We start from the raw sequence: 230686 nt of genomic DNA, 5'->3' as shown, positions 1-230686 counted from the left end.
AAGACGACACGGCGGCACGGCTTGCCGACAGCACGCGCATCATGGCCATCTACGACGCGAACGAAGCGGTGAGCCAGCAACGGGAAAGGCGGGTGATTGCTTATCATATCGTCCGCTTCGTAGAGGGCGAGATGCGGGAGCTTGAGGCGACGGAAATGACTCCGGTCCTGCCCGGCGATCTGCTGCGCGTGTTCTACAGCGATACCGACAACATACGCGGCGCTGCTGCAGCCGGACGGTCCGCAGTACCCCAAAATCCCCCCATCGTCGAACTCAGTGCGGCAGTTGCTCAATGAAGGAGACTTCGCGGCTGACCCCTGTATCTCGTACCCGAGGCCCCGAGACGAAACCATGATCAACGATCTTTTGCGCAACGCTCTCTATTATATCGAGATCGCCCTCGCCAAACCGTTCTACGCCATCGTGCCGGCGGTCGTTACCCTCCTTGCCGGCGGATATTTCATCTACACCATGCCCAGAACGTATCAGTCCGAAGCGCTGATGCTGCTGCAATTCCAGCAGATACCCACCTCCCTCGTATCGCCGACGGTATCCAATGATCGGCTGCAGTTCGTCGAGCAAAGGGTATTATCGCGGAAAAATCTCCTCGCACTTGCGGATAAGCACCTCCTATTCCCGGATTTGGCCGCTGTTTTGCCGAAAGCTCAATTTGCCAGCCTCGTGCGCAATCAAATTTCCCTGAATATCCAGTTCTCGGATGGCCCGGACCGCAGTGCAAGCAATGGAATGATCAGAATCGGCTTCAAATATGCCGACCCCCTGGTCGCCACAGAGGTTGTATCCGATCTCGTATCGCAGATCGTCGAAGAGAACCGTCGCATTCGACTTACGCGCGCCTCGGAAACAACGCGATTTCTGACATTGGAGGCCGAACGCGTCGCCCAACAGTTTCGCGAACGCGAAGCCATCTGGAACAAGTATATCGAAGAAAACGGAACCTCCCACCCCACCCGGATCCCGGCTCTGCTCCTCGAATTGCAGGGAAAGGAACAGGAACTGGCTCTCCTGGATCGCGCAATTGTGGCGCTCAATGAGGATGTCCGTGTTTATGAAGCGCAGCTTCGCATGGGCGCGGAGCAGGCAAGCCAGGTAACGCGCCTCACTTCGCAGCTCCGCGACGTTGAAAGCGAAATTGCCACCAAATCACTGATCTATTCAGACGCTCACCCACAGATCCGCATCCTGAAACAGCGTATTGACGAGATAGAGGCGCAAATCACTGCAGCCCGGCAGGACGATGCCGCCGGAACGCCGACAAACGAGATCCAGCCCCTTACCCCGGAGCTCATGCTGGTCGCCGAACGTATAGCTGGAGCGAAACCACGGCAGGAACAATCCAACAATCAGAGAAATGAACTGATGCAACGTATCAACCAGTTACGGACGGCTATTTCCCTGGCTCCCGAGGTGGGCACGCAAATCGCTGCGCATGAAGCCGAAAAAGCCTCTCTGCAGCGGTCGATGGACGAAATGCAGGCCAAGCTCGACACAGCCCGTCTCGGCGAACGATTGGAGGTGGGAGATGCGGCTCTACAGATCGAGGTTGTCGAGGAGCCGGAGGTTCCAAAAGGGCCCGCAGGGCCAAGGCGCGCCTATCTCGCGGTTGCCGTCTGCCTGGCGGCGGCGGGGATCGGAGCCGCCAGCATCTATGCAACCCATCTCCTTGATCGCACTATCCGAGGCACTTTCGATCTCGCCGATCTGCTCGCAGGGGAAACCCTTGCCGTCATTCCGCACTGGACGCCAACGCGGCATATGGCAAAAGCCTTTCGGAACGCCGTTACTGCAAATAGCGGACCATCCTGAGGGGCAATATCAACCGAATGGTCGGAATTCCGTTTAGAACTCGCATCGATGGGACAGGGCAGAATTTCATGGAGATCATCAAGAATACCTCGCTTCGAGGCAGACGAACGGATAGGCTGGAGACCGCCGGCTTCCCGGAGATCACGGGCAGCTATCCAGACAGCCGGATCAATGGATATCATCCTCAAGACGACTATCCGCTGTCTCTCGACACAGACCCTCTATCCCCGACTTTCCTTTATTCCAACCGGATCATTGCGTTCGACAGCAGCAACGCGATCACCCACGCCTACGACGTCCTGCGTAACCACCTCATCAACCAACGCAAAGAAGCCGATACGCGGGTAATTTCGGTCAGTGCCCCATCGGCCGGTTGCGGCACCACCGTCACGACCGTCAATCTTGCGCTCAGCTTTGCCCGGGTGCCTGGCGCAAATGTTCTGCTGGTGGATGCAAATGCGAGAAATCCGGGAGTAGGAAAGGCTCTGGGACTGGCGCCGGAGCCATCTTACGAAGACCTGGTTCACGGCTGGCTATCGACCATCGACATCAGGGGCGTCCGCCTGCGGTTTCTCCGTGCGGCGTGGGGGACAGGGAGAATTCCGCTGCCCGCCGACCTGGCACGCATGACCTTGCAAGTCGAAGCCAATCGCCAATTGCTGAGGCCGACCCTCATCATTTTCGATCTCCCACCGATGCTGAATTCCGATGAGGTCATCCCGTTCATCGACATGTCCGATACGGCGGTGATCGTGGCGGCGGTCGGCAAATCAAAAAGGTCAGATCTGGAAATATGTCGCAGCTATATCGGCCCGACCAAAAGCATGCAGGTCGTTCTGAACAAGACGAAAAGGCATGGTCTCTAATGTCCGCAAGCGACGAGATGCGGGATCGTTGTCTGAAATTGGCAATCGTCATCGTCAATTACCGGACTGCGGATCTCGTCATCGATTGCCTGGCATCGCTGAGTGTTCCCGGCACCGTGCCTCACGCAACACGTATCGTCGTCGTTGACGGTTGCTCGGGTGATCGATCAGCCGAAAGAATTGTCGCGGCGATACATGAAAATGGTTGGACGAACGTGGCATGCCTCCCCCTGGGACAGAACGGGGGGTTTGCTTACGGGAACAACCGGGGCATCGAATATGCCATCATGACCTTCGGCAAGCCCGAATATATTCTGCTGCTGAATCCCGACACGATCGCCCGGCCCGGCAGCATTACCCGTCTGGTCGAATTTATGGAGACGACGCCGGAGGCCGGTATCGCCGGCAGTCAGCTGGAACATCCGGATGGGCGGAGGCAGGCCTGTGCATTCCGCTTTCCTTCCATCGCCAATGAATTTGAAAGCGAGGCAAGGCTCGGGCCGATCACCTACCTTCTCAACCGATGGCGTATCGCCCCCGAAATGCCGAAAACACCATCCCGGATAGACTGGGTGTCCGGTGCATGCATGATCCTGCGCACCAAGTTGCTGGACCAACTCGGACTTCTCGATGAGGGGTATTTTCTCTATTACGAAGAGGTCGATTTCTGCATGCGGGCTGCCGCCGCCGGCTGGTCCTGCTGGCATGTGCCACAGAGCCGGGTGATTCATCTCGTCGGGCAGGCCACCGGCGTCACCCGGCATGTCCGTCCGTCACGCCGCCCCATCTACTGGTTTCAATCCCGCAGGCGCTATTATCTCAAGCACCGAGGCGGCAGCTATGCACGTCTGGCGGATTTGGCTTGGCTCGGCGGCCATCTGGCCTGCCGCCTCCGGCTGCTGATGGCCGGCAAATCGGCCAACTTGCCGCCGCATATCCTGCAGGACTTCCTGCGCCACGCTGGGCCGTTCCGAAAAGCATGACGCCCAATTTGTCGGCGAGATTTTTCAAGCCAGCCTTCAGGCCGTTCTCTGCTGCTTCATCAGCGCCTCCAACAGTGCTGCGGAGCGGTTCACATCGTGCCGCTCAAGGGCACGGCGACGTCCCGCTTCCCCCTTACTGAGTAGCTCAGCGTCGCTCGCGTCCAGGGCATCGCGCATGGCTTCAATCAGAGCGTCGAGATCACCCGCCGGGACAAGCCAACCGTTTTCCGGTTGAACGAGTTCGGGAATGCCCGCGATATAAGTCGAGATCACCGGACGCCTCAGTGCCAGGCTTTCCATCAGAACCACGGGCAGGCCTTCGGCAAAACTCGGCAGAACCAGTACCTTGGCACGCAATATTTCACCACGCACGTCGTCTTGCGAAATCGTACCTGTCATCATGATCGTTCCGTCAAGTCCGAGGCGTTCTACCTGCGTCTTAATTTCAGCTCGCAGCGGACCGTCGCCGACCAGCACGAGTTCGAACCGCAAACCCTCCGCCTGCAGCTTCGCCGCTGCCTGCAACAGCAGAAGATGGCCCTTCTGTTCGGACAATCGCGCCACGCATACAAGCCGCCGTTCGGTGCCCCGGCATTCGACAGGCTCACCCAGGTATCGTTGATCAATGCCGCAATGAACCACCTGAACCTTTTCCCAGTCATCGGGATAAGCCCAGCGCAGCAACTGGCTGCGTCCGTACGAGCTTACGGCGACGACAAAGGACGACGCCCGGATCTTGTCGTGGAGTCCCAGGACTTCAGGCCGGTCGAACTCCTCGGGACCGTGAACGGTGAAGCTGAATTTCACACCGCAGATCTGATGCGCAAGGGCGGCGACCGTGGCTGGATTGGTGCCGAAATGCACGTGCAGATGATCGATGCCGTCTCGGCGACACCAATCTGCAAGGATCATCGCCTCTGCAAGATAGATGAGATGGATAAAAAAGCGCCCGCCTGCGGCCCTCGCGAAGCGGAATGTGCCTTTGAGCGCACTCAGCGACGATAAGGGATGTGCACATAGCATGCGCATGAGGATGACTGTGGCGGATGCCGGGGGCGTCTTTAACAGCTGACGTGTCCTCTGAGCCTCGCGGATATCATCGGTGTCCTTCAGCTCTCCGCGGAAAGCGCGCACGGCATATCGCTCAACGCTATGTCCCCGCGCCTCCAGCGCGATGATTTCCCGTCTTATGAACGTATGACTCGGCGCCGGATATTGGTTGGTGAAATACGCGATACGCACTCCCCAATCACCCCTTCATGTTCGGCATTCCTCTGAATGTCTACCTTTAAGGTGTAGCAAAAACCGAGCTTGCGGCTCAGCCCGACAAACAGCGTATCCCTCGGCAATGGCTTCCACCAAAGAGGTAAATTTACAGCCAAACGGCGAATTCCTACAAAACTCTGGAGTTACTTCAGTACTGCCGACGTTGATCAGGCACCTCGTGGATGAAATGGGGAATGACGCGGATGGATACCCGGAAGACGCCCATCGATATGAATTTCGGTCGTTACGCCAAGGTCGGCATCGTCGTTATCGGTAGAAATGAAGGGCAACGTCTCATTACCTGCCTCAAGGCGCTGCAGCCCTACAGCGAACGCACGATTTACGTCGATTCCGGCTCCTCCGATGGAAGCGTGCAGGCCGCTTCGGCCCTATGTGCGAGGGTGATATCACTTGATCTGGCCATTCCCTTCACAGCGGCCCGCGCGCGCAATGCCGGTTTTGATGCCCTGATGGACCTCTGGCCTGACACGACATTCGTACAGTTCCTGGACGGAGATTGCGAAGTGGACGCCGCATGGATCAACGCAGCTACGGCATTCCTGAGCACCCGCAAGGAACTGGCTCTGGTTTTCGGCCGCCGCCGCGAGATTCATCCGGGACAGACCATCTTCAATGCGATGTGCGATCGTGAATGGGATGGCAAGCCCGGCGAAGTGGCCGAATGCGGAGGTGACATCCTGATCAGGGCTGAAGCGCTGAATAATGTCGGCGGCTATTCGGACCGGTTGATTGCCGGCGAGGAGCCCGAACTCTGCGTGCGTCTGCGAGAAAAAGGTTGGAAAATCTGGCGCCTTCCACTCGAAATGGCACGCCATGATGCAGACATGACCAGTTTGAGCCAATGGTGGCGAAGAAGTGTTCGCTGCGGGCATGCCTATGCACAGGTCTCCAATCTTCATCGGAAGTCGCCATACCGAATCTGGCGCCGAAATGTCCGTCGCGCTGTTCTGTGGGGCGGGTTCATACCGGCCCTCGCCATCGGTGGCATCGCCTTGCATCCGGCAAGCCTCACCCTTCTGCTCGCCTATCCTCTCCAGGTCCTGCGTCTTGCCGGGCGCATGACATCGACCGATGCCGATCGGTGGCCTCACGCGGTCTTTGCCGTCTTCGGCAAGTTCCCCGAAATGCAGGGGATAATGCAGTTTCATGTAAATCGGCTGATCAAGCGACAGCAGCGGATCATTGAATACAAATAGGTCGCGGTATCTCAATGCCTCACTCACCTGCCCGAATTAAGGATACGCATCTTCCGCCTTTCAGGTGACCCGACGACGGCTCCAAGCCCGAGCTTTCTTATTCCGCCTCCGTCCTTTGCTGCACCACTCCACTCCATGCCTGCGCCACCGGCCGCCAACGCTGCGCACAGACCGGAAAAAGGCCAGTATATATATGGGATGATCGATACGCTGCTGGTCGTTGCAATGGTGAAAAGCATGCCTATCAACAGGCCGAGAAGGCCCGGATAGTTGATCATGGCCGTTTTGCTGCGCAGAGACAACACGCTCAATCTGGCGGCCACCACGGCAAAGAACATGAGAAACAGGAACAAGCCCAGTAAGCCGTAGTGGAGCGCAATCTGCAGATAGGTATTCACGACGTCGACGATGCCCTGGCCTTGGATCATCCTAAGCATCTCCGGTTCTCTGAGAAATGTCTCCGACCCGAACAACGGATAGCGATCGATGACAACCAACGAATTCTCCAGTAGAGCGGAGCGATAGGTCTCACTCCCTTTGTCCGCGGACCCGACGAACGGAAGCAGGTCCATGAAGCGGTCTATGAATGGCGGATGCACGACGATCACCGCGATGAGGCCCGGCGAAAGCCAGCAAAGCAGCTTCAGCGATGGACGAGGATTGGCCAACAGGATCACCACCACGCAAATGGCAAAGCCGAGCCAGGGACCGCGCGAGACGCTGGACAGAAGGCCGGCGAGCAAGATGCCGTGGGCCAGATATCGCCACACCCCCAAAGGTTTTGGGGTTCGAAGCGCAAGCAGACAGCCCGCTCCCGTCATGCAGAGAAAACCGAAAGCAATCGCCTCCACCGATGTGGTCGCCGCTCGCAACAGGCCGTCACGGAAAAGATAGGCCGTGATGAGAACGACGTCCCACTCCTGCACCACCACATAGTATACCCGCCAGTTTCTCCAGATTTCGAAAACGCCGATGGCCGCGAGAGGCATCGCGGCGAATACGAAAGCAAGCAGCGATCGATTGATGTCGAGTCCCGAACGCAGCGAGCGGCTGAAAACGTAGTAGGGAAGTACGATGTCGAGGAAATAGCCCGGCACAACCCGCAGAATGGAGTTCATATCGCCAAGCCTCAGAGAGAGAATCGAAATGAAGAGGAAGAACACGAGGATGAAGACATCGGCGAATTGCATGTTCCTGCGTTCCGGCTCCCTCCATAACCTGATCGCCATGGGGATAAGGATCAATATCGCCATCAGCCGCGGCGGATCGAGGTCGATGATGCGATTAAAGATGCCGGGGATCCCGACGCCCACGGGGACACACGGGGCGACGAACATCAAGATCACATAGAGGAACAGGGGCTGTTTGGAGTTGCGGTGAATATAAATGCTCATCAGCGTGAGCGCCGCAGCGAAATCAAAAAAGCTCCTGGACAGAAAGGTGACGCAGGTCGCCGCGAGCCAGCAGTTTCGCCACAGCCTGAATTCCACCTCATCAATCAGAGGCACGGCGATTTTCTTGGCGACGTAAAAGACCGGGATGCTGATGATCAGAATATAAACAAGCGCACGGAAATATTCAGGCATCGAAGGTCTCGCACCCGAACAGAATGCCCCACCGAAGAATTTCACCTGTAAGCGCTTGTGACACCGGAACTCCTCTTGTGCCAAACTCGGCTTGGAAGGCTACACGTTAGGGACGCCACTCCCCATCTGTTCGAAAGGGTTAGCACCTAAGCCGATCGGAGACCCTGAGACCGCCATTTGGATTGCTTGCGTCGGATTGCTCGATGCTCTTCGATCAGAAGATGAGCGCGTGGTTTTGCAACGGGATGGGCAGGCGGCCATGGACCTGGGGAAAGAATCGTCGGTGAAGCGCCGGGCGCTTCTGCAACTGCTATCGAGTGCTGCAATCTCTCCCCTCTTGATCTCCCGGAACTTTGGCCCGGCCAGGGCACAGGGAGTCTCCGGCCGACTGGCATTGAATCTCACTGGAATGAGCTACTGGGCAACCGAATATGCCTTTTCGAACCTTGCCTACAATGCTTCTCGATGGCGCGTACAGATAGAGGGTGACGCGTTTACCTGGGACACGCCGCTGCCACCCATGACGGAGGATGGATATCCCACGGCCGTTCCGCCGAATTCCGTACTGGAGAGCTTTCTGATCTTCACATCCGAGCGAAAGGCGCTGCCGGTTCAGCTTTCCGTCTATTACGATGGCAAAGGCAAACTCGAATACAAGGGCGGGGCTCAGCTGGAATCGCGAGCAAGAGGTCGCGACGACGTCCGAAACCTTCGCAAGGAAGATCCCTTCACGGCCCGAATTACGGAAACGGATCGTACAGACCCGATTCGCAACATCCGAATCCATGAACGGAGCGTCACGATCCCGCCTAAATTCAGAAAACCGTTTCTGGAGCGAATGAACGGCATGTCGGCGTTGCGCTTCATGGATTGGATGGGAACCAACAATTCAGGGATTATTCATTGGGCGGACAGGCCCAGACGCGGCCAGTTCGGCCGGTCGGAATTGGGCGTGCCGCTCGAAGATATGATCGATCTCTGCAACGAGACGAGGATCGAACCATGGTTCAACATGCCGCATTTATGCGACGACGGCTTTGTCCGAGCGTTCGCGGAACAGGTCAAGAAGGATCTGGACCCGCGTCTTGACGTTCACGTCGAATATTCCAACGAGGTCTGGAATACCAGTTTTGGTCAGGCCGATCACGCGCGCGCGCAGGGCCTGGCGCTTGGCCTGTCGAGCAACGACTATGAGGCGCAGTTGCGCTACTATGCCCATCGCAGCACGGAAATTCTCAAAATCTGGGAAGATATTTTTAGCGCTGATAGCCAGAGGATCATCGGGATCTATGCTGCGCAATCGGTGAACGAATGGACCAGCACGACAATCCTCTCTTGGAAGGGGGTCGCGCAGCATGCGGATGTGCTCGCCATCGCTCCCTATTTTGGAGGAAGCCTGGGCTCACCGGAGCGGGCAGACGACGTGTCGAAATGGTCGCTTGACCGGCTTTTCTCGGAGCTCGAAAAAGAAGTCGAGATAGAGAACAAGAAGATCATCCGGAACCAGGTGGCGGTTGCCAATCAGTATCGCGCCAAGCTTTACGCTTATGAGGGCGGGCAGCATCTCGTGGGTCATAGCGGCGCCGAGAACAATGACATGCTGACCGATCTCTTCATTGCCGCCAACCGCGATCCCCGCATGGGTGACCTCTATCGACGCCATCTCCGGAACTGGTGGGCGTCCGGCGGAGAACTCTATGCACTTTTTTCGTCGATGAGCGGACCCAGCAAATGGGGTAGTTGGGGGCTGCTGGAAAATGAAGGCGAAAGCCATCCGAAATGGCAAGCGGTCCAGCAGGTGCTGAATGCAAAAAACATTCGCTGAACATCCTCTGGGCTTGACGGGGGACCATATCACGCAGCTTCGGCCGGGAACGCCGGATGTCGCCGATGAAGATAATATTTCCGATTTCGTCGCGATCCCGGATGATGCGGCGCAGAGCCTCAGGACCCGTCTCGGCCTGCAACCCAGCCAAACGCCGCGCGTCGCGTTCATCGCTGGCCCGGGCGATGTGGCCGGCACCTTCGATCACTGGATTGAGGGTCGTTTCGATCCCCGGACGCCCGTCGTCGCCTATTCGACCATGTTTTATACCCTCATTGAGAAACTTCAGGCTATGGCGCTGCTCATTGCCGAGCCGGAAAACCTGCCGAAACACCGCGACCCTCGTTTCCGTTTCGTCAGCATTCCCCGCGCGCGACCAAGCGGGAGCCTGTCCTATCGAAAGGCCAGCTTCACCTTCAGCCGGAAGGTGGTTCGGGAATTGCACGAATATCAGCCCCATGTCCTGCTTATGGGCGTCGATACGCCTTGGTGGGTGGTGTCTTCGATTCCGAGAAACACAAAAATCGTTCTCACCGCCCACAACAACTTCTGGCCGATGGGCCTCGAACCCAAGTCCATCAAGGACAGGCTCAAGCGCCGGATGACGAGCTTGTCGATCCGGCGTGTGGAGGCTGGTGTGTGCACGTCCGAAGAGACAAGGCGGCAGGTCGTCGAGCTTGCAGGCGGCAAGGCCGAACGTTTCTACGCCGAGGTGCCGCAGCTGCTTTCGAAGTTTCTCGCAAGCCCTCGCCAATCGGATCAATTGCGAGACATTCTGTTCCTCGGGCGCCTGCAAGAGGAGAAAGGTATTTTCGATCTTCTCGCGGCCTTCGAAAACACCGCTGCTCGATACCCCCACATAACCCTGGCCTTCGCCGGTGCGGGAGAGGCCGAGGCTGAATTGAGAAGACGGATTGCAGCCTCGTCCTTCAGCGGACGAATTCGCATGCTGGGACAGTTGAATGCGGACGATGTGCATCAGCAGCTGGCGCAAACCGATCTGCTCGCCTGCCCAACTAGGAGCACGTTCCCGGAAGGACTCGCCCTCGTGGTCGTGGAGGCCGCCGCTCACGGGGTTCCGTCCATCCTCAGCTCCGTGGTCCCGGCCAAGGAGCTTGTAGCCGGCGCCTGCATCGAATTTCCGGCCGATGATGTCCGGGCATTCAGTTCGGCGCTCAACCTCCTCGCCAGCGACACCCGGAAACTGCATGAGCTGCGGACGACACTCATACAGGATCGGCAGAAATTCTTTGATCGATCCTTGTCCTGGGGTACGAAGCTTTATAGTGCCTTCGTCGCCTGAATTGATCAATATTCAGCAAACCGGACCTGTTGACCATAAGCTCTTTGGCATGGATCGTGCCGCTCGCCCTTGCGCAATCAAAGGTCGAGCTCCCTGAAAATAATCCCGCATTTATTGCAAGTTTGCAAGCTTATCTAGCTTACTCTAGATTGCGAATCTCGTCCTTTTCTCCGAGACTCAAACTAATCCTTTTGATCGAGTTGATATTACTATAAAAACAACAATAATAGTTGCGTCAAACAGCCTGCTGAAGGCTCGAACGGGAAAAACGGTCGAGCCTTCTTCTTTTCCAAAATGGAAGAATTTGACAATTGTTAATTTTTTTGCCGACCTTCTTTCGCGTTGCCAAACTCGCTCGTCAACGCTCGGAGAATGCTCTCGACATACTGTCAGCAACGGGTTTTGCCAGGTAGCTGAAGAATGTCCTCAGTGACGTCTGGATCATGATTTCCGCAGGCATGCCGGGCTGCGGCGTGAATCCCCGAACGCGGGTCATTTCCTCCGGCGACAATTGGACACGCGCGATGTAGACGTCATGATTGGCAGGACCCGCCTTGCTATCTTCCAACGCATCAGCAGAGATATAGAACACTTCGCCGTTCAGGACGGGGGTCGTACGCTGGTTTAATGCGGTCAAGCGAACGGTGGCCTTCTGGCCGACCTTTACGCTATCGATTTCTGTGCGTGGCACCTTCGCCTCCACGATCAGAGGCGCAGCCGCAGGCAGAATCTCCATGATCCCCTTGCCACTTTCGATCACTCCTCCCGTCGTATGGTAATAAGTTCTGACCACTGTGCCGGAAACCGGGGCGAGGATCGTGGTACGGCGGAGAACGTCGTCTGCTTCGCGGGATTGTTCCCGCGCCGCATCACGTTCTCCCTGGATGGATTGCAAACGATCGAGGGCATCCTCCCGATAGGTTTCCTCCGCCTGCGATATTTCCTGCTGGCCTTTCAGCAGTTGAGCCCCGGTTTCGGCGATTTCCGATCCCAGTCTTCCGATCTGGCCCTCGGCATCGGCGATTGCCCGTTGCAGCGACTTGACCTCGGTTGCACGCAGAAGGCCCCTGGCCAGCAGATTCCGCTTGATCTCGTATTCGTCCCTCAAAAGGCTGAGCTGGGTCAGCACAGCCTCGCGGTGCCGGACATAACCTTCGCTGCGAAATTCCAGCGCTTTCATATTCTGCGCCAGCAAGGACAGCTCCGTCTTGAGCTTCACGCGTTGAGCCTTGAAGTTGAGTTGCTGCGTAAGGGTGATCGCGGAAATATCCGGGTCATCCTTGAATTCCTTGAAATACTCCGGCATTTCCACCGTTTCCGCACCATCCGCTTGGGCGGCAAGCCGCGCCGCAGTGGCTTCGAGCCTCATGCGACGGAGGAAGAACTCCCTTTTTTTAGCAAGCGCCGCCGTCTCATCGAGACGCACCAGCGGCTGCTTCTCAACCACCTGATCGCCTTCGCTTACCAGCAATTCCCTGATGATGCCCCCTTCGAAATGCTGGACGATCTTGTTGCGGCCAGTTGCAACGAAGCTGCCTTGGGCTATGACGGCCGCGGCGAGTGGCGCCGTCGCCGCCCATGTCCCAAAACCACCAAAAGCAGCGACCGTCAGGACCAGCCCGATCACGGTCTGTTTCCAGACAGATCGAGGAACTTCCGAGTACCATTCAAGATCATGGACTTTCGCAACCGCGGACATGCCCTCTCCTATTCTATCTGATGGCCGAACGAACCTGCATTGATGTCGATGCCCCGGGCCTCGATGGCCTTCAGAACGTCCATTCGTTTTCCGAACAGCGCGATCGTGCCGTTTGCCAATACTAATATCTTGTCCACCGTATGCAGTAGTGCCGGCCGCTGCGTTACCGTCACAACCGTGACCCGCTTTTCCCTGGCATGCTCCAGCGCGCGAAGCAGGGCTGCGTCGCCGGCTTTGTCGAGGTTCGAATTGGGTTCGTCGAGAACCACCATGTGGGGTTCGCCGAAAAATGCCCTTGCAAGCGCAATGCGCTGTTTCTGGCCTCCCGAAAGGGGTGAGCCGTCCGCCGAAACCATCGTCTCGTAGCCGTAAGGCAGGCTGGCGATCATTTCATGCACATCCGCCAGCATCGCCGCGCGATAGATCATCTCATCGTCGACATCTTGCCTCATCCGGCCGATATTGGCTTTTATCGTGCCCGGAAAGAGCTGCACGTCCTGCGGCAGATAGCCGATATTCTCACCGAACTGCCGCTGATCCCAATTGCGCAGGTCCATGAGGTCCAGCCGAACATTTCCGGACGTCGGCATGATCGACCCGACGAGCATCTTTCCGAGCGTCGTCTTCCCCGCACCGGAATTGCCGATGATCGCGAGAGAGTCTCCCGGCTGCAACGAAAAGGACAGGCCGTTGAGCACCACCCGCTTCGTCCCTTGTGGGACGTAGAGCAACCGTTCGACATCCAATCGCCCCTCGGGTTTTGGGAGATTCAGCCTTTCGAAGTTGAAAGGCGATGATTTCAGAAGGGCCGTTATCCTGCCGTAGGCGGCCCGCGACTGGCTATACTGGTTCCAGCCCTCGATAGCTCCTTCAATCGGAGCCAGCGCTCGGCCGGCAATGATCGAAGCGGCAATGACCATCCCACCGGTGAGTTCACCTTCAATGGACAGGAAGGCACCCCAGCCCAGCATGCCGATCTGCGTCAGAAGCCGGCACGCCTTGGAGATCGCAGCGATGGTAATATTGCGGTCCTGGGCGATGACCTGCGCCTTCAGAGACGTTGCAGTATCCCTGCCCCAGAGCTGCACCGTTTCCGGGATCATCGACAGCGCGTTGATGATCTGCGAATTCCGGGACATGGCTTCCAGATGGAGGTTTGCCTTTATCTGAGCGGTATTCGCCTCCCCGAAAGGCTCTGCGGTCACGCGCTGGTTGATCTGGGTGAAGGCGAGCAACATGAGCGCCGTCAGGATCACGATCATCCCAAGATGAGGATGGATGAGGAACACTGCCACAACGAAGAGCGGCGCGATCGGTGCATCGAGGAACGACAGCAGCGTTCTCGATACCAGGAATGATCGGACCTGCTGAAGGTCGCTGAGCACCTGGTATTCCCGGCCGTTTCCATGCAGCGAAGCGCGAGCCGCCGCGCTGAGAATCGGCGCCCCCAGTTGCGCTGCAACTTCGACCGCCGTGCGCATCAGGATAAAGCGCCGGAGCGCGTCGAACGCCGCTTGAAGGATGACCGCGCCGATGATGACGATCGTCAGCATGATGAGGGTATCGATCGAGCGGCTCGTCAGCACGCGGTCGGATATCTGGAACAGGTAGACGGGGATCGCCAATACCAGGATATTGCTGGCAATCGTGAACAGCATCACGATCGAAAGGTTTATCCGCACCGCTCGGATGCCCGCCTGCAGGCTTTCCGAAAAGTCGACCGCAGGAAGGCGCTTGTGAAAGGTAGGTCCGCCGCCAAACCCCGAACCAGAGCCACCTCCTGCGCCGGGACCGGAAGTTGATTTCCCGAAACTCTTGGCATCGGACCGCAAAGGCCCGGTGTCACCGTCGATGATGATCATGCCTTCGGGTGCTTTCGCTTCCGTCGCCTCCCGCGCTGCCGGCATGGGCTTAACATCGAACTGCGGCTCGACCACCCTATCATTGGCCGGCAGAACCACGGCTTCCGCGATCTCGGCATTGTCAGCATTGCGCGGCGCGGTCTGGGAAGAGCTTCGCAGGTCCAGCCGGGGTATTCTTACGGGTGTCGGAGCGTCGTCGGTCGTCAGCTTCAAGCATTCTTCCACGGCGCGCTCCAGCTTTGTATAGATATCGTCTTGATCTGCTTCCGGGTGTATTGGACCGAGGGCTTCAACCCTCTCGATCCGTCTTTGGGTCTCCGACATGCTTCCCCCCATTATCCGAGCACATGTTGCAGTCCGTCGTTTTGATAGTGCCCGTCATCATCCGTTGACACGTAGATACCGGTCGGCGGCGCTCCATCCTCCAGCATGGCGTCGTCTAGAAAGAGCACTGCTTCGTTGACCAATGCGTTCGGATCACGTCCGAGCAGTTCTGGCTGGTGCGAGATCAGCTCCGCCTGAAAGAGCGTTTCCTGAGAATATTGCTCGCCCCCTACATAGGTGTGTCCGAGTGAATCGAGATCCAGGATGGCGGCATTGTTGATAAGTGCGTTGCCGCCGGTCGAAACCGACCATGTGGCATCGGCAACCGGATATACGGCATTCATGGCAAGCGCGATCTGATCGCTATCTCCCATGATTGTCGTCTGGCTGATGTACTGGATATTCAGGAGATCGCCGCTGATATAGAGGACGCGCAATCCACCAAGGCCGGAGAAAGCGGTATCGCCCAGAACGCCTGCAGACAGGTGATCGCCCCCGGCAGCCAAATCGTTCGCGGTGTCGAGATAGGCGGATGGCAGCGCCTCGAACCGGGCGGCCCCGCCGACATTGTAGATCAGGGCCTGGTTCCACAGCAGATTGCCGGAGCTGGAAATGCTTCCGGTGCCACTCGTCTCGAAATTTGAAACCGCCCCCACCACATCGTCGTCAAACAATACATTCGTCTGATGGATGATGCTGGCATCATATATCGACCCGCCGACGATGATGAGATCGTATTGCATCGCGAGTTCGAGGATCGACGTATGGTTGATGCTTGCATTGTCGCCTGCGATGACCTGCGTGGTTGCCCCGGAAGATGATAGAATGCCGATGTCGTTATCCGACATGAACACGTATTGCTCGAGCCAGCTTGTGATCATCAAGTCGCCATGGATTTCCGCGATTGCCCAAGCCGAGGGAAAGCCGCCATGTGCGGAATGCGCATCCGGACTATCCGCCAGGGGATCCGCCCGTTGGAAACCCGCGATGTTGAAGACTTCGTCCGGCCCGTCGTCGCTTGTCCATCCGCTCACCGCGGAAGCAATGCTGTCGTTGTCCTGAATGACGTTCGTCTGGACAATAGCGTTGACCTCCACATGATCACCGACGACGGCGGTTACTTTCGCTCCTACCCAGACGTTCTTCACCACGGCTTCGTTGACGGCGGTGTTGCTGCCGGCAACGAGGTCAACTGAATTCTCGACGGCTATAGAACCATCGGGCATGACGACGGCGTTTGTCGATGGTCCGTCGTCCTCATCACCTGCAGCATCGTCTTCCGGATCCTCGGCCTTGGCATCCGCGGCGGAACCATCCTCGGCAACATCCTCCTCATCTTGGAATGAGAAATAGTCTTTCAGGACAGGCGCCTCCGCGGCGCTCTCCCCGTTGACATAAGTGCCCTCGACGACCTTGGCTTGATGCGCGAAGGTTTTGGCGGTCGTGTCCAGGGGTGCGACGGTCAGGGTTTCCAGCTGAGATATGACGGTGTTGATGACGTCGATGATTTCCGCGCTGGAGCCCGGTATTTCGGGCTTGCCGATTGGGGGCCGAGCAAGCGCCTCTTCGGCGGTCTCCAGAATATCGGCATCGTCGATCGGCTTGGGATTGAATATGAGCTTGCTTCCGCCGACGTTGAACTGATCGTCGTCGGAAAGCGACGCCGCTTGGACGATGTAGTTCGCCACCGATCCGGGCGGCTCCATGTGCTTGACGGCGAAAGAGTGCCCAGAGCGAAATCCGGGGAGAGTGTCCTCGGGAAGTTCGATGGAGACAAATACGAATTCGCTCTCGACGACGGGGATCGGCGGATGGCTGTAATGCCCTGAAAAGGATGGATGCCAGAGGGGTGTCGTATAGACCGGCGCCTTGTATGGCACGTCGGGATCAAATCCGACGAATTCGTAGGGCGCATGAAACGTCGAGGGAACAAAAGGGGTCGCGACGATATGTTCCTTGGCAGCGTAATAGAAGAAATCCGTATAGGCATCCCTCAGCCGCGTTTCTTCGACCGTTGTATGGAATAGCCCGATGAAATGGGCAATCTCCTCGGTTACCTTGTCCATGGTCGTCATGACACGGACCCCTCATCTATATGCCTGCTGGCCATTTCAGAATTGGTGGACTGCGCAGAGGCTGCGCAGTCCGTCTCGTGTGTCGTTTCGTTATCGCTGGATTGAGCGGAGAAGGATCACGGCGCTCAGGAGGTGCCGTCGCTCGTATCTTCGCCTACCGACGTGCTGGTCAGGTCGCCGCCGACGATGGTCATGTCGATTGCATTCTGCTGCAGGTTTGCGCCCATGACGATTTCCTGGTTGAACGCACTGGTCTCGACAAAGGCATCGGCCGAAGCATGGCTCGTCCCGGTGACGTAACCGTCGTCGCCGTTGTTCGAACCCCATGTGCCGCCGTCGCCGCCTTCCCCACCGTATCCGGTCGCAGCGATCCCGCCGGCACCGCCGGCTGCTCCGGCGCCACCGATTGCCCAGCCACCGAAGGCTTCGCCGCCGATGCCGTCGGCCCATGCGCCGCTGAGTGCTGCGCCGCCAGCTCCGCCTTCCGCCCAGGCGTCGCCGCCTGTTGCATCGCCGCTCGTGGCATCGCCGCTCGTGGCTGCTCCGCCTGTGCCTGCACCGCCTGCCGCACCGTCACCGCCGGTACCGCTGCCAGCACCCTGGCCGAAGCCGGCGCCCAGACCAGCACCGAGGGCATCCCCGCCGGCACCACCGGCACCACCACCGGAAGCCGCGCCGCCGGCACCACCTGCACCACCAGTCGGATCGCCGGCGTCACCGGCGTTGTTGGCGCCCCCGCTGCCGGCGGTACCGGCATTGCCGCCGTCACCGTCGTTGAACATCGGGTTGATCAGGCCGAGACTGCCCATGAGGGACGCGACATCGCCGCCGGCCGAATTCCCACCATCGCCGGCATCGCTTGCTTCGCCGCCTTCGGAATCACCGGCTTCCCCGCCGTCGCCGCCGTCGCCGCCGTTGCTGTTGCCGCCCTCATCGCCATTGCCGGCAAACGCGAGACCCGCGCCAAGTCCAAGCCCCAAGCCGAGGCCGAGACCAAGGCCGTCGCCGCCGCTGCCGCCACGTCCGCCGTTGCCATTGCCGCCATCGGCACTGCCGGTGTCGGCATCGCCGCTGTCGCCGTCGCCGCCATCGGAATCGCCGCCGTCGCCTTCACCGCCCGCCGCAATGCTCGCTGCGAGCCCACCAAGGCCGATGCCTCCGAGAGCAGCGCCGCCGATGGCGCCACCGCCATCGCCGCCGTCACCGCCGTCTGCATCGGCATTGCTGCCGCCGCTGCCGCCGTGGCCACCGGCCGATATCCCATCGGACGCAAACGCAACCCCACCTTCAGGGTCGGCATCGATATCGAAGTCGCCGTCATTACTGACTTCGGCACTATCGAGCTTGTCGTTATCCTGGATATTGGCGACCTGCGAAAGCACGTTCGCAACGTTGTTTCCGTCGCCCGTCAGTGCGCCGTTCAGGATGTCGTCCATGCGGATGTTGAACATGCCGTCGATGGAACTGTCATCCATATCGACATCGGCAAAGTCGTTGTCCTCAGGCATATAGCCTTCAAGATCCATGCCGACTTCGACGGCTACGTCGACCGTCGTGGCGCTGACATTTTCATTGAAGTTGCCGTTCAGGTTGGCATTACCGTTACCGTTGAGGTTCAGGTTGCCGTTGCCGCTCAGATTGAGGTTGCCGTTGCCATTCCCGTTGAGATTGGTCGACTCGCTGCTCTGATCCTGGCTCTGGTCGGAGGATTGCTGCTGCTGTTGCTGTTGTTGCTCCTGTTGCTGCTGCTGTTGTTCCTGGCTGTCGTCATCGTCGAACAAGGTGTCGAACGGATTGCGTCTGTCTACCATCACAGTATCCTCTTGTGATCGCGACGCCGGGACCGCCCTTCATCTTCTGTGGAGGTCGCCGCTTGTCGCTGATTGAAGTCAGAAGTTCCTATTGCGACGGCCACGCATCAACGCGACCGTTCGCCGGTAATTGCTCGCAATGTCTGATTGTTGAGTTCCTCCCATGTTTCTCCCGAGGAACTGGAGCGGACGCTGCCGAGGTGCCGAACTCGTTACAAAGCACCACGATTTCCATGTGCTGATTTTTGCGCGCCGCGCCTAGTGCGTCGGAATGGTCGTCACTGTGTCCCAAGTGGCCGGAAGAGATAAGGTAACATTTCGAGCTAGCGCCCGATGCTTATGGCAGAAAATGCGTAATTCAATCTGGGTATGAATATAAATAAGAAGAGGTAGGCCAAGATTAGCCATCTTACACTTAGGGGTGCAGAGTTTTATTTTCGAAGATCAAATGACCACCAAAAATCGCGATTTGTTCTGGCTTTGGCGAGCCCCACAAGACCAAATCACTACCAATTCGAGCTAATTCCTAATTCGTCTGATCTATTCTCAGCGTTTCGGACTTGGTTTACGGTTCGGGACAGGACATGGGGACAGGAAAGTTCGATTGGTTTCAATAGAGGGAGGGGCTGGTCGTGCAAGTTCCACATAGCAACGCACAACGGACCGGTGTGGATTTTGCAGCCTACGCCTGGAAGAGAATGAATGCCATCAAGACGCTGCTCTTCATCTGCTCCCCCGGGACAATATCAATCGCGATGACCGCCGCCATCGAAAGCGAATTTCCATGGCTCTCGGTCACGGCAGTTCACGACCTTCGCCTGGCCCTGGTCGAATTCGACAATCCGGTACAGCTCGTGCTGGCGGACGCGGCCTTCGCTCCGGTGCTGAGCGCGCATTGGATGGAATTCTCGTCCCTGCATGGCGAAGCTACACTGGCATTGATCTGCAACGACGATAGCGAAGCCGCCGCACATCAACGGCGGGCGCAGGATTTCGACAAAATTCAAGGAATCATTCCCTTCAACGTCAACCTCGATGTTTTCCTGTCTGCACTTCGGATAATTCTCAAAGGCGGAAGGTATTTTCCGCCAAACAGCTATCGCTCGCGTGACGCCTTAACCGGGAAGAGGGACGACGAACAGCGCGAAAGCCGCCAGCTGTCGCCGGCCACCAGCGAGACTCGGTCAAGAACCATCGAAACGTTAACGAAACGGGAAAATGAAATCCTCGCTCGCGTTGCCATGGGCAATCAAAACAAGATCATCGCCGCAGCATTGGGCTTGTCCGAGCATACGGTGAAAATCCATATCCACAACATCATCACCAAGCTCGGCGTCCACAATAGGACAGAGGTCGTCGCTCTTTATTTCGAGCAGAGGCGCAAGGATAGCTCTGGTCATGCACACGATCCGAACAGTCATCAAGACGACAGCCCGCTCACAGGCGACGAATACTAAGCTTCGCGCCATCCTGCTCCTGATCGGGCAACTGAATTACACTTGGACGAATACCGAAAGCCTGTTGATCCATATGATCGCCGGTCTCGCCAAGGTGGATAAGGAAACGGCGATCGTCATTTTCCTGACCTTGAATACGACCAGGGCTCGCATCGACCTCGTTGAGCGGCTCGCCAAGATGCAAAAGACATCCGTCGCCTCCCGTCATGATATTCTGGACGCCACCAGAAGGCTTTCTGACGAAGCGAAGCTTCGCAATAAATACAACCATTGCATTTACTCTTTCGACCCGGACAGCGGCCGCGGCCTCACCCAGTCGATGCGTCTTTTCGAAAGCAGAGACGAAATAAAATATGGAAAGATCGAGGAACTCGATGGCGCGGAGATCAATCGAATACGGAAAAGCATCGATTCGCTCGTAAAGATTAACCACACTTTCTGGGACATCACGGATCGATATGACTTTCCGAGATAGATTGAATGAGCCTCGGCGGAACCCAGCGCCCTTGCGTTGCCTGCGGGCTCGCGCCGATCCGCCAGGGCGCGAGCCCCGCCGTACCGCAGACAGACCGGCGAAAGCGACAAGATTTGCCCGTTTCCGCTCAAGCCTCAACAGGCCGTTGCCATCAATAACGCATCAGACCTACTGGATGGTATTCGACAATTCAGGTTAGATCTTCGGCCTAGGCAAGTTCGACAGTCACGGCATCGATATCATCGCGGCGGCGGGAAGCCCGAGACATCGAGCGCATCGACTGGCAGAGCGGTGAAAATGCCGAGCTAAAGTATGTCGCGCAAAGTGTGCAGCGCTTTAGTTCAACCACCTGGCTTCACAGGACTCCCCACGCTCGAAATCTCCCCCTCCCCGTCATCTCGCGCAAGCCGAGTTCGTCGACGATCCGCAACGCCGCCCGGGGCGTGACGTCGAGGGTATCGGCGATCATGCCCGCGGAGACGAGCGGACGGGCGACGACGAGATCGATCAGTGCCGGCAACATCGAGGAGGTGCGACGACCAATGAGCTTTCGCTGCATCATCTGCTTGGCGAGCGCCAGCCGGTCATGCTCCTTGAGGCCGAGTTCGGCGATCGCGATCATGCCCTGAATTAGCGATGAAAGGCGGATGTCGCGCTCGCGATGCCGGCGGCGATCGACGGGAATGGATTTCAGGCCGAGACTGATCGTGGCGAGATGAGAAGACGTGGTCAGGCCCGCGTGCCGCAGAATCGACGCCGACAGCAACCGGCCAAGCCAAGGCGCGTGCTGCAGGACTTGAAGACTATTCCAGGCGTCGAGCGCGATGATCGCCTGCAGCACGGGCGGCAGACCCTCCACCTCCCCCAGAACGACACGCCATCCATCTAGCCGCATATCCTCATCCCAGTCGAGATCGTAGACAAGCGGATCCTTCTCTCGTCCGGCGCGCTGGCCTGATGTCGCTGCATTTCTTAAAGCCGCCTGCGAACGAGCAAGCACTGCATCGATCGCCGCCAGTTCGGCGGAGAAAGGATCGAACTGCTCTTCTGCCGGACGATCATCTTCCTCCCCGGTCCCGACAGCCTCCACTGGCTCCGGAAACGCACCATCCTGTCTATCGGCGTCCAACGGCAAATCCCCAGCGACAATCCCTGCGCCCCCGTCGCGTGCGTCCAGGTCAGCCTGACGGCGCAGGCTGCGCAGGCCGTCGCTGCTGAGCGGCCATTCCGATGGCTGTGCGGCGATCCGCCGACGTGACCTTAGCACGTCACGAGCAATGGTCAGTTCGTGGGTCGGAGTGCGGATATCGTGGCCGGCGTCGTGGAGAACGAGATCTTCGAGATGGACGAGTTCCCCATCAACCCACATCGAGGCGCAGGCGTCGGCAAAATGTGCCCTTTCGATCCAGCCCTCTCCGACTGACGAACGAGCGATCCGCTCATCGAGGCGTGCCAAGGCAGAGCCGGCCTCCGAGATCGACCGCAGGAGGGAATGTATGGGCAATTTCGCCAAGTCATAACGCATTGAAGTTATGGTAAATGATTCACTAAACGGACGCTATCTTATAGTTATCGTCCGCTACTGAAGAATTCAGCTTCAGCGAGATATGCCAAATCAACGAGCAACAGATATCGCAGTGAAGCCTGCTCTCTTCAACCTGTCCTTCCCATACATATTTCAAAATCAGCGTAGACCTCCTGACAGCCAATGGCAATATCGGGAACGTCCGAGACTGAAAATCACTTCGTCTCACGCAAAGCCGTCCGCGTCATTCCGCGACGCTGAATGCGCATGTGAATAAGCGCCTCTCAACAGGCTTACGGATAACGCGTCATCGGAGCTTCACCTCGTCGCCGGCATGCCGATAGAGCCGCCAATTCCCCTCAGTACAATCGCATCGGAAGGACGGGTACAAGACGCCATTCGGCTCCGAAACCGATGTTCCTGCCGCACTGAAGCTGGGACGCGCGAGGAATTGGACGCCTTCGATGCCGTTCGACCATCGAGACCAGATGGCTGCCATTCTGACCGACGGGAAAGTGGCTGAGCTCAAGCATCTCACGCAGCCGGGCATGGGCGACAACAAGATGCGGGCGCTTGTATCCGATCTCGGGCATCTCGAATCCTAGTCGCTGTGGCGACCGGCACTCCCCTTCCCCGACCGTCCCCAAGCGCCGCCTTTGAAGCTCGTGGCGCATCATCTTTACGATCCGGTCCGACGCTAAGAGGACGAAACTCGCATCATGCCCGTCGACGGGGCAAGACTTGCAACTTCGGGACCTGTTGCGCATCAACGGAGCGCATGCACCCAATACTCGGGGGCCGCGGCCTGACGAGTTGGTCGATCCTCACCAAGTATCAGGGACTGACGGTGGCCTTCGGCAATCCTTCTCTGAAGAGCGCGGCGCATTGCGCCTGGCCGCTCATGCTAGCGCCCGATCGGGACAGAGGAAAAGCAGGAGGGCGATAACAAACGATGTCCTCGACAAAATTGCTGACCCGCGGCAGTCGCATCGTCGGGAACCGGCCATATGGATGAACGCCTTTGCCTCCGGCAGCCAACGGCGTTCTGTGATCGCCAATCTGCGGACAGAGGATTTGACCGACGCGGGAGAGACTATGGTATGTCTCGCAGGATCAGGGCGCGACGGATTGGCGTTTGATCCCCTGAAGCACGCCTCCCAGAGCAGCAACCTCAACGACCTTTCGCCACGAGACGCAGAGCATTTTGGATCATTGCAGAGAGGGTGGTGGCGCCAGGCTCTCGCCAGGAGCATCTCAAATAGCTGGGCGAAGACCGGCCGCAGGGTGATGCTTCTTATGTATCGCCGCGCCTCAGCAGACAGTGGGAGCGTTAAGCAGGCGCGGTAATCCCTGCAACCAGACTTCCGAACCCGGGAGCAACTATTCGTCTTGCGGGGGAGGGCCGGAGCGTCGTCTTAGCTTACCTGCGACGCACAGAGGCCTCAGTTCCCCGCGGGGAACTAAATTGATTTCGGAATTCGTCCAGACGGACGAGTTCTCATATTCCAGGTTCCCCGCGGGGAACGCCTAATTTTCGGGCCCCTATAATCGGGCCGGCGAGTTCAATGGAGAATTTGAACAGGATCGATGAACCGTCCGTGCGGTCATGATTGGCTCCGGGGGAGGGGGCTCTTTCCTTCTCTCTCGATCAAAACCGAGATCTGCTGTACGAACCTGAGCCGGAGACGGCGATCTCTCGATCTTCCCCCACTAACTTCAAGAGCGTCAGAGGCTTCGTCCTCGCCGTGGCTGAATTCGAGAATCCGTCTGCCGCATTTACACTGCCACTGCTCCTCCAAAACGGCCCGGAACCCCATATCGAGGCATCATCTACATGGGAAAAATGCACCTCCAGGGTGCTGCTTTGCGCCCGAAGCCGAATCGGACTAGTTTAATCTACGCAAAAAAGCCGAATTATCGCGTTTTTGCGAAACATCACGCCCCTTAATAAATTGGTAACCATGCTGGCGCTTATGATTATGCAAGACAAACCGAGGGCAGAATCGTGACCCGCCACCTGAGCAGCCTGGAATTTATGCAGAACTTCTCCACCAAGTTGGAGATCGCCCTGCAAAACCTCAGCATCGCACAATATCCGCCGGATGCGCGCCGAGAGATGCGTCGCCTGTCTTCGACGGAAGTGGCCTCGCTGCTCGATGTCTCCGAGGCCTATATCCGGCAGATCGTCGCCAAGGACAAGGGTCCGCAACCGGACGTCACGCAAAACGGACGGCGGACCTATACGCTGGAGCAACTTCTCGAACTGCGCATGATGCTTGCCGAAAAAGGGCGCAAGAAGTGGATGAACCCTCGCAGGGTGGAAGGCGAGGACTGCCAGATCATTGCGGTCACCAATTTCAAAGGTGGATCGAGCAAGACGTCCACCACGATACATCTTGGCCATTATCTTGCGATGAAGGGCTATCGTGTGCTCGCGGTCGACCTCGATCCGCAGGCTTCCCTGACGGCCCTCCACGGGTCGCTTCCGGATTTCGATGCGCGGGAAGGCGACACCCTCTATGCAGCCATCCGGTTCGACAATCCCCTGCCCACTCCCCAGCTGATCCACAAGACTCATATCGCCGGATTTGATGTCATTTGCGCTGGTCTCGACCTAACGGAATTCGAAACTGCCGTAGCGCTCGAAATGCGCCAGGGTGGCGGGACCAGCTTCCTCTTGCGCGTATCGCAGGCGCTCGAACAAGTCGTCGACGACTACGACGTTATTCTGATGGATTCTGCGCCGTCCCTGAACTTCCTCACGCTTTCTTCTCTGACCGCGGCGACAGGGGTTATCATTCCCGTTCCTGCGCATATGCTCGACGTAGATTCCACCGGGAAATTCCTCGAACTCGCATCGAGCTATATGGCGATCCTGAGTGAGATGGGTGCCTCGGCCGAATGGGATTTTGCCAAGTTTCTCGTCACCAAATTCGAGCCAAACGATCATCCGCAAGCCAATATGACCGCATTGATGCGTCAGGTCTTCGGTGACCATCTGCTCCTCAACATGGTCAACAAGTCCGCGGCTGTCGCGGACGCACTGACCTGGAAGCAGAGCCTTTATGAGGTGCAGCGATCTCGTTTTTCGGCGCCCAAAACCTATGATCGGGCGATGGAATCGATCAACGCTGCAAACCAGGAGATCGAAAAGCTGCTTTGGGCAGCATGGGGGCGTGAATGAGCCGAAAAGATTCCAAAGGGCTGTTCGCCAATGTCCTGGGCCAGATCGACCAGACGCCTGCTCCGGCACCCGTGACCAAGACTTCATCGCCGCATCTTCTGAAAGTCGCCGCGGGTGTACGGCAAATTCAGGAACGTGGTGAAGCTTTAGACAAAATCCTCAAGGACGGCGACCACATCCTCGAGCTTGATCCCAGCGCGATTGCGCCCTCCGCAATCGCAGATCGTTTCAATGGCGCTTATGAGAGTTCCGCAGTGGAGGAGCTTATAACCTCCATGCGCGAACGCGGCCAGATCGTGCCCGGTCTTGTCCGCCCCGTCGCCAGTGGAAATGCTCCGTATCAGATCGTGTTTGGACGTCGCCGTCTGGCAGCTGCCAAGGCGCTCGGCATCAAGTTCCGCGCGATCGTACGGGATCTAACGGATGAACAGGCGGTCGTCTTTCAAGGTGAAGAAAACACCAATCGCAACGACTTGTCTTTCATCGAAAAATGCGCTTTCGCCCTGTCTCTTGAACAGGCGGGTTACCGCCGTGATGTGATGTCCGCGTCCCTGTCTACGGGAAAATCGCATATTTCTGAAATGCTGGGGATTGCCACGGCCATCCCGCACCCTGTGCTCCTCCTGATTGGTCCGGCCCGCGAGATTGGCAGAAGGCGATGGCTCGAATTCGTTGAAAAGTGGAATTCCGCCGCCAACCCGCAGGAACGGGTCACGGACGCCCTGAACTTCGTCGAGCGCGGGGCCGAAGTCGACCGGTTTTCGGTGGCACTGAACGCACTCGCCCAGCCAGTTCAGGATTCGGCCGAGGATCGCGACGGGATCTACGAAGTGACCGCAAGAGGACTTGTTGTTGCGACCGTTAAAACGTCGAAATCCGGCGCACGCATGACCTTCAGCAAAGCCGTTCAACCCGATTTCGTGCGGTTTCTGAGCGGTCGGATCGAAGCGTTGCACGACGAGTACATGAAGGAAATTTCGAAATCCAGGAAGGGAAACTGACGTAAAAGAAAAAGGCCCCCAACAACGTTGCCGTCGTGGAAGCCTCTCTCATAGTTCGCACCTAGAGAATCGCATTTCCACGAATCACAGTCAAGAGTCTTTGGCACCGTTTTGGTGAGCGGATTTCTTTTGCCTCAAGAAAGGTGAAGGAAATGGAGAGTGGATATGTGACGACGCCCTTCGGGCGGCGGCCGATGTCATTTGGCATGTTGAAAAGTCAGCATCAAGCAGACACGATTGCGACCGGAGCCACGCGAAACAAATGGAAATTGTTCAGGTCGGTCTGCGAAGCCCGCAAAGCGCTCGGCGTTACCGATCGGGCATTGAGCGTTCTCGATGCCCTCTTGACGTTCTATCCGGACGATACATTGTCTGAAGAACGAGGGCTCGTCGTCTTTCCATCCAATCAGCAACTTTCATTGCGTGCCCGAGGGATGACACCAGCCACCTTGCGAAGGCATCTGGCTGTGCTGGTCGAGGCGGGTTTGATCACTCGCAAGGACAGTCCCAATGGCAAACGCTATGCTCGGCGCGGAAGGGAAGGAAAGATCAGCGAGGCCTTTGGCTTCAGCCTCGCGCCTTTGCTCGCCCGGGCGCAAGAGATCGAACGTTCAGCCGCCGCAGCCGCAATGAATCGCGAACTGCTCCGAGTAACAAAGGAGCAGATCAGCATCTGCCGTCGGGACATCGTGAAACTCATTTCCATGGCGCTCGATGAATCGATTCCTGGCCACTGGGATGCAGTTCTTGCAGAGTTCCGCGAACTTTCTCAACGTGTCCCGCGCACGGCTACGACTGAATCTCTCAATTCAGTTTTGAAAACCTTTCACCTGATCAAGGATCAAATCATTAATCAATTGGAAATCCACAGAAAAGTGCAAAAAATAGACGCCAATGAATCTCAAATTGAGCGCCACAAACAGGATTCACAAACCAATTCCACATCTGAACTTGAACCGTGCTTCGAGGCACGTCGGCAGGCAGCTCCGGCGCAAGCAACGGACCTGAAAGCCGAACGGGCTTCATCTCGACCAGCATCAGGGACACCAAACGACACCAGCTGCCAGCCGATTGCTCGATCAGCGCTGGCTGACGTAACCAGACCGTTTCCGCTCGGCGCCGTTTTGCAGGCCTGCCCGCAAATCACCGATTATGGTCCGGGAGGCGTCATCAACAACTGGCGAGACCTTATGTCAGCCGCCATCGTCGTCCGCTCGATGTTGGAAGTCAGTCCTTCGGCCTATGAGGAAGCGTGTTCGGTTATGGGACCGGAAAATGCGGCAACCGTCATCGCCTGCATCCTCGAAAGGGGAGGGCATATCAGCTCGGCAGGCGGCTACCTGCGAGACCTGACGCGCCGGGCGGATCGCGGCAAGTTTGCTGTCGGCCCAATGTTGATGGCGCTCATGCGGCGGAATAATCCGCTCTTGCGCCATACGGGCTAGCCCCGCCCAGATCGCCGAACTCGCCAACTGCGCCGTTTTGCCAAAGCTCAGCAGTTAACCCGGTTGTGGCTTGTGCCGGTGATATCATTCCGTGGCGCCTGGAAATGAATTTGCAGGCTATCGTGCATTCAGGTGGATCGAACCTCCGTAGCATCAGGAATGGCATCCGAAGATTATTGGATACGGCCCGTGTGTTCCAGATCGTGCCGCCGATCGCCACCGGCGATAGAGAAGGGTAGTGCATAGACGGCAAATCACGCTCGGCATCAACGGCTGGTTAGCTATTTCGCCAGAGAGCGCAAGAGCTGCAAAATTCCATCTAGACAACAGATACATCTTTATGTTTATTAATTTATTATAAACAACCATACGATGTGAAATTTATTCTAGCCTACAGTTCTGAACAGCGCCACATGGGGCGATTGGGGGATGCTGTGTCTGAGAAGATTTCGTGGTCAGTCAATGCGGGTGCCGCGGGCGGAAGCCTTGTCCAATCCGGTTCGGTGGATTGCGAAGCGGTCACGACGGTGTCGGTTTCCATCGATGCAGGTGGCAGCAAGGCATTGGATCTTCAGCTTGAAGACATATCAAAGGTGGAATTCCTTGGCATAAAGTCGTCGATCTATGATGGCAAACTCAAGGTGAAAGCGTCCGGCACGGGCGCTGCCGAAATCGCTCTGACCGGTCCAGTCCTCCTATTCAGAGGAGGGGTCGCTCTGCTCGGCCCCTCATTTGAGACCCTGACGGTCAAGAACGAGCACGCCGCAGATGCAGCCAGCGTCGAAATCCTCATAGCCAGCACACTCAGCTGACGACGCGCCGTACGCGCCGTCTTCCTCAGTCCACGTCATATCGAGGGGAGGTAGCATGCCTGTCCAGCCGAACTATCCTGGCGTCTATGTCGTCGAGGCGCCAAGCAATGTGAGAACCATTGCAGGTGTTGCGACCTCCGTGACAGCGTTTGTCGGCCGCACGAAGCGTGGTCCCGTGAACGAGCCGAATATCTGCTTCAAGTTCGGCGATTTCGGCCGCCGCTTTGGCGGGCTCTGGGTCGATGGCCCGCTCTCCTACAGTGTGGACGACTTCTTCGCCAACGGCGGCGGTCAGGCGGTGATTGTGCGCCTCTTCAAGGCCAACGGCGTGGGCGACGATGGCGTTGCCAAACTCACGGCTGGAAATCTGGAGTTGACGGCGGCGAGCCCCGGCGACTGGGGCAACAAACTGAAGGCGGTGATCTCCTACCCGACCGATGCGAGTGCTGCGACCGATGTTGCAGCTCGTTACGGAATCACGGCCGCCGATCTCTTTGATCTTGCGGTAACGGATCGGGGAACGGATATGCGCGAGGTCTTCCGTAACGTCTCCGTACACGCGAATGCGGGCGCGCGCCGTGTCGATAGGGTGCTTGCGGCGGAATCCAACCTCGCGCGGGTGAAGCTCGACGCCAACGGCAATGCAGTGCTCCCCGGCGCCCGCCCGGCCGACGCCGCCGAAGACGAAGGTGCGGGCGGTAACGACGGGCAGGCGCTGGGCAATACGGATGTGATCGGCGAGGAGGACAAGAAGACCGGCATCTATGCACTGCTGAAAACCGACATATTCAATCTGCTGGTCATTCCGCCCCAGACGCGCAACGGCACGACGGACAAGGCAATCTGGGAGAAGGCGGCGGCATTTTGCGCTCGCCGGCGAGCCTTTCTTCTTGTCGATCCGCCGGCCGCTTGGGACGCCAACCCCGATACGGCGGCACAGACCGTTCAGACGGCGCAGATCAACAGCCCGATCATCTCGCTTACCAACGCGTCGCATGCGGCCCTGTTTTTCCCGCGCATCCGCAAGCGCGATCCGTTGCGAGACGGACAGATGGACACCTTCGTCCCCTCCGGGGTGATCGCGGGCGTCATGGCTCGTGTCGATAACAATCGCGGCGTCTGGAAGGCGCCGGCAGGCATCGAGGCATCGATGTCGGGAACCGAGGAACTGACCGTCAAGCTGACCGACGATGAGAACGGCCTCCTCAATCCGATCGGCGTGAACTGCCTGCGCAGCTTCCCAAATGTCGGGCGGGTCGTCTGGGGTTCCCGGACGCTGAGAGGCGGAGACGCACTTTCGGACGATTACAAATATATCCCCGTCCGCCGCCTCGCCCTCTTCATCGAGGAGAGCCTTTACCGCGGCACGCAATGGGCGGTCTTCATGCCTAATGACGAGCCGCTCTGGGCGCAGCTCAGGCTGAATGTCGGTGCCTTCATGCAGCGTCTCTTCCGGCAGGGAGCATTCCAAGGATCGAGCCCGCGCGAAGCGTATTTCGTCAAATGCGACTCGGAGACGACGACGCAGGACGACATCAACCGCGGTATCGTGAATGTCGTCGTCGGGTTTGCGCCGCTCCAGCCGGCCGAATTCGTCATCATCACCATCCAGCAGATCCGCAACACCTGAAGGGGGATCGGCAATGCCCAAATTCTCCGCCAATCCCGAGCGGTTCGACCCGTACAAGACTTTCAAGTTCCGGGTGAAGACCGAGGACGGCAACTATGTCGCCGGCATCAGCAAGGTCAGCGCGCTCAAGCGAACGACCGATGTGGTCAAACATCGCGAGGGCGGCGATCCGTCCTCCTCACGCAAATCGCCAGGCCAGACCGAATACGAAGCCGTGACGCTTGAACGGGGCGTGACGCACGACGTGGAATTCGAGCAATGGGCGAACAAGGTCTGGAACTATGGTTCGGGCCTCGGTTCGGAAGTCTCGCTCAAGGATTTCCGCAAGAACCTCATCCTCGAAGTCTACAACGAAGCGGGGCAGCTTGCGATCGCCTACAAGATCTACCGCTGCTGGCCGTCGGAATATCAGGCTCTGCCCGAACTCGACGCCGGCGCCAACGCGGTGGCGATCCAGACCCTGAAACTCGAGAACGAGGGCTGGGAGCGGGATTACGACGTGACCGAGCCGACAGAGCCGAGCTTCGTCGAGCCTGTGGTGTAAGCGGAGGCGGATCGTGCAGCCTCTGTTCCGCCATCTCACTGCAAAAGACATTCTCGACCTATCCGACGCCGGCGCAGTTGGCGTGGCCTCGCTTGCCCTTACGATCCTCGATCGCGCGGCGCCCACGCGGTCTTTCGAGGCGCTGCGCGCCATCACGGTGGGAAGGCGCGACGCGGAACTCATGGATATCCGCGCCATGAGTTTCGGGCGTATCCTGTCGCTCGTCTCGCACTGCGCGCATTGCGGTACCCGCACTGAGCTTGAGCTGACAGCCGAGGACATAGGGCTGACGTGCACGGCGGTGCCGGGGGAGTGGCAATCGTGCAGCCTCGATCTCGACGGCGAGCCCTGCATCGTCAGACCCGTCACGGCGGGCGACCTCGCCGATCTTGATACGGTGCGGGAGCCTGTCGATTTCGGCCGCCATCTATTGCGTCGGTGCTTGACATCGGCCGATGGATCGCACTGGCTTTCGTCCGGTGATGCACTGGAGAAATGGCTTGATGCAGAGCCCGCTCGGGCGCTCGGGGTAGAGGCGGCGCTGGCAGATTTGGATCCCGCTGCCGATATCCAATTGGAACTGACCTGCCCAGTCTGCCGCGGTGTCTGGACCGAGCAGTTCGATGCTCCCGCCATTCTGTGGGACGATATTCGTGCCGAGGCCGACCGGCTGCTTGGCGAATGTGCTGAACTGGCGCGCGCCTATCACTGGACAGAACAGGACATATTGGCGCTTTCGCCGGCTCGCCGCCGCTTTTATCTGGAGGCTGCGCGATGAGCGGCTTTCTGACCCGGCTCGTCAGGCGGACGCTCGGCGAAGCGGGAGGCCTGTCCGCGAGGCCGCGTTCTCGCTTCGAACCGGCGCGGGCGGTTCCAGGTGGATCGGTCACCGAGCTTGACGCATTGCCGGTTGATGACGTGCCCATCGATGCAGACCTGATACCGGACCGGCCAGTCGGCGCGTCGAATGCGGTGAGGGCAACTGAATCTGCATCGCTACGCTCAGCCGCGGCACCATCCGCTGCCGCCCTTGCCGTAGACAGAATTCCCGCTGACGATATGTCCCGACCTCCGGCATCCTCGCCCTCGTCGTTGCGCGCCGTCGAGTTTCGTCCACCCATCCGGGAGAGGGATGGTGATGCGACGATCCAGTCGGATGAACCGAAGATTTCCAGCATCGAAGGATCGGCGTCTTTGCCGCCGGCCACCATGGCACATGCAGATCGACCCGTTCCACGCGTCCGGGATGCAGCGATACCTATGGCTGTTCCGGTCGCACAGAACGCGTCCGTTGCCGGTGGAAGAGAAGCGCCGATCGTTTCCGCTGCGGTGCAGCCGCCTGTTCAACCACCGTCTGTTGGCATGAAAAGGGAAGGGCCTCTGGATGAAATGCCGAGGGGCCATGAAGCAGTTGCGACTGCCCGGCCAAGCGCCATCCTGCTCAGGCCCCGGTTGATGGCTTTCGATGCATCGCTGGAAACGCCTAACCCCCCGGTGGCCCCGCCCGTTTACTCCTCCTCCCGGCTGCTTCACCCGATTGGCCGTGTTGAATCCGCTGAAGCAGCTGCCGTGACCCCGACCGAACCAAAGGAGACCATGTCCGTCTCGGCCCGTCCGTCTTTCAGGGCACGGCCCTCTCTTCCTCCTGCCTCGTCCCCGGCGCCTCAGGTGCCCGCAACAGTTGAGATACGTTTGGGCCGGATCGAGGTGCGCGCCGATGCGCCCGCCACCCCCGCCGTGCGCAATGGCGCGCTTGCTCGCCTGCCGAGTCTTGCCGACCATCTTGCCCGTCCGCGCGGGCGGTGAGGTTTGCCATGGCCAACCACCTCGCGATCGCCACCGTCACCGCCGCCCTTCAGCAAGCGCTCCAGAGTGCGCTCAATACCGACGTGCCGGGCGCGCAGGTCAAGATCGGCCGTCCTGCTGCGACCGGCAACAACGAGGACGATTCTCCCGGCGTCAACCTCTTCCTCTACCAAGTCGCGCCGAATGCGGCGGGCCGGAACGCCCATCTGGCCTCGCGCGATTCCGCCGGGCGCATGCGCGGCCCCGACATCGTGGCGCTCGACCTCTTCTACCTGCTCTCATTCAGCGGTACGCCGTCAGACTTCGCGCCGGAACGGCTGCTCGCCAGCGTCGCACGCATCGTCGAGCATCGGCCGTTGATCACGCCGGCAATGATCGCCAAGGCGATTGCCGAAAACCCCTCCGTGCTTGACGACGCCGACCTGCAGCGGGCCGGCGAGCGGGTGCGGGCTTCGCCGATCCATCTGTCGCTCGACGAAATGTCGAAACTCTGGTCGGTGCTGTTCCAGGTGCCCTATGCGCTCTCGGTCGCCTATCGCTTCGGCCCCGTTTATATCGAGACCAGGGCGAGCGGCAGTCCCGGTCTGCCGGTGACACAGGTTGGTAGCGCCGTGCTCATGCTGTCAGGTCCCCGTTTGGCCGGCGCCGAGGCGCCGGAAGGAGCTGGTTGGCCGATCGTCTGGGGCGGCAGCGTGGTGCTGACGGGTGAGGGGCTCGCGCGCTCGGATCTTGAACTGCGCATAGGTGGGATCACGGTCGGGACGGCAGGTATCGCGATTTCCGCGAAACGTGTGGTGATCTCCCTTGTTGCTGCAACCTTCGGGGGCAGTGAGCTTCCCGCTGGCCCGGTCCTAATCGAAATCGTCGTGCCGCCGCCTGCAGGAGCACCGCCTCATCTCGCGCGGGTCGGCGACACGGCGGTCTTCGTGCTGAAACCCGTCCTGACGCTGCCGGCCAATGCGCTCGTGACCGATCCGGCGCCGCTCGGCGAGCCGGTGGACGGCACGCTCAAGGTGAAGATCGTGCCGAAGGTCGTCAAACGTCAGACGGTCCATCTGCTGCTCGATGGCAAGGGATCGGCTCCTCGGAGCTTCAGGCTGGCGCATGAGGCGGTTGCCGACGCGGCCTATCCAGTGGACGAGCTCGTATTTCCCTTCACCGATGTGGCGCCGGATGACTACCACGTCCAGATCGTCGTAGACGGCGTGGCGAGCGCGCCGGAGATCGACGACGATCCCCTGAGCGTTACCTATCGCCAAATCCTCGGACCGATGGTGACGATCCCATGACCGGCCGAAGGAAGAGAGCGCCGGAGCGCAAGGAGCAAGAGGAGGGGGCGCCGCTGCAGGTCGCGCTTGATCCGGTCCTCACGCGCGTCGCCGGCGTGGCCGGCCGGCCCCTCGATCCGGCAGGGGAGAAGGAGAAGCCGCCGCGGCGCGGCCGCAAGGCGGCGTCCGCAGGACCGGCCAAACCCAAAGCAGGCGGCGGGCGGACCGCTTTCGACGATCTTGCCGATCGATTCGGCCTCAGCGCCTTCGAACGGACCGTGCTCGTATTGGCCGCGCTGCCAGCGCTGGAACCTGCCAGCGCGGAGCTCATCGCGATGGCGCAGGGCGACGAACGGCTCAAGATTCCGACCGTCGCCTTTGCCTTCAGCGTTCTCGAAGGCGGTCACTGGAGTGCCTTTGCAGCCGATGGCCGGTTGCGCGCGCCCGGGCTGATCGAACTCGGCGAAGATGTCGTGTCGAGCGCTCGACAGCTCATCCTGCCCGAACGCGTCCTGCACCATCTCGTCGGCTTGAATGCGCTCGATGAGATGCTTGCGGTCTACGGAGAAGAGTACGATAAGCAGGTCGTCCTGGCGCCGTCGCAGACGGCACTTGCGGAAGGGTTGGCAAACCGCTTGGAGGCGGCAGCGGCGAATCGTGATGCGCCGCTCCTTCTCATCGTCGGTGATGATCGCAAGGCGGCATTTGCGGTTGCCGCCGCCGCCGTCCAGGCCGCCGGCTGCCGACCGCTCGGCATCGACGTCGAAACGCTGCCATCCGCACCTGCGGAGCGAAGCCGCGTCGCGCGGCTGCTTGGCCGTGAATACGGTCTTGCCCGCCGTGTACCGGTTTTCGACGCTCATGAACTGACGGCCTCCAACGACCGGCGCGCCTTCGGCCGCTTCCTCGTAGGCCTTGCTTGCCCGGCCGTCGTGCTGTCTGCGGAAACGTTGGAAGCCGGGCACCGCGCCGTCGAGATCGCTCTGTTGCCGCGCGGCACGAGCATGGAGCAAGAGGAGCTCTGGCGGGCGGAGCTTGGGTCTCTCGCACGCCCGATGGCGAAAAGCGTCGAGCGGCTCGCGGCGCATTTCACCGTGTCTCCGGATTTGATCGGAACGATCGCCGCATCCGCAACGCGGCAAGCGGCACAGGACAGGAAGGCCAGGCGTCCCGCCGCTGAGATGCGGCAGGCACTCGCGGATTTCCTGTGGTTCGAGACCCGCAAGCTCAGCCGTCCGCATCTCGACGATCTCGCCGAGCGCATCGAACCGGCGGTCGGCTGGGACGATATCATCCTGCCCGTGCGCAAGCGCGACATGCTGAAGACGATCGCCGCCCAGGTGCGCAGCCGGGCAATCGTGCACGAAAAATGGGGCTTTGGCGGCGGCGGGGGACGCGGACTTGGCATCAGCGCGCTCTTTTGCGGGCCGAGCGGCACGGGCAAGACGCTTGCAGCCGAGGTGATCGGCACAGCGACGGGCCTCGAGGTCTACCGCGTCGATCTTTCCGGCGTCGTCAGCAAGTGGATCGGCGAGACCGAGCGCAACCTGAAGCGCGTCTTCGACGCGGCCGAAGCCTCCTCCTCCATCATCGTCTTCGAAGAGGCGGATGCGCTGTTCGGCAAACGCACCGAAGTGCGCGAGAGCCATGACCGCTATGCCAATATCGAGGTCAGTTACCTGCTGCAGCGCATGGAGAGCTATCGGGGCTTGGCGATCCTCACCACCAACATGCGTTCGCATCTTGACCAGGCCTTCCTGCGGCGCCTGCGTTTCGTCGTGGATTTCCCCTTTCCCGGCGAGGTGGAGCGACGCGGAATTTGGGAGCTCGCCTTCCCGAAGAACGCACCTTGCGAAGGGCTTGATCCCGCTCGTCTCGCCCAGCTCAACGTGCCGGGCGGCAATATCAAGAACATTGCCCTCAACGCCGCCTTCCTCGCCGCCGAAGAGGGTACGCCGATCCGCATGAACCATGTGCAGGCCGCCGCCCGGGCGGAATACGAAAAGATTGGCAAGGTTCTCACCGATGCCGAACTGCGCGGCTGGAGCCTGGAGGTGGTCCATGGCTGATCGCCACCTCCTTGTCGACCACCTGGTCCTGTCGGGCATCCCAGCCCATCGGCGCGCAGCCGTGGTGCAGGCGATCGAACGGGCGATGCGGGCAGCGCTTCTAGATGACGCCGTCGCCGCTCTGCCCCCCGCAGCACTGGAGGCGCGGATCGGAGCAGTTGCCCGGTCGGCGCTAGGCCTTGCCCTTGCGTCCGGTTCCGCAAGGTCTGCGTTACCGATCCCGGTGATGAAGCGGAGAGGTGTGCGATGAGCACTTCCGCCGCTGCCCGGGCCGTTACCGCTGCAACGCCGCAACACCAGCAGGCTCAATCGTCGAAAGCCCAGCCGCAACGGCGGGCGGTCGAAGAAGCAGGGACTGCGCCGGCTCTGCCGCGGGTCGCCCTGTCGCTCGCGAGCCTGCCGGCGCAACCGGCGGCTGCTCCGCCTCGACCCCAGAGAATGTGTGCCGAATGCGCCGCCGAAGAGGAAAAGAAGGCGCGCCGCAAACCTGCCGCCCCGCTCGACAAGGAGGAGGACGAGAAGTCGGGGCAGGGTACGCCGGTCCAGCCTTTGATGGATGTAGGGCCTGCAGACGATGCTTTCGAACGCGAGGCGGACGCCATCGCCGGGCAGACGCTCGCTATGCCCGCCGCTCCAGCCGTTGGCAGCATAACATCCATGTCGGATACGGCGGCGGCGCCGCACGCGCTTCGGGTACGGCGCTGTGCCGCCTGTGGGACGGAGGAGGACGGCGTGCGTGCGCTTCGAAACGGTGGGGGCCGCGACCTTGCCGATGGCTTCGGTGAGGCAGTGAAGACCGGCGGCACCTCAGGCGGCATCCAGCGCAGATGCGCAGCCTGCGCGGCGGCGGAGGAGAAGGCTCGCAAGCGCGATGCCGGTCCCGCCGCGAGCACGGCGACTCCGGGCCTTGCCGCTACGCCGGCCGGCCTCACCAGCGGTGGCCGGGCTCTGCCGGCGGAGACGCGCGACTTCTTTGAAAGCCGCATGGGCCGCGATCTTTCCTCCGTGCGGGTGCATGACGGCGCGCAGTCGGAAACGCTCAACCGTGACATCGACGCCCATGCCTTCACTTATGGCAGCCACGTCTGGCTTGGCCGCGGCGAAAGGCCGGACACCGGTTTCACCATGGCTCACGAACTCGCTCACGTGCTGCAGCAGACGCAGCCGGGGCCGGTGAGAAGACGCCTGCTTTCCGCGACGGACGGGCCGATCGTCCAACGGCGCAATCTCCGGACTTTTTGGGTCCCGACAGGCACCGGTGTCGGCGGTCGTGCCGTCCTGGGGGTCCATGAGGCGAAGCACGATCAGGCGAATTTGGCGCTTGCAGGGGCCGATCGCTCAACTCTCACCGAAGCGCCGATGCCTGGCTCGACCAAGGGGCAAAGCAACCGCTGCGACGTCAGCGGCTTTGCCGATCTTTATAAGGCGAGCCCAACGAAAACGATCGGCGTGATTGCGGAATGCCCGTCCAACCCCACCGGCGTTCCCGTGCGGGATTTCGACGCGCCGATCCTGAAAAACCCGCTGGCGATCCCGAAGACGGCGACTATCGGCACGGGCGGTACGACAAACCCGCGAGCTGGTTTCTCCCACGCGTCGAACCGTGCTCCCCGTGTCGATGGAGACGAGATCAAGAATATCGATCAGGCGCCTACGTCCGTGCAGATCGGCGATACCAAGCCGGGGCATAATGAGGACGCACGTAAGGACGGTGACCGGCAAGTCAAGAACCACCTCAAGACGGTGCTCAATCTGCGCGACCTCGTGAACGGCTATCCCAAACGCGAAGGTGGACGCCAATGGGGGCTGAACAATGCCACGGCTTTGAAAGGCCTCAAGCCGCCATCCGAGTGGGATCCCAAATCCACGGCAAAGCCTTCAGCCGTGACATTTGTTCCAAGCATAGAACTGCGTTCCTATGGCAAGCAGGTGCCTGCGCTCGCCGCCGGAGCGACAGGTCCTGCACCTGTAATTGAGGGACGCTGGGTTATCTCGGAAGACCCGCAGAACGACGGAATCTACGTCTACTATTTGTTGCCGGAAGAGAAGAGCCTCAAGGCGGCACTCACCGGCAAGGATCCCAACACCGATCGTTTTGCGCGGGTACAGGAACGCCTGAAAACACAGGTTCTCGATCCGCTTGTCCAACCGTTGCCTCGCGATCCGCGGGGTGTCCGTTTCGAAAATGCACGTCCGCGCCGTGCCCCCGGAAAAGGCGGCGGCAAGGGAAAAGGAAAGCCGGCGAAGAAACCGAAACCGCCACCAAAACCTTTCGATCTCAAAGCCTGGAACCTGGCCCGTGTGGGAGACAGCGCGCAAAATCCCGGCGACAGCTTCCGCGGCATATTCTTGCGGAATTTCCCGGCAGATCAGCAGAATGCAATGGAGTTTCGTGGACTCGCCGCAGAGTCTCTTGAAATCCTCGCCAAAAACAACGGACCAAACAGTCGTAAGGTACCGAATGCATCGGAACTCGTAGGCAATTTCAAGCGCATCGAGAAATTCCGCTTCTGGTCGAGCCGGGAAGCCGGTGCCATCGGTATGCTGCGGCGCGTCTTCGGCACCCTCTTCATCAAGGCTGTGGCACTCGGCACCCGCGTCAAGGAGTGGTTCAGCGCTCAGCTCGAGAAATGGGAGAAGGTCAAGGGAAAGGGAGCGAAAAATGCGGCCTTGCGGTTCGGTGGAGCCGTGATCAAGAAGATCGGACTGGAATTGCTCGATCGCACGACCGATGCCGTCTATGACTGCCTGTCAAGTGGGTTGCGGCGCACCTTCGACCGTTTGGTAGATGATACAAAAACTTCCATCGACGAGCTTTTTGATCTTACCGGCAAGATGGAAGAATTCGTGCAGACGGCCGAGGCTGAGATAGAGAAGAAGATAAACCAGCTATTCGGCGACTATCAAACCGTCGTCAAGACGGTCGTCGATCTCCTGGACGACGCGAAGTTTGTCGGTGAACTGGTTGCGGTCGCCAAACGCGCGATCAGGGCTGGCCGTCTCCTGGTATGTGCGGCCGGAGGAGTGGAGACCGGTGGTCTATCCTGTGCCGTGTCCCTGCTCGATGAAATCCTTTCTTGGATTGATCTCTCGCCGTCGGAGCTCTTGATCGATCTGATTCTCGAATCCTGCGATGCACAGCAGCTTTTCGCCGAAGCATTCGCCGGCGCGCAGGCAGTCCAGATGCTGCCGAAGCAGATGGCGGCAAAGATCACCGGTGTGCTGCGCGATTTGCTGCCGGAATGGGCCAAGGACCTGATCTGCACCGAGCAGGAAATGGCTGCTCAGATCCAGCCTTACGATCCCAAGGATTATCCCTGCGACCCGCCGAAGAGCGGTGGAGGTGGCGGTTCGTCAGGGGGAGGCGGCTCGGGAGCCAAAGGCGGTGGTGCGGGCAAGGGCGGCAAGGGTACGGCTGGGGGTGAAGGAGGCGGTGCATCGCCGCAGGGCGGAAAAGGCGGCGGCGGTTCGTCCAAGGATCCAAAACCGGAATCGAAGATCCCGGAGAGCTCTGGCGGCAGCTCGGCAAAACCACCTACAAGCAAAGGCGCATCCTCGAAAGAGGGCAGATCTCCGAATGCCGGTGGCAAGCCGCCACCGGAAGGTGATGCGAAGCCGCCACCTGAGGATGAAAAGGACAACACCCGGAAGGAGGATCAGGACGAATCCGCAAAATCCGGTGCTGGAGATGCGAATCTCGGTGTTTCCGGGGGCGAGGAGGACGGTTATTCCGGCGAGACGTTCCGGCCTCCCGAAAGCGAGGGTGAGGAGGAAGGGCCAGCCGAAGGCGGAGAGGTTGAGGACGAGGAGAAGGAGAGTGCCGAAGGTGAGGTCACTGCCTCCAAACCGGAAACGGCCCCCACATCCGGCAAGTCCGGCGATCTGGCACTGACCTTACCTGACGAACGCGCGGCGGCCGTAAAGCCCGAGGGCGGCGAGATCCCGATCGCGGAACCGAAACCTATTCCGCCCGGCCGGGAGAACGACAATGTGCCAGTTGAGACTTTGGCCGTTATCGTCGGCGGCCTGCCCGAATTCGGCGCCGTCGATCCCGATACCCCGGTGCCGATCGCAATGACGTTCTTTGGAATACGCGATGGCCAACAGGTTCCCGTCGTCACCGTCTACGGCATTGACGCACGCTTTTCCTATGTCAGCGAACCCGATGCCACGGGGCTTGTACGTTTCCGGATGAACACGACGACACCGTTCTACATCGAAGAACTCGACCGGATCATCTGGCCGAAGTCCGGTGAAGGAGCGGAATACGAGGGATATGCCGCGCCATGACCGATTTTCCCCGTTCACCGAAAATCCTCAAGGGCGCGATCGTCGGGATCGACATATTCAACCCGATCGCCTCGGTGGTGGTGTTTCAGTACAATCCGGAGCAACTGACGCGTTCGCTCGATCCGCAATATTCGGATGCCGCCGGCGCACGCACCGAGGCCTTGAGGCTCGGCGGCCCACCGCACGAGACGATCTCGGCAACGATCAATATCGACGTGATCGATCAGCTGGAGGAGGCGGATGGCCTTGCCGCGACGCTCGGGCTCTATCCGCAGCTCTCGGCGCTCGAAATGCTCGTCTATCCGAAAAGTGCGCTCGTCATCGCCAATACCGCGCTGCTCGCGACCGGAACCATCGAAATCGTGCCGCCGGCGGCTCCCCTCACGCTTTTCATCTATGGCTGGAAGCGCGTCGTGCCGGTCAAGGTATCGAGCCTGTCGATCACCGAAACCGCCCACGATCCGCAGCTGAACCCGATCCGCGCCACGGCCGATATCGGCATGCGCGTGCTGACCTACAGCGATCTGCCGCTCACTCATCCGGGCTACTGGGCCTTCATGGCGCACCAGGTGGTCAAGGAGACCATGGCTGTGATCGGTAGCGTGTCCAATATCGGCGCCGTGCTCGGCGACGACGTCAACCTGTTCTGAGGAGGATGTGATGTTCGACGACAAGAGCCGCTATGCCGGGCTTCCCACGGCAAGTCTCGCCAAGCCCGATGGGCGCCGCGCCGTCGCCTACGTCACGCGCCGCATCCTGCCGCTTCCCGAAGCCTATGCGGTAGCGGGTCGGATCGGCGTCACCGATTCCGACCGCATCGACAACGTCGCCTACAAACATCTCGGCCTGCCCACCGCCTTCTGGCAGATTGCCGATGCCAACGAGGCGATGCATCCGGGCGAGCTGACGTCGAAGGCCGGCCGGCGGCTTGTTATACCGCTGCCGTTCGGCCTGGGAGGCGGGCGATGAACCTGCTCGGCGTCCGTCTCAATATGCTGATCGGACCGGCGCCGGTGGCGCTGCCGGCACCGGTCGGCGTGCTGGAGGCATTGACCGAAGTGGAAGTGACTCATTCGGACCGCGAACGTTCCGGCTTCCGGCTGAGCTTCGCCATCGGACGCGGCGGCCCTCTGGAATTCCTGGACTACGAACTGGTGGCCAATCCGCTGCTTGCAGTCGGCGCGCGCGTGGTGCTGACGGTCGTCTTCGACATCACGCCGCGGGTCATCATGGACGGCATCGTCACAAAGCGAGACGTGGTTCCGGGCGACCAGCCGGGACAAGGCGTGCTGGTGCTGACGGGCGACGACATCTCCATCCTGTTCGAGAAAGAGGAGAAGCGGATAGAGCATCCCGCGCAGGCCGAACCGGTCATTGTCGCGAAGATCGCTGCCTCGTACGCGGAATACCTGGTCGCACCGTTGCCGACACCCCCGCCGGCTCTCGATCAGCCGATCCCCGTGGATCGAACGCCGGTGCAATGTGGATCCGACTGGGATTACCTGCATGAAATGGCAGAGCGATACGGCTTCGTGACGTTCATCGAGGCTGGTCCCGCGCCGCTTTCCAACATGCTTTACTGGGGACCGCCGGTGCGCATCGGCCTGCCGCAGAAGGCGTTGAACGTCAATCTCGGCCCGATCACCAATGTCAGCTCCGTTTCGCTCTCGGAAAACCTCCTCGCGACCAAATTCGTCTCCAGCAAGGTCAAGGATCGCCTGACCGGCCAAGAGGTGCCTGTCATCGCGCTGATGCCGACCCGCCCGCCGCTCGGTGCGGTGCCGACGACGCTCACCAACATGTCGATGACGCGCCAGGTCGGCATGGAGACGAGCGGGCTCAACGCCATGCAGGCGCTGGCGCGAGCGTTGGGCCAGCTCGACGCTTCCTCGGACGACACCGTGACCGTCAGCGGCACGCTCGACAGCGTCGCCTATAACGACGTGCTGAAGGCCCGCGCGCTTGTCGACCTGCGTGGTGCCGGCTTCTCCTTCGACGGAACCTATGTGGTGCGCAGCGTTACGCACCGGCTGGCAAGGGGTGGCTACAGCCAGGATTTCAGTCTGTCCCGCGCCGAACTCGGCGCTCTGTCGCCGCTCGTTCGGGTGGCGTGAAGGAGAGAGGCATGGCGGGCGGCAAACACTCCTATTTCGGTAAATACCGCGGCACGGTGGAGAACAATATCGACCCGCAGGGTCTCGGTCGCGTGCAGGTCAGCGTGCCCGACGTGTTGGGCGATGTGACGCTCGCCTGGGCGATGCCTTGCTCACCCTATGCCGGCGACGGCGTCGGTTTCTTCGCGGTTCCCCCGACAGGCGCAAGCGTCTGGATCGAATTCGAGCGCGGCGATCCGGACTATCCGATCCTGGCCGGCTGCTTCTGGGGAATGGGCGAGCCGCCGACTCCGCCCGGACCGCTCGGCATCACCAAGACGGTGCTGAAGACCGACAAGTTCACGCTGGAAGCGGACAGCAACCCGGCTCTGCCGATGCTGACGATCGAGATCGCGCTCGGCGGTGCGGCCGGAACGGCCTCCATCAAGGCCGATGCGACCGGGCTCACGCTCTCCTGTGCCGGCAATACGATCGCGATGACCCCGACGGGCGTCGCCATCAACAATACCAACCTCGTCGTGATGAAGTGAGGTCCGCCATGCCGTTTCCGATCCTCACCGCACTTTCCCAGGCCCAGTGCACGCATGCTGCCAAGGCGAGTTTCATCGCGACGTCCAGCAAGGTGCTGGTCGACAACGGGCCGGTGGTGCTTTCGGGTGACCAGGTGCCGATTGCCGGATGCCCGTTCACGGTGCCAACCGGCAAGCCGCAGCCCTGCGTCAAGGGCGTACTCAGCCAACCGGCCGTGAAGGTGATGGTGGAGGGCAAGCCGGCGATGCTGCAGGGGCCGGCCGATATGGGCCAGTCGGCCGAGCAGATCCCGGGAGGTCCGCTCATTTATTCCAGCGTGCAGATGAAGGTGACGGCGACATGAGGCAAGAGCGATGACCGAGCCCGTCCATTTCGCAGTTCCCTATCGGATCGCCGCCGACGGCCGCACCGCAGGCGCGTCTCTCGACGAACACGTTCGCGATCTGATCGGGCTGGTGCTGTTCACCTATCCCGGTGAACGGGTCAACCGGCCGGATTTCGGCTCGGGGCTGAAACAGCTCGTTTTTGCTGAAAACGCGCCGGAACTCGCCAATGCCACGCAGCATCTCGTGCAGAGCAGCCTGCAGCGCTGGCTGTCCGATCTGATCGAGGTTCGTGCTGTGGACGTCAAGTCGAGTGATTCCGCGCTTACGGTCCTGGTGCAGTTCCGGGCACTGGAGACGGACGAGGTGCGGGTCGTCAAGCTGGTGCGGGAGGCCTGAGGCGATGATCATCCGGCAGCATTGCGGTAGCGAGGCTCGGCGGCAGAAAGTGCTTGCTTCCAACAAGCAGATAGGCGGCCTCCTGATCAACGGCATCGATTTTCTGGAGGTGCTGGACGACGATACGCCCGTGCCCGAACTGCGCCAGCGTCTTATCGATGTGTCGTTCCTCCGGCCCGATGGATTGACGGAAAACGGTCAGCTGGCATTGACCCCAGGGAATTTCGTCATCGAAGGCGGCGTGCGCATTCGCGGCATCAGGGTGACGGCGGTCGAACCCGGACCCGATGTGCTGACCGTCCGGTTGACGCTTGACCGCTATGGCGATTTCTCGCGCTATCGGCTGATCTTCACCGACGGCCAGACCGATGAGCCACCGGCCAATTTCGATCACGCGCTGGCGACCGTCGAATTCTCCTTCAAGGCCGATTGCCCGACCGATTTCGACTGCCTGCCGGCCAGCCCTGCCGACAGCAGGCCGGAGATCGGGCCGAGCATCAGTTACCTCGCCAAGGACTATGAAAGCTTCCGCCAGCTGATGCTGGACCGCATGGCCGAAACGATCCCCGCTTGGACGGAACGCAGCCCTGCCGATCTCGGCGTCACGCTCGTCGAGGCGCTGGCCTATGCTGCCGACATGGCGAGCTATTATCAGGATGGGGTGGCGACGGAGGCCTATCTGTCGCGGGCGCGGCTGCGGGCATCGGCCAGACGTCATGCGCGGCTGCTCGGCTACCGGGTGAACGAAGGCTGCAATGCCCGCGCCTTCGTTGCGATCGACGCGGCGCAGGATGCTGAAGAAGCGGCACCACCGCTCCTGCCGGCGGGCACCGTGCTCCTGACCCGTCCGCCGGCGGAGGCCGGCTTTGGGGCGCTCGCCGCGGCATTACCACCCGTTCCGGGAAAGATTGCGGCGCTGGTGCGTGCCGGCTGCCGGATTTTCGAGACGATGGAGGATGTTTCACGGCTGCGGGTCGCGCGCAATGCGCTCCATTTCCACACTTGGAGCGGGGATATCTGCTGCCTGCCTGTGGGCACGACCGGCGCCCACCTTGTCGGGACACTTGCCGCGACCAAGCTCGATAAGGGCGATGTGCTGATCCTCGAAGAGCGCATTCCGCTTGGCGGCACGGCCGCCGATCCACCCGATCCGGATCACCGCCAGGCGGTGCGGCTCATCGAGACGCCACGCGAATATGTCGACCGGCTGGATGACACGTCGGTGCTGGAGGTCCGGTGGGGACAGGAGGACGCGCTCGCCTTCGCTCTCAGCCTCACCGACGACGGTGCCGAACCGGCCGCCGTGGCTCGCGCAAATGTCGTGCTTGCCGATCATGGCCGCACTCTTGACTATGCCTACGCCAACCGGGTCGAGGCCGACGTGGCCGCGGCCTCGCTGCATGCCGATCTCCGCGGGCGGTCCGCCCTGTCGCCGCCGAGCGCGCCGGTGGCTGCGCCATGGCGTCCGATCGTCGCCGATGCGCCGATCACCCGGGCCGTGCCCTATGTTCCAAGCCTCGGCCGCTCCCGTTCCGCTCGCGCGACACTTTCGCAAATGCCCGAAGAAGCGCTTGCCGCGATCACGCTCGTCGGCGGCGGCGAGACTTGGACGGCACAGGCGGATCTCCTGCTCAGCGACCGTTTCGCGTCCGAATTCGTCGTGGAGACCGCCAATGCCGGCGGGGCGTCGCTCCGTTTCGGCGACGGTCGGTTCGGGAGAGCGCCGCCCGAAGGGGCGGCATTGCAGGCGCGGCTGCGGGTGGGCAACGGTCCGGACGGCAATGTCGGGGCGGGTGCCATCGGCCATGTCGTCATGGCTGACACCGACCTTATTGCGTCGCTTACCAATCCCCTGCCGGCCATCGGCGGCACGGGTCCGGAGACGCTGACGGCGATCAAGCTGTCGGCGCCGCGCGCTTTTAAGCGCCAGAAGCGTGCCGTGACGACCGAGGATTACATGACCGTGGTCGGCGCCTATCCGGATGTACAGCGCGCCTATGCCGAGCGGCGCTGGACGGGGTCCTGGCATACGATGTTCATCGCGGTGGACCGCAAAGGAGGACGCGAGGTCGACGAGGATTTTGAAGCTGCTCTGCGCGGCTACCTCGAAACCTTCCGCCTCGCCGGTCATGACGTCGAGATCGAGCCGCCCGTTTACGTGCCGCTCGATGTCGCGCTCGTGGTCTGCGTCGCATCCGGCCACTATGCCGAACATGTCGAAGCGGCGCTGCTCGACCGTTTTTCGGTCGGCCACACCCTGCAGAACGTTCCGGGCTTCTTCCATCCCGACCGTTTCACGTTCGGTCAGCCGGTACTGCTAAGCCCGATCATAGCCGCAGCGATGGGCGTTGAAGGCGTGCGCTGGGTCGGTATCGAGATCGACGGCTTTCCGCAGACGGGCCGTTTCCGCCGCCTCGACGAGCAGAGCATCGACTATGCGGAGGAAGGGGTTCTACCCATCGGACGGCGTGAGGTGGCTCGTCTCGACAACGATCCAAACGCGCCGGAGCGCGGCCGCCTGCGCTTCTACATGGAGGGCGGACGATGAGCGAGAACTGCCATGGCCGGGAAATAACCGGCCCCTGCGACGCCCCTGATCTTGCCCCGAAGCGGCCCGACAACCGTGCCGGCCTTTCGGCCATTGGTTACCGTATCGGTCGCCACGGGGATTTCTTGGCGCGCGCCCTGCAGGCCTTGCCGCGCGAGATCGTGGAGGATCGCGGCTCGGGTATCACCACGGTTCCGCTGCAGGCCCTGACTGTCCGCACCACGGAGGATCCGACCATTGCGCTGATCGACAGCTTTGCCGCCACGCTGGACGTGCTCGCCTTCTATCAGGAGCGGATCGCCAACGAGGGTTATGTCCGCACTGCCACCGAGCGCCTGTCGCTGGTCGAGCTGATGCGGGCGATCGATTACGAACTCAAACCGGGCGTCGCAGCCTCCGCGCGCGTCGCCTTCACCGTCGAGAGTTCCGACGATCCGTTCCGGGTGGTCGAGATACCGTCCGGCACGCAGGCGATGAGCGTTCCCACGCAGCCGCAGGACAGGCCGCAGATTTTCGAGACGGTGGAGCCGATCGAGGCGCGGGCCGAATGGAACGCCATTCCCGCCCGCACCCGCCGGCCGCAGAACCTCGCCCTCTACTGGAATGCCGCGGACGCCGCGGACGGCCACAACGGCGAGCTTTATCTGCTCGACCTCGACAACAGCTTCGACCTCGCCGACGTCGATCCTGACGACATCATCGACATCCTCGACCCGGCTGGAGCCGAACCTTTCCTGCCGCTCTCTTCCGACATCGATATTCCGGCCATATTGGACGATCTGGCGGAAGATGCGCTGCTCAATCCAGACATCGAAGTTATCGTGAAGGCACTGAGGATCGATCATGCGCAGGTCGATGGCTTGGGTCTCGCCCTTCAGCAGGGTGGGCGGATGATCGCGGTCGGCGTACGGCGTGATGCCGATGGGGACATCGCCGGCGTTCGCGCTCAGCCCTTCCGTATCGATGGCGTCGAGGAAGACCGCGCCTATGGCCTCACCAAGGTGCAGCTCGGCGCGATCGAGGCGGCACCCGCCAAGCCGCGCCGCTTGAAGCTCAGGCTGCGCAATCCGATACTGCGCATCGGTGCGCCGCTCGTTCAGCCGATCGCATTCAATGCGTTCAATGCTTCTCGCCTCATCGGTCGCGCTGCGTGGTCGGGGGCGACGTTGTCGGCCTTCGTGCGCACCCAGGCCTGGCCGCGCATCAAGATCATGCGCTTCTTCCGCCAGCCCCCGTCCGTGCATGTGCCTAAGGTGGGGGAGCCCAATCCGGGTCTCTATCTGCTGCGCCAGAGCGTGGCCGCCTTCGGCGCGACGGCCCCTAGACATGACACATTGGCGAAGCCGGACGAGACACGGGGAGGCACGGGTTCCGACCCTTACGGCACGGACTGGGACAACGCAGGTCCAGACGGCGGCCCGATATCCATCTGGACGACATCGCAGGGCGTGGGCCTCTCCAATGCGCATCTTTATCTCGAACGCGAAGTGACGGAAGCCGCACCGGAGGGTTGGGTGCTTCTCGAGACGGTGAAAGGCGTCACCCGCGCCATGCGCGTAGCACGCGCCGCAACGGAAGCCCGCGCAGACTACGCGCTGTCCGGCAAGGTGACGGGATTGACCGTCGTCGAGCCCAATGGCGACGCACCCGGCATCTGGGGTGGCCCGGGAGGCGTGATGGCACCAGAGTTCAAACCGTTCAACTTCCGGGAGACGTCGGTGAAACTTGCGAGCCAGCCGCTGACGCTCGGTGGTCTGCCGATCCTCGAAGATCTGATGGAAGGCGATACGGACCTGACGCTGGATGGGCTTTATCTCGACCTCGATCCGGGCAGGGCCGTGGCGGTCGCCGGTGAGCGGGCTGACGTACCGGGCGTCGATGAGGACGAGACCTGTATCCTGAAGGACATTGTCCATGTCGGCGGTTACACGAAGCTGACTTTTTCGAGCGCGCTCGGTTTTTCCTACAAGCGGGCGAGCGTGACGGTGAATGCCAATGTGGCGCTCGCCACCCATGGCGAGACCAAGTCGGAAGTGCTCGGCAGCGGGGACGCCACACGGGCGAACCAGGCCTTCAAACTCTCCAAACCACCGCTCACCTTCGTGACCGCCGATAGCGACAGCGGCGTGCGCACGACGCTTCAGGTGCGTGTCGACGGCATTCTTTGGAGCGAGGTGCCGTCGCTTTACGATGCCGGTCCGACCGATGCCGTTTATGCCGTGCGCATCGACGACGACGGCACGACCCGCATCGTGTTCGGCGACGGTCGCCATGGCCGGCGCCTGCCGACCGGAGCGCTCAACGTTGCGGCCACCTATCGCACCGGCATGGGCCGCGAGGGGCAGGTCGAGGCGGATACGCTGACGCTTCTGAAGACCCGCCCGCTCGGCGTGCGCGCCGTGACCAACCCGTCGGCCGCCTCCGGTGTCGCGGATGCCGAAACGCTGCCGGAGGCACGCGAGCGGGGACCGCAGAGCGTACGCACTCTTGGCCGCATCGTCTCGCTGGCCGATTACGAGGATTTTGCGCGTGCTTTCGCCGGTATCGGCAAGGCGAAGGTTACTGCGATCTGGCGCGGCCGCCGCCAGATCGTGCATGTCACTGTCGCGCCCGCCATTGAAGGCGTCTTCGATGCTGACGATGCGTCGCTCGCCAGTCTCGTGACGTCGATGGAACGGTATCGCGATCCACGCCAGATGCTCATCGTCGCGCCGCACGTGCCGCTCTATTTCAAGATCGTCGCGAAGGTCGCTTTCGATCCGCGCTACCTCGCCGATGACGTGCGGGCAGCAATCGAGGCCGCCCTCAAGACGGTGTTCGGTTATGACGCCCGCCCGCTCGCCGAGCCGATGAGCGCTGCCGCGATCATCGCCGCGATCCAGGCTGTCGAAGGCGTCTCTCATGTCGATCTCGATGGCTTCGGTCTCTACAGCGAAAACGATCCCGATGCGGTGCCGGTACTGGAAACGGTGCTGCCCGCATGGCCGGCGCGACTTTCGGACGGCGCCTCGGCCGCTGATCCGCTTGCAGCCGTGGAACCCGCGCAACTGCTGACGATCTTCACCAGCGGCATCGCGCTCACGATGGAGGCTGCCGATGCGTGACCGTAGCAGAGAGCGCCTTTACCGTCTGCTGCCCGATCATCTGCGCGCGCTCGACGCCAAGGAGGGGCGCCCACTACAGGCACTGATGCAGATCCTAGCGGGTGAATTGGAAGTGGTCGAGCAGGATATCGATATCCTCTACGACAACTGGTTCATCGAGACCTGCGAGGACTGGGTCGTTCCCTATATTGGTGATCTGGTCGGCGCGCGGGGGCTGCGCTCGTTCGGGGAAGGTTCGCTCAGGGCCTATGTCGCGAACACGCTCGCTTACCGGCAGGGAAAGGGCACGCGCGCGATCCTCGAACAGGTCGGCCGCGACGTTTCTGGCTGGCCCTGCGTAGCGGTGGAATTCTTCAAGCGCCTCATCCAGAGCCAGAACGTCAATCACGTCCGGCCTGACAATCTGGCGACGATGAACCTGCGAAATGCCGACCTCGCCTCGCTGGTGCACGGGCCGTTCGAGGCCGCGAATCACAATGTGGAGGTTCGCCCCATCATGACCGGCGAAGGGCGTTACAACATTCCGAATGTCGGGCTGTTCGTCTGGCGTATCCAGAGCTACGCGCTCAGCTTCGCCTTCGATGCCCAGACAGGCCGGCTCGGCGGCACGGTTCCTGCCATCTCGCCGATCGGTAGCGGTTTCCGTCTGCTTGATCCCGTCGGCCGGCCTCTCAGGATGTTCAACCGCGCCGCCACCGAGACTGCGCTCACCGAGGCGACCACCGAACGTTCGGTGCCCGCGCCGCTCCGCCGCCGGCCCGTCGCGGCGGATCTGAGAGGGCTGCGGAACGGTACACCGGCAGCAGGCGCCTATTTCGGTCTGCGGCCGGTGCTGCAGGTCCATCTCGCCAATACGCTCGTTACACCCGAAAAACTCTTTGCCTGCGACCTTTCCGACCAGCCCGACGGCATGGGCGGCACGACCTGGAAACGGCCCGCCCAGGCCGGCCAGGTCATGTTCGATCCGGAACTCGGCCGGCTGTCGCTGCATCCAAACGACGAGAACAAGCAGGCCGAGGTGACCTATGCCTATGGCCGGCCTCACGACATCGGCGGCGGGCCATATGACCGCAGCGCCTCGGTCGATGCGTGGATCGATCCGTTCCGGCAGAAGGATGAGGCGCACCCGCTCTGGCAGGTCGGTGTGACCGTTCGAAGCCAAATCGTGACGCTCGACCTGGACCAGGGCGGGCCGGTCGTCAATTCGCTGCAGAAAGCGATTGCCCGCTGGAATACCCATGCAACGCCCGGGGCGCGGGGCATCATCGTGCTGATGGACGATGCGACCTATGACGAAGACCTGACCGATCCCGCCAGCCACATCGGAATCCCGGCCGGCGCGCGCCTTGCGATCGTCGCGGGCGGCTGGCCGGCGGAACCGAAGGGCGGTGGCGTCCTGCGGCGGGAACCGGGTTGGTTGAGTCCGCAGGAGAGGCGCCCCGTCATAACGAGCGACATCGTCGTGCGCGGCATGGGTCCGGCCGGCGAAGCCGCCGGCGCGCTCGTTCTGGATGGGTTATGGGTTGCCGGCACCGTGCGTGTCGCGAGCGGCGATCTCGGGCATATCGAGATCCGCCATTCCAGCACGGGTCTTACCGATACGGCGCTGAAGACGGGACTTGTCGTCCTGTCCGGTGCGCAGGGCAACAATGATCGGCTCGACATCGTGCTCTCCCATTGCCTGTCAGGACCGCTCGATGCGGGCAAGGCCGCGGGCACGTTCAGTATCTGCGACAGCCTGATCGGCGAGGATCGTGTCGCCGACGGCGACAGTGCCGCAATGCCGCTCGCCATCGAGGCGCCCAACGCCGACCTTGCGATCATGCGCTCGACTGTCTTCGGTCGTACCGTGGCTCGCACGATCGAGGCGGACGACACGATCTTCGTCGGTCCGCTCGACATCGCGCGCCGCCAGGATGGCTGCCTGCGCTTTTGTTATCTGCCGCGCCAGTCGCGTACCCCGCGTCGCTATCGCTGTGCACCGGATCTCCAGGTCGCCGAGGCGAAGGAGGCCGCCCAAGCGGCCGGCGATGCGTTCCAGCCGGAGATCGAGCAGGCTCTCGTCGAACGCATCCGGCCGGTCTTCACGGCGACGGTGGCAGAGCATTTCGCCTTCGGCCAGTTGTCGCGCCGCTGCCCGGTCGAGATCGCCGACGGCGGCGAGGCCGGCCGCGAGATGGGCGCGATGAACGGCCTCTTCAATCCCATGCGCGCCGCGAACATTCGCGATGCGCTCGACGAGTATTTGCCGTTCGGACTCGCCGCCGGCGTGTTTTTCATGAACTGAGGATGGAGCCATGACGGGAGATTATACGCGCGATACATTCCGTCCCTGGAGGCGCTTCAGCGCCGTGCGCCAGCAACAGGGGCGCGTCCATGTGGATGCGGACTGGAACGAGCAGGTCGATATCGATCTCCATCTCGAGCGCACTACCGCCCTCGATGTGATCGGTCAGACCGGCATGCCGGAGGCTTCTCCCGGCTTCCTGATCACGCCCGTGCCGGCAAGTCCTGGCGCGGACCTGCTGATCGGCGCGGGCCGGGCCTATGTGCAGGGCGTGCTGGTCGAGCACGATTCGCAGCCTGTCGCGCTCACCAAGGTTTCCGGCACCGGCGCCAATACCACCTGGGAAGTGAGCGGGGGGCCGCGCCTTGTGCTCGGACAGTTCGTAGGGATTGCGCCCGATCCGGCGGCGACCTTCGCCAAGGTCTCGGTCATCGAGGCACCGCAGCAGGGGGACAACGGACGGCAGCGCGTGCGTTTCGACGTGACGCTCGGCGGCGGCAACGCGAAGGAAGTCGTGGCCTATGCCTCGGCGCTGGTGCAGCCCTTCCTGCCGGGCGCGGTCCTGCCGCAGGCAAACGGTTTCTACCTCGCCTATCTTGAGGTATGGGAGCGCGAGGTCACCCATCTCGAGGACGAATATATCGCCGACGTCGCGCTCGGGGGACCGGATACGGCGACCCGTAGCCAGGTGATCTGGCAAGTCAAATTCCTGCCGCTTGCGCCGCTCATTGCCGATGGCTCGCTCGGAAATCCGCCGATGTGCAAGTCCTTCCCGCCGGGCTGGATGCCGGGAAGCGGCAATCGACTGCGATTGAAGGTGCGCGCCGATGCGACGCAGGCACAGGCGAACCCCTGTGAACTGCCGGCCAAGGGCGGATATCGCAGTCTGGAAAACCATCTCTACCGGATCGAGATCCACAAAGGCGGCGTCCAGGGGACGGGGTCGATCCTCGTCAAGTGGTCACGCGACAACGCCATCCATCGCACGCGCCTGCTGGACGTTGCGGATGGCAGCCTCGTCGTCGAGGAGGTCGGCAAGGACGACGTGACCGCTCTTGCAACCGACGACTGGGTCGAAGTGCGCGACGAAGGGAGGATACTGCATGGCGAACCCGGCTTCTTCGTCGAGATAGGTGAGGTTGTCGGTACCCGGTTGGGCATCCGCACGATCCTGCATCCGGAGACGCTTGCACCTTTGACTCAGAATGGCGAACCGGACGTGCAGGTTCTGCCGAAGACGGGCCTCGTGCGCCGCTGGGAAGGCGGCAAACCGACCGAACTGGTGGCGGGCCAGGATTTCGTGCTGGAAAACGGCGTCGTGGTTACGTCGCTGCCGGGTGTCGATGTTGCCGTTGGGGGAGATTATTGGCTGGTGCCGGCGCGTTCGCTGACGGCCGCCGTCGAATGGCCGACCGACCCGGCGACCCTTGGCCCGGCGGCCATGCCGCCGCAGGGCGTCGCCCGTCGCTACAGTCCGCTCGCCATCATCGAGAAAGTCGCCGCCGGCTGGAGTGTCAAGGATGATTGCCGAAACATCTTTTCGCCGCTGACGAAGATCGAGAGCTTCTTCTATCTCGGCGGCGACGGCCAGGAAGCGATGCCGGATCCGACCGCCTCCGGCAACGCGGCCTATACGCTTCTCGAATCTCCGTTGCGGGTCGGCGTCGCTCGCGGACGTACGCCGGTCAAGGGAAAGCCCGTACGTTTCCGGGTCGCCGATCAGGGGGCGAACAGCGGGCGGTTGTCGCTGGTCGCCGGCACGCCGCCGGCCGACGTGCTGAAGAACACGCAGACCGAGATCGTGCTGAGAACCAATGCAGGGGGCGTGGCTCAGGTGGGGTTCTCGATCCACAAGGATCGTCACCACAACCATGTCGTCGCCGAATTGCTGGATGCGAGCGATCCGGCGCAGGCAGATGTGCTGCATCTTTCTATCGTTTTTTCAGGCACCACGTCCGTTGCCGCCGAGGTGGCTTACGATCCGAAGAATTGCCTTTATCAGGCGGCTCCTGCGATCACGCCCGGCATTTCGAAAACCGTGCAGGCGGCTATCGACAAACTCTGCCCGCGCATCGAGTTTATGCCCTTTGCCGGCGACGGGCAGACACTCTGCGCCGGCAAGCCCGGCCCTTGGCCGCTGGTCGCCGGCGTTTTTTGGGGTAAGGAGTCGCTGGCGGGTATCGAAGTCGATTTCAAAGTCGTTGCCGGCGATGCCACGGTCAGTCCGCCCAAAGCCGTCACCAATGCGTCAGGTATAGCCACGGCCCAGATCATCGCGGGCACCGACGTGCTCGCCAATAGCGGCGTCGTGCTTGTCGAAGCGACGCTTGCATCGCCGCCCGCCACCCCGGCGCCGCCCAAGCTCACGTTCGGTGCACGCTTCCTCAATGCCGAATGCATCTATCTCGGTCCGAAGGTTTGCCCGCCCGGGCAGAAGGAGGCGGACTCCAATGCGCTCGCCGACATCATCAACCATCTCTGCAAGGCGGTGCAGAGCGGCAAGGACGACGAAGCGATACGGGTGACGGGCATTTACCAATGGGATGGCTCGACCGGTTCGTGGACGCTACCCCTGAAAGCACAGAGTACTGTCGATCCCGGATTACTGGAGCCGGGTTTTTTCATTGCACTGGACGGGGAATTGGATCCGAGTTGCCTTGAGGGCGGTCCTGTCGGCGATGTGATCATCGATTTACCGTTTCCGGTCGTCGGCAGCGATGTCTATTTTTGGTGGCTCGATCGAGACGATCCACGACCGTTCGCGCGAGAATCCGTCAAGCTGTTCGGCAAGTTTGTCCTCGGCGCGATCGAACAGGAGGAAGGCGAGGCGCGAGAGCAGGTCCAGGGCCTTTTCTGGCAGCCGGACAAGGACGTTGTGTCGTGGCTCGGCAAGGTACGAGAAGTGTTCAAGAACAGGCTTCAGTCCCGAGTCGAAATCCCGACCGAACTCATCCTCTATGGCAACCGAATTTATAGCAAGCCCCAGCAGCGCAATGATAAAAGCCGACTCTATCTGGATGGCGATCTCTTCCTCGATTCGTCATACAGCGGTGGTGCGCGTTACCCCAGCGGCGATGGTCGGCGCGGCGGCAATCTGCATCTGCCTTTCACGATCGGAGACTGATAAACGGCAGGCAGCGATAGATGCAGATTGAGAGATCCATATCATCTATCGTGAATCGCGAAAGCTCTATGGGTGTATTGAGGTATTTTCCAGGCCCCCTTTCCCTGTCTAAATCGCGCTTCGATCTGCCATGCGCAATGGCTGGCGGTGACAAGGGAGGATGCCATGAACGACCGGAATGTATCGGTGAAGGAGATACGCCAGACCGAGAACCGCTTCCTGAGTTCGGACATCTTTGAATCAGGGCAGTATGTCTTTCCCCGCCGAAACGGTGAGGGCACCATTCGCGAGGAAGCCCGCGACATTCCCGTCTATCATCGCTGCGACGTGCTGGTCGTGGGCGGAGGACCGTCCGGGACCGCAGCCGCACTTGCCGCAGCCCGGACGGGCGCGGAAGTCGTGATTCTGGAACGCTACAATCATCTCGGCGGGCTTTCCACCGGCGGCGTCGTGATATGGATCGACCGGATGACCGATTGGGAAGGCCGGCAGATTATCCGCGGCTTTGCCGAGGAGGTGATCGGCCGCCTTCCCCCCGAAGCCGTTGCCGGACCGGACAAGACCCTATGGGGCGTGCGCGATGCCGAACTCGCAAAATACTGGCGGCTGCGGACTTCTGCCTTTCACGGCATCATCACCTGGGCACCGACCATCGACCCCGAACGGCTGAAGCTCACCTCGCAGGAAATGCTGATCGAGGCCGGCGTGCGGATCGTCTTCCACTCCTGGGCGGCAACGCCTGTGGTCCAGGATGGGGCTGTCCAGGGCGTCATCTTCGAAAGCAAGGAAGGCCGCCAGGGTATCATGGCCAAGGTGGTGGTCGACTGCACCGGTGACGGTGATATCTTTGCCCGTGCCGGCGCGAATTTCGAAGCGGATATCGAGGAGGGCGACGTTCATCATTCGATGAATACCGGCTTCATGCTGGGTGGTGTCGACATGGAAACATGGCTGACGTTCCGGGCCAGGGAGGAACAGGCATTTGCGGATTTCAACGTGCTGGGGCGTGAGAAACTTGGCTTCTTCCAGACGCCCTACGTCTCCTGGCGCAACGATATCGCGCTCTTCCTGGGGCCGCGGCAATCGGGCCTTTCGGCCCTCAACGTCGATGACATGACGGAAGTCGAGATCCGCTCGCATCGGTTCATGCAGTCGCATTGCGAATTCTTCCGCAAGCATGCACCCGGCTTCAAGGATGCTTATATGCTCCTGAGCGCGCCGCAACTCGGCGTTCGTCACACAAGGCGTCTGGCGGGCACTGGCCGGATCGAGCGCAGCCAGTGGGACAGCGGCACGATAAAGCCGGACGAGATTGGCGTCAGCCCTTCTGTCTCGCCCAAATTCCCCGTCATTTCCGTGCCCTACGGAGCGCTGGTACCGGCTCGCCTGGACGGACTGCTGGCCGCCGGCCGTCACGTATCCTGCGATGCGAACAGTCACGGTTTCATGCGCGAAATTCCGCAGTGCTGGTTGACTGGCCAGGCTGCGGGAGCGGCGGCCGGCGTTGCGGCAAACCGGGGCGTAAAACCGCGCGATGTGGATATCGCCGAATTGCAGTCTACGCTGCGGGCCCAGGGTGCCTTTGTCCGCGACGCTGCCGAAAACCGGCGCTCGGAAATCAGCCCCGAGACCGTATCGGCCGGTCAAGAAGCCTTCAAATAGCTCAGCACGGCATCGGCGATCATCCGCTTATGCCTGTCCTGGAGATCCGGCGCGGAAAGGTCGCGCCGGAAGATGGTCCCGAACGTGTAGCGGTTCGATACCCGGAAGAAGCAGAAGGCACTGATCAGCATGTGGATGTCGATCGGATCGGCATTGCGCCTGAATACACCTTCCGCGACGCCCCTTTCGACGATAGCCGCGATCGTTTCGATGACCGACACGTTCAGGTCGCGGATCGCCTCCGACCGCATCATGTGGGCGGCGTGGTGAATGTTCTCGATGCTGACGAGCCGGACGAAATCCGGATTGGCTTCGTCATGGTCGAACGTCGTCGAAATCAGCACCCGTAACGCCTCGTCGGGCGGTAGGTTGAAAAGCTGCAGGTCCGCTTCCAGCGTGCGGATCTTCCGGTAGGCCCGTTCCAGGACGGCCAGATAAAGGCCTTCCTTGCTGCCGAAATAATAGTAGATCATCCGTTTCGAAGTGCGGGTCTTTTCGGCGATCTGGTCAACGCGCCCGCCGGCAAGGCCATGGGTGGCGAATTCCTCCGTCGCCACCTCCAGAATATCTTCCTGGGTACGCTGCGGATCGTTCTTCCTGGCATTCACACGTTTCGTCGCCATTCTTCAGGCCGCTTCCGTCTGCTCGGCACCCTATCCGCGATGATTTTTCCACACCGGATTTTACTTAGTTTTCCAAAGTCATAGCCGGCTGCCGTCCGGCTTTCAATAGTTTCCGCTTGACATACGTACTAGTTCGTACATTTTATGCATATTGCCAGTCGATCCCTGAGGAGGCGGTCCTGGCGGAGGGTATCTTGCCAAAACTTGCGGGTTGGTGGCTGTCTCGGGCAGCCGCCCTGTTGCAACGGCGGCGGGATCTCGGGAGGACCTGAATGACACGGATCATCGATTTCTATTTCTTCGCGTTGAAGGTCATTATCGCCTTGCTTCTGGCAGGCATGGTGGTGCTCGTCTTCGGCAATGTCGTGCTGCGGTACGCCTTCAATCAGGGCATCACCGTTTCGGAGGAGCTGTCGCGCGTCTTCTTCATCTGGCTGACCTTCCTCGGCGGGGTGGTCGCCATGCACGAACACGGTCATCTCGGCGTCGATTCGCTCCTGAAGCGGCTGCCGCCCGCTGCGGCGAAGATCGCAGTTCTGCTCGGTCAAGCGCTGATGCTCCTCGCCACCTGGCTGCTGATCGGCGGTAGCTGGACCCAGACGCTCATCAACCTGCCGGCCAGCATGCCGGCGACCGGCATTTCCATGGGCTGGTTCTATGGCGCGGGCATCGCCTTCGGCATTCCGACTTTCCTCCTCATCCTCTGGGACATGTTCCAGGTGGCGACCGGCCGGATCGACATTTCGACCGTGCAACTGGTCCGCGACAGCGAGGAAGAGGTTGCCCTCGACAGTCATCCGGAAGTGGCCGCAGCCGTTGCGACCAAGGCCTGAGGAGGAGCATCATGACGCTTACCATCTTCCTCGGCGCTCTTCTCGGTCCCATGGCGCTTGGCGTGCCGATCGCCTTCGCGCTCATCATCAGCGGCGTCGCGCTGATGATGTACATGGATTTGTTCGATGCCCAGATCGTCGCGCAGAACGTCCTGAATGGCGCCGACAGCTTTCCGCTGATGGCCGTGCCTTTCTTTCTGCTTGCCGGCGAGGTGATGAATACCGGCGGGCTGTCGAAGCGCATCGTCGATCTCGCGATGGCCATGGTCGGCCATATCCGTGGCGGCCTCGGTTTCGTGGCGATCTTCGCTGCCTGCATCCTCTCCAGCCTTTCCGGTTCGGCGGTGGCGGACGCGGCGGCGCTCGGTGCGCTGCTGTTCCCGATGATGATCAAGTCCGGTCACGACCCGGCCCGTACCGGCGGCCTGCTGGCCTCGGCCTCGATTATCGGGCCGATCATTCCGCCGTCGATCGGTTTCATCCTCTACGGGGTCATTGGCGGTGTCTCGATCACCAAGCTCTTCCTCGCCGGCATCGTGCCCGGGCTCTTGATCGCGCTGGCGCTCTGCATCACCTGGCTGATCGTCGCCCGCAAGGAACAGTTCGAACTCCCGAAGCGGCAGAGCAGGGAGGTGCGCCTCAAGGCCTTCCTCGACAGCATCTGGGCGCTGATGCTGCCGGTCATCATTATTGTCGGCCTGAAATTCGGCGTCTTCACGCCGACCGAGGCGGGCGTCGTCGCGGCGGTCTATTCGCTCTTCGTCGCGATGGTCGTCTACCGCGAACTGCCGCCGTCGCGTCTCTTCGAGGTCTTCGTCGCGGCCGCCAAGATCACCGCCGTCGTGATGTTCCTGGTCGCCTGCGCGGCTGTCTCTGCCTGGTTGATCACGGTTGCCGACGTGCCGGGCGATCTCGCCAAGCTGATCGAGCCGCTGATGGACAACCAGACGCTGTTGCTCCTTGCCATAATGGCATTGATCGTTCTCGTCGGTACGGCCATGGACATGACACCGACCATTCTCGTCATGACGCCGGTCCTGATGCCGATCATCAAGCAGGCGGGGATCGATCCCGTCTATTTCGGCGTGCTGTTCATCATCAACAACTCGATCGGCCTCATCACGCCGCCGGTCGGCACGGTGCTGAACGTCATCTGCGGCGTGTCGAAACTGTCGATGGAAGATCTCATGAAGGGAGTGATGCCCTTCATGATCGCCGAATTGATCGTCCTTTTCCTGCTCGTCCTCTTCCCGCAGCTGGTGACCGTGCCGGTCGCCTGGTTCGGGCGTTGAGGCCGAAAGGTTCCGAAGAGTGCATGTCAACCGGCCGTGGGGGATCCCGGCCACAAGTGGGAGGAAAGCATGTTCAACAAGATGATGAAACTGGCGCTCGGCATCGCCATTCCAGCGCTGCTCTTCGCCGGCACGGCATCCGCCGAAGTCCGCTCGCATACGCTGAAATTCGCGGCGGCCAACAACAAGGGCCATCCGCAGGTGACCGGCATGGAAAAGTTCGCCGAGATCGTCAAGGCGAAGAGCGGCGGCAAGATCGAGATCAAGCTCTTCCCGGGCGGCGTGCTCGGCGGCGACGTGCAGACCGTCTCGGCCTTGCAGGGCGGCGTGGTCGAGATGCTGGTGCTGAATGCCGGTATTCTGGCGAGTAACGTCAAGGCTTTCGGCGCGGTCGACCTGCCATTCCTGTTCAACAGTGGGGAAGAGGCCGACAAGGTGATGGATGGCCCATTCGGCAAAAGCCTTTCCGATAAGCTGCCGGCAACCGGTCTCGTTGGGCTCGCCTATTGGGAACTCGGCTTCCGCAACCTCACCAACAACCGTCGCGCGATCACCAAGGTCGAAGATATCAAGGGCTTGAAGATCCGCACACTGCAGTCGCCGATCCCGATCGAGCTCTTCAACAGCCTCGGCGCCAACGCCGTGCCGCTTCCCTATACCGAACTCTATACGGCGCTCGAAACCGGTACGGTCGACGGCCAGGAAAATCCGTTCGCCAACATCATCAACGCCAAGTTCTACGAAGTGCAGAAGTATCTGACGGTGACCCGTCACCAGTACAATCCGCAGATCGTATTGATCAGCAAGAAGTTCTGGGACGGCCTGAACGACGACGAGAAGGCAGTCCTCCAGTCTGCCGCGACCGAAGCCCGTGACTTCCAGCGCAAGGTCTCGCGTGAGGCGGATGCCAAGGCGCTCGACGACATCAAGAAAACCGGCATGCAGGTGGGCGAACTCAGCGCTGCCGAAACCCAGAAGCTACGCGATGCGGTGAAGCCGATCATCGACAAGGCGAGCACCGATATCGGTGCCGAAACAGTCTCCCTGCTTTTCAAGGAACTGGAAGCCGCACGCAAGAAGTAACAGCTCCGCCGGCCCGCTTGCCCGCGGGCCGGCCCTATCACCGAGACAAGGCGCTAGACCATGGCCGAGACATTGCTGAAACCTTTGAAAGCCGGACTGATCGGTTCCGGCATACAGGCCTCGTTGACGCCTGCCATGCATATGCAGGAAGGTGCCGCCCAGGGTTTCCATTACGATTACGAACTTCTCGATCTTAACCAGCTTCGCCTGACGCCTTCCGACCTGCCGGCTTTGCTCGACGACGCCGAGGCGAGGGGGCTTTGCGGCCTCAATATCACCCATCCCTGCAAACAGGTCGTCATTCCCTTTCTCGACGAACTCTCCGACGAAGCGCGAGCCCTCGGCGCCGTCAACACGGTCGTGCTGAAGGACGGAAAGCGTTTCGGACACAATACCGATTGGTGGGGGTTCGCCGAAAGTTTTCGGCGCGGCCTGCCGGGCGCCGATCTGAGTGCGGCTGTGCAGATCGGCGCCGGTGGCGCCGGTGTCGCGACCGCCTATGCCGCCCTGTCGCTCGGGTTGCGGGAGCTTCTCGTTTTCGATCGCGAAGCCGAACGGGCCGCCCAACTTGCCGAAAGCATGTCAGCGCTTTTTCCCGACGCGACCGTGCGCGCCTCCGGCGACTTTGCCGCGGCGATGCGGACAGCGTCCGGCCTGATCCACGCGACCCCGACCGGCATGGCGAAATATCCCGGCGTGCCTCTGCCGCCCGACCTGCTCGAGCCGCATCACTGGGTGGCGGAGATCGTCTATTTCCCGCTGGAAACCGAGCTCCTGAAAGAAGCAGTGAAGCGTGGCTGCCGGGTGTTGAACGGCGGCGGCATGGCGGTATTCCAGGCGGTCGGCGCGTTCAAGCTCTTTACAGGGCGGGAGCCGGATGCAGCCCGAATGATGCGGCATTTCAAAACCATGACCACCTGATCAGCCTGCCGACGGAGGACTGCCATGAAGACGTCGATAGCAACGGTATCGATCAGCGGTGATTTGCCTGACAAGCTCGAGGCGATTGCCGGAGCGGGGTTTGACGGGGTCGAGATCTTCGAGAACGACTTTCTGGCGTTCGACGGCAGTCCGGCGGATGTCGGGCGGATGGTGCGCGAGCATGGCCTTGAGATCACGCTCTTCCAGCCGTTCCGGGATTTCGAAGGCATGCCCGCCTCGCACCGGAGCCGCACCTTCGACCGCGCCGAGCGCAAGTTTGACGTGATGCAGGAACTCGGCAGCGATCTGCTTCTGGTCTGCTCCAACGTTTCGCCGGTCTCGCTCGGCGGCATCGACCGGGCGGCGGCGGATTTCGCTGAACTCGGGGAGCGGGCAGCCAAACGCGGCCTGAAAGTCGGTTACGAAGCGCTCGCCTGGGGCCGCCACATCAACGATCACCGCGATGCCTGGGAAATCGTGCGGCGCGCCGACCATGCGAATATCGGCCTCATCCTCGACAGTTTTCACAGCCTGTCGCGCAAGATCGACATGAACTCGATCCGCTCCATTCCGAAGGACAAGATCTTCATCGTCCAGCTCGCCGATGCGCCGCTGATCGACATGGACCTGCTCTACTGGTCGCGCCACTTCCGCAACATGCCGGGCGAGGGCGATCTGCCGGTCGCCGCCTTCACCGCGGCGATCGCCGAGACCGGTTATGACGGCTATTTCTCGCTGGAAATCTTCAACGACCAGTTCCGTGGCGGGCACGCCCGGTCGATCGCCGCCGACGGCCATCGTTCGCTTATCCATCTCGGCGATCAGGTGCGGCGCATTCCGACTGCGGAAAGCCTGACCGTGCCGGCCATGCCGAACCGCGCACCGGTCAAGGGGGTCGGTTTCGTGGAGTTTTCGACCGACGAAAGGGATGCGGCCGCGCTTATCGACATCCTGCATACGCTTGGATTCCGTAAGGTCGCAACGCACCGTTCGAAAAAGGTCGGCATCTTTCAGCAGGGCGATATCCGCCTCATCGTCAATACCGAGGAAAAGGGTTTCGCCAACACCTCTTTCGCCGTGCACGGCACATCGGCCTATGCGGTCGCTCTCACCGTCGAAGATGCCGCGGAGGCGCTCGCCCGGGCGGTGGCGCTCGGCGCCGAACCCTTCAGCCAGCCGGTGGCGGAAGGCGAGATCGAAATCCCGGCAATCCGGGGCGTTGGCGGCGGGCTGATCTATCTCCTCGACGACAAGAGCGAGCTCGGACGGTTTTTCGAGATCGACTTCCTGCCGGTCGAAGACGAGGTGGCCGTCGTTCCGGCCCATCTCCTCAGGATCGACCACGTCGCGCAGACCGTCGCTTATGAGGAGATGCTGACCTGGCTGCTCTTCTACACGTCGATCTTCGAGACCCGCAAAACGCCGATGGTTGACATCATCGATCCGGCCGGCGTGGTGCGCAGCCAGGTGGTCGAGAACGACAGCGGCACCTTGCGCATCACGCTGAACGGCGCCGAAAACCGCCGCACGCTGGCGGGACATTTCATCGCCGAAAAATTCGGCTCCGGCGTGCAGCACCTAGCCTTCCATACGTACGACATCTTTGCCACTGCGGCGGCACTCCGGGAAAACGGCTTCCGGCCGCTGCAGATCTCGCCGAACTATTATGGCGATGTGGAAGCGCGCTTCGGTCTCGATCCAGACCTCACCGAACGGCTGAAGGTGGAAAACATCCTCTACGACCGCGACGAGCATGGCGAATATTTCCAGCTCTACAGCGGCACTTTCGGCGAGGGCTTCTTCTTCGAGATCGTCGAACGCCGGGCATATCGCGGTTACGGCGCACCAAATGCCATCTTCCGCATCGCCGCATTAAAAAAACAGATGCGACCGGAAGGAATGCCAAAAAATTGACGGCCGCAGCAGACGCGCCGGCATTATAGCCAGCCTCGAAGAGCGGCGGAACATCGGTTTGAGATTGTATTTGCCGGAAGTGCGGTACGAAACGTGCCGATGCAGGGCGGGACCTCGACCGCAGGGGACGTAGCCAACAAATCGAAATCCCAACCATCGCGTCGTAGCGCTCCGGATTGTGCACCAGATGGGCCTCTGGTTACTTTCCTGCGGCCGTCGCGGCCATTTCAATCACGTTAGCAACCTCTTCCGGCCGGGAGGCGAAAACCGCATGGCTTGCCTTGATTTCGGTGATCTCGCTGCCGGCACGTTTGGCCATCTGCCGCTCAAGGTCGGGATTGATCGAACGGTCTTCTGTGGCGACGATCGACCAGCTCTTCTTCACCTTCCACGCTGGTTCTCCCGTCCGGGCGGTAAAGGCATCTTTGGAGGCAAAGACCTGAGATTTCGCGAGAAATGCCGCTTCGTCCTTCGGCAGGTCGGCCGCGAAGTCGTTCGCGAAGGCTGCCGGGTTGATATAGAGATATTTTCCGTCTTTCGTCTCGCGAATGTTCATGCCGCTGGCCGGTTTGGAACTCGCCAGCCCGATCAAGCTTTCACCCTTGTCCGGCTGGAAGGCCGCGACATAGACGAGCCCGGCGACATTGGGGCTATGGCCGGCTTCGGTGATCACCATGCCGCCATAGCTGTGGCCGACGAGCAGTACCGGACCATCCTGTAGGTCAAGCACGCGATTGGTCGCAGCAATGTCGTCGGCAAGCGAGGTGATCGGCTGCTGCACGATGGTGACGTTGAAGCCGCGTTTTTCGAGGATTTCGGTCGCCTTGCGCCAGCCGGAGCCATCGGCGAGCGCGCCGTGCACGATGACGATATTTTTCACTTGGGCGGCCTGGGCCGCAAAGGCGATCAGGCTTGTGGCGAATGCGAGGGCGAGGGTGGAGAGATAACGGCGGTTCATGAGATTAGCTCCTTTGGGTTTGCGGTAGATGGAAGGAAGGGAGATTCAGCCGAAGGTAAAGGCGTAGGCTTCGACGCCCGGGTCCAGGAAACGGATCTCGAAATTCCGCACCTCGACATCCCCGGACTGACGAACGATCTGGTAAAGTCTGGTCGAGGTCACGATGCCATTGCCGTCTGCATCCGTATCGGCGCCGTGGTCGGCCCCCGGCGCCTTGCCGTCGATAGTCACCTGGAAGCGGACAGGCTTGCCCGCGGCGCCGGGACCGAGGACCAGATGCAGGTCGCGAGCGCTGAACCGATAGGCGATGCTGCCATCCGCCTGACCGAGGGTCGCCTGTTCCGGGCCTACGGTCCAGGTACCGGAAAGGCTCCATTCGTTGAGGCTCGCCTCCGCGACCGAATATTTATGGGGAGCATCGGCGCGAAGGTTCTCCGGTGAGGCGAAATTGGTGGCGCGCTTATAGCCGAGATAGGTTTCGCCGGAGCGGATGTTCTTCAGATCCGGGCTCGCCTCGGCGCCCTTCGCATCGGGTGCTACCGGCGCGCTGGACGCCATGTCGCTGCCGGCTTCGCGCAGCAGATCCTGGATCGCCTGCTCGGTTTGGCGGTAGTTGCCCTCGCCGAAGTGATGGTAGCGGATCTGGCCCTTGGCATCGATCAGGTAATGGGCCGGCCAATAGCTGTTCTCGAAGGCGCGCCAGATCGCGTAGTCGTTGTCGATTGCAACGGGATAGGTGATCTTGAAGTCGCCGATCGCCTTCTTGACGTTGTCGACTTTCTTTTCGAAGGCGAATTCCGGAGCGTGAACACCGATCACCACAAGGCCCTGGTCCTTGTATTTCTCGGCCCAGGCACGGACGTAAGGCACGGTGCGGATGCAGTTGATGCAGGAATAGGTCCAAAAATCAATGAGGACGACCTTGCCGCGCAACTGCTCGATGGCGAGCGGCGACGAGTTCAGCCATTCGACCGCGCCGTCCAGCGACGGTGAACTGCCTTCGATCGGCAGGTTGGCGCGGAATGGGCGCGCCGCGCCGGCAGTCATCATCATGCTGTTGCTGGCGATTTCGGACGGCTTCACGGTACCCTGCTTTGTGTGCAACCGGTCGAGCACGGCCTGCTCGAAAGAGGCGGTGCTGGCATAGGAAAGTCTGGCCAGCAGGCCGGTATCGAGGCCAAGTGCGATGGCGGCGACGCCGGCCAGAACTGCAGCTCCCAGGGCCTGACGGATCCGCTCGCTGATGCCGAGCGACCGCTTCATTCCGGCAAAGATCCTGCTGCCGGCCGCCAAGGCAACGGCGAGCGAAGTGGCCGCGCCGGCGGCATAGGCGGTGAGCAGAAATGTGGTTTCGAGATTGGCGCCCTGGAGCGCCGCACCCGTCAGTATCAGGCCGAGGATCGGCCCTGCGCACGGTGCCCAAAGCAGGCCGGTCGCGACTCCGAGCACGAGCGAACTCGCTGCGGTGGGCACGGAGCCAGGCCTGCCCGAGGCGTTCAGTAGCCGATTACCGAAATCGACGACCGGTCGGGTAACGACGTTGGCGACACGTGGTGACAGCAGGCTGACTCCGAAGACGGCAAGCAGTGCGATCGCGGTGAGGCGGCCGTATTCGTTGGCCTGGATCGCCCAGCTGCCGCCGACCGCGGCGAGGGTCGCGACGAGCGCGAATGTCGCGGCCATGCCAACAAGCATGGGCAGCGTGCTGCGGACGAACGGCTGCCCGGCGCGCGCGAAGACGAAGGGAAGGATGGGCAGAATGCAGGGGCTGAGAATCGTCAGCGCTCCTCCAAGATAGGCAATGATAAGAAGCGTCATCATCGTTTCCTTTGAAACCGAGTTTTCGGGCTCTGGACGGCGATGCGGTTCGACCAGCAGCGGAGCCAATCTGGTCGGCGCGACGTATCCCGGATGTGTCCGGGGTCGAGGAGAAGTGTATCGAAGTGTAGGAATTGCCCCGTGGCGCTACAGAGCGAAACAATCGGCGGCAAGGGGCAGGCGGTCCGGCGTGGGTGACAGTCAATGAATTGTATCAGGACGTATCCAGACGGCCAGACGCTACATCCGCATTCAAAAGCGGGCTCTCGGGACATATCGGGGATACATGCCACCGGTTTTCTTTCGACTGTGATCGTATGGATCGGAGAGAAACCATGACCAACGAATTCAAACTTCGGCGCCGCCGTTTCTTCGGTGTAGCCGCAATGACCGTCGCGGCCGTCGAACTCGGCGCCACCTCGCTGGCGAATGCGCAGTCCGCCGGTGCCTCGTCACCGGCCGTCGCCAGGGCTGAAAGCAACGCGTCTTTCGAGGCGCTGAAGCAGATTGATGCCGGCGTGCTGAATATCGGTTATGCTGAGGCCGGCCCTGCCGATGGCCCAGCCGTCCTGCTGCTGCATGGCTGGCCTTATGACATCTACAGTTTCGTCGACGTTGCCCCGATCCTCGCCTCGGCCGGCTATCGCGTCGTCATCCCCTATCTTCGTGGTTACGGCACGACCCGCTTCCTGTCCGGGGAAACACCGCGCAACGGCCAGCAATCTGCTCTTGCCGCCGACATGGTCGCCTTTCTGGATGCTCTCGGCATCCACAAGGCGATCGTCGCCGGCTACGACTGGGGTGCGCGCACCACCGATATCATGGCGGCCCTTTGGCCGGAGCGCTGCAAGGCCCTGGTATCGGTCAGCGGCTATCTGATCGGCAGCCAGGAGGTGAATCGGAAACCGCTCGCCCCGATGGCGGAGCTTTCCTGGTGGTACCAGTTCTATTTCGCCACCGAACGCGGCCGCCTCGGATATGCCGCCAATACGCGTGACTTCGCCAGGTTGATCTGGCAGACGGCATCGCCGGCCTGGAAGTTCGACGACGAGATCTTCGACCGTTCGGCGGTTGCATTCGACAATCCGGATCATGTGGATATCACCATCCACAACTACCGCTGGCGGCTGGGCATTGCCGAAGGCGAGGCCAGATACGATGCCTATGAGAAACAACTCGCCATGGCGCCGCTCATCACCGTTCCGACGATCACCATGGAGGGTGACGCAAACGGAGCGCCGCATGCCGATCCCTCCACCTACGCCGGCAAGTTCTCGGGCAGATACGAGCATCGCAACATAACAGGCGGCATCGGCCACAACCTGCCGCAGGAAGCGCCGCGGGCCTTCGCCCAGGCCGTTCTGGATGTGGCGAGATTCTAGAGAAACAGACGGCTGCCGCGAGGACGTTTCTTCACTTCGCGGCAGCCGAATCCGGGTCTAATAAGGGCGGCAGGCGCGCCGCTATACCGAAAGAGGATTCGAAAGTCCGAAGATGGAGCATGTCGACCATATCCTGATCGTCGATGACGACCGTGAAATCCGTGAGCTGGTGTCGAGCTACCTGAAGAAGAACGGCCTTCGTGCAACCGTGGCCGCCGATGGCCGGCAGATGCGCAGCTTTCTTGAGACCAACGCCGTCGACCTGATCGTGCTCGACGTGATGATGCCGGGCGACGACGGGCTGGTGCTGTGCCGCGAACTTCGCGCCGGCAAGCACAAGGCGACGCCGATCCTGATGCTGACCGCCCGCAGCGACGAGATGGACCGCATCATCGGTTTGGAAATGGGTGCCGACGACTACCTTCCGAAGCCGTTTGCGGCGCGTGAACTGCTGGCGCGTATCAAGGCCGTCCTGCGGCGGACGCGCATGCTGCCGCCCAACCTGCAGATCAGCGAGGCCGGTCAGCTCCTGACCTTCGGCGACTGGCGGCTCGACACAGTCGGCCGGCATCTCCTCGATCGACAGGGTACCGAGATTGCGCTGAGTGGTGCCGAATACAGGCTGCTGCGTGTTTTCATCGACCACCCGCAGCGTGTGTTGAATCGAGACCAGCTCCTGAATCTGACCCAGGGCCGCGATGCGGACCTGTTCGACCGCTCGATCGACCTTCTCGTGAGCCGTCTGCGCCAGCGGCTCGGCGACGATGCGCGCGAGCCGACCTATATCAAGACCGTGCGGGCAGAAGGGTATGTCTTCTCCGTTCCTGTAGAGATTTCGGAGCCCAGATCATGACGGCGAGCGCTCCGCCTCGTTCCCGCTGGTGGCCAAGCACGCTTCGCGCCCGGCTCTTCCTCATCCTGTTCCTCGGCCTCGCGATCGCCTATGGCCTGTCCTTCAGCATCCTCTTTCTCGAACGTTACATGTCGGCCAAGGCCGTCATGCTTGGCACGCTGGAGAGTGATTTGGCGACGTCGATCGCCGTCATCGACCGGCTGCCGGCGAAGGAGCGGGCGGACTGGCTGGATCGCTTGAGCCGCGGCAACTACCGTCTTGTCCTGGGGCCGGGGCTCGCCGGTGTGCCGGACATGTCGGGCCGCGGCGCCGAGATCGCGGCAAGAATAGAAGAAGCCGCTGGACGCAAGTTCCCCTTACGCATCGAGTCCATTCCCGGCGACGACAAGCGGCTGCAGGGGCATTTGACGCTTTCCGACGGGTCGGAGCTCACCATCGACGTCACCCCGACGGGTGTGATGCCGATCGCCGAATGGCTTCCTTATGTACTCGCGGTCCAGATGGCGCTGCTGGTGCTCTGCACCTGGTTCGCGGTGCGCCAGGCAATCCGCCCCCTCGGCGATCTGGCCGCCGCTGCCGATGCGCTCGACCCGAACAGGAAAGCGCCACCGCTGAGCGAAGCCGGCCCGAGCGAGGTCGCCCATGCGGCGCGCGCCTTCAACGCCATGCGGGACCGCATCGCCCATTATCTCGAAGAGCGCGTCCAGATTCTCGCGGCGATCTCCCACGACCTGCAGACGCCGATCACGCGCATGCGCCTGCGCGCCGACATAGCGGACGAGTCGCCTGAAAAGGACAAGCTCGTCAGCGACCTGCATGAGATCGAAAGGCTGGTGCAGGATGGCATCGCCTATGCCCGCAGCTCGCACGGCAATGGCGAAAAGACATCCCGCATCGACCTTTCCTCTTTCATCGACAGTATCGCCTACGATTATCAGGACACCGGAAAATCTGTGACCGTCCTTGGCGCCGTCCAGGGCACGGCCTCGACCAAGCCGCACGCCTTGCGGCGCATCCTCACGAACTTCATCGACAATGCCATCAAGTTTGCCGGCGCCGCCGAAATCAGCGTCGAGCGGAAAGGTGAGGGCGATATCGTCATCACGGTCCTGGATCGTGGCCCCGGCATTCCGGACGATATGCTGGAGGCGGCGATGCAGCCCTTCTTTCGGCTGGAGCAATCCCGCAATCGCGAGACCGGCGGCACCGGGCTTGGGCTTGCTATTGCCCAGCAGCTGGCCACCATGATCGGCGGTTCGGTCAGACTGTACAATCGCGCCGACGGAGGCCTGGCGGCGGAGATCTCTTTCCGCTGAAGGAGAATTCCCGGTTTGTATGGGAAAATGTCTGCGCCGCCTGTTGCTACGCTTAGATACACTATCCAGCATTTCCGAAAACATGCCGGATACGTCCATCCTTCACATCACTCCCCGTCAACGAATGTCGCTGCCAGCGACAACAACAAAGGAGTGTTCCATGAACAGGATCGAAAAGGTTCTCTATACCGGCAAGACCCACACGACCGGCGGCCGTGACGGCTTCGCACGCAGCGACGATGCACAGCTCGATGTCAGACTTTCGCCTCCGGGCCCGGCCCAGCCCGGTACCAATCCCGAACAGCTCTTCGCTGCCGGCTGGTCTGCCTGTTTCATCGGCGCGATGGGCCTTGCCGCGGCCAAGCGCAGGCTTCGGCTTCCGCCCGACACTGCGGTCGATGCGGAAGTCGATCTCAGTATCACGGACGGAGCCTACTTTCTGCAGGCCCGCCTGAATGTCAGCCTGCCGGGGGTCGATCCGGAGCTTGCCCGGGTACTTGTGGAGGAAGCTCATCAAACCTGTCCTTATTCGAAGGCGACGCGCGGCAATATTCATGTCGAGCTGAAGGTCGCCTGAAAGCCCGCCGGGTGCCACCCGCATCTGCCGGCTGCCGATGACCGGCCTCGCATCATCCTGGAGGTTCTGATGAAATCGATCGCGATCTGTGCCCTGATTGTCGCCATTTTGGCCGCACCCTGCATTTATGACATTTCCTCGACCGAGCCTTCGCCTCTTGAAGGCTTGCTGGCAGTGGCTGTGTCGGCACGGTGATGCATCTTAAAATTCGGCCGGATTGTCTCGACGGACGGCCCGGCCGATTTATCGAGTGAGTTTGGTGCCGAAAGCATGCCGCAAAAGAAAAATCCACCGGCATGTCACATCGGCAGATCTTGTCTCGTCATGATGTCGTCACCAACAGAAGGAAACGAACCATGAGTGCCAAAATCGATATCTTTTCCGCCGCGCCTGCGCTGATGAAGAAGTGGATGGGCGTGTCGGTCGATGTGGCCGCGAGCCTTGAGCCGAACCTCATCGAACTCGTGAAGATCCGCGCTTCGCAGATCAACGGCTGCGCCAACTGCATCAACATGCACACGGCGGAAGCGCGGGCGAAAGGCGAGACCGAACAGCGCATCTATCTCCTGTCGGCTTGGCGCGAAGCGCCCTGCTATTCCGATCGCGAACGCGCCGCGCTAGGCTGGACCGAGGCCTTGACCCGGTTGTCGGAGGGCCATTCCCAGGCAAGCGCCCAGGAAGCCCTGAGGGCCGAATTCACGGAGGAAGAACAGGTGAAGCTCACGCTCATGATTAATATCATCAACGGCTGGAACCGGCTTGCGGTCGGCTTCGGTCTGTGGATCGAACCCGCCGCCGCAAAGGCCGCCCAGGCGGCGGCCTGATGGAAGGCCCCGGTCATGACGACGCAGCGGCGAGTTTCGACCCGCTGCGTCCGAAGCTGATCCGTGTCGCCTACCGCATGCTCGGATCGGTCGCCGACGCGGAAGACATGGTGCAGGAGGCCTTCATCCGTTGGATGAGGGCCGACCGCGGCGCCGTGCGCGAGCCGGAAGCATTCCTGCGCAGCACGGTCACGCGGCTCTGCCTCGATCAGCTCAAGTCGGCAAGGCGCCAGCGCGAGACCTATATCGGTCCCTGGCTCCCAGATCCGGTGGTGGAAGAGGAAGAGCAGGAAGACGTCACGCTGCCGCTGATGCTGGCTCTGGAGCGTCTTTCGCCACTCGAGCGGGCGGCTTTCCTGCTGCACGACGTGTTCGGGCTCACCTTCGAGGAAGTCGCGGTCACCATCGAGCGGGATGTGGCCGCTTGCCGCCAGCTCGCCGCCCGCGCCCGTACCCATGTTCGGGAGGCGAGGTCGCGTTTCCAGGTGGACAAAAGACGGGGAATCGAGCTCGCCGAGGCTTTCTTTGCGGCCTCGCGCAGTGGCGATATGAAGACGCTCGGCGCGATGCTCGCGGCCGATGTCAGCATTTACGCGGATGGCGGCGGCAAACGTCCCGCAGCCATGGAACCGATCCTGGGCTTCGAGGCGGTAATGAGCGTGCATGGCTATCTCGCCGCCGATTTTCAGAAAAACGGTTCGAAACTCGTGCGGGCCGGGTTCATCAACGGCTTGCCCGGCTTCATCACGCTGGAGGCCGATGGCCAGATCCAGACAACCGCGCTCGACATTGCCGACGGAAGGATCAGGGCCATCTACGTGGTGCGCAACCCCGACAAGCTGCGGCATTTGAATTAGTCTTCTCCCGAGCCGAGGACTTTCGACAGGTTCTCGGTTCGGATCATCAATCGCTAACGTAGCTCGGCGATCTTCTTGCGCGCAATGAGATCGAAATCGATCCCGACACCGAGGCCCGCCGCACCTTCGGCGGCGTCAAACAATCCGGTCTCGGACGTGAAGGCGCTCATCACGGCATGCTGGAGTTCATGGAAGCAAAATATATCGCGACCGACTGGTGAGGTTGGACGAGAAATGTGCCGAAGCGATCCGGCGCTCCCTTTATTCCCAGGCCCTGAAATCGTCAGCGCCGCAGGGTTCTCGGCGGACGGGCACTCAGCGCCTCCTCATCGATATCCGAACCTCAGCCCGGTGATCCGGCAGGAAGTCAATTGCAATCTGCGGGTAAATTTAAAAATTTGTGCACGCATTGAGTTTGTTTTCAAAAGCCCGTATGGTGGCCTATCGGTTCAGTATTGACGTTGTATTAGCGCATTTCGTGCATGCCACGCAGCGCTTTTTGCGCCCGGATATTCAATGAAAATTCAATGGACTCGCCTGCGAGGGGCAGGCGGGAGGGATAGTGCATGCCGCCAGATGGCGCACGCCTATGAAGGAGGGATTTATGAACAGACCCGAACCCCAGCTTTCGACAAGAGACCGCGAATTGCTGCTGAAATTCGCTGCCATTATCGAGGAGAATGGCGGAGCGATCATCCATGACATGCAAGACCTGGAGCACCGGGCATTCGTCAAGCTGATGCACAATATCTGCGGCAACAGCGAAGAAGATTTTCCCGGTCTCCATGCGATGCTCGACGAGCCCGCATCGACCGACCGGATGTTCAAGGCCGAGGTGCTGGGTGATGGGGACAGCGGTTGGGTGACGGCGTTCGGAGTTCCCGAGGCCGGCTTCCTCTCGACCACGTCTGCCGCTGCGGCAAAGGGTTACGGCACGGTCGTCGGCGGGTTCCAGACGTGCAATCTGTCGCTGCTCGTGCTTGCGCCCAACGGCACCTTTCTCGCCAACGGATCGACGGCAGGCTACGCACCGCTCAACAGTCTCGCGGTACAGACAAACCAGAACACCGCAAAGCAGTATGTACCCGGCTCGACGGCGATGATGACCTATTCCTATCAGTCATCCGGCGGTCCGGTATCCGGGACCGTACAGGGCAATCCGGGAAGGGCGGTTTCCGATCCGGTCGTCACCGAACCCAAGCGGGAGAACGGCAACACCAATCCCTACAACGCCAATGCCATCTGTATCGGACTTGGGCGCCCTACCGATCTCACCCGTTGCGATTACGTGTATGACGAGCCGACGCAGGACAATCCGATCGGACGGCTGCCGCTGGTCGGCAATGCGACCTTCAACTACCCGATCAAGGCGCTGCAGCCGACCAGCAATTTCCTGGTGGATATCTATGTGATCCGCACTGACACCGGCGGCCAGTCCACCCAACTCGATCCGACAGACATGAATAATGTCTATGCGAATTTCAACATCGCTCCGGGCGACGGTAAAACGCTGACCTGGAACCTGCCGATGAAGCCGAACACGCAGCCGCCGGCGCCGCCGCAGACCTACAATCCCGTCGTCTTCTCCAATATCCCCTGGGCGACCGAGATGGTCTCCTACCTGACCTGCAACATAACCGTGGTGCTCGACGACGGTTCATCGACTGGCGTGCCCGTTACGGTGACGATCCAGAGTTCCGACATGCCGGACAACGATCCCATCGACGGCGTGACCTATATCATGCCGATCGAATTCGTCTGGCATTGCCTTGGCGAGGATACGCTGGTGACGATGGCCGACGGCAGCAGGAGGAAGATGAACGGCATCAAAGCCGGGGACCTGATCGGTGCCGCGGAAGGCAGCGGGCCGGCGACCGTCAGCGTCACGCACAACGCCAGGCATTTCCACGATGTCGTGGTGCTGGAAACGGAAGGCGGGAAAACGTTGGCCGCATCGAGCGAACATCTGATCTTCACGACCGACGGGCCGGTGGCCGCGGGTGCCCTGAAGCCCGGCGCCAAACTGATCACGACCGACGGTACCGACGCGCTTCGTGCGACGTCCACGGAGGCTGGAGGCGGGCGCGTTTTGTGGAACCTGTCGCTCGGCGAAGCGCCGCAGATCGACGATCCGAACGCCGAAGTCGGCCAGTTCTTCGCCAACGACATCCTGGTGGGCGATGCCCGGGCGATGCGGGCACTCCGCTATCGGCAGATCAACGATCAGGAATGGGTGAAGACCCAGGTGCCTGCCTCCTTCGAGCGCGATGTCGAAAGCACTTTCCGCCGCCGCCAAAAGGTCGTGATGCGTTAACCGTCGACTTGGCGGGTTCCCGTCCGGGGACCCGCCGCCTCACTGCAATCCCTTCAGACTCGGGCAGAACCATGGCGCAGAATCCAGTCCTTACGTCGGCGCAATGCTCATCGTCGGGCAATACCTACACGGTGCGGGTGGGCTGGCAGCTTATCCAGGAGGCGACCTATTTCGTTGCCGTGGTGTTCGACCCGTCGAACAACCAGGTTGCGCGGAAAGTCGTCGGCGGACCGCTCGGCGCCTCCTCGGCGATGCTTACCAATGTGGCGCTGACGTCGACGGTCAACTACACGGTTGCCGTCGCCCAGAGTGATCAGTCGGGCAATCCGACATCGGCCTACAGCCCGCCTTTCAACCTGCTGCAGCAGCCGCTGACGAATATCACGACCGTCAACGACCTCGACAGCATCGTCGTGTCGGCGACGCTGCCGGCAGTCGGCCTGCCTGCCGGGATGAGCATCAATCTCATGAGTTCGGGCAATACGCTGCTGGCGACGGCGAGCGTTACGGGCTCGAGCGGCACGCTGATTCCGCCACAGCCGCTCGATCCGACGCAGAGCTATTATCTGCTCGTGGCACCGACTTCCAACCAGACGCTGTCGATTGGCCCGAACCAGCGCGCCGACCTGCAGATGACCCGCCCTGTCATTTCCGCCATCAGTTATGACGGCGACAATCTGACGGTCTCGACGGCAACGGCATTGCCCACCGGATCGACGCTGAAAGGGGTGTTGATCGCCGACGGCACGCAGCTTGCCCAGGCGACGGGCAGCAACGTATCCGTATCTATTCCCGTTGTGGACGATACACTCGATCTGTCGAAGCGTTACAGTTGTACCCTGCGTGGAATGGCCGGCAACAATGCCGGCCCGGCTTCCGTCCCAATCGAAGCCGTGGTCACGCCTCCGCAATTCGAGTCCGCCTATTATGTCGGCAATCATATCGGTGGTCGCTGGACCGTGCCGCCGGTTGCGCCGATGCCAACGGGCGCGTCGATTGCCGCAATCGTCAACGGCGGCATCGCGGGTACCCCGCAAACCACCATCGGCTATCGGGGCGATATTGATCTTTCCGGCGTCACCGTTGCCAACATGCTGAAATTTCAGGCGAATTCTGTCTTTGGTGTCGCCAAGGGGCCGCCGGCGTCCGTCAATCTTCCCTATACTGCACCGGTCATCACGTCGGTCGCGGTTGCCGACGGCACGATTACCGTCGGCTGGCAAGGCAGTCCCGGAGCGCCAGGTTACCGGCTCTATCTCAACGACAGCACCGGCAAGCCTGTCGGTCATGTCGATGCGGGCGGCCTCTCCGGCACTTTGGCGCTGCCTTTCAGTCAGGGTGCCGTCTATTCGGTCTCTGTCCAGCCCTTCGGGACCAATTCGGATGGTATCGCGATCAGCGGACCGGTGTCTGCCGGCGTTGCGGCACTGGTCGCCGTGCCGGTGGCGACGTCGACCAGCTATGACGGTACGAATGTGACGGTGAACTGGACCGCGCCGCAGCAGACGGCCGGCATTACCGGTTACACGGCAGAACTGCTGCATGCCGATACACTGGTACCGGCCGGGTTCAGCAAGACGGCCGGTGCGGGCGACACGTCCTGCCAGATCGCTGCCGCTTTGACCTCCGACGCCCGGCTGGTTGCCGCCGTCCGCGCCACCGGAACGAACTCGACCGGCAACCTCGGCCCCGCGGTCGAGGTCCTCTCCGTCAAACCGGTCGTCACGGCCACCGATGCCAGCGCGACGAGCCTGCATGTAGCATGGGATGTCGCGCCTGATCCATCGGTGACCGGTTACACCGTGACTATTTCCGACGGCGGCTCGCCGGGAACACATCAGACATTCCAGACGACCGGTACGGTACTCGACACCCCCAACACGCTGACGGCCGCCCAGGTCAATGTTCGCGTTTGCGCCAGAAGTGCATCTGCGACAGGGGCGGACAGCGCTCCCGCCTATCTGTTCGGGACCAAACCGAGCTATTATCCGCAGAACGCGAATACCAACGGCCTCTATCTCGTTCGTTCGAACAGCAACCAGCCCGCGCCGGCGGACATTGTCCTTGCTTTCCCCAATGTCTTTACGGCAGCGCCGGCAACGTTGCCGTCTGCGGGCATCTTCACGCTGGAGGCGAATTCCGCGTCGACTCTTCTGCCCTATAAGTTGACCATTCCCGCCAACAGCATCGCATGGAGCTTCGATCCGGCATCCCGCGCCACGCTTTCCAGCAACTTCCTCGATTTTCTCAAAAAGATGGAAATGCCGGACGGGAGCAACGTGCTGATCAAGCCAGGAGCCCTGGCGATAGTGCGGCAGACTGTGGCGCTGGGGTTGCCGCTGCTGTTCTCCGAGCAACTCAAATTCATGTACGGCTTCAATCCCGACGCCCAGACCGGCGGTTATGTCGATCTGGTGCCCGGCATGCGGCTGCGCGTCGACACGGCTGTGCAGCAGATCACGCCGCCGAACAACAACCAGATGGGCTACGTTCCGACCGGGAGCGCGACCTACGATATCCAGTCCTATGCTCAGGGCACGGCGTTAAATCTCGGTTTCAATGGCTTCCTTTCGGCAATCGTGCGGCCGAGCGTGCCCACTCCCTTGGTGGAGCCGAATGCCGGTGGCGGCGGCGTGGTCGATCTCTACACCGCGACGGGCAGGCAGCCCTATTTCCGTCTGCTCTATCCTTCGACCGTCCATGGTCCGAAATTTACCGGCCTCGTCGACCAAGCGAATTTGCCGGTCATTCTAGGGGCAACGACCTATAACGGCCTCGTTGCGGCTACGAACCAGTATGTCGCGCAGGGAAATTTCACCGGGCTTACGAATATCTTCCCGTTTTATTTCCGCGGCCGTTCCGCACTGACGCCGGAGGTCTCGGCAAGTCTGAACGGGCAACGTTTTTGGCTGGCGCTCGGCTCGACGGTCGAAAACCTGATTGCGCAGGCGGGAAGCCAGCCTTCCTGCCTCAGCGCCGCCGTGGGCGGCTTTGCCATGCGGCGCAGCATCGGCGGATTGACCGACGATCTCAACGCGACGAGCCTTGCGACAACGGCCGTCGTGACCAATCGCGTCCGCCTCGAATATCCGTCGGCAAGCTTCCAGCCGCCTCAGTCGGGTTATTTCGACCTGCCGCTGTTTTGCGGCGACGACATTCGCCTCGACCAGGGGGGATGATATGCCGGCCTATTCGTTCACGAAGAGCTTGAATTCCGAACTTTATCTCTATTCGGATACCGGGACGCCGGTCAGCGACAAGCCCTATACCGTCGCCTTCATCCGGCGCATTCCGACGACGGGCGGTGCGACGACGCTGACCCTTGGGCAAAGCTGGTCGGATATCGAAGGGGTCTATCTCTTCTATCAGGAAACGCCACCTGACGAGGCCGTATTCGTCGCCCAGGTCCGCGCCTATCTGGAGGCCGGCGGACTGACCGGCACGCGGTTCTTCTGGATCTCCGGCAGCGCCTCAATGACCGCCCTGTGGGAGACCGCGGCCATCGCGGTTTCCGGTTCTGCCCCGGCAGCATTATCGCGCTACAGTGAAATTACCCTGCAGAACTATCGCCTATGCCTCGACCGCGGATTGGCCGTCACGCTTGCCGATCCGGCGGCGGGCGCGGCCTACCCCGCTTTTGTGATCGCCTGCGGCGCTGTCGGGCAGGTTCGGCTGGATACCGGTTCCGGCGATCCGCCGCTCACTGGTATCGGCAGGACAGTCGAGATTCCCATGTCGGGAGCGGCGATCGGCTGCCTGCGGTTCGAACTCGATATCGCCCAGAGCGCATCGAGCGGTACCGGAACGGAGATGGGCGCCCTCGGAAGCGGCCTGTCCTTCTTCTATCCCGATCCTGAATGGGGACCGGCCTTCCTGTCAGCGCTCACCTATCCGCTGCTCGATCCCGCGCAGGCGGCAATCGCCTTCTATCCGACGCTCGACCCGCTCAATCCGCTGCTGCCGGCGCGCACCTTGTTTGGCCTGACAAAACCGGATGGCAGTGCGCCTGCCCAGCTCGCCAGCTATTACCGGACCTGGGTGGGACGGGGTGTCGGGTTGACACCCGCTCCAAGCACGGGGGCCGGGTTTGCGCTAGCCGCCCGGCCACGCTTTCCCGGTGACGAGGCGCCAGATTACACGCTAACGCCCAACGGCAGCTTCACCATCGATATCGCCGCGCTGGCTTATGGCGTCCAGGTGCCCGGCGAAACCGTCAGCGCGACGCGCATCATGTGCGGCCTGTCACCGGTGGAATATATCGGCTACCTGCCGCCGTCCTCTGGTACGGTCGCCAATAGTGTCACCTTTTATCCCGGCAACCCGGCCTATGCGGCATCGTTCGATCCCGGTTCGGAGAGTGCCGCCGCAGGCGGCTTGAGCGATACGGCGACGACGTCCTATCTCAGCTTCACGCCCCACGGGCCGGCGACGATCAACTATTACAGCCAGCCCGACCAGTCCGTATTTTACGATCCTTCGCCCTTCGCTCCCCCCGCCGATGCCAACTTCCTCGACATGAAGGAACTCGTGACCGGCCAGCTTGCGAGCAATGCCGCTGCCGCGATGCCCATGGTGCCACTTGCAGGCCTTGACGGCACGCTTGCTGTGCAGGCCCCGTACGCACGTTTTGAAATCAAGGTGATAAGCCAGGTCCGCCGCGATCGGATCCACGCTTTTCTGGGAGCCTCGCCGGCTGCTGCCGCCACACCTGTGGCATCCACCGCCACCACCCGCCACGGCATGCTGGGTTTTTTCGGTACGCCGGGGACAAGCGAGGTTCCCTTCGTCAAGGTCCAGCTCGCACAGAGCGACGCCGGCGCTGAAACGCTGATGCTTGCCGGCAGCGGCGGCGGCGATATCACCGGCCCGCTGAAACAGGCGCTTCAGAGCAACCAGTTGTTCCTCGTCATCTCAAACGCTACGCTGTTTGCGCAGCAAGGCGCCTTCCTCTCCTCCGCGCTGAAGATCGCCGGCATTCCGTTCGACCTGGATCCCCGGTATTGGGCGCAGAACGGAACGGTCATCGTCTATAAATATGCTGGGGCGAGTATCGCCAACCTGGCCGAGGACCTCGGTGCCTGGAGTTTCCCCCAACAGTTTACCGACGGGGCGCTGACGCAGAGCAATCTGCTCGCAATCATCCAGGCCGTCATCGACAAGGTCGAGGTGCCGCCGGGATCCACGCCCGATCCTGATTTCCTGCATGTCTATGAGGCGGTGACCGACCCGGCGTGGAACGGCATCCTTGCCTTCAACACCGAGGTGTCGCTCGCCGCCATGCCGGGCCAGCTTGCCGGGATCGCCGCCGGTATCGATCCCTCGCGCTTCCGCGCCCATCATCTCGGCATCAACATGTCGCCGATGGACGTGGTGGGCGGCGTGCTGACCATGCGCGATACGGCGCTGTTCGGGCTGATCGACTATTCCGATGCCACCTCCTTCGCAAGCACGAACAGTGACTTCGACTTCAAGGTAACGGTGTTGCGCATCCTGTTTGGCAATTCGCAGATCCGCAACTTTGCCTGCGCCATTGAGCTTCTGGCCAACAGGCTGTTCGGCAGTCCGGTGACGCTGGTCGATGGCTCCGGCACCGCCGCCGGGCAGAGCGTGATCACCCTCCATGGCTACTATCAGCACGCCGAGGCGGGCGATACCTTCAGCTTCATCTCGCGCGGCGACCAGCATTTCAAGGCGGCGAGCCAGGTTCTCGACGAGGTCGTCATCTCAGGCGCCGATTTCGTCACGCTCAATCCGGATGCCGTTCCGAACCAGAACGGGATAAAGGCAGTCAGAACCCGGTTCGTCTTCGGCGGCACGATCCGTTTCCGGGACCTCCCGGATTTCGATGCTCTCTCGTTCGGAAACACGACCGGGGCGGAAGTACTGCCAGGCGGTCTTTCCTATTCCAACCTCGTCGTCCAAATGGATTACGATCTGAATGCGGACGGCGTGACGCAGAACCGCGGTTTTGTATTCGACGCGCAGAACCTGGCGATCGACATTGCGAGTTCGGTTGCGCGCCCTCAAAGCCTGTTTGCGCATTTCCCACTAAAATTCAAAGGGTTCGTTCAAGGGCAGTCGGGATCGACGCCGGCGGGGCTCGGTTATCTTGCGGCCGCGACGCCGCTGGCAGAGACGCCGCTCGCCTATCCCTGGTACGCGCTGCAATACGAGCTCAACCTCGGAACCTTCGGCGCGCTCGCGAGTAGCGCCGGCTTCACCGCAGGCGTGCTGATAGGCTGGTCGGGTTCTTCCGGACCGAGCGTCTATACGGGCCTGCGCATCCCGGGCGCCAATCCGGAAAACCTGTCCTTCTCGATCGAGGGCATCCTTGGCCTTTCCATCGACGACATACGGTTTACCGCGGCGCCATCGACGGGGGGGAATATCGCCTACACGCTGGTCTTCACCAATCTCGCGCTTCGCTTCCTCGGCATGAAGATCCCGCAGAGCGCCTATGTCGACCTCGTGCTGTTTGGCAATCCCGATCCATCGAAACAGGCCTCCAGCCTTGGCTGGTACGCCTCCTACATCGCGGCGTGAGGAGGCGATCATGAAGCTCATGGTCTGGAACATCGAAAAATTTACCGATGCCAAATTTCAGGATTATGAATACTACCCGACCGCGAAACTCTCGACGAAGCGCAAGCGTCAATACAATAGCGCGACAGACCGGCTGTTTTATATGCAGATGGTGGTCGGTGCCGGTGGCACGGCCGCCGACGTGCCCGACGTGATCGCGGTGCTCGAAACGATGACTGCACGAAACACGCCATTGGGACAGCCGATGAACGCGCTGGATTCTGGAGGCGTGCTGCAGTTCCTGCAGATGATCAAGGATGAGACCGGCAACGCCAACTGGCGTGTGGTTCCGCCGATCAAATGCAATCCTCCGAAACCTGCTCTTCATGTCGGAAAATGGGCTGCGGAAGAAGCAGTCGCCGTTTTTTACAACAGCGCGACCGTCACCTTCGAGGGGCCGGACTACTGGAATGGCGCGGCGATACAGCGCGCCGCCGGCGGTGCGGCCGCGTATGCGCTGCCCTGGAACGGAGCTACGATTGCAGGCGGTACCACACGGGCAGGGCGTGTCGACCACACGGATAATGCCGGTACGGCTGTTCTTTTCCCGAACAACATGAACCGTCGTCCCTTCATGGTCGACTTTCGGGAAGTGGGGGGCGCAACAAGACTTTTCCGCTGCCTGTTCATGCATACGTCGCCCCAGCACGGCGCGACCGGCACGCATGTCACCGGCACCCAAGCAATTGCCCAGATTGCCGACATGAACCCGGCACAGAACACGACGGCCAATCCAAATTATTACATCGCCTGCGGCGATTTCAACGTGAACGACTATAACGCACTGGAATCCGTGGCTGCTTACGCACCTTTGCTGGCACTCAGTTACAAATATCTCATACGGACGACGAATACCGACTCCACCCATTACCGCCGCAACCATGACGCGGATCCGCTGACGCCGCCCTTCAGCTATCAGCATCGCGAAATACTAGACAATTTCTTTGTGCGTCGGAATCCAGGGCCCCAGCCCTGGATAACCGTATACAGAAGAATATCGGTCGACTGCGTCGATGGCGCACCGGCGCCTTGGGGCACGGCCATGTATCAGGACCTCGGAACGATCCAAGGCCTCCCCACCGGCCATGGATTGGCAGGACCGACAGCCACGTTCCATCAGTGGGAAAATTTCTGGAGCATCATCGCCACCAGCGACCATCTGCCGATCTATCTGAGGATCCCATGAAGAGCGGCGTTCCGATATCGAAAATCAGTTCGGCGAGGTTGTCATGGCCGATGCCCTGACAATCCAGACGGTCCACGACGATCTGATCACCCAGCTGGATCACGGTTCGGTCGCCGTTCTGTGGTCACGCAACCTGCCGTCGCAAAGGCTCTGGACGCTGGTTGCGGCGACGCTCAGCAACGACCCTGCAAATCCGGTCACGCAAATCGTCCTGTCGCCGCCGGATGCGCTCAACCCCGTCCGCGTATCCCCGGTCGCCGGTGAGGCCTTTACGGTCACCGGGCAGGTCGATCTTCTGAATCTTGTTGTCACCACCACGGTCACTGTCACCGTTCGCAACGGCGAACCGGACCTCGCGTTCATCCTCACCCCATCCGCGCGCTGGACGCTTGGACAAAGCTTCGAAGCTTTCAACAACCGCCTGTTCGATCAATGGTGTGGCCAGCTGACCGGCAAGAAGCTGACCTGGAGTTCGGTCGGCAGCACCGCCGGCACAGCGCTGGCTCTGGATGCATCGCTGCTCTATTCGGGCGTCTATTCTGTCATCAACATCCTTTACTCCGGTCAGGTTGCGCAGCATTTCACGCAGCCCATCGCGTTTGGGACGTATGGCCCTACCTTCAGCGCCCAAATCCCGGTGGTCCATACCGGCAACGGCGCGTTGGCCATCGGTCCCGTCAATGTCGACACGCCTTATTTCGTCACCCGATTGACCTATGTCCCGTCGGACGACGACGAGACGCAGATGTCGCCGGCGACGACGGTCGGCCTCGGCTGGCATCTCGACAGTCATAATCAGGCGGTCAACGATTTCGAGATCATTGCCGTCATAACCGGCAACTATCCGGTCCTCACCGTCTCCGGCGGTTATCCCGATGACGACAATGCGCTTGCGCTCACTGATATCGTCGCTGCTATGTATGGCTCCGCGATCAGTCCACCGTCGCTGCCAGGCCCCTTGCAATTCCTCGCGACCGATGTCGGGCTGCAGCGTTTCTCCGTGTCGGTCGGGCTGACGGTGCCGCCCGCATTCCGAGCCGCCCAGATCTATATCGCCACAAAACCCACCAGTCCCGGCTGGGTGATCATCGGCCCAGCCTCCGATCCGCTTCTGGCGCTGCAGGAAATCCATTTCCGATATTCGACCCTCGCAGCGGACATACTTACCGTCAATTCCGTGCTGCTCGGTGGCACGATCAAGATCGGCTCGCTGCTGTTCATGGCGGATGCGTCCTACACCTGGAGCGGCGCCGACTACGTCATCGAGGGGCGCGGCGAACTGGTAACCGCAGACGGTCTGCCGCTGCGCTTCTCCGACCTGATCGCTGGTTTCGGCGCGCCGTCGGTGGCTGCTGCCTTCGATGATTTTCTGGAACTCAGCTTCTCGCTGATCGGCGCGGAACTCACCTACGAGAACCAGGGGGGCACCGTCACCACCCGCTGGTCGGCCTATGCCGATGCAGATCTCAAGCTCAAGCTTTTCGGACAAGAATTCCTCGGTCTCCACAATGCGACCGTCAACGTCGGTGGCGTCGAGGTCGGCGGTGGCCCGCCGTCCTATGTCATCACCGCTTCCGGGCAGATCTTCGTCCTGGGCATCGTCCTGCCCGCCGAACTCGTCTTGTCCGACGGCACGAAGACATTCCGCATCGGACCGATCAGCTTCACGCTCGGCGACATCATCACCTGGATGGTCAACATCATCCATCCTTCCTGGAACTACGAGCTGCCCGAGCCGTGGAACGTGCTGAACTCCATCGGTTTCGAGAACCTGACGCTGGAATTCGATTTCGAGAATCAGACCGTTACCCTCGATACCGGGCTCACGGCCGATTTCGGCTTCATCAGCCTCACCTCGATCCGGTTGACCTACTACAAGCGGGTGCCGTCCAGCGGCAAGCAGGGCGTCGTCTTCGCGATGAAGGGCAAGTTCCTCGGCCTGCCGATCGAGGTCACGACGGACGATCCCGATCTCGAACACGACGAGATGGGCTGGGATCTCGTCAACGGCAAGCCGATCGAGGTGCCGGGCGCGGGCGACGAACTGTTCCGGCTCGATTATCTCGGCATCGGACAGCATGTCGCCTTTCGCGATACGCGCGACCTGCGCACCGTCGGCGAGGTCATTACCGCACTCGAAAACAATCTCAAGCCCGTCGCCGGCGACAGCGGCAATCCGCTCGCCACGCAGAACGGGCTGGTTTTTGCCGAAAACAGCGGCTGGCTGCTCGGTTCCAAGTTTTCGGTGCTGTCGACCGTCACCATCAGCGTGATCTTCAACGATCCGCAACTCTATGGGCTTCGTATCGCGCTTCAGGGAGAAAAGGCGCAGTCACTTTCCGGCCTGGAATTCGAGATCCTCTACAAGCGCATCTCCGACACGATCGGACTCTATCACATCGACCTGCGTCTGCCCGATGCGATCCGGCAGCTCGAATTCGGCGAAGTGTCGGTGACGATCCCGGAATTCGTTCTCGACATCTATACCAACGGCAATTTCAAGATCGATGTCGGCTTCCCCTACAGGCTCGATTTCTCGCGGTCCTTCTCGGTCGAGGTCTTTCCCTTCGTCGGTTTCGGCGGCTTCTATTTCGGTTATCTGGAAGGAGCGACCTCGGACCGCGTGCCGACGGTCAGCGACGGTACGTTTAAGCCGGTGCTGGAATTCGGGCTGGGTCTTTCCATCGGCGTCGGCAAGACGATCGAAAAGGGGATATTGCGGGCCGGCGCGACCCTGACCGTCGAAGGGATCGTCGAAGGGGTGCTCGCCTGGTTCAATCCCGACGATGCCAATCGCGACACGGCGCTCTTTTATTCCATCGCAGGCACGGTAGGGATCGAGGGGCATGTCTATGGCGCGATCGACTTCAAGATCGTCAAGGCTTCCGTCGATATCCGCGCCAGTGCTCGCGTGACGGTGATTATCGAATGTTACCAGCCGATCGACATTGCCCTCAACGTCAGCGTTTCGGCACGCGTGAGCGTCAAGATCCTGTTCATCACGATCCACTGCTCGTTCAGCATCGACCTCAACCTCGAATACACGATCGGCCATGCCACCACGCCGCCATGGACCATCGACACCCGCGGCACGCGCCAGCAATTCGGGCTCGTCCAACGGCGTCACGGGCTTTCGCCCAACGAGTTCGGCCGGCTGCGGGCCAGCCGCGCGAAGCGCCTTCAACGCGCGCGGCGTGCGCCGAAATTTGACCTTGCCGCCGTGGATCGCATGTCGCTTCATGCGACGCGTGACGTCGAGCAGACGGTCATCGCGCTGCAATTCCGTCCCTTCTTCACCCAGAGCGACCAGCCGTCGCTCGTCAACGACCAGCCGCCGCCGGCAGGCGAACGCGTTCGTTCCGTGGCGATGCTGTACACGGCCACCGCCGGCAGCGGGCCCGACACGGTCTTCGCCCAACTCGCCAGCTTGTGTTTCCAACGTGTGGTCGCGGCTCAGCTGGCAACGAAGCCGGACGAAAACGACCGCGTCAGCCTCTATGACCTCTCGGTCATCAAGCACCAGCTCGACCTCGGGCTGCATGATCCGGATTTCGCCTACGACGCTCTGGTCGCCTTTTTCGTCGCTGCCGGTATCGTGTTCGATATTTCGGGCGAGCCGCAAAATGGCGCGGTGACCGCGACCTTCTTCCCGATGATCCCGGCACTGACCCTTACCGATACCCTGACGGATGGCGCCGGCGGGCAACAGCACTTCGTCAGCGTCAATTACGCGACCGATCCACGCCTGATGGTCGACGAAACATACGAGGGCATCGTCGACAGTTATTTCCGCGCCTTCCAGGCCGGTTCGGAAAATCTCGTCGAACAACTGGCTGCCGGTATCTCGCCCGAGGCGGCACCGCGCGCCGGGACGACGGAGTCCATGGCGCAATATGTGTTCCGGGACTACTTCCTGATGATCACCCAGTCGATGGTGCAGTCCGCCATCGATTATCTCGACGCTTATCCCTATGTCGTGCCGCAAGGTGCTGCACAAAGCCTCACGGCGATCGCCTCGGCGATGTCTGCCCAGAACGACCCGCATGACGAGAACCCGGCGCCGCTTTCGATCGCGCTCGCCAACGTCACGGCCACTGACATTCTCGATGCTGCCGGCACGACCGCCACGGGCATTGCCGGCGCCTTCTATCAGGCCAACAACGGGGAATCGCTGAACGACATAGCAGGGCGCTTCAGCGTGTCCGCGACAGCTCTGGCGGCGATGGTCAATCCGGACTTCGGCGTCGCCAATGCCGCCGGGCCGAACATGATCAATCCCGGTATCCAGATCGATCTCGGCGACATCGTCTATACCTGCGCGGACACCAGCATGACCCTCGGCCTCGTCGCGCTGCTGTTTGCCGTCCCGCCGGATTCCATCCAGAATGATCCGGGCAATGCCGGGCTCGATTTCGCCGTGCCGTTCCCGCCGGGTACGCAGGTTCACGTCCCTGCGGCGCACTACGTGTTGCAACCGACCGACACGCTTGCCGGTCTCGCCCAGGCGTTCCAGACCGCGCTTTCGACGATCGTCACCCGCAATGCCGATCTCAAGACATTGGTCAGGCCGCTCGGCATCTGGGCCATCCCTATCTTCTTCCATACCTGGCAGAGCGGCGACAGCCTTCAGTCGATCGCGCAGGCCTATGCGCTGACCGTCGCCCAACTGCTCGAGGGCGGTTATGCCGCAGCCCCGATCATCAAAGCGGGAGCGGCGCTGACCATACCCTATCGCCCCGACATTCCGGCGGCGGATCTCTATGCCGCGATGGGTGCGACGACGGTGACCGGTCCGGTCGCCAATTCCGTTTCCCGCTTTATGATGCACGGGATGCGCTTGCCGCAGATTTCGCCGCTGACTTTCGACAGCATGAAGCCGATGTACATCAATCTCGGCCAGCAGATCGACGTCCCCAACGCGCTGCTGACGGAAACCGGCTACAGCTATGCCCTGACGCTCGCCGCCGATCCGCGCCCGCAATGGATCACATTCAATGGCGGCACCGGCATCTCCGGCAGCTATGACTACGCTGCGGAGGATCTGACCGAGCTCGGCGTCTACAACGCCGTCTTCACGCCGGATCAACTGACCGTACGTCAACTCCCGCTGATGGCCTATACGCCCAACCGCTATCCGCTGCGGCAGGTGGTCCACTGGCAATCGCCGCATGGCCTTGCTCCCGTCACCGGCGAGGCTTCCAATGGCAATGGCGAGCCCAATATCTGGAACTTTCCGCCGGCGCTCATGGAGCGGCTGTCGGCCGCTACAGGCGGAACGGATGCCGCGACCACGCTCAAATTCGCCATAGCGATCGGCCGCCAGCCGGCCCCGAATGCGCCGCCGGTCTACACGCCAGTCGGCAGTTTCGCCTGGGGTACGGTGATCGATCTCGGCGTGAAGCGAGTCATGGCCGGCAGCGCGGGCAATATCGCCGTCAAAAATGACTATCTGCTGTCAGGCATCGATCCGGCGAGCCGCGAAGCGCTTTATCGCCTGTGGACTTACATGGCCGATCCTTCCTATGCGGATCAAGCCGATCTCTACGTTCTGTGCCGCGCCGATCCCGCCAGCCAGAGCGGCCGCGGAGTGATTTCCCAGGATCTCGTCACTGCCAGTACTGCCGTCCTGAAGACCAATCTCTCGACGGTCAATAATCCCGCTCCTAGCGGCACGCGGCTGCGTGCCGCCGCCGAAGGCGATCCAGCGCCGGTCTATGCCGCGACCATCGGTCAGCCCAGGGATTTCCTGCGGCTGATCTGGGAAAGCGTCACCGTCAACAGTGGCGGTTATTATCTCAACTATACCGAAAACGGCACCGGCGACGGCTTGCCGGACGATCTCTTCGATACGAACGGCGTGGCAACCGTCCAAATCTTGGTGATCTTCGCGTCGCAGCGTCATTCCGGCAATACGCTCGCCGGCCAGCCGCCCATGCTGCGCATGTCCAACTGCGTCGTCCTGAGCGACCACCTGGATCTCGGCAATGCCGAGCTCGTCGTGGAAGGTGCCAACTACACCGTTGAGGCCGGCACCAGCCTCGCCGCCGTCGAGGCTGCCATGGGTTTTGCCTCCATGGCCGATTTCGTTTCCGCCAATCAGGCACTCAAGGTCCTGCTGCGGCAGGGACTGACGATCGCAGTCGGTAGCGGCACGATCGTGGAAGTCGGCGACAGCCTATTGTCGATCGCTGCGCGCGTGGGCGCCAACCCGCTCGCGGTCGCCAATGCGGTGGCGAACGATACCAGCGCCCTTATACCCGGAGCGCTTTGCCAATATGCCCCAGGTCAGATGCGGCTGATCGGCACCGGCGCGGTCGGTTCCGTGGGATTGGAGGTCACCCGTGCCGATCCGGATCCAGACGATGTCTCCTATGCCACTTTGACTGCACAGCAGAAGCTCGACCTGATGTTCAACCTGCTGGGTATCGACCTCACCGGCAACGGCTGGTTCCAGCCGCTGGCGATGACGACGGATACCGGCCAGCCTGCCGGCCGCGCCAACGAATGGCCCGCCACCGGCCCCCTGCTGCCGGACGACGTTCCTCCCGCGCTGCGCGCCACCAACTGGGTCTATCGCAAACTGGTGCCCTATTACGAATTTGCGGTACCGGCGGCCAATGCGGCACTCGATGCCCCCCATCTGCCGCCGCGAAACGAGAACCCTTATGCCGGCATCGCGCCGTCGTCGCAGATAGCGCTGGAGGTCCATTTCCAGGACAATTTCGGCAACCGTCCTGCCGGCGCCGGCGCAAGTGGCAGTATCGCTCTGCCCGCCGGTTATCGCGACCTCATCCAGCCGCTTTCCGCCTGGCCCGGCGTGGCGACGAGCTATCTGGTCAACAAGGTGAATCCACAGCCTGGCGGTGGGGTGTACAAGGTCGGGATCGAGATCGACGCCGGCTTCCGGACCGCCAATTATTCGAGCGGTGCGGGACAGACCGTGACGCAGGCCCGCAAACGGATCGCGGCAGATCAGGAAAAGTTGCGGCAGATCTATTACCAGATCGTCCAGCCCGACATGCAGATGACGATGACGACGACGCTCGACAGCGTCGGTGATGTCCCCGCCCTCTACAGCCTGTCCAAATCTTCCTTCGTCGATATCGTCAATGCGGGCCTGCTGTTCTTTGGGCAGCAATTGGAAACCGCGCAAGTAACTACCGCCGGTGTCGCAGGCGACACGATTGCCAGCATGGCGGCGCGCTGGCTGCTGGTCGATCCCGGAGCCTTGCCCAAGGCCAATGCGGCGATGACGCTCGGGAGCTTCTTCGATCTTGCCGCCGCTGGTCAGTTGACGCTTCCCGTCACGATCCTCGCACGCGCTGGCCAGAGCCTCGTCAACCTTGCCCGCAGCGCCACGGACGCGATGGGCCAGGCCGTCAACGAACAGCAGGTGGCGACGCTCAACGCCGATGTGCCGCTGAAGGCCGGCACGACGGTCGTCGCGCCGGAGCGGACCATTCCCGGCACTAACGATCCCGCCATCGGCGACCAGAGTCTGGCGCAACTCGCCGAACGTTATGCGGCGACCGTCACCTCGCTTGCCGCCGCCAATGCGACCGATACCACGGTATTGCGTCCGGGCACGATGCTGACTTTGGAAGGCGTGGACTACGCGGTCGCAGCCGGCGATTCCTTCGCAGGCCTCGTGACCGCCTTCGAACAGGTGCCGGTCGCCGTGGGCCGAGATACGTTCCGCATCCTGGCCGAGGCGCGGGGCCTGTCGGTAGGCGCGCTCGCCTTCGCCAACGAGACGGCGGTGAGCATCCTCGCGGCAGGCGGCACCTTCACCTATCCGGATGGTGCCGGCGGCACTGTCTCTACTCAGGTCGTGGCCGGCGATAGCCTTTATACGGTGGCAAACAAGATCGCCTCGCAGCTTCGGCAGGCGGCTGTTACGGTTGAGAGCCTTGTCACGGCCAACCAGGACATTCCGGGACTGCTCAAAACCGATGCAGTGCTCGCCACCGGCCTGACGCGGATCAGGATCGACGTCATCGCCAATGCCAATGCCAATGTCACGGCGCTGTTCGTAGCGAGCGCACATCTCAAGATCGCTGCCTATCGGCTGCAGCCGGGCGATACCGTGACGTCGGTCGTAGCCGCTTTTACCGCCATCGACCCGTCCTACACACTGTCTCGATTTGTCTCCGACAACGGCACGACCGGCGATCTGATGCCGGCGGGCGCACAGCTACTGGCCGGCACGCGCACGCAGAGCGTCGATGCTGCCGAGACACTTGCCGATTTCGCCGACGCCAGCGGACTGACCTTCACGCAGATCGGTCAGTACAACAGCGACAAGCCGCTTGCCGTCACCACCGACGCCAAATATCTGGTGCCCGAGCGCACCACAGCTGCCGGATTATCATTCTCCGCCGTCCAGCCGGCGGCGGGAGAATCGCTTGTCACGGTGGCGTCTCGGTTTGCCGGCATAACGGCCGGCAATCTTGCCGAGGCGAATGCCCAGATGTGGCGCACCCTGACGCCTGGCCTGACGGTGAGCCTCAACGGTACGACCGTCATCACCACGGCGAACATGACCTTTGCGGCGCTATGGATTGCCTCCGGCGGTGGGACGACAGTTGATTATGCTGCGCTTGCCGCGGCCATCGACGCGGCATCGGCGTTGCGGGCCGGCGCAGTTCTGGTCGGTCCGCCGGCCAGGGCTGGCTCGGCCGCCGCCCGGCCCACCGATCTCGCGGCCGCCTGGAATATCGATGCGGATGATCTGCTCACGGTCAATCGCGCGGCCGCTGCGTTCCTCAATCCTGGGGCGACCGTCACCTTCGTCGGCACGGCCGGTCCGGTCGTGCTGACCGTCCGCCCGAATGACACGATCAATACGTTTCACGACTATGCGATCGGCACGGCCGGCCTCGAAGCTGTGGATCGCACCGCCTATTTCGCGGCTCTGGCAATGGCGCCGGCGCTGATCGCGGCCCAGGCTGCCTTCGTCGTGCCGCCAACGATCGAGCGGATCACGACCCGCATCGACCGCAACTTCCCGTCCAAGCTGTTCCGGCTGACGCAGGCAGTCCAGTTCGCCCGTGTCAACTACGAGGTCACGGCGGCGACGATCACGGCGCTGGAAGCCGTTCCCGACATTACCGCGGCACAGGCGACGAAACTCAATGCCATGGCAAGCGCCGGACAGCTCTATATCGACGGCGATGCCTTCGATGCGGCATTGCGCTTGGCTTTCGGCAGCGAGCCCGATATCGACTACCTGATTTCCATGACGCGGCGTTATGCCATGCTGCCGACCGTGCAGATGGACCCCAGCTTTGCCGATGTGCCCGCCGCGCTCTCGGTGGAAACGCAGATTCCCGCCCACGCGACGCCCAACTCACCGGAGGACACGGCCCAATCCCTGCGCAATTTTGCCGTCATGTTCGAAGCGGCCTTCGACAATGCCGTCAAGGTGAGCATCAGTGCCGCCGGCGATGCCCTGGGGCCGTCCCAAGCCCCGCGCCAGCTATGGGCCGTCGATTTCTCGCAGGCGGGCTACGGTTTTCGCGTCGATGGCAGCCAGCCAAGTTACTTCGCCCGCCAGCCGATTTCCAACAAACTGCTGGCCGAAAACGGCGTGTCCATGCGCTATTACGTCTCCGGCAACCCGGCTCCCGTGCTTGGCGATCCAATCGATGTCAAGCATGCCGATCTCGACATATGGGCGCGGCAATTCTTCGAAACCGTGGATCTCGCGCTCTCTCCGGAATGTGCGGTATCGATCTATCAGCACGCGCCTACGGCCCTCGACAGCCTCGTGGCGCTCAAGGGAAGGCTGGCGGAGACGGCGGCCGGCCAGCTCGGCCAGCTGATTGACAATGGCCATCCCGGAAACCTGACGCTTGCCCGCGAAAGCTTCGCCGAGCGGCTCAAGATAGAACTCGCGGATGCCTACCGGATAGAGACCGTGCTGCAGTTTCCGGTTGCGATCACCAACGGTGGCCCGGAACGTGCCGGCATCGAGCCGCCCCGACTGTTCGGGCAGCCGGTCAACCTGTCCTATGTCACGGCAACGGTCGAGACCATCGCAAGTCTTGGGGCGGTGCTCGGCGTCAGCCAGCCCTATGTCGTGGAGATGTTTGCCGGCATGCCCGGGATCCTCAATCTCGGCCCAGGCAGCAGTCATCCGATAACAGTGACCTATACGCCCACAGGAGCGACGGCCCAGCCGACCGCGAGCGATTCACTCACCACGCTTGCCATCCGGCTTGGCATCGCCGGCTCGCGGCCGGCGCAGGCATTGATCGGAGCCATCACCATTTCGCCGGCCGGCGAGGGGCTGTTTGCTCCGCAGGTCTCGCTGAGCGCCATCCAGGTGTCTTATGTGCCAGCTGTGGCGACCAGTATCGAAGCGGTTGCGCAAGTACTCGACGTGTCCGTCCTCCAGCTGGCGGCGGCGATGCAGGACACGGCGGGCCTGTTCAATCCGGCGATTACTTCGCTCACGTGGCTCTATGGGACAAACGCTACTGCGACGGTACCGCTCGCCGCAACTTCGACCTTCAACACCCTTGCCGCCGCGTTTGCGGCCGCTGGCGTGACACCGGCACCCGATGCCGCCGCCGTCGCCAACTATTTCCGCATTCTGCCGCCCGACCTGATCGCAGCCGGTGCACGACTTTCGATTGTCGAGCTCATTCCGAACAGCTCTTTCAACGCCACGGCGGTGCCACTTTCTGCATCGGGCTCGGTGCTGACCTTCTTCCTCGATGTCGCCAATCCGTCGCGGGCACGTAAACTGTTCATGGATCTCGACTTCCCGATCAACCAGATCGAACACGATATCGCAGCTGTCCCCGCCGACCCGGATTATGAGAACTCGGCCTGGCTGTCGTTCCTGCTGCCGTTTGACACGGCCGGTGGTTCCACCGATTCCCGCATCGGGATGGTCGATATCCCGATTCCCAACCTGAGCTATCCGGATTCACCGGTCCTGACTGGCCAGGCAGGCGTTCCGACCCCGCGGCCGGAGCCGCCGGTGACGGTCATGGATTTCAAGAAATGGGATTACAATTTCGCATTCGAATATCGCGTCGCGGCCCAGGACCTCATCTATACGGGCGTCACCATCAACCGTGTCGCCGGCGCCGGGAGCGAACGCAGGCTCCGGGCGCTGGACGAGGATCCGGGTCTGCCCACCAATATTCTCGAAGCGCTGGCCCAGTTTAACGCAAGCTACCAATCGTTGACGGAAGATCTGCAGCAGCTGCCCTTCCTTTCTGCCGACGATACGGGCAATCCCGCGGTGGCTTCGGCGTCCGTGCTGGCTGAATTCGGGCGACAGATCGAGCAGTTATGGACCGTGCTACCTCCCGCGCCCGGCGTGGGCGGACAGGACGGCGAACACGGCTACGTCTTCACGATGACCCGGGCACGGGATGCGGCAGATTATCTCGACACGCTGATCATGACCGCGCAAAAGTCCGGCGAGACGCTGTGGCCGGGACGAGCGGAGGTCCAAACGCCGGACGGTACCTGGTATCAGCTGACGCGTTTGACGCCGAACCCGACCGTGGAAGTGGTCTTCGCCTATCCGCAAGACGAGATCCGGGCGGATACGACGCTTACTCATCGAATCTGGTTCATCGGACTGGATGTCGTCGTCGAACAGAGCGCCCGGGCAGGTGTGCATGTGACGCGCAACGAGAACCTCTCGAACGCGGGCGCGACGCTGCCCGCCTTCGTATACCGGACCCCGGTGATCGCAACCGCGGATGATCTGACGCCGCTCATCGGGCGCGCCGATCCCTATGTGCTGCCGCCCCCATCCGCGCCCAACAACGATCTCGTCAATGCGCTGTCGAACTTCTTCAAGGAATTGTTCGATATCGGCAGCATCACCTGGGCGAGCGGTACGACCCGCATGATCACATTGCATGTCGCCTACCGTTTCGATCTCGCTCCCGGCCAGCCGCTCGGTGGATCGGACCTGACGCCGCAGGCGCCATCGGTGTTGCACACGCAATATGCCTTCCGGCTGAATCCGGCCACAGGCTCGCCGGACTACCAACCGGTCAGCGACACCTTCGTCAGCAATCTGGCTGCAGCGGTCAACAGCTGGACATCTGCCAATCTCGATCCCGGCCAGCCGGGCTATCTCGTCTTCGATCTGATGGTTCTTGCCGACGATGCCACCGCCGCCGATGCACCAAACCCGGTGCTCAAGCTGACGACGCTTCTCTGGGCGCTGCAATAGCCGTTTCGGCACGCGACGCTTTCCCTCGGCGACCAGGCCCGGTCTGCATGTTCGCTTCGCTTCAGTCTTGTGGGCGCTTCCATTGGTAATGTTCAAAGACGTGGTGCGACGATGGCCTGACTGCTGGACGCACCGCAGCAGTTCCTCCCACATCAATACATCAGCCGCGACGTCCATTCCGCCCAATGAAGAAGGCATTGGTGGCCGAGCGCTTCAGTCCTGTTTTCCGGCAGCCTTGGGAAGCAAGTTCGCGTGTCCATAGAGGTTGACGATAACGATGCCAGCGATGATGGCAGCGAGCGCCACCCCGTGATGGATGCCGATCCTCTCGCCAAGCAGCAGGATTCCGGCAAGCACCGCGAGAAGTGGCGTGAGGAAGGTGAAGACCGAAAGCTTGGTCGCCGAATAACGGCCGATCAGCGCGAACCAGGCGAGGAAGGAAAACGCCGCGACGATCACGGTCTGGTAAGCAAGGGATGACCAGCCGACCAGCGACTGCGGCAAAGAAGTTTGGCCCTCGACGAGAAGGGCGGTGATGGTCAGAAGCACACTGGAAACGCCGAGCTGATAGAGCAGCGTCTGCGAGGCCGGTGCCCTCGCAAGTCTGGTGAGACGGATGGCGATCGTCGTCAGGCCCCAGAGAATGCCGGCGCCGAGTGCCAGCGCATCACCCAGGAATTTCGTCCTGTCGATCGCGACCGAAGCCTGAAGCACCAACCCAGTGCCGACGAAGGCGATGACGATGCCGATCCAGCCCGCTGCCGACAGTCTTTCGCCAGGGATCAGGAAGTGCGAGCCGATCGCCACGACGAACGGCGCCGTATAGAGGAGCAATGCCGCGCGTGCCGCATCGGTCAGGCCAAGCGAAACGTAAAGCATTCCGAACTCTACCGAGAAGAGCGCACCGACCAAGAGGCCCGGCCAGAAGAGGCCGCGCGTCCAGGCAAGGCCGGAACAACGGAACCAGCCGGCGAGCAGGATCGTCGCGCCAATTGAGCGAATGGCCGATTGCCAGAAGGGCGGCACTTCTGGAATGGCCGCCTTGATGGCGATCTGCTGCAAGGCCCAGAGCGAGCAGAGGACGACCATCGCCAGAATGGCAAAGCTGTCGAGGGAGTGTTTGCGTGTCATCGGGCCATCATGTCGGCTACGGCCGTCGGAAGCCAATGAAAAATAACGAAAGGCGGATGCTTGCCGCTGATCGCGAGGTTAGCTTTGGCTGACGCGTTCGGCGGAGTTTCGCAAACTGGCAAGAACTTCTGCCGCCGCCGTGCGGCCTGCTACGATCGCACCGTTCACATAACCCGGATAGGAGAGTGCGAGCTCGGATGAGGCAAAGCGGACTGCCGGCAGCCCCTCGCGAAGAATGTCCTCCGCATCGGAGGCGTCAAGATCGACGATCACGTCGCCGTAGGCGCCGCCGCACCAGGTATCGTCCACCCAGTCTCGCACGTGGATGTCGAGCGGATTAGCACCTTCCGGGCCGAAGGCTTCGCTGAGTTGGCCACGGACGAAGTCGATCAGCTGTTCGCGCGGCCGCTCATGCCATTGGCGCGCTTCCGGCCCGCCGATGAAGATCACCAGCCCGGCATAATCGCCGCGGCTTGTATCGCAGGCGTAAAGTCCCTGCGGCTCGTGCCACATCACGGCACCGCTCAGCCCACGCTCTCTCCAGAAGGGCCTGTCATAGGTCACCTGCACCTTGATCGACTGGCCAGGAGCCCAGGCGGCGAGCGACTTTTGCACGCGATCGGGGAGGGCCGGCAAAAACTGCAGCCGCCGCGCCATGACCGGTGGTGCGGCGAGGATCATCCGGCGGGCGGAAAAGCGTTCGGCGCCGGTTGTCACCGTGACACCTTCGGCCGAATGTTCGATCTTTGTCACCGGCTTTGCCAGGCGAAGCCTATCACCGAGCTTTGCGGCCAATTCCTCGGCCAGCACATGCAGCGTATCCGGCAGGAACATTTCCATTTCCGAATAGGTATTGGTGATGCGCCGATCGTTGGAGGCAAGATAAAGAAAGGAGACTTCCTGCGGGTCACAGCACCAGAGTCCTCTGATCAGCCGCAGGAAACTCTTCTTCACGTCGGCAGGAACATCGTCCAGCCCGGCAATCCAGTCGGTGACGGTAAGATGCGCAAGACCCGGATCGTTCGGATCGGTCGCGATCATCCGGTCTCGCAGCGCATCCACGCCGCGCCAGCGCGCATAAGCCTGTTCGGCTGAAACCGGCGGCTGGTAGATGGCATCGCCATCGTAATGGGTCATGACCGGTGTCCTGTCGCTCTCCTTGATAAGCGCCATCAACTCGGTCATGTCGCGGCAGAAAAACTGCCCACCGGTATCGATGCGGGTACCGTCCGGCAATACGGACGACTCCACCTTCCCGCCCACCCGGCTGCTGGCTTCGAGGAGCAGTACGCTCGATCCGGCTTCCATAAGCTCCCGTGCGGCCGTAAGGCCCGTGAAACCCGCACCCACGATGATGACGTCCAGCTCCTGCATGTCATTCTCCGCTCGTTTTCGCCTTAGCCCTTTAGCGGAGGCCGGACGATCCGTCCATGAGGCGCTGCTGGTCTGCTATTGCAGCCGTTTGATCAGGAATTCCTTTGCAGCCTGGCTTTCGAGACGGCATGGGCTGGAGCATCCGGCAGCCATTCCCCACGGGGAACCGATGGTCATGGCCATGCTCGATGCCGCCGAGCCTGATCGCCCTGCAATCTCAAGATTTTTGCGCAATAGTTCGACCCGGCCGCGGACGAAGCCATGACATGGCTCGGCCATCCCCATATCGCTCCAGGCGAAGTCCGAAAATCGAGGCGGAACTTCCGGCGCAAATCGGCGCGACGCGGCTGAGGGCTATCAGTAGGTGATCTTGACTGCCTTGCCCTCCTTGGCGGCGAGCAGCGCCGCGTCGGCAAGCGCCAGGGCGATCACACCGTCTTCGGCAGAAGGCGAGGGGGCGGTGCCATTCTCCAGGCTGTCGATGAAGGCCGAGATTTCCGCAGCATAGGCCGCCGTGTAGCGGGTCATGAAGAAGTCGTGCAGCGGCGGGCGGGTATAGCCGTCCTTGTTGGCGATTTCGATCGAGACCGGTCTCTGGTTTTCCGCCGCGACCGAGCCGAGGGAGCCGTGCACCTCGATGCGCTGGTCGTAACCGTAGCTCGCCCGGCGGGAGTTGGAGATGACCGCCTGCCTGCCGCTCTTCGTCGTGAGGATCAGGCTGGCGCTGTCGAAATCGCCGAGTTCGCCGATCTTAGGATCGACGAGAACCGCGCCGGCCGCCATGACGCTGTCGATCTCCTCACCGAGCAGGAAACGCGCCATGTCGAAATCATGAATCGTCATGTCGCGAAACATGCCGCCGGAAACCTTGATGTATTCGGCGGGCGGCGGGCCGGGGTCACGGCTGGTGATCGTCACCATTTCCACCTTGCCGATCCTGCCGTCGTCGATCGCTTTGCGGACCGCTTGAAAATGCGGGTCGAAACGGCGGTTGAAGCCGAGCATCACCTTGGCGCCGGTCTTGCGCACCGTCTCGACGCAGGCTTTCGCCCGTTCGACATCGAGGTCGATCGGCTTTTCGCAGAAGATCGCCTTGCCGGCTCTGGCGAAGCGTTCGATCAGGTCCGCATGGGTATTGGTCGGCGTGCAGATGATCACCGCGTCGATATCGCGGTCGGCCTCGACCGCCTCGATCGTGCTGACCTTGCAGCCGGTACTGTCGGCAATCGCCTGCGCGGCGTCCGCCATGGCGTCGACGACGGCGACAAGCTTCGCTCGCTTGTCTTCCGCGATCGCGCGAGCACGCACCTTGCCGATACGGCCTGCGCCGAGAAGCGCGAGTTTCGTGACCATGATATTCCTCCCATGAACACTGTCAGATCGTTGAGACAGCCCGCCTCCGCAACGGGTAATGCCGCCGTCTTCGTCGGCTGCTTTCAGGCTGCCAATCGAAATTTGGAATATATGTTCTATTTTGCTAGATTGTGATTTCATTCATGTCAAGGCAAAGGGAAGGGACGAAATGGAGGAAAAGGCGCCGGCCACGATCAAGGAATTCGAGGAGCGGTTGATCGAGGTTTCCGAAGACCTGCCGAAGCGGCTGAGGCAATGTGCCGACTACGTCGCGGCCAGCAAGGACCGCATCGCGGTCTCCACGGTGGCCGAGATGGCCGAGGGCGCGCGCGTGCAACCGTCGGCCTTCATGCGTTTCTGCCGCATCCTCGGCTTTTCCGGCTTTTCCGAAATGCAGCGGCTGTTTCGCGATTCCTATGCGGGGGGCTGGCCGGACTATTCGACGCGGCTGAAGCATCTTCGCGAAAAGGCGGAGGGTAGTCCATCGGCGCTGCTGGCGGAATTCGTGGATGTCGGACGCACCTCGTTGGAAAACCTGCTGAAGACGATCGACCCGAAGGTGCTGGACGACGCCGTCGAGGCGCTGGCGAAAGCGGAGATGATCCATATCATCGGGTTGCGGCGTTCTTTTCCGGTCGCGAGTTACATCGCTTACGCGTTCGAGAAGATGAACGTGCCTGCCATGCTGCATTCCGGCGTCGGAGGGCTCGACAACCACAATGCCATCCGGCCCGGCGACGTGCTGCTCGCCGTCACCTTCTCTCCCTATTCGGCGGAGACGGTCGGGATGGTGGAGGCGGCGGGCGCGCGAGGCCTCTCAGTCGTGGCGCTGACCGACACGATCGTCAGCCCCTTGCGGAAATTCGGGGCGATCACACTTTCGGTCTCGGAAGTAGATTTCGGCGCTTTCCGCTCTCTTTCGGCAACGCTCTGTCTGGCGATCGTATTGTCCGTCGCGGTGGGGACGAAGCGGTCAGGTTGAACGTTTGTGTTGAAAATGAGAAAAATAGAATTTATAGTTCATTCACGAATGAGGGCGGTCAAGGAGGATTGGCCGCTTTCGAGGCGGCTAAGCGCGGGCACGGAACGCGGCCGTCGAAAGGGAGGAAATCTTGGCGTCACTCGATCTCATCACGATCGGCCGCTCGTCGGTGGATCTCTACGGCGTACAGGTCGGCGGACGCCTGGAGGACATGGCTTCCTTCAACAAATATATCGGCGGTTCGCCGACCAATATCGCGGCGGGCGCGGCCCGGCTCGGGCTGAAGTCGGCGCTGATCACCCGGGTCGGGGCCGAGCACATGGGCCGTTTCATTCGTGAGCAACTGATCCGGGAAGGCGTGGATGTGCGCGGCGTGAAGACGGATCCGGAGCGGTTGACCGCGCTCGTGCTCCTGGGTATCCGTGACAGCGAACAGTTTCCGCTGATCTTCTATCGCGAAAATTGCGCCGACATGGCGCTCTGTGAAGACGATATCGATCCGGCCTTTATCGCTGATGCGCGCTGCGTCACCGTCACCGGCACGCATCTCTCCAATCCGAAGACCGAGGCTGCGGTCCTGAAAGCAATACGGCTCGCCCGGGAAAACGGCGTGCTGACGGCGCTCGATATCGATTATCGCCCTAATCTCTGGGGCCTTGCAGGACATGAGGCAGGAGAGAGCCGTTTCATCTCTTCCGAGAAGGTGACTGCCAAGCTGCAATCGACGCTCCATCTCTTCGACCTTTTGGTCGGCACGGAAGAGGAATTCCACATCGCCGGCGGCTCGACCGATACGCTGGAAGCGCTGCGGACGGTGCGCAATGTCTCGAAGGCGACATTGGTCTGCAAGCGCGGGCCGATGGGCGCGGTCGTCTTCGAAGGTGATATTCCGAACAGCCTCGACAAAGGGCAGACCGGCGAGGGTTTTCCAATCGAGGTCTTCAACGTTCTCGGTGCCGGCGACGGTTTCATGGCCGGCCTGCTCAAGGGCTGGCTGACCGGAAAGGACTGGCCTACGGCGCTGAAATACGCCAATGCCTGCGGTGCCTTTGCCGTGTCACGGCACGGCTGCACGCCGGCTTATCCGAGCTGGGAGGAGCTGCAGTATTTCTTCCGTACCGGTATCCGTGACAAGGCGCTGCGCAAGGATGCGGCGCTCGAACAGGTGCACTGGTCGACCAACCGCATCGGCGATTGGCCGGAACTGCGCGTCTTCGCCTTCGACCATCGCATGCAGCTCGAAACGATCGCCGATGAGGCGGGCCAGAGTTCGGAGCGGATCGACGCGTTCAAATCGCTCTGCCTCAAGGCGGCGCTCGATGTCGCCGATGGCCGGCATGGCTATGGCATTCTCTGCGACAGTCGGCTGGGCCGCGAGACGCTCTACAAGGCGACTGGAACCGGGCTCTGGATCGGCCGGCCGGCGGAATGGCCGGGCTCGCGGCCGCTGACGCTGGAACCGGAACTCGGTCCCGATCTGGGCGGCATAGCCGAATGGCCGGTGGACAACGTCGCCAAGGTTCTCTGCTTCTACCATCCGGACGATCCGCCGGAGATGCGGGAAAAGCAGGAAGAGGTGGTCCGGCGACTGTTCGCCGCGACCCGCCGCAACCGGCTCGAAATGCTGCTCGAAGTCATCCCGTCCAAAGTTGGATCCGTCGATGACCGTACCGTCGCCGATATCATCGAGCGTTTTTATGAGATCGGCGTCTATCCGGACTGGTGGAAGCTGGAGCCGATGAGGAGCGAGGCGGCCTGGGCGAATGCCTGTGCCGCGATCAAGAAGCACGATCCCTATGTGCGCGGTATCGTCGTGCTCGGACTCGACGCGCCGATGGCGGAGCTGGAGGAAAGCTTCGCTACTGCTGCGCGCTTCGATCTCGTGAAAGGCTTTGCCGTTGGCCGGACGATCTTTGGTGATGCGGCCCGGCGCTGGTTTGCCGGTGCGATCGGCGACCAGGAGGCGGTGACCGAGATGACGCGCAAATACCGCGAACTCTGCGCGGCCTGGGACACGGCCCGCGCAGGAGCCGGCAGCGGAGGAGGAGACGGCCGATGAAAACGGTGAGACTGACCGCCGCGCAGGCGATGGTGCGCTACCTGGCAAATCAGATGACGGAGGAGGGGGTACCCTTCATCGCTGGCGTCTGGGCGATCTTCGGGCATGGCAATGTCGCCGGCACGGGGGAGGCGCTGGCGGGCATCCGGCCGGATCTGCCGACCTATCGCGGCCAGAACGAGCAGTCGATGGCCCATGCGGCGATCGCCTATTCCAAACAGCTCCGCCGCAAGCGTACGATGGCTGTGACCTCCTCGATCGGCCCCGGCGCAGTCAACATGGTGACGGCGGCCGCACTTGCGCATGTCAACCGCCTGCCGGTGCTGCTCATTCCAGGCGACGTCTTCGCCAATCGCGGCCCGGACCCGGTGCTGCAGCAGATCGAGGATTTCGGCGACGGAATCGCCACCGTCAACGACTGCTTCCGTCCCGTCAGCCGTTATTTCGACCGCATCAGCCGGCCGGAGCATCTTCTGACGGCATTACCGCGCGCCATGCGGACGCTCACCGATCCGGCCGATTGCGGGCCGGTGACGCTGGCCTTCTGCCAGGACACGCAAGCGGAGGCCTATGATTATCCGGAAAGTTTCTTTGAGCCGAAGACCTGGTACTGGCGCCGGCCGCGGCCGGACGAAAATGAGCTGAAACGCGCCGTCGAGGCGATCAGGGCGGCGAAGAACCCGGTCATCGTCGCCGGCGGCGGCGTGCATTTTTCCGGTGCGACCGACACACTTGCGGCCTTTGCCAGCCGGCACAATATTCCGGTCGTCGAGACACAGGCCGGTAAGTCGGCGCTGCCCTGGGATCATGCGGTCAACTTCGGCCCGGTCGGCGTGACCGGTGCAGCGAGCGCCAACGCTATCTGCGAAAACGCCGACCTGGTGATCGGCGTCGGCACCCGTTTTCAGGATTTCACCACCGGTTCCTGGGCGCTCTTCAAGAATCCCGAACGGCGCATCCTGTCGCTCAACGTCCAGCCCTATGACAGCGCCAAGCACGAAGCGATCCCGCTTGTATCCGACGCAAAGGTCGGGCTGGAACTGATCATGGCTGGGCTTGGCGACTATCGGTTTGCGGTCCCGGAGATCGGCCTAAAGCAGGCGTGGTTCGCCAAGGCGGATGCCGTCACCGCCGCTCCGAAGGACGGCAACCTCCTGCCGACCGATATGCAGGTGATCGGCGCCGTGCAGCGGGCCTCGCGCGACAACACGGTCGTCATGTGCGCGGCCGGCACGATGCCGGGGGAGCTACACCAACTCTGGAAGGCGGGCAGACCGCTCTCCTATCACATGGAATACGGCTTTTCCTGCATGGGCTACGAGATTGCCGGCGGGCTCGGCATCAAAATGGCGGAGCCGGATCGCGACGTCATCGTCATGGTCGGCGACGGATCCTACATGATGATGAACTCGGAGCTCGCAACGGCCGTTGCGATGGGTATCAAGATCACCGTCGTCATTACCGACAACCGCGGCTACGGATGCATCAACCGGCTGCAGATGGCGACCGGAGGCGAGCAGTTCAACAATCTCTATGCACACACCAACCAGGCGAACCCGATGCAGATCGATTTCGCCGCCCATGCCGCGGCGATGGGCGCAGATGCACGCAAAGTCTCCTCCATCGCCGATCTCGAGGCGGCGCTGAACGATGCCCGCGAAGCAAAGGTCGCGACCGTGATCGTCATCGATACCGACCCTTATCCGACGCCCGAAGGCGGCGGTTTCTGGTGGGATGTTGCGGTGCCGGAAGTCTCGGCCCGCCGTGAAGTCAACGAGGCTCGCGCCGCCTATGAAACGGCGCTCAAGGAAAGACGCTGACATGATTTTCTACGGTACCAATCCCATCGCTTGGTCGAACGACGACGACCGCTCGCTCGGCGCCCATATCGGCCTCGACCAGTGCCTGGACGAGGCCGCGAAGATCGGCTTCGATGGTATCGAGAAGGGGCATAAGTTCCCGCAGGAGCCCGCGGCGCTAAAGGCTGTGCTTGAGCCGCGCAAGCTGCGTTACGTTTCCGGATGGCATTCGCTGAACCTGCTCGCGAACTCTGTCGAGGACGAGAAAAAGGCGATGCAGCCGGCGCTCGATCTCCTGAAGGCAATGGGTTGCAAGGTGATCATCGTCTGCGAGACCTCGAATGCCATCCACGGTGACGACGGCAAGGCGGTCAATGACCGGCCGAAGCTCGCCGAGGGTGACTGGAAGTCCTTCGGCGCCGGTGTCGAGGCGCTGGCGGAGTTCTCGGCCGCCCAAGGCATCAGCCTCGTCTACCACCATCACATGGGCACGATCGTCGAAAGCGAAGACGAGATCGACAAGCTGATGGAAAATACCGGTCCGCATGCGAAGCTCCTGCTCGATACCGGGCATACGCTGTTCGGCGGCGGCAATCCCGAACGCGTGGCGAAGAAGCACATGGCCCGCGTCGGGCATATCCATGCCAAGAACGTGCGGCCGGTGATTGCTGCTCAGGTGCGTAACGAAGGCCTCTCCTTCTTGGAAGGCGTGCGGCGCGGGGTCTTCACAGTGCCGGGCGACAAGGAGGGCGGTGTCGATTTCCCGCCGGTGCTGAAGATCGTCGCCGAGCACGGCTATGAGGGCTGGCTGGTGATCGAGGCCGAACAGGACCCGGATGTCCGTAATCCGTTCGAATACCAGAGCATGGGTCTTTCCTCGCTGAAGGCGATGGCGCTCGCCGCCGGCCTGGACAAGGGGAGAGCCAACGCATGACAGACCTGCTGCGCAAGCCGAAAGGAACATCCGGCAAGGTGCATGACGTAACGCCGAAGGATGCCGGCTGGGGCTATGTCGGCTTTGGCCTCTATCGCCTGAAGCCGGGCGAAAGCGTCGCCGAAAAGACCGGCGATACGGAAGTCATCCTTGTGCTGGTCGAGGGCAGGGCGGATATCTCCGGAGGCGGCAAAGCTTTCGGCGAGCTCGGCGACCGGATGAACGTCTTCGAGCGCAAGCCACCACACTGTGTCTATGTGCCCGCTGGTTCCGACTGGAGCGCCAGAGCTACCACCGAATGCACGCTTGCTGTCTGCACCGCGCCGGCCAAGCCCGGACGCAAAGCGGCGGTGATCGGGCCCGAAGGGCTTTCCCTCAATACCCGCGGCAAAGATGCCAATACCCGCTACATCTATCCGATCGCGATGGAGGAGCAGGACGTCGCCGACAGCCTTCTGGTAACCGAGGTGTTCACACCGGCCGGCAACTGGTCGTCGTATCCGCCACACCGGCATGACGAGGACAATTTTCCGGACATGACCTATCTGGAAGAGACCTATTACCACCGACTGAACCCGGCTCAGGGGTTCGGTTTCCAGCGGGTATTCACCGAAGACGGCTCGCTTGACGAGACCATGGCCGTTTCTGACCACGATCTCGTGTTGGTGCCGAAGGGCCATCATCCCTGCGGCGCGCCCTATGGCTACGAGATGTATTATCTGAACGTCATGGCTGGTCCGATCCGCAAGTGGCGTTTCAAGAATCATCCGGGCCACGATTGGATCTTCAGGCGCGACAATCCGTGAGCGCCGCGCGCGCCACAGAGAAAAGGAAGGCTGATCAGCCTTCCCCGTAACGGGGTCTCTGGCGTCGGTCGGATCGCGGAAAGCGGCAAGGTTCAACTTCAGGCCGCAACAGTTGCCCGATCGGTATCATCCGACGGAGGCCTGCTGATCGCGCTGCTCGATACGAGGCAGGTATCTTTTCAGCGATGCAGGATGCGGCCGGCGAGCGGTGCGCCTCGCCATCGGCTTGCAATTTAAGATGATCGACGACTTGTACACGCAAGGATAATAAATCCTTCAGTTGTTTATCCTACCATTTCTCAACGTGGAGGGATTGATGAAGGATTTTCTGCAAAGCAAGGCTGGTCGGCAATTGGCGCAGGTGACAGCAGCAGCGATATTGTTGCTCACCGGTTGCATCATCTATAAGGACTTGCTTCTGAGCCTGGTGCAATCGATAAGCGCAGGAAAAGCCCATATCATCATCATCGTCATTCTGGTTGGGGGCCTTGCAAGCTTCGCCTATTCGGCACTGCGCGTTTCCGACATGCGCGAAGAAATGGCAAACCGGCGGAAGGCTTTCGCCGAGGCAGACCGCATAGCCACCCATGATCATCTGACCAAGCTTCCGAACCGTTATGCGTTCGACAGACTCGATCTGGCGAAAGTCCATGGCAACGATACGATGGAAGAAGGCTCCGAGACACCCAACCGGACGGTCACTGTTTTCTCGATAGATCTGGACGGCTTCAAGAAAGTCAACGATCTTCTCGGCCATCAGGGTGGCGATCTGCTCCTGAAGGAGGTCTCGCGGCGCATCTGCGCACTTGCCGAACATGAGTGCGTCTTTCGCTTCGGCGGCGACGAATTTGTGGCGGTGGCACGGAACCTCACCCCGGACAAGGAAGTGCTTTTCGCGCAGCTGCTCATCCACTCCGTCTCGCGGCCGATCCGCATCGGTGATCTTCCGACCGAGATCGGTGCAAGCGTCGGTTATGCCCGGCTGCCGGACCATGGTGATACGCTGGAGGAGATCTGTCACCGCTCGGACATCGCGCTTTACGAGGCAAAAAACCGGGGCCACAACCAGTATTCGCTTTTCCAGTCGGAAATGCAGGAAAAGGTCGCCGAGCGTGCAAAGCTCGAAGGAGAGCTGCGCCGTGCGATCGACGACGGCAAGATCGAACCGTTTTATCAGCCGCTGATCAATCTCCGGTCGGGCGAGCTGTGTGGCTTTGAAGCTCTGGCCCGATGGAAGACTAAGGAAGGCATATTCGTCTCGCCGCAACGGTTCATCGCGGTGGCGGAAGAGACCGGCCTTATCACAACGCTCTTCGAGCAACTGCTTTCGAAGGCCTGCCGAGATGCGCAACTCTGGCCTGAGCCGTTGTCGCTCTCTTTCAACGTTTCCCCTGTTCAGATGGAAGACCGGCTGCTTGTCAGCCGCATTCTCCATATCCTGCATCAAACGGGTCTGCCCTCGTCGAGGCTGGAGATCGAGATCACGGAAAATGCCTTGATCGGCGATCCGGAATTCGCCGCCGCCACGATCGAGCAATTCCATGCCGCCGGCATCCAGGTCGCGCTGGACGACTTCGGAACCGGCTATTCCAGCCTGTCGCAGTTGGCCCGCTTCAAGTTCGACAAGATCAAGATCGACAAGAGCTTCGTATCGGATTGCACCCACAACGACAAGAACGCCAAGATCATCGACGCCATGCTCGGGCTGAGCCGCAGTCTCAACCTCAAGACCACGGTGGAAGGGATCGAGGATCATGCCCAGCTCGCGTATTTTCTAACCCGTGGGTGCGACATCGGCCAAGGGTTTATTTTCGGCAAGGCAATGCCGCAGTCCGAGGCAATCGGCTTCGTAGTGGAACGCAGGAGCGCACGCAGCGCCTGAAGGATGCCGGATCAGGCCGCTACGATGGCGGCCAACCAGGTGGTGAAGACATGGCCGGGATGACCGAAAAAATGCCGCTTCTGCCTTCATCCATGGCCACCTCATCGCTCTGCCGCAAGTGATGAAGACACCAAGGTGCGCCGACTACGCATCCTTTGCAAGAATGGATCTTGCCACTGCCGGGCCGCCGAGCATGAAGCTTCGAACCCCGTCTCGGACGATATCATCGAGGGGGTCGGGGGTCGGGGTCGCATAGACGAAGCGCCGGATCGCCATATAGAAGATGCGGCCGTGCAGCCCCCAAAAGAGCTCGGTTTCCCGCTCCGTCAGAGGTGTTTGGCCGGTATCCGGGAGGCCGAGTTCATGGCGGAGCTCTTCGCATGCCGGTTCGATGATCTGCCTGCGAACGATGTCGAGATAGCGGGTCGTGATGTCGAACGTCTTGAGGCCCGAGAAGACGAAGATCCGCACCCAGTCATAGTGAAAGACGCGATCGACATATTGCAGATAGAATTCCGTCAGCCGGTTTTCGAGTGACCGGCTGCGATCGGTGATCAGGTTCGCCCAGGCTTCATCCCAGCGGCTGAGGTAGACGTGTTCGTAAACACGTTCGATCAAGGCTTCCTTGCTGGGAAAATGCCGGTAGATCGCGGAATGTGTGATGCCGATGCGTTTGGCCAGTTCCCGCGTCTGCCCCTCGAAGCCATGTTCGGCGAAGAAGCGGACCGCCTCTTCGAGGATGAACTGTTCCCGCTCCGTCGCCCGCATGTAGCGCTTTGGACGCCGTGGTTTGCTGTGGCCGCGTGCGCTGTCGGCACCTTCCTGCTGATCCGTCATTTCAATCCTGATCCGCGATTGCGCGCCTCGACGACCCGCAAAGCAACTCCTTACTTCAGCGATAGCGCAGGTGGCGTTTGAGACCAAGTGGTAATTTATTTTGAGACCATATGGTAATTTTTGTTGACTGGTCGATCATCCTACGGAATGTTGTAACCAACTGGTCACAAATTCAGGTGTCCATCGGGAGGAGAATCTGTGAAGGCGAGAGCTTTCGATTACGTGCGTCCGCATTCCGTCGAGGAGGCGTTGCAAGCCTTTGCGAATGCCGACGGTGACGCCGCCTATATCGCGGGTGGCCAGAGCCTCGTTCCGGCTCTGGCGCTGCGCCTTCAGGCGCCGGCACTGCTGATCGATATTGCCCGCCTTGAGGAACTCCACGGTCTTTCCGTGATTGGAGATCATCTGCGCATCGGTGCTGCGACGCGCCATTTCGAGATCCTGAATTCCGGGCTGGTCAGGACGCACGCGCCGCTGCTTTCCAAGGCGGCGTCGTTCGTGGCTCATCCGGCTATCCGCAACAGGGGTACGTTTGGCGGCAGCCTCGCCTTGGCCGATCCCGCATCGGAATTTCCGGCGATGTCGCTGGCGCTGGGCGCGGAAATCGAGATCGCTTCGCTGGCAGGTAATCGTAGCGTCGCTGCCGCTGATTTCTTCTTAGGGCTCTATGAAACGGCTTTGCAACCGGGCGAGATGATCCGCGCCGTGCACGTGCCTGCGGCGACCGCGAGGACCTATTGTGCTTTCGATGAACTCGCGCGCCGTCGCGGGGATTATGCGCTGGTCGGGTCGGGCATAAATGCCGAAATCGATAACGGTCGCATTGAGCGGATACGGATCGTATTCCTGGCGGTGGGTTCGACGCCGGTCCAAGCGAAAAATGTTGAAAACCTTCTCATCGGAAACTGCTTGACACCCGAACTCATCCGCAAGGCGCAGGAAACGCTTGAAGCCGATCTCGATCCTCCAGGCGACGAGCAGACGCCGGCGGAGATGCGCATGCATCTGGCGCGGGTGCTGCTCGGCCGCCTGCTGGGGCGCCTGGAGGCAACGCCATGAACAGCCGGATCGCCATCGCCCTGACGATCAATGGGGAAATCGTGGAAGCACTCGTCGCACCGCGCACGACGCTCACCGACTTCCTGCGTCAGGACATGCAACTGACTGGTACCCATACAGGTTGCGAAATGGGCGTCTGCGGCGCCTGCCTCGTCCTGATTGATGACCGCCCGGTGCATGCTTGTTTGATGTTCGCCGTCCAGGCGGACGGCTGTGTCGTCGAGACGATCGAGGGATTGACCAGCCGAAAGGCGATCGCCGATCTGCAGAAGGCATTTCACGAACGCAATGCTCTGCAATGCGGCTTCTGCACGCCCGGCATGCTGATGAGCGCTTATGGTCTTCTTTCCTCCGGCGACGTCCCGAGCCGTGAAGAGATCCGCGACACCCTGTCCGGGAACTACTGCCGCTGCACCGGCTATGAGGCGATCGTCGACGCAATAGAGCGGACGGCGCGGGACCGTCAGAACACCGAGACGAGGGAGGAGGCATGAACGTGTTTGCCGGTTCGCTCGACAGGCCAAATTCCTATATCGGTCGCTCGGTCACGCGTCCGAACGCTAAACGTCTGCTGGAAGGCAAGGGGCGATACGTCACCGATCTGATATTGCCGCGGATGTTGCATGCCGCCTTCGTCCGCAGCCCTTATGCCCATGGAAAAATCGTCGCTGTCAACACGGAGGAGGCAAGGGCGCTCTCGGGGGTCCGTGCTGTTTTCAGCGGGGAAGATCTGTCGGCAATCTGCACGCCCTGGATCGGCACGCTCGACCATTTCAGGAACATGAAGTCTCCGCCGCAAGTGCCTCTGGCGCTCGGCAAGGTCACATGGTCTGGACAGCCGGTCGTCCTTGTCGTTGCCGAGAGCCGGGCAATCGCGGAGGACGCCGCGGAACTGGTAGAGCTCGAAATCGAGGAATTGCCGGCGCTGGCGGATCCGGTCGAGGCCATGTCCGCGGAAGCGATTTCACAGGGTCTGGACAGCAATATCTGCTTTGCGACGAAGCTCGACAGCGGCGGTGTCGACGAAGCTTTCGAGGCGGCTGACCTGACGGTAGAGCAAAACTTCATTTTCGGCCGACATACGGCCGTGACTCTCGAACCTCGCGCCATCGTCGCCGATTACGATCCGAGCGAGAACCGGCTGACGGCGCATCATGCGACGCAGACGCCCTACCAGTTCCAGGACGTCTATTCCCGCCATTTCGGAATTCCGGAAGCCAATGTCCGGGTCGTCGCGCCGGATGTCGGCGGCTCCTTCGGCATGAAGTTGCATGTCTATCACGAGGAAATGGCCGTCGTCGGCGCGTCGATCCTGCTCGGTCGGCCGGTGAAATACCTGGCGGACCGGATGGAATCCTTCGTTTCTGATATTCACGCCCGTGATCATCGCGTTACTGCGCGGCTCGCGGTCGGGAAGGATGGACGCATTTCCGGCATGGACGTGGACGACATCACAGCGATCGGCCCGTTCTCCAGCTATCCGCGCACGAGTGCCGTGGAAGGCAATCAGGTCGTCCGGCTGATGGGCGCTCCCTATGATTTCTCCAGCTATCGCGCCAACCTCTCTGTCGTCTTCCAGAACAAGGTGCAGACCAGCCAATATCGCGCCGTCGGCCATCCGATCGCCTGCGCGGTGACCGAATGCCTCGTCGATGCGGCCGCCCGTGAACTTTCGCTGGATCCATTCGAAATGCGCGCCCGCAACCTCATTCCGGATAACAGCTATCCGCGCAAGTCACCGACCGGTTATCAGTTCGAAAAACTGTCCCACGAGGTCTGCCTCGCCAGGCTGCGGGCAATCATGAACTACGACGACCTTCGTCGGGAGCAGGCGGAGTTGCGTGGAAAAGGCATCCTGCGCGGCGTCGGGATTGCGCTCTTCGTCGAGATCACCAATCCGAGCCCCGCTTTCTATGGTGTCGGCGGCGCGCGGATTTCGGCGCAGGACGGGGCGATCGTCAAGCTGACGCCTTCCGGGGAAGTGCATTGCTCGATTTCAGTCACCGAACAGGGGCAGGGGACGGAAACGATCATCGGGCAGATCGTCGCCGACCAGCTTGGTGTCGACCGGGCCAAGGTGCGGGTAATGACCGGCGATACGGATACGACGCCGCATGGCGGCGCCACTTGGGCCTGCCGTGGTGCGGGCATCGGCGGCGAAACGGCGCTGCAGGCGGCGCGCAAGCTGCGCAATAACCTGCTCTTCATCGCCGGTCTCATCCTGCAAGCCAAGCCCGGCGAGCTCGACATCCGCGAAGACTGGATCGTCGAGGCGGCGACCGGGCAACAGCGCATCAGCCTTCCGGAAGTAGCCCGCATCGCATTTTTCCGCTCCGACACGCTGCCGCCCGGCACGCAGGCGCAGCTTTCCGTGGTGCATCACTACGCACCGCAGGGTTATCCTTTCGCCTTCACCAACGGCGCCCAGGGGTGCCTGGTCGAAGTCGATGCGGAAACGGGTTTCGTGAAGATCCTGAAACACTGGGTGGTCGAGGACTGCGGGCGCATCATCAATCCGCTGCTGGTCGACGAGCAGATCCGCGGCGGCGTCGTGCAGGGACTTGGCGCAGCATTCTTCGAGGAATGTCTTTACAATCCGGAAGGCCAGCTCACCAACGGTTCGCTTGCCGACTACCTCGTGCCAATGGCCTGCGAAATGCCCGACATCGAGATCGCCCATGTGGAAACGCCGACGCAGGATACCGAGCTCGGTGCCAAGGGCGTCGGCGAGGCCGGTACGGCCGCCGCCTCGGCCGCTGCGATGAATGCCGTCAACGATGCGCTCGCCGGCCAGGGCGCCGTGCTGACGCAGATACCCATGACGCCGACGCGAATCCTGAGGGCGCTCGGCTCGATCTGATGCATGACTGGATGTCCGAGAGGAGGAGGACAACTATGACAAAGGGAATTGAAAAACTGGCCTTACGGCAGATCAGCCGCCGCGCCGCAATTTTGGGCCTGGCGGGCACTGCCGGTGTTCTTTCGATGCCGTGGATCGCAAGGGCACAGGCGGAAACCATACGCATTGGTTTCCCGACGCCGCTTACGGGGCCTTTCGCGGCCGAAGCGAACGATCAGGTGCGCAGCGCCCAGCTTGCCGTCAAGCTCGCCAATGACAAGGGCGGCATTGCCGGTCGCAAGGTCGAGCTTCTCGTGCGCGATGACAAGCTGAATGCCGGCGAGGCCGCCACGCGCACGCTTGAACTGATCGAGAAGGACAAGGTGCACGCGGTGGTCGGCGCGCTTTCGAGCGCCGTGCAGCTCGCGGTCAACGAAGTCACCCGTGCCCGCAACATGCTCTACATTTCGATCAGCCAGTCGGATACGATCAACGAGATCAAGGACTTCAGCCCCTATACGTTCCACGAGGCGCTGAACCCGACGATGACGACCGCCGTTGTCGCAAAACATACCTTCAAGAAGGGTTCGAAGGTCGTCTATCTGGTGGCCGACTATGCCTATGGCCATGAGATGCTGCGCGGCTTCAAGCGGGCGGCCAAGGAGATCGGCGCGGAAACCGTCGGCGAGATCCTCCATCCGTTCGGTGCCGCAGACTATTCGACCTTCATCCCGACCATCCTGTCGCTCAAGCCGGATATCCTGTGCATCTGCAATTTCGGCCGCGACCAGGCGAATTCGATCAAGCAGGCGGTCGATTTCGGGGTGAAGGACATGATGAAGATCGTCGTGCCGGTGCTCTTGCACAACCAGCGGCTTGCGGTCGATCCGGAAGTCTTCGAAGGCGTCGTCGGCGGCGCGAACTACTATTGGGGCCTCGAAGCGACCGTGCCTTTCGCGAAGGCGTTCAACGATGCCTTCCGTGCGATGTACAAGGGTGCCATCCCGACCGACTATGGCGCCTATGGCTATACCGGCGTCGCGTCGTTGCTCATGGCCATCGAGAAGGTGGGCGGAACCGAGCCGCAGAAGGTCATCGCGGCACTGGAAACATTGAAATACGACGTCGCCAAGGGCGAGCAGTCCTATCGCAAATGCGACCACCAGTCGGTACAGTCCGTCCTCGTGCTGGAATCGAAGGCGAAGAGCGCCATGAAGTCGGATGCCGATCTCTTCAAGATCATCGCCAACGAGCCCGCATCTGAGGGCGTGCTGAGAAGCTGCTCCGAACTCGGCTTCAAGAGCTGATACCTGGGACGGATGAGGTCATGACTGTCCAATTGATTGCAATGCAGCTGTTTTCGGGTCTCGCCCTCGGCGCCGTCCTGATCATGGTTGCGCTCGGCCTGTCGATCATTTTCGGCATGCTGGGCATCGTGAACTTCGCGCATGGCGCGCTGTTCATGGTGGGCGCCTATGCGGGCCTTTACGTGGCCGGACTGACGGGAAGCTTCTGGTGGGCTCTCGTGCTGGCGCCGGTGCTGATCGGCCTGTTCGGCATGCTCATCGAGCGGTTCCTCATCCGCCCCCTTTACGGCCGCTCGCCGGACGATCCGCTGCTACTGACCTTCGGCCTCGGCTACGTGCTGGTCGAAGCGGTGCGCATCCTCTTCGGCACCGACGGCATTCCCTTTTCCACGCCGGCAGCGCTACGCGGCGTCGTAAACCTCGGAATCGGCTTTTTTCCGCTCTACCGCCTCTTCGTCATCGGCGTCGTCTGCACGGTGCTGCTGCTTCTCTGGATCGGTCTCGAAAAGACGAAGTTCGGTCTGATCGTGAGGGCCGGATCGGCAGATCCGCTGATCATGCGGGTGCTCGGCGTCGATATCAGCAAACTGTGGCTGGTCGTGTTCGGCATCGGGGTCGGCATCACCGCGCTCGGGGGCGTACTCGCCGCGCCGATGCGCAATGTTAGCCCGGAAATGGGCACGCTGGTGCTCGCCGAAGCCTTCGTTGTCACCGTCATCGGCGGCATGGGCTCCCTGGCCGGCGCTGTGGTTGCAGGGCTCATCGTCGGCGTCGCGGTCAGCATGACTTCGCTCTTTGCGCCGGAAATGGCAACGATCGTGATGTTCGCGCTGATGGCGCTCATCCTGCTGGTGCGTCCGAACGGCCTTTATGGCCGCGCGGCGCCCGGGCTTTGAGGAGTTGACCATGTCCATCGTGAGAGACGCCGAAATTGCCGCGACGCCCACGCGGGGCGGTTTCGCGACGCTGTTTTCCAACGTGAACCGCTGGCGGGTACCGCTCTCCGTCCTGGCGCTCTGCATCCTGCCCTGGATATTACCTTCGCAGGCGCTTGCGGTGAATGTGCTGATCTATGGTCTCGTCGCCGTCGGCTACAATCTTCTCTTCGGTTACACTGGTCTGCTGTCTTTCGGCCACGCGGCGTTCTTCGGAGCCGGCGCTTATGCGACCGGGATTGCGATCGGCGCCTTCGGCGTGAACTGGTTCGCAGCAATGCTGATAGGGCTTGCCGTGGCCGCCGTGCTTTCGGTCATCATGGGAGTGTTGGCGATCCGCACCCGCGGCATCTACTTTTCGATGGTAACGCTGGCGCTTTCGCAACTCGTCTACTACTCGGCGCTCCAGGCATCTTCTTGGACGGGTGGTGAAAACGGCCTTCGCGGCTTTACCGTGAGCGTGCTGAATTTCCCTGGCTTTTCTTTGAATTTCCTCGATCCCATGATCAAATATTATGCGATCATGGTCATCGTGGCGCTGGCGCTGTGGTTCGTCTCACGCGTGCTCAACTCGCCGTTCGGCGCCGTGATCGAGGCAATCCGCGAGAACGAGACGCGCGCCCGCGCTTGCGGTTACGATGTCGAGCGGACCAAGCTCCTGTCCTTCGTATTGTCCGGCATTCTCTGCGGGCTCGCGGGGACGTTATCAGCCATGCACTTGTCGATCGTGCCGCTCGACTCGCTGCACTATCACACCTCTGGCTTGATCGTGATGATGACCCTGCTCGGCGGTGCCGGCAGCTTCTTCGGTCCCTTTGTCGGCGCACTTGCCTTCCTGTCGATGGAAGACGTCTTCTCGCTCTGGACCTCCAATTGGCAGCTCATCGTTGGGGTGATCTTCATTCTCTTCGTTCTCTATCTGCCGAAGGGCATCTGGGGTACGCTCATATCCTGGTGGAAAAGCCGATGAACACACCGATCATGAGCGTTGCCGGCATCGGCAAGCAGTTCGGCGGGCTCGTCGCACTCAAGGACGTCACGGCCGACTTCAGGGAAGGGCAGATCACCGCGATTATCGGCCCGAACGGCGCGGGCAAGAGCACCTTCTTCAACATCCTCTCCGGCGCCCTGAAGCCTTCGACCGGAACCCTCAGGTTCCGTGGCGCGGATATGGCAGGGGTGCCGCAGCACGATTATGTGCATCGGGGCATCGCCCGATCCTACCAGATCACCAACATCTTCCCGAACCTGACCGTTATCGAGAATGTCCGGGTTGCCGCGCAGGCCTTCCGCTCGCGGCTGAACATCTGGACCAACCGCGATCTGTACAAGGATATCGAAGAGAAGGCGGCCGCAACACTTGCCTCCGTCGGCCTGTCGGCCCGGGCAGGAATGCTTGCGAAATTCCTGGCCCATGGGCAACAAAGGGCGCTGGAGATCGCCATAGCCCTCGTTGCGGACCCCGCCCTGCTGCTGCTCGACGAGCCGACTGCCGGCATGGGGCCGGAAGAGACCCGCGAAATGGTCGCGCTGATCGAGAAACTCGCGGTAGACCGCACCATTCTGCTGGTCGAGCACAAGATGAAGATGATTCTGGGTTTGAGCGACCGGGTTCTCGTGCTGCATCACGGCCAACTCCTGGCGGATGGCACACCGAAGGAAATCCAGGCGAACTCCGAAGTCCGCCGCGTTTATCTGGGACAGAACGATGGCTATGCTTGAAATCGAAGGCCTGAACGGCTGGTACGGCGCAAGCCATGTCTTGCATGGAGTTTCCTTTTCCGTGGAGCCCGGTGAGATCGTTGCTCTCGTCGGCCGAAACGGGGCAGGAAAAACGAGCGTCATCCGCTCGGTCATGGGCCTGATGCCGCGCACTACGGGAGGCATAAGGTTCAACGGTGAAGATATTTCTCGGCTGAAGGCCCATGACCGGTATGCTCGCGGCCTGGCCTATGTGCCGGAGGAACGGCGCATCGTCCGGGGCCTGACCGTATTGGAGAATCTTCAGCTCGGGCTGGTGGCCGACCGCAAGCGCATAGACGAAGGTGCCGCGATCGAGGAGATCGCCCGCAGCTTTCCGCGCCTGAAGGAACGGCTGCATCAGGAAGGGGTGACGATGTCAGGCGGCGAGCAGCAGATGCTGGCGATCGCCCGCGCTATGATCGCTCGGCCTAAAATGATCCTGCTCGACGAACCATCGGAAGGCATCATGCCCGTGCTGGTCGAGGAGATGGGCGTGCTCTTTCGGCGGCTGCGGGAGGAGGGGATGACGCTGCTCCTCGTCGAGCAGAATGTCGAATGGGCGCTGAAGCTCGCCGACCGGGCCGTCATCGTCGATCAGGGCGAGATCGTCTATCGCAGCGACGCGGCCACGCTGCTTGCCGACAAGGATATTCAGGAACGGTATTGCGCGGTCTGAACCGCGGGCCGAGATGTTCGGTGCGTCGAGATCGATCCCGCCTTCGACGGCCAACCGATGTATCCGCGTGGTGGTGAAGGTCACCTTGGTAAGCGATGTGAAATCGAACTGTGTGTCGCCGCGCATAGGCCGCGGTTCGGGTATGCTATGCCTGGTCATGGCAAAATAACCGTCGGTTCCGTTCCGGTCGATGACGCCCGCGAGGCCGAATGCCCGCTCTGCCACGGATGCGACGTTTGGGCCGGCGCTACTTCCGGTCATATTGTCGGCTCCCTCAGGAGCTGGCGGGTGTCATCGCCTGGCGGATGTAGCCGCCATTCGCCTTTAGCGCCGCGATCGCCGCCTCTACGTCCATTCCCGTCATCTGAACCAGAATCGCAACCTTCACGTCATAGTTCGTCTCATCGAGGACTGCCTTCGCTTCCTGCGCGGTGCAACCGGTCGCCTGCATCACGATCCGCGAGGCGCGCGCCACCAGCTTGCTGTTGCTCGCCTTGAGATCGACCATCAGGTTGCCGTAGGTCTTGCCGAGCTTGATCATGGCGGTGGTGGTGAGCGTGTTCAGCACCAGTTTCTGCGCCGTGCCGGATTTCAGCCGCGTCGAGCCTGTGAGGATCTCCGGCCCGACCACCGGAGTGATCGCGATATCGGCAAGCGGAGCCATTTCGGAATTCGGATTGCAGGAAAGCGATATGGTTTTTGCACCCATCTTGCGTGCATGGATCAGGGCACCGATGACGAAGGGCGTGCGGCCGCTCGACGCGATGCCGACGACCACGTCCTTCTCCGTCAGCCTGACCTCTTCGAGCGCCCTGCGCCCGCCCTCGACATCATCCTCCGCTCCTTCCACGGCGCGAAATACGGCCTCCCGTCCGCCGGCCATGAGGCCGATCACCATGCCTTCCGGCACGCTGAAGGTCGGCGGGCATTCGGAGGCGTCGAGCACGCCGAGCCGCCCGCTCGTGCCGGCCCCGGCATAGATCAGTCTTCCGCCGGCTTTGAACGCTTCAACGATGATGTCCACGGCGCGCGCAATCTCCGGAAGCACTTCCTCGACCGCGTAAGCGACGCTTTTGTCCTCGTTGTTGATCTGGCGGACGATATCGAGCGTAGGCAGCACGTCTATATCGAGACTGCGGGGATTGCGGCCTTCCGAGACGAGCCTATCGAGTTCAGAAACAAGCACATGTTCCGACACGGTCTTCCTCCGCTGGTCTCGCCGCGGAGCGGCTCTCACTGCCGAAAGATTACGATAGAAAATTCCACGTGACAACAAGTTTGAGAATTTAATATTCCACCTATCCTTCCCACACCCTTAATTTCGTCCAATCTTCAGAGATTTCCGACACATACGCACTTTTGTTCAACAGCTCCTCATCCCTCCAAAGGGTTGCGGAACAGCCATGAAATCATTCAACGCCTTGAAAAATCCGAAGACGAATAAAAAATTCCAATCTGAATTGACAGGCCGGAATTATCCAATAGGTTGTCAAGCAAGGGTTAAGAGGGGTTAACGCTGGAACCGGCAATGGACAAACGGGAAAAGCTCTTCATTTTCGATATCGGCGGTGTGTTCGTGAAGCTCGATCCGGCTTCGCGCGACCTCGCCATATCGAGGGGTGGAAGCGCGCGTTCCGCCAGTCGTTACGCGGAGGCGCCGGAAGCGCTCTTCCGCGCTTTCCGGCTAGGACATTCCGCCGAAGCCGACTATGTGCGGGCTCTCTCCGATGTGTTCGATGTGCCGCAGGAGAGCGTCTACGAGGCCGAGCATGCCTATGTGGCTGAAGGGTTTTCGGGTTTCATCGATTTCGTGCGGCGCCTCAGGCAGAGCTACCGCGTCGTCTGCCTCAGCAACAACCAGGCCATTCACTGGCGCTATATCAGCGAGAATATCCTCGGCGAAGGCTTTTTTGACCACGCATACCTGTCTCAGGACATGGGACTGGAAAAACCGGACGAGATGATCTTCCGGCACGTCTTCGAGGCGGAGCGGTGCGATGAGAAAGAAGTCTTCTTCATCGACGACATCGAGGAAAACGTCATCGCGGCGCGCCAGGTCGGATGGCAGCATTGCATGGTTCACCGCGATCCGGTCGAAACGGCGAATGCGCTTTCAGCGCTCGCCGGCGACCTTGCTGCGAATTGACGAGGACGGAATAATTCATGGCTCGAATGACCTTGAGCGGCATCAAGAAAAGCTTCGGCACGGTCGACGTGCTGCATGGCATCGACCTGGAAATCGCCGATAAGGAGTTCATCGTATTCGTCGGCCCCTCGGGCTGCGGCAAGTCCACGCTGCTGAGGCTGATCGCCGGACTCGACACGATCAGCGGCGGGGAGTTCCGGATCGAGGACCGGCCCATGAACGAAGTGGCGCCGTCGCGTCGCGGCATCGCCATGGTGTTTCAGTCCTATGCGCTTTATCCGCATATGGACGTCTACGAGAACATGGCCTTCGGCGTGCGGCTGATGGGCCTCGACAGGTCCGAGATCGACAAGCGCATCGACGAGGCGTCGAAGATGCTGAAACTCGACCCGCTTCTGAAGCGCAAGCCGAGAGAGCTTTCCGGCGGTCAGCGCCAGCGTGTGGCGATCGGCCGCGCGCTCGTCAGGAAGCCGAAGGTCCTACTGCTCGACGAGCCGCTCTCCAACCTGGATGCGGCACTGCGTTCCGACGTGCGCCTGGAAATCGCCAGGCTGCATCGGGAGATCGGCGGTACAACCATCTACGTCACCCATGACCAGGTGGAAGCGATGACGCTGGCTGACCGGATCGTCGTCATGAACAACGGCCGGGTGGAGCAGTTCGGCAGCCCGCGCGAACTCTACGAACGACCGGCGAACACGTTCGTCGCGACTTTCATCGGTTCGCCGCGCATGGCACTCCTCGATGTGGCACGTGATGGCGACAGTCTCGGCCTTGCCGGTTCCGGATCCCTGAAACTGCCACGCCTGCCCGGATCGGAAGAGCGGGAACTGGTGCTCGGCGTGCGCCCGGACGCTTTGTCCGTCAATACCGACACGAGCGCCGCCGGTTTCCGCGGTACCGTCGTCTACACCGAGTACCTGGGCGAAAACACCTATGTCTACGTGCGGCTGGGTGACGGAACGCTGATCAGCGTGCGCGGATCAGCCGGCGTCGATCTCAGGCCGGATACGCCGGTCGTCGTCGGCGTGGCGCCGGAAGCAGTTCACTATTTCAGCCGGTCAACGCGGGAGAGGTTGGCGGCCTGAAACCGAATTCGTCTACTATTGAATAGAAGAGAGGAAGGAACACGATGAAAAAGCTGATTATGAAGACAATCGTCGCCTTGGGAGCTTTGGCAACGGCCCTGCCTGCGCTGGCAGAGGATTTGACCTTCTGGAGCTGGCGCCAGGAAGACAAGGCCCAGTACGAGAAGTTCATCAAGGCCTTCGAAGCGAAGAACCCCGGTATCACCGTGAAGTTCGAGACGTTCGAGGCCACCAACTACAATACCATTCTTTCGACGGCTCTTGCCGGAGGGGCAGGTCCTGACATCATGTTCGCCCGCGCCTATGGCGGCCTGGAGAACGTCGCGAATGCCGGTTATCTGCTGCCGCTCGACAAGACCAATGTTCCGGCGCTCGAAAAGTTCGCGCCCGCCGCGGTCGCAGCGGAAACGGTGCGTTCCAGCAAGATCACTTACGCGGTGCCCTTCGCCAGCCAGACCATGCTGGTGATCTACAACAAGGACATCTTCGACAAGAACGGCCTGAAGGAGCCTGAAACCTGGGACGATCTCGTCAAGGCTTCTGAAAAGCTGAAGGCTGCCGGCGTTATGCCTTTCGGCAACGGTACGGCAACCGCCTGGCAGAACGAAGTCATGGTCGGCGGCATTGCCTCCACGCTGATGGGCAAAGGTTTCTATGACGACCTGATGGCTGGCAAGACCGACTTCACCGACAAGCGTTACGTTGGAGCGCTCGCCAAGCTCAAGGAGATCACCAAGTATTTCCCGGACGGTTTCATCGGCCTCGACTACGCATCGTCCCAGCAGCTTTTTGCATCCGGCATGGCCGGCATGTTCGTCGGCGGGTCCTATGAGCTTGCCAACTTCAAGAAGCAGAACCCGAAGATGAACATGGGCATCTTCGCCATGCCGGGCATGAAGGCAGGCGACGAGAAGCTGGTCGCCCAGTATTTCGACGGCGGTTATGCGGTCAACGCCAAGACCACCAAGAAAGAAGCTGCGCTGAAATTCGTCAACTTCCTCGCCAGCCAGGAATTCGGCCAGATGTTTGCCGACGACCTGAACAACATTTCGGCTGTGCCGGGTGTGACCTTCAAGGATGCGTTGCTGGGCGAGGTTGCGGAGCTGAACAAGCACTCCATCCCTTACATCATGCTGGTGCATTTCCGCTTCGGCGAACCATCCGGTTCCGTCCTGCTCCAGGGCGAGATCCAGAAGCTCCTGAGCGGCAAGGCGACCCCGGAAGAGGTCGGCAAGAACCTGACGACCGGCCTCGCAGCCTGGTACGCGCCTTTCAAAAAATGATGCAGACTGCGGAGCGGCCGCTCTTGGCCGCTCCTCCTCTTCCCAACCCCAAGGACTTGTGATGCCCGGATCGCCTCTGCTGGCGCGACGTCTATGGATTACGGCGCTGATTGTGCCGCCGCTGGCCTTCGTCGCCCTGTTCGTCGTCTATCCCATCATCTCCGCCTTCGCCTATGCCTTTTTTCAGTGGCACGGGCTGGCGCGGGGCGAATTCGTCGGCTTCGCGAACTTCTACAAGGTCCTGTTCACCCAGCCCTATGCAGACTGGACGGCGAACGCCTTCCTGCACAACGTGCTCGTCTTTTTCGCGCTGATGGTGCTGCAGAACGGCGTCGGCTTTCTGCTTGCCTATTGCCTTTGGCGCGAGCTTCCGGGTGCAGCCTTCCACCGCGTCGCGGTCTTTCTGCCGGTCGTATTGTCCACCATCATCGTAGGCTTTCTCTGGAAGCTCTTTCTCCACCCCCTCTTCGGCGTTGTGAACATCTCGCTTCGCGGCACGGGCCTTGGTGGCCTGGCGCAGCCCTGGCTAGGCCAGGATACGACGGCACTCTGGGCACTGATCATCGCCAATGCCTGGCACATGGTCGGTTTCCCAACTCTCGTCTTCCTCGCCGGCATGCAGCGCATTCCCGGCGAAATCCTTGATGCCGTGCGCATGGAAACCGAAAGCGAATGGGTGAAGATCAGCAAGGTCGTCTGGCCGCTGGTCGCCCCGAGCGCGACGGTCGTCTTCACGCTGCTCTTCGTCGGCTCGTTCAACTGGTTCGAACTGCCCTACATCATGGCCGGCGTCGATGGTTCGCCGCACAAGGCGACCGATGTTCTCGGCCTCTATTTCTATCGCACCGCCTTCGGTGACCAGTCCGGTTCAGGCCAGGATTTCGGCGCCGGCAGCGCGCTGGCCGTGCTGATCTTCCTGTTCATCGCCATCGTCGCCGGCTTCATCACCTTCCGCCTGCGTGCACGGGAGATTCAGATATGAGCGCGGCGACGGAAACCTATTACGACCGCCGCGGCATTCTGCAGACGCTCGGCCGCGACGGGTTGATCCAGATCATCCTGATCCTCAACACGATCGTGATGTTGGGGCCGCTCGTCATCATGTTCTTCGCGGCCTTCAAGACCAACGCCCAGATCTTCCAATCGCCGTTCTCGATCCCCGATTTCTCGAATGTCGCAAATCTCGTGAAGATCTGGAGCGAGACGAACTTCCTGCGCTACCTGATAAACTCAGCGATCGTCACCGGTTCGTCGATCGTCCTCATCCTGACGCTCGGCACGATGGCCGCCTATGGCATCGCGCGGTACAATTTCCGCGGCTCTGGTTTCGTGCTGATGTTCTTTGTGGCGGGTCTGACGCTGCCGCTGAAGCTTGCGATCATTCCGCTCTTCATCCTGATGCGCGATCTCGGCATCCTCAACACCCAGCTTTCGCTTGTCATTATCTACGTGGCGATGGGCCTGCCGACGACCGTCTTCATCATGACCGGCTTCATCCGCACGCTTCCGAACGAATTGGAGGATGCCGCCCGCATGGACGGCGCCAGCGAACCCCGGATCATGTGGTCGATCATGCTGCCGCTGGTGCGGCCGGCACTGGTGATTTCCGGCATCCAGAACGTCGTGCCCATCTGGAACGACTTCTTCTTCCCGCTGATCTTCATCCAGAAGGACGCTCTGAAGACCCTGCCGCAGGGCCTGACGACGTTCATGGGAGAATACACGACCGATTGGGGCGTGCTCTTCGCCGGCCTGCTTTTGTCCTCGGCGCCGGTGATCCTCGTCTACATCGTCCTGTCACGCCAGTTCATCAATGGGATGACGGCGGGAGCGGTGAAATAAACTCCGCAGCCGGAAGTCCGGCTAAAACAACCTCACCGGATGTCGTAGGGGCAGCGTGAAGCAGGTTGAAGGCCGGATAACGCCTATCGTGAACTTCCCGCCAGATGATAGAGTTCGACAGGCGCGACATTGCCGGCGTGGCTTCCGGCAATGTCGCATATCGTCTATCGGTGATGGGGCAATTTAGGATGTCGCGGTCGGGAAAGCCCGGGCACTGCTTGAAGGAGAATGGGCATGAGTCAACCGATCTTGATCTGGGGCGCCGGAGCGATCGGCGGAACGCTCGGTGCGGCCCTCATCCGCGCCGGCCAAGAAGTGATCTTCGTCGACAGCGTGAAGGAACATGTCGACGCGATCAACGGGAAGGGGCTGAAGATCGTCGGTCCGATATTTGAGGATGTGGTGCCGGCGAAGGCCTGTCTGCCGGAGGAGGTCGAAGGCGTCTTTCAGCGTACCTTCCTCTGCGTCAAAGCCCATCATACCGAAGAAGCGACAAAGGCGCTGGTCGAACATGTGGCGCCGGATGGTTACGTCGTCTCGGCACAGAATGGATTGAATGAGCGGGTGATCGCAAGGATCGCCGGTCAGAACCGTGTCATCGGTTGCTTCGTCAATTTCGGCGCGGACTATTTGGAACCTGGCGTCGTCCAATATAGCGGCCAAGGGGCAGTGGTTATCGGCGAGCTCGACGGCCGTTTCACCGATCGTGCCGAGAGCATCTACGACGTGATGAAGGCCTTCGAGCCAAGGGCGCTGATCACCAACAACATCTGGGGCTTCCTCTGGGGCAAGCTGATCTACGGCGCTTTGCTTTTCGGCACTGCGCTGACCAATGACAGCATTGCAGATGTGCTCGCCAATGAGAAGGCAAGGCCGGTGCTACGCAAGCTCGCATTGGAGGTGGCGACGGTCGCAGCCATCAACAATATCCGGACGGAGGCCTTTGACGGCTTCGATCCGACTGCTTTCGGTCCTCTGGCTACGCCGGAGCAAACCGCTCAGTCCTTCGATGACATGGTCGCGCATAACCGCAAATCGGCAAAATCCCATTCCGGCATCTGGCGGGATCTCGCCATTCGCAAGCGGAAGACCGAGGTCGACGCACAGGTCCTGCCGGTGGTCGAGATCGGGCGGGAATCGCGTGTTCCGACGCCGCTCACCGCACGCCTGATTGCCATGATCCACGAGATCGAGGACGGCAAGCGGTCGCTCGACCTTGCAAATCTCGACGAGCTTTCGAAGGCCGCGGCATGAACATTTCCTTCGAAGGCAAGGTCGTGATCGTCACCGGCGCGGCGCATGGTTTCGGCCGCGCCATCGCGCAGAGTTTCGCGAGCCGCGGCGCCACGGTGCATGCCTGCGACGTCAATGCGGCGGGATTAACGGAGACCGTGAAACTCTGCGGAGGAAATGCCACCCTTCATATTCTCGATATCGGCAGCCGCACGGATGTGCAGGCGCTCGTCGCCAGCCTCGGTGATGTGGATATCCTCGTCAACAATGCCGGCGGCGTGCGCGGACAAGTCGGCCGGCCTATAGAAGAGGTTTCCGAGAGCGACTGGCAGACGATCTTCGACGTCAACCTGTCCGGCGCCTTCTTTATGGCGCAGGCGGTGGCGCCGTCCATGAAGAGGAAAAAAGCAGGACGCATCATCAATATTTCAAGCGGCGCCGGTCTCGGCATCTCGCTGACGGGCATTCAGGCCTATGCCAGCGCCAAGGCCGGCCAGATCGGCTTGACCCGCCAGCTCGCCCATGAGCTCGGGCCGTGGAACATCACCGTCAATAACGTGGCCCCGGGTTTCGTCCGCTCCAATCCGTCGACCGAGAAACAGTGGGAAGCGATGGGTGAGGAGGGGCAGGCCAAGCTTCTCCAGAACATCGCGCTGAAGCGCCTCGGAACCCCGGACGACATCGCGGCCATGGTCATGTTCTTCGCCTCCGATTTTGCAGGCTGGATTTCCGGACAGGTGATCAGCGTGGACGGCGGCAAGTAATTGGCGAGGTCTGGAGCCTGCCGCGGCTATGCGAAAGGCGCCGCAGGATCATCCGGCGCCTTTCGAAGACGGATGTTCAAACCGGAGTTACGCCGGCTGGATATGGAATACCTCGCCATGGGTGGCAACGTAGAACTCGCCCTCCGGCGTCACCCAGCCTCGGAACATGCCGTCGGTATTATAGGGCGCGGTGATCGAACCATCCGCATCGACAGCCACGAGACCAGCGCCGATATTGTGCCGTTTCAGGTCCTCCTGAATGACCTTGGCGGCAGCCGCTTCCAGGCTTTCGCCAAGATAGGAGACACGTGCCGCCACTTCGTGGCCGACCGCATAGCGCATGAAATACTCGCCCTTGCCGGTGCCGGAAACCGCGCAGGCTCCGTCGCGCGCATAGGTGCCGGCACCTATGATCGGCGTGTCGCCGATGCGGCCGTCTGGCTTGTTGTTGTAACCGCCGGTGGAGGTTGCTGCCGCCAGATGGCCTGCGCCGTCGAGCGCCACCGCGCCGACCGTGCCATGTTTTTCCGCCTCGCTGGCCTTCGCCGCCGTACCGGCTTCCGCATGCGCTTTCATGGCCGCGAGCGCCTTGATGCGCCTTTCGGTGGTGAAATAATCAGGCTCGACCATATCGAGGCCTGCCTGCCGAGCGAATTCGTCCGCCGCCGGACCGCCGAGCAGGATAGCGTCACCCTTTTCCATGATCTTGCGGGCCGCCTTGATCGGGTTGCGGATGCGCCGGACGAGCGTCACGGCACCGGACTCCAGCGTCCGGCCATCCATGATCGAGGCATCGAGCTCATGCTTGCCTTCAGTGTTGAGTGCCGCGCCGTAACCGGCATTGAAATGCGGCGAATCTTCCATAACGACGACTGCGGCCTGTACCGCATCGAGCGCAGAACCGCCCTTGGTCAGGATATCCCAGCCGGCCCTCAGCGCCCGGCCGAGATCGACGCGCGACGCGGCCCATTCCCCCTCGCTGAGGTCAAGTTTGGCCATAACGCCGCAGCCGCCATGGATCGCCAGCGCAATCTTCCCCATCGGTCTATCTCCCTGTCGGCGCACAACTTTCGTGCTGCCAATCCAATATCTTTTCAGAAAAAGGCCGGGCAGAGCCCGGCCAGTTGCTGCACGTTGGGAAAGCCTATTTGGCTGGGCGGATGTTCATCGCCAGCGTGTCCTCGTCGGAACGCGGTACGATGGTGATACCCTTCTTCATGCCCCAGGCAGACACGGTCGAAGCGATCGCCAGATAGGGGCGGTCGGTCGTGACAAGTGCATTGGCGTCCATCAGGAATTTCTCGCGCTTCTTCGTGTCCATCTCGACGGCCGCATCCTCGATCAGCTTGTCCATCGTCTTGTTGACGTAACCGCGCAGGTTGAAGGCGCCGAGCTTGGTCTGGGGATCGTTGGAATGGGCGAGCGACGAGAGCGTATAGTTCGATTCGCCCGTCAGCGTGCCCCAGCCGGACATCGTCATCGAGTAATCGCCACGTGTGTTGGCCGGGAAGAAGACGGCGCCCGGCTGGGCGTTCGCCTCGACCTGGATGCCCACGGCAGTCAGCATCTGAGCGATCGTCGTGCCGACATCTTTGTCGCCCGGCAGACGATCGTTGGTGAAGGAGAAGGTTACCTTGAAGCCATTCGGGTAACCGGCGTCAGCAAGAAGCTTCTTCGCCTTTGCCGGATCGGCCTTGGTCGGCTTCACCGCGGGGTTCCAGCCGAAGATGTTCGGTGTGACGAGCTGCGACTGAACGGCGCCCATGCCTTCCATGGCGATTTCGGTCAGCGTTTCGCGATCGATCGCCAGATCGAAGGCTTCACGCACCTTGGGGTCGAGGAAGGGGTTCTTCGGGAGGGCCGAACCGTCCTTGGCGCTGACCTGCGGCGGCTTTTCGCGGAAGTCGAAGGCGATGTTGAACAGGTAGACGCTATCCGTCTTGACGACGCTGACCTTGGAATCTTTCTCCAGTGTCGGCACGTCGGAGGCTGGGATACGAGAGATGAGGTCGATCTGGCCGGCTTTCAGCTGAGCGACGCGGGCCGCATCGTTCGGAATCTCCTTGCGGGTGACCTTATCCCAAGGTTCCTTCTCGCCCCAATAGGCATCGTTCTTGGCGAGAACGAGCTGCTCCTTCGGTGTCCAGGATACGAACTTGTAAGGGCCGGTGCCGATCGCCGCCTTGCCGGAATTGAAACCTTCCGCAGCCTTGTCGGCATTGGCCGAATGGTCTTTCGCGGCGATGTGCGAGACGACGAAAAGGCGGATGAAGTCGTTCGGCAGGTTCGGCGCCGGGCCATCGGTCTTGATGCGGATCGTGTAGGGATCGACGATCTCGATGCCACGGACGCGACGAACGTAGATGGTCGTCGGGTTGGGGCCGGTGACGGCCGGGATGCGCTCGATCGAGAACTTCACGTCCTCGGCGGTGAAGTCGGAACCGTCATGGAACTTGACGCCCCGGCGAAGCTTGAATTCCCAGGTATTACTGTCGATCGCGGTCCAGCTCGTGGCAAGGCCGGGCTCAAGCTCAAGATTGTTGCCGGACTTCACCAGCGAGTCGAAGATGTGCTTCACCGCTTCGGCATGCGTACCGGCTGCGGTGAAGTGCGGATCGACAGAAAGCGGACCGGCGCGAACGCCGATCATCAGGTCTGCGGCGAGAGCCATGCCGGACACACTGGTTGCGAGAGCGGCGGCCAGCGCGCCAGTAAGTGCAAAAGTACGGAATGCCTTATAAAGTGTCATTCTTCGTTCTCCTCTGTGTTTATCATTGGCGGCGAGACGGGTGAATTCACGACGACCTTCGCCAGCAGTTCGGAGAGCATCAGCGTTTCCGCCGGAGTAAGGCCCGACAGCATGGCCTTCTCCCGCTCCACCATCGGCTGCATGGCTGCGTCGACGATGCGCTTTCCTTCGTCCGTGATGTAAAGGACGAAGCTTCTCAGGTCCGCAGGATCGACTTCGCGGCGGATGATGTTCTTGTCGATCAGCTTCTGGATCGCCCGGCTGATCGTGTTCTTCGGAAAGCCCGAGGAGCTGCAGATGGCGCTTGCCGTCAGCCCGTCGGAGAGCCCGAGCGAATAGAGCACCACGAACTCCGGCCGCGGCAGGCCGAATTCCTTCTCCGTCCAGCGATAGATCGGCACATTGAACTGCAGCGCCAGGAAATTGATGCGGAAGGAGAGCCAGCAGGGATTTTCCCACAGCTTCACGGCAACCAAGGGATCGACGGAATCCTTCCCGGCAGAGATCTTTCCGCCTTGGCGAAGGAGTGCGTCGAAGGTTGAGAGTTCCAGTTGCAAAACAATCTGCCTCCGCAAAATCCGCTTCCAGTTTTGTTCCGTATGGAACTTGACGACAGTTTAATTGACTGTCAATCTCATTTTTTAGTTCCGTATGGAACGTTGCTCTTGATGAACGCAATGCTCGTCAAGGCACATTTTTTGTGCGTAGACGCAGGATTTTGATCAGTTTTTGCGCAAGGCGAGCGAAGTGGGGATTTTTATGAAGATCGCGGATATGAACTGGATGCAGGTGGAGGAACGAGCGTCCGAAGACGACCGCTGTGTGCTTCCGATCGGCAGTGTCGAGCAGCATGCCTATCTGAGCCTCGCGACCGACATGATCCTCGCGGAAAAAGTGTCGCTCGATGCGGCCGAGCCGCTCGGCATTCCGGTCTTCCCGGTCGTGCCCTATGGGCTTGCCTCGTCCTTTGCGACCTTCCCGGGCACGCTGACGCTGTCGCTGTCGACCTATATCGGCGTCATTCGCGATCTGATGGACAGCATCCATCGCTCCGGTTTCCGCCGCATCCTCATCGTCAACGGTCATGGCGGCAACACGCCGATCACCGCTTTGTTGTCCGAGTGGATGAATACTCATCCGGACAGTTCGGTGAAATTTCACGACTGGTGGCGGGCGCCGAAGACGCTTGCCAAGGTTCATGAGATTGATCCGGCCGCCTCGCACGCTTCCTGGATGGAGAACTTCCCCTGGACGCGCACGACCGATCAGCGCCAGCCGACGACCTCGAAGCCCAAGGTGGACTTCGCCCGCCTCGCTCGCATCGATGCTGCCCGCAAGCGCGAGATGCTCGGCGACGGCAACTATCATGGCCTCTACCAGCGTCCGGACGAGGACATGCTGGCGATCTGGGACGTCGCGGTCGCGGAGACCCGCGAACTTCTGGAAGGCAATTGGCACTAAGGCCGACGCGAAACGCGCAGGCACAATTTCGGCCCGTCAAGCCTACGGAAGATCGGCAGCGGGAGAGAACGGGGAACGTATGTTCGCTTTCATTTTGCAACGCCTCTGGCAGGCGGTCATCGTCGTCTTCGCGATGTCGGTGCTCGTCTTCTGCGGCGTCTATGCGGTGGGCAATCCCATCGACGTGTTGATCTCGCCGGACGCGACGCAGGATATCCGCGCCGCAGTCATTGCTCAATACGGCCTCGACCAGCCGCTCTGGCACCAGTATTTCGCCTTTCTCGGACGCCTGTTCCATGGCGATTTCGGCCGCTCGCTGGTCTATAACATGCCGGTCAGCGAGTTGATCCTGTCGCGCCTGCCGGCAACGCTGGAACTGACGCTGATCGCGGTGATTTTCGCAAGCCTCGCCGGCATCCCGATCGGCATGTATGCCGGCTACCGGCCGCACAGCCTCCTTTCGCGTGCCATCATGGCAATCTCCATTCTCGGCTTTTCGGTTCCGACCTTCTGGTTCGGCCTGATGCTGATCATGGTCTTCGCCGTGCAGTTCGGCATTACGCCGGCGGGCGGACGCGGCGATACGGCCAGCCTTTTCGGTGTCGAGTTCAGCTTCCTCACGGCCGATGGCTGGGCGCATCTCATCCTGCCGGCGCTGAACCTGTCGCTCTTCAAGTTCTCGCTGATGATCCGGCTTGCCCGCGCCGGCACCCGCGAACTGATGTTGAGCGACACGGTGAAATTCGCCCGCGCCGCCGGCCTCTCTGAGTTCACGGTGCTGAGCCGCCACGTATTACGGCTGATCTCCATTCCGCTCGTCACCGTCTTCGGCCTCGAACTCGCCTCGACGCTCGCCTTTGCGGTTGTCACCGAGACGATCTTCTCCTGGCCTGGCCTCGGCAAGCTCATCATCGACAGCATTACCTCGCTCGACCGTCCGGTCATGGTCGCCTACCTGATGCTCGTCGCCTTCCTGTTCATCGTCATCAACCTCGTGGTCGATCTCACCTATGCGCTGCTCGATCCCCGCTTGAGAAAGGGACGGGCCTGATATGTTTGACATTGCCATGCGGGACACTCTGCTCGGCCGCTTTCTGGAAGAGTTCTTCCGCAACAAGACCGCCACCATTGCCGCCATCGTCGTTCTGCTGATCGTGCTGACCGCGCTTGCCGCGCCTCTCATCACCCCACAGGATCCCTATGACCTGACCAGCCTCGTGCTGCGTGATGCACGCCGGGCTCCGGGTTATGTCGGCATCGGCGGCTACACCCATTGGCTCGGCACGGATTCGCAAGGCCGCGACCTCCTGTCCGCCATCATCTATGGCCTTCGCATCTCGCTGCAGATGGGCGTCATCGCCGGCGGTATCGCCTTCACCATCGGCGCCGTCATCGGCTGCGCGGCCGCCTATATCGGCGGGCGTTTCGAAAGCCTCGTCATGCGCATCGTCGACCTGCAGCTCTCCTTCCCGGCGATCCTGCTCGCCTTCGTCATCGCCGCACTGTTGGGGCAGGGCCGTTACCAGTTGATCATGGCGCTGATCTTCGCCCAATACGCCTATTTCGCTCGCACGGCGCACGGCGCGGCATCGGCCGAACGGCAGAAGGATTATGTGGAAGCGGCATTATCCATCCCGCTCTCGCCGCTGCGCGTCGTGCTGAAGCATATCCTGCCGAACTCGCTGCCGCCGCTGATCGTCGTCGCGACCGTGCAGGTGGCGAGCGCGATCTCGCTCGAAGCCACCCTTTCCTTCCTCGGCGTCGGCCTGCCGCCGACCGAGCCGTCGCTCGGCATGCTGATCTCCAACGGCTTCCAATATCTCCTCTCCGGCCGTTACTGGATCTCCATCTATCCTGGTCTCGCACTGATCATCTTCATCGTTTCGCTGAACCTTGTCGGTGACCAGGTGCGAGACCAGCTCAACCCGAGGCTTCGCCGATGACAGCTGCGCCCCTTGGTCCACTTCTGGAAGTCACCAACCTCAAGACCTGGTTCCCGAGCGCGCGCGGCGAAGTGAAGGCCGTCGATGGTGTCTCGTTCTCGGTCGCGCCGGGCGAAGTGCTGGGCCTGGTCGGCGAATCCGGGTCCGGCAAGTCGATCACCGGCTTCTCGATCATCGGCCTGATTGATGAACCCGGCCGTATTGTCGAAGGCTCGATCAGGCTCGAAGGCCGGGAACTGATCGGTCTGCCCTCGCATGAACTGCGCGCCATCCGCGGCAAGACCATTTCCATGGTCTTCCAGGACCCGATGATGACGCTGAACCCGGTGCTGAGCATCGGCACGCAAATCAAGCTGGCGCTCGAAGCTCATGAAAAGATCAGCGCCGCCGACGCCCGCGAACGGGCGGTCAAAGCACTGGCTCAAGTCCGCATCGCCGAGCCGGAACAGAAAGTGGATTTCTTCCCGCACCAGTTTTCCGGCGGCATGCGCCAGCGCGTGGCGATCGCCATCGCCCTCCTGCATCGGCCGAAGCTGATCATCTGTGACGAGCCGACAACCGCTCTCGACGTGTCGGTGCAGGCGGAAATCCTTGCCGAGATGAAGGAATTGGTGGCCGCACTCGGCACCGCGCTGATCTGGATCAGCCATGACCTGGCCGTCGTATCGTCGCTCGCCGACCGCGTTGCGGTGATGCGCCACGGGCATATCGTCGAACTCGGGCCCGCATTCGGCGTGCTGACAAAGCCGCAGCACGAATACACCAAGGCGCTGCTCGACGCGCTGCCCTCCCGCGCCAAGCCGGGCCAGCTCTTGCTGCGCGGCGCCGGTATTGCGGATGCCGCCCCGCCGCCGCGCAAGTCGGCCACCGCCGACCTGCCGCCGCTCGGCAGCCCTTACCTCGTCATCGACAATGCCGTGAAGCGCTTCCAGAAACCCATGGGTTTCTTCAAGGAGATCGCCATCAAGTCGGGCATCTTCCGGCCTTTGCCGGTCGTTCAGGCAGTCGACGGCGTGTCGATCACCCTGAAGCGAGGCGAAGTGCTCGGCCTCGTCGGCGAATCCGGCTCCGGCAAATCGACGCTCGGGCGCGTGGCGGCGGGCATCGCAGTTCCGACGTCCGGCTCCGTTCGTCTCAACGGCAAGCCGGTCATGAGCGAAGGCCGCGGCGCCAGAAAGATCACCACCCGCATCCAGACGATCTTTCAGGACCCGTTCGCTTCGCTGAACGGCCGCATGCGGATCGGCGATATTCTTGCCGAAGGTCCGCTCGCGCATCGGCTGGTGACACGGGCGGAGGCGCCGGACTATGTCAGGCAATGGCTGGCGGCGGTCGGCCTCGATCCGACCTTCGCCAACCGCTTCCCGCACCAGTTCTCCGGCGGCCAGCGGCAGCGTATCGCGATTGCTCGGGCGCTTGCGATGCAGCCGGATGTCGTGGTTTGTGACGAGCCGGTCGCCTCGCTCGACGTGTCGATCCAGGCGCAGATCATCAACCTCCTGATCCGCCTGCGCGCCGAACTCGACCTGTCGTTGATCTTTATCAGCCATGACCTGTCGATCGTGCGCCACCTCTGTGACCGCGTCGCAATCATGTATCGCGGCAGAATAGTCGAGGAAGGCGAAGCGGGTACGATCTACGACAATCCGCAGCATGATTACACCAAGCGGCTGCTCGCAGCCGTTCCCGTGCTGCCGCAGGCAGCCGAATGACAAAAGGGAGGGCAGGCACATGGAACCGTGGGAATGGGATGAAGCGATCTGGCGAGGCAAGGTCAACAAGGTGCGTGCTGGCCGTTCGCTGAAGCCGAAGGCATGGAAGGATGGCGCCCGCTGTGCCGTGGCGCTCTCCTTCGACAGCGATCACGAGACCAACGAACTGCGCGACGGCGGTGAATCCATCGGCCGCATGTCGCAGGGCCAGTACGGCAACCGCATGGGTGTGCCGCGCATTCTCGAAACCTTGCGCAATGCCGATGTGCCGGCCACCTTCTTCGTGCCGGCCGTCGCCGCACTTCTTTATCCCTACGAACAGCGGCAGGTGATCGCAGAAGGCCACGAGATAGGCCTGCATGGCTGGATCCACGAAGTGAACACCAAGGTGCCGCCGGAGAAGGAGCGCGAACTGCATTTCCGCGCCGCCGATACGCTGGAAAAGATCACCGGCATCCGCCCGGTCGGCATGCGCACGCCATCCTGGGATTTCTCCTACGAGACGCTGAAGATCGAGCGTGAACTCGGCCTCCTCTACGATTCTTCACTGATGGCCGACGACGATCCGTATGAACTCGTCGAAGACGGCGAACCGACCGGCATCGTCGAACTGCCCGTCGAATGGATCCGCGACGATGCGGTCTATTTCAACATGAACCGCTTCACGGCGCTGCGCCCCTATACGCCGCCAACCGCCGTACTCGACATCTTCAAGCGCGAATTCGACCGTGCTTACCAGGAAGGGGGGCTTTTTCTGCTGACCATGCACCCGCATGTAACAGGTTACCGTTCCCGCATTTTCGTGCTGGAAGAACTGATCCGTCATATCCAGGGCCATGACGGCGTCTGGTTCGGCACCCATGCGGATATCGCCCGCTTCGCCAAGGAGAGCGGCGGCAAGTGATGAATACCTGTTGTTTCAGGCAGAGGCAAGAAGTGCCTGACGCCTGAGCAGCATGCCGAACAGGTCGCGCGGCTCATCCGGATCGGCAAGCAGGTCGAGCTGGTTGATGGAGCTTGAACCGCTCACCTTGTCGCGAACATACCGAAGTGCGGAAAAATCCTCGATCGCGAAGCCGACGCTGTCGAACAGTGTGATCTGCTTTTCCGAGCGGCGGCCCGGTTCGTGACCGGCGATGACACGCCAGAGTTCGGTGATTGGATGATCCGGCGAGAGCTGCTGGATCTCGCCTTCGATCCGCGTCTGCGGCGGAAATTCCACGAAAATGTCGGAGCGCAGCAGGATGTCGCGGTGCATCTCCGTCTTGCCGGGGCAGTCGCCGCCGACGCCGTTGATATGTATGCCGGGGCCGATCATGTTATCGGTCAGGATCGTGGCATTGTGCTTATCGGCGGTCGCCGTGGTGATGATGTCGGCCCCTTCGACGGCCTGTTCGGCGGAATTGCATGCGTCGATCTCGAAGCCGAATTTTTCAAGATTGCGGCGGCATCGGAGGGTCGCTTCCGGATCGATGTCGTAAAGCCGCAAGCGATCGATGCCGATGAGCGACTTGAAAGCCAGTGCCTGGAATTCGCTCTGGGCACCGTTGCCGATCAGTGCCATAGTGCGCGCATCCCTGCGTGCCAGATATTTCGCGGCGATCGCCGAGGTCGCGGCGGTGCGAAGCGCTGTCAGGATGGTCATTTCGGAAAGCAGCAGCGGATAACCGCTGTCGACATCGGAGAGCACCCCGAACGCCGTCACCGTCTGCAGGCCGGATTTGGTGTTCTTCGGGTGGCCGTTGACGTATTTGAAGCCGTAAAGCACTCCGTCGCTGGTTGGCATCAGCTCGATTACGCCGTCTCTCGAATGGGAAGCAACCCGCGGAATCTTGTCGAAACTTTCCCAACGACGAAAATCATCTTCGATATAGCCCGCCAACCCGACCAGGAATGTCTCGACGCCGGTGGCGACGACGAGGTCCATCATGTTTTCGACGCTGATGAACGGTACGATGTTCAGGTTGGCGGGTGCTGGCATCAGAAACTCCTCGTCGGTCGGTCCATGACCTTGCGGCCCATCAGGCTGGCGGTAAGATCGACGAGCAGGGTCGCGGTGCGGCCGCGCTCGTCCAAGAAGGGGTTGAGTTCGACTAGGTCGAGGCTCGTCACGAGGCCGCTGTCATGCAGCATTTCCATGACGAGATGCGCCTCGCGGAAGGTCGCGCCGCCCGGCACGGTGGTGCCGACGGCCGGGGCGAAAGTCGGCTCGAGGAAATCCACGTCGAGGCTGACGTGCAGCAGACCGTTGGCCGCTTCGACCTTTTCGAGGAAAGTGCGCAGGAGCGCGGCAACGCCGTGCTCATCGATCACACGCATGTCGTGGACAGTGACGTCGCTTTCGCGAAGCGCCGTACGCTCGGCCGGATCGACGCTGCGGATGCCGATCATGCACATATTGGCCGGATCGACCCGATGGGAAAGCTTCGGCATATAGCCCTCGAAACCCGGCCGTCCGGTGAAATAGGCAACCGGAACGCCGTGCAGGTTGCCGCTGGTGGTCGTGTCGAGCGTGTGGAAATCCGTATGCGCATCCAGCCAGAGCACGAAGAACGGTCGGCCGGTTTCCGCAGCGCGGCGCGCGACGCCTGTGACAGTGCCGGCAGAAATGGCGTGATCGCCGCCGAGGAAGATCGGCATGCCTTCGCCGCTTTCGCGATAGGCGAGTTCAGTCAGCAGCTCCGTCCAGGCGATGATCTGCGGGAGACGGCGGACGGCGGCATTCGGATGCGTGATGTCCGGGAGCTTGGAGATGCCGACATTGCCGAGATCGGTCACCTGATGGCCGAGTTCCGTGAGTGCGGCCTCGAGTCCGGCGGTTCGAAGCGCGCTCGGCCCCATTTCGCAGCCCAGCTGTGTCGCGCCATCCTGCAGGGGAATACCGATCAGTTTGCAATGCATGTCTTTATCTCCGTTACGATGAGTGGACCACGAGAGGCTGGCGGATTGAACAATCCAATTTGCCAAATTACCTAAATTGGCTTATCAAAATGGCATGATTGGCGGCCAATTCGAGCATGGACGATTTTGACAGCAAACTCGTGACGCTTTTGCGACACAACGCCCGGCGCAGTATTTCCGACCTTGCTGCGGACTTGGGGTCGTCGCGTGCCACGGTGCGTTCGCGCATGGAAAAGCTCGAAAAGGACGGCAGCATTCTCGGCTATACCGTCATCCTGAGAGCCGATGCCGTCGAGTTGCCCGTGCGCGGCATCATGATGGTGGAGATCGAGGGGAGAGCGGCAGACCGGGTCATCAAGGCGCTCGGCGGATTTCCGGAAATCTCGGAAATCCACACCACGAATGGGCGCTGGGACTTGATCGCCGAACTGGGCACGACGACGCTTGCCGAGTTCGACAACGTGTTGCGGCGGGTGCGGCTGGTGCCGGGGATCACGGCGACCGAGACGAATTTGGTGCTCGCGACGCCGCGCAGCACGAAGGCTCGGTTGTAGGAGAGCGCCAATACGATCTCCGTCGTGCTCGGGCTTGACCCAAGCACCTATCCACGTGGAATATGTTGAAGCGGCTTAGATCCTCGCCACAAGGGCGAGGATGACGTCGCGTGAGTGGGAAGGTCCACTCAAACAAAAAGGCCACGGCAATTTGATGCCGCGGCCTTCTCATTGTCGAGATATTCGACCGATTATTGCGGGGTCATGTCGAAGCCGAACCATTTCGTGGAGAGCTTCTTGGTCGTGCCGTCAGCCTTGGCGGCAGCGATCGCCCCGTCGAACTTTGTTTTCAGCGCGGTGTCGGTCTTGCGCAGGCCGACCGAGCTGCCGGCGCCGAGGAAGCCGCCTTGGAAGCGGGGGCCGACAATGGCCATGTCGCTGTTGGTCGGCTTTTGCACCGCGGTCATCAGATACCCCATCGAGGCCATCACCAGATCGACACGGCCGGCGACGAGATCCATGTCGTGCTGTTCCGTCGTCTTGTATTCGCGGACCTGCACGACGCCCTTCAGGTATTCGTCGATGAAGCGGGCCGCGATCGAGGCGGTTTGAACGCCGATCGTCCTGCCCTGCAGGAGCGACTTCAGCTCTTCGACGGCCTTGCGCGCGCCGGCTTCGTTCGAAGCGAGTGAGAAGAGCTCGTCCTTCATGGGCAGCTTGGCCAGTGGGCCATCCTTGAGCGTCGCGAAGGACTGGCCGGTGCTGCCGTAGGATATGGAGAAGTCGATGACTTCCTTACGCTTTTCCGTGGCTGACATGCCGGCCATGATCGCGTCGAACTTGCCGGCGTTGAGCGCCGGAATGATGCCGTCGAAGGCTTGGGCGACGAAGGTGCACTTCATCTTCATGCGCTCGCAGAGGTTCTTGCCAAGCTCGATGTCATAGCCGTCCAGCGTGCCGTCCGGCCGGGTCAGGTTATAGGGTGGGAAGGCGCCTTCTGTGGCGATGACGATTTCCGTCTTGTCCTGTGCTGCGGCGCTGGTCGCCGTCAACGTCACGACCGTGAAGGCCGCGGCGATTGCCATCTTTATAAAGTTCATTTGTTCGTTCCCTCTCGTTGTTTGTGCAGGATGGTTTGAGCGGCTTCAGCCGCTGATGAACTTGCGAAAACGCTCGGATTGGGCGTTGGTAAATATGTCCTGCGGTTGGCCCTGCTCTTCGATCGCGCCCTGGTGCAGGAAAATGACCCGGCTCGACACGTCGCGGGCAAAGCCCATTTCATGGGTCACCACGAGCATGGTGCGTCCTTCGTCGGCAAGCGCCCGCATGACGCGCAGCACCTCGCCGACGAGTTCCGGATCAAGCGCCGAGGTCGGTTCGTCGAACAGCATCACCTTCGGTCGCATGGCGAGCGCGCGGGCGATCGCTGCACGCTGCTGCTGGCCGCCGGAAAGGTGCGCGGGATAATGATTGCGCTTGTCCGCAATACCCACCTTGACAAGCAGCGCCTCCGCCTCCTCCAGGCATTCCACGCGCGAACGCTTCTGCACATGCAGTGGCGCTTCCATGACGTTTTCGAGCACTGTCTTGTGAGACCAGAGATTGAAGCTCTGGAACACCATGCCGAGTTCGGAGCGGATGCGCTCGACCTGCTTACGGTCTGCGAGACGGCTTTTGCCGGCACCTGCGGACTTCAGTCTGATAGTTTCGCCGGCAACCGTCACGTCGCCGGCATCCGGCGTTTCCAGCATGTTGATGCAGCGGAGCATGGTCGATTTGCCGGAGCCCGAGGAGCCGAGGATCGAAACGACCTCGCCTTCGCGGGCTTCCATGTCGATGCCCTTCAACACCTCAACAGGGCCGAAACTCTTGCGCAACCCGCGCACGCTGATGGCGGGGGTTATGGTCGGATTGGTCGAAGTTGTCATCTTGCGGCTCCCGTGGGCGTGCTGGGCAAGGCCGCAGGCTGGCGCAGGTGCGGGCTCAATTGGTATTCGGCCAGGGCGACAAGCCGGGTGAGGATGAAGTTGATGGCGAGATAGATCGCGCCCGCGACGACGAAGACCTCGATGGCGCGGTAGGTCTCGGAGATGATCTTGGCCGCGACACCGGTCACCTCCATGATGGTGATGATCGAGGCAAGCGAGGTGGCCTTCACCATCGAGATCATCTCATTGGAATAACCGGGCAGGGCCTGGCGGATCGCAAGCGGCAAGGTGATGCGCCGGAAGGTCATGAGGCGCGACATGCCGCAGGCACGTGCCGCCTCTATCTGCCCGAACGGAACGGAAAGCAGCCCGCCGCGAATGATCTCCGCGGAATAGGCGGCGGTGTTCAGCATCAGCGCGATGACCGCGCACCAGTAGGGATCGCGCAGCACGACCCAGAACATGCTCTGGCGGACTTCGCGGAATTGGCCGAGACCGTAGTAGATCAGGAAGATCTGCACGAGCAGCGGCGTGCCGCGGAAGACGAAGATATAAGTCCTCGCGAACCAGTCGAGCGGCAGGATGCCGGATAGCCGGCAGAGCGCCAGACCAAGGGCGAGGAAGGCACCGAGCACGATGGCGCTTGCGGCAAGCTGCAGCGTCAGCGGCACGGCGGCAACGAGGCTGAGGAAAGTCTCGTAGAGAAACGGCAGATCCATCAACCCCTCCTGACGCCGCGCGTGAAGCGCTTTTCACCGAGCTGCAGCAGGCCGCCGGAGACGGTCGAGATGGCCAGATAGATGGCTGCGGCGATGACGTAGAAGTCGAAGGGAAGACCGGTCGAGCCGGCGCCGATCTGCGACTGCCGAAGGAGTTCAACGACTCCGGTTACCGAGACCAGCGCGGATTCCTTCAGTACGACCTGCCAGACATTGCCCATGCCGGGAATTGCGTGGCGAAGCGTCAGCGGCGCCAGGATCCTGCGAAACCGCAGGGAGCGGGACATCCCGCAGGCAGTCGCCGCTTCCAGCTCGCCGGGATGAACGGCCTTGAAGGCGCCGCGAAAGACCTCCGTCTGCTGGGCGCCGGAGGTGATGCCGACAGCGAGCGCACCGGCGAGGAAGCCCGGAAAGCCGATGAAGCCTTCCGCGCCGAACAGCCTGCCGATCGCAGTCACGGCAGCGCTGCCCCCGAAATAGAAGAGATAGATGACCAGAAGATCGGGAATGCCGCGCAGAACGGTGGTATAGAAACCCGCGATCCCGCGCGTCACCGGACCGCCCGAGACTTTCGCCCAGGCGCCGAAGACGCCGATTACCGCACCGATCGCGAAGCCGGCGACGGCGATCAGGATGGTCATGACGGTGGCCGCGGCAAGTGCCATGCCCCAGCCGTTGGGGCCGGTTCCGATTAGATCCAGTATTGTCGGCTGATTCATGAAAACCTCATCCACATGGAGGTTTGTCCGGATCGAACCCGGGCGGTTCGGCACGAGGACGCATTTCTTTGCGCCTCGCGCCGGGTCCGCTGCCGGATCAGAATGATGGCGTCAGGTCGAGCTTGCTCCACTTTTCGGAGAGCTTTTTGATCACGCCGTCCGCAGCCGCCGACTTGATGGCCGCGTCGAATTTTTCCTTCAGATCGGCCTCGCCCTTGCGCATGCCCATGGCGACTTCTGTCGCCAGCATGGCGCCCTTCATCAGCGGGCCGACCATCATCAGATCTTCGTTCCCCGGCTTGGCAAGCGCGGTGGTCCCGTAGACGCCGCTGTCGAAGCCGGCATCGATGCGACCGGCCTTGAGGTCGAGATCGCGCTCGCCCGAATTCTTGTAGGTGCGAACAGTCACGTCCTTGCCGAAATAGGCGTTGATCAGTTGCTCCTGGCTGGTCGATTGCACGACGCCGATCGTCTTGCCGGCGAGCATCCCGCCGATCGTCTTCATGACCGGATCGGCTTTTTCCCTGTCGTTGAGGTTCAGCCGCTCGCCGGTCATCGGCAGGTTGCTCACCGGGCCGTCCTTGAGCGTGATGAAGGTCGCGACGCCGCTGGCGTAGGGCACCGTGAAATCGACGACTTCCTTGCGTTTCTCATTGATTCCGAGTGTCATGATGAGGTCGAACTTGCCGGCATTCACGCTGGGGATCATGGCGCTCCACTCACCGGCGATCAGCTCGCACTCGACCTTGGCGCGCCGGCACAGGTCGTTGATGAGGTCGATGTCGAGGCCGGTCAGTTTGCCCTTGGAATCGAGCGCGTTCCACGGCGGGAAAGCGCCTTCGATGCCGACCTTCACATGGGTCCAGTCCTTGGCTTCCGCGCCCGGCAGCATGACGGAGAGTGTGGCGGCCAGTGCTACCGCCCAGAATTTCCCGGTTTTCATGTCGTTGTTCCCTTATCGATCGTTGTGTTGAGGCGAGGCTTGAATGTCATGGTCCTTCCAAGGCAAGAACCGCGCAGGCTTGCCTCAGAACGGAGAGAAGGCGGTTGCGCGTCCGGCGCGCATGGACCGCGAAGAACGGAGTGTCGGCATGTCCTTCCGGTAGGGCGGCCAGCTCGCGAAGCCCTGCGAGCGATGGCCAGGCCGGATGCGGAAGGGCACTATCGGGGTGGAAACGGTCACCGAATGTGTAGTTCAGCGGTACGAGAAGCCGCGACGTCTGCCGCAGGCGGTCGTTGATGATCTCGGCTTGAGTCCGATCCGTTTCCTTCGACGCGATGTTGGTGATCGTCTCGGCACGTCGGCGCAGTTCTTCCACTGCCGAGATTACCGCATTCATATCCATCCGACCCGTGAGACTGGAATTCAGGTCAAGGAGTTCACTTCTGAGGGATGCTGCATAGGCGGTGTAATCGAGCGGCAGGACCGTGGAAGAAAGAAGCTCCTCAAGAACGCGCAAGATGATCTCGGTGTCGCGCTGAAGATTGGCCGGGTCGATGTGCTCTTCCGTGTCGTGCGGCGTGTGCCACCACCAGCCGAGCGCTGTCAGCATCTTCACCGGTCCTGGTGGCTGATGGCTGAGGCTTCCGAACATCGAGGGAATGCCGATGCCCCAGAAGGACTGGTCGGCAGCGCGTCCATGCCGCCGGCCCCGGTGTATCTGGCCGGCCACGGCCTCGACCGCCCGTGCTGCGACCGCCTTCAATTCGTCGATGACGGCCGAGTTGGTCAGGACATCTGCGCCCGCGCCGCCGGTGGAATCGACATTCACATGCGCGACGCAGCGCTGTTCCAGTTCATCCCAATATTCTTCCGCATACCAGGCGGAGCCGGAATAGCGGCCGTGGGAGTGTCCGGACCAGAAGCAGATACGCAGGCCGCGTCGCCACTCGTCGCGCCTCTCCGCCAGGAGACGGGCCGCTTCCAGCATGGTGGCGTTGGCCCCGCCATTGTCCATAACACCGTAGTGCCATGTATCGTGATGGCCGGAAAAGAGCACGAAGGGCGCATCCGGGCGACCCGCCGGGAAAAGCTCCGCGACCAGAATAGGCGTTTTGCGCCAGCCCGTATCGACCTCCGTCGTCAGGCGGGCAACAGGCGCCTTGCCGGCCCGGCATGCCTGCCGGAGCTGTTCGCCGTCATCCCGGGAGATCGTGCAGATGGCCGTCGTCGGCAGTTGCGTGCGTGTATGCTGGGATGGACTGCCCCAGACCGGCGAGACGCACATTTCGTAGAGATGTTCGTTCGGGCTGATATGCAGCTGTCCGATCGCGCCATGGGTACTTGCAAGTGCGGCGACGTCCTCAGTCGCTATGCCATCGACAAGCACGATATGGCCCCGGACATCGACGTCCTCGAAATCTGCCTCTGTGCCTTCCCCGACGTGGATGATCTTTGCCGATATGCCTTCGGCAGGCGTCGGGACCGACATGGAATGCGTGATGCAGCGGATCGCGCAGCCATCGACCTCGACCGCCGCTTTGCCTGGCAGGCTGATATAGGCATCGTGAAAGAGTAGCTCTGTGCGATAGCCATAGGAGGCCATCTGCCGTTCCAGATATCGAAAGCTTTCCAGCTCCTCCGCCGTGCCCGAAAGCTTTACCCGCTTGGCGAACTCGCGGATGTGATCCATCAGGATCTGGCGGTCGGGCCGGCGCGGCGCATCAGACATCCCGCTTCTCCCGAATGTCAGGCTGGACGTCGTCCGGGATCGGGTTGATGAACGGAGTGCCTTCGAGCCGTGCCGCAAAATCGGCTTTCGCTTCTGCGATGAGCTGCGGCTTCAGGAAAAGGTCGATGGCGGTGGATGCCATCACCTTGGCCGCATGGGTCATGCCCTTGTGCGCGGCAGGCAGCTTGCCCTGGGCGACGAGCTGCCAGGAATGCCCCGGAGTGCCGATCGCATAGGTCGCACCCCGCATCTGCACCGTCGGCACGACCCAGCTGACCGAGCCCACATCTGTGGAGCCGACCAGCGTGCCGTCGCCGCTTTCCGGCGGGAAGATCACGTCGCAGAGGGAAACGCCCTTGCGTACCTTCAACCCGAACCGGCCGAAGGAGGTGGCGATATCCTCCTGGCTGAAGGTTTCCTGGAATTTTGCGGCGGTCGCTTTGTCGGCTTCATCGAAGGGCGGCAGGCCGACACGCTCGATGTGATTGTGCATCAGCGTTTCGAGCGGCGTGTTTCCGATGAGGTTCGCGTCGCCGCTGACGACCTGGCTGCGCACCGACGTGCCGGTCATCAGGGCCGCACCGGCCGCGACATCCTTCACCCGGGCAACGAGCTCCAGAAGTTCGGGAAGCGTCCGCGACCGGATTAGATAACGTACCGAGGCCTTGGCCTGCACGACGTTCGGTGCATGGCCGCCCGTATCGATGATGGCGTAGTGGATGCGCGCTGTGGACGGCATATGCTCGCGCAGATAGTTAACGCCGACATTCATCAGCTCGACCGCATCGAGCGCACTGCGTCCAAGATGAGGCGAGGCGGCGGCATGGGATGCACGACCTGAGAAGTGGAAGTTGAGCTCGTTGCAGGCAAGCGAGATCGGGTTGTTGACACCGATGAAAGCCGCCGGGTGCCAGGAAATGGCAATGTCGACATCGTCAAAGACGCCGGCGCGCACCATGAAACCCTTCGACGAGCCGCCTTCTTCAGCCGGGCAGCCATAGTAGCGAATGCGGCCGGGAAGATTGTGGGCCTTGAGGTAGTCCTTGACGGCGGCAGCGGCCAGCATCGAGCCGGAGCCGAGAAGATTATGCCCACAGCCATGGCCATGGCCGCCCTCCACAATAGGCTTTTCCTCGGCAAGTCCCGCCACCTGGCTGAGACCGGGCAAGGCATCGTACTCACCGAGAATAGCGATAACCGGACCGTCTTCGCCGGCTTCGCCCATCACTGCCGTCGGGATGCCCGCGACATTGCGCGCGACTTGGAAGCCTTCGGCTTCCAGCAGTTCTGCGTGCGCCGCGGAGGAGCGATACTCTTCGTAATTGGTTTCCGGAACTTCCCAGACGTAGTCGCTGAGCTCGGCAAACCGGGGTGCCTTGCCGTCAACGATCTCCCAAACGCCATCGAAATTTTTCATGCGTGCCTACAGATTTCATCCAAAATTGGTACCAATTTAAGAGAAGATTCTTCTTTCGGCAACAGAAATTTGTGGCTAGTGATTAGGCAAATCGCCTCGCGGCCGCCTGAGGTCAAACGAATGAACACCCTGCTCGACGATTCCATCGCAGACGGCGAACCCGATGCCACCCAGCTCATCCTGGCTGACATCCAGTCGGGGATACTTCAGCCGGGCACATGGCTGAAGCAGATCGATCTCGAAACGCGTTACGGGCGCGGGCGCAACGAGATCCGCCGCGCGCTGGACCGCCTGGCGCAGAAGCGCATTGTCGAGCATGTGCCGAACCGTGGATACCATGTCTACAAGGCGGATGGAAAACAGGCTGACGATATTGCCGAAATCCGCATCATGCTGGAAACGGGCATCGTTCCGAAGGTGGTGGCGACCGCGAAGACGAGTGATATCCGGAACCTGCGCGCCTTAGCCGACCGGTTCGAGAGCCTGATCCTGCATGGAACCGTTCTCGAACTCTACGAGGCCAATCTCAATTTCCATCGCGCCTTCGTGCAGCTGTCAGGTAACGGCGAGCTGGACGGTGTGATCGCCGAACTCAGGCAGCGCACGTCCTCAGCCCCCGTCTCTCAATGGAAGACCCGGGCGCGGATCGAGAAGTCCGCGCGCGAGCACCAGGAGATGGTCGATCTTCTGGCGGCGCGCAAAGCCGATGAGTTGAAGGCCCTTGTCGAGAGCCATATTCGGCAGGGATAGCTGCCGCGCCCTTCCACGCGGATGATCGATTCAATAGAAAGTGGCCCGAAACGGCGTCACGGCGGCCCCCATGGCTGAGGCGTCCGTTGCGATTTCCGAGATGATCAGCTTTGGGCTGGGGCGGTGCACGCCGTAACGCGGCCGGTCGTAGATGCGGGTCCTATCGACCAGCATCTGTGCCAGATCCGACGGAATCTGGCCGCCGAAGACGATGGCCTGCGGATCGACGACGGCCCGGATGGCATTGATGAGGCGGTTGTAGGCCGGAGTGATCTCATCCACCCATTCGACGACGCCCGGCCAATTCCGGTCGAAATGTTTGCGCATGTAGCTGATTGACGGGACATCGACGCCGTTGCGGTTCAGCCGCTCGATCAGGTATTGCAGCGCCGGCCGGCGCTTTGATTCCTCGACGTCGTATATCCCGGAGAATTCCCCGGCATTGCCGTTGCCGCCGAGCAGCAATTCGCCGTCGCTGATCACGCCGCCGCCGAAGCCGTAATTGAAGCTCAGATAGGCGAAATGCTTGATATAGCGTCCGACGCCGAACATGGCCTCTGCGACCGAGCCGGTGTTGGCGCCATTGTGAACCCAGACCGGTTTGCCGAAGAAGTCCGCGAGCAACGGTCCAAGCTCGATCAGTGACCATTCATGCAAAGGCAAAGGCGCGTTGTACCGTGTTCCGCCGACATGGTAGCCGGCGATTGCGAAGCCGATGCCGAAAAAGGCCTCGCTGGAGAGATTGTTCAGCCTCTGCAATTCCACGACCTGTTCGCGGACGAGGTCAAGCGACTGGGCCATGGTCTGTTCGCGCAGTATGACGCTGCTCTCGCCGAGAATATTGCCCGCAATGTCCATCAGGCAGATGCCGATGACGTCCGTATTGACGGAGATGCCGCAGGAATAGGCGTAGCGGCCGTCGAGCCGCAATGTCGGGCTGGGCTGTCCACGACCGACGCCGGGTTTCGGCGAGCCAAGGGATACGAGACCACGTTCCGCCAGCTGATCGATGATCCGGTAGACTGATTGCTGCGTAAGATCGGTATGACCGGTCACCTCTGAACGGGAAAGGCCCGGATGCCGCCAGATCAGCCGGAGCAGGCCGCGCTCGTTGGGAGAGACGACGCCGCTTTCCCCGGCGCGCAGGAATTGCGGGGCTATCAGCGCTTCCGGAAAATAAACCACTGTCGCATCTCTTTCATAAAAATTACAACTCAAGTGTAATAATTGACGTCACTTACGTTGCTCTGGCCACTTTCAGCTGCATAGCTTCAAAGCCATCCGTCATCAAGAGATCATGGCCGTCACCGAATTGTTACACATAAAGTGTAATAAATTGCCGTTCACTTCGAGCCGGGCCAAAACCGGCCGATCTCAAACAGGCGAGGGCAATGATGAAGATTTCCGTTCTGGCGGCTGCGGCTGCCCTGATGGCGGGTGCGTGTTCCGCGCAAGCCGCCAATGTCGAATTCTGGTACGGCAATACGGGCAGCGTCGAGACCGCCATCAAGGCGCAGTGCGATGCGTTCAATGCCGCACAAACTGAGCACAAGGTCACCTGCGTCGGCCAGGGCAGCTACGAAGTGTCGATGCAGAAGGCGATCGCCGCCTATCGCGCCAAGAACCATCCGGTCCTCATTCAGTTCTTCGACGCAGGCACGCTCGACCTGATGCTGTCGGACGCCGTCGTGCCGGTCCAGGACATCCTGCCCGACGTCAAGTGGGACAATTATATCGCCGGTGCCCGCGCCTATTACGAAACCTCGGGTGGCAAGCTCTTCGCGCAACCCTATAACTCTTCGACACTGCTCTTCTACACCAACAAGACCGAGCTCGAGAAAGCCGGCGTCACCCAAACCCCGGTCACCTGGGAAGAGGTGATCGATGCCGCCCGCAAGCTGAAGGCCGCCGGCCATGCCTGCCCGTTCGTCACCGACGGCGATACCTGGCGCGTGCTGGAACAGTTCTCCGCCCGCCACGGCCTGCCGGTCGCTTCCAAGCATAACGGTTATGATGGCCTCGATGCCGAATACGTCTTCAACACCACCTTCGCCGCCAAGCACCTGGCCAACCTCGTCGAGTGGCGCAAGGAAGGCCTGGTGAAGCTCAATGTCGACACCAAGGCCGGCAACTATACAGCCGCATTCAATGCCGGCGAATGCGCCATGATGGAAGGTTCGTCCGGTTCATACGCCGCCTCCGCCAAGGCCTTCGAAGGCAAGTACCAGATCACCGTCGGCATGGCGCCAATGTACAAGGACCATCAGCGTCACAATACGCTGGTCGGTGGTGCATCGATCTATGTCATGAAGGGTCATGACAAGGAAGAGATCGAGGGTGCCAAGGCCTTTCTCGACTTCCTGCGCCGTCCCGACCAGCAGATGTTCTTCACCGCGGCCACCGGCTATGTTCCGGTCACCAACGACGTGCTGGACGCGATCAACAAGAGCGGCGAGGCAAGTGCCCCGAAATACGCCACGGCGGCGATCGGCATTCAATCCATGAACCAGCCGCGCACGGCCGACAGCCGCGGCATCCGCCTCGGTTTCTATGTGCAGTTCCGCGAAGTCTTCATGGAGGAAACCCAGAAGGCGTTTGCCGGCCAGCAGACCATGCAGGTGGCGCTCGACAACGCCAAGAAGCGCGGCGACGAACTGCTGCGCCGCTTCCAGCAGACCTACAAGGGTGTGAAGCTTCCCTAATCCAAATCCTTGCCGGTGCGGGTGGCTTTTCGCCCGTGCCGGTTTTCCCTGTCACCGGGCTCACTTCATGTCGTCGGATTCCTCCCTCTTCAGCAATCGCTGGCTGCCGCTTATCCTGGTGGCACCGTTCATGCTGCTGGTCGTACTTTTCTTCTATGTGCCGATCTTTCAGGCTTTCTACTGGTCCTTTTTCCTGGAGCGTCCGTTCGGCGGTGGCTCGGAATTCATCGGGTTCGACAACTTCTCGCGCGTGCTCGCCGACCCGGAATTCTGGGAGGCCGGCTGGCGCACGCTCGTCTTCATGGTGATCGCCTCGTCGCTTGCCGTCGTCGTGCCGCTTATCCTTGCTGTTGCCGCAGACCGGAAAATCCGCCTGTCGCTGCCGGCACGGAACGTGCTTGTCTGGCCGAAGGGCGTCGCGGGTGCCTCGATCGGTGTCATTTTCGCCTTCATCTTCAATCCGTTCGTCGGCATCCTTGCACCGCTCAACGGCATGTTCCCGGGCATATGGGCGCCGGGTCTCGACGGAACGGACGCCTTCATCACGCTGATCGCCGCGCATGTCTGGGGCGGCATTCCGTTCAATTTCGTAATCCTGCTCGCCGGCCTGAGGTCTATCCCGTACACCATGTACCAGGCGGCGGCGATGGATGGCGCAGGCCCTTGGCGGCGGATCTTCGACGTTCAACTGCCGCTCATCATGCCGCAGCTTTTCCTGACGCTGGTGCTGGAATTCACCGAAAGCGTGACCTCCGCCTTCGCGCTCATCGATACGATCACCCATGGAGGGCCGGGAGGGGCGACGACCCTGCTCGTCTACAAGATCTATACGGACGGCTTCAACGGCTATGACCTTTCAGGGGCCTCCACCCAGACCGCGATCCTGATGGTCTTCGTCGTCATCCTCACCGCCGCCCAGTTCGTCTTCCTCGGCCGGCGCGTCAACTACGAGCGCTGAGCCATGATCGAAAACGCACGCTCCATCAATATCGCCGCGAGCCTCATCCTCATCGTCGGCATCGTCTATATTATCGGGCCGCTTTACCTGACGCTTTCGACGGCCTCGCAATCCTACGAATTCATGCTGCGCAACGGGCTTGCCTGGTATCCGGGCGACCAGCTTTTCATAAATATCGGACGCATCTTCACGGAGACACGGATTCCGGTCCAGATGCTCAACAGCCTGACCGTGGCCCTCAGCATTGCGTTCTTCACCTGCATCCTGTCCTTCCTGACGGCCTATGCGCTCGTCTATTTCCGTATTCGCTGGGCGGGTGTGGTCTTCGCTCTGATCCTCGCGACCATCATGCTGCCGCTCGATATTCGCGTCATCACCACCTACCAGGTGGCGTCGAACGTCTTTTCGCCTCTCAATGCGGTGCTCGACGCTACCGGCCTCAACGACCTGATCGCGGCGATCTTCGGTGCGCGAATAGAATTCGAATGGAGTGTGCTCAACACGCATTTCGGCCTCGTTGCACCGCTCGTCGCGCATGGTACCGGCACCTTCCTCTTCCGGCAGTTCTTTCGCACGCTGCCGGCAGACCTGTTCAAGGCGGCCCGCATGGACGGAGCCGGGCCGATCCGTTTCATGGTCGATGTCCTGCTGCCGCTGTCGCGCACCAGCTTTGCGGCGCTCTTCGTGCTGACCTTCCTCAGCGGCTGGACACAGTATCTCTGGCCGCTCGTTGCTGCCTCGACGCCGGACATGACGACGGCCGTGGTGGGACTGGCGCGGCTTGCGCCGGATCAGGACGGTGCCGTGCCGGATTTCCCGATGATCATGGCCGGTGCCGTGCTCGTCTCCCTCATTCCCCTTGCGATGATCGCGTTTCTGCAGCGCTACCTCGTGCAGGGCCTGGTTCTTTCGGAGAAATGACGATGAACGCCATCGATACCGCCATCCGCGCCGCGGCTGCCAGCATCACGCTTGCCGGCATCACCAAATCCTACGACGCCGACACCGTCGTCATCCCGCCGATGGACGTCGAGCTGAAAGCCGGTGAGTTCACCGTCGTGCTCGGCCCGTCCGGCTGCGGCAAGTCCACGCTGCTGCAGATGATCGCAGGTCTGGAACGGGTCAGCGGCGGCAGGATACTGATCGGCGGTCGGGAAGTGCAGGACCTGGAGCCGAAACATCGCGGCTGCGCCATGGTGTTCCAGAACTATGCGCTCTACCCGCACATGACGGTCGGCGAGAACATGACCTACAGCCTCAAGGTCGCCGGCATGCCGAAGGCCGAAAGGGTCGAGCGGGTCGCGGCGGTGGCGAAGATGCTCGGCCTTTCCGGCTATCTCCATCGCAAGCCGGGACAGCTTTCCGGCGGCCAGCGGCAGCGCGTAGCGATCGGCCGGGCGATCGTTCGCGAACCGGGCGTATTGCTGTTCGACGAGCCGCTGTCCAATCTCGATGCGCAACTCAGGCACGACATGCGCGTCGAGCTTGCCGAACTGCACCGGCGCATCGGCGCCACCAGCGTCTTCGTCACCCACGACCAGGTGGAGGCGATGACGCTCGCCGACCGCATCCTGATCCTCAATAAGGGCCGGATCGAGCAGTTCGATACGCCGAAGGCGATCTATCACAGCCCGGCTTCGGTGTTCGTCGCGAAATTCATCGGCGCGCCGCCGATGAACATCCTGCCCGTCACGGGCGATGGATCGGTTCTGCGGCTTTCCGACGGACAGGTCGTCGCCGAGGTCTCGCTTTCGGGCTCTTTCCAGCTCGGCATCCGGCCCGAAGACATCGCCATGGAAGGCAGGGTGGGTGATCCCGCGGTCAAGGCGTCGCTGCGCTTTCGTGAAGACCTCGGTTCCCATTCGATCCTGGCCGCGGATCTTGCCGATTCGGTGGTCCGCGTCGCCACGCCCTTCGGCGCCGATCCTGCCGACGCCCTCCATCTCACTCTGATTTTCCCGAAATCCCGGCTGCATCTCTTCGATGCCGCGACCGGCCGGGCCATACCCGGTGCATTCCGCGCCCACTGAAAGAAAGCATCATGACCTATAGAGACTTCATCGCGAACCCGGCGCGCGATTGCGCCGTCGTTGCTCATCGCGGCGCCTGGCACGGCGCCCCGGAAAACAGCCTGGCTGCCATTGAGAAGGCGATCGCGCTCGGCATCGACATCGTCGAACTGGATATCCGCAAGAGCGCCGATGGCGAACTGTTCCTCATGCACGACGATACGCTTGCCCGCATGGCCGGCATCGACCGCGACGCCGAGACCTTTACCATGGCCGAACTTCAGGCGATCGCGCTTCGCGAAGACGATGGCGGCGAAGGCCGCGCCCTGACCGATCAGCGTATTCCGACGCTCAAGCAGGCTCTCGAAGTGATCCGCGGCCGCATCTTCGTCGATCTCGACCTCAAGGATCGCGGATTGTTCTCCGAAGTCGCCGCCTGCGCACGGGAAATGGGCGCCCACAAGGATGTCGATCTCAAGACCAAGGTCATGTCCCGTGCCGATGCCGCCTGGGTACAGGCCCAGAAGATCGATGGCGTGCCCTTCATGGGCATGGCGCGGTTCACGGCCGAAGGCCTTCATGAGACGCTCCACGTGCTTTCCGAGCTTTCGCCCTTCATGTGCGAAATCCGCTTCGACAATATCGACACCATCGCGCGCAATCGCGAGGTATTCACAAAGGCAGGCATGGCACTTTGGGTCAACACGCTCGATCAGGCAGGCAGCGGCGAATGGACGGACAGCGCGGCGCTGGCCGATCCGGATCTGATCTGGGGCCGGTTGATCGATGCAGGCATCAGCGTTATCCAGACAGACCAGCCTGTCGCACTGCAATCCTATATCAAGGCCCGCCGCGCATGACCCTCATTTCCGACAGTGATCTATCCGCCCTCATGCAGGAGATGCGCGAGACGGCGGAAACCGAGATTCTGCCTCGCTTTCTCGGCGTCACCGCCGATGGCATTCGCGCCAAGACCGCGCCGGACGATATCGTCACCGACGCGGATCTGGGATCCGAGCGTCGGCTTTCGGCCGCGCTTGCGGCACGGTTTCCAGAGGCACTGATCGTCGGCGAGGAGGCCGTCGCGGCCGATCCGCTTCTGCTCGAACGCCTCGGGGACGCGGAGCTTGCCGTCATCATCGACCCGGTCGACGGCACCTGGAACTTCGCGCACGGCGTGCCGCTTTTCGGCATGATCCTGGCGATCGTCGCGGGTGGCGAGACGGTTGCCGGTCTCATCCATTATCCCGTGACCGGCGATTTCCTCGTTGCCCGCCCTGGTGGTGGCGCATGGCATGTCGATCGCGGCGGGAAGTCCACACGTCTTGCCGTTGCTGTGGCCGCGCCGGTCGAGGAGATGCAAGGCTTCGTGCCGCTTCGGATGTTCTCTGCCGAGGAACAGGCAAAGTTTGCTCCGCGCATTCTTCGCTTTACCCGCACCACGACGTGGCGCTGCTCGGCGTTCGAATATCGTATGGTTGCGACCGGGGCGATGACCTTCCTGCTGAACGCCGACCTCAAGCCATGGGATCACGCGGCGGGCGAACTTATCCATCGTGAAGCGGGCGGCTACGGCGCCTTGCTGAGCGGCGAGCGCTATCGGCCGACGATGACAAAGGGGAGGTTGCTGCTCGCGCCCGATGTGGCGACCTGGGAGGCGATCCGCCAGGAACTCTGCGGCGAGTGAAGGCGGAAAGGCATTCGGACGGCGTACTCGGGGCAGGGTGCGCTGTCACCGCCGTTATTGTGTGAAAGGAGTTGCGACGTCAGCCGAGTTCCAACGTGGTGATGCCGAAAATACCCTGCATTCGCACCGGAGGAACCGGGCCGCGATACATTCGTGCCGTGACGAAACCTTTCGAGCATCCGTGATCTTGCAGGATGGTGGAAAATTCGGTCTGCAAGGCGGGTACGTCGACGTGCAACGACTCGCCAGCGGTTTCGGCCGCACAGGCCTCAAGCAATGCCCAGGCATCTCTCGCCGTTTCGGCAAGGAGCGGACCGATCTTGTAGCCGTCATGGCATTTGCGGGCGACGGCATACCCGTGCATGACGCCGCCGCGCACGACCGCTCGAACGATCCTCGGCGGTTTCAGCCATTCTTCGAGGAAGGCATCTCGTTCAGCAGGAAAGAAGTCCCGATCGTAGGCGAGGATCATGGAGAATTGGCTAGGACCGGCCGGGAAGACATCCGGATCGGACGCTCCTCCAAATCTGCCGCTCCAGCGGAATGTTTCATAGACGGGTTCGAAACCCATGCCGCGGTAATTGGCCTGCTGCTGAGGCACACCGTCGAGGCCGATGGTCCGGCCTCCAAGATGCGTCATGCCGGCATCCCAGACCTTTCGTCCATAACCCTTGCCGCGAAAATCCGGATGGCTGATATAGAGGCCGATGAAACCGAAGTCGGCGCCGTAGCGCACGGCCGAAATGCCTGCCGCAAATCGTCCGTCAACGAAGCAGCCGATGAAGCCACCCGGATCGGCGGCATAAAGGGCAGGGGTGTCCGCGAGACCCGGATTCCAACCTTCCATACGCGCCCAATCCACCAGCGTTTCGGCCTCGGCGAGCGTGAGTGATCGGATGAGGGGGCTGAATGTCATGAGGCTGCGAGTTTCCGCGGTTCGAAGCTTTCCAGAAGACCCTTGTAAGGTTTCGAGATCGGCGAAGCATAGGCTCCGCGCTTGGCGGTGGAAAGACCGAGTGCGACCAACGCTTCGGCCTGCTTGACTGCGGCGGCGACGCCATCGACGACGGGTACGCCGAATTCGGCGCCAAGTTCGGCCGTCAGGTCCGCCATGCCGGCGCAACCCAGCACGATCGCCTCCGCCTTGTCGTCGCGCAACGCCGTGGCGATCTCGCTGCGCAGCCGGTCGCGGGCATTCGAGTTGGGGTCTTCCAGAGAAAGGACCGGGATATCGGCAGCGCGGACCTTGCATCGGCCGGTCATGCCGTAGCGATGGACAAGATGTTCGAGCGGCAGGCGCGAGCGCTCCATGGTGGTGACGATGGTGAAGCGCTGGGCAATGAAGGCGGTCGAGGCAAGCGCAGCCTCACAGATGCCGACCACAGGTATATTTGCCAGTGCCCGCGCGGCGTCGAGGCCGGTATCGTCGAAACAGGCAATGATCGCCGCCTGCGCGCCGGCCTTTTCGCCCTTGGCGATCTCCAGCAGCAGGCCCGGGACGGCGAAGGCTTCGTCATAATAGCCCTCGATCGAGACTGGCCCCATCGAAGAGGTCACTGCGGTGATTTCGGTGTCCACATTGGCGACGCGCGTTGCGGAATCCGCGATCGTCGCCGTCATGCTGGCGGTGGTGTTCGGATTGACGATGAGAATGTGCATGATGTCACGATTGCTGGCGGCGCCGGTTGAGGCGGACGATGAGGCCGAGCGTGCCGGCGATGACGAGGAAGGAGAAGACCGTCGTCACCGTGCCGAGCGCGTAAAGCACCGGCGTCGTGACATTGGTGGTCATGCCGTAGATTTCGAGCGGCAGCGTGTTGAACGTGCCTGCCGTCATCAGCGTGCGGGCGAATTCGTCATAGGAGAGCGTAAAGCCGAACAGGCCGACCCCCACAAGGCTCGGCGCGATCATCGGCAGCACGACATGGCGGAAGGTCTGCCAGGAGGTGGCGCCGAGATCGCGCGCGGCTTCCTCGTAGGCCGGCGAAAAACGGTTGAAGACGGCGAACATGATCAGCACGCCGAAGGGCAGCGTCCAGGTGAGATGCGCGCCGAAGGCGGACGTATACCATGACGGCTGGAAACCGAGCTGCTGGAAGACCACGCCGATACCGAGCGAGATGATGATCGAAGGCACGACAAGGCTGGCGACGGCGAGATAGAAGAGTGCCGTCGAGCCGATGAAGCGGCGGCGGAAGGCAAGCCCCGCCAGCAGCGAGACGATGACGGTGACGATCATCACCATGATGCCGAGGAACAGAGAACGGCGGAAGGAGCCGCCGAAATCGCCCACGGCCTGGGTCTCAAAAAGATTGGCGAACCAGCGCAGCGACACGCCGTTGAGCGGGAAGGTGAGGCCGCCGTTAGGCCCCTGGAAGGAGAGGATCAGGATCGCCGACAGCGGGCCGTAAAGAAACAGCACGAAGACGGCGAAGAAGAGGGCAAGGATATAGAATTCGCGGCCGCGTTTATCGCCGTGCATCTTCAAAGCTCCTTGCGGATATCGACGATGCGGAGAATGCCCGCGACCATCATGAGAACGAGAACGAGCAGGACTACCGCATTGGCCGCTGCAGCCGGATATTGCAGCAGCGACATCTGGTTCTTCATCATCAGCGCGACGGAGGCGCTCTGGCCGCCGGACATGACCTGCACTGTCGAGAAGTCGGCCATGACGAGCGTCACGACGAAGATCGTGCCAATCGCCATGCCGGGCTTGGCGAGCGGGATGATGACGTTGGTCAGCGTCTGCCAGCTCGTGGCGCCGGCATCGCGGGCGGCTTCCACCAGCGACCTGTCGATGCGCATCAGCGTGTTGAAGATCGGCGTGACCATGAAGAGCGTGTAGAGATGCACCATGGCGAGGACCACGGCGAAATCCGAATAGAGCAGCCATTCGATCGGCTCGGAGATGATGCCGGAACTGATCAGCGTCGAGTTGACGAGACCGTTGCGCCCGAGCACCGGAATCCAGGAGATCATGCGGATGATGTTGGACGTCAGGAAGGGTACGGTGCAGACGAGGAAAAGCACCATCTGCATGGCGGTGGTGCGGATATGGAAGGCGAGGAAATAGGCGACCCAGAAACCGACGAAGAGTGTGATCGCCCAGACGAGGAAGGCAAATTTCAGGGTGTTGAGATAGGTCTTCCAGGTAACCCAGGAGCCCAGGGTTTCCGCGTAGTTCATGGTCAGGAAGTCGGGATACATCTGGGCGAAGTCGTAGTCCCAGAAGCTGACGACGGTGATCATCAGGATCGGCAGCAGCAGGAAGGCGCCGAGGATGAGCGCCAGCGGCGCCGCCTGGAGATAGGAGATCAGCGCCGGCGGCAGTCGGAAGCTTTTCGCGCGGCCGCCTTCGATCTTTTCCGTTTCCGAGGATGTCATCGTCGCCATCGTCCGGCCTCTCCTGTGGGATTTGCCCTCATCCGCCCTGCCACGAATCTCCTTCTCCCCGCAAGCGGGGAGAAGGAGATTCGTGGCAGCCACTCCACCTTTTTCGACGCCTTCCATTCGGGGCATGTCCCCTCTCCCCGCGAGCGGGGAGAGGGTTAGGGTGAGGGGCGGTCGCCGGCTGGATCAGGCCGCGATGAACTCGTTCCAGCGGCGGACCATGTAGCGGTCTTCGTCCATGACCGAGTTCCAGCACGCGACGCGTCCCATGCGTTCGTCGAACGAGCCGCCGTCGCGCACCGCGCCGGCCTTTTCCATGACCTTGCCGTCCGGAGCGACGATGTCGCCCTTGGCCGGCTTGCCTTCGACCCAGAAGCCCCATTCGTCGGCAGACATGTGCTGCTTGGCGGTTTCCATCGCCGCCGAATAGTATCCTTGGCGGTTGAGGTAGGCGCCGACCCAGCCGGAGGTGTACCAGTTGATGTACTCATAGGCCGCATCCAGCTTGGCGCCGGAAAGATGCGCGGCGAAGCCGAGGCCGCCGCCCCACGAACGATAGCCTTCCTTGAGCGGCTGGTATTTGCAGGCGATACCCTTCGAGCGTACTGCGGCGACCGCCGGCGACCACATGGACTGGATGACCACTTCGCCCGACGCCATGAGGTTGACGCTCTCGTCGAAGGATTTCCAGAAGGCGCGGAACTGGCCAGCCTGCTTGGCCTTGATCAGGAAGTCGATCGTCTTGTCGATCTCTTCCTTGGTCATGTTGCCCTTGTCGGCATATTTGATGTTGCCCATGGCTTCCATGATCATCGCGGCATCCATGATGCCGATCGACGGGATGTTGAGGATCGAGGTCTTGCCCTTGAACTTAGGGTCCATGATGTCGGCCCAGGTCGAAATCTCGCGGCCGACCAGGTCCGGGCGGATGCCGAGCGTATCGGCGTTGTAGATGGTCGGCATCATGGTGAACCACTGGGTCTCGCCCTTGGCGAAGGTCTTGGTGCCGGGCTTTTCGACGAAACCGACCGTATGCGGCGCGGTGCCCTGGGCAATGACGCTGTCCGGCTTCAACTTGCCGGTTTTGAACAGCGGCACGACCTTGTCGTAGTACTTGAGTTTCTTGACGTCCATCGGCTGGATGACGCCGGCCGGATAGACCTTCTTGAGGATCCAGTATTCGATATCGGCGATGTCGTAGGAATTCGGCTGTGTCACCGCACGCTGGGCGGCAGCGTCGGAATCGGTCGCGGTCATTTCGAGCGTGATGCCGAGATCGGCCTTGCACTTCTCGGCGATCGCATTGAGGTTCGAAACACCCGTGCCGAACTGGCGCAGCGTGATCGGATTCTGCGCCCAGATGGTCGGGAAGCCGGTGATGGCGCCCGAACCGGCGGCTAGACCGGCCGCCGCTGACGCCGTCTTCAGAAGCGTGCGGCGCGAAATGCCGTTGGTGGGTTTCTTGGTCTCAGTCATTGCCTGTTCTCCTCTGGTTGAGTTTTTGTGTTTGCATCAGTTCCTGAGACGACCGAGAACGATTGCGTCCTCGCGGTTCCAGGACAGGGGAATCGCTTCTCCGGCTTTCACGGGATTGGCGAAAAATTCGGTATCGCTGAGGATGGCGGTGAAGTCCTCGACGCCGGCGCCGCTGACCGAGAGCTTCACGGAGGAGCCGCGATATTCGATGTTGGTGACCGAACCGGTGAAGCCGAGGCCTTTTTCCGAGGGTTCGCCGATACGCACGTGGTCGGTCCGGACGGCGATGTCGGCCGTATCCGTCAGGCCGGCAGCATCCCCGCCTGTGGCGAGAAATTCTCCGCCTGCAGGAACCGAAAGCATCAACTCATCGGCCTCGCTTCTGGTGATCCGCCCGGAGATGACATTGTGATCCCCCATGAAACGCGCGACGAAGGCGGTGGCCGGTTTTTCGAACACGACGCGGGGATGGGCCGCCTGTTCGATGCGCCCATCATTCATGACGACGATCAGGTCGGCAAGCGCCATCGCCTCTTCCTGGCTGTGCGTCACATGCACGAAAGTGATGCCGAGCGAGGTCTGCAGCTTCTTGAGCTCGGCGCGCATGCGGATCTTCAGGAAGGGATCGAGCGCCGAAAGCGGTTCGTCGAGAAGCAAGGCTTCCGGATCAGTGATCAGCGCGCGGGCCAGCGCCACGCGCTGCTGCTGGCCGCCGGAAAGCTGGGCCGGCCGCCTCGTCGCATAGGCTTCAAGCTGCATCAGCCGCAGCATGTCGAGCGCCTTGGCGCGCCGTTCGTCCTTTTCGACACCCTTCATCTTGAGACTGAAGGCGACGTTGTCGACGAGGTCGAGATGCGGAAAGAGGGCGTAGGACTGGAACATCATCGCGGTGCCGCGCTTTGCCGGGGGCAGATCGGTGACGACGGTATTGCCAAGACGGACGTCGCCTGAGGAAATGCTCTCGTGACCGGCGATCATGCGAAGCGTCGATGTCTTGCCGCAGCCGGATGGGCCAAGCAGGCAGCAATAGGTTCCGGCGGGTATCTTCAGGCTGATGGCATGAACGGCAGTCGTCGTACCGTAGATCTTCGAGACGGATACGATGTCGATTTCGGCGGCTTTGCTCATCCGGCGCTCCCTTGCGTCGGACATTGCAATGCATCAACCATGCCAGTTGTATTAAGTTATTCGAAAGACTTGCTTTTGCTTCATAGTGCAGAGCATCGTTCTCGAGTTCGCCTAAAAATGAAGCGATCGTTTGCGATCCTTTGGTCAAATCGTATGCAATCTGGAAGCATGATCAAAAACAATCCGCTTGGCATTTTGTAATCGCACGGAGTACAAAGATCGAGTATTCGGATCAGGCCATGAACATCAGCGAAAAAATCACATTCACCGATGCGTCACCCGACGACCGTTCGCTGGCGATCCGCGAGGCATTGCGCAATGCGATCATCGACCGGCGGCTGGCGCCGGGCACCAAGCTTTCGGAAAGCGAAGTCGGCTCGTTGTTCGACGTCAGCCGCACCGTAGCGCGGGCCGCATTGCAGATGCTGACTTTCGAGGGCCTGGTGAAGACCGAGCGCAACCGGGGTGCCTTCGTATCCAATCCATCGCCGGAAGAGGCGAAGCAGATCTTTGCATCGCGCCGACTGATCGAGCCTGGCATTGTTGCCGCGGCGGTCGAACGCATCATGCCGGCCGAAATCGAGCAGTTCCGGCGTCAGCTGGATGAAGAGGCGCGCTATATGAACGAGCGCGGCCCTGCGGCCCGGCGCGGGGAAATCAAGGCTTCCGGCGATTTCCACCTGATGCTGGCCTCGGTGGCAGGCAATGTCATCCTGCAGAAGTTTATGGACGAGCTGGTCGCGCGCTCGTCGCTGGTGATCGCGCTCTATGGCCGTTCCGGCGTGTCGAGCTGCGGCCACTCGGAACATTCGGCCATTCTGGATGCTCTGGAAAAAGCCGACGGCGCGCGCGCCGCAGCGCTCATGGTCCATCACATCGATCATATCGAGGCCGATCTGGACTTGCAGCTCAAGCAGGGTCTGGGGCTCAGAGACGCCTTGGAGATGCCTTGAAGCGGGCCTTGAGGCGTTTCGCCGCAAACCCAGGCACGATCGCCGCCATTCCACCAGTTAACCTCGTTGATTGCGGACACGGCCTCAGCGCAGTTCCGCCTCATGAAAAGCCTCGAAGATCACGCGGTGCCCCGCATCGTTCGGATGGGTGATATCCGATGAGGCAAGCGCGCCGTCACCACGAGCCAGCATCCGTCCGTAGACCGGGGCGTGGAAAACCGAAAAACGCTCGGCCAACATGTGCACCGCATCGACATAGGCCTCGAAGCCATTCCTAGTCTGGCCGGTGAAGCCGGCGCTGCCAACCGAAAACCCGGCATCCGAAATATAAGGTGGGCCGCCGATCGCGATCCTTTCGGCGTGGCCGGCTTCGATCAGCTTTTCCAGCATCCTCGCGTAATCACGGATAAAATTCCGAACGTTCATCGTTTCCGGTGCCGCCGTATAACGGGCGTCGTTGTAGCCGTAGAGGATCAGGATTGCGTCGCGGTGCGGAGCGTCGAGCAGTGTTGCGGCGAAGCGACTGATGCCGTTTTCCGGCTGTGGCTTTCCATCGGCCAGGCGTGAATTCTGCAGCACGGTACCGGGGATGGCGTGATTGCGGATCGGGAAGCCATCCACCTCGGCTGCGAACAGGGCCGGCCAGGCAAGGTGCGGCCGGCTGGCATTGAAGCCGGCAGTGATGCTGTCGCCGAACACGCGGATACCGGAAATTCCGAGCGATTTCAAATGTTCTCCAAACCTCACCGATCTTCCATCATTTTCTCACTTGACAGCAGGCTGCCTGATCTTGTTTATACGTATTAGCTGCTAATACGCATTAGCAGTCAAGAGGAGATTGGGAGGATGATGCGTGGCGGGCACTAAGCGCTTGACCCAGCACGATATTGCGAAACTGGCTGGTGTGAGCCAGGCGACCGTTTCGCTCGTCCTCAATGGTGCTCCGACGGCCTTGGCGCGTATACCGCAGGAAACCCGTGAGCGTGTCCAGCACGTCATCCGCTCCACCGGCTACGTGGCCGATCCGATTGCCCGACGCATGGCCAAGGGCCTCAATCGTATCCTCGGCGTCTTCACCTATGAGCCGGCGTTTCCGAGCGAGCAGGCGGACTTTTTTACGCCTTTCCTGCTCGGCATCGAGGAAGAGGCGCAGGCGCAGAATTACGACCTTCTGCTTTTGACAGGTGCCGGCGTCGGCCGTGAGCGCAAGATTTTTGCCGACGGCAACCGGCTGCGGATTGCCGATGGCTGCCTGGTGCTTGGCCGCGAATTCGACCGGGCGGAACTGAAGCGGCTGGTTTCGGGCGATTATCCGTTCGTGGCGATCGGTCGACGTGAGGACGCTGGCGGACCCGTTCCTTATGTCGGCGGCGATTACACGAACGGCACGCGGGCGCTGGTCGAAAAGGCGAGGGCGCTCGGGCACGAGAAACTTGCCTATGTCGGCCCGAGCGGCTCGGCGGAATCGGTCGTCGACCGCTGGCGCGGCTTTGCCGAGGCGATAACCGAAGGTGTCGAACTGGTCCTGCATGTGGACGAGGTTGGTCGACCTGCTGGTGAAACGCTTGATGCGATCGTCGCAAGCGGTGCGACCGCGGTCTTCTTCGTCGAACTGGCTGATGCGGTGCGTGTCGAGGCGGCGGCGAGGGCGAGAGGGCTTTCCGTGCCTGAGGACTTTTCAGCTATCGTGCTCGGCAGCCATGTGCGTGCAGAACGCAGCCATATGCAGTTTACCGCCTTCGACATTCCCCGCGAGGAAATGGGGCGACAGGCGACGGCGATGCTGGTGCGTCGCATCGAGAGTGCGGCCCCGATCGAACAAATTCTTCTGACTTGTGAACCGGTCGAGGGGCAAACCCTCGCGAACAAACGGACGTGATTGAAATGCCTGCAAAAGAGATGCGAGCGGATATTCTGGTGGTCGGCGGTGGCCTCGGCGGCGTAGCGGCGGCGCTCGGGGCAGCCCGCGCCGGCAGAAGCGTCATCATGACCGAGGAATTCGACTGGATCGGCGGTCAGTCGACCAGCCAGGCGGTGCCTTCCGACGAGCATACCTGGGTCGAGCAGTTCGGCATCACGCGTTCCTATCGTAAGCTGCGCAACGGCATCCGCCAGTATTACCGCGACAACTATCCGCTGACCGAAGGCGCACGCGCCTGGGGCGATCTCAATCCGGGCGGCGGCTGGGTGAGCCGCATCTGCGCCGAGCCGCGCGTCAGCCTGGCGGTCATGGAAGCGATGCTGATGCCTTATCGCGGCGCCGGTCGCCTTACGGTGCTGCAGCCCTACCGGCCGGTCACGGCGGATGCGGATGGTGACATGGTCCGCTCCATCACCGTCCGCCATCGCGATGCGGGCCGGGAGATCGTGATTTTCGCCGACTACATCCTCGATGCGACCGAACTCGGCGATCTCCTGCCGATGACCGGCACCGAATATGTGAAGGGTTTCGAGGCGCAGTCGGATACCGGCGAGCCGAGCGCGCCGTTCGTCCCCCAGCCGGACAATGTCCAGGCCGTTTCCGTCTGCTTCGCGGTCGATTGCGTCGACGGCGACCAGACGATCGACAAGCCGGAAAACTACGATTATTGGCGCAAATATCAGCCGCATTTCTGGGGCGGTCCGCTTCTCGGCTTCACCGCGCCGCATCCGCGCACGCTGGAATTCACCACCCGCTCCTTCACGCCGAATGTCGGCGACAATCCGTTGCTGGTCGATGCCGATCAGCGGAAGGGCGGCGGTGACGAAAACTTGTGGCTCTTCCGCCGTATCGCGGCTCGTGACAATTTCCAGGCAGGTTTCTACCAGTCCGACATCTGCTTCGTGAACTGGCCGATGATCGACTACATGGACGGCACGATCATCGACGTGTCGGAAGAGGAAAAGGCTCGCCACCTGAAGGGCGCCGCCGACCTTTCCTATTCGGTCTTCTATTGGCTGCAGACGGAAGCGCCGCGCGTCGATGGCGGGCAGGGCTATCGCGGTCTTCGCCTGCGCGGCGATATCACCGGCACCGAACATGGCCTTGCGATGGCGCCCTATATCCGCGAAAGCCGCCGCCTCAAACCAGTCACCCGCATCGTCGAGCAGGACCTCTCCTACTCGGTGCGCGGAGACAAAGGTGCAGTGAAATATCGCGACAGCGTCGGCATAGGCATGTACCGCATCGACCTGCACCCCTCGACCGGCGGCGACAACTACATCGACGTGCCGTCCTGCCCGTTCGAAATCCCGCTTGGGAGCCTGCTGCCGCAGCGGATGAAGAACCTCATCGCCGCCGGCAAGAATATCGGCACGACCCACATCACCAATGGCTGCTACCGCCTGCATCCGGTCGAATGGAATGTCGGCGAGGCTGCCGGCATGCTCGCGGCCTATTGCCTGGAGAAGGGTCTGAAGCCCCATCAGGTGCAGGCCGACGACAATCAACTTCGGGACTTCCAGCGAGAACTGACCCGCGAAGGCATTGAAATCCGCTGGCCGGATATCTCGGCATACTGATCAGTAAACCAATCTTTGGAGGAGGAACGGGAATGAATTATCACAGCAAACTGAAATCGGCGGTGGCGGCCTTGGCGATCGCCATACCGTTTGGCTTTGCGGGCGTTGCCAACGCTCAGGACACTGTCAACCTGCGCATGACGATCTGGAGCGCCAACGAGGCGCATCTGAAGTTGTTCAACGAGATCGCCACGGGCTTTTCGAAGGACCATCCGAACGTCAAACTGAGCTATGAGTCTCTGCCGTTCGACACCTATACGACCGCGCTCACCACCCAGATCGCCGGCGGCAATGCGCCGGACATGGCCTGGATTTTCGAGACGGCCGCCTATGACTTCGTCAATTCCGGTGCGCTTTATCCTCTGACCGACACATTGAAGGCGACCAAGGGCTACAATGCCGAAGAGCTGAGCGCTACGGCCGCCGAGCGCTGGACCAAGGACGGCAAGCTTTACGCCTATCCGTTCTCCACCTCGCCCTTCGCGATGTTCGTCAACAACGACGTCATCAAGGCCGCCGGTGCGAAAACCCCGGCCGAGTTGATCGCCGCCGGTCAGTGGAACTGGGACAATGCCATCGCCACTGCCTCGGCCGTGGGCCAGACGGGCAAGGGTGGCCTGATCGTCCGCGACTTCAATTACCAGATCTGGCAGAACCTCGCCTCGGTCTGGAACGGTTGGGGCGCCTCGCCCTGGAGCGCGGACGGCAAGACCTGCACCATGACCGAAAAGCCGATGGTCGACGCGCTGACCTTCATTCATGATGCGATATTCAAGAAGAAGGCGATCCCGGGTCCGGGCGAAAACGTCGATTTCTTTGCCGGCAATGCGGCGATGACCATCACCCAGATCAGCCGCGCCTCGCTTCTGCCAAAGGACAAACCCTTCGCTTGGGATCTGGTGCCGTTGCCGAAGGGGCCAGCGGGCGACTATGCTCTGATCGGCCAGGCGGGCATCGGCGTCATGCAGGCAGGCAAGAACGCGAAGACGGCCGCCGAATTCGTCGCCTACATGACGAACCCGGAAAACTCGGCCAAGCTCAGCCAGTTCTTCCCCTCGGCCCGCAAGTCGCTGCTGAACGCCGAAGTGCTGAAGAAGACCAATCCGCTCTTGAGCCAGGAGCAGATCGACAAGGTCGTGATCGGTGGTATCGCAACCGGCAAGGTCATTCCCGGCCACACGGGCTTTGCGCAGATCCAGCAGGCGGTACGCTCCGGCCTCGACGCCGTCTGGCGTCCGGATGCGGATATTGCCGGCACGCTCCAGAAGATCTGCGGCCAGATCGGTCCGCTCCTGAAGCGCTAAGAGGATAAACGGATGGCTGTCGTGCAGGATCACGCAACCCGGGAAGGCTGCTCCTCATCGCCCTTCTGGACGATTGCCCGGCGCGACAGCCTCGCCGGTTTTCTCTTCATAGCCCCGCAGCTGATCGGCATCGTGATCTTCGTTCTGATCCCGCTCGGGCTCGTCTTCTGGTATTCGCTGCACGAGTGGAACGTGCTCGCCAATACCTTCACCTATACCGGCGCGCGAAACTATCAGATGCTGATCGAGGATACGAACCTCCTCGAAGTGCTCGGCGCGACCGGCATCTTTTCCGCCGGGCTTGTCGTCTTCAATCTGTCGCTGGCGCTGTTGCTTGCGGTGCTGCTCAACCAGAAGCTCGCCGGCATCACCATCTTCCGCACGCTGTTTTTCTCGCCGGTCGTGGTGTCGCTGGTCGCCTGGACGATCGTCTGGGGATTTCTCCTGCAGAAGAACGGCGGCATCAACGGCATGCTGCAGGTCTTCGGCATTGAGGGGCCGAATTGGCTGCGGGAGGAAACGACCGCGATGATTTCGGTCATCGTCGTGCAGGTCTTCAAGAATGTCGGCCTCAACATGATCCTGTTCCTGGCGGCTCTCCAGGGCGTGCCGAACGAGCTTTACGAGGCAGCCCGCATCGATGGCGCCCCGCGCTTCAAGCAGTTCCGCCGCATCACCCTGCCGCTGATCAGCCCGACCATCCTCTTGACCTCGATCATCACCATCGTCGGTTCGCTGCAGGTCTTCGCGCAGATCGCCGTCTTGACCCAGGGCGGGCCTGGCATGTCGACGACCGTGCTGGTCTATTACCTCTACCAGCAGGCTTTTCAGTTCCATCTGTTCGGCTACGGCTCGACTCTGTCGATCCTGCTTTTCGTGATCGTCGCCGTGCTGACTTTCGCCCAGTGGCAGATGCGCAAGAGGATCGTCTTTTATGAAAGCTGAACTCTCCCCGCGCACGAAAACCGCGCTTTACGGGCTGATGTGCGTCCTGCTCATCCCCTTCGTTTTCCCGACCTGGTGGATGGTGACGTCCTCGGTGAAGCCGATCAGTGACATCTTCGCCTTTCCGCCGCAGCTCATCCCGCGGAGCTACGATTGGACGACCTATTCCAAGGTCTTCGAGCTGCAGCCCTTCGTGCAGCAATACTGGAACTCGGCCTATATCGGAGCGGTCGTCACGATTGGCACGATGATCGTGTCCTCCATGGCCGGTTACGCCTTCGCGCGGATCAAGTTTCCCTTCGCCAATACGATCTTCATGATCGTACTGCTCGGGCTGCTGATCCCCTCGGAAGTGACGATCGTACCGCTCTTCCAGATGTTTTTGAAGGCCGGCATGGTGAACACGCACTGGCCTCTGATCTTGGTGCCGATCTTCGGCGCACCGAGCGTCTTTGCGACCTTTGTGATGCGGCAGTTCTTCGTGACGCTGCCAAGCGAACTGGAAGAGGCGGCGCGCGTTGATGGCCTCGGCCGCTTCAAGATTTTTTGCAAGATCGCGCTGCCGCTGGCAAAGCCGGCGCTGGCATCGGTGGCGATCTTCACCTTCCTGCATTCGTGGAACCTGTTCCTGGAGCCGATCGTGTTCTTGTCGAGCGCGGAAAAATTCACGCTGCCGCAGGCGCTGACCCAATATACCGACGCCTATGGCGGGCCGATGTGGAACATCCAGCTCGCCGCGGCGACACTGACGGCACTGCCTGTCCTCATCGTCTTCATCATCGCGCAGAAGCAATTCGTCGAAGGGCTCGCGCATACCGGCCTAAAAGGTTGACCCTTGGGGCTAAAGAACCGGATTACCTCATGGCTGAAGTTACCCTTTCCAATGTCCGCAAGAGTTATGGCGCCGTCGACATCATCCATGGAGTCGATCTTGGCATAAACGACGGCGAATTCGTCGTGCTGGTCGGGCCGTCCGGCTGCGGCAAGTCCACGCTGCTTCGGATGATCGCCGGACTGGAGACGATCACCGGCGGTGATATCAAAATCGGCGGGCGTGTGGTCAACGACCTCGACCCCAAGGATCGTGACATCGCCATGGTCTTCCAGAACTATGCGCTCTATCCGCATATGACCGTCGCCACCAATATGGGGTTCTCGCTGGAGCATCGCGGCACCGGCAAGACGGAAATCGCCGAACGGGTGAAATGGGCGGCGGACATTCTCGGCCTGTCGCACCTGCTCGACCGGTATCCGCGCCAGCTCTCCGGCGGCCAGCGCCAGCGCGTCGCCATGGGACGCGCCATCGTCCGCAACCCGCAGGTCTTCCTGTTCGACGAACCGCTCTCCAACCTCGATGCCAAGCTGCGCGTCGTGATGCGCGGCGAGATCAAAAGCCTGCATCAGAAGCTCAAGACAACGACCATCTACGTCACTCATGATCAGGTCGAGGCGATGACGATGGCTGACAAGATCGTCGTGCTGAATGGCGGCCGGGTGGAACAGATCGGGGCCCCGCTCGACCTCTACGACCGCCCAGCCAACCAGTTCGTGGCAGGTTTCATCGGCTCGCCGGCGATGAACTTTTTGATCGGCACAATCACTGCTGAAGGGTTTGTCGCGCCGGGCATCACGCTGCCGCTGTCGGCAGCGGCGGGCGAGTTCTACGGCCGGAAAGCGGTCTATGGCATCCGGCCGGAGCATTTCGCGCTCGACGACAATGGCGTGCCCGCCGAAATCATCCTCGTAGAGCCGATGGGTTCGGAAACACAGGTAACGATGAAGCTCGGCCAAACGCAGGTCACCGGCGTCTTCCGCGAGCGCGTGTCTCTATCGCCGGGCGCGATGATCCGCGTCCGTCCGGAGCTTGCCAATATCCACCTCTTCGCGGCCGATGGCGGCCAGCGTCTGAACTGAGATTTCTTTCATGTCCATCTATCCCGAAACCAGGCTCACCAAAGCGTTGCGCAGCGGCGAATTCCCGGTCATCGTTTCGCTCGCCCGGCACGATCTTGACCTCGCCAAGGCGGCGATCGCGGCAGGCGCGTTCGCCATCAAGGTCCATCTCAACGCCTATCACCGTGCTACCGGCACGACTTTCGGCAGCTTTTCCGAGGAGCGGCCGTTCTATGAGAAGCTTGCAACCTTGGGTGTGCCGTTGCTCGTGATGACCGGGCAGGAAAGGGTGCCGTCTCCGGACGAGATGGATGCGCTGGCAGACCTCGGCTTCGAGGGTTTCAATATCTATTTCAGCGATATGCAGCCGCATCTTCTGCAATCCAGGCTGCGGCCCATGCCGGCACTCGGCGAAAGGAGTACCGATCAGGACCTAAAAAAGATTCTCGACATTCCGGGCGCGATGATGGAGGCCTCCGTCGCATCATTCGCCGATTACGGCAAGCCGCTCGACGAGAGCGACCTCGCCCGCTATAGAGAAATTACCGGGAAGGCCGGCATCCCCGTCATCGCGCCGAGCCAGAAGCGGTTCACGCCGGAGGACATGCCCAGGCTGAAGGCGGCCGGCATCGCCGCGCCGCTGCTCGGCGTGATCGTTACCGGCACGACATCGGACAGCATGGAAGCCGCGGTCAGGCCGATCGTCGAAAGAGCCAGATTGTCCTGATCCATCGCCATCAGTCGTGAGACCCGCACGGACAGGCCGCATCACTCGTCCTGATCCGTGCCGGCCTATGTTCTCTTCGCGAAGTTTCCGCCCTTCATGATCATCGGCAGATGAGCGCCCTGGCGGGTCAGCAGGGACATATCTTTCAAGGGATCGCCGTCGACTACGATGAGATCTGCGAAAGCCCCCGGTGCGATGCAGCCGATCCGTCCTTCCATGCGCAACAGCTTCGCGGCGATATGGGTCGCGGATGCGATCACCTCATGGGCGGGCAGGACACGGGAGCGGATGACGAATTCCTCGGATTGGTGCCGATGCATCTCGCCGAGGAGATCGGTGCCATAAGCCATCGGCAGTCCGGCATCGCGCATGATCGCGAGCGACTCCATGCCGGCGAGCCGCACGGAGTCCACCTTGGCAACAGAGGCGGGCGGCAGGCCGAGCGCCGGTCCTTCGACGCCGAGCTTTTCGTAGGTGACCAGCGTTGGCACCGAGACGCAGCCATTCTCGACAGCGAACTTCGCGGTCCCTGGGGTGATCAGGTTGCAGTGTTCCAGCGAATGGATGCCGCATTCGATCGCCCGGCGGATCGCCTTGTCGGTATAGAGATGGGCGGCGACATAGGTGCCGGCATTGTCCGCCTCCTCGACCGCGGCTACCAACTCTTCTCTGGAAAAGCCCAGGAAATGGATCGGGTCGGTCGGTGAGGCGATGCCGCCATTGGCCATGACCTTGACGAAATGCGCGCCGGATTTCAGCTCTTCGCGGGCCGCCTTGCGGATCTCCGGCACGCCGTCGCAGATACGCCCGAGATTGCCGAGTGTATGGCCGGTCTTCGGCGTCGGGGTATCGTCATAGGGGCCGCGATAATCCGTATGGCCACCGGACTGGGAGAGCGCCTTGCCGCATATGTTGAGCCGCGGCGTCGGCCAGGGCGCCTCCTGCGTGGCGGCCAGCAGACCGGAGGTCGCGCCGCCAAGATCGCGCACCGTGGTGAAACCGCGCATCAGCATCTCGCCCATGATCTTGAAGGCGCGCACCGTGACGACCGGATCGGGGAGCCTAGCGTTCTGGCCGAGATTGGCCATGCCGGCGATGACGTGCACATGCGCGTCGATCAGGCCGGGCATCAACACCTTCCCCGCAAGATCGATCCGTTCGGCGGTGGAACTGGTGATGGAAGGCGAGACCTCGCGGATCACCTCACCCTCGACAAGCACGGACATCGGCTCGCTCGCCTCGGGGCTCGTGCCGTCGACGATGCGAGCGTTTTCGAAGAGAATGGCGGCCATTTGTCGATCCCTCAGGCTTTCGTCGTGCTGCCGGCCCGGCGGGCTTCAAGGAAGGCGGGGATTAGCAATGGCGCGAATTTCCTTGCGATCTCGACATGCTTTTCCTCGTAGAAGAACTCCTCGTGAAGCAGGTTGATCGTGCCGATCGTCTCTCCGTCATAGATGACCGGAATGTTGATCGCCGAATTGAGCCCCAGGCTGGCGATCAGCTTGTGGTCGAAGAAGGCCCATTTGATGGCTTCCCGGTCGCGTCCGAGAAACGGCCGTTGCCGTTTCAGCACCAGATCTCCCCAGGGCGTGGCACCCATAGGCTTGCGGCCGAAGACGGGATAGACGTCCGGCATGTTGGAGTAGACGCGTGCCACCTCGTCGCCATCCGTGTAGAGCAGCGTCAACAGCTTATGGCCGACGCGGCCGGCAAGTGCCGCATCCAGCGCATCATAGAAGAAATTCGGTTGGCCTGGTTCTGCGAGAAGCTCGATCAGGTCTTCGATCATCATGGCCTCCTCTATCGGTTGTGGCAGGCGACGGATTGGCCGTCCGCCTTCTGTTCAAGCACGGGTTCGATCTGGCGGCAGATATCGGTCGCGAGCGGGCAGCGGGTGTGGAAGGCGCAGCCGGACGGTTTTCGCGTGGCGCTCGGGATGTCGTCGCTGACGGCACTGAAACTGTGCCGCTTGCGCGGATCATGCGCCGGCGCTGAGTGGAGCAGCAGTTCCGAATAGGGATGCAAAGGCTTCGAAAAGATTGCCTTCTTCGATCCCGTCTCGACGATCTTGCCGAGATACATGACCGCGACCCGGTGCGAGACGTGCTCCACCACGCCGAGGTCATGCGAAATGAAGAGATAGGAGAGGCCGAGCTGCTTCTGCAGATCTGCGAGAAGGTTGAGGATCTGCGCCTGCACGGAAACGTCGAGCGCCGAGACGGGTTCGTCGCAGACGATGATGTCCGGCTTGAGGGCGAGTGCCCGGGCAATGCCGATCCGCTGGCGCTGGCCGCCGGAGAACTGGTGCGGGAAATTGTCGGCTTGGTCCGGCCTCAGGCCCACCAGCGACATGAGCTTCGCAACTTCCGCCCGCCGCTCCGCCGCCGTGCCGAGGCCGTGGATATCAAGCGGCGCCCGGATGATGTCGCGCACCTTCTGACGCGGATTGAGAGAGGAAAAGGGGTCCTGGAAGATAATCTGCATGCGGCGGCGGTAAGATCGCGGAACGCTGCGCATCTGCGTCACGTCCTCGGAACCCCGCATGCCGATGCGCCCACCAGTCGTCTTTACAAGTCCCATCAGCGCCAACCCCGTCGTCGATTTGCCGCAGCCGCTTTCGCCGACCAGGCCGAGCGTCTCGCCGGCGTCGATCGAAAAGGAAACTCCGTCGACCGCCTTCACCTCGCCGACCTGCCGCTGGAAGACACCGGAACGGATGGCGAAATGCACCTTGAGATTTTCGACGGAAAGGAGAGGAGACGCAGTGTTTGGCGCCGCGATGTCAGACATTGTCATGCTCCCAGCAGGCGGCGAAATGGCCGGGCGTCTTTTCGATGAAGGGCGGGCGTTCCGTGAGGCAGCGGGCCGAAGCACCGGGACAGCGGGGTGCAAAGGCGCAACCCTTTGGCAGATCCCAGAGCGGCGGCACGGTGCCCGGAATATCGGTCAGCCGCTCTGGCGCGGCTTCCGCTTCGCCCCGAAGGGAAGCAGCATGGGGTACGGCGCCCATCAGGCCGATCGTATAGGGATGAAGCGGGTTGTCAAAGAGCTCGTAGACGCTGCATTCCTCGACGCGCCGACCGGCATACATGACGATCACCCGATCGGCGATTTCCGCAACGACGCCGAGGTCGTGGGTAATCAGAATCTGCGCCGTGCCGAGCCGCTTCTGCAGGTCCGAGATCAGGCCGAGGATCTGCGCCTGGACGGTGACGTCAAGGGCGGTCGTCGGCTCGTCGGCGATGATGATCTTAGGTTCGCAGGCAAGCGCCAGCGCGATCATCGCCCGCTGCCGCATGCCGCCGGAGAGCTCGTGCGGATATTGACGCGCCCGCCGCTCAGGATCCGGCATCTGCACCAGTTCCAGGCATCTCACGGCCCGCGCAAAGGCTTCCCGCCTGCCGAGCCTGCGGTGCTGTCGGACGGATTCGGCGATCTGTTCGCCGATCGTCAGGACGGGGTTCAGCGCCGTCAGCGGCTCCTGAAAGATCATGGCGATCTTGTCGCCGCGCAGATCCTCGACCTGGCGCTGACCCATGGCGAGAAAATCCTCGCCCTGGATCCTGATCGAACCGGACGCGACGCGGGCACTGTCGGGCAATAGGCGCAGCAGCGAAAGTGCGGTCATCGACTTGCCGCAGCCGCTTTCGCCGACGATGCAGACCGTCTCGCCGGGGCGGACCAAAAGGTTCATATCGGAAACGACGGGAAAGGCCCCATTCTCTCCAAGGATTTCGACATTCAGGTCGCTTACGGCGAGCGCCGGCTGCACGTTTTGCTCGACATTCTGCATGGCCCGATCTTCCATCCATTCGACCCGTGACGGGCGACCGACGATCAGTCGGTTGCGCCTTCCATGTTCCCGACCATGTAGCCGTAGTCACCCGACTCCACGAGGTTGCGGGAGAGGTGCTGCATGATCATGATACCGTTCTCGAAGGGCGTCGGGATTTCTTCCAATACGGAGAAATCGTAGGGGCTGACGACGCGGCCGAGAAGCTCGCCCTTCTTGATCAGTTCGCCGTTGTCCGGCGCGCAGCGCTCCAGCCAACCGGCCTGGGTGGGGCGGATGCCGGCGATTTCGTTGACAACCACCTGCTTCGGGTTCGGCTTGACGTCGCCGGAGATCGCACCGAGATGCCGTAGCATGTTGAGAAGGCCGGCGACCGTGCGGTCGACATAAGGGGTCTGGTCGACGATGCCGCCGCCGAGCTCCACGACGACCACCGGAATGCCGCGCTTGTCGAGAGTGACCGACTTGGTCGTGCCGGAGAACACCGTGCCGTCCTTGCCTTGGGCCGGGCGGTAGAGAACCTTGGAGCCGAAGGCGCGCGACAGCGGCTCGTCGTTCCAGATGTAGACGTAGTCCACGGTCGGCCGGTCGGTGCCGGAATGCAGGTCGAGATGCACGTCGACCTTGTCGAGGAATTCAGCAGCGATCGCATAGGCCAGTTGCTGGGTATAATTGCCCTTCGGATTGCCGGGGAATTCGCGGTTGAGGTTCAGTTCGTCGATCGGCGTGAAGCGGTGGTTGACGGCAAACGCACGCGGGTTGGCGACCGGCAGGAGCAGGATGCGGCCCTTGAGCGGCAGGTCCTTGAGGATACGAAAGAGATCGACGATCGCCTGCGACCCAGCATTTTCGTTGCCGTGGATCGAGCCGGAGATGCCGATGGTCGGACCGTCCGTCTCGCCCACGAGTTCGTGCATGAACAATACGGCATCGCTGCCGTCCGCGTGGGTGGTGAATTTGGGGCGGAGCTTGTTGATCGACTTGACCATTGACGTTTCCTTTCAGTGTCGTTGTCGTCTTGATGCGTAGAAATCTTGCCTATTTCTTCTTGCCCGCAGAGCGGGAGAGATGGCGGGGGTCGAGCGCGTCGCGCAGGCCATCGCCAAGCAGGTTGAAGCCGAGCACGGTCACCATGATGGTGGCGCCGGCGATGATCGCCAGCCACGGTTCGTCGCGCATGAAGCGGGTGCCGTAGGCAAGGGTCCAGCCCCAGGTGGGCGCCGGCGGCGGCAGGCCGAAGCCGAGGAAGCTGAGCGCCGATTCCGCGATGATCGCGGTGCCGAAGCCGAGCGAGGCAAGCACGATGATCGGTCCCATCGCATTCGGCAGGATTTCCCTGACGAGGATGCGGACCGGATGGGCGCCGAGCGCCCTGGCCGCCTGTACATAGTTCTGTTCGCGCAGCATCAGCGTCGTGGCGCGCACCACACGGGCGTATTCCGTCCAGGCGACGACGATGATGGCTATCGCCACATTGACGATGCCGGGGCCGAGCACCGCGACGATCGCGAGCGCCAGCACGATCGCCGGAAAGCCCAGGAAGATGTCGGTGATCCGCATCAGGATAAGGTCGGTCCAGCCGCCGAAATAGCCTGCGATGAGCCCGACTGCCGTGCCGATGAGGGCGGAGGCGGCAACCGAGATACAGGCGATCGTCAGCGACACGCGTGCGCCGTAGATCAGCCTCGACCAGAGGTCCCGCCCGAAATTGTCGGTACCCAGCCAGTGGGAAAGCGTCGGGCCGGAGAAGCGATTGCGCATGTCCATCTGCTCAACGCCGTGTGTCGAGAGGTAGGGCGCAAAGATGGCGCAGATGACGATCGCCAGCACGATCAGCGTGCCGAGGATGAGCGAGATATTGCGGAAGCGCTTGGGTAATCTCATGAGCTTCAACCCAAACGGATGCGCGGATCGACAGCCGCATAAAGAAGGTCGACGACGAGGTTCACCAAGGCGAAGATGATCGCAAAGGTCAGCACGATACCCTGGATAAGCGGCAGGTCGCGTTGCGAGATCGCCGTGATGGTGAGCTGGCCGAGGCCCGGCCAGGCGAAGATGGTTTCGGTCAGCACCGCGCCGCCGAGCAGCGCGCCGAAACGCAGGCCGATAACGCTCAGCACCGGCAGGAGCGCATTGCGCAGTGCGTGGCGGAGGATGACGCGCCGGCGACGGAGGCCCTTGGCATAGGCGGTGCGGACGAAATCCTCGCGCAGCACTTCGAGCATGGCGGTGCGCACCAGGCGGGAGATGATCGCCGCCGAATTGGCGGCCAGCGCCAGCGCCGGCAGGAGGATGTGGGCAAAACTGTCGAGCAATGCCTGTGGCCGGCCGGTCAGCGCTGCCCAGATAGCTTCCGGGAACGGCGTGCCGCGGCCGATCGCCGGCAGCCAGCCGAGCGTGACGGCAAAGAGAAGCATCAGCAGCAGGCCGAGCCAGTAGACCGGCATCGAAACACCGAGCTGTGCGAACACCATCGAGATCGTATCGACGAGTGTGCCCTGCCGGGTCGCGGCCAGAACGCCGAGCGAAATGCCGACGAGACAGGCAAGTACCAGTGCCACGACAGCGAGTTCGATCGTCGCGCCGAGTCGGCCGGCAATGATTTCCGACACCGCCTGGTTCTGAAAGATCGAGCGGCCCATGTTGCCCTGCAAGAGTTGCAGGAAATAGGAACCGAGACGGATGTACCAGGGATCGTTGAGGCCGAGCGCATCGCGCAGGTTATTGATCGCTTCCGCCGAGGCTTCCTGGCCGAGCAGGACCGAAGCGGGATCGCCGGGGATGAGCAGCAGCAGGCCGAAGGTAACGACGACCATGCCGGCCGCCATCGGAATGAGCAGCAGCAGGCGGCGGGCGACATAGGCTAACATGGGGCGATTCCCCTGATATTTGTCGAAGCGAGGGTCATGACAGTACGATCTCTTCGAAGCGGCGGGGGAATTTGGTCAGGGGGTCGGGGCCGGCTTCGGTGACGAGAACCGTATCGGCAAGGCGGAAGCCGCCAACTTCCGGCACATAGAGCGCCGGTTCGCTCGAACAGATCATGCCCTGCCGGAGAATGGTTTGATCGCCTGCCTCGATCCAGGGCGCTTCATGGAAGGCGACGCCCATGCCGTGGCCCACGCGATGTTTGAGATAAGGCGTCATGCCCTGGTCGCGGATGTAAGTTAGAGCCGTAATATCCGCCGAGGCGCAGGTGCGCCCGGCGACGAGGCCCGACGTGCCGATCCGTTGCGCTTCCTCAGCAATCGCATAGTATTTCTGATGGTCCTTGCTCGGCTCACCCAGCACGAAAGTGCGTTCGCTTTCTGCCGAGCGGCCGCCCACCCGGCAGCCGAGGGAAAGGATGAAGCTCTCGCCCGGCTGGATGCGGCGGTGGGAAATGATGCCGTGCGGATATGCCGAGTTCGGCCCGCCATAAACCAGCCCGCCCGCCAGGGTCGGCACGTTCATGATGTCCTCGTGCTCGCTCTCCATGATGTCGAGCGCGTGGCGCACCACATGCGCCTCCAAAGCGATTTCGCTTGGAAGCGATCTGCCTGCTCGGAAGGCCTCGGTCACGAGATCGACGCCGGACTGCACCATGGCATCCGATATGCGCGCCGCCTCGCGATGCAGCCGCAACTCCTCCGGATATTTCACCTGCCGCATCTTGGTGACGATATCCGTCGGCACGAGGCGATTGTTCGGGAAGAGGCCGGCGAGTTCCGCCGCCCGCCCCACCGAAAGCCCGAAGGAATGGGCGACGTCGCCGTTGATTTCTCCTGCGGCGCGGGCAAGCAGCGAGAAGGCGCGATCGACGCCGGGAAATTCGAAATAGACGAGCGTTTCCGCCGTCACGTCCTGACGGCCGGCATGTTCGCGTTCCAGCTCGGGGATGAGGAGGATGGCATCCGTTGCGGTCAGCGCTAGAGCTACCGGCCGCTCGTTCGGCCGGAAGGAGAAGCCGGTCGTGTAGAGCACGTCATCGGCTGAATCGAGGATTAGAAGGCCGATGCCTCCTTCCTCCATGCGGATGCGAATGTCCCGATGAAGGCGTTGGTAAAAATCCGGTGCGAGACGCTGGCTGAAACCCATCTTTCCGACCTCAGGCGATGATGACGTCTTCGAGTTTACGGGGATAGATCGTCATGCTGTCCGGCCCTTCGGCCGCGATCAGCACAGTGTCGGCGATGCGGTAACCGGCAAAGCCGGGCACGAAGATCGCCGGTTCGCTGGAAGTGATCATGCCGGGTTCCAGGACGGTCTGGTCGCCGCCTTCCACCCATGGTGCTTCGTGGAACATGATGCCCATGCCGTGACCGACGCGGTGCAGCAGGTATTCGCTCATGCCGCTGTCGCGGATATAGGCGAGCGCCAGATTGTCGGCCGAAGCGCAGGTATGGCCGACGATCAGCGCCGCGGTCGCCATGCGCTGCGCTTCATAGGCGACGGAATAATGCTGCTCCTGCACCTTCGACGGTTCGCCGATGAAGAACGTACGCTCGCTTTCCGAGGCGCGTGCGCCGACCCGGCAGCCGAGGGAAAGGATGATGCTTTCGCCGACCTTCACGGGGTTACCGGTCGGCATGCCATGCGGAAAGGCGGAGCGCGGGCCAGAATAAACGAGCCCGCTCGCCAGCCCCTGCACCAGCATCACATCCTCATGCTCCTCGTGCATGGTTCGCATCGCATGGCGGGAAACGTAGGACTCGATCTCGACCTCGCTCGGCAGCGTGCCGCCCTTGCGCATCGCCTCGCGGATCATCTCGACGCCGGCCTCGACCATGCGGTCGGAAAGCCTCGCGGCTTCGCGATGCAGCGCGATTTCCTCGGGATGCTTTCTAAGCCGCATCTGTTGTACGATATTGCTCGGGATCACCCGTTCGGCATTCGGAAAGGCAGCTTCGATCGGCTTTACCCGGGAAAGCGAGATCGCGTGGCCATAGGCGACCGTTCCCTTGAAACCGGCGAACTTGCGGCCGAGCACGGCGTTCCACGGATCGATGCCGGGAAATTCGAAATAGACGATCGGTGCGGCGGCAATGTGCTGATGTGCCGCGTGGGTGCGCTCGAGTTCGGGAAGCAGCAGGAAGGCGTCCGTCGCGGTAATTGCGAAGACAACCGGCCGCTCCGTCGTATAGTGCGAGAAGCCGGTCGTATAGATGACGTCGTCATTGGAATCGAGCAGCAGCAGATCGATGCCGGCCGCCTCCATCCGCTTGCGGATCTCGGCCTGAATTTTCGCATAGAAGTCTGCGCCGAGACGCTGGGAGAAAGCCATCGGATCACCTTGGATGCAATTTTGATCGTCGGGCGCGGACCGGCTCCGGTACTGGGTTGACCGGTCCGCAATCACTCTTCAGCCGGGCCTCAGTCCTTGAGGCCGATCAGGCCGCGCATGTTGCCGCGCGAGGTCGCCTGCACTTCGAAGGGGAGCTTCTTCGAATAGAAGAGCTGGTAGCCCTGATAGGAGACGATGTAATACGGCAGCTCGCTGGCCAAAATCTTCGCCGCCTTTTGGTATGCTGTGGTGCGGTCGGCCTGGGTGGTGGCCGAACGGCCCTGCTTCAGAAGATCGTCGAGTGCCGGGTTGGAGTAGCCGCCCCAGTTGGTCGAGCCGCCGGTCGTGAGCTGCGCATAGAGCAGGCGGTCCGGATCGACGATGTTCAGCCAGCCGAGCAGCGCGATCTGGTGCTGGCTCTTCTGCACGTAGTTGGTGGAGAAGGACGGCCAGTCGCTGATCTGGGTCTTGGCGTCGACACCGGCAGCCTGGAAGTTTGCCTGCATGAACTCCACCGTCTGGACGCGGTTGCTGTCTTCGCTATGAGTGGACAGTACGACGCTCAAGGGTTTGCCGCCCTTGTCGAGAACGCCGTCGCCGTTTGTGTCGGCCCAGCCCTCCTCCTTGAAGAGCTTCTTGGCGCCTTCGATGTCGAAGCCCGGCTGCCTGATATCCTTGGAATAGGCCCAGGAGGACGGCAGGATGATTGAGGAAGCCACTGCGTCGACGCCCTGGTAGATGTCGTTGACGATGGTTTTCTGGTCGATCAGCATCGAAAATGCCCGGCGCATCTTCGGGCTGGCAAGCAGCGGATCCTTGGTATTGAAGTTGAGATAGGTGACGCCGAGGCCGGGCTGGACGACGGCGCCGAAACGCTTGTCGGCTTCCAGGCGCTTGATGTCCTGCGGCGTGAGCGGCGACTGGATGACGTCGAGGTCGCCCGCTTCGAAAGCCTGGGCGCGGGCCGATCCATCGCCGATGATCTTCAGGACGACCTTGTCGGCCTTCGGCTTGTCGCCCCAGTAGTTCGGATTGGGCACGAGCTCGATGGCGCTGCCGCGCGTCCAGGACGAGAACTTCATCGGGCCGGCGCCGACCGGCTTCAGCGCGATGTCGGTGCCGCCTTCGGCCAGCGCCTTGGGGATGATGCCGATGTCGAGATAGCTCAGGAGGGGAGCGTAGGGCGCCGACAGCGTGAATTTCACCGTCTGAGGATCGACCGCTTCCACTGCCGAGATGGGCGTGTAGAGCGCCCGCATCGGTGCATTGAAATCCTTGTTGAGGATAGTGGTGAAGGTGAAGACCACATCGGCCGCCGTCAGCGGGCTGCCATCGGAGAACTTCAGGTTCGGACGGAGCTTGAAGATCCAGGTGGTCGGGTTCGGCGTTTCCCAGCTTTCGGCAAGATCAGGCTTGGCTTCCAGGCTCGGCGTGATGTGCACCAGGCCGGAATAGATGAGATCCGCGACGCGATATGCCGTGGTATCGCGGGCGAGACGCGGGTCGAGCGTGCCGGCGTCTACGTCGGTGCCGATGGTGACGCTGGCGGCTTGTGCATTGGACAGGGTGGTGACGGAAAGCCCTGCAAGCAGGAATGCGGCTGTGATCGATAGTGCTTTGCTCATGTCTGTTCCCTTATTGGTTTTTTGCCATTCAAAGCGTTGCGGTATCAGCGGCTATTGGTTCTCCGCGAAACGAGGTCGGAAATCCTGGCCGAAGCTTCGCCATCGGCGATCTTGTTGTGACGCAGTTCGGCGAGTGCCGGTGCGAGGAGATTTTCGAGCACGCCTGGGTCCGGCGAATGCCGGTATTCGAAACATCGCTTGTTGGGACCGGCGAGGTCGGCGACGTGATCGGCGCCCGAGGCGTAGATGACCACGTCGCAGCGCGCGATGATATCGGCAAGGTCCTCCGCATAGGACCAGGCGACCGTGATATCGGAAACATGCGGCGCGAACTCGCGCACGCTGGGGCGCATGATGGCGATATAATCCTTGAGCTGCGTGACCGCCGCGACGCGGGTACGCGGGTCGAGCAGGGCGAGCGCCTGGCGGGTGCGTTCGGACGGAATGAAGCGTATCGACAGGATATTGGCTTCCGGCACGAGGCTACGCATCTCCACTTCGCGATGCACGAAGGTGAGCACGAGGTCCGCGTTGCTGCACTGGGCGCGGGCTTCCTCGCTCTGCCGAATCTGGTCGAAGGTCACCAGCGAGATCACGTCGTTTGCGGCAAGCGTGGGGCGGATCTGCTCGATATAATCGCGCGCCGGCGCCTCGAAGATTCCGACGAAAACGATGTTCAGATGCGCCCGCGGTTTCCTCAATCTGGCCTGGGCCTGCACCATGGACGCAAGAGTGACCGGTGAGATGCCGAGCCCTTCGGCCTTTTCCAGCAGGCTGTCGATATCCGCGCCGAGCAGGTTTGCCGGAGCCACGCGTCCGACGGGTCGGTTCGGCTCATAGACGGTGAAGGCGCCGAGACCGGCCCGGATCTCCACCAGCCCTTCGGCTCGGAGCTGCTTATAGACTTCGGCCACCGTCATCGGCGCGATGTCGAGTTCGGCGGCGAGCTGGCGCACCGACTGCAACTTCACGCCCTTCGGCATGTCGCCAAACGACAGCATGTAGGCCAGAAGCCCGTAGAGCTGCTTGCCCACCGGAACCGGAAGGGAGCGGTCGATGCTGGAGGAGTCGATGGTGAACATCTGTGTATCACTCGTTTGATACACCAACCCTAGCATGGGATATGGCAATGACAATCCCCTTCCGCGAAAAATGCATATTTTGACAGCAAGGCGATTGAATGCCCTTAAAGTTTCCAATTATATAGCGTCACTGGTAGAGGTGCGGCAGACGCTCGGTGTCTTGGAAGTGCGAGGTGTATCAATGGATTATGTCAACCTTGGCAGCACTGGTCTGAAAGTCTCCCGCCTTGCACTCGGTTGCATGACCTTCGGATCGAGTGATTGGGCGCCCTGGGTGCTCGGCGAACAGGAAAGCGCCAAGATCCTGCGTCAAGCCGTCGACTTGGGGATCAATTTCTTCGATACGGCGGATATGTACTCGCTTGGGAAGAGCGAGGAGGTCGTCGGCAAGGTGCTGTTTGACCTCGTGCCACGTCACAAGCTGGTGATCGCTACCAAGCTTTTTCACCCGATGAGCGGCGATGTGAATGACCGCAGCCTGTCGCGCAAGCATGTCTTCGATGCGGTGGACGGCAGTTTGAAGCGTCTCGGCGCAGACTATATCGACCTCTATCAGCTTCACCGCTTCGACTACGGAACACCGCTGGAGGAAACGCTGGATGCGCTGAACGATGTGGTGCGCGCCGGCAAGGTTCGTTATCTCGGGGCTTCGTCCATGCATGCATGGCAGTTCATGAAGGCGATCGGGCTGCAGCGGCAGCGTGGCTGGGCGCAGTTCGTCTCCATGCAGCCGCACTACAACCTGATCTATCGGGAGGAGGAGCGCGAGATGCTGCCGCTTTGCCTCAGCGAAGGCATCGGCGTGGTGCCGTGGAGCCCGCTCGCGCGCGGGCGGCTGGCCGGACGGGCGGATGGCGATACCACCCGGGGCCAGACGGACAATACCGCCCGTGCGCTTTACGACCGGTCGAAAGCTGCGGACGATGCGGTCATCGCGGCGCTGAAGGCGGTGGCGGAACGACATGGCAGGCCGATGGCGCAAATTGCTTATGCCTGGGTTGCTGGCCGCCCGGTCGTCACGGCGCCAATCGTCGGGATTTCGAAGCCGTCTCAATTCGAGGATGCGATCAAGGCGCTGGAGATTGAGCTGACTGCCGAAGACCTCGAAGACCTCGAGCGGAATTACCTGCCTAAGCCGATTGCCGGCCATGTATAGGTAAGGCCGGCACGCAAGCACCGATCGTGCGTTACCCGCTTGAAATGATCCGGTATCGCATCGGATCTCGCCACGGCCAGGCATGACCGTGGAGCAAGAGCGACCGATCTCCGTAAAAAAATTTCAAATCATGACAGCCGGTTATCGGCAATGGGCGCGTCTTCCAGGCAAGAGCGCGCTCCGCCCGCTTGACATAAATCAAGCCGCGTATAACCATATACAACATGGATACATCATATTCGAATAGAATACAAGAGGAAAGTGGTGGCGTACGCCCGCTTTCGACGGTGTTGAAGACGATGGCGGTGCTCGACGTGCTGGCATCGAGCGCGCGGGGCATGAAATTGCCTGAGGTCGCGACGGCCATGCAGCTATCCCGGCCCACGGCCTACCAGCGCCTCCTGACGCTGCTCGAGGCGGGCTGGGTCGAGCAGGACCCCGAGATGCGCTATCGGCTCTCGATGCATGCCTGCAGGATCGCGGCGGCCGCGCTGGAACAGGCCGATCTGGGCACGCGGGTACAGCCGGTTCTGGAAATGCTGGTGCATAGGGTGAAGGAGACGGCATCTCTCGCCGTTCTCGATCGAGGCTTGCCCTGCATCGTGTCGCGTGTCGAGTCTGCAAGCGTGCTGCGCGCCGAACAGAAGATCGGCACGACCATGTCGCTTGAGGGGTCCGCATCCGGGAGGATCCTCGCCGCCTTCGCCGATGAACTGACACTTTCCCGCCTCAGGGAAAGCGGCGTGCCGTTGCCCTCCGAAGAGCTGCTGAGCGAAGCGCGGGCGGACGGATATGCGATGTCAAGCGGATATACGCACAGCGGCGTCATCGCGATCGCAGCGCCGATCTTCGATCTCCACGGCAAATGTACGTCCACGATTTCGCTGGTCATGCCGGAAATGCGCTTCGACCTCGAAACATTTCGCGAGCCGCTTCTCGAAGCCGCGCGCACCATCACCAGAATGCAGCAGGGAGAACGTTGACGGTCATGATCGCGACTTCCAGACAGGTAGACGGCCCGCTTCCGCGTTCCGGCCATGAAGTCATGAAGACCTCGCGGCTTGCGGCGATGCAGCCGAGCCGGCTCAGCGGCACGCGCGCCTTTATGAACAAGATGATCCGTGAGCGCTGGGACATTTCCAGTGTCGTGTTCGACGTGGACGCGAATGCCGAGGGCACGGTCGTTTATTCGATCAAGGCGCCCGAGCAGGAATTTTCCTTCATCGGCTTTTCCCGCCCACCGAGCCGGACGGCCCGCACCGGGCGCATCATCGGGCAGGCGTGGGATATGATGGGCGCGTTGATCGAAGGGGCGGCGACCGAGGTGGAGATCGAAACCGCCCGGCGCGAAATTCCCAAACTCTACACCGGTCGCGCCACGGCAACCACGCTGATCTGGTGCCGCTCCAACCGCTCGATGCGCGTCTTCGACCAGACGCTCGAGGCGTTGGCCGAAGGTCGCCAGCCTTCCGTGTCGGACCTTTCCAGGGTCTGTTATCTCATGCGCAACACCGGTCTCGATGGCAACGGCACGTTCGGAACACGTTCCTTCCCGTCTTTGGGTGCTCGTCACGCGCTGGGCGGGATCCTCGAGGCGCAATTGCTGACGGCTTATCTGATGCGGGAATTTTCCTGCGATCTCGTCGAACATCTTGCAATGAAGAGATCGGACAAGGCAGTGCGGCTCGATCCGAGGCTTCGTCGTTATATCGGTGTCGGGAATGGCTCGGCACTGGGGCTGATCTTCTTCATCCACAAGCATCCGCGCCTGATCGACGGGCTTCTCTCGGCGCGTGAGCACGCCATTGCCGCAGCGCGTGGCCTGGAGCTCGACGCTTCCGATGAGCGGATCGCAAAACTGATCGGTCTTGTTCGGCAGGCGATCGTCTTTCGCCGGCAGGACAAGATGGTCTACGAGACCTTCGCATCCAGCGCGGAGATCGCTGCCGATCTCGAAAAGGTCGCGACAGCACTGGAAGAATTCCAGAGGGACGGGACCGTGCTCGGACGCAACGCGGACCGTCCGCTCGACATCCTGGCTTTCGAATTCGAAACCGAACTTGTGCCGGAAGCCTTCGAGACGTTCCTGGCGCTTCTGATCGAGCTTGTTCCGGAAGAGGCGGACCGACTGCTTGCTAAGGTCCATGCCCCCGACGAACTCGTCGTCTCGCCCGCAGAAACCGTGGATAGCCTGCGTGCCCTCGTCGCCGATGAGTATGGCTGGGCGCTCGATACCGATATGTCGGGCGCACAGGCCTATAAATATGTCTGGTACAAGTCGGAAACGGCGGAAGAGCCGCGCCGCGGCGCGCGCGAAGAGGTGCCGGATGCGCTCGATCTCGGCCTTGATGTCTGCGGCGGCATCCAGTCGCTGTTTGCCGATCTCGGCAAGACCGACGCGGCATCGACTGTTGCGCGATTCCTGATCAGGCATCCCGAGCACCGATATATGGTCGCTCGTATCCAGAGCCTGCGGGGACGAAGCTATCACACGCCGCGCGCCAATATCAATGCCGGGGATTTCGTTCCGATAGACCTGGTGCGGCTGATGAATGTCGGCATCCACGGTATCGACAAGACCCGCGACTTCCTGAGCCGCAACCTGCGCGGCGTACTCTACCACGGTGCCCCGACGCCCGACGACCTGCGGGCAGGCTACACCGGCACCTGGTACTATCCCGCGGAACCTGTTCTATGACCTCTTTGCATTCCCAAACGACAATGCGCGTCATGCCTCGCGAGATGCGGCTGATGTCGGAGCGCATCTTTTCGCTGAGCAGCCTGCCCAAGGGCTTCTTTCTCGTCGTCGGGGATTTCCCGATGTATTCGCAGAAGCTCGGTCTTGGCGGTTTTGCTCTGTTCGAACGGCGGTTCGAAAACTTCAAACTCGCCGATCCGGCCCGGATTGCCATCGCTGCCGAGGATGGCAACCGGATCACCCTCGATGCGCATGGCGAGCATGCCTGGTTCGTCCTGCCTGCCGCAATCGATCTGTTTGGTGAACTGGTGGCACGGTTTGGTTCAGCGGAACTGGCCGTCACGGGAGCCGCAGACGCCGAGGAACTCGCGATTGCCGCAAGCCTTGGCGGTCGCAACGGGCTTTCCGTCACGGTTGCCGGAAATATGCTGAAGGCTGTTCCGGCGACTGCCACCGGCGATGTCGGCACGGACGATCCGCTGCTCTGGTCGTTGATCGAGGAAGGCGCCGGGATCGAGGTGGATCTCTGGTGGCGTATCTACCGCCTCGCCAAGCAAGCGCTTGCGACCGACAGCGTCGTCTCGCGCCGCCACGCAGGTCCAATGATCGTCAACGAAGACGGCACAGTCACCGGTCGCAAGGATAATGACGACGATACCGACGTCACCTTCCTGGCGGCGAGAATTTCCGAGCGGGAAAAGGCCCAACCTGAAAAAGAAAGCGCCAGATCATGATCATCGACGGTTTGCAATGCGGGCATTTTGATCGCGCGGCGTTTGAAACGCTGAGGGCTGGAACTGTCGGTGGCGTCGTCAATACCTGCGGTTTCTGGGAAGGCACGGTGGAATCCATGGACTCGATCGGCCGCTGGCGCGATCTGGTACGCGAGAATTCCGACATAGCCGAAATCGCCCTGACTGCCGGCGATATCACCCGCATTTCGGGTGCGGGCAAGCTCGCCGTCATCATGGGCTTCCAGAACAGCAACCTCTTCGAGGGGCGCATCCGCTTCGTCGAGATGTTTGCAGAACTCGGCGTCCGGGTCGTGCAGCTGACCTACAACAACCAGAATGAACTCGGAGGGTCCTGCTACGAAGCCGAGGATTGCGGTCTGGCGCGTTTCGGCAGAGAAATGGTGCGCGAGATGAATGCGGTCGGCATCCTGATCGACTGCAGCCATGTGGGCGACCGCACGACGCTCGACGCGATCAAGGTTTCCGACAAGCCGATCGCAGTCACGCATGCCAATGCGCAGTCGCTGTTCTTCCACAAGCGCAACAAGTCGGACGACGTGATCCGGGCGCTGAAGGACACCGGCGGCGTCATCGGCTGCGCGGCCTATCGCAACATCACCGGCGACGAATTCTGCGCCTCGATCGAGGCCTGGTGCACCATGGTTGCGCGCACGGTCGACATTGCCGGCATCGATTCCGTCGCGATCGGCACCGACAAGAGCCACAATTTCACCGCGCCCGACTATGCCTGGATGCGCAAGGGTCGCTGGACCCGCGGGGAGGATTACGGCGCGAGCGCCGCCGGAAAGCCGATCAAGGCCGCGCCGCCGGAATGGTTCCAGAAGGTCGAGGACATAAGGGTGATCCCGGACGGTCTGCGCGCCGTCGGCTTTTCGGAAGAGGAAGTCGCGAAGATCACCCACAGGAACTGGCTGCGGCTCTACGAGGCCACTTTCAGAAAATCATAAAAGAGGAGAACTGCACATGACCGGAATGAAGACATTTCTCATGCCCGACCGGCGCCGCTTCCTGAAAACCGCCGGCGCTGCCATCACGGCTTCGCTTGCCACGCCCTATGTAGTCCGCGCGCAGGAGAAGATCCTGTACGTAAATACCTGGGGTGGCCCCTGGGAGGCCGCTGCAAAAACCCATTTGATCGATCCTTTCACTGCCGAGACAGGCATCCAGGTAAAGACGGTGTCCCCGGTCTCCTTCGCCAAGCTCGCTCAGCAGGTGAAGACCGGCACCTATGAATTCGACGTCACGACACTCGGCGGCGGCGAACTGGTCCGCGCCAACCAGGCCGGCATTATCGAAGAGCTGAGGGAGCCCTATAAGGGTGGCCTGTTCCAGAACGGCGTGGCCTCGCACGCATTTGCGACCGTCATGGCGTGGCGCACCGACAAATACAAGGAGACGCCGAAGACCTGGGCGGACTTCTGGAACGTAGAGAAGTTTCCGGGCGGACGGTCGCTGCAGCGTTATGCATCGCGTGTCATTCCGATCGCCCTTCTGGCCGATGGCGTAGCGGTCAAGGACCTTTATCCGCTCGACGTCGATCGAGCTTTCAAGTCTCTCGACAGGATCAAGAAGCACGTCCGCGTCTGGTGGACGGCCGGTGCCCAATCGACGCAGGTCCTGCGCGACGGGGAGATCGATATGATCGGCATCTGGCACGGGCGTTATTTCGAAGCCGAGAAGGCCGGTGCGCCCGTCGCCATGACCTGGAACCAGGGCGAGATCGAACGCGCCTACTGGGTTGTCGCCAAGAAGACGCCGAACCTGGAAAACGCCAGGAGATTCGTTGAGTTCGCAACCAGCGCCAAGCCGCTTGCCGATTTCTCCAAGGCTGCGGATTACGGGGCGCTGAATCCGGCTTCCAATGAATTCGTGGCTGCGGCCGACGCCAAGCGCATGCCGACCTCGCCGGATAACTACAAGCTGACCTTCGAGCAGGACATGGTCAATTTCGGCATCGACCCGGCTGAACTCGCCGAACGTTTCGAGGAGTGGGTCGCCAGCTGATCCGCTCTTCTGGATCGGCCGACCTTCTGGCCGGCATCGGGCGAAACAACCGCGCGATGCCGCAACAACCCTGCCTGCCATAAAGGGGAACGGCAATGGGCGTGAGCCTTTCAAAACTGACGGAAAAGACGGACATCTGGCCCTGGCTGCTGCTCGCGCCGCTCGGCGTCTACATGCTCATATTTTTCGTTGTGCCGCTCGCCGACGTGGCGATCATGAGCTTTGTCGAGCCGAAGGTCTCCTTCGCGAACTATCAGAAGGTCCTGACCGGCGCGCTTTACCAGCGCGTTTTCCTCAATACGTTCCTCACCGCCGCTTTCGTGACACTCTGCTGCCTGGCGGTCGGTTATCCGCTCGCCTATCTGATGGCGCATTCGAAGCCGCGCACGGCGATGCTGATCCTGCTGCTCGTCACCATGAGTTTCTGGACGAGCTTCCTGGTGCGTACCTATGCCTGGATGGTGCTGCTCGGCAACAACGGCCCGCTGATCGCCTTCCTGCAGATGATCGGCATCGAGCAGCCGCCGCAGCTTCTGTTCACGCGCTTTTCCTCGACGCTTGCGATGGTGCATATCCTCGCGCCCTACATGATCATGAACATCTATTCGGTCATGAAGAAGATCGATCCGGCGCTGATCCGCTCGGCGGAAAGCCTCGGCGCCAAAGGGTGGTCATTGTTCCGGCACGTCTATCTGCCGCTGACGGCACCGGGCATCGCCAACGGTTCGGTTCTGGTTTTCGTCATCTGCCTCGGTTTTTACGTTACGCCAGTGCTGCTCGGCAGTCCGCGCGAGCAGATGATCGCCGGCCTGATCGGCCATCAGGTCGATGAGTTCCTGGCCTTCGGGCTTGGATCGGCAATGGCCATGGTCCTGCTGGTCATCACGCTCGTCATCCTGACCATCTATCACCGCCGTTTCGGCCTCGACAAACTCTGGGGGTGATCGACCATGAACACGTTCATGCGCTGGACCGGTTTTATCGTCGTGCTGTTCATCGCAGCGCCGCTCGTCATCGTCGTGCCGATGTCGTTTTCGAATGCGAGTTCGCTGCAGTTTCCGCCGCCGGGCTACTGGCTGGGTTACTACCGCGCCTATTTCACCGACATGGATTGGCTGGTCCCCACCTGGAACAGCATTCTCATCGCCACGGCAACCACGGTACTCACCATGCTGCTGGTCGTACCGGCGACCTTCGCATTGGTGCGTCACAAGTTCCGCGGCAAGGGCATTGCCGATGTGATGATGCTGATGCCGCTCGCAGTGCCGCATATCGTCATGGCGGTCGGTTACTATTCCTATTTCGGCGACCTCGGGCTGGTGCACAGCCATTTCGGGGTGATTCTGGCCCATACCTGCCTGTCGGTGCCGATCGCCTTCCTCGTGCTTTCGGCCAATCTCAAGGGCTTCGACCGCAACTTGGAACGAGCTGCCCAAAGCCTTGGTGCAGGCCCGGCGAAGACTTTCATCCACATCACTCTGCCGATCCTCAGGCCGGGCCTGATTATCAGTTCGCTCTTCGCCTTCATCCAGTCCTTCGACGAGACGGTCGTGGCGATCTTCATCTCCGGTCGCGATGCCGAAACCCTGCCGCGCAAGATGTTCGACAGCATTCGCCAGGAGGCTGATCCGGTTATCGCGGTCATCTCGACATTGCTGTTCTTCATCGTGCTGATCGGCATTGCGGCTCCCTATTTCGCCAGCGCGCTCCGCAGCCGCGCCCCCAAGCCGAGCCGGCCGGCCGGCGCACATTGATATCCAGGGATTTCCGATGACGAGCCACCTGCAACTCTCCGACATCACCAAGACCTACGGGCATTTCACCGCGCTCGACAACGTGAGCCTTTCGGTCGACAAGGGGGAGTTCGTCACCTTTCTCGGCCCCAGCGGCTCTGGCAAGACGACGACGCTCATGATCATCGCCGGCTTCGAGAAAGCAAGCGGCGGTAGCGTGAAGGTGGGCGGCCAGTCCATTTCTCAGCTTGCCCCGCACGAGCGCAATATCGGCATCGTCTTCCAGAACTATGCGCTTTTCCCGCACAAGACGGCAGTCGAGAATGTTTATTTCCCGCTGCAGATGCGGGGCGTCGGCCGTGCGCAGGGTCTGAGGCAGGCAGAGGACATGCTGTCGCTCGTGGGCCTGAAGGGTTTTGGCCACCGCCATCCGAAGGAGCTTTCAGGAGGGCAGCAGCAGCGCGTCGCGCTTGCCCGCGCACTGGTCTTCGAACCGTCACTGCTGCTTCTCGACGAGCCGCTCGGGGCGCTCGACAAGAACCTGCGCGAGCAGATGCAGATCGAGATCAAACGAATCCAGCGCAGCCTCGGCGTGACGACCATCTTTGTCACCCACGACCAGTCGGAGGCCATGTCCATGTCCGATCGTATCGTCGTGTTCGAAAAGGGACGGATCGAGCAGGCGGCAGCGCCGCTCGATATCTACCACCGCCCGCAGACCTCCTTCGTCGCCGCTTTCATCGGCGAGAGCAACCTTATTCCGGCGACGATCACCAATGCGGCGGCAAGGACCGCCGAAAACCCGACGCTCGGCGGCCTGGATTATTCCGGCACCGAGGTCCTGTCCAACGGTCAGAAGGTGACGCTGCTGGTCCGTCCCGAACACATCAAGCTGTCACGCAACCCGATCGAAGGCCGCAGGAATGTCCGTATGACGGTCGAAACGATCGTCAACTACGGCGACAACGCACTTGTCATCGGCAGGGCAGGCGACCTGCCGATGCGGGTAAGAGTGCTTGGGGCGGATGTGGTCATCATCAAGGAAGGTGAGGAATGCTGTGTCAGTTGGATGCGGGACTCCGTCTTCGTCATCACCAGATAAACGGGCATCGTCAGTATGACTGCAGATTTCTCGGCGATCATCGAGCATTTTGGCGTGGGAAAACGCGGCAGTCTGGCCGTCGTTCACCAGGGTACCGGCTATTTTGCCTGCACGCCGCAGGCGCCCTATGACGGCTCGCTGGGTGCCGCCGGGCAGACCCGTCAGCTTCTCGCGAAGGCCGAGGCGCGGCTCGCCGAAATCGGCAGCGCGAAGGAAGGCCTGATCTTCTGCGCCATCATGCTGGCGAACATGGACGACTATGCCACGGTGAACGAGGTCTGGGATGAATGGGTGTCCGGCATTGCGCCGCCGGCGCGCGCCTGTTTCGAAGCACGGCTGGCAAGCCCCGACCTGAAGGTCGAGATGATCATGGTTTCGGCCACGAAGAGGGGCTGAGAATGTCCTTTTGATCGAAGTGGCCGTGTCGTCTGACCGGCCATCGACGTTCAGGTAATGACGGCTTCGATGAGGAACGGCCCTTTGCGGCCGAGCGCTCCGGTATAGAGTTTCACGAACTCCTCGACGGTCGTGGCGCGACCGGATTCGACTCCCAGCCCCTTTGCAAGCGAGCACCAGTCAAGCTTCGGCTGGTCGAGATCCAGCATCTTGCGGGCGTTGACGCCATAGGAGTTGACGCCGACATTGGTCATCTCACCCTGCAGGATACGATAGGCGCTGTTGGCAAAGACGATGGTGACGATATCGAGCTGTTCTCGGGCCTGCGTCCAAAGACCCTGGACCGTATACATCCCGCTGCCGTCCGCCTGCAGGGCGACGACCTTGCGATCCGGCGCGCCGACCGCGGCGCCTGCGGCAAGCGGAATGCCGATGCCGATCGAACCCCCGGTAATCGGCAGATGATCGTGCGGATGAAGTCCGGGCGCCAACGCAACATACTGGCCGATCGAGGTCAGGGCTTCGTCAATGACGATCGCATTTTCCGGAAGATGCCGCGCGATCGCAAGGCTGAGGGCATCGGGCGTCAGGGCGCCGCCAAGGACCTGAATATCGTTCTGGCGGAAGGGATTGCGGGCAAAGTCCGCGTTCGGCCTGATCCCCAGCTCGTCGGAAAGAGCTTCCAGGACGGCAGCAAGATCGTGCTCGTGCTCGGCAAGCTGGATGACCTCGCAGGACGGCGGCAGCGTGGTGCTCGGCTTGCCGGGATAGGCGAAGAAGGTAACGGGCCGCGGGCCGCCGATGCAGATCGCCACCTCGAATTCCTTGAGAGCCTCGACCGCCAGATCGATATTGTAGGGAACGGGCCGCACGAGCGGGCGCCCGGCACCGCGGGCGCTTCTGGCGGAGGAGGTGGAAAACACCGCGGCGCCTGTGGCTGCGGCGATCCGGCCGGCGGTTTCGACCGGTTTTTCGCGCAGGGCGCGGCCTGCAAGGATGACGGCGGCGCGCCTGCCGCTCCGCAAGGCGGTCGCGGCGGCCTTCAGCACCTCGGCGTCGACGGCTGGCGGGGCGGGGATGACGACCGGGGCAAGCGCTTCGGGCGAAACCTCGCCCCAGGCCGCATCGGCCGGCAGGATCATCGTCGAGACGCCGCGTCGCGCGATCGATGCGGAAAAACCTTCCTCGGTACAGCGCCGGATATCGGCCGCTCCGGCGGCCCGCCCGACCCAATGCGACATGGGGCGGGCGAGGCTCTCGATGTCGCTCGTCAGCGGCGCATCATATTGCAGGTGATAGGAGGCGTGGTCACCGACGACGTTCAGGATGGGGGTCCGCGCACGGCGGGCATTGTGCAGGTTGGCAAGGCCATTGGCGAGGCCCGGTCCGAGATGCAGAAGCGTGGCGGCCGGCTTGTCCGCCATGCGGGCATAACCGTCCGCCGCTCCGGTTACGACGCCTTCGGAAAGGCCGAGCACGCAACGCATTTGCGACTTGCGGTCGAGCGCCGCGACGAAATGCATTTCCGACGTTCCGGGATTGGCGAAACAGACATCGACGCCATTCACCAGCAGGACGTCGCAGAGCATATCGGCGCCGTTCATGCGCACTCCCTTTCGATTTTGTGGACCAACGTCCCTACGCGGCTGCCGGGCTGGCGGCATCCGAGAAGGCCGCCTCGATGGAAGCCTCGAGAATATCCAGCCCTTCCTCCAGTATCTCCCACTCGATGGTAAGCGGCGGCAGCAAGCGGATCACATTGAGCCGCGTTCCGCAAGAAAGAAGGATGAGACCCCGAGCCTCGGCTTCCGCCACGATCCGGTTGGTTATCTGCGGCGATGCCGTCTTGGATTGCCGGTCTTCGACCAGTTCGAACGCCACCATGGCGCCTGGTCCGCGCACGTCGCCGATATGCTCCATGCCCTGGCGCGAGGCGATCGAATTGAGCCGTTCGGTGATCCTTCGGCCGATCTCGGTGGCACGATCGCAAAGCTTTTCGTCGTCGATCACGTCTAGCACCGCGTTGGCGGCGGCGACACTTAGCGGATTGCCTGCATAGGTGCCGCCGAGTCCGCCCGGGTGGGCGGCATTCATGATTTCCGCCCTGCCCGTGACGGCCGACAATGGGAAGCCTCCCGCCAGCCCCTTCGCCATCGTTACCAGATCCGGCCGCACTCCGGCATGTTCGAAGCCGAACATCTTGCCGGTGCGCGCCATACCGGCCTGCACCTCATCGGCAATCAGAAGAATGCGGTATCGGTCAGCGATCTCGCGCAGGCGGAGGAGGAATTCCCTGGGAGCGACGTTGAAGCCCCCTTCGCCCTGCACCGGCTCGACGATGAAGGCTGCGATCCGCTCCGGATCGACATCGGCGGCGAAAAGCCGCTCGAGGCCGGCGATCGCCTCTTCCGTTGAAAATCCGAGATAGGGATTGGGGAAGGGCGCATGATAGATATCGGCCGGGAAAGGGCCGAAATTTTTCTTGTAGGGCATGACCTTGCCGGTCAAGGCCATGCCGAGCATGGTGCGGCCATGGAAAGCGCCGGAAAAAGCGATGATTCCGGCGCGCCCGGTATGGGCGCGGGCGATCTTCACCGCGTTTTCAACCGCTTCGGCGCCGGTCGTCACCAGCATGGTGCGGTTTTCGGCCCCTGTGGGGGCAATTGCATTCAGCCGTTCCGCGAGCCTTATATAACCTTCGTAGGGCGCGACGTGGAAACAGGTATGGGTGAAGCGTTCAGCCTGTTCGGCGACCGCCTTCATGACCGCCGGATTGCGATGGCCGGTATTGTTGACCGCGATGCCGGCCGCGAAATCGATGAAGCGCTTGCCATCGACATCCCAAAGCTCGGCGTTCGATGCCCTTTCGGCAAAAATGCCCCTGGTCCCGACGCCGCCGGCCACGGCAGCCTTCTGGCGTGAGTGCAGATCACTGGAAGCGGTCATCGCGATATCCCCAAGGTCGATGATCAGGCTATAGCGCCGCTCATTATTTTGAGCAATAGGGTTGTTGCGGAATCAGAGATAGGGCGGCGAGCAGGCCGAAATGACGATCGTCCTGCGGCCGGAAAGGTTGCGGAAGCGATGCGGTACCCGGCTGTCAAAGAGATAGGCTTCTCCGGCCTTGAGGATGCGCACCTCCTCTCCGACGGTGATTTCCAGCTCGCCTTCCACCACGAACCCTCCCTCGGAGGAGGCGTGTTGCAGAAGCGTGTCGCCGGTGTCCGCCTGCGGTTCGTAGACCTCGTGAAGGATTTGCAGATTATGGGTGCGAGCATCGCCGATCTGCCGGAAGGTGAGGGTGCCGTCGTTCCCGCCGGACATCGGCGAAGCTGCGATTTGCGATGTCAGATCAACAAGTTCATGCGCCGAAAAGAACGGTCCCTTGGGCGGGCTGCGTTCTGGCTCGAAAAAATCGCCCATGCCGACGCCAAGCCCGCTCAGGATCTTCCTCAACGTCGCCACTGAAGGGCTGACCTTGTTGGTCTCGACCTGAGATATCTGGGCGTGCGGCACGCCGGCCCGTTCGGCCAGCTGGCGCTGGGAGAGGCCCGCTGCGACGCGCATGGCGTTGAGCCGCGCGCCGATATCGAATTTGTCGTCCATTTCGCCTCATTCCGATTGATTGGAATGTTTATGCCTCGAATTGATTTTTGCGGCAATTGGATGATATTTTGAGCATGCGACTGCTTTATCGGCGATGAACATTTCTATCCGACTACCGCTTCAATGCGCGAACGACACGGTTGAAGCCGGCATCGATCGCCGGGGTGACAAGCAGGGCTTCCACCCCGGCCAATCCGATGGCTGCCTTGTATCTTGAAGCGAGCGGGTTATGGCCGATGACATGAATGATGTTCGTGCCGGCGGTCTTGAATGCCTCCGCAATTTCGGCGCCGATCATCAGTCCTGCGAGATAGTCGGAGATCTCCTCCGGCTTGAGTTGGTCGAAGAGCACCAGACTGCGGGCCGAAAAGATGCGGGCGAGGATGCGTCCGGGCAGGCTGTCATCCTCGTAGGCCGTCTGGACGCCGCGCCGGAAGGCATCCGGGCGTTCTTCGTATGTCGCCGGAATTAGCCGCGAGACGAGCGAGTCCTTCTTGAGAAGGTTGAGGATTTCGCCGGACATATAGGTGGTGATGCCTGTGATGCGGCCGCCTTCCATCGTTACCCACTTGGCGTGCGGGCCGGGAAGGACGAAAAGGCCATCCGTCCGCTCCAAACCGAAAAGCGACATTTCCTCGCCGCGCATGACATCCGGAAGCGGCCTGATTTGGGCGATGCCGGGCAGAAAGACCAACGGCGGCAGGCCATCCATCCTGTGAACGACCGCTTGGGCGGCAAGATCTTCCGGTCCGGCAGGCACCGATGCGAAAGGGCTTTCGATCCAGCCGTTGCGGCTGGTCACCATGCCGGAGAACAGGATCTTGTCCGCTCTTTCGGTCCAGTCGCCAAGCTCTTCGCGAAGAGCGGCTTCGAACGCTCGATCCGAAACTCTGGTGGTGCCGCGGTCGCTCGTTCTTTCGCCGAGCACGTTTTCGCCGTCAATGAGCAGCGCGCGGAACGCCGCTGATGTCCATTCGATTGCAATATGCATGGAGAGTGATCCTAATAAGCCGGCTTGACCGGAAACCAATCCTTGCGCTCGGCATCGAGATAGGCGCCGGCGATGCCGGAAACTCGATATTTTTCGAGCCGTTGGATGTCGATCTCGACGCCGAGCCCCGGTCCCTCCGGCACTTGGAAGCGCCCGTTCTTCAGCGCTGGAGCATTCGGGGAGATATCGCCGCCGAGATAGGCGCGCTCGGTATCGATGGCGATGGACATGTTGGGCAGCGATGCGGCGAGATGAACATAGGCGGATTGCGACAGTGCGAGCTCCGCACCCGAATGCAGCGTCACGGAAATGCCGACCGCTTCGCAGATCGCCGCGGCCTTGATCGTCTGCCAGAGCCCGCCCGCCTCATGCGGATCGAGCAGCACGACATCCGCCGCGTTTGCCCGGACGATATTTCCAACGTCGGACAGGGTGTAGGCGCTTTCGTCGAGCGCGATCGGCACGGTGGAGTGCGCGACCAGGGCCGCGTGGCCGGCGAGATCGTCGAGTTCCAGCGGCTGCTCTACATAGGCAGGGTCGAAGGCTTTCAGCTTTTCAAGCTGGCGCTTGGCGGTCGCCGGGTTCCAGGCGCCGTTGACGTCGAGCCGCAACGGGTGGTCGCCGATCGTCCGGCGCGAGGTTTCGGCAAGCGTGATGTCGCTCCGCTCGTCGAAGCCGATCTTCACCTTGAAGGTTGTGTAGCCGAGGTCGAGGAAGCGCTTCAGCCGTTCCGACAATCCCTTGGGGTCATTCGTGAAGAGATAGGCTGCGGCCTCCACGTCTTTCCGCCAGCGCCCGCCCCACATCGCATAAAGGGGTAGTTCGGCCTGTTTGCCGAGTGCATCCCACATCGCCATTTCCATCGCGCAGATCGCCATCACCGCAGCCCGTTTGTGATGATAGAAACCGGCACCGAGGACATGTCGGTGGAATCGCTCGGCATCGGCGACCGCATAACCGATCGCCAAGGGCGCCACGAGATCCGCGAAGACGGCCGGCACATTGGCGATCAGCGAAATCGTCTCGCCCCAGCCGACGATCCCTGCATCCGTCTCAATCCGACAGACAAGTCTGGTCGTGCCGATCCGACGGCCGGAACCCCACAGAATATCCTCGGTAAAGGGCATCCGAACCAGCCAATGGTCTACTTTGGTTATGCGCAAGATGTCCTCCCATGGGCAGCCGCTGAACGGCTCCTTCAGTTTCGCTGTTGACATGGAACTTAGTTCCAAGATAACTCTCTTGGCAAGAGCAAGGCGGCGTGCTGTGGGAGCGGCAACAGAAATTGCCGCTTGGGAGAGGTCATGGCCAAGGTTCAGTTGGAAGCGATCGACAAGGAAGTCGCGAACGATACCGGCAATGTGCCGGGCGTTCAGGCGCTGACGCGCGGCATCCAGATCGTCGATGCCGTGGCGGCAGAACCGCGTGGCCTGCGCTTCACGGAGCTGCTCGATCAGACGCAATTGCCGAAGGGTACGTTGCATCGCCTGTTGCAGGCGCTGGTGGACGAGCGGCTGCTTCACTTCGATACTCGCGACCAGGTCTACCGGCTTGCCCCGCGGCTTTTCCAATGGGCCCACAAGGTCTGGGACAATTTCGATCTGCGCGGCGCGGCCGAGCCGGAACTGGCGCGGCTTCGCGATCTGACCGGCGAAGCGATCCGTCTCGGCGTGCTCGACGGCGGCAGCATTCTTTATATCGACCAGCGGGAAGTGCCGCAGCCGCTTCGCCTCAACAACGGCGTCGGTTCGCGCGCAGCACCCCATGCGAGCGGGCTCGGCAAAGCGATCCTGGCGCATCTGTCGCTCGAAAAGCGCCGCGCATTGCTCGACGGCGTCGAACTGGAGCGGCTGACGCCGAACACGATCGTCAATCCGGAAGAACTCAGCCGCCAGCTCGATCTCACCAAGGCGCGTGGTTACGCGGTCTCGGTGGACGAGCAGCATATCGGCATTTCCTCGGTCGCCGCACCGGTCCTCAACCATCGCGGCGAGCCGATCGGCGCCATCGGCATCATCGGTCCGTCCTTCCGCCTGCCCGTCGATCGGCTGCATGCGTTCGGCCGCGATGTCATCGAGGCGGCGCGCCGCACGTCCGGCAATTACGGAGAATTCGCCATGTCGCTTGCGGTCAAGCCGCGTCCCCTCGGCCCCGATCGCGCCGATGTGCGCTGCGTCATTCCGGCAAGCACCTTTCTCGGCGAAGGGCCGCACTGGTCACCGGAGCATAAGAAGCTTTATTTCGTCGATATCCTGGCGCCGGCCGTCCATACCGGCGATCCGGTGAAGGGCACCTACGCGTCCATGCAGGTCCCGGAGCTGATCAGCTTCATCGTGCCCCGTTCGCGTGGCGGTTTCGTCGCCGCGATGCACGGCGAAATCCGCGGCATCGATCTTCCGACCGGCGATATCACCACGATCGCGCGGCCCGAAGCGGACCGTCCGGGCAATCGCTTCAACGACGGCAAGTGTGACCGTCGCGGGCGGCTTTGGGCAGGCACGCTCGCCATTGACACCACGCCGGACCAGGGCCGGCTATGGCGGATCGATCCGGATGGGCGCACACGGGAAATGGACCGTGGCTTCCATGTTTCGAACGGCCTCGGCTGGAGCCCCGACGACCGCACGATGTATTTCACCGATACCAACCGCCAGACCATCTATGCCTATGATTTCGATATCGAAAGCGGTGAGATCGGCAACCGGCGGAGCTTCATTGCCGTGCCGGAGGCGGAAGGCAAGCCGGACGGCATGACCGTCGATGCGGAAGGTTTCCTCTGGATCGCCCATTGGGATGGCTGGTGCGTCACCCGGTATGATCCGGACGGCAAGGTGGAGCGCGTCGTGCATCTGCCGGTGCCGCGGCCGACGAGCTGCGTCTTCGGAGGGCCGGACATGCAGACGCTGTTCGTGACTTCCGCACGCATCCGGCTTTCGGCGGCACAGCTTTCCGAAGCGCCGCTTTCCGGCAGCGTCTTTGCCATCGATACGGGCATCAAGGGGCAGGCCGCGCAGATGTTCGCGGGCTGAAAATCAAGAGACAGGAAATGGCCAAGCTTGAACTGAAAGATATCCGCAAATCCTTCGGCGCGGCGCAAGTGCTCAAGGGCATCGACCTGACGGTCGAAGACGGCGAATTTGTCGCCTTCGTCGGCCCCTCCGGCTGCGGAAAGTCCACGCTTTTGCGCCTTATCTGCGGTCTTGACGAGATCACGGCCGGCCAGATGGCAATTGATGGAGAACTGGTCAACGATGTGCCGCCGGCCAAGCGCGGCATCGCCATGGTTTTTCAGTCCTACGCGCTGTATCCGCACATGACGGTTGCCGAGAACATGGGCTATGCGCTACGGCTCGCCGGCACGCCGAAGGACGAGATCGCCGCGCGCGTCGCCCAGGCTGCGAAGAAACTCCGCATCGATACCTATCTCGAGCGCAAGCCGCGCCAGCTGTCCGGCGGCCAGCGCCAGCGCGTTGCGATCGGCCGCGCCATCGTTCGCGAACCGCGCATTTTCCTGTTCGACGAGCCGCTGTCGAACCTCGATGCGGCGCTGCGCGTGGAAATGCGCATCGAGATCGCCCGTATGAAGGACACGCTTGGCACGACGATGATCTACGTTACCCATGACCAGATCGAGGCGATGACGCTTGCCGACAAGATCGTCGTGCTGAGCGCGGGCAAGGTCGAGCAGATCGGCTCGCCGCTCGATCTTTACAACAAGCCGATCAACCGCTTCGTGGCGGGCTTTATCGGTTCGCCGAAGATGAATTTCCTGAAACTCGGTGCCAGAAAAGGTGACGGCATCTTCGTCGTGCCGGGCGGGGAGGTGCGCTTGCCGCGCAATCTCAACTCTGCACCGTCCGAAATCGGCATTCGCCCCGAACATGTGGAACTCGTCAATCGCGACGCACCGGATTCGCTCGCCGGCACCGTGACGATTACCGAACATCTCGGCAGCGATACCTATGCTTACGTGGCGCTCGACGGCGCAGATGAGATGGTCGTCGTGCGGCTGTCCGGTGACCGGGCCGTCAAACGCAACGAGCCGATCGGCGTCCATATCGATCCCGCCATGATCCATGTCTTTTCCGCCGATGGCCTATCGCTCGCGTCGGCGCGGCCCGTTGCGTTGGAGGCCGCATGACCGTTCATCCGGAGCTCGTTGAAAAGGTTCGCGTCGAGGTCGCTCAATATCCGAGCCTCAAGGGCAGGGGCGTGCTGATCACCGGCGGCGGCTCCGGCATAGGCGCCTCGCTGGTCGAGCATTTCTGCGCCCAGGGCTGCAAGGTCGGTTTCCTTGACCTCGACCCCAATGTCGCGGACGAAACTGCAGAGACGGTCAGCCAAAGGACGGGAAACCGGCCATTCCATCGCGCTGCTGATCTGCGGGATGTCGATGCGCTGAAGGCTGGTATCGGGGCATTGCGATCCGAGATCGGCCCGATCCGCGTCCTGGTCAACAATGCCGGCAATGACGATCGCAAGCCGCTCGAAGACGTGACGCCGGAATATTGGGACGAACGCTTCCAGACCAATCTGCGCCACCAGTTCTTCGCGGTTCAGGCCGTGGCGCCGGAAATGGCGGAAGCCGGCGGCGGGTCGATCATCAACATGGGCTCGATCTCGTGGATGCGCGGTGCTGCCGGCCTGATCTTCTATACGACCGCCAAATCCGCGGTGATGGGCATGACCAAGTCGCTCGCCCGCGAACTGGGGACACGCAATATCCGCGTCAATTCGATTGCGCCCGGCTGGGTGCTGACCGAACGCCAGGTGGAGCGCGCTAAGCGCGTCTACCAGGGCAAGTTTTCCGAATATCTCGAGGTTCAGTGCCTCAAGGAGCATCTGCTGCCGCCCGATATCGCCCGCATGGCGCTGTTTCTGGCGGCAGACGATTCCCGCCTCATCACGTCACAGACATTCATCGTCGATGGAGGCGTCGTCTAAGGGGGCCCAAGCGGACACCGGCGCTCGCCGCTTGATCTTTTTCGAGTTGAAACAGAGTTCCATCAACATCGTTTCGGGAGGATCTGATGAACACCTTTACCAGACTGATCGGCACAGCCGCCGTCGCGCTTACGCTCGGCTCGGGTGCCGCGACGGCAGCCGATCTGAGTTTCATGAGCTTCACCTACGCGGAGGAGGCCAATAAAGCGGTCGTCCAGGGCGTCCTGGACAATTTTCAGAAGGCCGAGAAGCTGACGGTCGAGCCGCTGGGCTTTGCCTGGGGCGACATGCAGAAGAATATCTTTTTGCGCGCCCGGTCCAAGACTTTGCCTGACATCGCGCAGCTTTCAGAACGTTGGCTGCCGACCTTCGCAAGCCTCGATAACCTCGTCGACCTGAACGCGGTCTACGGCAAGGACAAACTTGAAGCAGCTTTCGCGCCAGATGCGCTCGCCATGGGCAATATCAACGGCAAGCAGTTTGCGTTGCCGCTTCTGTCCGGTTCGATCGGCATGGTGGCCAACAAGGAAGTGCTCGCGAAAGCCGGCATCAGCGACGCGCCGAAGACCGTCGACGACTTCAAGAAAGCTCTGGTCGCAGTGCGCGAGAAGGTGCCCAACTCGGTGCCGTATTCCATGGCCACCAAGAACAACGGCTCGATCCTGATCGACTTCATGGTCTGGAACTGGGTGCATGGCGGTCGGATCATCGATGATGCCGGCAAGGTCGTCATCGACAGCAAGCAGAGCCGCGATGCGCTCGGCTTCATGGTCAGCCTGTTGAAGGATCGCTTGGCGGCTCCCGAAATCGACCGCCCGGATTCGCGCCGCCTGCTGGCGCAGGGCGCTTCAGCCTTCTATCTCGACGCGCCGCAAACCCGCACCTTCCTGCGTGATTTCTCCGGCAAAGGCCAAGCTTTCGATGCTAACGTGCTGCCGATGCCGACACCTGTGCTGAAGGCCGGCGACAAGTCTGTTTCCGTCCAGTGGGGGCATCTCCTCGTGCAGTTCGCCAATGGCGGCAAGGCTAAGGCGGAGGATCCAGCCGACAAGTTCCTGACCTACATCGTTTCCGACAAGGTGCAGACGGACCTTCCGTTGAAGATGAGCGCGCTGCCGGTCACCAAGTCCGCCCGCGCGGCCGTGGCCGACGATGCCTATCTCAAGAACTGGTCGACCGCGACGGGTGACGCCCGCCGCAACGAAGTCGGCATCTGGTCGAATGCGGCCGACCTCACCAACATCATCGGCGAAGAAGTGCAGGGGGCATTGCTCGGCCAGAAGTCGCCCGACGATGCCATCAAGTCCATGCAGGCGCGGCTGACGACCAGCATGGAGAAGGCGAAGAAGTCGGAATAGTCGCCACCGCATCTGGGCTTGGCCCCTCACCCTAACCCTCTCCCCGCTTGCGGGGAGAGGGGACGTGCAACACGCCTTGCTGAAGTGAAGGGAACGGCGCGGCACATCCCTTCTCCCCGCTGGCGGGGAGAAGGTGGCGGCAGCCGGATGAGGGGCAGCCCGGACGCAAAACCTTCATCGACAGCCGGAAACAGGACCAACAGGAAATAACCCCATGGCCGTGATCGAAAACAATGTCGGAGCCTATCCGGTCTCGCCACATGCGAACCGCGGGGGTTTGAAAGCCGGGCAGAACCGCATCGGGCTGCTTCTGCTGCTGCCGGCGGCGATCGCCTTTGCCGCGGTCATCCTCTATCCGTTTCTGTCAGCCCTCGGCCTTTCGCTGTTCGAATACACCGTCGAGATGATGGAGCCGCGCTTCATCGGTTTTGAGAATTTCTATAAGATCGCGTCCGATCCGGACGTCTGGGCCGCCTTCTGGACGACCGCCATCTATGTGGCACTGACGACAGCAGGGACACTGGTCGCCGGTCTCGGCTGGGCGCTGATCATGAACCAGCCGTTCGCCGGCCGCGCCGTGCTGCGCTCGATGTCGCTGCTGCCCTGGGTGCTGCCGTCTACGGTGAGCGCCTTCATCTGGGGCTGGATCTTCAATTCCCGTTACGGCGTGCTGAACGCCTTCCTGATGGAACTCGGCGTGATCGATTACCCGCAGGCCTGGTTGTCGACGCCCGAGGGCGCCATGCTGGCCGTCGTGCTGACCAAGGTCTGGTTGTCGATCCCGCTCTTCATGTCGTTCTTTCTCGCCGGTCTGCAGAACCTCGACAAGGAGCAGATCGATGCCGCCCGCGTCGATGGCGCTGGCAACTGGGCGGTGCTGCGCGACCATATCCTGCCGCATCTGCGCCCGGTCCTGATGATCGTCGTCGTTCTCGGGGTGATTGGCAATCTGCAGCAATTCGACACGATCTACGCGCTGACCGGCGGCGGGCCGGTGCGGGCGACGACGGTTCTGTCCGTCGAGGTCTATCGCCGGGCTTTCGAGCAGTGGGATATCGGCTTTGCTTCCGCCGTCGGTGTGTTGTGGGTCGCGGCACTCCTGCCGCCCGCCTTCCTCTATCTGCGCATGCTGGTGAAAGGAAACTGAGATGTTCGACCTTTCCTCCCGACGGGCCAAGCTCGTCTTTTTCGCGGCGCTTGCGGTGATCGGCTTCTTCCTATTCTTCCCGCTCTACTGGCTGGTGATCTCGTCGCTGAAGGCGAATGCCGAGCTTTACCGGGTGGTGCCGACGCCGCTTCCGACCATGCCGAGCCTCGAACATTTCATCCGGGCGCTGACCACCGGCAAGCTGCCGATGTACCTGATGAACAGCCTGATCACCTCGACCTGCAGCGCGGCGCTGGTGACGCTTCTGGCGCTCTATGCCGGTTTCAGCTTCGCGAAATACCGCTATTTCGGCCGGCAGCCGGTTATGCTGTTCATGCTGTCGGCACAGATGTTCCCCTTCGGCCTGCTCTTGATCTCGATCTATCCGCTGATGAGCGAACTGAACCTGCTCGACACCCGGCCGGGGCTGATCCTCAGCTATATCGTCTTCGCGTTGCCGGTCTCCACCTATATGCTCTACAGCTACTTTTCCCAGGTGCCGGACGAGCTGATCGATGCGGCGCGGGCCGACGGCGCGAGCGATCTCAGGATCTTCCACACGATCGTCATACCGATCTCGATCCCGCCGATCGTCACGGTCTTCCTCTATTCCTTCATGTGGTCCTGGAACGATCTTCTCTATTCGATGACGCTGATCGTCTCGGACGAAAAGCGCACGATCGGGCCGGGCCTGCTTCTCACCTATCTCAACGAGGTCAATTCCGACTGGGGCGGCGCCATGGCGGCATCGCTGATCGCATCCGCGCCCATCGTCGTGGCCTTCATGTTCCTCCAACGTTATTTCATTCAGGGCGTCACCGCCGGAGCAGTCAAATGAACAAGATTTTAGCCGGGGCTTTCCCCGTCCTTCCGACCCCTTTCCGCGACGACGGCTCAATTGATGAACAGGATTTCCAGTCGATCATCGATTTCGCACTGGAGAGCAAGGTCGACGGCGTCGTTTATCCGGGCGTCGCAAGCGAGGTGGATACGTTGACCCCCGAGGAGCGCAAGCGGCAGGTGGAACTGCTGGCGGAGCGGATCGGCGGGCGCATCCCGATCATCATCGGCGCCAGCGATCCGGACGCGAAGGCAGCGGCGAAACACGTGGCGCAGGCGGCCGAGGTCGGGGCAGGGGCGGCCATGGTGATGGCGCCGTTCTCGCTCGGCAACGATATCGCCGCGCAGATCGCCTATTTCAAGGAAGTCGCAGCCAATGCCGGCGTGCCGATCATGCTGCAGAACCAGCCGAAGCCGATCGGCGCTGGCCTGACGCCGGAAGAGGTGGTCGCGGTCGCCAATGCCGTGCCTGAAATCCGCTACGTCAAAGAAGAGACCGCTCCTTGCGGCCAGCACCTGACCCGCATCAAGGCGGCTGCCAACGGTTCGCTCGACGCGATCTTCGGCGGTGCCGGGGGACGTTACGTCACCGACGAACTGGCGCGCGGGGCAGCAGGCACCATGCCGGCCGCCGAGCTTGCCGATATCCACGCCCAGATGATCCATGCCTGGCAGAAGGGCGATATCGCGACCACACGAAAGCTCTACAACGTCTCGCTGCCGCTCCTGAATTTCCAGGCGATCTTCCGCATGCACATGACCAAGGAAGTGCTGCGCCGCCGCGGTGTGATCAGACACACGTTCGTGCGCGGCAAGGGTCCGAAATTCGACGAAGGCGATGCTAAGGAATTGGCGCTGCTTCTGGCAGAGGCCGATCTGCCTTATACCAATCACAAGCCGAACTGAGCCGGAAGCCATGCCGAAAAACGTCGTCGATGCGATCGCCTCGGTCGAGACCTTCATCATCTCCATCCCGCGAGAGGTACCCTATCTCGGGCCGCTCAAGGAAGGCGAGGCGATCAACGCGCGCGGTTACCTGATCCGCAAGGGCAACCGCACCATCTATCCCTCGACCGACATGACGCTCTTGATCAAGATGACCGGTGAAAGCGGCAAGGTCGGCTGGGGCGAGTGCTACGGCATCGTCGCACCCGAAGCGACCAAGGCGATCATCGACGACGTGCTCGGGCCGGTCATCATCGGCCGCGATCCAGGCGATGCCGCGGTCATCCACGAGGATCTCTACGATCTGATGCGGGTGCGCGGGTTCTTCGGCGGTTACTATCTCGATGCGCTGGCGGGCGTCGACATCGCGCTCTGGGACCTTGCCGGCAAGAACCTCGGCGTGCCGGTCTCGACGCTGCTCGGTGGGCGGCGGCATGACACGATCCGCGCCTATGTCTCGGGCCTGCCGAAGGCGACGCTGAAGGAGCGCTGCGATCTCGCCGCCTACTGGGTCGGCAAGGGTTACAAGGGCATCAAGTTCGCCGCGGTCGTCTCCGAAGAGGATATCGTCAAGGAAATGGCGGCGCTGCGCGAGGCGGTCGGTCCGGATATCGACCTGATGGTTGACCTCCACTGGAAGTTCGAGGCAGGCGAGGCAATCCGCATCATTCGCAGGCTCGAGCCCTACAATCTCTATTTCGCCGAAGCGCCGGTGCAGCCGGAAAACCTCGAAGGCCAGGCGCGGGTGGCGGCGGGCATCGGCGTGCCGCTGGCGCTCGGTGAGGAATTGCGCACCACCTATGAATACCGGCCGCGGTTCGAGGCGCGGGCCATGAGCATCGTGCAGCCGGAAATGGGCCATACGGGCATTACCGAATTCATCCGCATCGGCCAGATGGCGCAGGCCTTCCACATGAACATCATGCCGCATGCCTCGATCAGCGTCGGCATCTTCATGGCGGCCAGCCTGCAAGCTGCATCGGCGCTGCAGAACGTGCCCTATCACGAATACCAGCATTCGATCTTCGATCGGAACCTCACTTATACGAGGGGCGACATGGCCTCAGGCGAAGGAACCTACGTGGTGCCGACCGGCGCCGGTCTTGGTGTCGAGCCGAAGGAAGAAGTGTTCGAATTCGCCATCCGACGTTAGGATCATCGGCTGTTCTTCCCGGATAAACTTTCGGTGGGCGCCGGACTTTTTCGGGGAATACCGGTTAGGCCGGAATGTCAGGATCCGCTCGTGAACTCCTGCTCGATCCGCGCCGCGACGGACAGCAGGCGTTCCTCGCTGTGAGGCGGACCGACGACCTGCAGGGAAACAGGCATGCCGTTCGGATCCCGCCCGGCCGGAACTGCCAGCGCCGGGCAGCCGAGCACGGACCAGACATAAGTGATCATGATCCAGTCGATATAGCTTTCGCAGGCCTGCCCGTCGATGTCCGCGGGCCAGGGGATTTCGACAGGAAAGGGCCGTACCTGGGTGGTCGGGCAGATCAAGACATCGACATTTTTGAAGAAGCCCATCATCCGCCGGTAGAGCGTAGCCCGGTGCTCGATGGCCTGGGCGATGTCGGAGACGGAAAGATTTTCGCCATAGGCGATATCTCCGCCAACCTCTGGCGTGAAGCGGTCGCGCAGGGCCGGCCAATGTTTGCCCCACGTCGCGAGATAGGCGAGGCCGCGCAATGCCCTGATGACATCGGGTATGCCCGAGAGATCGGGAGCCGCCTCGGATATCGCGCAACCGGCCCGTTGCAGCCCGTCGATCGCACCGCGGAAGCCTGATCGGATATCGCCGGCGACGGGCAGCATGCCGAGATCTTCGGATACGGCAACCCGGACGGCCCAGTGGGGTTGCGAAGCCGCGTCATGGAACGAGGTATTCCGGCTCCGCGAGAGAAGATCGGTGGAATGAAAGCCGCTCATCGCATCCAGCATGAGCGCAAGGTCGGGAATGGTGCGGGCCATCGGCCCTTCGACGAAAATGGTATCGAAGGGATCGGATAGCGGCTTGCGCGGGACGAGGCCGGGCGTCGGTCTCAAGCCGGCGACCCCGCAGAATGCGGCCGGCGTGCGAAGGCTGCCGCCGACGTCGTTGCCATGGCCCAGATAGACCTGATGGGCAGCGAGTGCTGCGGCGGAGCCGCCCGAGGAACCACCGGACGTCAGTGCCGGGAAAAACGGATTGCGCGTTGCGCCGAACAGCGCATTCGTCGTGTTGGCGCCGCCAAGCTCCGAAAGGTTGCTTTTGCCGATGACGATCGCGCCGGCCCGCTGCAGGCGGTCGATGGCCGGATCGGAGATATCGGGAATACGGCCAGCCGTGAGGGCGCTGCCACCGCTGGTGGGCACGCCGGCGACGTCCGAATTGTCCTTGACCGCCAGCGGCAGGCCGCAGAGCAGGGGCCAGTCGCCGCCCGTCACTCTCTTTTCCATCAATCGGCTCGCCGCAATCCGCGCGGCCTCGAAACAGCGCACGGGTATGGCATTGATTGCGCCGTCGGTCGCCTCGATGTGGACGATCGACGCGTCGATGACATCAAGCGGCGACAGATGGCCTTCGCGAATCTCCGCGATCGCCTCGACAGCCGAAAGCTCCAGGATGCCGGGAGCAGGTATGGCGGAGGAGATATCGTTCATCGGCGGCTCCGGATGGCGGCTGTGGAACCTCGAACGACAAGCGCCGGCTGCAGCTGGACCGACACCGTGTCCCTGCCGTTCTTCAGGCTGCTGCGGCCTCCGGAAATCCGCTCCAGCAGCGTCGAGACCGCCATTTCGGCGATCGCTTCCGATGGCTGGGTGACGACCGTCATGCCGGGACGCACGAGTCCGGCCCAGGGAAGTTCGTCGACGGCGATGACGGAAAGGTCTTCCGGAACGGATATGCCCTGTTCGCCGATCGCCCTGAGCAGCCCGAGTGCCAGATGGTTGTTGGTCGCAAAGATCGCCGTCGGCCTTTCGGAGAACGAAAGCAACCGAAGTGCCGCGGCATGGCCGGCTTCTTCGGAGAAATTATCCTTCTGGATCAGGCGCTCTTCGAGCGTCACGCCCCGCGCAGCAAAACCGGCGCGGAAGCCGTCCAGCCGGTGGCGCGCGATCTGATGCTCCGGTGAACCCATGATCACCGCCACGCGCCTGTGGCCAAGACCGTCGAGATGTTCGGCCGCCAACCGCCCCAGCATGAGATTGTCCGTGGTGACGGAATCGAGATCGAGCCCTTCGATCCGCCGATCGACCAGGACGCCTGGCACCGGCAGGCCGGAGAGCGCCGCCATGCGGCCGTTCCAGCTCCGGCGCGTCGGAATGACGATCGCGCCGTCGGCGCGCTGGGAGAGCAGCATGCCAAGGTGCCGTTCCTCGCGTTCCGGATCCTCGGCGCTGTTGCAAAGGATGACGGAATAGCCGGCGGCACTCGAGAGTCTTTCGATATTCTCGACGAGCTTCAGGAAATAGGGATTGGCGAGATCCGCCACGAGGAGACCGAGAATGCGCGTCGCGCCGCTCCGCAGGCTCCGGGCGCTGGCATGCGGCGCATAACCGAGCTTCTGCGCCGCGACGGTGACGCGTTCCCGCAGTCCTTCGCTGACCTTGCCTGTGCGGTTGAGGGTTTTCGATACCGTGGCGACCGAAACGCCGGCCAGCTGTGCGACCTCCCGTATGGTGGGTAGTGGCCCTGCGGACATCAATTCCTCCTGTAAAACGTTTTTTTATTATCGGGTCGGCATCCGGTGCGCAAGGCTGAGTTTGCGAGATTTATCACAGAAAAACGTTTTTTCAATTTGATAGTGAGGCTATTGCCAACAAGGCGACATCGTGTTTAGTTGAAAAAACGTTTAACAGACGTATGGGAGGGAAATGGAGTGAGGTGCGGGTTTCATACCCTGTGGCCGCTCGGCTGCGTCTGCTATTTTGGAGGGTGACATGACGGGTTATGTCCTCGGCCGCCTCTTTGCAGCCGTTCCCGTGCTGCTCGCGGTCGCTGTCTTCGTTTTCCTGTTGCTGAGCCTTGTGCCGGGCGATCCGGCCGCGCTGATCGCCGGCGACTTTGCCTCGCCGCAGCAGGTGGAGGCCGTGCGGCAGGCGCTGGGGCTCGACCAGCCGCTGCTGCAGCGTTTCCTCTCGTGGATGGGCCGCATGCTGCGTGGCGACTTCGGCCTGTCGCTCTTCAGCCGCATCCCGGTCTCGCAGCTGATTGCCCAGCGCATCGAGCCGACGCTCATCCTGTCGCTGATGACGATCGTCATTGCCGTGCTCTTTGCGGTCCCGCTGGGGCTGGTGGCTGCCTATCGTCCGAAAGGCGTTGTCGCCCGTGTGACGATGGCTGGCGCGGTGCTCGGCTTTTCCGTGCCGGTCTTCGTTGTCGCCTTCGCGCTTGTCTACACTCTGGCGCTCGGCCTGCGCTGGTTTCCGGTGCAGGGCTACAAGCCGCTGTCGCAAGGTGCATGGGCCGCGCTGCACTCACTCGTTCTGCCGGCAATTTCGTTGTCCTTCCTTTATATTGCACTCATTGCGCGGGTCACGCGGGCGGCGGTGCTGGAAGTGCTGCGCGAAGACTATGTCCGCACCGCCCACGCCAAGGGGCTCGCAAATCGCAAGATCGTCTCGCGGCATGTGCTGAGCAATGCCGCCGTGCCGATCATCACGGTCATCGGTATCGGCTTTGCGGCTCTGCTCGGCGGCGTCGTGGTCACGGAAACCGTCTTCAGCATTCCGGGCCTTGGCCGGTTGACGGCGGATTCGATCCTGAGGCGCGACTACCCGGTGGTGCAGGCGCTCATCCTGCTTTTCGCCGGTGTCTATGTCGTCGTGAACCTCGCCGTCGACATTCTCTACGCCGTTTTCGATCCGCGGATCCGGTATTGATGAAGGAGGGGCCGATGACAATCATCACGACGTCGGACGCCACGTCCTCGGAGGATGGCGAGAAGCGGAATACCAGTTCCGACCGCTTTCGCCGGATCATAGCTTTCCCGCTTCGGCAGCCGATGCTGGCTGCGAGCTGCGGCCTGCTGTTCGCCTTCAGCGTGCTGGCTCTGGCGAGTCCCTGGATCACCGGCGACCCGGCGGCGCTCGATCCGCTTGGCCGCCTCAAAGCGCCGTCGGCAGATCAGCCCTTCGGCACGGATCAGGTGGGTCGTTCGGTCCTCGACCGGGCGCTCTGGGGCACACGGGTTTCGCTCTCGGTCGGGATTTCGGTTGCGATGGTCACGACCATGATCGGCGTCGCAATCGGCGTCGTTGCCGGTTATTTTCGTGCGATCGACACGATCGCCATGCGGGCCATGGATGCGGTCATGGCCATTCCGGCGATCCTGCTCGCAATTGCGCTCGTCGCGCTGATCGGTGCCTCGCCTTTTGTGATCGTCACCGCGATCGCCGTCCCGGAGATCCCGCGCATGGCGCGCGTGGTGCGGGCGAGCGTACTGACCTTGCGGGAGCGCGCCTATGTCGAGGCCGCGATCACCTGTGGCGGGCGGACGACGACGATTCTGCGCCGCCACATTCTGCCCGGTGCGGCGGGGCCGATCATGGTCCAGACGACCTATGTCTTCGCCTCGGCGATGATCCTGGAGTCGATCCTCTCCTTCCTCGGAGCCGGCACGCCGCCGGACGTTCCGAGCTGGGGCAACATGATGTCGGAAGGCCGGCAGTTCCTGCAGATCGCGCCCTGGATACTCGGTTTTCCTGCTCTGATGCTGGCGGCCACCGTGCTTGCCGCCAACCTCATGGGCGACGCGCTGCGCGACATGCTGGACCCTAGTCTGCAGGGAGGAGAACTGCGATGAACCTTCCGCTTCTTTCGGTCGAGAACCTCTCGGTGTCGCTCGATGCGGGTGCCGCGTCGGTGCCGCTGGTTCGCAACGTCTCCTTTTCGATCGATCGGGGCGAGACGCTGTGCCTGGTTGGCGAAAGCGGCTGCGGCAAGAGCCTGACGGCGCTTGCCATCATCGGCCTGCTCAATCGGGAAGTCATGCAGGTCTCCTCCGGCCGTATCCTTTTCGAAGGGCGCGATCTGATCTCGCTCGGAGCCGGGGAGATGCGGCGGTTGAGGGGGGACCGCATCGCGATCGTGTTCCAGGAGCCGATGACCTCGCTCAACCCCGTGCAGCGGATTGGCCGGCAGATCGCCGAGGTGATCGTCGAGCATCGCGGCGTCTCCGAGGCCGATGCCCTGAAGCAGGTCCTGCGCCTGCTCGACCTCGTGCGGATACCCGATGCGGCGCGGCGCGCGCAGGAGTTTCCCCATCAGCTTTCCGGCGGCATGCGGCAACGGGTGATGATCGCCATGGCGCTTGCCCTGCAGCCGGCCTTGCTGATTGCCGATGAGCCGACCACGGCGCTCGACGTCACCATCCAGGCGCAGGTGCTGACGCTCATCGATGATCTGAGACGCGAATTCGATACGTCCGTGCTGCTTATCACCCACGACCTCGGCGTGGTGGCGGAGATGGCGGACAGGGTCGTGGTGCTTTATGCCGGCAGCGTCGCGGAACAGGCCGATGTCGACGATCTCTTCGATCGCCCGGTCCATCCCTACACGCGCGGCCTGCTTGGAGCGATCCGGCAGCTCAACAGCGGCAGCCGCGATCGTCTTGCCGAAATTCCGGGCAATGTGCCGAACCCGGTTTCGCTCGATGCGGGCTGTGCCTTTCGGAAGCGCTGTGCGTCCGCAATGCCGATTTGTCATTCCGAGAGACCGCCGCTCCAGGGCGACGGCCTGCACCGGTCCGCCTGCTGGCTGGCCAAGGTTGGCGAGGAGGTGATGGCATGAGCGCGGTTCACGAAGTCGACCCAGTTCTGGAAGTCTCCGGCCTCACCAGGATCTTCACGTCGCAGAAGGGACCGTTCGGGCTCTTCGGCCGAAGGGAACTGCGCGCCGTCGATGACGTCAGCTTTTCGGTGGAACGCGGCCGGACCTTCTGCCTCGTCGGCGAGAGCGGTTGCGGCAAGACGACGATCGGCCGCATGGTCGTGCGGCTGCTGAAGCCTACCGCGGGCGCAGTCCGTATCAACGGCGAGAATTTTGGCGCCCTGTCCGGCGAAAGGCTGCGGCGGAAGCGCCAACAGGTCCAGATGGTCTTCCAGGATCCGTTCGCCTGCCTCAATTCGCGCATGACGGCTGCAGAGATCGTCGAGGAACCACTGCTGAACTTCGCGATCGGCGATACGGAAACAAGGCGTCGCAGGGTCTTGCGCCTGTTTGACCAGGTCGGCCTGCCGCAGCATTTCCATTCCCGCCTGCCTCACCATCTGTCCGGCGGGCAGCGCCAGCGCCTCGGGATAGCACGCGCGCTCGCTGCGGAGCCGTCGTTGATCGTGGCCGACGAAGCGGTGGCCGCGCTCGATGTGTCGATCCGCTCGCAGATCCTCAATCTTCTGAAGGATGTGCAGAAGGAAACCGGAATTTCCTATCTCTTCATCTCGCACGATCTCTCGGTGGTGCGGTATCTCGCCGACGATATCGCCGTCATGTATCTCGGCGCGATCGTCGAGCGGGCTCCGGCGGAAGCGCTCTTCAACGCGCCGGCGCATCCCTATACGCGGGCGTTGATCGACTCCGTGCCCGCCACCCATCCGCGCAACCGGCGTCGCCGTTCACCGCTCGAAGGGGAGGTGCCCAGCGCCGCGGCACTTCCTTCGGGTTGCCGTTTCCGGACACGCTGTCCTTTCGCGACCGACATCTGCGTGCGGCAGGTACCGCCGATGAGCGAGGTCGCGGCCGGCCATTTCGTCGCCTGCCATCACTGGCAAGTCCTGCCGCGATTGGATGCCGGACCGTCCGGTACGGGAGACAGCATCGCAGCCGCCTAACATCAGTCAAACGGGAGGAGTACTGAAATGAAACGGCCGAATATACTGCTTGCCGCATCGTTCGCGGCAGGCTTCCTGGGCGCCATGTCGCCCGCCTTCGCCGAAACGGTCCTGAAGATCAGGCCCTTCGGCGACCTGAAACAGATCGATCCGGTGATTACGTCGGACTATATGGTCCGCAACCACGGCTACATGGTCTATGACACGCTGTTTTCGCTGGACGAGAAACTGGCGGCACGACCGCAAATGCTCGAAACTTGGACGACCAGCAGCGACCAGCTCACCTACACGTTCACATTGCGCGGCGGCCTCGCCTTCAGCGACGGCAAGCCGGTCACGTCGGACGATGCGGTCGCTTCGCTGAAGCGCTGGTGGCAGCGCGACGGCCTCGGCCAGCAGCTTGCCGCCATCAGCGACGGCCTGACGGTCAGGGATGACAAGACCTTCGAGCTGAAGCTCAAGCGGCCTTGGGGTCTCGTCATCGAAGCGCTGAGCAAGCCGAGCTCGAACGTGCCCTTCATCATGCCGAAGGCGATTGCCGCGACGCCGGCCGATACGGCCATCACCGATCCGACCGGCTCCGGCCCCTTCATCATGAAGAAGGACGAGTGGGTACCGGGCTCCAGGGTGGTCTATGTGAAGAACCCGGCCTACAAGCCACGCCAGGAGCCTGCGAGCGGCCTCGCGGGCGGCAAGCTCGCCAAGGTCGACCGGGTCGAATGGCACTATATCCCGGACGCGCAGACCGCGCTCAATGCTCTGCAGGCCGGCGAAATCGATATTTTCGAAGAAGTGCCGCCGGATTTCCTGCCGACGCTCGCCGGCAATCCGGATATCAAGACCATGCCGCAGGATACGCTCGGCATGCAGATGGTCTTCCGCATGAACACATCGAAACCGCCCTTCGACAACCAGAAGGTCCGCCAGGCGATCCGCTACATGATAGACCAGGAAAAGTTCGCTCGGGCCTATGTGAGCGATCCGGCGCTCTACAAGAACTGCCCGAGCTTCTTCATGTGCTCCTCGCCCTATTTCACGGACGAAGGCTGGGTGAAGCCGGATATCGAGAAGGCGAAGAAGCTGATCGCCGAGAGCGGCTACGACGGCACGCCGGTCGTCGTCCTGCATGCGACCGAAAGCGGTCCCACCAATACTTTCAGCCTGGTCGCCGAACAGCTGATGCGCCAGATCGGCCTCAAGGTCGAGCCGCAGGCGATGGATTGGGGCACGCTGGTTGGCCGCCGCTCGTCCAAGGAAGCCGTCGACAAAGGCGGCTGGTCGCTGTTCATGTCGGGACCGACGGGTGCGGACATGTTCGAGCCGGTCGGTCATCTCGGCCTTCGCGCCAACTGCGACAAGGCCTGGTTCGGGTGGCCATGCGACGAGCAGATCGAGAAGCTGCGCGGCGAGTTCGCCTTTGCGGCGGACGATGAGCAGAAGAAGAAGATTGCCGGCGACCTGCAGAAGAGAGCCGTGGATTACGTGCCCTATTGGCCGGCCGCGCAGCTCTATCTGGTCCGCGCCGTGCGCAGTGATCTTGACGGCATCCTGAAGGCAGCCGTGCCGGTCTACTGGAACATCTCCAGGAAGTGAGACTGGCCGGGCGGGGCATTGCGTTGGCGATGCTCCGTCCGCATTTGGCGCGGCGGCCCAAGCCCTCACGTCACCTCCGTGCGAGCATCTCCACGCCGGCGGTATCGCACCCGATGCCGGCGATGCCAGGCATCAACGAATTTGACGCCCGTCGTGCTCTCCCAGCCCATGACTACCGTCGCGCGGCCGAGCCTGGCAAGCAGTCCTCGTTCATGCGAGAGGAGACTGCCAAACAGACGGCTGAATTCTGATGCCGCTTCGCGGGTCTGGAGCGGCATGGCTCCGGGCGGTGCGAAACCTACCGGCTTTGCCCGCGAGCCAGAGACGCGTAGCCTCGCACGACGGCTTTGCGCTCGTCGAACGAAGCCACACTGTCGATATCGTCGAAACCGTCCGGGGCACGGGCCTCCATCATGTCGATGACGCCCTCTGGCCCACCCTTGCGATTGGCGAGGACGATTTCCGACGTGACAGGCCGGCGTTGGTCGTCATAACGGGCGAGGGCGTCATCGATGCCATTTCCTTTCTGCAGTTCCTGCACGAGGCAGCGCGCGTCGAGGATTGCCTGGCTCGCTCCGTTGGAGCCGACCGGATACATGGGATGAGCCGCATCCCCCAGCAGCGTGACGCGACCGAACGACCAGCGGGGCAGAGGCTCCCGATCGCAATTCGGATATTCGTAGAAATTCTCCGTTGCCTGGATGATGGAGGCCGGATCGACGAAATCGAGGTGGAAACGGTCGCGCACGAAGGGCAGCACCTCTTCCCAAATGCCCGACCGGCTCCAATCCTCGCGGCGTTTCGGTGACGTGCCGGCTTCGCCGGTCTTGGCCATCACGGCCCAGTTGGTCAGCCGCATGTCCGGGTCGGCAGGATCGGCCTGGATCGGATAATAGACGAACTTTGCGAAATTGCCGCCGGCGATCGTCATCGTGAGTCCGTCGCGCCAGATGGGCCAGCGCGTTGCGCCACGCCACAGCATGATCCCGCTCCAGATCGGCGGCCCTTCCTCGGGATAGAGCTGTGCCCGGATCGTGGAACGGATGCCGTCGGCGCCGATCAGCAGGTCTCCACGGGCGGTGCCGCGCCATCCGTCCGGCCTGCCGAGATGAACCGTCACCCCGTCTTCGGACTGTTCGAAGCCTTCGACCCGGCAATCGGTCCTGACGGCCGAAGGCCCGAGGCGGGCAATGACCGCCTGGTGGATGACCCCGAGCAGTTTGCCGCGGTGGATGCTGATCTGCGGTGCCTCGTGGCCTGCGTTGAGGCCGCGCAATTCCTGCCAGACAATTTGCCCGAAGCGGTTCGTGTAGATCAACTCCCGGATACGGATTCCTACGGCGTCGAGGCCAGCAAGAAGTCCGAGTTCGGCCAGCACGCTCACGGCATGCGGCAGCATGTTGATGCCGACGCCGAGTTCACGAACTTCGTCGGCCCGCTCGAAGATCTCGACCTCTATTCCTGCCGCGTGGAGATGCAGCGCAGTCGTCAGTCCGCCGATGCCGGCGCCTGCGATGAGAGCTTTCATGGCTGTTTTCCTTCCTCTCATTGGAAAGATGAGTGATGGGGTGAGCCGCGATGATCTATTGCGGCGTCGGTCGTCTCCTGTATTCGAGCTGCATGGCTACGAAATCGGCCGTGGCCGCCTGATAGCGATCGGCAATGCTTGCGAGCGTTTCGTCCAGGGCTTCGGCCGGCTTGCGGCCGAGCGGTGTTCCGGGCACGCGCGCCGCCGTCATGTTCTGGGCGAGCTCCTCGGGAATGATGCGGATGCCATTCCTGCTCTCCACGGCGTCGGCGCTCGCGGCAAAGGTCACGGCTTTCGAGCGATAGGTGCGCGACCAGGCATCGACGACGAGCGCCAGCGATACCTCGTCCATCCCTTTCGAAAGCTCGATGCCCAGCATCTCATGATTCCAGAAGGCGAGTGAATTGCCGATCGCGGTCAGGGCGAAGGGCCGCGTGAACCTGAAAGCGCCGCTGTCGTGCCGTGCGTCCCAGTGCGCGACACCGAGATCGGTGGCGACGGCTTCGGCCTTTTCGCGGCCGGCGATCGCCTCGACCAATGTCAGCGACATCGGCATGGACGCACTGATCCCTGTCGTTGTCGCAACGCGATCGTCCACCAGAAAACGTCGGTCGGCCACGTAGCGGATGGAAGGATGCTCCTTCAGCATGTCGTCCAGCGAATACCAATGGGTCGTTGCTTTCCGGCCATCGAGAAGGCCTGTCGCGGCGACGACCTTGGCGCCGACACAGACACCGATGATCATGGCGCCCTTTTCTGCCTGGCTTCGGATCCATCCCAATGCGGCGGGATCGTCCTCGCGGATCATGGCGGGAACGACGACATAGTCGGCGCCTTCCGGATGCCGCCTGTCGAAATCCGCAATCGTCGCCTGCGGCTCGACCTTCAGGGCGGGATAGAGCGTCATTGGCCCCGGCTGCGTCGCAAGCGCCACGACATCCGCCACGTCGGCACGCCGAAGGATGCCGTAGGGCATCAGGTAGTCGGTGATCTCCGTCCCGTCGTTGATGCCGATGATTGCAACGACGGGACGGGCAGATTTCCGTGGCCTCAATGCCTCCACGGTTGCGCGCGCCTCATCCACAGACACCGGCTGCGCTGTCCCGGCAATGGCGCCGGACGGCAAATAGGCAAACCAGCCTCCGGCCACAGCCAGAAAGATCGCGACAATTCCCAGCACAGCCTGCGAAGTCAACCGCCAGCCCTTGCTCATCCGTGCGCTCTCCGAGTTCCAATGACTTGTGACCAAGAATACGCGTGCTATCCTCCGGCTGAAATGACATTAATCGGGCAAAAACTGCCATGCCGAAAACCATAGCTATGGTCATTCATCCCGGCTTCCAGATCCTGGACGTGGCGGGTCCTGTTTCGGCTTTCGAGATGGCCGAGCATTTTCGGCCCGGAAGTTATGAACTTCTTTTGATGGCCCCGGGCGGAGGAGAAGTCGAGAGCTCGTCGCGTTTGAGCATGTCGTCGTCATGTTTGATGGAGGGGCCGTTCGACACGGTGATGGTTGTCGGAGGCGAGATCATCCGTTCGATGGAGGCCGTGCATGAGATTTTGGGCTGGCTCAGGCAGACGAGTGCGAGGCGCGTGACAAGTGTCTGCTCGGGCGCCTATCTTCTTGCGGAAGCCGGCCTCCTTGATGGACGCCGGGCTACCACCCATTGGATATCGTCCGACGATTTCGCGCGCCGCTATCCCAGGATCAAACTCGATGCCGAACGTATTTTCATTCGGGACGGTCATGTCTGGACGTCGGCGGGTATCTCGGCCGGAATAGATTTGGCGCTTGCTCTCATCGAGGACGATCTTGGACCGGCAGTCGCGCGCAGGACGGCGCAGCAGCTCGTCGTTCATCAACGTCGGCACGGCGGCCAGTCGCAGTTTTCGGCGCTGATGGAGCTTGGTGGCCGCACCGGTCGCTTTGCCGCGTTGATCGACTGGATGCAGGAGCATTTGCCGGATCCGCTGACGGTGGAGCGGCTCGCCGATCGGGCGGCGATGAGCCCCCGGAACTTCGCCCGCGCCTTCGCTTCGGAAACGGGGATGACGCCGGCGAAAGCCGTGGAGCGCCTGCGTCTCGAAACCGCGCGGACGGCCATCGAATCCGGCCACGCGCCATTCGAGCAGATCGCCGAGGCGGTAGGTTTCGGAGACGCCGGCCGGATGCGCCGGGCCTTCCTGCGCAGTTACGGCCAGCCGCCTCAGGCGCTTCGCAGGGCTGCGACGGCCACCGGTTGAGATCACGCCGACCGCACCGCGCCTCGACCCGCATTGGAGCGCGGGTGCCGAGAGACGAGCGCTTTTGGACGGCTTGATTTTGCAAGTTTGTCGATCCTGGCATCCGCGGCCCGGATGTCCTGCTCAGCCGCCCTTGACCGCGCCGGCCGTCAGGCCCGCAACGATCTGTTTCTGCGCGAAGAGCGTCAGCACCAGCACGGGAAGGGTGACGATCAGCGCGGTCGCGGCAAGCGGTCCCCAGCTGACCTGTTCGAAGGAAAGCATGTTGTAGACGGCGACCGGCAGCGTCCACGTGGTGCGGCTCGCCAGCACGATGCCGAAGACGAAGTTGTTCCAGAAGAAGATCAGCGCCAGGATGAACGCGACGACGATGCCGGGCGAACGCCGGCAAGCCCGGCTGCGCCCAATGCCGCCGAGCCGGCCAGAAAGCCACGGCGGGTGGGATTCCAGAATGAAGACGACATGCTATTCCCTCCTCCTGTTGCGCCGGATACTCCAATGTCCGGCGGCTTTTTCCAAACTCCTAGAGTCTGATTGCGCGATCGCGCGCGTGGTTGATATGCGCGGCGAGCGCCGCAACCGCATCCTCGGCGGAGCGCCGCTCGATCGCTTCCAGCACTTTCAGGTGCTCGTTCATGACGGCCGACCCGGCCGTCGATGCGGAAACGCTCCTGGCTGATCAGCCGCATCTTGATCGAGTTGACCCGGTAGGCATTCGAATGATCGTATTGCCGAGCGCATCGATGAAGGCGTCATGCATGCCCCAGTCGACCGCCTGCGCATGGACCTCAAGCTCATGGCTGTCGTTGCCGCCGCTGACCGCATCGGCGATATCGCGATGTCCCTTCAGAAGCTTTGCGATCACCTGATCGGAAGCGGAGCGAGTGAACAGCGCGACGGCTTTCCGAAGCGGCGGCCAGCAGTCGGTCAGCCGTGTCCAACACGCTCGCACCGGCACTGCCTGTGCCGACGTCAACTCCGATGAAATACATCATCGCACCAACTGCCCTGGGTCCGGTCACATCAGCCGACGTTGAGAAGAAATTGCCTTCCAGCCATGTTTATTTCGACCTTGCCGGCTGCACCCACGGGAACCAGTCCGCACAGCGTGCCGGTCGTAACTACCTGTCCGGCTTTCAGCATCGGGAAAGGAGACATCGGCGTCTGGTTGGCCAGCGCCACGATTGTCTTCAGCGGGTCGCCATCGGCATGCGACGCAACCTTGTCATAGGCCGTCTCGCTGTTGATTACGAGCAGCAGCCTGCCGATCTCCGCATCCTGATCCAGCAGATGCCGACCGAGTTCAGGGCCGAGGACATAGCCGATATTGCTCATGAAGTCGGCCACCGCGAGGCCTTGATCGCCACGCGCTCCGCCCTGATAACGGCTGCGGAGAAGCTCGGCGCCGATCCGCACCGCAGCGATCGCATCGACGATGTCCTGGCGGGATACGGCGCCATTGCCGGCAACCACATCCTTGCCAAGCACGAACGCAAGTTCGACTTCTACCGAAAGCCCTGGCTGGTAAGGCTGCTGCGCATTCTCCGAAACCTGCAGCAACGGTGCGCTGTGGCAGAGCCCGCCTTTCAGCGTCAGCTTCGAACCCTTCAGTGGCTGGCCGAAACTGCGGAAGATTTCCGCTTGGATGCCGAAGCCTTCGGCCAGCGGAAGTCCGAGGAACGGTTCGGGATCGATGGTGGTCTGCGATTGGATGGCGTTGCGAATCGCATCTGCGAGACCATGGCGGCGGGCATTGGAAGTCGTCATTGGATTATTGATCCTCGATTGGAAACGAAAGCCGTGGGGCCGACATCATCCATAGCTGCTCCGGCAATCGGACGCATCTCAATAAAACCAAGGAATTCAACATACTTCGAAAAGTGCGGGTCGCTGCCGACATGGCATTCCTCCCTCTTCAACCGGCCTGCAACATGCCGCAGAGATCGGCTGAGTAAATAGACATTTGACTACTGATACTTATACTGATTAGATCAGTTCTATAACGAGGAACTCGTCAGGCCGCTATCAGGGCGACCAAAGTCTAGCCGATGCGATGCCACCCCTGCTTGCTCTCGGGCAGCGGGATCGTGCTATGCTCATTGAATTGTTCGGGCAGACGGGCTATCGCGCCGCTGCCTGACCGGCCCGGCATCGGCCGGCGATAGGGGACAGATGAGCGCACATACAGCACCGTCCAAGATGGGCCAGCCGGAGCTCCGTTCGGTGAAACAGATGGCCTATGAGCGTTTCCGCGAAGCGCTGTTCGATGGTCGGTTGCGGCCTGGCCAGTTCGTGTCGCAACGGGAGCTGGTCGCCCTCCTGGGTTTGTCGATCGGCGCGCTACGCGAGCTTCTGCCGCGCCTGCAATATGAGGGCCTTCTGGTGGTCATGCCGCAACGCGGCATCCAGATTACCCAGATCGACCTTTCGATGATCCGCCAGACTTTTCAGGTGCGCATGGCGCTGGAGCGTGAGGCCGTGTTGACTGCCGTACGGCGGATGCCCGACGCCATCCTCGACGAGCAGAAGCAGTTGCATCAGTCCATCCTGGACGAAGTCCGGACTTCACCATCGCCCGACGTGTTCGAGCGTGGCCAAAAGGTCGACGACGGTTTTCATAACCTGCTCGTCGAAGGCACGCAGAACGATCTGCTGATCCAGGCCTATGCGGTCAACGCGATCCGCATGCGGCTCATCAAGCTCGACCGCATCAGCCTTTCCGAGTGCGTGCTGCCACCGGCATTTGCCGATCATCTGGCAATCATCGACGCGATCAAATCCCGCGATCCGCATGCGGCAAGCGACGCCATCGACCGTCACATCATGAATGCCCGAGAGAGAGCGATCGAACTCTAAGCTCCCATTGCTCCTTCGGATTGCTCGGAAGCATTTCTGCGCGTCGCTTCAGGGCGTCGCGGACGTGTCATCTCACTTGTCGCACCCCTGATCGTATAAGTTGTAGAGAAGTTGTCGAACAACATATTTACAGGCCCGTTCGGATGCATTCTCGACGCGACCGGCATGGGAAAGGCGATCGTCGAGGTGCTGGCTTTGCTGCTCGGCTACGTCCGCGCCGGCATGTCCTATATGGTGCTGGGCTCAATGTTCCTCGTCTCCGGCATTTCCGGCTCCAAGGTTTCGGACATGGCGGCGGTCGCGCCGGCGCTTTTCCCGGAGATGATCGTACTTCTGGCCACGGGTGCTGTTATGGCGGAAACCGTGCTGCCCTCCATCGCGCTGATCGTGCTCGGCTCGACGGCAAGTGTTTCAATCGCCGCCCAATGATCCGCACGAATCGCATGTTGAGGAATGTTGCCGCGCGAGGACAACCGGTTCGTAGCTCCACAATCCTCCCAAGGCCTGTTGTACGGCAGCACATCGCTCCTCCGATGGTTGCCAATAGGACACAGTCTCTGCCCCTAAACTGTCACAATTGCATTTTTCGTCGGTGCCAATATTGCCCCGTCTTTTACCGCTGTTATCTCTCGGTACAACGAAACATTGTCCAAGGATACGTGATGCGGAAGCTGGCGCCCTTCGTCTTTGTCGCGCTTCTCAGTGCATGCGCAAGGCCATCGGATGGCCCGACAGCCGGCGGCTTCTACAGCGCCTCCATGCCGCATACCAATGAGAGAATACCGGTTGTCAGGCTTGCCGACGCGCCGATGAATCCAGTTGCGGCCACGCCGCTTGCGTATTCCCCGACGGAACCCGGCCTCAGTACGATGCGTTCGGGCGGCTTCGCCGACAATCGGTTGCGACGCGGCGATGTCATCGAGGTCACCATTCTCGACACCGGCGAAGAGGGCCTGTTTTCTTCCACGGCGAGCAAGACGCTCACTCTCGGTCGCTTCACTGTCGATTCCGCCGGAACTGTCACCCTGCCTTTCGTCGGGCGGCAGAGGGTACTGGAATCCTCGCCGGAGGCTCTTCAGGCCCGCATCGTGAATGGGCTGAAGGGCTCGGCCGTCAACCCTCAGGCGGTGGTCACCGTCGTTGACAAGCCGACAAGCGGCTTCACCGTCAACGGCGGCGTGCGCTCGGCCGGCCGCTTCCCGCTGACCGCCAGGAAGGAACGCGTGCTCGACGCCATCGCGCTGGCGGGCGGGGCCTCCTCGGCACCCGGAGCGGCAACCGTGACGCTCGTGCGCGGCAAGCAGCGCGCCAGCGCACCGCTGGACCGCGTCTTGAACGATGATCGGCAGAATGTGTATCTCCTGCCCGACGATCAGCTTTATGTCGAGGACGACGCGCCGACCTTCACCGCCTTCGGTGCCTTTAAAAGCGTCGGAGAATTCCAGTTCGAGGCGGGCAAGCTGACATTGGCACAGGCGCTCGGCCGTGCCGGCGGCCTGCTTGACGATCGTGCGGACGCCAGCAATTTCTATGTCCTTCGCAATCAGCCTGTCTATTCGCAGGTGGCGGCGGCGACAGCGGCCAAAAATCCCGGCACGACTGTGATGACCACGAAGCCGGTGATCTATCGTGTCGACCTGCACGACGTTGCCAACTTGGCGCTGATGCAACAGTTCAAGGTCATGGACGGCGATATTCTCTACGCCAGCAATTCGGGCATGGTGGATTTCGCCAAGCTCTTCACGATCTATCAGAAAAGCGTACCGACGGCGGCCGCGCCGCTTCCAGGTTCCGGCGGCAACTAAGTTCCGACAAGGTGTTTTCCGAGGCCGCGAAGCAGATGCAGGGCGGCTTCTGCATTCTCCGGCCTGCCCCTCGGATCTTTCTGCGATAGCCGGATTGCCACGGCTTTCAGCTGTTCGGCTCTTCCGTCGAGATTGCGGCAATGGTGCAGGAGCAATGATAGGAGGCGGCCCGAGGCATAGAGATCGGAACGCTGGTCGAGCGGTTCGCCGGCCCTTTGTTCCGGGGATGCGAATTCCGGCTGACCCGCAAATCCGAGGTCGAGTTCTCCCTGCCGCCGGCCCGTTTCGAGCGCGATGCCGAAGTCGGCGATCTTCAAATCGGAGAAACCATCCCCAGCGGACCGGAGATTGGCCGGCGACAGATCGCAATGGACGAAGCCGGCCGCATGGATGGCACCGAGACCTTCGAATATCGCCGTCATGATCGATGTCACTTCCGGGATCGAGAGAGGGGTACGCGGCAGGACATCGGCCAGAGCCTGTCCCAGCCATTCCATGACAAGCGCCGGACGTCCATCGGAAAGACGGAGAAGGACTTGCGTGCGGGCGACATTTCGATGGCCGAGAGCCATGCCGATTTCCGCCTCCCGCAGAAACAGCCCGCGCGTGACGGGGTCGCCAGCCTGAGCCGGGCGGAGGATCTTGATCGCGTGCAGCGTGCCGAGGTCGCGATGGCGCGCGCGATAGACCTGCGTCGCGACACCATTATGAACCAATGCTTCGAGGGTGAAACTGTTTGCGATGATCTCGCTGTCAGCTTTGACGAGACGGGCCTCGCCGCGATCGAGCGCATCGCGAATCTGGTCGGCCAGCATTCTTCTGGCCTCGGCGGATCGCACTCCGTTTTGCGTATGGACCAAGGCGTGCCGCAGATCGGAGAAACGGCGGGCGATTTCCTCGAAGTCGTCGTCTGGGTCATCAGGTGTCATCGGTTTTCACGACGACTGCGATTGCACTGAGGTTCTCGCGGCAATTGGCGATGAGGGCTTCCTGAACGAGGATGTCGGCCGTTTTTTCGATCTCCTCGGAGATGAGGGTTTCGGCGATGCTGCGCTCGGACAGGGCCCGCGGCAGGGAGGCGCTGCAGAGCAGCAAGCGATCGTCCGGTTGCAGGTGATCGAATAGAACCTCGAGGATCAGTTGTCCCCGCGTGCCGATCCCTCGCGAAAGTGCGCGCCTGATGCCGATTTCCACATGATCCCGTGTGAGGCAGCGCATCATTCCATGTCGTATCAGATAACAACGCGCATCGCCGGCCCAGAGCAGGGCGAAACGCCCGTCAAGTTCGGCAAGCACGACGATGCTGGCGGAGGGCGGCTCCCGGCCGGAAGACAGATGTGCCGACTGCAGAAGTCCGTGTGCCTTGCCGAGCTTGCCCTTGACGTCCTGTACCAGCGCTTCGATCGTCTCATGGCAGGCAGCTTCGCTCAGCGTGTGGACGGCGATCCTGCCCGCTTCGACGGCGCCGTTGTCATCGCCGACGCCATCGGCAATGGCAAAAAGCCGGGGCCTTTTCGAGATAAGCAACGCATCGGCATTCAGCCTCACGCGTGTACCGGGATGGGTGGCGTAGGCATGATCGAGGAAGACACTTCCGGGCTCGTCGACGAGCGACGGGGCCTGCTTGGCAGGGCGCGGCTTTTCCGCCGGCGGCGATTTGGGTGGGGTTGAAGGGGTCAAGGTGTCTTCGAATACGAGCCTTCTGAAATCATCGGGCTGCGGCGCGCCGGTAGTGCGAAATCCTTTCGCCTGCCGGGTCTCGGGGTCGATCCGCCACCAGAGGGTCGTTTGCGTCGGCAGGCTGCGCCTGCGTCCGTCGTTTTCCGCAAGGTCGGCCGGTCGCAAGGTTCTCAGCCGTTTCAGGCTCGCCGTGAACTGTTCAATGTCGAAGTCTCGTCTGGCGGATGTTTCCGCAATCGCTTCGGCCGCGGTGAACCAGGTCTCGTCGAGATAGAGGAGCCGCGGATGATCGGTAAAGGCTGGAAGCTGGGTTGCAACCACCAGCGGAAAGCTGCGCCCCACTCGGTCAAGACTGGGGACCAGCACGCCCGCGATCGTCGCAGGCCCCCACAGCCCGCGTTCGATGATGAAACGCCAAGAGAACATGGCACGGAAGTGGCGTTCCCAATCCGTGCCGAACTGTTGTTGTACGGCCTGCAGGCCCGCCTGCAGCCAAATATCGAACTCGCTTTGAAGCCCACTTCCCATTCCGGTCGATACGAAGTCGCCATGCGTCGGCAGCTTGCCGAAGAAGCCGATCCGGTCGGTCTCGGTCGGCTTCTGGTCGAGGGCTGCGCGCTCGTTCATGGCGCCGCGCTCAAAATTGCCTGGGGCAGGAGAACGCGTTCAGCGCCTCCAGCCGGAACGGGTTCATCACCGAGCCGAACTGTATGTCGAACTCCGCCACCTGACCGTTCTGCTGGAACTTGGCCCGGAACAGATCGTCTCCCTGCATGGTGATGCTGGCATCGTCGAATAGGCGGAAGGGCGACCAGTCGCCGTTTTCCGTCAGCGCCTGCTGCCAGCCGCCCGGCTGGAAGGCGAGGCGGGAGATATTGCTTGCTTCCGTCGAGGGCCAGGTGATCGATTTCGATTGGATCGGCCCGTGGAAATAAACGACCCTCTCGCCTTCGATCTCGAGCATCACGGCATTGGCGGCACTGTTGAGCGACACCGGCTTGACGTTGATGACAACCGAAGGCCTTTCGCTGCCGGACGGGAAGAAAGCGCGATTGATCTTGTCGGCATTCTCGAACTGGGCGATCGCCTCGCTCGGAATGCTCTCCACGCCAAACGTGCCTTTCCAGCCCCAGGGTGTCGAACTCGTGTCGACAAAGGCTTCCAGCTTTTCCTTGAAGAAGGTCTTGAACAGGCCCGCCGGGCCGAAGAGCCGGACGAAATCGCTCATCGCCACGTCGCGTGGCGATTCCCGGTCAAAGGGGTAACGGCCGGTGACGACGTTGGCGCAGAAGCTTGCGCCTTCCGCGGCCCAGGCCTCACTGACCCGGGAACGGGCGGATTTGACCGCAAGCGACCCCACATCGGCAGCGACGCCCGCCATCCAGGTATCGATCGGGGCCGGCAGGCGGCGCGCCTGCTGCAGCAGGTCCTGGTTTGCGTCGGTGAGCTGGCTGTTGACGTCGAAGACCTTGGCGACCTCGGCCGTGGATGTGGTCGCCCGGGAAAGCTGCTCGTGCACCTTTTGAAGCGCCGGCCTGAGCTGGGCGATCTGGGATTTGGGCGGATCTTTCGACTGAACGGCGGACGGTGATCCGGCAGGCGCGTCCAGTGCTTCGCGCAGGCGACCGAAGGGATCGGGCGCATTGGCGACGCCGGCAAGCGCCGTCGTCGATGCGGGCATGCTGCCTCCGGCTGCCGAAGCGATCTCCGCGCCGGGCGAGCGCAGGTCGGTTGCGGCGGCGATCGACCTTGCGATCGCTTCCACCGGGGCCGGCTCGCTTGCCAGGATGCGCGTGGTTTCTGCCGCATCGGCGATCGTCTGGGAAGGTTTGACACGCATATCGGCAAGCAGGCTGGACCAACGCCGTTCGAAATCGCCGAAATAGAGCTGAAGTGCGGCTTGTGCGATCGTATCGACGGTCGCGCTGGAAGGATTCGCGTCGCCACGTACCCATTGTTCCTCAAGTGCCTCGCGCGCGGCATCACTGACCCGGGGCAGAACCACGGTGCGATAACCGATGCTGGAGAAGAGGCCGGGAATGCTTTCCCGCAGCGGCGTCCGCAGGGACTGTTCGAAAGCTTGCTGGCCAAGCGGTCCGAGCGCATTGGCCGGACTCCAGGCTGGAAGCGCTCGGGCTTGGCGATAGTCGGTGAGAATATCGTAAGCGCGGCTTGCGACGGCTTGCGGACGAATGACGTCGCGCGCCCTGGCGATCAGGGCGCCGTCGAGTTCTACAGGAGGCAGCAGGCCGCGCGCCATGGCGTCGGCATGGGCGATCAGGGCTCGCCTGGCCGCTGCCCGACCTTCGCCGGGATAAAGTTGATTGAATATCTCCTCCGATTCGAGCGACACGAAATCCGCATTCATCGGACCGAGACCGCCAAGCATGCCGTAAAGTTTCAGGGCATCGAAGGCCGTCTTGACATCGGTCGTCTCGGTCATCTCCTTCTGGAGTTGCACCAGCATGCGCGGCAGGAGCAATGCATTCAGCGCCTTTTGGTAGGCATCACGCTGGCGGCCGACGACCTTGTTCTCCTGGTCGAGGCCGAAGCTCACGGGCCAGACGCGGGTCTTCGAAAAGTCGCCGGGTACGGCCGCGAGATTGTCGAGTGCCGGAAGGATGCGCAGGAAATCCGCATCCGAGACGTCGCGCACGGGCACGCCGCGAACCAGCTGCTCATAGGCGTCGATGCGCTTTTCCGCGCTCGCCAATGCGGCGGTATTCTGGAAATAGGTAGCCGCCCAGCTTGTCAGCACGACGGCAAGCAGTACCACAGAGACCGCATAGACCACGCGGCGGAAAAGCAGCTGCCGGCCGGAGAGCCGCTTGTCGCGAGCCACGAGGGAAGCCTCGTCGAAGATCACGTCCTTGAAGAGGCGCGACAGGAAATAGCTCCGGCGTATGCGAGGTGCCGCGGCGGTCTCTTCGCTCTGCGTGCCGGAGGCGAAATAGACGCCACGCAGCAGGGGCGGTTCCACCAGTTTGGAACCGGAGCACAGTTCGGTCATCACCTCGTGCAGGCGCTCCTTCAGAGCCGCTAGCTCCGCCGGAAAACGGAAGATCCGGCCGCGAAGTTCCGGATTGGGTTCCTGCTGCAGGCGTTCGATCAGCATGCTGGCGACCCGTTCCTGCAGCAGCGCGAACTCCTCCTGGAAACGCTCCGGCAGGTTCGTCGCGCCGTAGCTTTCCTCCAGCCCGAACGTCGTGCCCCATACCTGTTCGCGGTCGCTCTTGTTGAAGCCGTCGAAAAATTCAACGAAACCGGTGAGGAGGTCCGCCTTGGTCAGGACCAGATAGACCGGAATGCGGGCCTGCAGGAATTCGTCGAGCTCGGAAAGCCGCTGGCGGATAGCTCGTATTTCTTCGCGCTGCGCCTCCGCATCGCGGGTGAGGAGGTCGCCGATGGAGAGGGTCACGAGCGCGCCGTTGATCGGCTGCGAGCGGCGATATTTGCGCAGAAGTCCAAGAAAACCTTCCCAGCCCGCCTTGGCGGTTCCGTTCAGGTCATCTTGCGTGGTGTAGCGACCGGCCGTATCGATCAGGATCGCGTCGTCGGTAAACCACCAGTTGCAGTGCCGCGTGCCGCCGATCCCCTGCACGGAATTGCGGCCCAGTGCGTCACCCAGCGGAAACTTGAGGCCGGAATTGGTGAGTGCCGTCGTCTTGCCGGAGCCGGGGGCGCCGAAGATCACGTACCAGGGCAGTTCGTAGATATAACCGAAGCGCTTCCTGGTGATGCGCCGCAGGAGCTGCAGCGCCTCCTTGAGGCGATTGTGGATTTCGCCCACTTCCGCCTGCTGGCTGGCGGCGGCCTCCGCCTCCGCGTCCCGCTCTATGCCCTCGACAAGCTGCTTGTCGCGACGGCGGTCGCGGATCATGGTGAAGACGAGATAGGCGAGCCAGCAGCCAATGATGACGCCGATCAGTGTCAGCCGTGCGTTGCTGCTGGCGAGTGGCTTGAAATCGCCATAGGCGGCGAGATAACCGTAAAACCAGATGACGATGCAGATCGCGGCGACCCAGATGACCGAAATGAAGCGGCGTCCGAGCAGACCGGCATAGGCTTCCACATAGGAGCGAAGCGTATAGAAATAGCTCAACGGGTTCATCTGGAGCCTCCCGCCACTGGTGCACCCTGCCTTTCAGTCCCTACTGACGGGGCCTTCAGCCCAGCGTCGCTCAGCCGTTCGCTCGGGTCGGTCAGCACCAGGATCTCGGTGCGCCGGTTCATTTCACGGCCCTGAGGCGTGCTGTTGTCGGCGATCGGATCGCTGTCGGCGCGGCCTTCGGTCAGGATCGCGTCCGGCCCTGTGAAGGAACTCAGGATTTCCCCGACTGCCTTGGCGCGGGCTTCGGAAAGGTGCCAGTTCGAGGGGAATTGAACGGTGCGGATCGGCACGTTGTCGGTATAGCCGACCACAATGGCGCGGAATTTTTCCGCTGCCAGTGCTCCCCCGATCCGCTGGACCAGATCACGGAATTTGCTGCTGACTTCGGCGCTGCCTATGTCGAAGAGGCCGGAATTTTTGATGCGCACCAGCAGCCTGCCGTTGGAATCAGACAGTGTGACCAGGTTCGCATCGACTTCCGGCTGGAGAAAGGCCAGGAGATTGTCAAGCCGGCTCGGCGCGGCCGGTTGCGGCGGCGGAGGCTCCGGTTCGATCGGTTTGGCTTCGACAACCGGTGGCGGCTCGGGCTGCGGTTCGGGAACGGGCGTGCTGATCAGCACGCTCGGCGTATCGCGAGGCGGCAGGCTGGCGAGGCGCTCGAAAGTCCCGTCCGAAGCGCGGTTCAACGAAAGGGTGAAGAAAAGATAGCCGAGGGCGAATACCAGCGCCAGGATGGAGAGGAGCGTCCAGAGCGCCGCAGCCGTCCGGAGCGGCTTGTGGCGCGCCGAAACACCCTTCCAATGGGGTGAAAGCTCCCGCTCGAAGACGCCGTATTGGCCGAGCAGCGTCTTGTAGAGACTGTCGCGGATACGGCCGAGCTCCAGGTTGCCGCGCGGCGAAACCCGGGTGCGGCCTTCGAAGGCGAGCGACAGGCAGAGATAGATGAGCAGCAGGAGATCCTTGTTGGCTCCGGGACTCTGGTGGAAATGATCCAGGAGGTCGAACACCCGGTCGCCGCCCGTGACATCCATATGGAACGTCGAGACGAGACCGGACCGTGCCCAGCCGGCGCGCACGCCCCAGGGCTTGCTGAGCACGACGTCGTCGACCGTGGCGCAGACGACATAATGAGCGGCGCGAGCGCGTTCCGGGCTGATCCGGGCGCTTGCGAGATCGCGTTCATAACGGTTGACGGCCTCAACCGACAGGCGCCGCAGCTCGTCGATATCCGGCTGGTCCTCATTATAGCGCAGCATATGGGCGAGATTGAGCAACGGCGCGGCGGAACGCACCAGTGTCGGCACTTCCTCGCCTCCGAAGTGGAAATTCCGGAGCAGGGCCTCGACCGACCAGGCCCCTTGGGATTGGGATTTCGCGGTCCGGTTTCCGGCGCTGTTTTCGGGAAATTCCAGAATATCGTCGAGCATCTCCGCCATCTTTCGGGCGGACTGCTTCTTCTTGGCGCCGTCCTCGGTGAGTTCGACGATGGTCGGCAGACTTTGCCAGGTGGAGGCGGATTCGTTTTTCATTCTCTAAGGGCCCACAGTTCCATTTCGAGACCCGGAAATTCGCCGGAAAGATGCATGGCGATGGCACCGGATGTGTCGAGTTGCTTCCAGAGCGGGTTCTTGGTGTCGAGTTCGAAGTAGATCGTGCCGGAGCGGTAGGGGAGCTGGCGCGGCAGAACCGGAAGCGGCTTGACCGGGATGCCCGGCAGCGCCACGTTGACGAGATCGGCGATCCGCTCCACCGGGCCGACCTTGATCTGGGCGGGCAGCTTGCGGCGCACGTCCTCCGCCGGCATTTCCGCCCTGACGGCCAGAACGAACCCGGCATCCTTGAGCAGCGACCGGTCGTTGATGGTGCCGACCCTTACCCCATGCCGGCGTTCGGCAAGTTCGATCGCCACTGCCGCCTGTTCGAGAACCGCGGAAAGGGACGCGCGCAGATCGTCGAAAACGGCGGCAAAGGTCGATTTCAGATCGTCGTGTCGATAGGGCGGAAAATCGCTCGCCCGCTTCCGATCCGTGGTGAAGGTGGCGAGTTCGCCGGCAAGCTGGATGCAGGTCTCGTAAAAGGCGATCGGATGAATGCGCGCCGCATTCGCAGAGATGTGCTTCAGCATTGGATCGGCGCGGTTGAGGATCTGCAGCAGGAAATAATCGCCGACCTCCGCCGTGCCGCGAATGGTCGGATCGCCGATCCGTTCCGCGATCGCCTCGGCGCGGTGGCGCACGATGCCGAGAAGCTCCGTGATGAGCTCGTTGAGACGCATCTCGGCCGCACAGTTGAGGATCGGCGCAATATAGTCCGGATCGAGGATCACCGCCCGGTCGGAACGCACTTCGACGACACGGGCAAGCCCGATCAATTCGTACCCGGCCAACTCGTCGCCGGTCTTGAGGTATCGCAGGCTGAGCCGCCCGACTTCGATAGGTGCCATGAAATCCGTCTCGACATTGGCGTCCGGCGCTTCATAAGGCGAGGCGACGAGACGGACGGTGTTCAGTGCCGCCCCTCCGTTCAGGGCTATGTCGGCCTTACCCGGCTGGCGGGCCGGAAGCGCCAGGTAGATGATGGCGTTCTTGATGTTCTCATCGAGTTCGAGCGGCGGCGGCAGGTCTGCGTCGATCGGTGCCTCGAAGGGCGTGCCGTCCCTCAGGATGCCGCGCAGGTTCGACAGCGCGAACTGACCGACCGCCAGCGCGCTGCGATCGATGCCGATTTCCGAAATGCCCCAAGGATAGGGCGAGAGACCGCGGGTCGTGGTGCGCACCAGCCGCTCGGTCCACCGGTCTGCCTGCTGGAAATGCTGGACGCGGAGGAACATGCCCTCGCTCCAGGCTACCCGGTTCTCATTCCTCATGCGCGTCGTCTCCTCCATGTCCTGCGACAAACGCTTTGTAAGTGGCGCCCTGAGCGGGACGTTTCATCGTCTCGCGGAGGAACTCCCGGACGGAAAGGGGCTTGCCGTCTTTTTCGAATTGCATGCGATAGGCCTGCCAGTAGCCGTGCTGCCGCAGCCATGGCAGGGGACGCCGAGCAGCGTCGACCTTCGCCTCGATAATGCGGGGCTCCAGCAGCCTGCTGGTTTCATGCACGAGGGTTTCAAGCGCGGATTTGAGCTCCACCTGTCGGCCGAGAAGGACCTCGACGCGGGCAAGGAGCATCTCTTCCCTTCGCCCGTGACCGAAGAAGTCGAGGTCCGCCTGGGGGGATGGACCTTCCATCTCGAACACCCCGAAAGCTGTTTCGACCGCCTCCTCCATGCGGCCGATCAACGGTTCGAGCCGATCGGCAAGTTCGGCGGAGCGGCCGATCACAAGCGTCGGGAAATCCGCCGGCTCGGCCTGCGGAACGTTATCGTTGACGGTCTGCGGTGCTTCCACCGCTTTGGCACGGGCAAGAGGGACGGAGACGTGTGTCGCTGATCCGTGTTCGAGATGGCTGCCGTAGTCGGAATCCGTATCCGAATTCCAGTCGACGGGCAGGACATTGGTCGCCGATCGTATCTCCGGCGGACCGACCCAGCCGATCTCGACATTGCGGGAAGAGACGACACCTTGTTTCCTGTCCACAGATTGAGGCGGCCAGTCGTCACCCATGCGCTCGCCGAGAATTCCCGTCGCGGTGCGGCCGCCGGGCGCAATATCGGAAAGGATGGCGGAAATGGTGAGCGGCTCGTCGCTCATCGCAAGTCCTGCATCCGGGTCCTCGATCTCGCGATCCTCTTCGCCGGAGATATGGACGGAAAAGGCGAGCCCACCAACTTCTAGCCGTGACTGGTCGGCAAGCCGGACGACTTCGCCCTCGTGCACAACGATGCCATCGACACGGGAGCCGTTGGCGCTCTGGTCGCGCAGCAGGAATCCCGCCCGGTCGCGCTCGATGGTGCAATGAAGTTTTGAGACGGAACGCACGTCTTCCGGCAATTGCCAGTCGCAGTCCGGTGCCCGACCGAGCGTACGGCGGCCGCGTTCGAAAAACCATTTCTGCCGGCTCGCAGGCGGGCCGCCTCCATTCGGGATCGATCTCAGTTCAAGTCGCATCCTCGCCTCCTCGCCGTGTCCTTGCCGACGGTCGTTCGACGATCACCGCATCGCTGCTGTCCTTGGCCGCCGGGGCCACCCGCGCCCAGCTGTTCCAGCCGAGCCGGGGAGGATCGCCGGAGCCTTCCTCGCGTTGGCCAAGCTGGCAAAAAGGAATGGCTTCCTTCTTCAGGATGACCTGGATGTCGAAATCGAGTGCCGAGCCGACATAGAGCCGGGTCAGGGCAAAGAGTTCGGTGATGTTGCGGCCGCCCGGCGCGAGCGAAAGATAGTCCGTGTAACCGAGCGGGCCGATCACCACCCGGAAGCCGCCGCTGAAATCCCGGATCGCCGCGCCCGCCGTCGCGTTGACGCCGAGCTGCACGCCTCCGTGAGCGCCTTGCGGCCGGTTCATCCGGCTGCGCTCCTCGATCGGTATCGTCAGCCAGCGACCGCGAAAGAGCTCGATCTCGACCGGCAGACCGGTGAACTCCTGCAACATCGCGCGCAGGTTCACGGCATTGCGGTTGCGTGCGGCGAAAAATCCGGAAAATCGCAGGACAAGGTCTTCCTCGACACCGCTGCGTTCCATCAGCCGTTTGGTGCCAAAGCCTGCCAGCCCAAGCAGCGTCGTGATGAAGGCATTGTCCTTCCGCTCGCCTCCCCAGCGCAGCCGCCGGGCGATCCGGTATTTCTCGCAGGCATCCGCGAAGAGTTCGGCCATGCGGGCGCTGAAAATATCGAAAAAGCTCGCAAGCGCCTTCGACCTGTTGCGCTCCTCGCGCATGACGAGTTCGTTATAGGCTGACGGCATGGAACCGAGCGGACCGGTCAGACCGGCGAGCGCGCTGCGCACCGATGCCCGGCTGCCCTTTCGCTGGAAACCGCTGATCGCAAGCGGTGCCGGCGAAACGCCCACATGGGATGTCACCTCCAGACCTTCCCCAGCCGCAGCCTGCGCGATGCGCAACGCCGTCACCGGCTCGAAGCGACCGGGGTCGCGTTCGAGCAGATCGGCAAGGGCGCCGGAGGTGGAGCCGGATGCGGCATCAGGCTTGCGGGAGGCCGGGGAGTCCATGGTCCGTTCGCGATCCCTTCTTTTAGAGCAACGGTCGCTCAGCCGCGCGTGCGGCCCAGGCGGCGATTGGTTTCGACTGTCCCTTCATGAAGATGGTCAGCCGGGTGAAACTGTTGACGGAAGTGTAGAGGCCGAAGAACCGGTCAAGCACGGATCCGAACAGGTAGGCGGACGGCCGGTCGATGACGGCGGGATCGAATTCCAGCGTGATCTCGGTCCCGGGCACCATGCCGCCACTGCCGAGCCGGGCGGTGGAGTTTCCGGCCTTGATCCGGATGAGCGCGTCGACGAGCTGCTTGGTCTCCGCACTGTCGCGGAAGGCGTAGAGCGACAGGATATCCTTCAGCGCGGCACCCTCGTTGTCGAAAAGCGAAAGGTGGTTGAGCAGCAGATGCGACACCAGCCGCCAGTTCCGGCCCTCCTGGTCGTTCATCCGGACGGATGGCGTCGGCGGGATCAGCGCCTCGGCACCTGCGACGGCTTCGTGACCGGAAGCAAGCTGCAGGACGGGGTG

183 protein-coding genes and 6 pseudogenes (2 of these 189 cut by a window edge) are annotated in these 230686 nt (G+C 61.6%); 120 read left to right on the top strand and 69 right to left on the bottom strand.

Annotated features, from left to right (window positions below):
* The 4 genes from DMO26_RS02680 to DMO26_RS02665 form a co-directional block, all read left to right on the top strand.
* Positions 1 to 296 carry the end of a polysaccharide biosynthesis/export family protein gene (locus DMO26_RS02680; protein WP_117190455.1) on the top strand. It extends 961 nt beyond the left edge of the window, so 296 of the gene's 1257 nt are visible here — the last part of the coding sequence; the start codon falls outside the window, past its left edge; it ends in the stop codon at positions 294 to 296.
* 55 nt (positions 297 to 351) lie between these two features.
* On the top strand, positions 352 to 1827 hold the full coding sequence (locus tag DMO26_RS02675) for a GumC family protein (RefSeq protein WP_117190454.1): 1476 nt from the start codon (positions 352 to 354) through the stop codon (positions 1825 to 1827).
* A 68-nt stretch (positions 1828 to 1895) separates the two neighbouring features.
* Positions 1896 to 2693, top strand: coding sequence for a P-loop NTPase family protein (locus DMO26_RS02670; RefSeq protein ID WP_117190453.1), 798 nt, complete (start codon positions 1896 to 1898; stop codon positions 2691 to 2693).
* On the top strand, positions 2693 to 3676 hold the full coding sequence (locus DMO26_RS02665; RefSeq protein WP_117190452.1) for a glycosyltransferase family 2 protein: 984 nt from the start codon (positions 2693 to 2695) through the stop codon (positions 3674 to 3676). The genes DMO26_RS02670 and DMO26_RS02665 overlap by 1 nt, the downstream gene beginning before the upstream one ends.
* Before the next feature lie 36 nt (positions 3677 to 3712).
* Here DMO26_RS02665 and DMO26_RS02660 read toward each other — a convergent pair whose 3' ends face one another.
* Positions 3713 to 4918, bottom strand: a complete 1206-nt coding sequence (locus tag DMO26_RS02660; RefSeq protein ID WP_117190451.1) for a glycosyltransferase — start codon at positions 4916 to 4918, stop codon at positions 3713 to 3715.
* 227 nt (positions 4919 to 5145) lie between these two features.
* Between DMO26_RS02660 and DMO26_RS02655 the strand changes: the two genes are divergently transcribed.
* The gene (locus DMO26_RS02655; protein ID WP_226951160.1) at positions 5146 to 6159 is read left to right on the top strand and encodes a glycosyltransferase family 2 protein; all 1014 of its coding nucleotides are present in this window, start codon (positions 5146 to 5148) and stop codon (positions 6157 to 6159) included.
* Between the two features lie 23 nt (positions 6160 to 6182).
* Here DMO26_RS02655 and DMO26_RS02650 read toward each other — a convergent pair whose 3' ends face one another.
* The gene (locus tag DMO26_RS02650; RefSeq protein ID WP_117190450.1) at positions 6183 to 7745 is read right to left on the bottom strand and encodes an O-antigen ligase family protein; all 1563 of its coding nucleotides are present in this window, start codon (positions 7743 to 7745) and stop codon (positions 6183 to 6185) included.
* A 196-nt stretch (positions 7746 to 7941) separates the two neighbouring features.
* On the opposite strand from DMO26_RS02650, the gene DMO26_RS02645 reads away from it, so the two are divergent.
* On the top strand, positions 7942 to 9570 hold the full coding sequence (locus DMO26_RS02645; RefSeq protein ID WP_226951159.1) for a hypothetical protein: 1629 nt from the start codon (positions 7942 to 7944) through the stop codon (positions 9568 to 9570).
* A complete protein-coding gene (locus tag DMO26_RS02640) occupies positions 9551 to 10873 on the top strand; it encodes a glycosyltransferase family 4 protein (RefSeq protein ID WP_117190448.1) in 1323 nt (440 codons plus the stop codon). The genes DMO26_RS02645 and DMO26_RS02640 overlap by 20 nt, the downstream gene beginning before the upstream one ends.
* Positions 10874 to 11231: 358 nt before the next feature.
* Here the strand turns inward: DMO26_RS02640 and DMO26_RS02635 are convergent, their stop codons facing one another.
* The 4 genes from DMO26_RS02635 to DMO26_RS02620 form a co-directional block, all read right to left on the bottom strand.
* Positions 11232 to 12572, bottom strand: a complete 1341-nt coding sequence (locus tag DMO26_RS02635; protein WP_117190447.1) for an HlyD family type I secretion periplasmic adaptor subunit — start codon at positions 12570 to 12572, stop codon at positions 11232 to 11234.
* Between the two features lie 8 nt (positions 12573 to 12580).
* Positions 12581 to 14647 carry a type I secretion system permease/ATPase gene (locus tag DMO26_RS02630; protein WP_404947003.1) on the bottom strand — a complete coding sequence of 689 codons (2067 nt, stop codon included), beginning with the start codon at positions 14645 to 14647 and terminating at the stop codon, positions 12581 to 12583.
* Positions 14648 to 14769: 122 nt separating this feature from the next.
* The gene (locus DMO26_RS02625) at positions 14770 to 16833 is read right to left on the bottom strand and encodes a hypothetical protein (RefSeq protein ID WP_117190445.1); all 2064 of its coding nucleotides are present in this window, start codon (positions 16831 to 16833) and stop codon (positions 14770 to 14772) included.
* Positions 16834 to 16958: 125 nt separating this feature from the next.
* Entirely contained in the window at positions 16959 to 18644 is a 1686-nt protein-coding gene (locus DMO26_RS02620) for a hypothetical protein (RefSeq protein ID WP_117190444.1), read from the bottom strand.
* A gap of 698 nt (positions 18645 to 19342) precedes the next feature.
* Here DMO26_RS02620 and DMO26_RS02615 point away from each other — a divergent pair.
* Both DMO26_RS02615 and DMO26_RS34295 read left to right on the top strand, forming a co-directional pair.
* Positions 19343 to 20101: a helix-turn-helix transcriptional regulator gene (locus tag DMO26_RS02615; protein ID WP_117190443.1), complete on the top strand. Its 759-nt coding sequence runs from the start codon at positions 19343 to 19345 to the stop codon at positions 20099 to 20101.
* Positions 20043 to 20576, top strand: a complete 534-nt coding sequence (locus DMO26_RS34295; protein ID WP_226951158.1) for a hypothetical protein — start codon at positions 20043 to 20045, stop codon at positions 20574 to 20576. Before DMO26_RS02615 ends, DMO26_RS34295 begins: the two co-directional genes overlap by 59 nt.
* A gap of 355 nt (positions 20577 to 20931) precedes the next feature.
* On the opposite strand, the gene DMO26_RS02605 is transcribed toward DMO26_RS34295, so the two are convergent.
* Positions 20932 to 22101 (bottom strand): RHE_PE00001 family protein, encoded by a 1170-nt coding sequence (locus DMO26_RS02605; RefSeq protein WP_117190442.1) that lies wholly within the window; start codon positions 22099 to 22101, stop codon positions 20932 to 20934.
* 2005 nt (positions 22102 to 24106) lie between these two features.
* Here DMO26_RS02605 and repA point away from each other — a divergent pair.
* The 24 genes and pseudogenes from repA (at position 24107) to DMO26_RS02485 (ending at position 56242) form a co-directional block, all read left to right on the top strand.
* Positions 24107 to 25285, top strand: coding sequence for a plasmid partitioning protein RepA (gene repA / locus DMO26_RS02590; RefSeq protein ID WP_117190439.1), 1179 nt, complete (start codon positions 24107 to 24109; stop codon positions 25283 to 25285).
* Positions 25282 to 26286 carry a plasmid partitioning protein RepB gene (gene repB / locus DMO26_RS02585; RefSeq protein ID WP_117190438.1) on the top strand — a complete coding sequence of 335 codons (1005 nt, stop codon included), beginning with the start codon at positions 25282 to 25284 and terminating at the stop codon, positions 26284 to 26286. The genes repA and repB overlap by 4 nt, the downstream gene beginning before the upstream one ends.
* Positions 26287 to 26438: 152 nt before the next feature.
* The gene (gene repC / locus DMO26_RS02580) at positions 26439 to 27731 is read left to right on the top strand and encodes a plasmid replication protein RepC (RefSeq protein WP_117190437.1); all 1293 of its coding nucleotides are present in this window, start codon (positions 26439 to 26441) and stop codon (positions 27729 to 27731) included.
* A 434-nt stretch (positions 27732 to 28165) separates the two neighbouring features.
* Complete coding sequence (locus tag DMO26_RS02575) at positions 28166 to 28543, top strand: hypothetical protein (RefSeq protein WP_162894669.1); 378 nt, start codon at positions 28166 to 28168, stop codon at positions 28541 to 28543.
* A 55-nt stretch (positions 28544 to 28598) separates the two neighbouring features.
* Positions 28599 to 30173, top strand: a complete 1575-nt coding sequence (locus DMO26_RS02570) for a phage tail sheath family protein (protein ID WP_117190435.1) — start codon at positions 28599 to 28601, stop codon at positions 30171 to 30173.
* A gap of 13 nt (positions 30174 to 30186) precedes the next feature.
* Complete coding sequence (locus DMO26_RS02565; protein ID WP_117190434.1) at positions 30187 to 30717, top strand: phage tail protein; 531 nt, start codon at positions 30187 to 30189, stop codon at positions 30715 to 30717.
* A 13-nt stretch (positions 30718 to 30730) separates the two neighbouring features.
* Complete coding sequence (locus DMO26_RS02560) at positions 30731 to 31495, top strand: hypothetical protein (RefSeq protein ID WP_117190433.1); 765 nt, start codon at positions 30731 to 30733, stop codon at positions 31493 to 31495.
* A gap of 890 nt (positions 31496 to 32385) precedes the next feature.
* Positions 32386 to 32523 carry a hypothetical protein gene (locus DMO26_RS33500; RefSeq protein WP_162894668.1) on the top strand — a complete coding sequence of 46 codons (138 nt, stop codon included), beginning with the start codon at positions 32386 to 32388 and terminating at the stop codon, positions 32521 to 32523.
* Between the two features lie 8 nt (positions 32524 to 32531).
* The gene (locus DMO26_RS02555; RefSeq protein WP_117190432.1) at positions 32532 to 33812 is read left to right on the top strand and encodes a DUF4255 domain-containing protein; all 1281 of its coding nucleotides are present in this window, start codon (positions 32532 to 32534) and stop codon (positions 33810 to 33812) included.
* Positions 33809 to 35860 carry an ATP-binding protein gene (locus tag DMO26_RS02550; RefSeq protein ID WP_117190431.1) on the top strand — a complete coding sequence of 684 codons (2052 nt, stop codon included), beginning with the start codon at positions 33809 to 33811 and terminating at the stop codon, positions 35858 to 35860. Before DMO26_RS02555 ends, DMO26_RS02550 begins: the two co-directional genes overlap by 4 nt.
* Entirely contained in the window at positions 35853 to 36110 is a 258-nt protein-coding gene (locus tag DMO26_RS02545; protein WP_117190430.1) for a hypothetical protein, read from the top strand. The genes DMO26_RS02550 and DMO26_RS02545 overlap by 8 nt, the downstream gene beginning before the upstream one ends.
* Positions 36107 to 36967 (top strand): annotated as a pseudogene (locus tag DMO26_RS35020) (eCIS core domain-containing protein); the annotation flags it as partial. The gene DMO26_RS02545 and the pseudogene DMO26_RS35020, both read left to right, overlap by 4 nt.
* Before the next feature lie 207 nt (positions 36968 to 37174).
* A complete protein-coding gene (locus tag DMO26_RS02540; RefSeq protein WP_226951176.1) occupies positions 37175 to 40150 on the top strand; it encodes an ICP22 family protein in 2976 nt (991 codons plus the stop codon).
* Positions 40147 to 40800 carry a hypothetical protein gene (locus tag DMO26_RS02535; RefSeq protein WP_117190428.1) on the top strand — a complete coding sequence of 218 codons (654 nt, stop codon included), beginning with the start codon at positions 40147 to 40149 and terminating at the stop codon, positions 40798 to 40800. Before DMO26_RS02540 ends, DMO26_RS02535 begins: the two co-directional genes overlap by 4 nt.
* Before the next feature lie 10 nt (positions 40801 to 40810).
* A complete protein-coding gene (locus tag DMO26_RS02530; protein ID WP_117190427.1) occupies positions 40811 to 41119 on the top strand; it encodes a LysM domain-containing protein in 309 nt (102 codons plus the stop codon).
* Positions 41116 to 42264, top strand: a complete 1149-nt coding sequence (locus DMO26_RS02525) for a hypothetical protein (protein ID WP_117190426.1) — start codon at positions 41116 to 41118, stop codon at positions 42262 to 42264. Before DMO26_RS02530 ends, DMO26_RS02525 begins: the two co-directional genes overlap by 4 nt.
* Before the next feature lie 11 nt (positions 42265 to 42275).
* Positions 42276 to 42794: a phage baseplate assembly protein V gene (locus DMO26_RS02520; RefSeq protein WP_117190425.1), complete on the top strand. Its 519-nt coding sequence runs from the start codon at positions 42276 to 42278 to the stop codon at positions 42792 to 42794.
* 8 nt (positions 42795 to 42802) lie between these two features.
* On the top strand, positions 42803 to 43138 hold the full coding sequence (locus tag DMO26_RS02515; RefSeq protein ID WP_117190424.1) for a hypothetical protein: 336 nt from the start codon (positions 42803 to 42805) through the stop codon (positions 43136 to 43138).
* A gap of 10 nt (positions 43139 to 43148) precedes the next feature.
* A complete protein-coding gene (locus DMO26_RS02510) occupies positions 43149 to 43517 on the top strand; it encodes a GPW/gp25 family protein (RefSeq protein ID WP_117190423.1) in 369 nt (122 codons plus the stop codon).
* 4 nt (positions 43518 to 43521) lie between these two features.
* Complete coding sequence (locus tag DMO26_RS02505) at positions 43522 to 46065, top strand: putative baseplate assembly protein (RefSeq protein ID WP_117190422.1); 2544 nt, start codon at positions 43522 to 43524, stop codon at positions 46063 to 46065.
* Positions 46062 to 49169, top strand: a complete 3108-nt coding sequence (locus DMO26_RS02500) for a putative baseplate assembly protein (RefSeq protein ID WP_117190421.1) — start codon at positions 46062 to 46064, stop codon at positions 49167 to 49169. The genes DMO26_RS02505 and DMO26_RS02500 overlap by 4 nt, the downstream gene beginning before the upstream one ends.
* Entirely contained in the window at positions 49162 to 51456 is a 2295-nt protein-coding gene (locus DMO26_RS02495; protein WP_117190420.1) for a hypothetical protein, read from the top strand. Before DMO26_RS02500 ends, DMO26_RS02495 begins: the two co-directional genes overlap by 8 nt.
* A 10-nt stretch (positions 51457 to 51466) precedes the next feature.
* A complete protein-coding gene (locus DMO26_RS02490; RefSeq protein WP_117190419.1) occupies positions 51467 to 54580 on the top strand; it encodes a DUF6519 domain-containing protein in 3114 nt (1037 codons plus the stop codon).
* Between the two features lie 165 nt (positions 54581 to 54745).
* Positions 54746 to 56242 (top strand): FAD-dependent oxidoreductase, encoded by a 1497-nt coding sequence (locus tag DMO26_RS02485; protein WP_117190418.1) that lies wholly within the window; start codon positions 54746 to 54748, stop codon positions 56240 to 56242.
* On the opposite strand, the gene DMO26_RS02480 is transcribed toward DMO26_RS02485, so the two are convergent.
* Positions 56224 to 56865, bottom strand: coding sequence for a TetR family transcriptional regulator (locus DMO26_RS02480; RefSeq protein WP_117190417.1), 642 nt, complete (start codon positions 56863 to 56865; stop codon positions 56224 to 56226). The genes DMO26_RS02485 and DMO26_RS02480 overlap by 19 nt on opposite strands.
* Positions 56866 to 57137: 272 nt before the next feature.
* On the opposite strand from DMO26_RS02480, the gene DMO26_RS02475 reads away from it, so the two are divergent.
* From DMO26_RS02475 to DMO26_RS02455, 5 genes are all read left to right on the top strand, one after another.
* Positions 57138 to 57698, top strand: coding sequence for a TRAP transporter small permease (locus DMO26_RS02475; RefSeq protein ID WP_117190416.1), 561 nt, complete (start codon positions 57138 to 57140; stop codon positions 57696 to 57698).
* Positions 57699 to 57709: 11 nt separating this feature from the next.
* The gene (locus DMO26_RS02470) at positions 57710 to 58990 is read left to right on the top strand and encodes a TRAP transporter large permease (RefSeq protein ID WP_117190415.1); all 1281 of its coding nucleotides are present in this window, start codon (positions 57710 to 57712) and stop codon (positions 58988 to 58990) included.
* A 69-nt stretch (positions 58991 to 59059) separates the two neighbouring features.
* Positions 59060 to 60073: a TRAP transporter substrate-binding protein gene (locus tag DMO26_RS02465; protein ID WP_117190414.1), complete on the top strand. Its 1014-nt coding sequence runs from the start codon at positions 59060 to 59062 to the stop codon at positions 60071 to 60073.
* A gap of 60 nt (positions 60074 to 60133) precedes the next feature.
* Positions 60134 to 60994 carry a shikimate dehydrogenase gene (locus DMO26_RS02460; RefSeq protein WP_117190413.1) on the top strand — a complete coding sequence of 287 codons (861 nt, stop codon included), beginning with the start codon at positions 60134 to 60136 and terminating at the stop codon, positions 60992 to 60994.
* A 24-nt stretch (positions 60995 to 61018) separates the two neighbouring features.
* Complete coding sequence (locus DMO26_RS02455; RefSeq protein WP_117190412.1) at positions 61019 to 62908, top strand: bifunctional sugar phosphate isomerase/epimerase/4-hydroxyphenylpyruvate dioxygenase family protein; 1890 nt, start codon at positions 61019 to 61021, stop codon at positions 62906 to 62908.
* 199 nt (positions 62909 to 63107) lie between these two features.
* Here DMO26_RS02455 and DMO26_RS02450 read toward each other — a convergent pair whose 3' ends face one another.
* Both DMO26_RS02450 and DMO26_RS02445 read right to left on the bottom strand, forming a co-directional pair.
* On the bottom strand, positions 63108 to 63866 hold the full coding sequence (locus tag DMO26_RS02450; RefSeq protein WP_117190411.1) for an alpha/beta hydrolase: 759 nt from the start codon (positions 63864 to 63866) through the stop codon (positions 63108 to 63110).
* Between the two features lie 45 nt (positions 63867 to 63911).
* Positions 63912 to 65684: a cytochrome c biogenesis protein DipZ gene (locus DMO26_RS02445; protein WP_162894682.1), complete on the bottom strand. Its 1773-nt coding sequence runs from the start codon at positions 65682 to 65684 to the stop codon at positions 63912 to 63914.
* Positions 65685 to 66019: 335 nt separating this feature from the next.
* Between DMO26_RS02445 and DMO26_RS02440 the strand changes: the two genes are divergently transcribed.
* The 13 genes and pseudogenes from DMO26_RS02440 (at position 66020) to DMO26_RS02385 (ending at position 93783) form a co-directional block, all read left to right on the top strand.
* Positions 66020 to 67066: an alpha/beta fold hydrolase gene (locus DMO26_RS02440; protein WP_117190410.1), complete on the top strand. Its 1047-nt coding sequence runs from the start codon at positions 66020 to 66022 to the stop codon at positions 67064 to 67066.
* Between the two features lie 112 nt (positions 67067 to 67178).
* Complete coding sequence (locus tag DMO26_RS02435) at positions 67179 to 67919, top strand: response regulator (RefSeq protein WP_117190409.1); 741 nt, start codon at positions 67179 to 67181, stop codon at positions 67917 to 67919.
* Positions 67916 to 69235: an ATP-binding protein gene (locus DMO26_RS02430; protein ID WP_117190408.1), complete on the top strand. Its 1320-nt coding sequence runs from the start codon at positions 67916 to 67918 to the stop codon at positions 69233 to 69235. The genes DMO26_RS02435 and DMO26_RS02430 overlap by 4 nt, the downstream gene beginning before the upstream one ends.
* 160 nt (positions 69236 to 69395) lie before the next feature.
* On the top strand, positions 69396 to 69812 hold the full coding sequence (locus DMO26_RS02425) for an organic hydroperoxide resistance protein (RefSeq protein WP_117190407.1): 417 nt from the start codon (positions 69396 to 69398) through the stop codon (positions 69810 to 69812).
* A 69-nt stretch (positions 69813 to 69881) separates the two neighbouring features.
* Positions 69882 to 70007, top strand: a complete 126-nt coding sequence (locus DMO26_RS34750) for a hypothetical protein (protein ID WP_264319335.1) — start codon at positions 69882 to 69884, stop codon at positions 70005 to 70007.
* Between the two features lie 161 nt (positions 70008 to 70168).
* Positions 70169 to 70636: a carboxymuconolactone decarboxylase family protein gene (locus DMO26_RS02420; RefSeq protein WP_117190406.1), complete on the top strand. Its 468-nt coding sequence runs from the start codon at positions 70169 to 70171 to the stop codon at positions 70634 to 70636.
* Positions 70636 to 71493, top strand: coding sequence for a sigma-70 family RNA polymerase sigma factor (locus DMO26_RS02415; protein ID WP_117190405.1), 858 nt, complete (start codon positions 70636 to 70638; stop codon positions 71491 to 71493). Before DMO26_RS02420 ends, DMO26_RS02415 begins: the two co-directional genes overlap by 1 nt.
* Positions 71494 to 71618: 125 nt before the next feature.
* Positions 71619 to 71714: pseudogene (locus DMO26_RS02410) on the top strand (aldehyde dehydrogenase family protein); the annotation flags it as partial.
* 383 nt (positions 71715 to 72097) lie between these two features.
* A complete protein-coding gene (locus DMO26_RS02405) occupies positions 72098 to 73807 on the top strand; it encodes a Hint domain-containing protein (RefSeq protein ID WP_117190404.1) in 1710 nt (569 codons plus the stop codon).
* 71 nt (positions 73808 to 73878) lie between these two features.
* The gene (locus DMO26_RS02400; protein ID WP_117190403.1) at positions 73879 to 76986 is read left to right on the top strand and encodes a hypothetical protein; all 3108 of its coding nucleotides are present in this window, start codon (positions 73879 to 73881) and stop codon (positions 76984 to 76986) included.
* 1 nt (position 76987) lies between these two features.
* Entirely contained in the window at positions 76988 to 80350 is a 3363-nt protein-coding gene (locus tag DMO26_RS02395) for a hypothetical protein (RefSeq protein WP_117190402.1), read from the top strand.
* A 10-nt stretch (positions 80351 to 80360) separates the two neighbouring features.
* Positions 80361 to 81575 carry a hypothetical protein gene (locus DMO26_RS02390; RefSeq protein ID WP_117190401.1) on the top strand — a complete coding sequence of 405 codons (1215 nt, stop codon included), beginning with the start codon at positions 80361 to 80363 and terminating at the stop codon, positions 81573 to 81575.
* 43 nt (positions 81576 to 81618) lie between these two features.
* A complete protein-coding gene (locus tag DMO26_RS02385; RefSeq protein ID WP_117190400.1) occupies positions 81619 to 93783 on the top strand; it encodes a LysM peptidoglycan-binding domain-containing protein in 12165 nt (4054 codons plus the stop codon).
* Positions 93784 to 93996: 213 nt separating this feature from the next.
* Here the strand turns inward: DMO26_RS02385 and DMO26_RS02380 are convergent, their stop codons facing one another.
* The 3 genes from DMO26_RS02380 to iolG form a co-directional block, all read right to left on the bottom strand.
* Entirely contained in the window at positions 93997 to 94914 is a 918-nt protein-coding gene (locus DMO26_RS02380) for a DMT family transporter (protein WP_117190399.1), read from the bottom strand.
* Positions 94915 to 94992: 78 nt separating this feature from the next.
* Positions 94993 to 96288, bottom strand: coding sequence for a flavin monoamine oxidase family protein (locus tag DMO26_RS02375; RefSeq protein WP_117190398.1), 1296 nt, complete (start codon positions 96286 to 96288; stop codon positions 94993 to 94995).
* 357 nt (positions 96289 to 96645) lie between these two features.
* Positions 96646 to 97641 (bottom strand): inositol 2-dehydrogenase, encoded by a 996-nt coding sequence (iolG, locus tag DMO26_RS02370; protein ID WP_117190397.1) that lies wholly within the window; start codon positions 97639 to 97641, stop codon positions 96646 to 96648.
* Positions 97642 to 97810: 169 nt separating this feature from the next.
* Here iolG and DMO26_RS02365 point away from each other — a divergent pair, with 169 nt between their 5' ends.
* From DMO26_RS02365 to DMO26_RS02340, 6 genes are all read left to right on the top strand, one after another.
* Positions 97811 to 98623: a MurR/RpiR family transcriptional regulator gene (locus DMO26_RS02365; RefSeq protein ID WP_117190396.1), complete on the top strand. Its 813-nt coding sequence runs from the start codon at positions 97811 to 97813 to the stop codon at positions 98621 to 98623.
* Between the two features lie 130 nt (positions 98624 to 98753).
* Complete coding sequence (locus DMO26_RS02360; protein WP_117190395.1) at positions 98754 to 100682, top strand: bifunctional 5-dehydro-2-deoxygluconokinase/5-dehydro-2-deoxyphosphogluconate aldolase; 1929 nt, start codon at positions 98754 to 98756, stop codon at positions 100680 to 100682.
* The gene (gene iolD, locus DMO26_RS02355) at positions 100679 to 102502 is read left to right on the top strand and encodes a 3D-(3,5/4)-trihydroxycyclohexane-1,2-dione acylhydrolase (decyclizing) (RefSeq protein WP_117190394.1); all 1824 of its coding nucleotides are present in this window, start codon (positions 100679 to 100681) and stop codon (positions 102500 to 102502) included. Before DMO26_RS02360 ends, iolD begins: the two co-directional genes overlap by 4 nt.
* A gap of 1 nt (position 102503) precedes the next feature.
* A complete protein-coding gene (gene iolE / locus DMO26_RS02350) occupies positions 102504 to 103415 on the top strand; it encodes a myo-inosose-2 dehydratase (protein WP_117190393.1) in 912 nt (303 codons plus the stop codon).
* Complete coding sequence (iolB, locus tag DMO26_RS02345; protein WP_117190392.1) at positions 103412 to 104221, top strand: 5-deoxy-glucuronate isomerase; 810 nt, start codon at positions 103412 to 103414, stop codon at positions 104219 to 104221. Before iolE ends, iolB begins: the two co-directional genes overlap by 4 nt.
* 316 nt (positions 104222 to 104537) lie before the next feature.
* Entirely contained in the window at positions 104538 to 106103 is a 1566-nt protein-coding gene (locus DMO26_RS02340; RefSeq protein WP_117190391.1) for a putative bifunctional diguanylate cyclase/phosphodiesterase, read from the top strand.
* 144 nt (positions 106104 to 106247) lie between these two features.
* Here DMO26_RS02340 and DMO26_RS02335 read toward each other — a convergent pair whose 3' ends face one another.
* Positions 106248 to 106871 (bottom strand): TetR/AcrR family transcriptional regulator, encoded by a 624-nt coding sequence (locus tag DMO26_RS02335; RefSeq protein ID WP_117190528.1) that lies wholly within the window; start codon positions 106869 to 106871, stop codon positions 106248 to 106250.
* A gap of 267 nt (positions 106872 to 107138) precedes the next feature.
* Between DMO26_RS02335 and DMO26_RS02330 the strand changes: the two genes are divergently transcribed.
* Genes DMO26_RS02330 through DMO26_RS02295 form a run of 8 tightly spaced genes read left to right on the top strand, consistent with a single transcriptional unit; the run spans position 107139 to position 115499 of the window.
* A complete protein-coding gene (locus DMO26_RS02330; RefSeq protein WP_117190390.1) occupies positions 107139 to 107999 on the top strand; it encodes an FAD binding domain-containing protein in 861 nt (286 codons plus the stop codon).
* Positions 107996 to 108493, top strand: a complete 498-nt coding sequence (locus tag DMO26_RS02325) for a (2Fe-2S)-binding protein (protein WP_117190389.1) — start codon at positions 107996 to 107998, stop codon at positions 108491 to 108493. Before DMO26_RS02330 ends, DMO26_RS02325 begins: the two co-directional genes overlap by 4 nt.
* Positions 108490 to 110859, top strand: a complete 2370-nt coding sequence (locus tag DMO26_RS02320; RefSeq protein WP_117190388.1) for a xanthine dehydrogenase family protein molybdopterin-binding subunit — start codon at positions 108490 to 108492, stop codon at positions 110857 to 110859. Before DMO26_RS02325 ends, DMO26_RS02320 begins: the two co-directional genes overlap by 4 nt.
* A 35-nt stretch (positions 110860 to 110894) precedes the next feature.
* Positions 110895 to 112145 carry an ABC transporter substrate-binding protein gene (locus tag DMO26_RS02315; protein WP_117190387.1) on the top strand — a complete coding sequence of 417 codons (1251 nt, stop codon included), beginning with the start codon at positions 110895 to 110897 and terminating at the stop codon, positions 112143 to 112145.
* A 20-nt stretch (positions 112146 to 112165) separates the two neighbouring features.
* On the top strand, positions 112166 to 113041 hold the full coding sequence (locus DMO26_RS02310; RefSeq protein ID WP_117190386.1) for a branched-chain amino acid ABC transporter permease: 876 nt from the start codon (positions 112166 to 112168) through the stop codon (positions 113039 to 113041).
* 10 nt (positions 113042 to 113051) lie between these two features.
* Positions 113052 to 114050, top strand: a complete 999-nt coding sequence (locus tag DMO26_RS02305; RefSeq protein ID WP_117190527.1) for a branched-chain amino acid ABC transporter permease — start codon at positions 113052 to 113054, stop codon at positions 114048 to 114050.
* Positions 114047 to 114802 carry an ABC transporter ATP-binding protein gene (locus DMO26_RS02300; protein ID WP_117190385.1) on the top strand — a complete coding sequence of 252 codons (756 nt, stop codon included), beginning with the start codon at positions 114047 to 114049 and terminating at the stop codon, positions 114800 to 114802. The genes DMO26_RS02305 and DMO26_RS02300 overlap by 4 nt, the downstream gene beginning before the upstream one ends.
* Positions 114795 to 115499: an ABC transporter ATP-binding protein gene (locus tag DMO26_RS02295; RefSeq protein WP_162894681.1), complete on the top strand. Its 705-nt coding sequence runs from the start codon at positions 114795 to 114797 to the stop codon at positions 115497 to 115499. The genes DMO26_RS02300 and DMO26_RS02295 overlap by 8 nt, the downstream gene beginning before the upstream one ends.
* Positions 115500 to 115773: 274 nt before the next feature.
* On the opposite strand, the gene murQ is transcribed toward DMO26_RS02295, so the two are convergent.
* Positions 115774 to 116697 (bottom strand): N-acetylmuramic acid 6-phosphate etherase, encoded by a 924-nt coding sequence (murQ, locus tag DMO26_RS02285; protein ID WP_117190383.1) that lies wholly within the window; start codon positions 116695 to 116697, stop codon positions 115774 to 115776.
* A 330-nt stretch (positions 116698 to 117027) separates the two neighbouring features.
* Between murQ and DMO26_RS02280 the strand changes: the two genes are divergently transcribed.
* From DMO26_RS02280 to DMO26_RS02250, 7 genes are all read left to right on the top strand, one after another.
* Entirely contained in the window at positions 117028 to 117645 is a 618-nt protein-coding gene (locus DMO26_RS02280) for an HAD-IA family hydrolase (RefSeq protein ID WP_117190382.1), read from the top strand.
* A 17-nt stretch (positions 117646 to 117662) separates the two neighbouring features.
* Positions 117663 to 118733, top strand: coding sequence for an ABC transporter ATP-binding protein (locus DMO26_RS02275; protein ID WP_117190381.1), 1071 nt, complete (start codon positions 117663 to 117665; stop codon positions 118731 to 118733).
* A gap of 44 nt (positions 118734 to 118777) precedes the next feature.
* Positions 118778 to 120016 carry an extracellular solute-binding protein gene (locus DMO26_RS02270; protein WP_117190380.1) on the top strand — a complete coding sequence of 413 codons (1239 nt, stop codon included), beginning with the start codon at positions 118778 to 118780 and terminating at the stop codon, positions 120014 to 120016.
* A 61-nt stretch (positions 120017 to 120077) separates the two neighbouring features.
* Positions 120078 to 120998 carry a carbohydrate ABC transporter permease gene (locus DMO26_RS02265; RefSeq protein WP_117190379.1) on the top strand — a complete coding sequence of 307 codons (921 nt, stop codon included), beginning with the start codon at positions 120078 to 120080 and terminating at the stop codon, positions 120996 to 120998.
* On the top strand, positions 120995 to 121858 hold the full coding sequence (locus DMO26_RS02260) for a carbohydrate ABC transporter permease (protein WP_117190378.1): 864 nt from the start codon (positions 120995 to 120997) through the stop codon (positions 121856 to 121858). The genes DMO26_RS02265 and DMO26_RS02260 overlap by 4 nt, the downstream gene beginning before the upstream one ends.
* A gap of 234 nt (positions 121859 to 122092) precedes the next feature.
* The gene (locus tag DMO26_RS02255) at positions 122093 to 123112 is read left to right on the top strand and encodes a ketopantoate reductase family protein (protein ID WP_117190377.1); all 1020 of its coding nucleotides are present in this window, start codon (positions 122093 to 122095) and stop codon (positions 123110 to 123112) included.
* On the top strand, positions 123109 to 123855 hold the full coding sequence (locus DMO26_RS02250; RefSeq protein ID WP_117190376.1) for an SDR family NAD(P)-dependent oxidoreductase: 747 nt from the start codon (positions 123109 to 123111) through the stop codon (positions 123853 to 123855). The genes DMO26_RS02255 and DMO26_RS02250 overlap by 4 nt, the downstream gene beginning before the upstream one ends.
* 87 nt (positions 123856 to 123942) lie before the next feature.
* Here DMO26_RS02250 and DMO26_RS02245 read toward each other — a convergent pair whose 3' ends face one another.
* From DMO26_RS02245 to DMO26_RS02235, 3 genes are all read right to left on the bottom strand, one after another.
* On the bottom strand, positions 123943 to 124896 hold the full coding sequence (locus tag DMO26_RS02245) for an isoaspartyl peptidase/L-asparaginase family protein (RefSeq protein ID WP_117190375.1): 954 nt from the start codon (positions 124894 to 124896) through the stop codon (positions 123943 to 123945).
* A 103-nt stretch (positions 124897 to 124999) separates the two neighbouring features.
* Positions 125000 to 126604: an ABC transporter substrate-binding protein gene (locus DMO26_RS02240; RefSeq protein ID WP_117190374.1), complete on the bottom strand. Its 1605-nt coding sequence runs from the start codon at positions 126602 to 126604 to the stop codon at positions 125000 to 125002.
* Entirely contained in the window at positions 126601 to 127161 is a 561-nt protein-coding gene (locus tag DMO26_RS02235; RefSeq protein WP_117190373.1) for a MarR family winged helix-turn-helix transcriptional regulator, read from the bottom strand. Before DMO26_RS02235 ends, DMO26_RS02240 begins: the two co-directional genes overlap by 4 nt.
* Positions 127162 to 127363: 202 nt before the next feature.
* Between DMO26_RS02235 and DMO26_RS02230 the strand changes: the two genes are divergently transcribed.
* From DMO26_RS02230 to DMO26_RS02210, 5 genes are all read left to right on the top strand, one after another.
* Positions 127364 to 128065 carry a creatininase family protein gene (locus DMO26_RS02230; RefSeq protein ID WP_117190372.1) on the top strand — a complete coding sequence of 234 codons (702 nt, stop codon included), beginning with the start codon at positions 127364 to 127366 and terminating at the stop codon, positions 128063 to 128065.
* Between the two features lie 79 nt (positions 128066 to 128144).
* The gene (locus tag DMO26_RS02225) at positions 128145 to 129116 is read left to right on the top strand and encodes an ABC transporter permease (protein WP_117190371.1); all 972 of its coding nucleotides are present in this window, start codon (positions 128145 to 128147) and stop codon (positions 129114 to 129116) included.
* Position 129117: 1 nt separating this feature from the next.
* Complete coding sequence (locus tag DMO26_RS02220) at positions 129118 to 130008, top strand: ABC transporter permease (RefSeq protein ID WP_226951157.1); 891 nt, start codon at positions 129118 to 129120, stop codon at positions 130006 to 130008.
* Positions 130005 to 131720, top strand: a complete 1716-nt coding sequence (locus DMO26_RS02215) for a dipeptide ABC transporter ATP-binding protein (protein ID WP_117190370.1) — start codon at positions 130005 to 130007, stop codon at positions 131718 to 131720. Before DMO26_RS02220 ends, DMO26_RS02215 begins: the two co-directional genes overlap by 4 nt.
* A gap of 19 nt (positions 131721 to 131739) precedes the next feature.
* Complete coding sequence (locus tag DMO26_RS02210) at positions 131740 to 132624, top strand: polysaccharide deacetylase family protein (protein WP_117190369.1); 885 nt, start codon at positions 131740 to 131742, stop codon at positions 132622 to 132624.
* A gap of 15 nt (positions 132625 to 132639) precedes the next feature.
* Here the strand turns inward: DMO26_RS02210 and DMO26_RS02205 are convergent, their stop codons facing one another.
* Both DMO26_RS02205 and rocF read right to left on the bottom strand, forming a co-directional pair.
* Positions 132640 to 133701 carry an ornithine cyclodeaminase gene (locus DMO26_RS02205; RefSeq protein WP_117190368.1) on the bottom strand — a complete coding sequence of 354 codons (1062 nt, stop codon included), beginning with the start codon at positions 133699 to 133701 and terminating at the stop codon, positions 132640 to 132642.
* Complete coding sequence (rocF, locus tag DMO26_RS02200) at positions 133701 to 134621, bottom strand: arginase (protein ID WP_117190367.1); 921 nt, start codon at positions 134619 to 134621, stop codon at positions 133701 to 133703. Before rocF ends, DMO26_RS02205 begins: the two co-directional genes overlap by 1 nt.
* Before the next feature lie 116 nt (positions 134622 to 134737).
* Here rocF and DMO26_RS02195 point away from each other — a divergent pair, with 116 nt between their 5' ends.
* The gene (locus tag DMO26_RS02195) at positions 134738 to 135175 is read left to right on the top strand and encodes an Lrp/AsnC family transcriptional regulator (RefSeq protein ID WP_117190525.1); all 438 of its coding nucleotides are present in this window, start codon (positions 134738 to 134740) and stop codon (positions 135173 to 135175) included.
* A 191-nt stretch (positions 135176 to 135366) separates the two neighbouring features.
* On the opposite strand, the gene DMO26_RS02190 is transcribed toward DMO26_RS02195, so the two are convergent.
* The 7 genes from DMO26_RS02190 to DMO26_RS02160 all read right to left on the bottom strand — a co-directional run bounded on the left by DMO26_RS02190 (position 135367) and on the right by DMO26_RS02160 (position 142570).
* Positions 135367 to 136215: a transporter substrate-binding domain-containing protein gene (locus DMO26_RS02190; RefSeq protein ID WP_117190366.1), complete on the bottom strand. Its 849-nt coding sequence runs from the start codon at positions 136213 to 136215 to the stop codon at positions 135367 to 135369.
* Between the two features lie 45 nt (positions 136216 to 136260).
* Positions 136261 to 137043, bottom strand: coding sequence for an ABC transporter ATP-binding protein (locus DMO26_RS02185; RefSeq protein ID WP_117190365.1), 783 nt, complete (start codon positions 137041 to 137043; stop codon positions 136261 to 136263).
* On the bottom strand, positions 137040 to 137762 hold the full coding sequence (locus DMO26_RS02180) for an ABC transporter permease (RefSeq protein WP_117190364.1): 723 nt from the start codon (positions 137760 to 137762) through the stop codon (positions 137040 to 137042). Before DMO26_RS02180 ends, DMO26_RS02185 begins: the two co-directional genes overlap by 4 nt.
* Positions 137762 to 138481 (bottom strand): ABC transporter permease, encoded by a 720-nt coding sequence (locus DMO26_RS02175; protein ID WP_117190363.1) that lies wholly within the window; start codon positions 138479 to 138481, stop codon positions 137762 to 137764. The genes DMO26_RS02180 and DMO26_RS02175 overlap by 1 nt, the downstream gene beginning before the upstream one ends.
* A gap of 97 nt (positions 138482 to 138578) precedes the next feature.
* The gene (locus DMO26_RS02170) at positions 138579 to 139424 is read right to left on the bottom strand and encodes a transporter substrate-binding domain-containing protein (protein WP_117190362.1); all 846 of its coding nucleotides are present in this window, start codon (positions 139422 to 139424) and stop codon (positions 138579 to 138581) included.
* 46 nt (positions 139425 to 139470) lie between these two features.
* On the bottom strand, positions 139471 to 141153 hold the full coding sequence (locus DMO26_RS02165; RefSeq protein WP_117190361.1) for a M28 family peptidase: 1683 nt from the start codon (positions 141151 to 141153) through the stop codon (positions 139471 to 139473).
* The gene (locus DMO26_RS02160) at positions 141146 to 142570 is read right to left on the bottom strand and encodes a M20 family metallopeptidase (RefSeq protein ID WP_117190360.1); all 1425 of its coding nucleotides are present in this window, start codon (positions 142568 to 142570) and stop codon (positions 141146 to 141148) included. The genes DMO26_RS02165 and DMO26_RS02160 overlap by 8 nt, the downstream gene beginning before the upstream one ends.
* A gap of 120 nt (positions 142571 to 142690) precedes the next feature.
* Between DMO26_RS02160 and DMO26_RS02155 the strand changes: the two genes are divergently transcribed.
* Positions 142691 to 143320, top strand: coding sequence for a GntR family transcriptional regulator (locus tag DMO26_RS02155; protein WP_117190359.1), 630 nt, complete (start codon positions 142691 to 142693; stop codon positions 143318 to 143320).
* 30 nt (positions 143321 to 143350) lie between these two features.
* Here DMO26_RS02155 and DMO26_RS02150 read toward each other — a convergent pair whose 3' ends face one another.
* Positions 143351 to 144505 (bottom strand): ROK family transcriptional regulator, encoded by a 1155-nt coding sequence (locus DMO26_RS02150; protein WP_117190358.1) that lies wholly within the window; start codon positions 144503 to 144505, stop codon positions 143351 to 143353.
* Positions 144506 to 144714: 209 nt separating this feature from the next.
* Between DMO26_RS02150 and DMO26_RS02145 the strand changes: the two genes are divergently transcribed.
* From DMO26_RS02145 to DMO26_RS02120, 6 genes are all read left to right on the top strand, one after another.
* Positions 144715 to 146022 (top strand): extracellular solute-binding protein, encoded by a 1308-nt coding sequence (locus tag DMO26_RS02145; RefSeq protein WP_117190357.1) that lies wholly within the window; start codon positions 144715 to 144717, stop codon positions 146020 to 146022.
* A gap of 67 nt (positions 146023 to 146089) precedes the next feature.
* Entirely contained in the window at positions 146090 to 146980 is an 891-nt protein-coding gene (locus DMO26_RS02140; protein WP_117190356.1) for a carbohydrate ABC transporter permease, read from the top strand.
* Between the two features lie 3 nt (positions 146981 to 146983).
* The gene (locus tag DMO26_RS02135; RefSeq protein WP_117190355.1) at positions 146984 to 147901 is read left to right on the top strand and encodes an ABC transporter permease subunit; all 918 of its coding nucleotides are present in this window, start codon (positions 146984 to 146986) and stop codon (positions 147899 to 147901) included.
* 2 nt (positions 147902 to 147903) lie between these two features.
* On the top strand, positions 147904 to 149010 hold the full coding sequence (locus tag DMO26_RS02130) for an ABC transporter ATP-binding protein (protein ID WP_117190354.1): 1107 nt from the start codon (positions 147904 to 147906) through the stop codon (positions 149008 to 149010).
* An 11-nt stretch (positions 149011 to 149021) separates the two neighbouring features.
* Entirely contained in the window at positions 149022 to 149849 is an 828-nt protein-coding gene (locus DMO26_RS02125) for a glycerophosphodiester phosphodiesterase family protein (RefSeq protein ID WP_117190353.1), read from the top strand.
* Positions 149846 to 150676, top strand: a complete 831-nt coding sequence (locus DMO26_RS02120) for an inositol monophosphatase family protein (protein ID WP_117190352.1) — start codon at positions 149846 to 149848, stop codon at positions 150674 to 150676. The genes DMO26_RS02125 and DMO26_RS02120 overlap by 4 nt, the downstream gene beginning before the upstream one ends.
* 79 nt (positions 150677 to 150755) lie before the next feature.
* Here the strand turns inward: DMO26_RS02120 and DMO26_RS02115 are convergent, their stop codons facing one another.
* The 6 genes from DMO26_RS02115 to DMO26_RS02090 all read right to left on the bottom strand — a co-directional run bounded on the left by DMO26_RS02115 (position 150756) and on the right by DMO26_RS02090 (position 156673).
* Positions 150756 to 151592, bottom strand: a complete 837-nt coding sequence (locus tag DMO26_RS02115; protein WP_117190351.1) for a GNAT family N-acetyltransferase — start codon at positions 151590 to 151592, stop codon at positions 150756 to 150758.
* Entirely contained in the window at positions 151589 to 152335 is a 747-nt protein-coding gene (locus tag DMO26_RS02110; protein WP_117190350.1) for an aspartate/glutamate racemase family protein, read from the bottom strand. Before DMO26_RS02110 ends, DMO26_RS02115 begins: the two co-directional genes overlap by 4 nt.
* A 4-nt stretch (positions 152336 to 152339) precedes the next feature.
* Positions 152340 to 153158, bottom strand: coding sequence for an ABC transporter permease (locus DMO26_RS02105; RefSeq protein WP_117190349.1), 819 nt, complete (start codon positions 153156 to 153158; stop codon positions 152340 to 152342).
* Between the two features lie 2 nt (positions 153159 to 153160).
* Positions 153161 to 154072: an ABC transporter permease gene (locus tag DMO26_RS02100; RefSeq protein WP_117190348.1), complete on the bottom strand. Its 912-nt coding sequence runs from the start codon at positions 154070 to 154072 to the stop codon at positions 153161 to 153163.
* 183 nt (positions 154073 to 154255) lie between these two features.
* A complete protein-coding gene (locus DMO26_RS02095) occupies positions 154256 to 155545 on the bottom strand; it encodes an ABC transporter substrate-binding protein (RefSeq protein ID WP_117190347.1) in 1290 nt (429 codons plus the stop codon).
* A 36-nt stretch (positions 155546 to 155581) separates the two neighbouring features.
* Entirely contained in the window at positions 155582 to 156673 is a 1092-nt protein-coding gene (locus DMO26_RS02090; RefSeq protein ID WP_117190346.1) for an ABC transporter ATP-binding protein, read from the bottom strand.
* Between the two features lie 239 nt (positions 156674 to 156912).
* Between DMO26_RS02090 and DMO26_RS02085 the strand changes: the two genes are divergently transcribed.
* Entirely contained in the window at positions 156913 to 157626 is a 714-nt protein-coding gene (locus tag DMO26_RS02085) for a GntR family transcriptional regulator (protein ID WP_117190345.1), read from the top strand.
* A gap of 84 nt (positions 157627 to 157710) precedes the next feature.
* On the opposite strand, the gene DMO26_RS02080 is transcribed toward DMO26_RS02085, so the two are convergent.
* Positions 157711 to 158355, bottom strand: coding sequence for an SGNH/GDSL hydrolase family protein (locus DMO26_RS02080; RefSeq protein ID WP_226951156.1), 645 nt, complete (start codon positions 158353 to 158355; stop codon positions 157711 to 157713).
* Between the two features lie 124 nt (positions 158356 to 158479).
* On the opposite strand from DMO26_RS02080, the gene DMO26_RS02075 reads away from it, so the two are divergent.
* The 7 genes from DMO26_RS02075 to DMO26_RS02045 are packed head-to-tail and all read left to right on the top strand — an operon-like array spanning position 158480 to position 165996.
* Positions 158480 to 159505 (top strand): LacI family DNA-binding transcriptional regulator, encoded by a 1026-nt coding sequence (locus tag DMO26_RS02075; RefSeq protein WP_117190343.1) that lies wholly within the window; start codon positions 158480 to 158482, stop codon positions 159503 to 159505.
* Positions 159506 to 159525: 20 nt separating this feature from the next.
* Entirely contained in the window at positions 159526 to 161127 is a 1602-nt protein-coding gene (locus DMO26_RS02070; RefSeq protein WP_117190342.1) for an FAD-dependent oxidoreductase, read from the top strand.
* Between the two features lie 32 nt (positions 161128 to 161159).
* Positions 161160 to 162431, top strand: a complete 1272-nt coding sequence (locus DMO26_RS02065) for an ABC transporter substrate-binding protein (RefSeq protein WP_117190341.1) — start codon at positions 161160 to 161162, stop codon at positions 162429 to 162431.
* 12 nt (positions 162432 to 162443) lie between these two features.
* The gene (locus DMO26_RS02060; protein ID WP_117190340.1) at positions 162444 to 163376 is read left to right on the top strand and encodes a carbohydrate ABC transporter permease; all 933 of its coding nucleotides are present in this window, start codon (positions 162444 to 162446) and stop codon (positions 163374 to 163376) included.
* Positions 163366 to 164208 (top strand): carbohydrate ABC transporter permease, encoded by an 843-nt coding sequence (locus DMO26_RS02055; RefSeq protein WP_117190339.1) that lies wholly within the window; start codon positions 163366 to 163368, stop codon positions 164206 to 164208. The genes DMO26_RS02060 and DMO26_RS02055 overlap by 11 nt, the downstream gene beginning before the upstream one ends.
* Before the next feature lie 29 nt (positions 164209 to 164237).
* The gene (locus DMO26_RS02050; protein ID WP_117190338.1) at positions 164238 to 165290 is read left to right on the top strand and encodes an ABC transporter ATP-binding protein; all 1053 of its coding nucleotides are present in this window, start codon (positions 164238 to 164240) and stop codon (positions 165288 to 165290) included.
* A 10-nt stretch (positions 165291 to 165300) separates the two neighbouring features.
* Positions 165301 to 165996, top strand: a complete 696-nt coding sequence (locus tag DMO26_RS02045; protein WP_117190337.1) for a hypothetical protein — start codon at positions 165301 to 165303, stop codon at positions 165994 to 165996.
* Positions 165997 to 166061: 65 nt separating this feature from the next.
* On the opposite strand, the gene DMO26_RS02040 is transcribed toward DMO26_RS02045, so the two are convergent.
* The 11 genes from DMO26_RS02040 to DMO26_RS01990 form a co-directional block, all read right to left on the bottom strand.
* On the bottom strand, positions 166062 to 167288 hold the full coding sequence (locus tag DMO26_RS02040; RefSeq protein WP_117190336.1) for a metal-dependent hydrolase family protein: 1227 nt from the start codon (positions 167286 to 167288) through the stop codon (positions 166062 to 166064).
* A gap of 11 nt (positions 167289 to 167299) precedes the next feature.
* Complete coding sequence (locus DMO26_RS02035; RefSeq protein WP_319025386.1) at positions 167300 to 167788, bottom strand: GAF domain-containing protein; 489 nt, start codon at positions 167786 to 167788, stop codon at positions 167300 to 167302.
* Positions 167789 to 167796: 8 nt separating this feature from the next.
* On the bottom strand, positions 167797 to 168786 hold the full coding sequence (locus DMO26_RS02030; RefSeq protein ID WP_117190335.1) for an ABC transporter ATP-binding protein: 990 nt from the start codon (positions 168784 to 168786) through the stop codon (positions 167797 to 167799).
* Positions 168779 to 169789 carry an ABC transporter ATP-binding protein gene (locus tag DMO26_RS02025; protein WP_117190334.1) on the bottom strand — a complete coding sequence of 337 codons (1011 nt, stop codon included), beginning with the start codon at positions 169787 to 169789 and terminating at the stop codon, positions 168779 to 168781. Before DMO26_RS02025 ends, DMO26_RS02030 begins: the two co-directional genes overlap by 8 nt.
* 44 nt (positions 169790 to 169833) lie before the next feature.
* Positions 169834 to 170778, bottom strand: a complete 945-nt coding sequence (locus tag DMO26_RS02020; protein ID WP_117190333.1) for a succinylglutamate desuccinylase/aspartoacylase family protein — start codon at positions 170776 to 170778, stop codon at positions 169834 to 169836.
* Positions 170779 to 170827: 49 nt separating this feature from the next.
* Positions 170828 to 171673: an ABC transporter permease gene (locus tag DMO26_RS02015; RefSeq protein WP_117190332.1), complete on the bottom strand. Its 846-nt coding sequence runs from the start codon at positions 171671 to 171673 to the stop codon at positions 170828 to 170830.
* A gap of 5 nt (positions 171674 to 171678) precedes the next feature.
* Positions 171679 to 172659: an ABC transporter permease gene (locus DMO26_RS02010; protein ID WP_117190331.1), complete on the bottom strand. Its 981-nt coding sequence runs from the start codon at positions 172657 to 172659 to the stop codon at positions 171679 to 171681.
* 34 nt (positions 172660 to 172693) lie between these two features.
* Positions 172694 to 173866 carry a M24 family metallopeptidase gene (locus tag DMO26_RS02005; RefSeq protein WP_117190330.1) on the bottom strand — a complete coding sequence of 391 codons (1173 nt, stop codon included), beginning with the start codon at positions 173864 to 173866 and terminating at the stop codon, positions 172694 to 172696.
* Between the two features lie 10 nt (positions 173867 to 173876).
* A complete protein-coding gene (locus DMO26_RS02000) occupies positions 173877 to 175052 on the bottom strand; it encodes a M24 family metallopeptidase (protein ID WP_117190329.1) in 1176 nt (391 codons plus the stop codon).
* A gap of 89 nt (positions 175053 to 175141) precedes the next feature.
* Positions 175142 to 176677, bottom strand: coding sequence for an ABC transporter substrate-binding protein (locus tag DMO26_RS01995; RefSeq protein ID WP_117190328.1), 1536 nt, complete (start codon positions 176675 to 176677; stop codon positions 175142 to 175144).
* 44 nt (positions 176678 to 176721) lie between these two features.
* Complete coding sequence (locus DMO26_RS01990; RefSeq protein WP_117190327.1) at positions 176722 to 177759, bottom strand: GntR family transcriptional regulator; 1038 nt, start codon at positions 177757 to 177759, stop codon at positions 176722 to 176724.
* 181 nt (positions 177760 to 177940) lie between these two features.
* Here DMO26_RS01990 and DMO26_RS01985 point away from each other — a divergent pair, with 181 nt between their 5' ends.
* Complete coding sequence (locus DMO26_RS01985) at positions 177941 to 178915, top strand: aldo/keto reductase (RefSeq protein ID WP_117190326.1); 975 nt, start codon at positions 177941 to 177943, stop codon at positions 178913 to 178915.
* A 31-nt stretch (positions 178916 to 178946) separates the two neighbouring features.
* On the opposite strand, the gene DMO26_RS34280 is transcribed toward DMO26_RS01985, so the two are convergent.
* Entirely contained in the window at positions 178947 to 179282 is a 336-nt protein-coding gene (locus DMO26_RS34280) for a hypothetical protein (RefSeq protein ID WP_226951175.1), read from the bottom strand.
* On the opposite strand from DMO26_RS34280, the gene DMO26_RS01980 reads away from it, so the two are divergent.
* From DMO26_RS01980 to DMO26_RS01940, 9 genes are all read left to right on the top strand, one after another.
* The gene (locus DMO26_RS01980) at positions 179215 to 179898 is read left to right on the top strand and encodes an IclR family transcriptional regulator (RefSeq protein ID WP_226951155.1); all 684 of its coding nucleotides are present in this window, start codon (positions 179215 to 179217) and stop codon (positions 179896 to 179898) included. The two genes, DMO26_RS34280 and DMO26_RS01980, sit on opposite strands and share 68 nt — an antisense overlap.
* A 5-nt stretch (positions 179899 to 179903) precedes the next feature.
* Positions 179904 to 181613, top strand: coding sequence for a hypothetical protein (locus DMO26_RS01975; protein WP_226951154.1), 1710 nt, complete (start codon positions 179904 to 179906; stop codon positions 181611 to 181613).
* Complete coding sequence (locus DMO26_RS01970) at positions 181610 to 182347, top strand: hypothetical protein (RefSeq protein ID WP_117190324.1); 738 nt, start codon at positions 181610 to 181612, stop codon at positions 182345 to 182347. Before DMO26_RS01975 ends, DMO26_RS01970 begins: the two co-directional genes overlap by 4 nt.
* The gene (locus DMO26_RS01965) at positions 182344 to 183315 is read left to right on the top strand and encodes a dipeptidase (RefSeq protein WP_117190323.1); all 972 of its coding nucleotides are present in this window, start codon (positions 182344 to 182346) and stop codon (positions 183313 to 183315) included. The genes DMO26_RS01970 and DMO26_RS01965 overlap by 4 nt, the downstream gene beginning before the upstream one ends.
* 16 nt (positions 183316 to 183331) lie before the next feature.
* On the top strand, positions 183332 to 184372 hold the full coding sequence (locus tag DMO26_RS01960; RefSeq protein ID WP_117190322.1) for an ABC transporter substrate-binding protein: 1041 nt from the start codon (positions 183332 to 183334) through the stop codon (positions 184370 to 184372).
* 95 nt (positions 184373 to 184467) lie between these two features.
* The gene (locus tag DMO26_RS01955) at positions 184468 to 185316 is read left to right on the top strand and encodes an ABC transporter permease (RefSeq protein ID WP_117190321.1); all 849 of its coding nucleotides are present in this window, start codon (positions 184468 to 184470) and stop codon (positions 185314 to 185316) included.
* 6 nt (positions 185317 to 185322) lie between these two features.
* Positions 185323 to 186126, top strand: coding sequence for an ABC transporter permease (locus DMO26_RS01950; RefSeq protein ID WP_117190320.1), 804 nt, complete (start codon positions 185323 to 185325; stop codon positions 186124 to 186126).
* 16 nt (positions 186127 to 186142) lie between these two features.
* Positions 186143 to 187207 carry an ABC transporter ATP-binding protein gene (locus DMO26_RS01945; RefSeq protein WP_117190319.1) on the top strand — a complete coding sequence of 355 codons (1065 nt, stop codon included), beginning with the start codon at positions 186143 to 186145 and terminating at the stop codon, positions 187205 to 187207.
* A gap of 15 nt (positions 187208 to 187222) precedes the next feature.
* Positions 187223 to 187603 (top strand): RidA family protein, encoded by a 381-nt coding sequence (locus tag DMO26_RS01940; protein ID WP_117190318.1) that lies wholly within the window; start codon positions 187223 to 187225, stop codon positions 187601 to 187603.
* 50 nt (positions 187604 to 187653) lie between these two features.
* Here the strand turns inward: DMO26_RS01940 and DMO26_RS01935 are convergent, their stop codons facing one another.
* The 5 genes from DMO26_RS01935 to DMO26_RS33495 all read right to left on the bottom strand — a co-directional run bounded on the left by DMO26_RS01935 (position 187654) and on the right by DMO26_RS33495 (position 193363).
* The gene (locus DMO26_RS01935; RefSeq protein WP_117190317.1) at positions 187654 to 189207 is read right to left on the bottom strand and encodes an acetolactate synthase large subunit; all 1554 of its coding nucleotides are present in this window, start codon (positions 189205 to 189207) and stop codon (positions 187654 to 187656) included.
* 34 nt (positions 189208 to 189241) lie between these two features.
* Positions 189242 to 190549 (bottom strand): 4-aminobutyrate--2-oxoglutarate transaminase, encoded by a 1308-nt coding sequence (gabT, locus tag DMO26_RS01930; RefSeq protein WP_117190316.1) that lies wholly within the window; start codon positions 190547 to 190549, stop codon positions 189242 to 189244.
* Between the two features lie 72 nt (positions 190550 to 190621).
* Positions 190622 to 191209 (bottom strand): cupin domain-containing protein, encoded by a 588-nt coding sequence (locus DMO26_RS01925; RefSeq protein WP_117190315.1) that lies wholly within the window; start codon positions 191207 to 191209, stop codon positions 190622 to 190624.
* A gap of 112 nt (positions 191210 to 191321) precedes the next feature.
* On the bottom strand, positions 191322 to 192200 hold the full coding sequence (locus DMO26_RS01920; RefSeq protein WP_117190314.1) for a 2-dehydro-3-deoxygalactonokinase: 879 nt from the start codon (positions 192198 to 192200) through the stop codon (positions 191322 to 191324).
* Positions 192201 to 192211: 11 nt separating this feature from the next.
* Entirely contained in the window at positions 192212 to 193363 is a 1152-nt protein-coding gene (locus tag DMO26_RS33495) for a mandelate racemase/muconate lactonizing enzyme family protein (RefSeq protein ID WP_162894667.1), read from the bottom strand.
* A 141-nt stretch (positions 193364 to 193504) separates the two neighbouring features.
* Between DMO26_RS33495 and DMO26_RS01905 the strand changes: the two genes are divergently transcribed.
* The 8 genes from DMO26_RS01905 to DMO26_RS01870 all read left to right on the top strand — a co-directional run bounded on the left by DMO26_RS01905 (position 193505) and on the right by DMO26_RS01870 (position 202587).
* A complete protein-coding gene (locus DMO26_RS01905; protein WP_117190312.1) occupies positions 193505 to 195229 on the top strand; it encodes an SMP-30/gluconolactonase/LRE family protein in 1725 nt (574 codons plus the stop codon).
* A gap of 17 nt (positions 195230 to 195246) precedes the next feature.
* Positions 195247 to 196341 (top strand): ABC transporter ATP-binding protein, encoded by a 1095-nt coding sequence (locus tag DMO26_RS01900; RefSeq protein WP_117190311.1) that lies wholly within the window; start codon positions 195247 to 195249, stop codon positions 196339 to 196341.
* On the top strand, positions 196338 to 197144 hold the full coding sequence (locus DMO26_RS01895; protein WP_117190310.1) for an SDR family NAD(P)-dependent oxidoreductase: 807 nt from the start codon (positions 196338 to 196340) through the stop codon (positions 197142 to 197144). The genes DMO26_RS01900 and DMO26_RS01895 overlap by 4 nt, the downstream gene beginning before the upstream one ends.
* Positions 197145 to 197230: 86 nt before the next feature.
* Positions 197231 to 198502 carry an ABC transporter substrate-binding protein gene (locus DMO26_RS01890; RefSeq protein WP_117190309.1) on the top strand — a complete coding sequence of 424 codons (1272 nt, stop codon included), beginning with the start codon at positions 197231 to 197233 and terminating at the stop codon, positions 198500 to 198502.
* Between the two features lie 214 nt (positions 198503 to 198716).
* The gene (locus DMO26_RS01885) at positions 198717 to 199649 is read left to right on the top strand and encodes a carbohydrate ABC transporter permease (RefSeq protein WP_117190308.1); all 933 of its coding nucleotides are present in this window, start codon (positions 198717 to 198719) and stop codon (positions 199647 to 199649) included.
* Position 199650: 1 nt separating this feature from the next.
* Positions 199651 to 200487 (top strand): carbohydrate ABC transporter permease, encoded by an 837-nt coding sequence (locus DMO26_RS01880; RefSeq protein ID WP_117190307.1) that lies wholly within the window; start codon positions 199651 to 199653, stop codon positions 200485 to 200487.
* Positions 200484 to 201395, top strand: a complete 912-nt coding sequence (locus DMO26_RS01875; protein WP_117190306.1) for a dihydrodipicolinate synthase family protein — start codon at positions 200484 to 200486, stop codon at positions 201393 to 201395. Before DMO26_RS01880 ends, DMO26_RS01875 begins: the two co-directional genes overlap by 4 nt.
* A 10-nt stretch (positions 201396 to 201405) precedes the next feature.
* Positions 201406 to 202587: a mandelate racemase/muconate lactonizing enzyme family protein gene (locus tag DMO26_RS01870; protein WP_117190305.1), complete on the top strand. Its 1182-nt coding sequence runs from the start codon at positions 201406 to 201408 to the stop codon at positions 202585 to 202587.
* A 77-nt stretch (positions 202588 to 202664) separates the two neighbouring features.
* Here DMO26_RS01870 and DMO26_RS01865 read toward each other — a convergent pair whose 3' ends face one another.
* On the bottom strand, positions 202665 to 204077 hold the full coding sequence (locus DMO26_RS01865; protein WP_117190304.1) for an amidase: 1413 nt from the start codon (positions 204075 to 204077) through the stop codon (positions 202665 to 202667).
* Positions 204074 to 205120 carry a LacI family DNA-binding transcriptional regulator gene (locus tag DMO26_RS01860; RefSeq protein ID WP_117190303.1) on the bottom strand — a complete coding sequence of 349 codons (1047 nt, stop codon included), beginning with the start codon at positions 205118 to 205120 and terminating at the stop codon, positions 204074 to 204076. The genes DMO26_RS01865 and DMO26_RS01860 overlap by 4 nt, the downstream gene beginning before the upstream one ends.
* Positions 205121 to 205358: 238 nt before the next feature.
* Here DMO26_RS01860 and DMO26_RS01855 point away from each other — a divergent pair, with 238 nt between their 5' ends.
* The 5 genes from DMO26_RS01855 to DMO26_RS01835 are packed head-to-tail and all read left to right on the top strand — an operon-like array spanning position 205359 to position 210842.
* Positions 205359 to 206300 (top strand): ABC transporter permease, encoded by a 942-nt coding sequence (locus tag DMO26_RS01855; protein ID WP_117190302.1) that lies wholly within the window; start codon positions 205359 to 205361, stop codon positions 206298 to 206300.
* Positions 206301 to 206314: 14 nt separating this feature from the next.
* The gene (locus DMO26_RS01850; RefSeq protein WP_162894666.1) at positions 206315 to 207223 is read left to right on the top strand and encodes an ABC transporter permease; all 909 of its coding nucleotides are present in this window, start codon (positions 206315 to 206317) and stop codon (positions 207221 to 207223) included.
* Positions 207220 to 208209 (top strand): ABC transporter ATP-binding protein, encoded by a 990-nt coding sequence (locus tag DMO26_RS01845; protein WP_117190300.1) that lies wholly within the window; start codon positions 207220 to 207222, stop codon positions 208207 to 208209. The genes DMO26_RS01850 and DMO26_RS01845 overlap by 4 nt, the downstream gene beginning before the upstream one ends.
* Entirely contained in the window at positions 208206 to 209249 is a 1044-nt protein-coding gene (locus DMO26_RS01840) for an ABC transporter ATP-binding protein (protein ID WP_117190299.1), read from the top strand. Before DMO26_RS01845 ends, DMO26_RS01840 begins: the two co-directional genes overlap by 4 nt.
* 27 nt (positions 209250 to 209276) lie before the next feature.
* The gene (locus tag DMO26_RS01835; RefSeq protein ID WP_117190298.1) at positions 209277 to 210842 is read left to right on the top strand and encodes an ABC transporter substrate-binding protein; all 1566 of its coding nucleotides are present in this window, start codon (positions 209277 to 209279) and stop codon (positions 210840 to 210842) included.
* A 298-nt stretch (positions 210843 to 211140) separates the two neighbouring features.
* Here the strand turns inward: DMO26_RS01835 and DMO26_RS01825 are convergent, their stop codons facing one another.
* Positions 211141 to 212370, bottom strand: coding sequence for a flavin-dependent oxidoreductase (locus DMO26_RS01825; protein WP_117190296.1), 1230 nt, complete (start codon positions 212368 to 212370; stop codon positions 211141 to 211143).
* A gap of 55 nt (positions 212371 to 212425) precedes the next feature.
* Entirely contained in the window at positions 212426 to 213583 is a 1158-nt protein-coding gene (locus DMO26_RS01820) for a DJ-1/PfpI family protein (RefSeq protein ID WP_117190295.1), read from the bottom strand.
* Positions 213584 to 213672: 89 nt separating this feature from the next.
* Here DMO26_RS01820 and DMO26_RS01815 point away from each other — a divergent pair, with 89 nt between their 5' ends.
* Positions 213673 to 214614 carry a GlxA family transcriptional regulator gene (locus DMO26_RS01815; protein WP_117190294.1) on the top strand — a complete coding sequence of 314 codons (942 nt, stop codon included), beginning with the start codon at positions 213673 to 213675 and terminating at the stop codon, positions 214612 to 214614.
* 123 nt (positions 214615 to 214737) lie between these two features.
* Here the strand turns inward: DMO26_RS01815 and DMO26_RS01810 are convergent.
* The 5 genes and pseudogenes from DMO26_RS01810 to DMO26_RS01795 all read right to left on the bottom strand — a co-directional run.
* Positions 214738 to 214992, bottom strand: a pseudogene (locus tag DMO26_RS01810) (carbohydrate ABC transporter permease); the annotation flags it as partial.
* Positions 214977 to 215078, bottom strand: a pseudogene (locus DMO26_RS01805) (twin-arginine translocation signal domain-containing protein); the annotation flags it as partial. The pseudogenes DMO26_RS01810 and DMO26_RS01805, both read right to left, overlap by 16 nt.
* A gap of 59 nt (positions 215079 to 215137) precedes the next feature.
* Positions 215138 to 215263: pseudogene (locus DMO26_RS34745) on the bottom strand (FCD domain-containing protein); the annotation flags it as partial.
* Positions 215264 to 215293: 30 nt separating this feature from the next.
* Complete coding sequence (locus tag DMO26_RS34740; RefSeq protein WP_264319334.1) at positions 215294 to 215566, bottom strand: hypothetical protein; 273 nt, start codon at positions 215564 to 215566, stop codon at positions 215294 to 215296.
* Between the two features lie 71 nt (positions 215567 to 215637).
* A complete protein-coding gene (locus DMO26_RS01795) occupies positions 215638 to 216381 on the bottom strand; it encodes a fumarylacetoacetate hydrolase family protein (protein WP_117190292.1) in 744 nt (247 codons plus the stop codon).
* Positions 216382 to 216786: 405 nt separating this feature from the next.
* Here DMO26_RS01795 and DMO26_RS01790 point away from each other — a divergent pair, with 405 nt between their 5' ends.
* The 3 genes and pseudogenes from DMO26_RS01790 (at position 216787) to DMO26_RS01780 (ending at position 219275) form a co-directional block, all read left to right on the top strand.
* On the top strand, positions 216787 to 217470 hold the full coding sequence (locus DMO26_RS01790) for a GntR family transcriptional regulator (protein WP_117190291.1): 684 nt from the start codon (positions 216787 to 216789) through the stop codon (positions 217468 to 217470).
* Between the two features lie 141 nt (positions 217471 to 217611).
* A pseudogene (locus tag DMO26_RS01785) lies at positions 217612 to 217893 on the top strand (TRAP transporter large permease subunit); the annotation flags it as partial.
* Positions 217894 to 218132: 239 nt separating this feature from the next.
* The gene (locus DMO26_RS01780; protein ID WP_117190290.1) at positions 218133 to 219275 is read left to right on the top strand and encodes a polysaccharide biosynthesis/export family protein; all 1143 of its coding nucleotides are present in this window, start codon (positions 218133 to 218135) and stop codon (positions 219273 to 219275) included.
* Here the strand turns inward: DMO26_RS01780 and DMO26_RS01775 are convergent.
* The 8 genes in view from DMO26_RS01775 to tssF are tightly spaced (at most 22 nt apart) and all read right to left on the bottom strand, a layout consistent with a single transcriptional unit that may run on beyond the window.
* Positions 219272 to 220204, bottom strand: a complete 933-nt coding sequence (locus DMO26_RS01775; protein ID WP_117190289.1) for a serine/threonine-protein kinase — start codon at positions 220202 to 220204, stop codon at positions 219272 to 219274. The genes DMO26_RS01780 and DMO26_RS01775 overlap by 4 nt on opposite strands.
* Positions 220194 to 221582 (bottom strand): type VI secretion system-associated protein TagF, encoded by a 1389-nt coding sequence (gene tagF / locus DMO26_RS01770; protein WP_117190288.1) that lies wholly within the window; start codon positions 221580 to 221582, stop codon positions 220194 to 220196. The genes DMO26_RS01775 and tagF overlap by 11 nt, the downstream gene beginning before the upstream one ends.
* A gap of 10 nt (positions 221583 to 221592) precedes the next feature.
* The gene (tssM, locus tag DMO26_RS01765) at positions 221593 to 225066 is read right to left on the bottom strand and encodes a type VI secretion system membrane subunit TssM (RefSeq protein ID WP_117190287.1); all 3474 of its coding nucleotides are present in this window, start codon (positions 225064 to 225066) and stop codon (positions 221593 to 221595) included.
* Entirely contained in the window at positions 225063 to 226595 is a 1533-nt protein-coding gene (gene tssL, locus DMO26_RS01760; protein ID WP_117190286.1) for a type VI secretion system protein TssL, long form, read from the bottom strand. Before tssL ends, tssM begins: the two co-directional genes overlap by 4 nt.
* Complete coding sequence (gene tssK / locus DMO26_RS01755; protein ID WP_117190285.1) at positions 226592 to 227932, bottom strand: type VI secretion system baseplate subunit TssK; 1341 nt, start codon at positions 227930 to 227932, stop codon at positions 226592 to 226594. Before tssK ends, tssL begins: the two co-directional genes overlap by 4 nt.
* Positions 227922 to 229115 carry an FHA domain-containing protein gene (locus tag DMO26_RS01750; RefSeq protein ID WP_117190284.1) on the bottom strand — a complete coding sequence of 398 codons (1194 nt, stop codon included), beginning with the start codon at positions 229113 to 229115 and terminating at the stop codon, positions 227922 to 227924. The genes tssK and DMO26_RS01750 overlap by 11 nt, the downstream gene beginning before the upstream one ends.
* The gene (gene tssG / locus DMO26_RS01745; protein ID WP_117190283.1) at positions 229105 to 230172 is read right to left on the bottom strand and encodes a type VI secretion system baseplate subunit TssG; all 1068 of its coding nucleotides are present in this window, start codon (positions 230170 to 230172) and stop codon (positions 229105 to 229107) included. The genes DMO26_RS01750 and tssG overlap by 11 nt, the downstream gene beginning before the upstream one ends.
* A gap of 22 nt (positions 230173 to 230194) precedes the next feature.
* Positions 230195 to 230686, bottom strand: the end of a protein-coding gene (gene tssF / locus DMO26_RS01740; RefSeq protein WP_117190282.1) for a type VI secretion system baseplate subunit TssF. 1290 nt of this gene lie beyond the right edge of the window; only the last 492 of its 1782 coding nucleotides appear in the window; its start codon lies beyond the right edge, outside the window; the stop codon is at positions 230195 to 230197.

It is taken from the genome of Rhizobium terrae (assembly GCF_003425685.1).
GTDB lineage: Bacteria > Pseudomonadota > Alphaproteobacteria > Rhizobiales > Rhizobiaceae > Neorhizobium > Neorhizobium terrae.
The sequence above is the reverse complement of the archived record's forward strand: the minus strand, read 5'-3'. Positions and strand labels throughout refer to the sequence as shown.

Bases quoted from the DNA above. Each gene is read 5' to 3' on its own strand.
- DMO26_RS02320 (WP_117190388.1), top strand. From the start codon at position 108,490: ATGAACGTGTTTGCCGGTTCGCTCGACAGGCCAAATTCCTATATCGGT.
- DMO26_RS02050 (WP_117190338.1), top strand. From the start codon at position 164,238: ATGGCTGAAGTTACCCTTTCCAATGTCCGCAAGAGTTATGGCGCCGTC.
- DMO26_RS02265 (WP_117190379.1), top strand. From the start codon at position 120,078: ATGCCCGGATCGCCTCTGCTGGCGCGACGTCTATGGATTACGGCGCTG.
- DMO26_RS02470 (WP_117190415.1), top strand. From the start codon at position 57,710: ATGACGCTTACCATCTTCCTCGGCGCTCTTCTCGGTCCCATGGCGCTT.
- DMO26_RS02455 (WP_117190412.1), top strand. From the start codon at position 61,019: ATGAAGACGTCGATAGCAACGGTATCGATCAGCGGTGATTTGCCTGAC.
- DMO26_RS02445 (WP_162894682.1), bottom strand. From the start codon at position 65,684: ATGACGCTTCTTATCATTGCCTATCTTGGAGGAGCGCTGACGATTCTC.
- DMO26_RS01980 (WP_226951155.1), top strand. From the start codon at position 179,215: ATGGCGGTGCTCGACGTGCTGGCATCGAGCGCGCGGGGCATGAAATTG.
- DMO26_RS02535 (WP_117190428.1), top strand. From the start codon at position 40,147: ATGACCGATTTTCCCCGTTCACCGAAAATCCTCAAGGGCGCGATCGTC.
- DMO26_RS02120 (WP_117190352.1), top strand. From the start codon at position 149,846: ATGACCCTCATTTCCGACAGTGATCTATCCGCCCTCATGCAGGAGATG.
- DMO26_RS02500 (WP_117190421.1), top strand. From the start codon at position 46,062: ATGAGCGAGAACTGCCATGGCCGGGAAATAACCGGCCCCTGCGACGCC.
- DMO26_RS02385 (WP_117190400.1), top strand. From the start codon at position 81,619: ATGGCCGATGCCCTGACAATCCAGACGGTCCACGACGATCTGATCACC.
- DMO26_RS02315 (WP_117190387.1), top strand. From the start codon at position 110,895: ATGACAAAGGGAATTGAAAAACTGGCCTTACGGCAGATCAGCCGCCGC.
- DMO26_RS01920 (WP_117190314.1), bottom strand. From the start codon at position 192,200: ATGCATATTGCAATCGAATGGACATCAGCGGCGTTCCGCGCGCTGCTC.
- DMO26_RS02400 (WP_117190403.1), top strand. From the start codon at position 73,879: ATGGCGCAGAATCCAGTCCTTACGTCGGCGCAATGCTCATCGTCGGGC.
- DMO26_RS01875 (WP_117190306.1), top strand. From the start codon at position 200,484: ATGAACAAGATTTTAGCCGGGGCTTTCCCCGTCCTTCCGACCCCTTTC.
- DMO26_RS02115 (WP_117190351.1), bottom strand. From the start codon at position 151,592: ATGACATTCAGCCCCCTCATCCGATCACTCACGCTCGCCGAGGCCGAA.
- DMO26_RS02640 (WP_117190448.1), top strand. From the start codon at position 9,551: ATGCAAAAAACATTCGCTGAACATCCTCTGGGCTTGACGGGGGACCAT.
- DMO26_RS02655 (WP_226951160.1), top strand. From the start codon at position 5,146: ATGGATACCCGGAAGACGCCCATCGATATGAATTTCGGTCGTTACGCC.
- DMO26_RS02185 (WP_117190365.1), bottom strand. From the start codon at position 137,043: ATGACAACTTCGACCAATCCGACCATAACCCCCGCCATCAGCGTGCGC.
- DMO26_RS02100 (WP_117190348.1), bottom strand. From the start codon at position 154,072: ATGGCGACGATGACATCCTCGGAAACGGAAAAGATCGAAGGCGGCCGC.
- DMO26_RS02095 (WP_117190347.1), bottom strand. From the start codon at position 155,545: ATGACTGAGACCAAGAAACCCACCAACGGCATTTCGCGCCGCACGCTT.
- DMO26_RS02425 (WP_117190407.1), top strand. From the start codon at position 69,396: ATGAACAGGATCGAAAAGGTTCTCTATACCGGCAAGACCCACACGACC.
- DMO26_RS01850 (WP_162894666.1), top strand. From the start codon at position 206,315: ATGACAATCATCACGACGTCGGACGCCACGTCCTCGGAGGATGGCGAG.
- DMO26_RS01840 (WP_117190299.1), top strand. From the start codon at position 208,206: ATGAGCGCGGTTCACGAAGTCGACCCAGTTCTGGAAGTCTCCGGCCTC.
- DMO26_RS02550 (WP_117190431.1), top strand. From the start codon at position 33,809: ATGACCGGCCGAAGGAAGAGAGCGCCGGAGCGCAAGGAGCAAGAGGAG.
- DMO26_RS02255 (WP_117190377.1), top strand. From the start codon at position 122,093: ATGAGTCAACCGATCTTGATCTGGGGCGCCGGAGCGATCGGCGGAACG.
- DMO26_RS01990 (WP_117190327.1), bottom strand. From the start codon at position 177,759: ATGTTCACCATCGACTCCTCCAGCATCGACCGCTCCCTTCCGGTTCCG.
- DMO26_RS02605 (WP_117190442.1), bottom strand. From the start codon at position 22,101: ATGCGTTATGACTTGGCGAAATTGCCCATACATTCCCTCCTGCGGTCG.
- DMO26_RS02390 (WP_117190401.1), top strand. From the start codon at position 80,361: ATGAAGCTCATGGTCTGGAACATCGAAAAATTTACCGATGCCAAATTT.
- DMO26_RS02160 (WP_117190360.1), bottom strand. From the start codon at position 142,570: ATGAAAAATTTCGATGGCGTTTGGGAGATCGTTGACGGCAAGGCACCC.
- DMO26_RS02260 (WP_117190378.1), top strand. From the start codon at position 120,995: ATGAGCGCGGCGACGGAAACCTATTACGACCGCCGCGGCATTCTGCAG.
- DMO26_RS02250 (WP_117190376.1), top strand. From the start codon at position 123,109: ATGAACATTTCCTTCGAAGGCAAGGTCGTGATCGTCACCGGCGCGGCG.
- DMO26_RS01955 (WP_117190321.1), top strand. From the start codon at position 184,468: ATGGGCGTGAGCCTTTCAAAACTGACGGAAAAGACGGACATCTGGCCC.
- DMO26_RS02170 (WP_117190362.1), bottom strand. From the start codon at position 139,424: ATGAAAACCGGGAAATTCTGGGCGGTAGCACTGGCCGCCACACTCTCC.
- DMO26_RS02380 (WP_117190399.1), bottom strand. From the start codon at position 94,914: ATGACACGCAAACACTCCCTCGACAGCTTTGCCATTCTGGCGATGGTC.
- DMO26_RS02635 (WP_117190447.1), bottom strand. From the start codon at position 12,572: ATGTCCGCGGTTGCGAAAGTCCATGATCTTGAATGGTACTCGGAAGTT.
- DMO26_RS02210 (WP_117190369.1), top strand. From the start codon at position 131,740: ATGGAACCGTGGGAATGGGATGAAGCGATCTGGCGAGGCAAGGTCAAC.
- DMO26_RS02665 (WP_117190452.1), top strand. From the start codon at position 2,693: ATGTCCGCAAGCGACGAGATGCGGGATCGTTGTCTGAAATTGGCAATC.
- DMO26_RS02180 (WP_117190364.1), bottom strand. From the start codon at position 137,762: ATGGATCTGCCGTTTCTCTACGAGACTTTCCTCAGCCTCGTTGCCGCC.
- DMO26_RS34295 (WP_226951158.1), top strand. From the start codon at position 20,043: ATGCACACGATCCGAACAGTCATCAAGACGACAGCCCGCTCACAGGCG.
- DMO26_RS01880 (WP_117190307.1), top strand. From the start codon at position 199,651: ATGTTCGACCTTTCCTCCCGACGGGCCAAGCTCGTCTTTTTCGCGGCG.
- DMO26_RS01985 (WP_117190326.1), top strand. From the start codon at position 177,941: ATGGATTATGTCAACCTTGGCAGCACTGGTCTGAAAGTCTCCCGCCTT.
- DMO26_RS02295 (WP_162894681.1), top strand. From the start codon at position 114,795: ATGCTTGAAATCGAAGGCCTGAACGGCTGGTACGGCGCAAGCCATGTC.
- tssG (WP_117190283.1), bottom strand. From the start codon at position 230,172: ATGGACTCCCCGGCCTCCCGCAAGCCTGATGCCGCATCCGGCTCCACC.
- DMO26_RS01820 (WP_117190295.1), bottom strand. From the start codon at position 213,583: ATGAGCAAGGGCTGGCGGTTGACTTCGCAGGCTGTGCTGGGAATTGTC.
- DMO26_RS02270 (WP_117190380.1), top strand. From the start codon at position 118,778: ATGAAAAAGCTGATTATGAAGACAATCGTCGCCTTGGGAGCTTTGGCA.
- DMO26_RS02220 (WP_226951157.1), top strand. From the start codon at position 129,118: ATGTTTGACATTGCCATGCGGGACACTCTGCTCGGCCGCTTTCTGGAA.
- DMO26_RS01905 (WP_117190312.1), top strand. From the start codon at position 193,505: ATGGCCAAGGTTCAGTTGGAAGCGATCGACAAGGAAGTCGCGAACGAT.
- DMO26_RS02670 (WP_117190453.1), top strand. From the start codon at position 1,896: ATGGAGATCATCAAGAATACCTCGCTTCGAGGCAGACGAACGGATAGG.
- DMO26_RS01780 (WP_117190290.1), top strand. From the start codon at position 218,133: ATGCGGAAGCTGGCGCCCTTCGTCTTTGTCGCGCTTCTCAGTGCATGC.
- DMO26_RS02000 (WP_117190329.1), bottom strand. From the start codon at position 175,052: ATGGCTTTCTCCCAGCGTCTCGGCGCAGACTTCTATGCGAAAATTCAG.
- DMO26_RS01925 (WP_117190315.1), bottom strand. From the start codon at position 191,209: ATGGACGACAAATTCGATATCGGCGCGCGGCTCAACGCCATGCGCGTC.
- DMO26_RS02130 (WP_117190354.1), top strand. From the start codon at position 147,904: ATGAACGCCATCGATACCGCCATCCGCGCCGCGGCTGCCAGCATCACG.
- DMO26_RS02325 (WP_117190389.1), top strand. From the start codon at position 107,996: ATGAACAGCCGGATCGCCATCGCCCTGACGATCAATGGGGAAATCGTG.
- tssL (WP_117190286.1), bottom strand. From the start codon at position 226,595: ATGAAAAACGAATCCGCCTCCACCTGGCAAAGTCTGCCGACCATCGTC.
- DMO26_RS01970 (WP_117190324.1), top strand. From the start codon at position 181,610: ATGACCTCTTTGCATTCCCAAACGACAATGCGCGTCATGCCTCGCGAG.
- DMO26_RS02145 (WP_117190357.1), top strand. From the start codon at position 144,715: ATGAAGATTTCCGTTCTGGCGGCTGCGGCTGCCCTGATGGCGGGTGCG.
- DMO26_RS02125 (WP_117190353.1), top strand. From the start codon at position 149,022: ATGACCTATAGAGACTTCATCGCGAACCCGGCGCGCGATTGCGCCGTC.
- DMO26_RS02430 (WP_117190408.1), top strand. From the start codon at position 67,916: ATGACGGCGAGCGCTCCGCCTCGTTCCCGCTGGTGGCCAAGCACGCTT.
- rocF (WP_117190367.1), bottom strand. From the start codon at position 134,621: ATGCATTGCAAACTGATCGGTATTCCCCTGCAGGATGGCGCGACACAG.
- DMO26_RS02340 (WP_117190391.1), top strand. From the start codon at position 104,538: ATGAAGGATTTTCTGCAAAGCAAGGCTGGTCGGCAATTGGCGCAGGTG.
- DMO26_RS02215 (WP_117190370.1), top strand. From the start codon at position 130,005: ATGACAGCTGCGCCCCTTGGTCCACTTCTGGAAGTCACCAACCTCAAG.
- tagF (WP_117190288.1), bottom strand. From the start codon at position 221,582: ATGAACGAGCGCGCAGCCCTCGACCAGAAGCCGACCGAGACCGACCGG.
- DMO26_RS01870 (WP_117190305.1), top strand. From the start codon at position 201,406: ATGCCGAAAAACGTCGTCGATGCGATCGCCTCGGTCGAGACCTTCATC.
- DMO26_RS02110 (WP_117190350.1), bottom strand. From the start codon at position 152,335: ATGCACATTCTCATCGTCAATCCGAACACCACCGCCAGCATGACGGCG.
- DMO26_RS02440 (WP_117190410.1), top strand. From the start codon at position 66,020: ATGACCAACGAATTCAAACTTCGGCGCCGCCGTTTCTTCGGTGTAGCC.
- DMO26_RS01965 (WP_117190323.1), top strand. From the start codon at position 182,344: ATGATCATCGACGGTTTGCAATGCGGGCATTTTGATCGCGCGGCGTTT.
- DMO26_RS01935 (WP_117190317.1), bottom strand. From the start codon at position 189,207: ATGAACGGCGCCGATATGCTCTGCGACGTCCTGCTGGTGAATGGCGTC.
- DMO26_RS02675 (WP_117190454.1), top strand. From the start codon at position 352: ATGATCAACGATCTTTTGCGCAACGCTCTCTATTATATCGAGATCGCC.
- DMO26_RS02395 (WP_117190402.1), top strand. From the start codon at position 76,988: ATGCCGGCCTATTCGTTCACGAAGAGCTTGAATTCCGAACTTTATCTC.
- DMO26_RS02480 (WP_117190417.1), bottom strand. From the start codon at position 56,865: ATGGCGACGAAACGTGTGAATGCCAGGAAGAACGATCCGCAGCGTACC.
- DMO26_RS02365 (WP_117190396.1), top strand. From the start codon at position 97,811: ATGGAGGAAAAGGCGCCGGCCACGATCAAGGAATTCGAGGAGCGGTTG.
- DMO26_RS02025 (WP_117190334.1), bottom strand. From the start codon at position 169,789: ATGCAGAATGTCGAGCAAAACGTGCAGCCGGCGCTCGCCGTAAGCGAC.
- DMO26_RS02230 (WP_117190372.1), top strand. From the start codon at position 127,364: ATGAAGATCGCGGATATGAACTGGATGCAGGTGGAGGAACGAGCGTCC.
- DMO26_RS02020 (WP_117190333.1), bottom strand. From the start codon at position 170,778: ATGGTCAAGTCGATCAACAAGCTCCGCCCCAAATTCACCACCCACGCG.
- DMO26_RS01845 (WP_117190300.1), top strand. From the start codon at position 207,220: ATGAACCTTCCGCTTCTTTCGGTCGAGAACCTCTCGGTGTCGCTCGAT.
- DMO26_RS02545 (WP_117190430.1), top strand. From the start codon at position 35,853: ATGGCTGATCGCCACCTCCTTGTCGACCACCTGGTCCTGTCGGGCATC.
- DMO26_RS02525 (WP_117190426.1), top strand. From the start codon at position 41,116: ATGAACCTGCTCGGCGTCCGTCTCAATATGCTGATCGGACCGGCGCCG.
- DMO26_RS02565 (WP_117190434.1), top strand. From the start codon at position 30,187: ATGCCCAAATTCTCCGCCAATCCCGAGCGGTTCGACCCGTACAAGACT.
- DMO26_RS02190 (WP_117190366.1), bottom strand. From the start codon at position 136,215: ATGAACTTTATAAAGATGGCAATCGCCGCGGCCTTCACGGTCGTGACG.
- DMO26_RS02515 (WP_117190424.1), top strand. From the start codon at position 42,803: ATGCCGTTTCCGATCCTCACCGCACTTTCCCAGGCCCAGTGCACGCAT.
- DMO26_RS02240 (WP_117190374.1), bottom strand. From the start codon at position 126,604: ATGACACTTTATAAGGCATTCCGTACTTTTGCACTTACTGGCGCGCTG.
- DMO26_RS02570 (WP_117190435.1), top strand. From the start codon at position 28,599: ATGCCTGTCCAGCCGAACTATCCTGGCGTCTATGTCGTCGAGGCGCCA.
- DMO26_RS02045 (WP_117190337.1), top strand. From the start codon at position 165,301: ATGTCCATCTATCCCGAAACCAGGCTCACCAAAGCGTTGCGCAGCGGC.
- DMO26_RS02420 (WP_117190406.1), top strand. From the start codon at position 70,169: ATGAGTGCCAAAATCGATATCTTTTCCGCCGCGCCTGCGCTGATGAAG.
- DMO26_RS02405 (WP_117190404.1), top strand. From the start codon at position 72,098: ATGAACAGACCCGAACCCCAGCTTTCGACAAGAGACCGCGAATTGCTG.
- DMO26_RS02040 (WP_117190336.1), bottom strand. From the start codon at position 167,288: ATGGCCGCCATTCTCTTCGAAAACGCTCGCATCGTCGACGGCACGAGC.
- DMO26_RS01975 (WP_226951154.1), top strand. From the start codon at position 179,904: ATGATCGCGACTTCCAGACAGGTAGACGGCCCGCTTCCGCGTTCCGGC.
- DMO26_RS01860 (WP_117190303.1), bottom strand. From the start codon at position 205,120: ATGTCCGCAGGGCCACTACCCACCATACGGGAGGTCGCACAGCTGGCC.
- DMO26_RS01790 (WP_117190291.1), top strand. From the start codon at position 216,787: ATGAGCGCACATACAGCACCGTCCAAGATGGGCCAGCCGGAGCTCCGT.
- DMO26_RS02335 (WP_117190528.1), bottom strand. From the start codon at position 106,871: ATGCGGGCGACGGAGCGGGAACAGTTCATCCTCGAAGAGGCGGTCCGC.
- DMO26_RS01815 (WP_117190294.1), top strand. From the start codon at position 213,673: ATGCCGAAAACCATAGCTATGGTCATTCATCCCGGCTTCCAGATCCTG.
- DMO26_RS02280 (WP_117190382.1), top strand. From the start codon at position 117,028: ATGGACAAACGGGAAAAGCTCTTCATTTTCGATATCGGCGGTGTGTTC.
- DMO26_RS01895 (WP_117190310.1), top strand. From the start codon at position 196,338: ATGACCGTTCATCCGGAGCTCGTTGAAAAGGTTCGCGTCGAGGTCGCT.
- DMO26_RS01865 (WP_117190304.1), bottom strand. From the start codon at position 204,077: ATGAACGATATCTCCTCCGCCATACCTGCTCCCGGCATCCTGGAGCTT.
- DMO26_RS02520 (WP_117190425.1), top strand. From the start codon at position 42,276: ATGGCGGGCGGCAAACACTCCTATTTCGGTAAATACCGCGGCACGGTG.
- DMO26_RS02485 (WP_117190418.1), top strand. From the start codon at position 54,746: ATGAACGACCGGAATGTATCGGTGAAGGAGATACGCCAGACCGAGAAC.
- DMO26_RS01835 (WP_117190298.1), top strand. From the start codon at position 209,277: ATGAAACGGCCGAATATACTGCTTGCCGCATCGTTCGCGGCAGGCTTC.
- iolD (WP_117190394.1), top strand. From the start codon at position 100,679: ATGAAAACGGTGAGACTGACCGCCGCGCAGGCGATGGTGCGCTACCTG.
- DMO26_RS01940 (WP_117190318.1), top strand. From the start codon at position 187,223: ATGACTGCAGATTTCTCGGCGATCATCGAGCATTTTGGCGTGGGAAAA.
- DMO26_RS02205 (WP_117190368.1), bottom strand. From the start codon at position 133,701: ATGCCAGCACCCGCCAACCTGAACATCGTACCGTTCATCAGCGTCGAA.
- DMO26_RS02305 (WP_117190527.1), top strand. From the start codon at position 113,052: ATGTCCATCGTGAGAGACGCCGAAATTGCCGCGACGCCCACGCGGGGC.
- DMO26_RS02415 (WP_117190405.1), top strand. From the start codon at position 70,636: ATGGAAGGCCCCGGTCATGACGACGCAGCGGCGAGTTTCGACCCGCTG.
- DMO26_RS34280 (WP_226951175.1), bottom strand. From the start codon at position 179,282: ATGGCCGTCGCGACCTCAGGCAATTTCATGCCCCGCGCGCTCGATGCC.
- DMO26_RS01900 (WP_117190311.1), top strand. From the start codon at position 195,247: ATGGCCAAGCTTGAACTGAAAGATATCCGCAAATCCTTCGGCGCGGCG.
- DMO26_RS01885 (WP_117190308.1), top strand. From the start codon at position 198,717: ATGGCCGTGATCGAAAACAATGTCGGAGCCTATCCGGTCTCGCCACAT.
- DMO26_RS02010 (WP_117190331.1), bottom strand. From the start codon at position 172,659: ATGTTAGCCTATGTCGCCCGCCGCCTGCTGCTGCTCATTCCGATGGCG.
- DMO26_RS01825 (WP_117190296.1), bottom strand. From the start codon at position 212,370: ATGAAAGCTCTCATCGCAGGCGCCGGCATCGGCGGACTGACGACTGCG.
- DMO26_RS01795 (WP_117190292.1), bottom strand. From the start codon at position 216,381: ATGACGACTTCCAATGCCCGCCGCCATGGTCTCGCAGATGCGATTCGC.
- DMO26_RS01890 (WP_117190309.1), top strand. From the start codon at position 197,231: ATGAACACCTTTACCAGACTGATCGGCACAGCCGCCGTCGCGCTTACG.
- DMO26_RS02495 (WP_117190420.1), top strand. From the start codon at position 49,162: ATGCGTGACCGTAGCAGAGAGCGCCTTTACCGTCTGCTGCCCGATCAT.
- DMO26_RS02105 (WP_117190349.1), bottom strand. From the start codon at position 153,158: ATGCACGGCGATAAACGCGGCCGCGAATTCTATATCCTTGCCCTCTTC.
- DMO26_RS02055 (WP_117190339.1), top strand. From the start codon at position 163,366: ATGAAAGCTGAACTCTCCCCGCGCACGAAAACCGCGCTTTACGGGCTG.
- DMO26_RS02510 (WP_117190423.1), top strand. From the start codon at position 43,149: ATGACCGAGCCCGTCCATTTCGCAGTTCCCTATCGGATCGCCGCCGAC.
- DMO26_RS02275 (WP_117190381.1), top strand. From the start codon at position 117,663: ATGGCTCGAATGACCTTGAGCGGCATCAAGAAAAGCTTCGGCACGGTC.
- DMO26_RS02035 (WP_319025386.1), bottom strand. From the start codon at position 167,788: ATGATGATCGAAGACCTGATCGAGCTTCTCGCAGAACCAGGCCAACCG.
- repC (WP_117190437.1), top strand. From the start codon at position 26,439: ATGGAGAGTGGATATGTGACGACGCCCTTCGGGCGGCGGCCGATGTCA.
- DMO26_RS02620 (WP_117190444.1), bottom strand. From the start codon at position 18,644: ATGGTAGACAGACGCAATCCGTTCGACACCTTGTTCGACGATGACGAC.
- DMO26_RS01750 (WP_117190284.1), bottom strand. From the start codon at position 229,115: ATGCGACTTGAACTGAGATCGATCCCGAATGGAGGCGGCCCGCCTGCG.
- DMO26_RS02490 (WP_117190419.1), top strand. From the start codon at position 51,467: ATGACGGGAGATTATACGCGCGATACATTCCGTCCCTGGAGGCGCTTC.
- DMO26_RS02465 (WP_117190414.1), top strand. From the start codon at position 59,060: ATGTTCAACAAGATGATGAAACTGGCGCTCGGCATCGCCATTCCAGCG.
- gabT (WP_117190316.1), bottom strand. From the start codon at position 190,549: ATGACCGCTTCCAGTGATCTGCACTCACGCCAGAAGGCTGCCGTGGCC.
- DMO26_RS02555 (WP_117190432.1), top strand. From the start codon at position 32,532: ATGGCCAACCACCTCGCGATCGCCACCGTCACCGCCGCCCTTCAGCAA.
- DMO26_RS02530 (WP_117190427.1), top strand. From the start codon at position 40,811: ATGTTCGACGACAAGAGCCGCTATGCCGGGCTTCCCACGGCAAGTCTC.
- DMO26_RS02375 (WP_117190398.1), bottom strand. From the start codon at position 96,288: ATGCAGGAGCTGGACGTCATCATCGTGGGTGCGGGTTTCACGGGCCTT.
- DMO26_RS02135 (WP_117190355.1), top strand. From the start codon at position 146,984: ATGATCGAAAACGCACGCTCCATCAATATCGCCGCGAGCCTCATCCTC.
- repB (WP_117190438.1), top strand. From the start codon at position 25,282: ATGAGCCGAAAAGATTCCAAAGGGCTGTTCGCCAATGTCCTGGGCCAG.
- tssK (WP_117190285.1), bottom strand. From the start codon at position 227,932: ATGAGGAATGAGAACCGGGTAGCCTGGAGCGAGGGCATGTTCCTCCGC.
- DMO26_RS02175 (WP_117190363.1), bottom strand. From the start codon at position 138,481: ATGAATCAGCCGACAATACTGGATCTAATCGGAACCGGCCCCAACGGC.
- DMO26_RS02505 (WP_117190422.1), top strand. From the start codon at position 43,522: ATGATCATCCGGCAGCATTGCGGTAGCGAGGCTCGGCGGCAGAAAGTG.
- iolB (WP_117190392.1), top strand. From the start codon at position 103,412: ATGACAGACCTGCTGCGCAAGCCGAAAGGAACATCCGGCAAGGTGCAT.
- DMO26_RS02070 (WP_117190342.1), top strand. From the start codon at position 159,526: ATGCGAGCGGATATTCTGGTGGTCGGCGGTGGCCTCGGCGGCGTAGCG.
- DMO26_RS02310 (WP_117190386.1), top strand. From the start codon at position 112,166: ATGACTGTCCAATTGATTGCAATGCAGCTGTTTTCGGGTCTCGCCCTC.
- DMO26_RS02460 (WP_117190413.1), top strand. From the start codon at position 60,134: ATGGCCGAGACATTGCTGAAACCTTTGAAAGCCGGACTGATCGGTTCC.
- DMO26_RS02155 (WP_117190359.1), top strand. From the start codon at position 142,691: ATGAACACCCTGCTCGACGATTCCATCGCAGACGGCGAACCCGATGCC.
- DMO26_RS02005 (WP_117190330.1), bottom strand. From the start codon at position 173,866: ATGGGTTTCAGCCAGCGTCTCGCACCGGATTTTTACCAACGCCTTCAT.
- DMO26_RS02060 (WP_117190340.1), top strand. From the start codon at position 162,444: ATGGCTGTCGTGCAGGATCACGCAACCCGGGAAGGCTGCTCCTCATCG.
- DMO26_RS01775 (WP_117190289.1), bottom strand. From the start codon at position 220,204: ATGACACCTGATGACCCAGACGACGACTTCGAGGAAATCGCCCGCCGT.
- DMO26_RS02450 (WP_117190411.1), bottom strand. From the start codon at position 63,866: ATGAACCGCCGTTATCTCTCCACCCTCGCCCTCGCATTCGCCACAAGC.
- tssM (WP_117190287.1), bottom strand. From the start codon at position 225,066: ATGAACCCGTTGAGCTATTTCTATACGCTTCGCTCCTATGTGGAAGCC.
- DMO26_RS02165 (WP_117190361.1), bottom strand. From the start codon at position 141,153: ATGTCTGATGCGCCGCGCCGGCCCGACCGCCAGATCCTGATGGATCAC.
- DMO26_RS02300 (WP_117190385.1), top strand. From the start codon at position 114,047: ATGAACACACCGATCATGAGCGTTGCCGGCATCGGCAAGCAGTTCGGC.
- DMO26_RS34750 (WP_264319335.1), top strand. From the start codon at position 69,882: ATGAAATCGATCGCGATCTGTGCCCTGATTGTCGCCATTTTGGCCGCA.
- DMO26_RS02625 (WP_117190445.1), bottom strand. From the start codon at position 16,833: ATGACGACCATGGACAAGGTAACCGAGGAGATTGCCCATTTCATCGGG.
- DMO26_RS01960 (WP_117190322.1), top strand. From the start codon at position 183,332: ATGACCGGAATGAAGACATTTCTCATGCCCGACCGGCGCCGCTTCCTG.
- DMO26_RS02090 (WP_117190346.1), bottom strand. From the start codon at position 156,673: ATGAGCAAAGCCGCCGAAATCGACATCGTATCCGTCTCGAAGATCTAC.
- DMO26_RS02015 (WP_117190332.1), bottom strand. From the start codon at position 171,673: ATGAGATTACCCAAGCGCTTCCGCAATATCTCGCTCATCCTCGGCACG.
- iolG (WP_117190397.1), bottom strand. From the start codon at position 97,641: ATGGTCACGAAACTCGCGCTTCTCGGCGCAGGCCGTATCGGCAAGGTG.
- DMO26_RS01945 (WP_117190319.1), top strand. From the start codon at position 186,143: ATGACGAGCCACCTGCAACTCTCCGACATCACCAAGACCTACGGGCAT.
- iolE (WP_117190393.1), top strand. From the start codon at position 102,504: ATGATTTTCTACGGTACCAATCCCATCGCTTGGTCGAACGACGACGAC.
- DMO26_RS02085 (WP_117190345.1), top strand. From the start codon at position 156,913: ATGAACATCAGCGAAAAAATCACATTCACCGATGCGTCACCCGACGAC.
- DMO26_RS01995 (WP_117190328.1), bottom strand. From the start codon at position 176,677: ATGAGCAAAGCACTATCGATCACAGCCGCATTCCTGCTTGCAGGGCTT.
- DMO26_RS02030 (WP_117190335.1), bottom strand. From the start codon at position 168,786: ATGTCTGACATCGCGGCGCCAAACACTGCGTCTCCTCTCCTTTCCGTC.
- DMO26_RS02225 (WP_117190371.1), top strand. From the start codon at position 128,145: ATGTTCGCTTTCATTTTGCAACGCCTCTGGCAGGCGGTCATCGTCGTC.
- DMO26_RS02140 (WP_117190356.1), top strand. From the start codon at position 146,090: ATGTCGTCGGATTCCTCCCTCTTCAGCAATCGCTGGCTGCCGCTTATC.
- DMO26_RS01950 (WP_117190320.1), top strand. From the start codon at position 185,323: ATGAACACGTTCATGCGCTGGACCGGTTTTATCGTCGTGCTGTTCATC.
- DMO26_RS02475 (WP_117190416.1), top strand. From the start codon at position 57,138: ATGACACGGATCATCGATTTCTATTTCTTCGCGTTGAAGGTCATTATC.
- DMO26_RS02195 (WP_117190525.1), top strand. From the start codon at position 134,738: ATGGACGATTTTGACAGCAAACTCGTGACGCTTTTGCGACACAACGCC.
- DMO26_RS02065 (WP_117190341.1), top strand. From the start codon at position 161,160: ATGAATTATCACAGCAAACTGAAATCGGCGGTGGCGGCCTTGGCGATC.
- DMO26_RS02650 (WP_117190450.1), bottom strand. From the start codon at position 7,745: ATGCCTGAATATTTCCGTGCGCTTGTTTATATTCTGATCATCAGCATC.
- DMO26_RS02615 (WP_117190443.1), top strand. From the start codon at position 19,343: ATGAATGCCATCAAGACGCTGCTCTTCATCTGCTCCCCCGGGACAATA.
- DMO26_RS02435 (WP_117190409.1), top strand. From the start codon at position 67,179: ATGGAGCATGTCGACCATATCCTGATCGTCGATGACGACCGTGAAATC.
- DMO26_RS02245 (WP_117190375.1), bottom strand. From the start codon at position 124,896: ATGGGGAAGATTGCGCTGGCGATCCATGGCGGCTGCGGCGTTATGGCC.
- DMO26_RS01855 (WP_117190302.1), top strand. From the start codon at position 205,359: ATGACGGGTTATGTCCTCGGCCGCCTCTTTGCAGCCGTTCCCGTGCTG.